At 50.8% G+C, this 230,686-nt stretch carries 178 protein-coding genes, 1 tRNA gene and 18 pseudogenes (2 of these 197 only partly in view); 85 read left to right on the top strand and 112 right to left on the bottom strand.

Annotated elements, in window-relative coordinates; all coding sequences use genetic code 11:
• The 5 genes from ACGYLY_RS23575 to ACGYLY_RS23595 form a co-directional block, all read left to right on the top strand.
• On the top strand, positions 1–600 hold the 3' portion of the coding sequence (locus tag ACGYLY_RS23575; RefSeq protein ID WP_395285408.1) for a GAF domain-containing protein. It extends 27 nt beyond the left edge of the window; the window shows 600 of its 627 coding nt (coding positions 28–627); the start codon falls outside the window, past its left edge; it ends in the stop codon at positions 598–600.
• A gap of 93 nt (positions 601–693) precedes the next feature.
• The gene (locus tag ACGYLY_RS23580; RefSeq protein WP_395285409.1) at positions 694–822 is read left to right on the top strand and encodes an AbrB/MazE/SpoVT family DNA-binding domain-containing protein; all 129 of its coding nucleotides are present in this window, start codon (positions 694–696) and stop codon (positions 820–822) included.
• A gap of 6 nt (positions 823–828) precedes the next feature.
• Positions 829–2,064: an RNA-guided endonuclease InsQ/TnpB family protein gene (locus ACGYLY_RS23585; protein ID WP_395285212.1), complete on the top strand. Its 1,236-nt coding sequence runs from the start codon at positions 829–831 to the stop codon at positions 2,062–2,064.
• Positions 2,061–2,630: a bacterio-opsin activator domain-containing protein gene (locus ACGYLY_RS23590; RefSeq protein ID WP_395285213.1), complete on the top strand. Its 570-nt coding sequence runs from the start codon at positions 2,061–2,063 to the stop codon at positions 2,628–2,630. Before ACGYLY_RS23585 ends, ACGYLY_RS23590 begins: the two co-directional genes overlap by 4 nt.
• A 90-nt stretch (positions 2,631–2,720) precedes the next feature.
• Entirely contained in the window at positions 2,721–3,044 is a 324-nt protein-coding gene (locus ACGYLY_RS23595) for a hypothetical protein (RefSeq protein WP_395285214.1), read from the top strand.
• 253 nt (positions 3,045–3,297) lie between these two features.
• On the opposite strand, the gene ACGYLY_RS23600 is transcribed toward ACGYLY_RS23595, so the two are convergent.
• Positions 3,298–5,388 carry an alkaline phosphatase PhoX gene (locus tag ACGYLY_RS23600; protein ID WP_395285215.1) on the bottom strand — a complete coding sequence of 697 codons (2,091 nt, stop codon included), beginning with the start codon at positions 5,386–5,388 and terminating at the stop codon, positions 3,298–3,300.
• A 287-nt stretch (positions 5,389–5,675) separates the two neighbouring features.
• Here ACGYLY_RS23600 and ggt point away from each other — a divergent pair, with 287 nt between their 5' ends.
• Together ggt and ACGYLY_RS23610 are read left to right on the top strand one after the other, a co-directional pair.
• On the top strand, positions 5,676–7,529 hold the full coding sequence (gene ggt / locus ACGYLY_RS23605; RefSeq protein WP_395285216.1) for a gamma-glutamyltransferase: 1,854 nt from the start codon (positions 5,676–5,678) through the stop codon (positions 7,527–7,529).
• A gap of 112 nt (positions 7,530–7,641) precedes the next feature.
• Positions 7,642–10,626 (top strand): M14 family zinc carboxypeptidase, encoded by a 2,985-nt coding sequence (locus ACGYLY_RS23610; protein WP_395285217.1) that lies wholly within the window; start codon positions 7,642–7,644, stop codon positions 10,624–10,626.
• A gap of 625 nt (positions 10,627–11,251) precedes the next feature.
• Here ACGYLY_RS23610 and ACGYLY_RS23615 read toward each other — a convergent pair.
• Positions 11,252–12,325: a DsbA family protein gene (locus ACGYLY_RS23615; protein WP_395285218.1), complete on the bottom strand. Its 1,074-nt coding sequence runs from the start codon at positions 12,323–12,325 to the stop codon at positions 11,252–11,254.
• A gap of 1,127 nt (positions 12,326–13,452) precedes the next feature.
• On the opposite strand from ACGYLY_RS23615, the gene ACGYLY_RS23620 reads away from it, so the two are divergent.
• Together ACGYLY_RS23620 and ACGYLY_RS23625 are read left to right on the top strand one after the other, a co-directional pair.
• Positions 13,453–13,620, top strand: a complete 168-nt coding sequence (locus tag ACGYLY_RS23620) for a hypothetical protein (protein ID WP_395285219.1) — start codon at positions 13,453–13,455, stop codon at positions 13,618–13,620.
• A gap of 83 nt (positions 13,621–13,703) precedes the next feature.
• Entirely contained in the window at positions 13,704–14,897 is a 1,194-nt protein-coding gene (locus ACGYLY_RS23625) for an MFS transporter (protein ID WP_395285220.1), read from the top strand.
• 33 nt (positions 14,898–14,930) lie between these two features.
• Here ACGYLY_RS23625 and ACGYLY_RS23630 read toward each other — a convergent pair whose 3' ends face one another.
• Both ACGYLY_RS23630 and ACGYLY_RS23635 read right to left on the bottom strand, forming a co-directional pair.
• Positions 14,931–15,377 (bottom strand): DUF3394 domain-containing protein, encoded by a 447-nt coding sequence (locus ACGYLY_RS23630; protein ID WP_395285221.1) that lies wholly within the window; start codon positions 15,375–15,377, stop codon positions 14,931–14,933.
• A pseudogene (locus ACGYLY_RS23635) lies at positions 15,374–16,615 on the bottom strand (RNA-guided endonuclease InsQ/TnpB family protein). The gene ACGYLY_RS23630 and the pseudogene ACGYLY_RS23635 overlap by 4 nt, the downstream one beginning before the upstream one ends.
• A gap of 295 nt (positions 16,616–16,910) precedes the next feature.
• Between ACGYLY_RS23635 and ACGYLY_RS23640 the strand changes: the two are divergent.
• The 3 genes from ACGYLY_RS23640 to ACGYLY_RS23650 all read left to right on the top strand — a co-directional run bounded on the left by ACGYLY_RS23640 (position 16,911) and on the right by ACGYLY_RS23650 (position 18,681).
• Complete coding sequence (locus ACGYLY_RS23640; RefSeq protein ID WP_395285222.1) at positions 16,911–17,066, top strand: hypothetical protein; 156 nt, start codon at positions 16,911–16,913, stop codon at positions 17,064–17,066.
• A gap of 256 nt (positions 17,067–17,322) precedes the next feature.
• A complete protein-coding gene (locus tag ACGYLY_RS23645; RefSeq protein ID WP_395285223.1) occupies positions 17,323–17,451 on the top strand; it encodes a hypothetical protein in 129 nt (42 codons plus the stop codon).
• A 3-nt stretch (positions 17,452–17,454) separates the two neighbouring features.
• The gene (locus tag ACGYLY_RS23650) at positions 17,455–18,681 is read left to right on the top strand and encodes a CaiB/BaiF CoA transferase family protein (protein ID WP_395285224.1); all 1,227 of its coding nucleotides are present in this window, start codon (positions 17,455–17,457) and stop codon (positions 18,679–18,681) included.
• A 33-nt stretch (positions 18,682–18,714) separates the two neighbouring features.
• On the opposite strand, the gene ACGYLY_RS23655 is transcribed toward ACGYLY_RS23650, so the two are convergent.
• On the bottom strand, positions 18,715–19,086 hold the full coding sequence (locus tag ACGYLY_RS23655) for a methylglyoxal synthase (RefSeq protein WP_395285225.1): 372 nt from the start codon (positions 19,084–19,086) through the stop codon (positions 18,715–18,717).
• Positions 19,087–19,229: 143 nt separating this feature from the next.
• Between ACGYLY_RS23655 and ACGYLY_RS23660 the strand changes: the two genes are divergently transcribed.
• A complete protein-coding gene (locus ACGYLY_RS23660; RefSeq protein ID WP_395285226.1) occupies positions 19,230–20,132 on the top strand; it encodes a hypothetical protein in 903 nt (300 codons plus the stop codon).
• 100 nt (positions 20,133–20,232) lie between these two features.
• On the opposite strand, the gene ACGYLY_RS23665 is transcribed toward ACGYLY_RS23660, so the two are convergent.
• Positions 20,233–21,420 carry an MFS transporter gene (locus ACGYLY_RS23665; RefSeq protein ID WP_395285227.1) on the bottom strand — a complete coding sequence of 396 codons (1,188 nt, stop codon included), beginning with the start codon at positions 21,418–21,420 and terminating at the stop codon, positions 20,233–20,235.
• A gap of 200 nt (positions 21,421–21,620) precedes the next feature.
• Here ACGYLY_RS23665 and ACGYLY_RS23670 point away from each other — a divergent pair, with 200 nt between their 5' ends.
• Together ACGYLY_RS23670 and ACGYLY_RS23675 are read left to right on the top strand one after the other, a co-directional pair.
• Positions 21,621–22,400, top strand: a complete 780-nt coding sequence (locus ACGYLY_RS23670; RefSeq protein WP_395285228.1) for a hypothetical protein — start codon at positions 21,621–21,623, stop codon at positions 22,398–22,400.
• Between the two features lie 145 nt (positions 22,401–22,545).
• Positions 22,546–22,872: a hypothetical protein gene (locus ACGYLY_RS23675; RefSeq protein WP_395285229.1), complete on the top strand. Its 327-nt coding sequence runs from the start codon at positions 22,546–22,548 to the stop codon at positions 22,870–22,872.
• Here ACGYLY_RS23675 and ACGYLY_RS23680 read toward each other — a convergent pair.
• Positions 22,866–23,204: a hypothetical protein gene (locus tag ACGYLY_RS23680; RefSeq protein ID WP_395285230.1), complete on the bottom strand. Its 339-nt coding sequence runs from the start codon at positions 23,202–23,204 to the stop codon at positions 22,866–22,868. The two genes, ACGYLY_RS23675 and ACGYLY_RS23680, sit on opposite strands and share 7 nt — an antisense overlap.
• A 193-nt stretch (positions 23,205–23,397) precedes the next feature.
• Here ACGYLY_RS23680 and ACGYLY_RS23685 point away from each other — a divergent pair, with 193 nt between their 5' ends.
• Complete coding sequence (locus tag ACGYLY_RS23685) at positions 23,398–25,554, top strand: GH32 C-terminal domain-containing protein (protein ID WP_395285231.1); 2,157 nt, start codon at positions 23,398–23,400, stop codon at positions 25,552–25,554.
• A 1-nt stretch (position 25,555) separates the two neighbouring features.
• On the opposite strand, the gene ACGYLY_RS23690 is transcribed toward ACGYLY_RS23685, so the two are convergent.
• Complete coding sequence (locus tag ACGYLY_RS23690) at positions 25,556–26,857, bottom strand: glycoside hydrolase family 68 protein (RefSeq protein WP_395285232.1); 1,302 nt, start codon at positions 26,855–26,857, stop codon at positions 25,556–25,558.
• Positions 26,858–27,404: 547 nt separating this feature from the next.
• Here ACGYLY_RS23690 and tbsP (ACGYLY_RS23695) point away from each other — a divergent pair.
• The gene (gene tbsP / locus ACGYLY_RS23695) at positions 27,405–28,211 is read left to right on the top strand and encodes a transcriptional regulator TbsP (protein WP_395285233.1); all 807 of its coding nucleotides are present in this window, start codon (positions 27,405–27,407) and stop codon (positions 28,209–28,211) included.
• A 489-nt stretch (positions 28,212–28,700) separates the two neighbouring features.
• Here tbsP (ACGYLY_RS23695) and ACGYLY_RS23700 read toward each other — a convergent pair.
• Positions 28,701–29,954, bottom strand: a pseudogene (locus ACGYLY_RS23700) (RNA-guided endonuclease InsQ/TnpB family protein).
• A 155-nt stretch (positions 29,955–30,109) separates the two neighbouring features.
• Between ACGYLY_RS23700 and ACGYLY_RS23705 the strand changes: the two are divergent.
• Positions 30,110–30,241: a hypothetical protein gene (locus ACGYLY_RS23705; protein ID WP_395285410.1), complete on the top strand. Its 132-nt coding sequence runs from the start codon at positions 30,110–30,112 to the stop codon at positions 30,239–30,241.
• 45 nt (positions 30,242–30,286) lie between these two features.
• On the opposite strand, the gene ACGYLY_RS23710 is transcribed toward ACGYLY_RS23705, so the two are convergent.
• From ACGYLY_RS23710 to ACGYLY_RS23735, 6 genes are all read right to left on the bottom strand, one after another.
• Positions 30,287–31,765: an MATE family efflux transporter gene (locus ACGYLY_RS23710; protein WP_395285234.1), complete on the bottom strand. Its 1,479-nt coding sequence runs from the start codon at positions 31,763–31,765 to the stop codon at positions 30,287–30,289.
• Positions 31,762–32,346 (bottom strand): TetR/AcrR family transcriptional regulator, encoded by a 585-nt coding sequence (locus ACGYLY_RS23715; RefSeq protein ID WP_395285235.1) that lies wholly within the window; start codon positions 32,344–32,346, stop codon positions 31,762–31,764. Before ACGYLY_RS23715 ends, ACGYLY_RS23710 begins: the two co-directional genes overlap by 4 nt.
• 98 nt (positions 32,347–32,444) lie before the next feature.
• Positions 32,445–33,086, bottom strand: coding sequence for a DUF998 domain-containing protein (locus ACGYLY_RS23720; RefSeq protein ID WP_395285236.1), 642 nt, complete (start codon positions 33,084–33,086; stop codon positions 32,445–32,447).
• 151 nt (positions 33,087–33,237) lie between these two features.
• Complete coding sequence (locus ACGYLY_RS23725) at positions 33,238–34,227, bottom strand: NAD-dependent epimerase/dehydratase family protein (RefSeq protein ID WP_395285237.1); 990 nt, start codon at positions 34,225–34,227, stop codon at positions 33,238–33,240.
• Positions 34,228–34,229: 2 nt separating this feature from the next.
• Positions 34,230–35,222 carry an NAD-dependent epimerase/dehydratase family protein gene (locus tag ACGYLY_RS23730; RefSeq protein ID WP_395285238.1) on the bottom strand — a complete coding sequence of 331 codons (993 nt, stop codon included), beginning with the start codon at positions 35,220–35,222 and terminating at the stop codon, positions 34,230–34,232.
• Between the two features lie 9 nt (positions 35,223–35,231).
• Positions 35,232–36,446 (bottom strand): NAD-dependent epimerase/dehydratase family protein, encoded by a 1,215-nt coding sequence (locus ACGYLY_RS23735; protein WP_395285239.1) that lies wholly within the window; start codon positions 36,444–36,446, stop codon positions 35,232–35,234.
• Between the two features lie 230 nt (positions 36,447–36,676).
• Here ACGYLY_RS23735 and ACGYLY_RS23740 point away from each other — a divergent pair.
• A pseudogene (locus ACGYLY_RS23740) lies at positions 36,677–36,895 on the top strand (helix-turn-helix domain-containing protein); the annotation flags it as partial.
• Positions 36,896–37,066: 171 nt separating this feature from the next.
• Positions 37,067–37,531, top strand: coding sequence for a hypothetical protein (locus ACGYLY_RS23745; protein WP_395291291.1), 465 nt, complete (start codon positions 37,067–37,069; stop codon positions 37,529–37,531).
• A gap of 30 nt (positions 37,532–37,561) precedes the next feature.
• On the opposite strand, the gene ACGYLY_RS23750 is transcribed toward ACGYLY_RS23745, so the two are convergent.
• The 6 genes from ACGYLY_RS23750 to ilvA all read right to left on the bottom strand — a co-directional run bounded on the left by ACGYLY_RS23750 (position 37,562) and on the right by ilvA (position 45,401).
• Positions 37,562–39,868, bottom strand: coding sequence for a pentapeptide repeat-containing protein (locus ACGYLY_RS23750; RefSeq protein ID WP_395285411.1), 2,307 nt, complete (start codon positions 39,866–39,868; stop codon positions 37,562–37,564).
• A gap of 138 nt (positions 39,869–40,006) precedes the next feature.
• Positions 40,007–40,963 carry a hypothetical protein gene (locus tag ACGYLY_RS23755; protein ID WP_395285240.1) on the bottom strand — a complete coding sequence of 319 codons (957 nt, stop codon included), beginning with the start codon at positions 40,961–40,963 and terminating at the stop codon, positions 40,007–40,009.
• A gap of 6 nt (positions 40,964–40,969) precedes the next feature.
• Positions 40,970–41,518 (bottom strand): hypothetical protein, encoded by a 549-nt coding sequence (locus ACGYLY_RS23760; protein ID WP_395285241.1) that lies wholly within the window; start codon positions 41,516–41,518, stop codon positions 40,970–40,972.
• Between the two features lie 2 nt (positions 41,519–41,520).
• On the bottom strand, positions 41,521–43,278 hold the full coding sequence (locus tag ACGYLY_RS23765; protein WP_395285242.1) for a spermidine synthase: 1,758 nt from the start codon (positions 43,276–43,278) through the stop codon (positions 41,521–41,523).
• A 60-nt stretch (positions 43,279–43,338) separates the two neighbouring features.
• Positions 43,339–44,028 carry a hypothetical protein gene (locus tag ACGYLY_RS23770; RefSeq protein WP_395285243.1) on the bottom strand — a complete coding sequence of 230 codons (690 nt, stop codon included), beginning with the start codon at positions 44,026–44,028 and terminating at the stop codon, positions 43,339–43,341.
• Between the two features lie 134 nt (positions 44,029–44,162).
• Complete coding sequence (ilvA, locus tag ACGYLY_RS23775) at positions 44,163–45,401, bottom strand: threonine ammonia-lyase (RefSeq protein WP_395285244.1); 1,239 nt, start codon at positions 45,399–45,401, stop codon at positions 44,163–44,165.
• Between the two features lie 246 nt (positions 45,402–45,647).
• Here ilvA and ACGYLY_RS23780 point away from each other — a divergent pair, with 246 nt between their 5' ends.
• Positions 45,648–46,445, top strand: a complete 798-nt coding sequence (locus ACGYLY_RS23780) for an aldo/keto reductase (RefSeq protein ID WP_395285412.1) — start codon at positions 45,648–45,650, stop codon at positions 46,443–46,445.
• Positions 46,446–46,574: 129 nt separating this feature from the next.
• Here ACGYLY_RS23780 and ACGYLY_RS23785 read toward each other — a convergent pair whose 3' ends face one another.
• Positions 46,575–47,282, bottom strand: coding sequence for a DUF4386 domain-containing protein (locus ACGYLY_RS23785; protein ID WP_395285245.1), 708 nt, complete (start codon positions 47,280–47,282; stop codon positions 46,575–46,577).
• A 226-nt stretch (positions 47,283–47,508) separates the two neighbouring features.
• Here ACGYLY_RS23785 and ACGYLY_RS23790 point away from each other — a divergent pair, with 226 nt between their 5' ends.
• On the top strand, positions 47,509–47,889 hold the full coding sequence (locus ACGYLY_RS23790) for a nuclear transport factor 2 family protein (protein ID WP_395285246.1): 381 nt from the start codon (positions 47,509–47,511) through the stop codon (positions 47,887–47,889).
• Positions 47,890–47,910: 21 nt separating this feature from the next.
• Here ACGYLY_RS23790 and ACGYLY_RS23795 read toward each other — a convergent pair whose 3' ends face one another.
• The 4 genes from ACGYLY_RS23795 to ACGYLY_RS23810 form a co-directional block, all read right to left on the bottom strand.
• Positions 47,911–48,270 (bottom strand): hypothetical protein, encoded by a 360-nt coding sequence (locus ACGYLY_RS23795; protein ID WP_395285247.1) that lies wholly within the window; start codon positions 48,268–48,270, stop codon positions 47,911–47,913.
• 216 nt (positions 48,271–48,486) lie between these two features.
• On the bottom strand, positions 48,487–49,569 hold the full coding sequence (locus tag ACGYLY_RS23800) for a TrmB family transcriptional regulator sugar-binding domain-containing protein (RefSeq protein ID WP_395285248.1): 1,083 nt from the start codon (positions 49,567–49,569) through the stop codon (positions 48,487–48,489).
• 369 nt (positions 49,570–49,938) lie between these two features.
• Positions 49,939–51,165, bottom strand: coding sequence for an AI-2E family transporter (locus ACGYLY_RS23805; RefSeq protein WP_395285249.1), 1,227 nt, complete (start codon positions 51,163–51,165; stop codon positions 49,939–49,941).
• A gap of 81 nt (positions 51,166–51,246) precedes the next feature.
• Positions 51,247–51,444, bottom strand: a complete 198-nt coding sequence (locus ACGYLY_RS23810) for a hypothetical protein (protein ID WP_395285250.1) — start codon at positions 51,442–51,444, stop codon at positions 51,247–51,249.
• A 105-nt stretch (positions 51,445–51,549) separates the two neighbouring features.
• On the opposite strand from ACGYLY_RS23810, the gene ACGYLY_RS23815 reads away from it, so the two are divergent.
• Positions 51,550–51,858, top strand: a complete 309-nt coding sequence (locus ACGYLY_RS23815) for an antibiotic biosynthesis monooxygenase family protein (protein WP_395285251.1) — start codon at positions 51,550–51,552, stop codon at positions 51,856–51,858.
• A gap of 13 nt (positions 51,859–51,871) precedes the next feature.
• Here ACGYLY_RS23815 and ACGYLY_RS23820 read toward each other — a convergent pair whose 3' ends face one another.
• A complete protein-coding gene (locus ACGYLY_RS23820; protein ID WP_395285413.1) occupies positions 51,872–52,228 on the bottom strand; it encodes a DNA glycosylase AlkZ-like family protein in 357 nt (118 codons plus the stop codon).
• Positions 52,229–52,545: 317 nt separating this feature from the next.
• Positions 52,546–53,421, bottom strand: coding sequence for a winged helix DNA-binding domain-containing protein (locus ACGYLY_RS23825; protein WP_395285252.1), 876 nt, complete (start codon positions 53,419–53,421; stop codon positions 52,546–52,548).
• Between the two features lie 472 nt (positions 53,422–53,893).
• Here ACGYLY_RS23825 and ACGYLY_RS23830 point away from each other — a divergent pair, with 472 nt between their 5' ends.
• Complete coding sequence (locus ACGYLY_RS23830; protein WP_395285253.1) at positions 53,894–55,132, top strand: RNA-guided endonuclease InsQ/TnpB family protein; 1,239 nt, start codon at positions 53,894–53,896, stop codon at positions 55,130–55,132.
• An 84-nt stretch (positions 55,133–55,216) separates the two neighbouring features.
• Here ACGYLY_RS23830 and ACGYLY_RS23835 read toward each other — a convergent pair whose 3' ends face one another.
• Both ACGYLY_RS23835 and ACGYLY_RS23840 read right to left on the bottom strand, forming a co-directional pair.
• Positions 55,217–56,140, bottom strand: a complete 924-nt coding sequence (locus tag ACGYLY_RS23835; RefSeq protein WP_395285254.1) for an NAD-dependent epimerase/dehydratase family protein — start codon at positions 56,138–56,140, stop codon at positions 55,217–55,219.
• A 496-nt stretch (positions 56,141–56,636) separates the two neighbouring features.
• The gene (locus tag ACGYLY_RS23840; RefSeq protein WP_395285255.1) at positions 56,637–57,956 is read right to left on the bottom strand and encodes a sulfatase; all 1,320 of its coding nucleotides are present in this window, start codon (positions 57,954–57,956) and stop codon (positions 56,637–56,639) included.
• 216 nt (positions 57,957–58,172) lie between these two features.
• On the opposite strand from ACGYLY_RS23840, the gene ACGYLY_RS23845 reads away from it, so the two are divergent.
• Positions 58,173–59,372 (top strand): glycosyltransferase, encoded by a 1,200-nt coding sequence (locus ACGYLY_RS23845; RefSeq protein WP_395285256.1) that lies wholly within the window; start codon positions 58,173–58,175, stop codon positions 59,370–59,372.
• Here the strand turns inward: ACGYLY_RS23845 and ACGYLY_RS23850 are convergent.
• A complete protein-coding gene (locus tag ACGYLY_RS23850) occupies positions 59,349–60,854 on the bottom strand; it encodes a flippase (protein ID WP_395285257.1) in 1,506 nt (501 codons plus the stop codon). The genes ACGYLY_RS23845 and ACGYLY_RS23850 overlap by 24 nt on opposite strands.
• A gap of 288 nt (positions 60,855–61,142) precedes the next feature.
• Here ACGYLY_RS23850 and ACGYLY_RS23855 point away from each other — a divergent pair.
• A pseudogene (locus tag ACGYLY_RS23855) lies at positions 61,143–61,780 on the top strand (IS6 family transposase).
• Between the two features lie 493 nt (positions 61,781–62,273).
• Here the strand turns inward: ACGYLY_RS23855 and ACGYLY_RS23860 are convergent.
• Positions 62,274–62,879, bottom strand: a complete 606-nt coding sequence (locus ACGYLY_RS23860) for a DUF4330 domain-containing protein (protein WP_395285258.1) — start codon at positions 62,877–62,879, stop codon at positions 62,274–62,276.
• A 136-nt stretch (positions 62,880–63,015) separates the two neighbouring features.
• Between ACGYLY_RS23860 and ACGYLY_RS23865 the strand changes: the two genes are divergently transcribed.
• The gene (locus tag ACGYLY_RS23865; protein WP_395285259.1) at positions 63,016–64,284 is read left to right on the top strand and encodes a hypothetical protein; all 1,269 of its coding nucleotides are present in this window, start codon (positions 63,016–63,018) and stop codon (positions 64,282–64,284) included.
• Between the two features lie 31 nt (positions 64,285–64,315).
• On the opposite strand, the gene ACGYLY_RS23870 is transcribed toward ACGYLY_RS23865, so the two are convergent.
• The 8 genes from ACGYLY_RS23870 to aglF all read right to left on the bottom strand — a co-directional run bounded on the left by ACGYLY_RS23870 (position 64,316) and on the right by aglF (position 72,978).
• On the bottom strand, positions 64,316–65,434 hold the full coding sequence (locus tag ACGYLY_RS23870) for a glycosyltransferase (protein WP_395285260.1): 1,119 nt from the start codon (positions 65,432–65,434) through the stop codon (positions 64,316–64,318).
• Between the two features lie 131 nt (positions 65,435–65,565).
• Positions 65,566–66,927 (bottom strand): nucleotide sugar dehydrogenase, encoded by a 1,362-nt coding sequence (locus ACGYLY_RS23875; protein WP_395285261.1) that lies wholly within the window; start codon positions 66,925–66,927, stop codon positions 65,566–65,568.
• Positions 66,924–67,901 carry a Gfo/Idh/MocA family oxidoreductase gene (locus ACGYLY_RS23880; RefSeq protein WP_395285262.1) on the bottom strand — a complete coding sequence of 326 codons (978 nt, stop codon included), beginning with the start codon at positions 67,899–67,901 and terminating at the stop codon, positions 66,924–66,926. Before ACGYLY_RS23880 ends, ACGYLY_RS23875 begins: the two co-directional genes overlap by 4 nt.
• Positions 67,898–68,983 (bottom strand): DegT/DnrJ/EryC1/StrS family aminotransferase, encoded by a 1,086-nt coding sequence (locus ACGYLY_RS23885; RefSeq protein ID WP_395285263.1) that lies wholly within the window; start codon positions 68,981–68,983, stop codon positions 67,898–67,900. Before ACGYLY_RS23885 ends, ACGYLY_RS23880 begins: the two co-directional genes overlap by 4 nt.
• The gene (locus ACGYLY_RS23890; RefSeq protein ID WP_395285264.1) at positions 68,980–69,540 is read right to left on the bottom strand and encodes an acyltransferase; all 561 of its coding nucleotides are present in this window, start codon (positions 69,538–69,540) and stop codon (positions 68,980–68,982) included. Before ACGYLY_RS23890 ends, ACGYLY_RS23885 begins: the two co-directional genes overlap by 4 nt.
• Before the next feature lie 265 nt (positions 69,541–69,805).
• Positions 69,806–70,942, bottom strand: coding sequence for a glycosyltransferase family 2 protein (locus ACGYLY_RS23895; RefSeq protein ID WP_395285265.1), 1,137 nt, complete (start codon positions 70,940–70,942; stop codon positions 69,806–69,808).
• 270 nt (positions 70,943–71,212) lie between these two features.
• Positions 71,213–72,124, bottom strand: coding sequence for an NAD-dependent epimerase/dehydratase family protein (locus ACGYLY_RS23900; protein WP_395285266.1), 912 nt, complete (start codon positions 72,122–72,124; stop codon positions 71,213–71,215).
• A gap of 119 nt (positions 72,125–72,243) precedes the next feature.
• Positions 72,244–72,978, bottom strand: coding sequence for a UTP--glucose-1-phosphate uridylyltransferase AglF (gene aglF, locus ACGYLY_RS23905; RefSeq protein ID WP_395285267.1), 735 nt, complete (start codon positions 72,976–72,978; stop codon positions 72,244–72,246).
• An 87-nt stretch (positions 72,979–73,065) separates the two neighbouring features.
• Between aglF and aglM the strand changes: the two genes are divergently transcribed.
• Entirely contained in the window at positions 73,066–74,358 is a 1,293-nt protein-coding gene (gene aglM / locus ACGYLY_RS23910) for a UDP-glucose 6-dehydrogenase AglM (RefSeq protein ID WP_395285268.1), read from the top strand.
• A 144-nt stretch (positions 74,359–74,502) separates the two neighbouring features.
• On the opposite strand, the gene ACGYLY_RS23915 is transcribed toward aglM, so the two are convergent.
• The 5 genes from ACGYLY_RS23915 to ACGYLY_RS23935 form a co-directional block, all read right to left on the bottom strand.
• Positions 74,503–75,801: a sugar transferase gene (locus tag ACGYLY_RS23915; protein WP_395285269.1), complete on the bottom strand. Its 1,299-nt coding sequence runs from the start codon at positions 75,799–75,801 to the stop codon at positions 74,503–74,505.
• Positions 75,802–76,647: 846 nt separating this feature from the next.
• Entirely contained in the window at positions 76,648–77,472 is an 825-nt protein-coding gene (locus ACGYLY_RS23920; protein ID WP_395285270.1) for an undecaprenyl-diphosphate phosphatase, read from the bottom strand.
• 134 nt (positions 77,473–77,606) lie between these two features.
• The gene (locus ACGYLY_RS23925; protein WP_395285271.1) at positions 77,607–79,043 is read right to left on the bottom strand and encodes an O-antigen ligase family protein; all 1,437 of its coding nucleotides are present in this window, start codon (positions 79,041–79,043) and stop codon (positions 77,607–77,609) included.
• Between the two features lie 285 nt (positions 79,044–79,328).
• Positions 79,329–82,451, bottom strand: coding sequence for a hypothetical protein (locus ACGYLY_RS23930; protein ID WP_395285272.1), 3,123 nt, complete (start codon positions 82,449–82,451; stop codon positions 79,329–79,331).
• Positions 82,452–82,640 (bottom strand): hypothetical protein, encoded by a 189-nt coding sequence (locus tag ACGYLY_RS23935; RefSeq protein WP_395285273.1) that lies wholly within the window; start codon positions 82,638–82,640, stop codon positions 82,452–82,454.
• Positions 82,641–82,748: 108 nt separating this feature from the next.
• Here ACGYLY_RS23935 and ACGYLY_RS23940 point away from each other — a divergent pair, with 108 nt between their 5' ends.
• Complete coding sequence (locus ACGYLY_RS23940) at positions 82,749–84,134, top strand: PQQ-binding-like beta-propeller repeat protein (protein WP_395285274.1); 1,386 nt, start codon at positions 82,749–82,751, stop codon at positions 84,132–84,134.
• 66 nt (positions 84,135–84,200) lie between these two features.
• Entirely contained in the window at positions 84,201–85,751 is a 1,551-nt protein-coding gene (locus ACGYLY_RS23945) for a PQQ-binding-like beta-propeller repeat protein (RefSeq protein WP_395285275.1), read from the top strand.
• A gap of 902 nt (positions 85,752–86,653) precedes the next feature.
• Here ACGYLY_RS23945 and ACGYLY_RS23950 read toward each other — a convergent pair.
• Complete coding sequence (locus tag ACGYLY_RS23950) at positions 86,654–87,727, bottom strand: thioredoxin domain-containing protein (protein WP_395285276.1); 1,074 nt, start codon at positions 87,725–87,727, stop codon at positions 86,654–86,656.
• Positions 87,728–88,439: 712 nt separating this feature from the next.
• Between ACGYLY_RS23950 and ACGYLY_RS23955 the strand changes: the two genes are divergently transcribed.
• The gene (locus ACGYLY_RS23955) at positions 88,440–89,300 is read left to right on the top strand and encodes a DsbA family protein (RefSeq protein ID WP_395285277.1); all 861 of its coding nucleotides are present in this window, start codon (positions 88,440–88,442) and stop codon (positions 89,298–89,300) included.
• A gap of 226 nt (positions 89,301–89,526) precedes the next feature.
• Here ACGYLY_RS23955 and ACGYLY_RS23960 read toward each other — a convergent pair whose 3' ends face one another.
• The 5 genes from ACGYLY_RS23960 to ACGYLY_RS23980 form a co-directional block, all read right to left on the bottom strand.
• Positions 89,527–90,189 carry an AIM24 family protein gene (locus tag ACGYLY_RS23960; protein WP_395285278.1) on the bottom strand — a complete coding sequence of 221 codons (663 nt, stop codon included), beginning with the start codon at positions 90,187–90,189 and terminating at the stop codon, positions 89,527–89,529.
• 171 nt (positions 90,190–90,360) lie between these two features.
• Positions 90,361–92,064, bottom strand: a complete 1,704-nt coding sequence (locus tag ACGYLY_RS23965; RefSeq protein ID WP_395285279.1) for an L-lactate permease — start codon at positions 92,062–92,064, stop codon at positions 90,361–90,363.
• 804 nt (positions 92,065–92,868) lie between these two features.
• The gene (locus ACGYLY_RS23970) at positions 92,869–93,696 is read right to left on the bottom strand and encodes an ABC transporter permease subunit (RefSeq protein WP_395285280.1); all 828 of its coding nucleotides are present in this window, start codon (positions 93,694–93,696) and stop codon (positions 92,869–92,871) included.
• On the bottom strand, positions 93,693–94,610 hold the full coding sequence (locus ACGYLY_RS23975) for an ATP-binding cassette domain-containing protein (protein WP_395285281.1): 918 nt from the start codon (positions 94,608–94,610) through the stop codon (positions 93,693–93,695). The genes ACGYLY_RS23970 and ACGYLY_RS23975 overlap by 4 nt, the downstream gene beginning before the upstream one ends.
• Before the next feature lie 98 nt (positions 94,611–94,708).
• Positions 94,709–95,365, bottom strand: a complete 657-nt coding sequence (locus ACGYLY_RS23980; RefSeq protein WP_395285282.1) for a Yip1 family protein — start codon at positions 95,363–95,365, stop codon at positions 94,709–94,711.
• A 1,237-nt stretch (positions 95,366–96,602) separates the two neighbouring features.
• On the opposite strand from ACGYLY_RS23980, the pseudogene ACGYLY_RS23985 reads away from it, so the two are divergent.
• A pseudogene (locus ACGYLY_RS23985) lies at positions 96,603–97,891 on the top strand (RNA-guided endonuclease InsQ/TnpB family protein).
• A gap of 182 nt (positions 97,892–98,073) precedes the next feature.
• Here the strand turns inward: ACGYLY_RS23985 and ACGYLY_RS23990 are convergent.
• Entirely contained in the window at positions 98,074–99,411 is a 1,338-nt protein-coding gene (locus tag ACGYLY_RS23990) for a polysaccharide deacetylase family protein (protein WP_395285283.1), read from the bottom strand.
• 319 nt (positions 99,412–99,730) lie between these two features.
• Between ACGYLY_RS23990 and ACGYLY_RS23995 the strand changes: the two genes are divergently transcribed.
• The 3 genes from ACGYLY_RS23995 (at position 99,731) to ACGYLY_RS24005 (ending at position 102,465) form a co-directional block, all read left to right on the top strand.
• A complete protein-coding gene (locus ACGYLY_RS23995) occupies positions 99,731–100,681 on the top strand; it encodes a hypothetical protein (protein ID WP_395285284.1) in 951 nt (316 codons plus the stop codon).
• Between the two features lie 170 nt (positions 100,682–100,851).
• Complete coding sequence (locus ACGYLY_RS24000; protein WP_395285285.1) at positions 100,852–101,442, top strand: hypothetical protein; 591 nt, start codon at positions 100,852–100,854, stop codon at positions 101,440–101,442.
• Between the two features lie 171 nt (positions 101,443–101,613).
• Positions 101,614–102,465 (top strand): deacylase, encoded by an 852-nt coding sequence (locus ACGYLY_RS24005; protein ID WP_395285286.1) that lies wholly within the window; start codon positions 101,614–101,616, stop codon positions 102,463–102,465.
• Between the two features lie 1,606 nt (positions 102,466–104,071).
• On the opposite strand, the gene ACGYLY_RS24010 is transcribed toward ACGYLY_RS24005, so the two are convergent.
• The gene (locus ACGYLY_RS24010) at positions 104,072–104,497 is read right to left on the bottom strand and encodes a hypothetical protein (protein ID WP_395285287.1); all 426 of its coding nucleotides are present in this window, start codon (positions 104,495–104,497) and stop codon (positions 104,072–104,074) included.
• Positions 104,498–104,531: 34 nt separating this feature from the next.
• Between ACGYLY_RS24010 and ACGYLY_RS24015 the strand changes: the two genes are divergently transcribed.
• The 4 genes and pseudogenes from ACGYLY_RS24015 to ACGYLY_RS24030 all read left to right on the top strand — a co-directional run bounded on the left by ACGYLY_RS24015 (position 104,532) and on the right by ACGYLY_RS24030 (position 111,382).
• Entirely contained in the window at positions 104,532–104,996 is a 465-nt protein-coding gene (locus ACGYLY_RS24015) for a hypothetical protein (protein WP_395285288.1), read from the top strand.
• Between the two features lie 574 nt (positions 104,997–105,570).
• Positions 105,571–107,910 carry a hypothetical protein gene (locus tag ACGYLY_RS24020; protein ID WP_395285289.1) on the top strand — a complete coding sequence of 780 codons (2,340 nt, stop codon included), beginning with the start codon at positions 105,571–105,573 and terminating at the stop codon, positions 107,908–107,910.
• 2,219 nt (positions 107,911–110,129) lie between these two features.
• Positions 110,130–110,357, top strand: a pseudogene (locus ACGYLY_RS24025) (zinc ribbon domain-containing protein); the annotation flags it as partial.
• Positions 110,358–111,019: 662 nt separating this feature from the next.
• Positions 111,020–111,382: a PH domain-containing protein gene (locus ACGYLY_RS24030; protein ID WP_395285414.1), complete on the top strand. Its 363-nt coding sequence runs from the start codon at positions 111,020–111,022 to the stop codon at positions 111,380–111,382.
• Between the two features lie 473 nt (positions 111,383–111,855).
• Here the strand turns inward: ACGYLY_RS24030 and ACGYLY_RS24035 are convergent.
• From ACGYLY_RS24035 to ACGYLY_RS24045, 3 genes and pseudogenes are all read right to left on the bottom strand, one after another.
• Positions 111,856–112,698 (bottom strand): annotated as a pseudogene (locus tag ACGYLY_RS24035) (RNA-guided endonuclease InsQ/TnpB family protein); the annotation flags it as partial.
• A 176-nt stretch (positions 112,699–112,874) separates the two neighbouring features.
• Positions 112,875–113,105, bottom strand: coding sequence for a hypothetical protein (locus tag ACGYLY_RS24040; RefSeq protein WP_395285290.1), 231 nt, complete (start codon positions 113,103–113,105; stop codon positions 112,875–112,877).
• 1,428 nt (positions 113,106–114,533) lie between these two features.
• Positions 114,534–114,779, bottom strand: a complete 246-nt coding sequence (locus ACGYLY_RS24045; RefSeq protein WP_395285291.1) for a PRC-barrel domain-containing protein — start codon at positions 114,777–114,779, stop codon at positions 114,534–114,536.
• Positions 114,780–116,111: 1,332 nt separating this feature from the next.
• Between ACGYLY_RS24045 and ACGYLY_RS24050 the strand changes: the two are divergent.
• A pseudogene (locus tag ACGYLY_RS24050) lies at positions 116,112–117,161 on the top strand (glutaminase domain-containing protein).
• Between the two features lie 167 nt (positions 117,162–117,328).
• Positions 117,329–117,511, top strand: coding sequence for a VOC family protein (locus ACGYLY_RS24055; RefSeq protein ID WP_395285292.1), 183 nt, complete (start codon positions 117,329–117,331; stop codon positions 117,509–117,511).
• Between the two features lie 445 nt (positions 117,512–117,956).
• Here the strand turns inward: ACGYLY_RS24055 and ACGYLY_RS24060 are convergent, their stop codons facing one another.
• The 7 genes and pseudogenes from ACGYLY_RS24060 to ACGYLY_RS24090 form a co-directional block, all read right to left on the bottom strand.
• Complete coding sequence (locus ACGYLY_RS24060) at positions 117,957–118,214, bottom strand: hypothetical protein (protein ID WP_395285293.1); 258 nt, start codon at positions 118,212–118,214, stop codon at positions 117,957–117,959.
• A 220-nt stretch (positions 118,215–118,434) separates the two neighbouring features.
• Positions 118,435–119,268, bottom strand: coding sequence for a ZIP family metal transporter (locus tag ACGYLY_RS24065; protein WP_395285294.1), 834 nt, complete (start codon positions 119,266–119,268; stop codon positions 118,435–118,437).
• Positions 119,269–120,569: 1,301 nt separating this feature from the next.
• Positions 120,570–121,676: pseudogene (locus tag ACGYLY_RS24070) on the bottom strand (RNA-guided endonuclease InsQ/TnpB family protein).
• 203 nt (positions 121,677–121,879) lie between these two features.
• Complete coding sequence (locus tag ACGYLY_RS24075) at positions 121,880–122,626, bottom strand: hypothetical protein (RefSeq protein ID WP_395285295.1); 747 nt, start codon at positions 122,624–122,626, stop codon at positions 121,880–121,882.
• 167 nt (positions 122,627–122,793) lie between these two features.
• The gene (locus ACGYLY_RS24080; RefSeq protein WP_395285296.1) at positions 122,794–123,777 is read right to left on the bottom strand and encodes an LLM class flavin-dependent oxidoreductase; all 984 of its coding nucleotides are present in this window, start codon (positions 123,775–123,777) and stop codon (positions 122,794–122,796) included.
• Positions 123,778–124,397: 620 nt separating this feature from the next.
• Complete coding sequence (locus tag ACGYLY_RS24085; RefSeq protein WP_395285297.1) at positions 124,398–128,684, bottom strand: PVC-type heme-binding CxxCH protein; 4,287 nt, start codon at positions 128,682–128,684, stop codon at positions 124,398–124,400.
• A gap of 154 nt (positions 128,685–128,838) precedes the next feature.
• Positions 128,839–130,317: an FGGY family carbohydrate kinase gene (locus ACGYLY_RS24090; RefSeq protein ID WP_395285298.1), complete on the bottom strand. Its 1,479-nt coding sequence runs from the start codon at positions 130,315–130,317 to the stop codon at positions 128,839–128,841.
• Between the two features lie 282 nt (positions 130,318–130,599).
• Between ACGYLY_RS24090 and ACGYLY_RS24095 the strand changes: the two genes are divergently transcribed.
• From ACGYLY_RS24095 to ACGYLY_RS24120, 6 genes are all read left to right on the top strand, one after another.
• On the top strand, positions 130,600–131,292 hold the full coding sequence (locus ACGYLY_RS24095) for an IclR family transcriptional regulator (RefSeq protein WP_395285299.1): 693 nt from the start codon (positions 130,600–130,602) through the stop codon (positions 131,290–131,292).
• A gap of 338 nt (positions 131,293–131,630) precedes the next feature.
• Positions 131,631–132,452, top strand: coding sequence for a phosphoenolpyruvate hydrolase family protein (locus tag ACGYLY_RS24100; RefSeq protein ID WP_395285415.1), 822 nt, complete (start codon positions 131,631–131,633; stop codon positions 132,450–132,452).
• Positions 132,453–132,593: 141 nt separating this feature from the next.
• The gene (locus tag ACGYLY_RS24105; protein ID WP_395285300.1) at positions 132,594–133,925 is read left to right on the top strand and encodes a sugar ABC transporter substrate-binding protein; all 1,332 of its coding nucleotides are present in this window, start codon (positions 132,594–132,596) and stop codon (positions 133,923–133,925) included.
• 117 nt (positions 133,926–134,042) lie between these two features.
• On the top strand, positions 134,043–135,062 hold the full coding sequence (locus ACGYLY_RS24110; protein WP_395285301.1) for an ABC transporter permease: 1,020 nt from the start codon (positions 134,043–134,045) through the stop codon (positions 135,060–135,062).
• 1 nt (position 135,063) lies between these two features.
• A complete protein-coding gene (locus ACGYLY_RS24115; RefSeq protein WP_395285302.1) occupies positions 135,064–135,807 on the top strand; it encodes an ATP-binding cassette domain-containing protein in 744 nt (247 codons plus the stop codon).
• Positions 135,804–136,544, top strand: coding sequence for an ATP-binding cassette domain-containing protein (locus tag ACGYLY_RS24120; protein ID WP_395285303.1), 741 nt, complete (start codon positions 135,804–135,806; stop codon positions 136,542–136,544). The genes ACGYLY_RS24115 and ACGYLY_RS24120 overlap by 4 nt, the downstream gene beginning before the upstream one ends.
• 42 nt (positions 136,545–136,586) lie before the next feature.
• Here ACGYLY_RS24120 and ACGYLY_RS24125 read toward each other — a convergent pair whose 3' ends face one another.
• Complete coding sequence (locus tag ACGYLY_RS24125) at positions 136,587–136,994, bottom strand: cupin domain-containing protein (protein WP_395285416.1); 408 nt, start codon at positions 136,992–136,994, stop codon at positions 136,587–136,589.
• A 177-nt stretch (positions 136,995–137,171) separates the two neighbouring features.
• Here ACGYLY_RS24125 and ACGYLY_RS24130 point away from each other — a divergent pair.
• Positions 137,172–137,851: pseudogene (locus ACGYLY_RS24130) on the top strand (IS6 family transposase).
• A gap of 31 nt (positions 137,852–137,882) precedes the next feature.
• Here the strand turns inward: ACGYLY_RS24130 and ACGYLY_RS24135 are convergent.
• From ACGYLY_RS24135 to ACGYLY_RS24145, 3 genes and pseudogenes are all read right to left on the bottom strand, one after another.
• The gene (locus ACGYLY_RS24135) at positions 137,883–139,313 is read right to left on the bottom strand and encodes a sulfatase-like hydrolase/transferase (RefSeq protein WP_395285304.1); all 1,431 of its coding nucleotides are present in this window, start codon (positions 139,311–139,313) and stop codon (positions 137,883–137,885) included.
• A gap of 119 nt (positions 139,314–139,432) precedes the next feature.
• Positions 139,433–140,551 carry a pyruvate dehydrogenase (acetyl-transferring) E1 component subunit alpha gene (pdhA, locus tag ACGYLY_RS24140; protein WP_395285305.1) on the bottom strand — a complete coding sequence of 373 codons (1,119 nt, stop codon included), beginning with the start codon at positions 140,549–140,551 and terminating at the stop codon, positions 139,433–139,435.
• Between the two features lie 368 nt (positions 140,552–140,919).
• A pseudogene (locus tag ACGYLY_RS24145) lies at positions 140,920–141,006 on the bottom strand (PadR family transcriptional regulator); the annotation flags it as partial.
• Positions 141,007–141,408: 402 nt separating this feature from the next.
• Between ACGYLY_RS24145 and ACGYLY_RS24150 the strand changes: the two are divergent.
• Entirely contained in the window at positions 141,409–141,645 is a 237-nt protein-coding gene (locus tag ACGYLY_RS24150; protein WP_395285306.1) for a hypothetical protein, read from the top strand.
• A gap of 64 nt (positions 141,646–141,709) precedes the next feature.
• Here the strand turns inward: ACGYLY_RS24150 and ACGYLY_RS24155 are convergent, their stop codons facing one another.
• On the bottom strand, positions 141,710–142,090 hold the full coding sequence (locus tag ACGYLY_RS24155) for a HalOD1 output domain-containing protein (RefSeq protein ID WP_395285307.1): 381 nt from the start codon (positions 142,088–142,090) through the stop codon (positions 141,710–141,712).
• 597 nt (positions 142,091–142,687) lie between these two features.
• On the opposite strand from ACGYLY_RS24155, the gene ACGYLY_RS24160 reads away from it, so the two are divergent.
• Positions 142,688–143,983 (top strand): aryl-sulfate sulfotransferase, encoded by a 1,296-nt coding sequence (locus ACGYLY_RS24160; protein WP_395285308.1) that lies wholly within the window; start codon positions 142,688–142,690, stop codon positions 143,981–143,983.
• Between the two features lie 71 nt (positions 143,984–144,054).
• Here ACGYLY_RS24160 and ACGYLY_RS24165 read toward each other — a convergent pair whose 3' ends face one another.
• A complete protein-coding gene (locus tag ACGYLY_RS24165; protein WP_395291288.1) occupies positions 144,055–145,260 on the bottom strand; it encodes an RNA-guided endonuclease InsQ/TnpB family protein in 1,206 nt (401 codons plus the stop codon).
• Between the two features lie 359 nt (positions 145,261–145,619).
• Here ACGYLY_RS24165 and ACGYLY_RS24170 point away from each other — a divergent pair, with 359 nt between their 5' ends.
• Positions 145,620–146,585, top strand: a complete 966-nt coding sequence (locus tag ACGYLY_RS24170) for an ROK family protein (protein ID WP_395285310.1) — start codon at positions 145,620–145,622, stop codon at positions 146,583–146,585.
• Positions 146,586–146,789: 204 nt separating this feature from the next.
• Here ACGYLY_RS24170 and ACGYLY_RS24175 read toward each other — a convergent pair whose 3' ends face one another.
• Together ACGYLY_RS24175 and ACGYLY_RS24180 are read right to left on the bottom strand one after the other, a co-directional pair.
• The gene (locus ACGYLY_RS24175; protein WP_395285311.1) at positions 146,790–147,992 is read right to left on the bottom strand and encodes a nitrate/nitrite transporter; all 1,203 of its coding nucleotides are present in this window, start codon (positions 147,990–147,992) and stop codon (positions 146,790–146,792) included.
• Positions 147,993–148,350: 358 nt separating this feature from the next.
• Complete coding sequence (locus tag ACGYLY_RS24180; RefSeq protein ID WP_395285312.1) at positions 148,351–149,415, bottom strand: saccharopine dehydrogenase family protein; 1,065 nt, start codon at positions 149,413–149,415, stop codon at positions 148,351–148,353.
• A 524-nt stretch (positions 149,416–149,939) separates the two neighbouring features.
• On the opposite strand from ACGYLY_RS24180, the pseudogene ACGYLY_RS24185 reads away from it, so the two are divergent.
• Both ACGYLY_RS24185 and ACGYLY_RS24190 read left to right on the top strand, forming a co-directional pair.
• Positions 149,940–150,116 (top strand): annotated as a pseudogene (locus tag ACGYLY_RS24185) (RNA-guided endonuclease TnpB family protein); the annotation flags it as partial.
• 1,590 nt (positions 150,117–151,706) lie between these two features.
• Positions 151,707–152,135, top strand: a complete 429-nt coding sequence (locus ACGYLY_RS24190) for a hypothetical protein (RefSeq protein ID WP_395285313.1) — start codon at positions 151,707–151,709, stop codon at positions 152,133–152,135.
• A gap of 47 nt (positions 152,136–152,182) precedes the next feature.
• Here ACGYLY_RS24190 and ACGYLY_RS24195 read toward each other — a convergent pair whose 3' ends face one another.
• The 8 genes and pseudogenes from ACGYLY_RS24195 to ACGYLY_RS24230 form a co-directional block, all read right to left on the bottom strand.
• Positions 152,183–154,099 carry a VirB4 family type IV secretion system protein gene (locus ACGYLY_RS24195; RefSeq protein ID WP_395285314.1) on the bottom strand — a complete coding sequence of 639 codons (1,917 nt, stop codon included), beginning with the start codon at positions 154,097–154,099 and terminating at the stop codon, positions 152,183–152,185.
• 3 nt (positions 154,100–154,102) lie between these two features.
• Complete coding sequence (locus ACGYLY_RS24200; RefSeq protein ID WP_395285315.1) at positions 154,103–155,221, bottom strand: hypothetical protein; 1,119 nt, start codon at positions 155,219–155,221, stop codon at positions 154,103–154,105.
• Positions 155,218–156,393 carry a hypothetical protein gene (locus tag ACGYLY_RS24205; RefSeq protein WP_395291289.1) on the bottom strand — a complete coding sequence of 392 codons (1,176 nt, stop codon included), beginning with the start codon at positions 156,391–156,393 and terminating at the stop codon, positions 155,218–155,220. Before ACGYLY_RS24205 ends, ACGYLY_RS24200 begins: the two co-directional genes overlap by 4 nt.
• Positions 156,390–157,937: a hypothetical protein gene (locus tag ACGYLY_RS24210; RefSeq protein ID WP_395285317.1), complete on the bottom strand. Its 1,548-nt coding sequence runs from the start codon at positions 157,935–157,937 to the stop codon at positions 156,390–156,392. The genes ACGYLY_RS24205 and ACGYLY_RS24210 overlap by 4 nt, the downstream gene beginning before the upstream one ends.
• Positions 157,938–158,204: 267 nt before the next feature.
• The gene (locus ACGYLY_RS24215; protein ID WP_395285318.1) at positions 158,205–158,648 is read right to left on the bottom strand and encodes a hypothetical protein; all 444 of its coding nucleotides are present in this window, start codon (positions 158,646–158,648) and stop codon (positions 158,205–158,207) included.
• A 398-nt stretch (positions 158,649–159,046) separates the two neighbouring features.
• Positions 159,047–159,292 (bottom strand): annotated as a pseudogene (locus ACGYLY_RS24220) (SWIM zinc finger family protein); the annotation flags it as partial.
• 112 nt (positions 159,293–159,404) lie between these two features.
• Positions 159,405–159,551 (bottom strand): zinc-ribbon domain-containing protein, encoded by a 147-nt coding sequence (locus tag ACGYLY_RS24225; protein WP_395285319.1) that lies wholly within the window; start codon positions 159,549–159,551, stop codon positions 159,405–159,407.
• The gene (locus tag ACGYLY_RS24230) at positions 159,548–160,486 is read right to left on the bottom strand and encodes a transcription initiation factor IIB family protein (RefSeq protein ID WP_395285320.1); all 939 of its coding nucleotides are present in this window, start codon (positions 160,484–160,486) and stop codon (positions 159,548–159,550) included. The genes ACGYLY_RS24225 and ACGYLY_RS24230 overlap by 4 nt, the downstream gene beginning before the upstream one ends.
• 254 nt (positions 160,487–160,740) lie before the next feature.
• Between ACGYLY_RS24230 and ACGYLY_RS24235 the strand changes: the two genes are divergently transcribed.
• On the top strand, positions 160,741–161,748 hold the full coding sequence (locus ACGYLY_RS24235) for a TIGR04024 family LLM class F420-dependent oxidoreductase (RefSeq protein ID WP_395285417.1): 1,008 nt from the start codon (positions 160,741–160,743) through the stop codon (positions 161,746–161,748).
• 822 nt (positions 161,749–162,570) lie between these two features.
• On the opposite strand, the pseudogene ACGYLY_RS24240 reads toward ACGYLY_RS24235, so the two are convergent.
• Together ACGYLY_RS24240 and ACGYLY_RS24245 are read right to left on the bottom strand one after the other, a co-directional pair.
• Positions 162,571–162,771: pseudogene (locus ACGYLY_RS24240) on the bottom strand (transposase); the annotation flags it as partial.
• A gap of 156 nt (positions 162,772–162,927) precedes the next feature.
• Positions 162,928–163,485, bottom strand: a complete 558-nt coding sequence (locus tag ACGYLY_RS24245; protein WP_395285321.1) for a hypothetical protein — start codon at positions 163,483–163,485, stop codon at positions 162,928–162,930.
• Positions 163,486–163,613: 128 nt separating this feature from the next.
• On the opposite strand from ACGYLY_RS24245, the gene ACGYLY_RS24250 reads away from it, so the two are divergent.
• Complete coding sequence (locus ACGYLY_RS24250) at positions 163,614–164,063, top strand: ArsR family transcriptional regulator (RefSeq protein WP_395285322.1); 450 nt, start codon at positions 163,614–163,616, stop codon at positions 164,061–164,063.
• 78 nt (positions 164,064–164,141) lie between these two features.
• Here ACGYLY_RS24250 and ACGYLY_RS24255 read toward each other — a convergent pair whose 3' ends face one another.
• A complete protein-coding gene (locus tag ACGYLY_RS24255; protein ID WP_395285323.1) occupies positions 164,142–165,011 on the bottom strand; it encodes a DNA-binding protein in 870 nt (289 codons plus the stop codon).
• A 573-nt stretch (positions 165,012–165,584) separates the two neighbouring features.
• Here ACGYLY_RS24255 and ACGYLY_RS24260 point away from each other — a divergent pair.
• The 3 genes from ACGYLY_RS24260 (at position 165,585) to ACGYLY_RS24270 (ending at position 167,005) form a co-directional block, all read left to right on the top strand.
• The gene (locus tag ACGYLY_RS24260; protein WP_395285324.1) at positions 165,585–165,875 is read left to right on the top strand and encodes a hypothetical protein; all 291 of its coding nucleotides are present in this window, start codon (positions 165,585–165,587) and stop codon (positions 165,873–165,875) included.
• The gene (locus ACGYLY_RS24265) at positions 165,875–166,384 is read left to right on the top strand and encodes a DUF3368 domain-containing protein (protein ID WP_395285325.1); all 510 of its coding nucleotides are present in this window, start codon (positions 165,875–165,877) and stop codon (positions 166,382–166,384) included. The genes ACGYLY_RS24260 and ACGYLY_RS24265 overlap by 1 nt, the downstream gene beginning before the upstream one ends.
• Positions 166,385–166,609: 225 nt before the next feature.
• A complete protein-coding gene (locus ACGYLY_RS24270) occupies positions 166,610–167,005 on the top strand; it encodes an ArsR/SmtB family transcription factor (RefSeq protein ID WP_395285326.1) in 396 nt (131 codons plus the stop codon).
• A 568-nt stretch (positions 167,006–167,573) separates the two neighbouring features.
• Here the strand turns inward: ACGYLY_RS24270 and ACGYLY_RS24275 are convergent.
• Positions 167,574–168,116 carry a putative phosphothreonine lyase domain-containg protein gene (locus ACGYLY_RS24275; protein ID WP_395285327.1) on the bottom strand — a complete coding sequence of 181 codons (543 nt, stop codon included), beginning with the start codon at positions 168,114–168,116 and terminating at the stop codon, positions 167,574–167,576.
• Positions 168,117–168,405: 289 nt separating this feature from the next.
• Here ACGYLY_RS24275 and ACGYLY_RS24280 point away from each other — a divergent pair, with 289 nt between their 5' ends.
• A complete protein-coding gene (locus ACGYLY_RS24280; RefSeq protein WP_395285328.1) occupies positions 168,406–169,212 on the top strand; it encodes a DUF1801 domain-containing protein in 807 nt (268 codons plus the stop codon).
• Between the two features lie 145 nt (positions 169,213–169,357).
• Here the strand turns inward: ACGYLY_RS24280 and ACGYLY_RS24285 are convergent, their stop codons facing one another.
• Positions 169,358–170,056, bottom strand: coding sequence for a trypsin-like peptidase domain-containing protein (locus tag ACGYLY_RS24285; RefSeq protein WP_395285329.1), 699 nt, complete (start codon positions 170,054–170,056; stop codon positions 169,358–169,360).
• Between the two features lie 300 nt (positions 170,057–170,356).
• Between ACGYLY_RS24285 and ACGYLY_RS24290 the strand changes: the two genes are divergently transcribed.
• The 3 genes from ACGYLY_RS24290 (at position 170,357) to ACGYLY_RS24300 (ending at position 175,993) form a co-directional block, all read left to right on the top strand.
• Positions 170,357–171,565, top strand: coding sequence for an RNA-guided endonuclease InsQ/TnpB family protein (locus tag ACGYLY_RS24290; protein WP_395285330.1), 1,209 nt, complete (start codon positions 170,357–170,359; stop codon positions 171,563–171,565).
• 435 nt (positions 171,566–172,000) lie between these two features.
• On the top strand, positions 172,001–175,456 hold the full coding sequence (locus ACGYLY_RS24295; RefSeq protein ID WP_395285331.1) for an ATP-binding protein: 3,456 nt from the start codon (positions 172,001–172,003) through the stop codon (positions 175,454–175,456).
• Positions 175,457–175,633: 177 nt separating this feature from the next.
• Entirely contained in the window at positions 175,634–175,993 is a 360-nt protein-coding gene (locus tag ACGYLY_RS24300; protein WP_395291290.1) for a hypothetical protein, read from the top strand.
• Positions 175,994–176,417: 424 nt separating this feature from the next.
• Here the strand turns inward: ACGYLY_RS24300 and ACGYLY_RS24305 are convergent, their stop codons facing one another.
• Positions 176,418–178,460 (bottom strand): S8 family serine peptidase, encoded by a 2,043-nt coding sequence (locus ACGYLY_RS24305; protein WP_395285333.1) that lies wholly within the window; start codon positions 178,458–178,460, stop codon positions 176,418–176,420.
• 494 nt (positions 178,461–178,954) lie between these two features.
• On the bottom strand, positions 178,955–179,215 hold the full coding sequence (locus ACGYLY_RS24310; RefSeq protein ID WP_395285418.1) for a DUF5518 domain-containing protein: 261 nt from the start codon (positions 179,213–179,215) through the stop codon (positions 178,955–178,957).
• Here ACGYLY_RS24310 and ACGYLY_RS24315 point away from each other — a divergent pair.
• Positions 179,141–179,998 (top strand): bacterio-opsin activator domain-containing protein, encoded by an 858-nt coding sequence (locus ACGYLY_RS24315; RefSeq protein ID WP_395285334.1) that lies wholly within the window; start codon positions 179,141–179,143, stop codon positions 179,996–179,998. The two genes, ACGYLY_RS24310 and ACGYLY_RS24315, sit on opposite strands and share 75 nt — an antisense overlap.
• A 6-nt stretch (positions 179,999–180,004) precedes the next feature.
• Here the strand turns inward: ACGYLY_RS24315 and ACGYLY_RS24320 are convergent, their stop codons facing one another.
• The 5 genes from ACGYLY_RS24320 to ACGYLY_RS24340 all read right to left on the bottom strand — a co-directional run bounded on the left by ACGYLY_RS24320 (position 180,005) and on the right by ACGYLY_RS24340 (position 187,076).
• Positions 180,005–180,649 carry a hypothetical protein gene (locus tag ACGYLY_RS24320; protein WP_395285335.1) on the bottom strand — a complete coding sequence of 215 codons (645 nt, stop codon included), beginning with the start codon at positions 180,647–180,649 and terminating at the stop codon, positions 180,005–180,007.
• Positions 180,650–180,732: 83 nt separating this feature from the next.
• Positions 180,733–182,688 carry a DUF11 domain-containing protein gene (locus ACGYLY_RS24325; protein WP_395285336.1) on the bottom strand — a complete coding sequence of 652 codons (1,956 nt, stop codon included), beginning with the start codon at positions 182,686–182,688 and terminating at the stop codon, positions 180,733–180,735.
• 317 nt (positions 182,689–183,005) lie between these two features.
• Positions 183,006–184,301: a hypothetical protein gene (locus ACGYLY_RS24330; RefSeq protein ID WP_395285419.1), complete on the bottom strand. Its 1,296-nt coding sequence runs from the start codon at positions 184,299–184,301 to the stop codon at positions 183,006–183,008.
• 1,137 nt (positions 184,302–185,438) lie between these two features.
• Positions 185,439–185,720 carry a hypothetical protein gene (locus tag ACGYLY_RS24335; protein WP_395285337.1) on the bottom strand — a complete coding sequence of 94 codons (282 nt, stop codon included), beginning with the start codon at positions 185,718–185,720 and terminating at the stop codon, positions 185,439–185,441.
• 1,095 nt (positions 185,721–186,815) lie between these two features.
• Positions 186,816–187,076 carry a hypothetical protein gene (locus ACGYLY_RS24340; RefSeq protein WP_395285338.1) on the bottom strand — a complete coding sequence of 87 codons (261 nt, stop codon included), beginning with the start codon at positions 187,074–187,076 and terminating at the stop codon, positions 186,816–186,818.
• Positions 187,077–187,564: 488 nt separating this feature from the next.
• Here ACGYLY_RS24340 and ACGYLY_RS24345 point away from each other — a divergent pair, with 488 nt between their 5' ends.
• The 3 genes and pseudogenes from ACGYLY_RS24345 to ACGYLY_RS24355 form a co-directional block, all read left to right on the top strand.
• Positions 187,565–187,750, top strand: a complete 186-nt coding sequence (locus ACGYLY_RS24345) for an NAD(P)-binding domain-containing protein (RefSeq protein WP_395285339.1) — start codon at positions 187,565–187,567, stop codon at positions 187,748–187,750.
• Between the two features lie 185 nt (positions 187,751–187,935).
• Positions 187,936–189,024 (top strand): hypothetical protein, encoded by a 1,089-nt coding sequence (locus ACGYLY_RS24350; protein ID WP_395285340.1) that lies wholly within the window; start codon positions 187,936–187,938, stop codon positions 189,022–189,024.
• Between the two features lie 97 nt (positions 189,025–189,121).
• Positions 189,122–189,437 (top strand): annotated as a pseudogene (locus tag ACGYLY_RS24355) (zinc ribbon domain-containing protein); the annotation flags it as partial.
• A gap of 162 nt (positions 189,438–189,599) precedes the next feature.
• On the opposite strand, the gene ACGYLY_RS24360 reads toward ACGYLY_RS24355, so the two are convergent.
• On the bottom strand, positions 189,600–190,682 hold the full coding sequence (locus ACGYLY_RS24360) for an outer membrane lipoprotein-sorting protein (protein ID WP_395285341.1): 1,083 nt from the start codon (positions 190,680–190,682) through the stop codon (positions 189,600–189,602).
• A 344-nt stretch (positions 190,683–191,026) separates the two neighbouring features.
• Here ACGYLY_RS24360 and ACGYLY_RS24365 point away from each other — a divergent pair, with 344 nt between their 5' ends.
• The 4 genes from ACGYLY_RS24365 (at position 191,027) to ACGYLY_RS24380 (ending at position 193,267) form a co-directional block, all read left to right on the top strand.
• Positions 191,027–191,302, top strand: coding sequence for a winged helix-turn-helix domain-containing protein (locus ACGYLY_RS24365; protein ID WP_395285342.1), 276 nt, complete (start codon positions 191,027–191,029; stop codon positions 191,300–191,302).
• A 60-nt stretch (positions 191,303–191,362) separates the two neighbouring features.
• Positions 191,363–191,668, top strand: coding sequence for a hypothetical protein (locus ACGYLY_RS24370; RefSeq protein WP_395285343.1), 306 nt, complete (start codon positions 191,363–191,365; stop codon positions 191,666–191,668).
• A 151-nt stretch (positions 191,669–191,819) separates the two neighbouring features.
• Positions 191,820–192,566, top strand: a complete 747-nt coding sequence (locus tag ACGYLY_RS24375; RefSeq protein ID WP_395285344.1) for a ferritin-like domain-containing protein — start codon at positions 191,820–191,822, stop codon at positions 192,564–192,566.
• Between the two features lie 92 nt (positions 192,567–192,658).
• A complete protein-coding gene (locus ACGYLY_RS24380) occupies positions 192,659–193,267 on the top strand; it encodes a hypothetical protein (protein ID WP_395285345.1) in 609 nt (202 codons plus the stop codon).
• Between the two features lie 114 nt (positions 193,268–193,381).
• On the opposite strand, the gene ACGYLY_RS24385 is transcribed toward ACGYLY_RS24380, so the two are convergent.
• Positions 193,382–194,143, bottom strand: a complete 762-nt coding sequence (locus ACGYLY_RS24385) for a helix-turn-helix transcriptional regulator (RefSeq protein WP_395285346.1) — start codon at positions 194,141–194,143, stop codon at positions 193,382–193,384.
• A gap of 406 nt (positions 194,144–194,549) precedes the next feature.
• On the opposite strand from ACGYLY_RS24385, the gene ACGYLY_RS24390 reads away from it, so the two are divergent.
• On the top strand, positions 194,550–197,603 hold the full coding sequence (locus ACGYLY_RS24390) for a hypothetical protein (protein ID WP_395285347.1): 3,054 nt from the start codon (positions 194,550–194,552) through the stop codon (positions 197,601–197,603).
• A 431-nt stretch (positions 197,604–198,034) separates the two neighbouring features.
• On the opposite strand, the gene ACGYLY_RS24395 is transcribed toward ACGYLY_RS24390, so the two are convergent.
• Complete coding sequence (locus ACGYLY_RS24395; protein WP_395285348.1) at positions 198,035–198,469, bottom strand: TRAM domain-containing protein; 435 nt, start codon at positions 198,467–198,469, stop codon at positions 198,035–198,037.
• Between the two features lie 577 nt (positions 198,470–199,046).
• Here ACGYLY_RS24395 and ACGYLY_RS24400 point away from each other — a divergent pair.
• The gene (locus ACGYLY_RS24400; RefSeq protein ID WP_395285349.1) at positions 199,047–199,394 is read left to right on the top strand and encodes a hypothetical protein; all 348 of its coding nucleotides are present in this window, start codon (positions 199,047–199,049) and stop codon (positions 199,392–199,394) included.
• Positions 199,395–199,521: 127 nt separating this feature from the next.
• On the opposite strand, the gene ACGYLY_RS24405 is transcribed toward ACGYLY_RS24400, so the two are convergent.
• Positions 199,522–199,851 carry a HalOD1 output domain-containing protein gene (locus tag ACGYLY_RS24405; RefSeq protein WP_395285350.1) on the bottom strand — a complete coding sequence of 110 codons (330 nt, stop codon included), beginning with the start codon at positions 199,849–199,851 and terminating at the stop codon, positions 199,522–199,524.
• Between the two features lie 258 nt (positions 199,852–200,109).
• Here ACGYLY_RS24405 and ACGYLY_RS24410 point away from each other — a divergent pair.
• The 3 genes and pseudogenes from ACGYLY_RS24410 to ACGYLY_RS24420 all read left to right on the top strand — a co-directional run.
• Positions 200,110–200,981, top strand: a pseudogene (locus tag ACGYLY_RS24410) (ATP-binding protein); the annotation flags it as partial.
• 794 nt (positions 200,982–201,775) lie between these two features.
• Positions 201,776–201,901, top strand: coding sequence for a hypothetical protein (locus tag ACGYLY_RS24415; RefSeq protein ID WP_395285351.1), 126 nt, complete (start codon positions 201,776–201,778; stop codon positions 201,899–201,901).
• 339 nt (positions 201,902–202,240) lie between these two features.
• A pseudogene (locus tag ACGYLY_RS24420) lies at positions 202,241–202,452 on the top strand (S8 family serine peptidase); the annotation flags it as partial.
• Between the two features lie 473 nt (positions 202,453–202,925).
• On the opposite strand, the gene ACGYLY_RS24425 reads toward ACGYLY_RS24420, so the two are convergent.
• Both ACGYLY_RS24425 and ACGYLY_RS24430 read right to left on the bottom strand, forming a co-directional pair.
• Positions 202,926–203,285: a hypothetical protein gene (locus tag ACGYLY_RS24425; protein ID WP_395285352.1), complete on the bottom strand. Its 360-nt coding sequence runs from the start codon at positions 203,283–203,285 to the stop codon at positions 202,926–202,928.
• 251 nt (positions 203,286–203,536) lie between these two features.
• Entirely contained in the window at positions 203,537–204,211 is a 675-nt protein-coding gene (locus ACGYLY_RS24430; protein WP_395285353.1) for a hypothetical protein, read from the bottom strand.
• A gap of 285 nt (positions 204,212–204,496) precedes the next feature.
• Here ACGYLY_RS24430 and ACGYLY_RS24435 point away from each other — a divergent pair, with 285 nt between their 5' ends.
• Positions 204,497–205,066: a TATA-box-binding protein gene (locus ACGYLY_RS24435; RefSeq protein WP_395285354.1), complete on the top strand. Its 570-nt coding sequence runs from the start codon at positions 204,497–204,499 to the stop codon at positions 205,064–205,066.
• Between the two features lie 612 nt (positions 205,067–205,678).
• Here ACGYLY_RS24435 and ACGYLY_RS24440 read toward each other — a convergent pair.
• The 3 genes from ACGYLY_RS24440 to ACGYLY_RS24450 all read right to left on the bottom strand — a co-directional run bounded on the left by ACGYLY_RS24440 (position 205,679) and on the right by ACGYLY_RS24450 (position 210,064).
• Entirely contained in the window at positions 205,679–206,971 is a 1,293-nt protein-coding gene (locus ACGYLY_RS24440) for an RNA-guided endonuclease InsQ/TnpB family protein (protein WP_395285355.1), read from the bottom strand.
• Positions 206,972–206,974: 3 nt separating this feature from the next.
• Positions 206,975–207,106 carry a hypothetical protein gene (locus ACGYLY_RS24445; protein WP_395285356.1) on the bottom strand — a complete coding sequence of 44 codons (132 nt, stop codon included), beginning with the start codon at positions 207,104–207,106 and terminating at the stop codon, positions 206,975–206,977.
• A 2,884-nt stretch (positions 207,107–209,990) separates the two neighbouring features.
• Positions 209,991–210,064 (bottom strand) — tRNA-Thr (locus ACGYLY_RS24450).
• 508 nt (positions 210,065–210,572) lie between these two features.
• Here ACGYLY_RS24450 and lrp point away from each other — a divergent pair.
• Positions 210,573–211,031 carry an HTH-type transcriptional regulator Lrp gene (lrp, locus tag ACGYLY_RS24455; protein ID WP_395285357.1) on the top strand — a complete coding sequence of 153 codons (459 nt, stop codon included), beginning with the start codon at positions 210,573–210,575 and terminating at the stop codon, positions 211,029–211,031.
• Positions 211,032–211,455: 424 nt separating this feature from the next.
• Here lrp and tbsP (ACGYLY_RS24460) read toward each other — a convergent pair whose 3' ends face one another.
• Both tbsP (ACGYLY_RS24460) and ACGYLY_RS24465 read right to left on the bottom strand, forming a co-directional pair.
• Complete coding sequence (tbsP, locus tag ACGYLY_RS24460) at positions 211,456–212,262, bottom strand: transcriptional regulator TbsP (RefSeq protein ID WP_395285358.1); 807 nt, start codon at positions 212,260–212,262, stop codon at positions 211,456–211,458.
• A gap of 210 nt (positions 212,263–212,472) precedes the next feature.
• Complete coding sequence (locus ACGYLY_RS24465) at positions 212,473–212,760, bottom strand: hypothetical protein (protein WP_395285359.1); 288 nt, start codon at positions 212,758–212,760, stop codon at positions 212,473–212,475.
• A gap of 364 nt (positions 212,761–213,124) precedes the next feature.
• On the opposite strand from ACGYLY_RS24465, the gene ACGYLY_RS24470 reads away from it, so the two are divergent.
• The 4 genes from ACGYLY_RS24470 (at position 213,125) to ACGYLY_RS24485 (ending at position 217,001) form a co-directional block, all read left to right on the top strand.
• Positions 213,125–213,922: a hypothetical protein gene (locus ACGYLY_RS24470; protein WP_395285360.1), complete on the top strand. Its 798-nt coding sequence runs from the start codon at positions 213,125–213,127 to the stop codon at positions 213,920–213,922.
• A gap of 413 nt (positions 213,923–214,335) precedes the next feature.
• Positions 214,336–215,187, top strand: coding sequence for a DUF3100 domain-containing protein (locus ACGYLY_RS24475; RefSeq protein ID WP_395285420.1), 852 nt, complete (start codon positions 214,336–214,338; stop codon positions 215,185–215,187).
• Positions 215,187–215,651 carry a hypothetical protein gene (locus ACGYLY_RS24480; RefSeq protein ID WP_395285361.1) on the top strand — a complete coding sequence of 155 codons (465 nt, stop codon included), beginning with the start codon at positions 215,187–215,189 and terminating at the stop codon, positions 215,649–215,651. Before ACGYLY_RS24475 ends, ACGYLY_RS24480 begins: the two co-directional genes overlap by 1 nt.
• A 6-nt stretch (positions 215,652–215,657) precedes the next feature.
• Positions 215,658–217,001, top strand: a complete 1,344-nt coding sequence (locus tag ACGYLY_RS24485; protein ID WP_395285362.1) for an amidohydrolase — start codon at positions 215,658–215,660, stop codon at positions 216,999–217,001.
• A 582-nt stretch (positions 217,002–217,583) separates the two neighbouring features.
• On the opposite strand, the pseudogene ACGYLY_RS24490 reads toward ACGYLY_RS24485, so the two are convergent.
• A pseudogene (locus ACGYLY_RS24490) lies at positions 217,584–217,875 on the bottom strand (DUF955 domain-containing protein); the annotation flags it as partial.
• Between the two features lie 535 nt (positions 217,876–218,410).
• Here ACGYLY_RS24490 and ACGYLY_RS24495 point away from each other — a divergent pair.
• Positions 218,411–218,980 carry a metal-dependent hydrolase gene (locus ACGYLY_RS24495; protein ID WP_395285421.1) on the top strand — a complete coding sequence of 190 codons (570 nt, stop codon included), beginning with the start codon at positions 218,411–218,413 and terminating at the stop codon, positions 218,978–218,980.
• A 958-nt stretch (positions 218,981–219,938) separates the two neighbouring features.
• Positions 219,939–220,193, top strand: a complete 255-nt coding sequence (locus ACGYLY_RS24500) for a HalOD1 output domain-containing protein (RefSeq protein ID WP_395285363.1) — start codon at positions 219,939–219,941, stop codon at positions 220,191–220,193.
• A 1,317-nt stretch (positions 220,194–221,510) separates the two neighbouring features.
• Here ACGYLY_RS24500 and ACGYLY_RS24505 read toward each other — a convergent pair.
• The 3 genes from ACGYLY_RS24505 to ACGYLY_RS24515 form a co-directional block, all read right to left on the bottom strand.
• The gene (locus ACGYLY_RS24505) at positions 221,511–221,924 is read right to left on the bottom strand and encodes a type II toxin-antitoxin system VapC family toxin (RefSeq protein WP_395285364.1); all 414 of its coding nucleotides are present in this window, start codon (positions 221,922–221,924) and stop codon (positions 221,511–221,513) included.
• Positions 221,925–222,179: an AbrB/MazE/SpoVT family DNA-binding domain-containing protein gene (locus ACGYLY_RS24510; RefSeq protein WP_395285365.1), complete on the bottom strand. Its 255-nt coding sequence runs from the start codon at positions 222,177–222,179 to the stop codon at positions 221,925–221,927. It lies immediately after the preceding gene.
• Positions 222,180–222,741: 562 nt separating this feature from the next.
• Positions 222,742–223,026 (bottom strand): HalOD1 output domain-containing protein, encoded by a 285-nt coding sequence (locus ACGYLY_RS24515; RefSeq protein WP_395285366.1) that lies wholly within the window; start codon positions 223,024–223,026, stop codon positions 222,742–222,744.
• A 666-nt stretch (positions 223,027–223,692) separates the two neighbouring features.
• Between ACGYLY_RS24515 and ACGYLY_RS24520 the strand changes: the two genes are divergently transcribed.
• Positions 223,693–224,931, top strand: coding sequence for an RNA-guided endonuclease InsQ/TnpB family protein (locus ACGYLY_RS24520; RefSeq protein ID WP_395285367.1), 1,239 nt, complete (start codon positions 223,693–223,695; stop codon positions 224,929–224,931).
• Between the two features lie 1,397 nt (positions 224,932–226,328).
• On the opposite strand, the gene ACGYLY_RS24525 is transcribed toward ACGYLY_RS24520, so the two are convergent.
• A complete protein-coding gene (locus ACGYLY_RS24525) occupies positions 226,329–226,691 on the bottom strand; it encodes a PIN domain-containing protein (protein WP_395285368.1) in 363 nt (120 codons plus the stop codon).
• 29 nt (positions 226,692–226,720) lie between these two features.
• Positions 226,721–226,969, bottom strand: coding sequence for a hypothetical protein (locus ACGYLY_RS24530; protein ID WP_395285369.1), 249 nt, complete (start codon positions 226,967–226,969; stop codon positions 226,721–226,723).
• 698 nt (positions 226,970–227,667) lie between these two features.
• On the opposite strand from ACGYLY_RS24530, the gene ACGYLY_RS24535 reads away from it, so the two are divergent.
• Positions 227,668–227,814, top strand: a complete 147-nt coding sequence (locus tag ACGYLY_RS24535) for a hypothetical protein (RefSeq protein WP_395285370.1) — start codon at positions 227,668–227,670, stop codon at positions 227,812–227,814.
• On the opposite strand, the gene ACGYLY_RS24540 is transcribed toward ACGYLY_RS24535, so the two are convergent.
• The 4 genes from ACGYLY_RS24540 to ACGYLY_RS24555 all read right to left on the bottom strand — a co-directional run.
• A complete protein-coding gene (locus tag ACGYLY_RS24540; RefSeq protein ID WP_395285371.1) occupies positions 227,808–228,182 on the bottom strand; it encodes a type II toxin-antitoxin system VapC family toxin in 375 nt (124 codons plus the stop codon). The genes ACGYLY_RS24535 and ACGYLY_RS24540 overlap by 7 nt on opposite strands.
• Complete coding sequence (locus tag ACGYLY_RS24545; RefSeq protein ID WP_395285372.1) at positions 228,179–228,412, bottom strand: antitoxin VapB family protein; 234 nt, start codon at positions 228,410–228,412, stop codon at positions 228,179–228,181. Before ACGYLY_RS24545 ends, ACGYLY_RS24540 begins: the two co-directional genes overlap by 4 nt.
• 417 nt (positions 228,413–228,829) lie before the next feature.
• Entirely contained in the window at positions 228,830–229,729 is a 900-nt protein-coding gene (locus tag ACGYLY_RS24550; RefSeq protein WP_395285373.1) for a polysaccharide deacetylase family protein, read from the bottom strand.
• Between the two features lie 275 nt (positions 229,730–230,004).
• Positions 230,005–230,686 carry the final stretch of an RNA-guided endonuclease TnpB family protein gene (locus ACGYLY_RS24555; RefSeq protein WP_395285374.1) on the bottom strand. The gene runs 770 nt beyond the window's last position, so the window shows 682 of its 1,452 coding nt (coding positions 771–1,452); its start codon lies off the right edge, out of view — the gene reads right to left on this strand; it ends in the stop codon at positions 230,005–230,007.

Here is a 230,686-nt window from a genome sequence, read left to right on the forward strand (position 1 = left end):
GTATCGGGCGGCCCTCATCAGCGACCTCGAACCAGCAACGGACGGAATCACCATTCGGAACGCTTCCAACGTCGAAGCGTCGTATGTCGACGCGATTCGCGAAGCGGACTCGGAGGACACGGAACGAGGTGCAGCGGCGAAGGCGCTCGAAACCGGGGCATTCAGGTCGTCAACGACATCGAGACGGATCCCGAATTTCCGACGTCGGTCCGTCGAGCGGCTTTATCGCAGGGATACCGCTTGGCCATTTGTGTGCCGCTCAACTACGGGGAAACGACGTACGGCGTCCTCGTCGTCTACGGCTCCCAAACCAAGCTTCTCAGCGATAGAGAACGGAAAATCTTCGACGAGCTCGGCGCGACGCTCGGCTACGCGATTTACACCATCAAGATGCAACAGCTCCTCTTTACGGACCGGGTCGTCGAGTTCGAGTTCGATTTCACCGGAACGGACGCGTTCTTCTTCACCGTTTCAGACGAACTCGACTGCCAGTTAAACCTCGATGCCGTTGTGCCGACCTCGACTGAGCGCCTTCTCTACAGAGAACAAGGCAGAGTGCCTCGGGGCTTGACCCCGAAGGTTAATGCCGACACTGCCTGATGTTGCCTCTTTCAACACTCGGCCTACAGCCTACCGAACTCAGATACCATCATTTTTAATACAATTCGATATGAATGAGTAAGTATGAATCAGATGGAATGTTATCCAACTCTCCGAGAACGTGGGCAAATCACAATTCCCGAAGAAACACGCGAACTGCTCGGACTCCAGCCCGGAGACCGGCTCAAACTCACCGTGGAAAAAGCCACTATCGAGGAGTAACTCAGAATGGACATCGCGCTTCGCTGTCGTGCCTACCCGTCCGAAGAGGTAGCCAGCGAAGCATGGCGGCGCATAGAAATTCACCGCCAAATCCGAAACGATGCTGTCCGCGACTACTACTCCTACGAGAAAGGCAACCGACCTGCTGCATACGAGCAACACAAGAAGCTCACCCAGTGGAAGAAACAATGGCCGAGTTATAGTGAAGTATCCGCTCACGCCGCCCAACAAACTGTCTCGCAAATCCACAAGGATACGAAGCCACTGAAAGGGCGGCGCGAAAACGGATACAAGACAGGGCGGCTCAAGTGGCAAGGAGAAGGCGAGTTCCGGTCAGTCGCGTATCAATCAGAAGGCTTCGACGTGGATCACAACACGGGTCAAGACGGATACGTGCAACTCGAACTCTCCAAAATCGGCTACATCCCTGTCCGCGAACACCAACCCATCCCAAAAACGGAAGATATCAAGCGCGTCATCCTGAAGAAAGAGACAACCGGCGAGTGGTTAGTCTCATTCATCACTGGAACACCCGAAGAGGAACTCCCAGAGAAACCTGATCCAGAAACATTGGATAACGCTGACTGTGTGGGTATTGATCTCGGCATCCTCTCATATATTCATACATCCGACAATCTTTCCGTGGATATGCTCAACTTGGAAGAGGAGTACAAACGGTATGCAAGGGAGCAGCGGAAACTTGATCGGAAGGAACACGGGTCGAATAACTGGGAGAAACAGCGGCAGACGGTAGCGAAGGCGAAGCGAACTATCAAACGGAAAGTTCTCGACTACCAGCACAAGTTATCGACGTGGTTAGTCACAGAGTACGACTTGGTGGCTGTCGAGGACTTGAACGTGAAACCGATGCTTGAGGATTCGCATAACGCGAAGAACAAGCAAGATGCGGCGTGGTCACGGTTCCTTCGTTTATTGGAGTACAAGGGAGAGTTGTATGGGACCCGCGTTGTCCGAGTCGATGCAAACGGGACGACGATGGAGTGTTCGCGGTGTGGTGTGGAGACGTGGAAGTCGGTCTGGGTGTGTGAACATTCGTGCCCAGCGTGTAGTCACGAGGAGGATCGTGATTTGAATGCGGCAAAGAACATTCTGTCTCGCGGTTTAGAGCAGATAGGGGCGGGACGCTCCGAATTAATGCTTGTGCAGACTGCGCTCCCTACGTTCACCCCGGTTGCGGTGGATGCAAAGCGCGTCGTTGAAGCAGGAAGCCCCAAGGCTTGACCTCGGGGCAGGTTCACTACGTCACTGCGAGCGACGTCGATTCGGAGAACGTACTCACCTCTGCCGACCGCTCTCCGAGAGTCGAGCAAGCGAGGTGCATCAGTACGCACACCGAGAGCAGTCGGTTCGAATTCCTGTTCGAGGGGGACGAACCCGCCCTACGACGACTGATAGAACTCGGAGCGCACATCCACTCGGGTCGTACCACGAACGGGGAAGGCTCCCTCACCATTCGCGTCCCCGCAATGACCGAGGTGCGGCCGTTCGTCGATGCCATGCAGACCGTGTATCCGGAGGCCCGGCTCGCGGCGAAACGTGAGTTCGAGCGGACGATCGATTCTCCGACGGAGTTTCGCAAGCAACTCCAAGAGCAATTGACGGGCCGCCAACGCGAAGTCGTGCAAATGGCGTATCACGGTGGATACTTCGAGTCCCCGCGAAAGAGTACGGGCGAGGAGTTGGCCGGAGCACTTGGTATCTCACCACCGACGTTCCATCAACACCTGCAAGCGGCCCATCGAAAACTCTTCACCGCGATCTTTACGGAAACGTCGGGGTCGTCCTGATTCGCGGATGCGCATTCGCAGCGAGTTACCAGCGAGTACCTAATTGATAAGGTATCGGGTTTCTATGGCTAGGACTGGTTTACTGTCTCAATGTCATCTACGAACGTCGATAATCGACGACTTTCCGTCGAAACGATTCACGAACTGTTGGCCGACCGCCAACGACGCCTCGTCCTTGTTCACCTCCACGAAACGGATAAATCCACCTTCCCCCTCTCCAACCTGGTCGAGGTTCTTCAGGTCGGGGAGGACGAAGAGTCGAAGCGACGGGCACGAATCAACCTGATTCACAAACACCTGCCGAAACTCGCGGATTACGACATCGTCGAGTACGATCGCCAGAACGAGACCGTACGCTATTGCGGGGATGCCCAACTCGAAACGCTCGTCGAGATCAGTACGTTCTATGAGTAGCGTAGCGATGAAGCGCTTCGACCGGATTCTTGTTACAGAACGTGATTGTTTTATTTTCTAATCGCACCACAAAGCATTTACCATGCCCGGTGAAGTTACATATTGTGGCGAGGCAGCCTCCGACATACCCTTCATGAGGCATTCGCTGGGTCTGGCGCCATCACTCCCGACTCACCCCGCCCCGTCACCTTTTCCGCGACGACCGAACGACACACCGAGAGGAATCCATTACCCCGCACGCTCGGGTGCGGAGCTAACAGCCTTCCGGGGTGTATATCCAGATCATGTTGTCGTTCTCGTGTCCTTCGTTGCTCGTATCCTCGCCGATGATGACCCGTTTGTCCCGCATGACCACGAGGTTGTCCGGATTGGAGATGACGTTCTCCTCCTCGAAGTCGTCCCCGGTCACGAGGTCGGATGCGGCCTTGCCGAGCTTTTTCATCCCGCCACCGGTCGTCCCGTTATCGTCTTCCTCCGTCGGGTTGTACCCGCAATCCGGACAGACGTTGCTCTTCGAATCCGGGCGCGCGTCGTACGGACAGCCGCCGCAGATGTTCGCGTTCGGCCCGCCGACGACCGCGGGTTCCATCCTCGAAACGTCGTAGTCGGCTTCCAGCGGCAGGCGGTAGACCGCACCCCACTCGTCGCCGGCGAGTTGGATGTCCCCCTCCGTGTCGTTCATCGTCTCGCTCGTCTCCGAAATCGACATGTAGAGGAAATCCTCCCCCGGCACGGCTCCGGTGCGGATGTTGAGACCCTCCATTTTGCGGAACTCGTCGGTCGCACCGACGGCCGCGGCCGCCCGTCGGGTTTCGAGGAACGGGACGCGACGGAGTTCGTCGTCGATACAGCCGATTCCGCCGTCCTCGTACTGTTCGGCCCACGCTTCGACTTCGTCCGGCGTGATGTAGAACGGGTTCCCGTTCTCCTCGACGTAGGCGTCGATGTCCGCGAGGCTCGCGTCGTCGTCCAGTTCATCGACCTCCGATCGAATCGCGAGGTAGTCCGCCTGCGTGACGCCATCGTACTCAGCTATCCACGATTCGATTTCGTCGAGGTCGGCGTGGCCGAGCGGTATCCAGTCGAGTTCGAAGCCGACCTCCGCGGGATTGCCGTTCAGTTTGCCTCGTTGGTCCGCCTTGGCGACGTACAGCGTCCCTTTCGAACCGTACTCCGTGACGTCGCCCCGTCCGGCCACGTCCTCGTCGGCGACGAACTTGTAGAAACACTTCCCGGTGCCATCGGAACTCGTGTACGCCGTCCGTTGGTCGGGCATGACCACCGCGACTTCGTGTGCCGCGCGGCCGAACGTCGTCAGTTTCGTGGCCTCCACGTCGGTCACCTCGTCCGCGGTCGGATTCCCCATCGCGACGATGTGGCCGTACCGGTACGGGTTCGCGTACGTGTCGGAGATGAGCGTCGCCGTTCCGTTCTCGGGTACGTCGACTTCCTCACCGTCCCGCGTTCCGCCGAGGTATAACGCCTGTTTCTCGACGCCGTTGAGGCCGAAGCTCCCCTGAACCTCCTCGCTTTCGATGCCGGGGCTGTCGTTGATGGTGGCCGGTTTCGGCCGATTCCAGAACCGGGTGGCCGGGTGCGAGTACTGCTCTTCCGCGCTCATCGGGGTTCCCTCGGGACTGACGCTCCCGAAGCAGTTGATGTTCGTCCCCTCGACGCGGCGGAGGGGTTCGTCGACGTTTTCCGCACCGACGACCTCCCACCCACCGTTGTTCCCGCGCTGACGGAGGTGAAGCCGGGTTATCATCCCCGGTTGCGTCTCGAAGTTCGTGAACAGATACCCCTCGTCCTCCATCTCGTCGTCCGGCACGAAGCCGTTGAAGTCGGGCCAGTACCCGTATTCGGAGTACTCCGACCCTTCGAGGTCGCCGACCGGCGTTCCGTCCGGCGTGGTCGGGATGCCGAGCGACTCGCCGCTGTCGGTTTCCTCGCCGCCCTGTGCGAGAACTTGGTAGCTCCCCCGCGCCAACCGAACGTTCCCCGCCTGTTCCTCGTTTTCCGAGGGTTGTACGCTCGGAAAATCCCGAGGGAGGTCGTTCATATTCACTCCGACGACGGCCCCGATTGTTCCCTCGTTGTATGGGTCGTCGTTCTCGCGGCTCGGGTGTTGGACGTTGAAGAAGAACTGCCCCTCCTCCGTGACGTACAGGCCCGTCACCTCCGCACCGGCGGCGCTCGTCGCGAATCGATGGAGGGTCCCCTCTTCCTCGTCCTCGTGACCGTGTTTCGCCGGGTCTTTCGTCATCGTTCCCGTTCCAGCGTGGCTGAGGAAGGCTGTCGATGCAGTTGCGGCTAGTACCCCTCTGCGGGTGACTTTTTTACCCATATATTCGTGAGGGTTGCAGCAATACATATAATTATTCTAAATAAGGATATATAATATAAACTGACAAGATTTAAATATAATTGACGAAATATCCCCATTCATCGTTTATCCATCCCGGGCACCACGATGATAGTCCGTATCACGACTCTTCGCGACGATGATGGAAGACGTTCGACTCCGGCTCGGTCGTTCTCGAACCAAACATTAAATCACTATCTCAATCTTCAATTCTTAGTATCTAAATTAATAAAATATACTTATCCGACTCAAATCCATATACTGATGGGATGGATGGAGAAAACGATGCGGAGCGGGGACGATCCGATACGGCACCGACTGGAGAGGGCGGAAGTACCAAACGACGAACGTTCCTGAAAGGGTCGATGGCGACCGTCGGCGCGAGCGTCGCGTCCGTGAGTGCTGGCGAGCCCTCCGACGACGGGACCCGCGTGAAGCAAGGGGCGGGGAACGTCGCCACGGCTACCGGCGACGAAATGGTCGCGACGGTTCATCCGCAAGCGACGCGGGTCGGTGCGGACGTCCTCGCCAGCGGCGGCAACGCGGTCGATGCCGCGGTCGCGACACAGTTCGCGCTCAACGTCGTCCAACCGCATAGTTCCGGAATCGGCGGCGGCGGCTTCATGCTTGTTTACTCGGCCGACGAGGACGTCGTGTACGCGGTCGACAACCGCGAACGAGCGCCGCTCGGTGCGACGCCCGAGATGTTCCTCGACGACGACGGGGAGCCGATTCCGTTCGAGAAACGACACACCAGCGGACAGGCGGTCGGCGTCCCCGGAACGCTCCGCGCCTGCGACGTCGCGCTCAAGCGGTTCGGTTCGAAATCGCTGGCGGAACTCATCGACCCCGCGATTTCGCTCGCGTCCGACGCCTGTCCTCGGGTGACGGTCGACGCCCCGCTCGCGGAATCCATCGCCAACAACGCGGACCTGTTCAACGACGCCGCGCGTTCGGTCTTCGCTCCGAACGGCGAGCCGCTTCAGGAGGGGGACCCGCTCGTGCAACCGGATTTGGCGAAGACGTTCCGTCTTATTCGCGACGACGGCATCGGCGCGTTCTATAAGGGCGAAATCGCGGAGGCGACGGCCGAAACTGTGCAGGAAAGCGGCGGCAGTATGACCGTCGACGACCTCGCGGGGTACAACGTGACGATGGACCACCCCGAGCACGTGGAGTTCGGGGACGTGACGGTTCGGACGATGTCGCTGCCGAGTTCCGGCGGGTTGACCATCGGCCAGATTCTGAAGCTCGTCGAACCCTTCGACCTCGGGCAGTACGATTCGCGGTCCTTCGAGCGCTATCACGCGCTCATCGAGGCGTTCCACCTCGCCTACGCGGACCGTGGCGCGTACATGGGCGACAAACTGTTCGTCGACGCGCCGTGGCAAGGACTCCTCGACGACGAGTACGTGAAGCGACGTCGCCGACTCATCTCATTCGACGAGGCCGGACCGGAGCGCTCGCCCGGCGACCCGTGGTCGTTCCAACCCGGAAACCCCTATCGGGTCAGTCCGCTCGGGGATTCCGGGACGAGAGAGCGTCGAGCGACGGACCTCCAGTCCGACAGGGGGCAGACGACGCACTTCACCGTCGCCGACAGCGACGGAAACATGGTCTCGTGGACCAGCACCATCGAGCAGTTCTTCGGGACGAAGATGATGGTGCCCGGCTACGGGTTCATGTTGAACAACGAACTCACTGACTTCGATGCGACTCCCGGCGGGCCGAATGAAGTACAGCCGAACAAGCGACCGCTGAGCAGCACGAGTCCGACCATCGTCTTCCGCGACGGCGACCCGTACATGACGGTCGGCTCACCCGGTGGCAAGACCATCATCACGACCGTCGCACAGGTTCTGCTTAACGTCGTCGAGTACGGAATGAGCCTTCAGTCGGCGATTGCCGCCCCGCGTCTCTACGCCGACGTCGATCCGGCCGTTTACTGGGAGGAAGGCGTCCCTGATGGGGTGCGAAAGAAGTTACGCGCCCGCGGTCACGCGTTGAACGACGACCCCACGCAACTCGGCAACGTGCAGGCGATTCGGGTGCTCGATTCCGGGAAATACCGCGGCGCGGCGGACGGTCGACGGAACGGCGCCGTGTACGACGGGTCGGAATAGTCGGGCATCGGCCGACATGAACGATATTTTTTAGGTAATAATATTAATATTAGATAACTATTAATACTGAAAGTAAGTAACGTACGGTGGCACTTCCGTGCCGTGTTATCAAGTGCACGACGAACGTACTCACGCAACTGAGTTGGACCGCTCGAAAGACATCCCGATTTCGCGACGGCAGTTCGTTCGACTGTCGGCAGCGACGGCCGGTGCGGTGTCGCTCTCGAAAGGCGTCGCCGCCGATTCCACGTCGTCAGCGACGACCGAACTCTACGATTTCGTCCGCGACCACGTCGAGGAGGGATACGAAATTCCGACGCTGGTCGTACTCGACCGACCGGCGTTCGAAGCGCTCGAACCCTACTCGGACGACTACTTCCGAACGACGACTAACCCGGAAACCGCGGCGTGGCTCCGGTTGACGCCGGATGAAGCGAGAGACGTGGCCGAACTCGACGCCGTCGAGACGCTGAAGTACTCGCCGGGGTCGAACCCGTTCTGGCGACTCGGCGACTACGCGAACGGCGTCTTCCCGTCCGTCGACGACAGCGTCGATTACATCGACTACGAACAGATGGTCGACGGAGTTCACCGTCTCGAAGACGAGTACGACGACCGAGTTCGCGTCCGGTCGTGGGGGCGGAGTCCGGGTCACGAGAACCTCTTCGAGGAGACGGCGTCCGACCCGCATGAACTGTGGGTCGTCGAGGTGACGAACGACATCGACCACGAGCGGGCGTTTCGGCGGAAGGAGAAGGTGTTCTTCTCGCTGAGCATCCACGGCGACGAGCGGTCCGGAGCGGAGGCCGGTTCCCGATTCATCGAGCGACTGCTCGAAGGCAACGAGCCGACGGTCGAGGCCATGTTGGACGACGTCGTGTTGCTGTTCGCGTACACGAACCCCGACGGGTTCTCCGCGCGTCGGCAGGAGTATCGCGTCAACGACGACCCAGTGGGCGACTCTGAACCGGAAAACAACTCCTTCAAACGGGTGACGGGGACCGGTGTCGACCCGAACCGCGGCTATCCGACTGTCGGTTGGATCAATCCGTCGTACTATCCCGCCGAGCCAAACGGTCGCGACCTGCGGAACGACAGTCCCGGCGTCGACGAGGACGTTCCGACGTCGCCGAAGGACTACGAGGAGATAGTGCCCGACTCGCTCGACATCGTCGAAGCGCTCCGCGGCTACGACAACCTCAACTACGGGTCAGACCTCCACGGCATGTTCTGGTCGTCGAACTTCATCGAGGGGCTCATCGTGAACGACCAGTACGACCACGGCGAACTCCACGACATCTACGAACTCAACCGGCGGACGAACAGTCGAATCGAAGACGAAATCGGCACCGACCTCGACGACCGCCGCGACCGGTTCGAGGCGCTGAACAGGGAGTACCTGATAGACGGGTACGACGTCCCTCCGGAGGACGTGGACCGGTACGATACCCCTGTACCGGAAGCAGCCTACGAATATGGTACCATCTTCGACACGATTCAGTACACGACCTCGGGGACGCTCATCAGTTGGATGAGCCACCCGGAGGAACAGGGCGGCCTCGGTGTCTCCATGATGGCTCACGAGATGGGCTGGGACAATCGCGTGTTCGACCGAATGGTGTTCCGCCCGTGGTTGGTCGACCTGCAGGTGCGCGGCTTCCAGGAGGCGATTCGAACCGTCACCGAACACGCGGCGACCGAGGTGACGGCGGACATCCAAACCGGAAAGGCGACCACCGCGTACGTCGAAACCGACTCCCTCACGCGACGCTCGAGCGCACTCTCGTTCGAAGCGGCCGATACGACGACGGCCAGCGAATCCGTCGAAGTCAGCAAGGAGTGGACCGCATCGAACGTATCCGTTCCTGACGGAGCGCACGAACTCTCGGTCAGGGTCGATTCACCGAGCGGTCCCGTCCGCTCGAAACTCCGCGACGCAAACGGGAAGGTCGTGCGCTCACACGAATCCGACAGCGAACGCCCACGGCGGACGGTCGAATGGTCGGTTCCATCGCCGTCTTCGGGCGAGTGGACGGTCGAAGTGAAAACGCTCGGCGGCGAACGGAAAAAACGGGTGACCGTCAATCGAGCGGTCGTCGTCGGTACCGACGACGACGTGACCTCCCCCGACCCTGAGTCGGTCTTCGGCTACGAACAGCGGAGCTACAGCGTCTCGCCGCTCGCGTACTTCCGCGATTATGCGGCGTACATGGATGGAACAGACGGTTGGGGTGGTCACCATGGTCATTGGGGCGGCCACGGACACTACGAGCATTGGGGAGGTCATGGACATCACCGCCGTGAGGACGGACACGGTCGTCATGGAGGACACGAACACCACCGCCATGAGGATGGACACGGACGCGGAAGGCGAGGCCGACACGATCACGGGGGGAGAGGGAGACACGGCAACGGCAACCTCACGGGAGCGATGACGGGGTTTACCGTCGAAGACATTAGAGACGGCGCGCTGTTTCGCGGTCGAAGCCACAAACTTTCCGTTGAAAACCTCGTCGTTTCCCACGCGGACGGTGCCGACGACGAGGCATACGTCAGTGAACTCGATCGGTTCGTCTCGAAAGGAGGTAATCTTGTCCTCACCGATACCGGCGTCACCCACCTCGGACTGCTCGACAACGACTTGGCCGCCGGCATTACGGCGGACGACGTTACCACGTTCGAAAGCTCGATTCCGCACTTCGACGCACGGAACGACGACCACCCGCTGTTGACGGGAACGCGGAACGTTCAACGCGAACTGTACAATGTCCCCCCGCTCGGCTATCCGATAGCGAATGCACCCTCGACCGGGGTCGTTCCAACGGCCTTCGAGAACGCCGGTGGAACGGTCGCCGGGATTACCGATGGCCAGCAGCGTCTCGTGACGGCGGGGTCCATCAACCGCGACGACGGCACCGGAATTCACGTTTTAGGGGGAATGATACCACCTGCCTACCAACGCGTGGCACACCCGTTCGGGATGTTAGAGTACACCACGACGTTCCTGAGCCATACCGTCCTCACGAACGCGCTCGGGTTTGAGCAACGTCGGTACGTGAACGGCGAACTTGTCGAAACGTTCGGTACGCTCGATTAAACTGGGATCCTACGTTTCGTCAGGGGTCCGCTTGTCGTTCGAGGCGGTAGCCCCTCGGTCACGTTTTGAGTCTAACCACGGTGTTCAGACGGCCGGTTCAGCGAACCAGATGCGGTCTAGTACTAGACTTTACTTGTCGGCAAAATCAGCTTTGACTTACCAATGTTGGCCCCCGTGTACGAAATTACTGTCAACTGCACAATCACAGGTATTGATATCGTATGCTACCTTATCGCAAGGTGACGATGTCCATTCAAGGTACTGATCAGGAGGTCTGGGAGGACTCAATCGTCCGAGCAGCGGATACTCGTCTCGCTGACCTTCTCCTATCCGAATATTGCTTAAAAATGTTTTCGTGGTTTCTGATCGGCGGTGTATTCGTCGGTTTAGTCGTCGTTCGATTAGTTGGAACGTATCACGTTCCGCTCGGACTGCTCTTCCTCTCGTTTTTAGGGCTGGGATGTTTCCTCGTCGGAATCTATTATCTGACCAAGATACGTATGCCCTCAAAGGACCTCTCAAATCATAACTCGACAGATTGACTTCGTGTTCCTGTTTTGTTTTCGAGGGTGGAATTCAGTATGACTGGAGAGTAATACTAATCTGAAAAACAATATTCTATCCCTTAAAGCCCGAGAATATTTTTGAACACGCTATAACTTTGCCTTCCGACGATTTTCGTGACGTATTTATCAGATCTAAAGGCAAAAAACGTCGGTGTGCCTGGAATATTTGCAGCCTTTGCCACAGAGTAGTCTTCCTTTACTTGTTTTCTATATCTTTTCGACCTTGCCTCGCGAATGATTTTCCGCCCGCTTAACCGTGTGTTGTAGTTAATAAAGGACTCTGTTTTTGAGAGCACATTCCCAGCGTCGAACTGGTCTTGATTATTAAAGTAGAATGCTTTGAGCTTCCAAAACGCTTGTTCATCCCGGGCGTAGGTGGCTTCCAACGCATAGATTGCGTGAGACCCCCACTTATCCACAACAGGAACCGTTCGCGCCACGAAAGAAAGCGTTCCTGAATCGATATGATTTCGCTTGAGCTTTGGATAGGTATTATTCTCGAAGTACACACAATTGGGGCAGGACGGGTCTTCGAAAACGATCAGAGTGGCATCCGTGCTGAATGGCGTCGGTCCTTGAGTAGGTTCATCAAACACCCCTTTCGCAGATGGATGATCCGGTGTCGAGCGAGTATTTGTTGTCGTCGTTCGAATCGAGCTAGTTATTTTTTGCGTAGTCGTTGATTGAGTTGGCTTCGTTGTTTTTTGTTTCGTCGTCGATTGAGGTGTGTTCGTCGATTGCTTGGTTTTTGATTGGATTTTGGTGGTTGTTTCTGGCTCATCTGTAGTTTTAGTCGTAGACTGTACTGTGTTACTGGTTTTCTCATCTGTAGTCGCTTGTGTTGTGCTAGGTGGCTGTTCAGTAGTGGCCTGTGTTGTGCTGGCTGTTTCCGGTTCTGTCGTTGATTGGGTTGTGGTAGTTGTTCTATGTTCTGTTGTCGATTCTGCACTTTGAATGGCCGTAGTCGACGTGGCAGTGTATGTTGTCTTCGTTTTCGGTGAGTTCTGCTTTCCTCCCGTTGTAGTTGTTGACCGAGTAGTGTCTGGAGTGCTAGTCTTATCTGATTGGGAGGTGCAACCAGATAGTAAGAAGCTTGCTGGCAGAATTGTTTTGAGGAGGGTCCGTCTATCCATTACAATTATTGTTGGGTTTAATGTTTTTATAGATGACGGTTAAGATTACAACAATCAACGTAGCTCATCTTACTGGTATATAATTATCATATTCTCTAGCTAACTTCTCCAAACTTCTGTAGAAACGCAGTCACTCATCGTTCACAGTGAAGTACCCATCTTCTCTCCACAATTGAATCCTCTTACAGAATTGCAAGCAAGAATACCACGCTCTCGAGTGCGTGGATGTGACACCGTTTTTGTTCATGTTCACTGTACGGTACTGTCTTCGGTGCTTTCTCCGCGTATCCTATTGTATCGATTCGATGGTTGCCGCATCAAATACGTATGCCCCTCTCGGACACGCGGACTGACACACATACCCAAGTACCTCCGAGTCTCGTCTGTTTTCAGGACAAAATAGGAGTCCGGTCCTGTGGCAGTGCCAGCACCTTGTCGCGGTGCAAACGGTAAACATTCCAACGAACCCTCCCATAATGGGTGTGATGGGCCGGCGTCTGTAGCCGCAGAGAATATCTCGATATATAGTACTCTTGATTGTGCGAGTAGTTATCACCATTCACTATAATTTTATACTGCCATGAAATGGAAAGATATCACACGAGGATGTATCCCCATGATAATTTCATTAGCGTAATCATTTTCGCCGCAGAAGCGTAGTGCAATCGATTGACCCATACGACGGTATCGACGTCGTACCCATCATCACGACAGCCATGATCACAGTTCCGGAAATTTTCACATTCCGTTCGATCATCGTCAAGCACGGGAGTCGGGCGGTGAAGTGAACACCATCCCCTAACTCGATGGTCGGCCGACTCCACGTCAGAGCTCCCAAAAGCGGCGGCTATGAAGACGCCCGGTCGTCCGAAAATCAATCCGGAAATGCCGGCTCTACATCAGGACGTTCCGTTGCCTCAATATCGGTGACGGTGTCGCCATCGGCAGCGAATCTCGAGATTCCCATAGAGTCATCGCTGACGAGTAACGCATCCGCCGAATCGCACGCCTACCAACCTGAAAACAGGTATCCAACTATGAAACAACTACCTACGAGACGATCGCCACACGAACGAACACAGCAGACAGCCACACGGTCATCACTTGGCCGACGAGACTCGATAGATGTGACTGTCGTGGTTCTGCTCGGACTCCCTGTCCTTGCGGTGTACGCACTCATATTGAGTGCTGCTCCCGTCCTTGCTGCGATAGTCGCGGCGTTCACCGGTGTTGTCACGTTCCCGGTTGTTGGTCCCTACGTCGTCATCCGGGTCGTGACCCTTTTGCTCGAATAACCGGACATGTTTCGTTCCCCACCGGGATTGCCGACATCCAAACTCTCTCCGCGCTCGGTCGCAAATTTTTCTATACGTTCTGAATGAAACGGTTCCAACTCCTCCGCGAATCTCCAGTAACGGCCATCATATTTGCGAGTACGCTCGTCGCCGTGATGGGTGTCTCACTCATTAGTCCCGCACTTCCCGCCGTTCAAGACGCGTGGAATATCTCTGAAGCACAAGCCAGTCTGTTGCTCTCGGCGTTCACCCTGCCCGGCGTGTTTCTGACGATTCCGATGGGAGTGCTCGCCGACCGAATCGGCCGCAAGAAGATCCTCATCCCGTCGCTCGTCGTCTTCGGCCTCTGTGGTGCGGGCGTCGTCATGTTCTCGGATTTCGAGACGATACTCGTCCTCCGCGCGGTCCAGGGCGCTGCCAGCAGCGCAATTGCGACGCTTACGGTCACGCTGATTGGCGACCTCTACACCGGCGAAAAGCGACGAACGCTGATCGGAATGAATGCCGCGATTCTTGCGGTCGGTGCCGCCGGCTATCCGCTGCTTGGCGGGGCACTCGCGACGATTTCGTGGACGGCTCCGTTCATCTGTTTTCTCCTCGGAATCGTGGTTGCACTCCCCGGAACCGTCTATCTAGATGAACCGTCCAACTCGGGTGACGGCGCGAGTACCAGCATCCGCGAGTTCGTAACCGGTTCGACGCCGATGAAGCCCTATCTCGTCCTCTACACCGCCATTTTCGGGATCTTCCTCATCCTCTACGGGGCACAACTCACCGTCGTCCCCTTCATCCTCGCCAACTCCTATGGCTACTCGTCGGGAGTTATCGGGCTCCTTCTCGGATTGCCAGCGGTGATGATGGGACTGACGGCAATGCAGGGCGAACGGCTGCTTCGGTCGGTTTCGAGTTTCCAGTCCATCGCACTTGGATTCACCAGTTATGGTATCGGTCTCGTCCTCGTTTCCGTGGCGGATTCGGTGTATATGGTCGCCGGTGCGCTGTTGCTGTTCGGATTGGGACAGGGTCTCGCCGAACCGATAACGGACACGGCACTGAACGAGTTGGCACCGGACGAGTTCCGAGGCAGTATCATGAGCATTCGAACAAGCGTGCTTCGTCTGGGAACTACCGTCGGGCCACCGGTATTTGTCGGATTAGCGGCGCTGGTTGGATACGAGCAAACGCTACTCATCGGTGGCGGTGTGGCTCTCGTCGTCGGCGTCAGTTGGCTGTTAGTCCGAAACACGCGCACCTCGAGAATCGTCGTCTCCGATTGACGCTCAGAGACGGTTTTGTAACCGAAAAAGAAGTCAGTCGACACCCGTCGGCGTCGGAATCTCCGGGGGTTGGTTCACCACGTACTGTTTGAGGAACACGGCGGTGATAATGGCGAACCCGGCGAGGTCAGTCAACAGACCTGGCGCAATGAGAACCACGGCACCGACGATCAGCGCGATTCGTTCGAGGTAGCTCGCGGCCGTATAGAAGTACCCCTGCGTTCCAGCGGACAGCGCGAGGATACCGACGATGGCCGTCGTCGCGCTGATGGCTATCATCGTCGTCGAACCGATGAGCAGGAGCTGTGGTCCGTATACGAACATGTACGGGACGAGGAACCCGGCGGCGGCGAGGTTGAGCGCGGTCAGTCCGGTCTTCCACGGATGTGATTCGGCGATTCCACTCGCGGTGAATACCGCCAGCATGATCGGTGGCGTGATGGCCGAGATGATTCCGAAGTGAACGACCCCCGCGGTCAAGCCGCGGGGCTTCCTGCTTCGACGACGTGCTTTGCATCCACCCGTCCCGAATGACGAGCGAACGCAGGGAGCACAGTCTGCACAGGCGTTGATTCGGACCGTCCCGGCCCTACATGAAGAGATAGTTTGCTGAGTCCCCTATCGAGGATGTTCTTCGCCGCATTCAAGTCCCGGTCTTCGGTGTGACCGCACGCCGGACACGAATGTTCTCGAACCCATAGCGGCTTTGACGTTTCGACACCGCACTGATTGCATTCTTTCGTGGTCCCGCGAGCATCGACGCGAACCACGTGCGTTCCGTGCAACTCGCCTTTGTATTCGAGCAAATCGAGGAACCGAGACCACGAAGCGTCTTGTTTGTTTTTCGCCGATTGACTGGTTTCGAGCATCGGCTTCACGTCCAAGTCTTCGACCGCCACTACGTCGTACGCTTTGACCAGCCACGTCGAAAGCTTGTGCTGAAAGTCGAGCACCTTCCATCGAATGCGTCGTTTTGCACGGGCGACTTTCTGGCGCTGTTTCTCCCAGTTGGCCGACCCGTGTTGCTTGCGGTCGAGCGAGCGCTGTTGGCGGGCGTACTGTTCGTACTCCGATTTCAAGTCCAAACATTCGACCGAAAGGTCCTCGGACGTGTGGATGTACGACTGGATGCCGAGATCCACACCGATACAATCGACGGGGTTGATATCCGCCGAGTCGGGTTTCTCTGGCTTGTCGACATCGATCACGAAACAGGCGAACCATGCACCGGTTCGCTCTTTTTTGAGAACAACTCGTGTTATGTCATTGGTTTCGGGCAAGGCGCGGTGTGCTCGTATCGGTATCTCGCCGATTTTCGAGAGGGTAAGCGTCCCGAAGTCGTGGCCCGTCGTGTGATTGACGTTGAAGCCTTCTGACTGGTACGCTACTGACCGAAACTCGCCCGTACCTTGCCACTTGAGCCGTCCTGTCTTCCGACCGTTCTCGCGGTGCTTTTTGAGCACCTTCTGGTCTTTCTGGATTTGACTCACTGTTTGTTAAGCGGCATGAGCCGACACGTCCGCAAAGGTCGGCCATCGCCGTTTCCACTCGGTGAGTTTTGAGTGTTGGTCGTAAGCACTCGGACGGTCGTTCCGCGGTGCGCGGTAGTAGCCGCGGACGGCGTGATTGCGTATCTGCCGGTGAATTTCGATGTGACGCCACGCTTCACTCGCTACGTCTTCGTCGGGATAGGCGCGACAGCGAAGCGTGACATCCATGTTTCAGTACCCCTCGGCGTCGAGAGCGGATCGAAGCAGGTCGGCGTATGCTCGACGCATACGCACTCCTTTGTCGTCGGCGTAGGCTTTCACCCGTTCCGGTCTTCGTCCGTTATGTCGGCATCTAACCTCATTTGTACCACATCGTGTATGGCACAACATACACATTTGGGTACTATATCTCTTACTCTTGTAATTTTGATACTGACTCAGCGTACGCGATTCACCCTCGGGGTCAAGCCCCGAGGCACTCTCGCTGCGTTTCCTGTAGACTCCACCCGTACCGCCGGTTCCAATGGAGACGAACTGGGTCCCGCCCCCGCCGGAACCGCTGGAATTCTTCGACCCTCCCGATTTCGCGGGTCCGCCGGAACATCCGGCGACCATCGTGGCCGTCGTGATTCCGACGCTCGATGCGAGAAACGTACGCCTGTCTATGCCGCGGCTCTGATTACCGCTACCCATACCAAAGAACCAAATGTGGACATAATAAATCTACTGATCCAACATACTATTATTAAATTCTTATTAATTTCAATACCAATTGCGCGTATATTCTTTCCAAAACGATGTCCACATGGCTGATTGCAGTTCCACGGGTTGTTTCACCCGAGACTATCACGTCGGAACCGAAGTACGGCGCGAAAGTTTCACAAGTCGGTTTCATCGAAACTGTTTACCGAGATATCTTCGAACAGTGTCCTACGATGGTGGTAGATACCGTCCCGCGAGCCGAGTATCGTCCCTTCCAGAACGGACGTCTGGACGCCCGAACGCTTCTCACCGGTGGACGGGTCGAGTGGCGACAGAGTGCGAGTTCGACGGGGGAGCCGTAACGGATGGTCGGCGAAGCTCACCGGCCGTCGACGGAGACCGGTCCCCTCGACGGACTCACCGTTCTCGATGCGTCCCGCGTCCTCGTCGGTCCGTTCTGTACGATGCAGTTGGGGGACCTCGGCGCGGACGTCATCAAAATCGAGCAACCAGGAACCGGCGACCAGACGCGTAAATGGCACCCGCCGACGTACGGCGAGTCGGACCAGAGCGCCTACTACCTCAGCGTGAACCGCAACAAGCGCTCGATGACGCTCAATCTTTCGAGCGAGGCCGGACAGGCACTTTTTCGCGATTTGGCGAGCGAGGCCGACGTCGTCGTCTCGAACTTCCGCGTCGGAACGATGGAAAAGTGGGGACTCGACTATCCGACGCTCCGAGAGGATAACCCCGGCCTCATTTACTGTGCGCTCTCGGGATACGGCGAGTGGGGACCGGACAGGGACCGACCCGCGTACGACCTCATCATGCAGGCCGAAGGCGGTCTGATGAGCATCACCGGCGAAGCGGACGGTCCGCCCGTTCGCGTAGGAGTAGCCATCGCCGATATCGGCGCGGGGATGTACGCGACGCAGGCCATCCTCGCCGCGCTGCTTGAGCGCGAACTCGGCGACGGAGCGGGACAGAAAGTCGACGTTTCGCTCCTCGACAGTCAGGTCGCGTGGATGAGCTACATGGCGTCGAACTACTTCGCGACGGGGACCGCACCCGGCAGGATGGGAAGCAAACATCCAACCCTCGCACCGTATCAGGCGTTTCCGACGGCGGACGGGTACGTCGTCATCGCGGTTCCGTCGCCGAACCTCTGGCCGAAGTTCTGTGCCGCAATCGACCGCGAGGACCTCGTCGACGACGACCGGTTCGACGACAACGCCTCGCGCGTCGAGAACCGCGACGAACTCGATGCGCTCCTCGAACCGACGTTCGCCGAGTTCACCACGAAAGAGGTTCTGGAGACGATGGACGACCACGGCGTCCCGGCGAGCGACGTCAAGGACATGGAAGACGTCTTCGACAATCCCCAAGTGGCCGCGCGAAACATGCAGTGGTCGGTTTCGCATCCGACCGCGGGCGACGTCGAGATGGCGGGAAGCCCGATGCACCTCTCGAAGACGCCGACGGGAGTTCGCGACCATCCGCCGCTCCTCGGCGAACACACGGAGGAAATCCTCCTCGAATACGGCTATACGGAGGCGGACATCGAGCGGTTGTCCGACGAAGGCGTCCTCTGACCGGGCAGTACGCTCCACCCCACCCGAGGACCGTTACGCTTCTCCGACCAACTCGTCGATGATGGCGTTCGCGCTGGCGAGGTTCGTCGCCAGCGGGACGTCGTGAACGTCACAGACTCGCAGGAGCGCGTTGATGTCTGGTTCGTGCGGTTGTGCGGTCAGCGGGTCGCGGAGGAATATCACGGCGTGGCAGTCTCCGGTGGCCACTGCGGCACCGATTATCATGTCCCCGCCGAGCGGCCCGGACTCCTTGGGGTCGACCGGGAGGTCGGTTTTCTCCCTGATTCGCTTCCCGGTCGTTCCGGTCGAGATGCAGTCGACGGACGACAGTTGGTTGATGTTGTTCCGTACGAACTCGACCAGATCGGGTTTCTTCTCGTCGTGTGCGATGAGTGCAATCTGCATGCGTGGGCGTATCACGGGAAATATCTTGAAGATACGGTGTCGCTCGAATCCGTCCGGGTCGAGAGTGGTATTCGAACAATCACTCGGTAGCGCTGTCCACGTATAAAGAATAACGTGGGGCCGCCCCGTTAACCGAATGGCAAATGCCGCTCAACCGCCGCCGACTTCTGAAAGCACTGGGGACGGGTACCGCGGGTTCGTACGTCGCCAGCGGAACCGAAGCGACCACATTCGGCGGGGAGGTACCGGATGCGACATCGCTCCCCGGAGAACGGTCGACCGAAGCGGGTCTTCCGTCGACGCAGACCGCTTGGGGTCGTTCCGTCGCCGTGGGAAACGGGACGATTCGGACCTTCGTGACGCACGCCGGTTTCGAACGGCCGCTCTCCGTCGGCGTCCAGTTCACCGCCGCCACCTTGAGGGGTCTTCCTACGGCACCGACCGACGGGAAGTGGGACATTCCGGACGGGAAAGCGCCGTGTTGCGGTCACGAGACCGTTCTCGAATTTCCGACGTTGGACGTACCGATACCGTTCCGGTGGTTCATGCTAAACTGGAATCCGGCCGGGCATCCGCCGCCGGACGTCTACGCTGTCCCGCACTTCGACTTCCACTTCTACCTGATGCCACGAGCGAAGCGCTCCGAAATCAGGAACGGGAACTGTCCGAGGGCCGAGACCGCGGTCACCTGTGAAACGCTGCGACGCGGGACGGAACCGCTGCCGCCGCGTCAGCGGCCGCCGGACTACGAATCGCTCGGGGCCGTCGAACCGGGAATGGGGAACCATTTGATGGACTTGACGGCCTCGGAGTTCAACGGCGACCCGTTCACCCACACGCTCCTCTGGGGAACCTTCGACGGGGAAGTCATTTTCTTCGAACCGATGATAACGCGGTCGTTCCTTCGTGGTCCCTGCACCGAAACGAGGGTGCCAATCAAGACGCCGCCGACGTTTCCGAACGCGGGTTGGTATCCGACCGTATATGCGATTCGATACTCCAGCACAGACGACGCGTTTTCGGTGAGTCTGGAGTCGTTCCGGTGATTCGACTCCGGGACCGCCGGTCACGATTCGACCGACGAAACGGGGTGTTCCCCGTAGCAAACGTCCGGCATCTATCCGAGCGCGGCGACATCCCGCCGGACTACGCACGAGCGCTGCCGTGTTCCGAACTCCCCGGAAGTCGTCCGGTCGAATACAACCCCGCGAGGAGGAGCACGACGCAACCGACGAGCGACGCGAGCGCGACGAAAACGACGTCGAAGGAATATCCGGCGTCAGTCAACAGTCCGACCGCAGCGGTCCCGTTCGCCTCGACCAACAACGAGACACCGGTGAACGCCGCGTAGACGACGCCGCGATTCTCGTCCGAGAGGGTGTTGAGGAAGTAGGTGTCTAAGGCGGGAAAGAGGCTGTGTATCGCGTATCCGATGGCGACCGAGACGACCGCTACTGCGACCACGCCGCGTGTGGCGGTGAGTACGACTACCGACACGACGAACCCCGTCAGTATCGCCAATATGTAGGGGACTATCGGGAGACGGTCCGCGAGCCGTCCGCCGAACCAAAACGCCGGTAATCCGGCCGCGAACACGACGGTGAGGAGGAGGTTGGCCGTCGTCGTAGAGATCCCCTTCGATGAGTTGAGATAAACGACGTAGAAGTTGAACAACCCTTGCCACATGAACCCCGCAACGCCGACCATCAGGAGGCCGGTTGCAACGAGTCGCCAGTGAGCCCGGACCGCGGACAGAAACGCGCGGTCGGGAGTGGCCTCGTCGGCGATTTGTGACCCTCGAACGACGCTCGCCAGAACGACGCTGAAGACGACGGCACCTGCCGCGAGGAGGACGAACACCGTTTGCCACGAGGCGACCAATAGGACGCCGACCACGATGGTCGGTGCGAGTACCGCCGCCAACTGGGAGGCCGCTCCGTGAATGCCGACCGTTCGTCCGACCGAATCCGGGAACAGTTCCGCGATGAGCGGGACGGCGGCGACGAAGTAGGCCCCGCTAGCAACGCCGAGCGCGAACGTCCCGACTCGAAGCACGGCTAACGAATCCGCGACGGCGATGAGCCCCGACGCACCGGCGAGGAGGACGCCAGTCGCGAGAACAGCCCGGTGACGGGGGACGTGGGTAAGGACGTACCCCATCGGAATCCGTGGGACGGCGGTCCCGAGCCACACCAACGAAATCAACACGCCGATGGTCGCCTGGTCGGTGGAGAAGGCGACTACCAGCGGTTCGAGCAACGGGGCGAAAACGGTTCGCCCGAAGTTCATCAGGAAGACCAACCCACAGAGCGTTCCGAACAGACGGCGTCTCACTATCGACTCGTACCGAGCCAGACGATACAACGGTTGTGGAACGGCTCCGCTCTGTCATCTTCGACACCGTTTTGGGCGGACGTTCCGGACGACACGAAACTGATAGTATATAATAATTAAAAGCTCGGTGGTATGTATCTCAGTCAGTGAGAACCAGTCGGCGAGTATATCATCTCAGACGACGTTCTATACCTCTGATAATGCCGATCAACATTACAAACGTTCTCAAGCAGGGATACAGCCGAACTGTCAAGCGAAACGGTCTCATGCTCATGGGCATCATCTTCGTCATCTCCGTCATCAACGGCGTGTTGGGTGCGGGAGTCGACCGATGGGTAGAGCGACAGGAGTTCACTGCCGCCGGCGTCCAAGCGAACCCAGCAGTACTCGTCCCGCCGCTCGGTGCGGGTCTCGTCTCGGTGGTCCTGAGCATCGCATTGTTAGTCGTGAGTATCGCGGCCATTCGCGTGTTCGTGAGCGACGAAACCGAACGCCTCCCCAAGGAGTTCTTCACCCGAAACATGGTCTGGGCGGCGATCAACGTCTTCGTCGGGATGATCGTCTTCGGCATCATCGTCGCGTTGGGTCTCGTCGCGCTGATCGTCCCGGGCATCTTCCTGCTCGTGACCTTAGCGTTCTGGACCGTCTTCGTGGCCGTCGAGGACCAGAACTTCGTCAAAGCCTTCCGCAGCAGTTGGGGATTGACGAGGGGCTACCGCTTCAACCTCCTCGTGTTGGGCGTCGCGGTGATACTCCTCACGATACTTGTCAACATCGCCTTCGGCTTCGGTGAACTCGCCAGCGGCAGTTTCGTCGGTGATGTCGTCGCCTTGGTGTTCGCGCAGGCCGCGAGCGCCATCACGACGGTCTTCTCGACCGCCGTGCTCGCGAGGGCCTACACCGAACTCAACACTCCCGACGAGGGTGATATCGGTGAGACGACCAGCAATGACGCTCCCGCCGAACGTCCCGCTGCGTGAGACAGCCAGACTTTTCGTATCTTCGACGGGGACACTCTCGACCTGCGAAATCGAGATGCCACATCATTTTCCCGTTCTTCTAGTAAAATAAATGTAATATCGATTGTCACACAACGATTAAGCTATTTGAAAACCATTTATATGGATGACTAAAAACAACACTACAACATCCGGTAGTTCGTTCAGCGTCGTTGCCGTCTTGGCCGTCTTATTTGGACTACTGGTCTTCGGGTACGGTCTCCTGCTCGTTCCGGTATCGGTACTGGGCGGTGCTTGGGTTGCCGCGATAGGCCTCTCACTCCTGCTCGCAGGTGTATTCGCCACCCGGTGGGTCGGCGACCGTTTGGAGCTCTCGGCGGCGGACCAACACACGCTGTCGGTAGCGTTCTCCGTGCTTGCAGTATTCTTACTGGTTGCATACGTGGTCGTCAACTTCGCGTCGTTCGAACTTGGTGGAACCGTCAGTTACTGACCGACGACGTTGCCGTCTTCGGCGACCAGTTGGCCTTCTTTTAGGACGTAGCGAGGCGTGCTATTTTCCACGATTGCCCACTGAGGTGAGGAGGAGTCGTGAACGACGGGGTCCGCGGGGGTCCCTTTTTCGATACCGTATCCCTTCAGACCGAGGAGGTTCGCCCCGTGGTCGGTGACGAGATTCCCTGCCGCGTCGAGTTCTGTCGGAACATCCTCCGCGAGGTCCGACCCGATAGCGAGGATTCTCCCGTCTCCGACGGCGATATCGGCGATGGAGTCACGTTCGGTGAGGTAGGCGTCACGGACGATGATGTCCGCTGTCGTATTCATGCTCTTTGAGGGTCCAGCATCCATGTAACCGTACTGGTGTGACTTACATCGATAGTGAAAGTCGGTTCGTTCGATCCATCGATTCGGTTGTTTCTCACGGCACCGCTCATCCCCCCGCGAAACTGGGAACCTCACCATAATTCCTGTCTCACAGCCACACCCATTATATGACGTGCGCTGATAGGTATTGGCAATGGTTCCGTCGTCTCCTACCATCGGATTCCTACACTGCGGCGAACTCTCCCCCGAGCAGCAGACGGCGTTCGAGTGGGTCACCACCGAATTGGGCGCGGCAGACCGCGTTTCGTTTGCCGACATTCACGACGGCGACACCTTCGCCTCCTATGACGTACTCTGGTGGCACCGCGACGCCCCTGTGGAACACGCTTCGGTGAACGGGTCCGCCGGCGCGTTCGCGGACTATTTCGAGGACGGTGGCACCCTCCTGTTGACCCTTCAGGCGCTGACGGCAGTCGCACCGCTCGACATCGACCCCGTCGCCCCGAATGCCGTGGGCGTCGAACCCGTCGAGGCCCCCGTCGGCCCCCTCTGGAAGTCCCAATACGAGGACCACCCGGCGGTCGCGGCCTTCGACGACATCCGCTTTCACACCCGTGGCGCGGGCGACACGCAGTCGTACGCTCGATACGTCAATCTCCTCCCGGAACGCGCGGACATGTTGGCGGGCACTTTCGAAGGCGATATCGACCGTCCGGGCGAGGTGTCCGTGGTCGAGTGGAAACCCGCAATGGGAACAGTCCTCGGCGTCGGCGCGAACGTCGAGTTCGAGGCGTCGGGCGCGGACGGCGGCCGCGAGACGTTCCTCGCGGGATGTCTGCGGTTCCTCGGTTCGGGTGCCGACGACGGGCTCGTCGCCCGTCCGAAGAGCGCCGCCGACCTCGCCGCGATGCGAAACGACTTCCGCGGCGACCACAACCGCCCGCGGTATCACCTCGCGCCGCCCGGGAACTGGTTGAACGACCCGAACGGTCTCGTCGAGTGGAACGGCACGTACCACGCCTTCTACCAGTACAATCCGGGCGGTCCCTATCACCACACCATCCACTGGGGGCACGCGACGAGCGACGACCTCCTCCACTGGGAGGACCATCCGGTCGCGCTCACGCCCGACCCCGACGGCCCGGACCGCGACGGCTGTTGGTCGGGTTGTACGGTCGATGACGATGGAACGGCCCGCATCCTGTACACGGGCGGCCGCGGCGGCAGGCAACTCCCCTGCCTCGCGACGGCCACCGACGATACGCTCGACGTGTGGACGAAGGACCCAGATAACCCGGTCGTGACGGACGCACCGGTCGAACTCGACGTCCTCTCGACCGAACACTGGGACGCCGAGTTCCGCGACCACTGCGTCTGGCGCGAGAACGGGTCGTGGTATCAGCTCATCGGCTCCGGCATCGACGGCGTCGGCGGGACGGCGCTCCGGTATCGCTCGGACGACCTCACGGAGTGGACCTACCTCGGACCGCTATTGACGGGCAATTGGGACGGTGCGGGTCACATGTGGGAGTGCCCCGAACTCCTCGACCTCGGGGAGAAGCGCCTTCTCCACGTCTCGAACTACGAGCGTGTCCTCTACTTCCTCGGCAGCGTCCGCGACGGACGGTTCGAGCGCGAGACGTCCGGCGTCCTCGATTACGGTGATTTCTACGCGCCACAGACGCTGCAAACATCTTCCGGTCGGCAAATCACGTTCGGCTGGTTGCAGGAGGCGCGCAGCGAGCGCGCACAGTGGGACGCCGGGTGGTCAGGCGCGCTCTCGCTTCCACGCGTCCTCAGCGTCGACGACGGCGAACTCCGGCAGCGACCCGCCGACGAGGTAACGACGCTCCGCGAGGGCCACCACGGATTCGAGTCGCGCGGAATCTCGGACGGCCAGCGGGAAGTCCTTCAGACGCGCGGGCGGGGGCTCGAACTGTCGCTCACCATCGACCTCGGAACCGCCGACGAGGTCGGCGTCGTCCTCCGTGAAACCGTGGACGGCGAGGAGCGAACGCCGCTGCACGTTCGCCGCGACGAACTCATCCTCGAACGCTCGACGTCGAGCCTCCACCCCGAGACGGCCGACGACCCGATACGGATGCCGCTCGACGGTGAGGAACGAATTGACCTCCGAGTGTTCGTCGACGGGTCCATCGTCGAAGTGTTCGCGAGCGAGCGCCACTGCCTCACGGGTCGCATTTATCCGACCCGCGCGGATGCCGACGGCGTGTCGCTCTACGCTGCAGGTGGGGACGCTCGTATCGTACGCCTCGATGCGTGGGAACTCGACGGGTCCGCCGCTCCGTCCGTGGACGTGGGTTCGACGGCCGAGGTGGGCGACGACTGAATTAGTGTCCGTACTCGCCGCCGTCGTCGTCGGTGTCTTCGTCGTCTATCGCACGGTAGCGAACACGGTCCGGCGCGGCCAGCGACTCCGATTCAAGCGGAATCCGGCCGTACTCTAGTTCGCCCCAAATGCGAGTTCGATTCCCAGCGACTTGCAGTCGGAGCGTCGGCGCGTATGTCCCACCGAAGCGTCGGAACTGCTCCGATTCCGGGAGAAACGCGATGTCGTCGAGCGAGAGGCCGTTGAGGTCGAAGTAGTTGAAAAACGACGTGACGAGTATCTCGTCGCCGTGCCCGAAGGCGAGCCACGAGTAAGCCTGAAACGGGGCGTTTTCAGGATTCGCGACGACCAGTCCGGTCTCGTTCAGCGGTTCGTAGGGACCGAAGAGGGAATCCGCGGCGAAGCCGTAGAGCGCGTCGAAACCGCTCAGACCCGGTGCGAACGTGTGCTGGTGGCTTGGTGTGAAGAGGTAATACCGGCCGTTTCGAACGACGACGTGTGGTCGTTCGAGTTCCTGGTTGACTCGTTCACCGTCGAGGAGCGGGTCGAGGACCTCCCAATCGGTCGGGTCGCCCGTCTCCGAGTGGGCGATGCCAATACAGCCGTTGTACGTCCGCTCCGGGTTGGGGTCGTCTATCGGGGTGTTTCCCTCGAAGAGGAGATACGACTCGTCCGTCTCAGGGTCCTCGAAGAACCACGGGTCGCGGAAGGTGTAGATGGGACCGTTCTGGTTCAACGACTGTTCCTGTGTCTGATAGCGTTCGCCGTCAGGTTCTAAGAGGACCGAATGGTCCCATGGTCCATCGATGTGGAGGCCCTCCTCATCCGTCGAAATCGTGCCGCCCGACCCCGCACAGATTCGCTGTTCGTAGGTGAGTTCCGGTTCGTCGCGTCGTCCGGCAGCGGTGTAGTAGGCGTAGACGGTCCCGTCGTCCAGCAGGGCCGACCCGGCCCACTGGCGGGAACCGAACGCCTCTCCTTCGGTGAATATCGGTCCGCCATAGGTCCATCCACGTCCGTCCGACGAGTAGAAGTATCGGATACGCGCCTCGTCGTGACGTTTTCCGGGCAGGAGCGCCGACGACGCAGAGAGCGAGAACGCGACCCGATAGCCGTTTACTTCGGCGAGCGTCCCGTCACGTTCCCGGAGGAACCACGTATCCCAGAGATGATACTCGTCACTGATTTTTCGCTCGGGAGGATAGATTACCGGCGCGGTGGTATTGGGGGTGTGGTGGAGTTGAGCGGCGTGGTCGCGCGTCCATTTGGAGCGCGGTATTCGGCCTTCGTTCGGACGGGACATTCTTACGCGCCTGTTTTTGTTTTGACGACTATAACTTCACCCCCCTCGCGAATCCTTGTCGAACGAAATTTCCCTCGGTCCTACGATGACGGAATGACTTTCGTATCGACCGAAACGCGAACTCAATGCACAAAACAGTGGTAAACGAGTCTCACAATGGGATGGGGTCTCGTACTGTCCGATTAAGTTCACTAATACGGATGGAGTTTAGGCACCTTATTTCCGGGAAACACCAGAATACCGATAGCAAATATCGTTATTTTATCGCCGGGCAACCCTCCCTGAATACGTAGGGTACATCGGTAGAATCGCTTTAGGAGAAAAAGTAGGGAGAATCGGAGTCCGGAATATCGAGCGAGAAACGAGGACAAAATATCGATGGGGACGCCAATCCATCGAAATCAAATGGTACGAAACATTAAACATATGAAAAATACGTCTGATCGGTTCTTTTCGGTATTTCTCCCCACTTCAGTTCTGATTTCAGGCTTCCCCTTCGAGTAATAATGGGCGTGGAACAATAGAACCCCCTCTCGTGTACAGTTGTATGTCCGCAGAAGCAACCGTACTCGATGAAGAGTTCACCGACATGATCAGCTCGTTTTTCGAAGATACCGACTCGGTGCTCATCGTGAATCCCGCACACGATGTCTTTCGAACGATGATGTTGACCGCGTCTTCGTTCGATGGCGATCTCCCCGAGATGCAGGTGCTCGCCACTCCAGACGTCCTCAAAGATTCGTTGGACGACTTCATCCTCGCCAGTCACGTGGCGGATTTGATCGACCGTGGTTCCTTGGAACTCCGGACGACCACCGATATCGCGCGAAGTTCGCTGATCGTCAGCGATGACGAAGTCGTGACCGTCGTCACGTTGGATTCGAAAACGACGGGGATGCGCTCGGCAGATGACGAATTGGTCGAAAACGTGCGGACGACGTTCATGGAAGACTGGGACGATGGGGACGCGTTCAATCTACGAACGCCCCCGCTTTCGCGGGTTCAGGAGACGCTCCGCGAGGAAATCGGTGCCGATGCCGAGGACGACTTCATGATGATAGCCGAGTCGGTCGAAACGATTCCCGGTGAAGACGACGAACTCGACGAAGTCGCCATCGCGTTGTTGGTCGCGGCGAACAACGAGGTGCTACTCTACGATATCAGCAAGTGGGGCGAAGATACGGGAGTGGCGAGTAAGGCAACCTTCTCGCGAACCAAAACCCGGCTCGAGGACCGTGGTTTGATAGAAACCGAGAAAGTCCCCATCGACGTGGGACGCCCGCGACTCCGGTTGGTCTTGGTTCCGGATGACTTGGAGGACGTGGACGAACTCGCCGACAAAGCTTCGGCATAATCTCACCCGATCCCACCTCGGAACGTTTTTTGGCAACAACACCCTCGTGAGTCGTACCGTTCGACATTTTCGGAACTCTTCTACTCCGTCGACTGTGGCCGTCCTTCGGTGTCCATCCTGACGTCGTTCGAACCCGATGTAGGAATGTCATTCGTGTCGACGGCGAGCTTTGTCCGAGAACTACCCGGTAGTGGTCGCTTTAGACGCCGTACCGCTCGTTTGTAAATCGTAGTGAGCTGATTTTTTGAGCTTGGGACCGAATCCTACTTAAACTCCCCACAGGTGTGGGGAGAATGCTTAGCCATTCTCCGAGAATCTTGACTATTGTTATCTCATGACGCATAATCTGGGCGTTGATGTCGGTGAACGTCCCGCCGACATCATCGTGTTCGACGACGAAACACACGAAGTAAACTACCCCACCCTGCTCGCTCGCGGGATACCCCGCTCGCTTCCTGAGGGAGGGGCTTTGATGTGGACCCCCAGCAATCAGTCACCAGCAATGTGCCGGTGACGCTTGCCGTTCACCATCCCACCATTCACACGCACGTCTACTGGTGCGTCTACGCTCCCCGACGTGGGCGAGGAACGTAGTCTGTGCTGTCGCTTTCGAGCATACCGTAGCCCGATGTTTTTCGCCGCGTTGTAGTCCGCATTCACTTCGTAGCCGCACTTCTGGCAGTGGAAGTGTTCACCGTCGCGGTTGTCGCGGTGCGTGAACCCACAGTCCGTCCGAGAACAGCGTTGAGACGTGTGGTTCGGCACCACCTGTTTCGCTTCGACGCCGCGTTCCGGAGCCTTTTACTCGACGTATTCGTAGAGACGACGGAACGCCCAGATGTGATGCCACTTCGCGTGTGGAAGCTGTTCGCGGATATCGGTCAATTCTTCAAACACGATTACGTCGCAGCCGTTCTCGACGGCTTCCGTGACGATTTCGTTGGCCATGGTGTGGATGTACTGCTTTCGCCACGCTTCTTCGTGTTTTCCGAGGCGAAGGAGCGCATCGTGCGCGGCTTGCGTTCCGCGCTGTTGCATCTCACCACGCCGCTTTTCGAACTCATGGCACCAATGGTCGTAGTCATCGCCTTGCCAGAACATACCAGTTGAAGCGACCGCGAGACTGTTAACGCCAAGATCGATACCGAGAACTGTTTGGTGCTCGGTATCTGCCGAAACCTTGGGACCGTCTTCGTCTTCCCCCTCGTACTTTCGTGTGGTGATGTGGAAGTAGAACTCGTCGGTCGCCTTGTCGTATTGAAGCGTACTCGCACGGAACTCGTAGTCTTCCGAGAGAACGTATCGTTCGTAGGGCGTGGGACTACTCGCCGGCAGTTCAAAGTCGCACTCGACACGTCCGTTGACGGTCGAAAGGGAAACACGGTCGCGGTAGAACGTTGCACTTCGCTTGTCGTAGACCATACTCCACGAAGTGAACCCTGGTTGGCTCACTCGTTTGCCTTGTTTCCACCGTTCGACGACGCCTTTCGTCGCTTGCACGGCGCGTCGGATGGCTTCTTGAACGAGATTCGCGGTGAGGTCTGTTTCTGCCCGTAGTTCCGTGTAGAGTGCGTTTCGTGCTGTGTTGTTGGCAGTGATGCAGTTTTTGTAGCTGGTATCGTCCCAACAGAATTCGCTCGCACGGTTTGCACAGTGAAGGAACTGGCGGGCGGATTCGTGGAGGTCGTCGCGCCGCTCGGCAGGAACAGTGAGTTTAACCGCTGCAGTTCGACGCACCTCCATGGTTCAGATTACGACCCAACGGTACTTAAATATAAGGGAGTCGGGTAGCGCCCGTACTGCGGTTGTGTAATCCTGTGTCGGTTTCCTCTCCGGCCTCAAGGAGCGAACGAAGTGAGCGAGTAGGCCGGAGGCTCCACCTCGCATTATGCTGAAGAATCGCTCAGACATTGGACATCGACCATTCAACCTTTCTCGAACACGTTCGGAAAGTGCAACGAAAGATACTCTCGACGGCGCTCTCGTGCGACCGAACCGAGCCGGAGTTCCCCGGTTACACCGAGTTTTGAGTAGGAACCGTTGTCCGACCGACTCGGTCGAACAGCGGTCCCGACTCAATCGTCGCTCGTCGTCGGGTCCACGTCGTCCGTTCCGACGTCCTCCGCTTCGATTTCCTTCGAAGTCGGTGCCTCTCGAACGTCGCTATCGCGCCACGTCCCGCGTCGGAACCAGAGCCACGCGATACCCGCTCCGGCCACGTTCGAGACGAAGAACGCTATCCAGATACCCCTGACGCCGAAGATGTACTGGGCGTAGGGAACGTCGAACTGGAACTGTGAGGCGAGGTACGCCACTGGCAGTCGGATGCCGGCGAGGGTGATGATGGAGATGGCGGCGGCGACCATCGTCTTACCGGCACCGCGGAAACCGCCGGTAAATGCCCGCATGATTCCGATGAATCCGAACGACAGCGCGACGTAACGGAGGAACGTGGTCCCCTCCGAAAGCACGGCAGGGTCGTCGGTGAACACAGCCACGATGGGCGTCGGGATGAGGAAGATGAGGACGCCGACGAGTGCGAGGACGACGAACAGTCCCTTGGCGGCAACGTAGTTCGCCTGTTCGGCACGGTCGTACTTCCCGGCACCGATGTTCTGGCCGGACATCGTCTCGACGCCGCGAGCGACGGCGATTGCTGGGAGGAAGATGACCGAGAAGACGCGGGTTCCGATGCCGAACGCCGCGACGACCGACGTCGAGAACAGGCCAACGACGAGCAAAAGCGCGTTGATCGAGAGTGCACGGCCGGTCCCTTCGATGCTCGCTGGGACGCCGATGGAGAGGATTTTCCGCAGATACTGGAAGTCGGGCTTCATATCCGTGAGATGGATCTGGATTCCCCGCCTTCCGGACTCCATGATGACGAGGCCGACGATCATCGCGAGACTTCGGGAGAAGACTGTCGCAATCGCCGCCCCTTGGATTCCCATTTCGGGGAACGCGAGCGGTCCGATCGCCCAGCCGTTGATGAGGAACGGGTCCAGAATCACGTTGATGACGACCGTTCCGAACATGACGACCATCGGCGTGATCGTGTCGCCCGCACCGCGCATCAGCGAGATGAAGACGAAAAAGCCGAACATGAACGGCAGGCCGAGCGCGACGACCTGCATGTACGCTGTCGCACCCGGAAGCACGCTCGGTGACGCCCCGAGGAAGTCGAGAAAGGGGCGGACGAACGGATAGCCGACCGCTCCCAGAATCACCGACCCGATGAACGCGAACGTGACCGTTTGCGAGGCCGCGTACTCAGCCTGCTCGGTTTCGCCGGCCCCCGTATGCTGGGCGACGAGGACGCTCCCCGCGACGGACAGCCCCATCCCCAGCGAGATGAGCAGGAACACCATCGGAAACCCGAACGAGATGGCCGCCAACGCCTCCGTCGAGTACTGGCCGAGCCAAAACGTGTCGGCGAGGTTGTACGCGGTCTGCATCAGGTTCGTGATGACGATGGGGAGCGAGAGATAGAGGAGCGGCTTGACGATACCGCCGTCGGTGAGGTCGAGTTCTTCCTGTCCCTTGAAGAGGCTCACGCTACCATCTCCGGCGTCCACGCGAGTCGCTGTTCCAGATATCGTTCGACCACCCGACGGGTTTCTTCGCCGTCCTCGCCGAGTGCGACTTTGCGAACGTGACCGCCGTTGACCATCGTGCTGACGGTGCGAGCGACCTCGTCCGGGTCGGCGTCGTCGAAGTGGCCGTCGGCCATCCCCTCGCGGACTATCGTGGCGACGACGGTACGCATCACCTCGTCCAGTTCGATGAACCGTTCCCGATACGCTTCGTGGTACGGCGCCTGCGATTTCAGCTCCATGACCGCGACCGGGAACTCGTCGGAGCGGTCGGTCGATGGAGCGAATACCGCGTCCAAGAACGCACCGATGCGCTCCCGTGGGTCGCCGCCGTCACAGGCCAATCGCTCCTCGAAGCCGTCGACCACGTCGTCGAGGAGCGCGTTCAGGAGCTCATCTTTCGTATCGAAATGATAGTGTATCGCCGCCGTCGTCATCGACGACTCCTCCGCGATGCGTTGCATCGTGAGGTTGGCATAGCCGTGTTCACAGAGGGCACGACCTGTCGCCCGAATTATCTCGGTGGACGTTTCCGTATTCATTCGTTGCCGTACTTACTGACCAGTCAGTCAAAAGGGTTTTGACTGACCAGTTAGTCAATAGTTCACACGATTCACTCCGTCGATGATGGGGCCGTCAGTCATGGTGCTGTATCCGTGTCTCCCAGAAGATACCCGCCGAATCCGACTACCCAGAGAAGGAGCGGGTATGCCACCCACCGTTCGACACCTCCTGACCCGAGGGGATTCAGCGGATTCGATCCCTGTAAGACAAACACGCTCGCCAACGTCAACAGAGATATTCCGCCGAATATCAGACAGAGGTAACTGAACGGACTCGAGACGACACGCGAGGAGGACACGACGGTAAGGCCACCACTGGCGAACGTGAGGAGGGCAAAGAGTCCGTGCCACGGGACGACGTTGCCGGGAAACACGCCGACGCCGAAAATCCCGATTCCGAAGACGACGAAGAGTACCGTGAAAGGACGACGCTCCATCGAACGATAAAGGAAGGTCGCAGCGACCAATAGCAGCGCTCCCGTCACGAGCATCGTGCTGTTGAAGATGGTCGCTGACGGTTGGTGAATGATCGGATTCGGGGGTATCGTCGACCCGAGGTCGCTGATGTCTTGTCTGGTCGAATACCCCGGATAGAGGACTTCCGCCGTGATTATCCCCATGAAAGCGACGCACCCGGCCATGAACGTGGCGACCCCAGCGATGGACCGAGCCGACCAGGTAGTGTTGGACTGCTCAGCTTCCCCATTCGTCCCATTCATAGTTCGCGCTACAACGGGTGACAAGATAAATCACCGATAGGAATGAGACGGGCGATAACTTCTAACGTGTTACTCCCGAGAGCCATCGAAGGGGGTTACGAACGACCGCAAACGAAACCGTCTCCGTATCCGAAAAAACGCGATTCTTCGGTCACGCCTTCTTTCGAATCAGTTCTCGAATCGACTCCTCGACGGAGTGTTTGACTTCCCAGCCGAATTCCTCGTGAGTTTTCGTCGTATCGACGGCGAAGTCACCCACGAGCGTCTCGCTCGAACGCGGGTTCTCGACGAGAGAGACCTCCTTTTCGATTCCCGCCTCCTCGGATGCGACTCGCGCGACGAGTTCGCCGACTGCCATGACATTTGGGTCCTCGCTACTTGCGATTTCGAACCGTTGAATACCTGTGTCGCCTGCTTCGAGTTGCTGGAGCATCACTTCCACGCTCCGAACGTACGCCCTGGCGACGTCTTTCACGTGAATGTAGTTCCGCGATTGGGTGCCAGGTTCGTAGACTGTCAGCGGTTGGTCTGAGAACACGCGACTGACAAAGAAGTTGATGACTGTCCCTTTTGAAATAATCTTCCCATCGATTTCGTGATCTCCATACAGGTTTGACTTGAGATAGAGATGAGCTGGGAACGCATCATATGCCATGTCCTCAACAATGTGTTCCCCGAGGAGTTTCGTTCGACCGTACCAGTTCATCGGGTCGCGTGGATGGTCGGCGGTAATGGGGAATTGTTCAGGGTCGCCGAGAACAGCCATGCTGAACGGGAATACAAGTCCCGCACCGGTTTTTCGGCAAAACCACGCGACATTGGCCGTCCCCTGTACATTGACGTCGTACGCGAGGTCACGGTTGGAGTCACAGCCGTCCACTCCACTGATCGCCGCGAGATGCAATACGATATCCGCACCGTCGAGCGCCGCTTCGAGTCGGTCTCGATTTCGAATATCGACGTGCTGGATATCGATGTCCCCAATTTTCCGAACCTGTCCCAAATAGAAGTTATCGAGCGCGACGATGTCCCACTCGGGACTGGCGGCTTGCAATCGATTCACGACACGACTGCCGATAAACCCAGCAGCGCCTGTTACGGCAATCGTCGGGATGCCAGAGATTGAATTATTCTGTGTCATAGCTACGACCTTGGACTATGTGTGTTTGAAGTCCCATTCGAGACGGGTGACGTGTTTGGCGACGTAAATCGCTGCATGAGATCTCGAATCCCGTCACGAACCGTCCATTCAAGTTCGAATCCAGCTTTCGACATACGGTCAAAGTTCACGTGATAGGACGGACCCGGGTGCTCGTCTTCGAGATAGGTGATATCGAATGTGCCATCCACTTCCTCCCGGACAATTTCTGCGATATCCGCGATTTGGTAATTTTCGGCATTTGCACCGACGTTATACACTGCTTCGGGCCATGCCTCTGGATTGCAGGCCGCCTGTTTGAACGCTCGTGCGGCGTCGTTGACGTGAATGAACGGTCGCCAGTTCGTCCCGTCACCGTACACTGTCAACGGACGGTTAGTCACCGCCCGAAAGACGAAATGGTTGATGACGAGGTTGAAGCGAATGCCCAGCGAATAACCGTAATTAGTACTCATTCGGAGGGCTGTTCCTTGGAAGTGGTCGTTGGAAACGTGATCTACGAGCAACTGTTCGCCTTTATCTTTGGTTTCAGCGTAGGGATTCAGTGGATTGGCTTCTGTCTCCTCGGTAATGTTCGTGCTGGTCGCTCGTCCATAGTTGTTACACGAAGAGGCGAACACCACGTTGTCGACACCGATCTTCTTCGCGGCGGACAACACGTTCCTCGTTCCGTCGAGGTTGACCGCGTACGTCTCCTCCTCGCGGTCGTGCGTGCTCGATGCGCCCGTGATTCCGGCGAGGTGAATAACCGTGTCCACTCCACGCATGGCGTTTTCGACGTTGCCGTACTCCCGGACGTCACCCCGACGGAACACGAGATCGGTATCCTTCCCGATGTACGCGCCGAGGAGGTTTCGCGGCGACCCGTAGGAGAGGTTGTCGAGGACCGAGACGGTATCGATCCGTTCGTCGGCCTGCAATAGCGGGACGAGAACGCTGCCGATGTATCCACAGCCGCCAGTGACGAGGACGTTCATGGGTGGTCCTCAGTCGAGCTCCGCGACCGCTTCTTCTTCATCTTCTTCCATCCGCTCTTCGAGGACGCCGGGCAGGAAGCGGTCCTCGTGCGTCGAGATGGTCTCCTCGTATTGGCTCAGTGTTTCGAAGATGTCACGAACGCCGTCCTCGAAGGATTGTGCCTGCTCGCCAATGAGGTCCATGTAGTTGCCGTTCTCCATCTCCATCTTGTGCGTCTCGTCCTCGTCGCGCGGGTTCTCGAAGTGTTCCACTTCGACATCGTAGTCGAACTCCGCGGCCACATCCGCGATGGTGTTCGCGACTTCGACGATGCTGATCGGTCGCGTCACCTGATTGTAGACGACGAATTCGTCGTCGCGCTCGGTGTGATCCGCCAGCGCGAGTTGTGCCAATCCTTCAACGGCGTCTTCGAGGCTGATGAACGGCTTTCGTTGTTCGCCTTTGCCGTACACCGTCACGGGATAACCGGCAACCGCTTGGGCTGCAAATCGGTGGCTTACGGTTCCGAAGTAATAATCGAAATCGAACCGCGTCTTGAGGTGATACTGGCCTTCACGCGTTTCCTCGGTTTCGGTTCCATAGACGATTGCCGTACGAACGTCGCTGATCGGAATCCCGAACTGCTTGTGCGCTAATCGCATGTTTGCTGCGTCGTGGGACTTGGTCAGGTGGTACCAACTGCCCGCCATCGCCGGGAACGGCACCTCATCGCGTTCGCCTTGATTTTCCATCGTGGCACTGCCTTCTGGGATCGGAAATTCGGGTGCGCCGTAGACGCCTGTCGTCGTCGTCTCGATAAAGTGTGTGTCGGTGAGATTGTTTTCTTCGAGACTCCAAAGGAGGTTTCGTGTCGACTGCAGGTTGTTGTGTTGCGTGTAGTTCGCACGTTCGCCGTTTATTTGCGAGTACGGTGCAGAGGGTTGTGCGGCCGCGTGGACGATGGTTTCTGGTTGGTGGACTGCAAGCAGTTCGTCCACGAACGTTTTCTCCGTGAGGTCGCCTTCGACGAACGAGAGGTTGTGCAGTCCTAGTCGAGACTTCGCAGCGCCAATTCGTTCTTCTATCGATCGAATGGGTATCGCACTGGTACTTCCGACTTCACTAACCCATTCCCGTCGACCGAAGTTGTCGACGAGAATCACGCGGTCGTTTGTTCGGTTGGCGATCCGCAGTGCGGTTGGCCAACCGATGTATCCATCTGCGCCAGTAATGAGGATAGACATGGTTACTCAGAAGTAGAGTAACTAAGCTGTCTAAAGCATTCCCCTTTATATTTCTTAATTAATAGTAGAATTCAAGAAACTATTCTTCCCATATAGATAATATTTTTTATATATATATTATATTCTACAGAAAACATAGCGTGAGTGCCTGGTCTTGACCGCGGTGTTCGTTTACAACTGTGTGGTCATACAGACCGTGATTTATTACCCAGAACTGTTTTTGATGAGCCATGACGACCCCTCGTGATACAGCCACTCTTCTAGAATTTCTTGAGTTAAAGGACTATGAATCGACCGCACTTGAAGAGCTCTTTTCGATAGGGAGGACCACCGCGCCGAACCTCGCAGAGGCAACTGGTATCCCAAAGGCCCGTATCTACGGTGTGCTCGAGTCGCTCACCGACATGGGATATATCAAGACGATTCCCGGTCGTCCAAAGGAGTACCAGCCCAAATCACCTACCGAAATTCTCAATCGAGCTCAGGAAAACCAACGGCAAGCGTATGAATCATTTCGCCATGATGTAGACTCTATCCGAGACGAGTTTCTTGATGCGTTCCAACCGCTTTACGAACAGTCAAATGAACACATCACACCTACAGAAGACCTTTTTTACGTCGTGGACGTGGGTGACCCGAGCGAAACGGAAACCCGCGAACTCTATCACACCGCGAACGAAACTCTCTGTGTTATCACGAAAAGCTTCGAATACTTTACCGGCGTCAAACCCGCATTCGAGGAGGCTTTAGATCGTGATATTTGCGTCCAAATCCTGTTCCTCGACCCGAAACATTTGACCGAAGAGAACGAGGCAGTTCAACGGGAAGTCGTCTCCTACATCGATGAAACGTATCCGTGTGTGGACTACCGATTCAGCGATGAAAAGCTCCCGTGGAGAGGAACGTTGACCGACCCGAGCATGGAGTACGAGACTGGGAAAGCAATCTTCCTCGTCGAGGAGAAGGACGTTCCCCTCCATATGCGACAGGCCGCAGTCACCGAAAACGGGTCGTTCGTCGCGGGAATGAAGCGGTACTTCGACCTTATTTGGGAGTACGAGAGCCGAGAGACCGTTCGTGACTGAGATGGTACGGAATCAGTCGTGCACGAGCAATTAACTCCCGCCGAGGACGCGCTTGAACAGCGTGAACGTGAGGAGGGTGAAGAACAACCCGTTCAACATCCCCTGACTCGCGGCTAGTAGTCGCGCCAAGTGTCCGAGTGGGTTAATGTCTCCGTAGCCGACCGTGCTGAAACTGATGTAGCTGTAGTAGACGTTGTCGAAGAGGATTTCGAGCGACGTCTTCTCGACCGCTGCCGGGTGGAAGACGCTACCGGCTTGCGTCAGGAACGGCCCGCCGAGTGCGTACAAAATCCCGAACAGAGCGGGGAGGAGGAAGGTGAGCGCTGCGATTCTCGGGAGGCGATTACCATAGCCGCAGGTCACCTGCATGAACAAGTTGAGCGCGACGCTCGAGGCTTTTTTGCCGCGTGCCCACGTGTTCAGGGAGTATTCGTTGAGGATGATGTCTAAGTTCTTCTTTCGGTTGAAGTAGTAGTGTTTAAATTCGAACTCCCTACTCGTCGGTGTGTCACCAACCGCATCGGCGCTCTCCTGTGCCTTCCGATACGTCTCCTCGATGATTTCGTTGCTCATCTCGACGGCGAACTGGCCGGTGGCGGCGTTTCCGACGAAATCGTGAATCGTCCAGTCGTTGCGTTCGAGATAGACGTGGTGGTTGCTGAAATCAAAGTGGTCGAAGTCGGTGAGGCAAAAGCGGAAGTGGTCGAGGAGTTCGTACTCGTTTCCTTCGCCGTCCAATTGGACGCTGCCGACGGTCGCACGCGTGAAGTCGTACGGAATCGCGCTGCCGCCGACCTGCGTGATGGTCCCGCCGTTGACCGTCGCGTCGGTGAAGTCGATGTACGTCTCCCGCTCTCCGTCGAGGAGGCGGAACTTTGCTGTCTCGTGAATCACGGCGTGGCGGAAATCACAGGACTCGTGGAACGTTGCGTCCCAAAAGGAAACGTTCGTGAAGTTCGCCGTCTCGAATTCGGCGTCGTCGCGGAAGGTCGCCTCTTTGAACGACGCGTTCTCCTCCAAATGTCGGGCCTCGCCTTCGAATATCGCACCTCGGAACTCCGCTGGACCCTGAAACGTCGCCTTGCGGAAACTCGCGTCCTCGTTGAACCGGGCTTCATCGAACCGCGCACGGCCTTCGAAGGAGACTCCTTCGAACGTCGCATCGCCGTGGAACTCCGTTTCGACGGCGATGATGTCGTCCCCCAGACTGCTCTCGGTGAAATCGGAGATGTCTTCGAACACCGCGCCGGTCAATCGTAACTCTCCTGCAACTTGCAAGTGGTTGCAGTCGGCGCGTGCGGTAAACGTCGCCCTGTCGAAGTTGACCGAGCGCTTGAACGTCGTCCCTTCGAAGTCCGAAAAGCGGAACCGGGCGAGTTTGTAATCCGCTTCGCCTTCGAACGTCGCTCCTTCGAACGTCACGTCGTCATTCGTCGTCCGACTGCCGCCGTTGAACTCGACGCCACGGAACTCGGCCAACTGCAGGAAGTGAACGCCGGTGAAACTCACGTCGTCGTCGAACCGCGCTTCATCGAAGTCGGCCATCTGCTGGAACGTTACGCCGTCGAATCGCGCGTCGCCAGTGAAGTTCACGTGTTCGAAGTCGGATCCGGCGGTGAACTGTGCGCCCTCGAACGTGACGTAATCAAATGTTGCCTGTCGGAAACTCGCGTCGCCGCGGAACGTCGAGTTGGCGAACGAGATGTGGTCGTCGAGGACATGACTGCTGCCGCTGGTTTCGACATTACGGAAGTGAGCCACGCCGTTGAACGTGGCCTCTGCAAAACTCGTGTCGGATCGAAAGACAGTTTCGTCGCAGTCCACATCACCCTGAAACGTGGCCCCGGCGAACAGGACGTCCTGTTCGAACGTCGCCTCGTCTGTCGTGATGTTCTCCCGCACTGTCAGTCCTCGCGCATCGACGGTACCTGTGACGACCGAATCTTCGAACTTGAGCTGTCCGATCGTCGCTTCCCGGAGGATGAGTCCTTGGTCGAGGCGTCCGTGGGTTAAATCCAGTCCGTCTATATCGGCGTACTGGAAGTTGAGAACGTGGTTCGTCGTGCCGTTGACATCCTGATACGTGAGTGAGAGATGCGGCAGGTCGGCCCCGACGTACTCGTTTACGCGGGTATCAGACGACTGGAGATTCGACCGGAGGACTTCCACGATATCCTCTGCGGTGACGTCGTACGTCGCCCGTTCGTTCTGACTCATGTGGAAAACACAGTGTTCGCTTTCCGAATGGGCCTCGTGTGGGCACTCCCACGTCGTCTGTAGTTGTGCGTCCGTCTGGGTTGCCGGGTTGAAGGTGTATCGACAGGTAGCGGACGACATCAACGCCGGCTTTGGCTCGTTTCTCGACATGGCTGTGTAGTCCGTCACCCCGTTAGTGTACGTTCTCTTCGGGGTGAACGGTTCGTGCTTCTTTCACTTTCAAAGTCATAAGATATATAGTTTCTGTAGAAACCGTCGTTAATCGAGGACCGACCGCCGTTCTTCCGGCGACAGTTCGGCGTGGACGGCGTTGGGAGAACAGTGCTCGCACTCGCGTGCGGGGTTGGTGCTCTGGTCGTACGTCCGCACCGGTCTGCCAAAGAGGAAAAACGCCTCCATCTGATGCCGTTCGATTATCGCGTCAGCCTCCTCGCCGCAGTTGGGACACCACTCCTCGTCGCCGGCAGGCACTTGAAACGTCACCTTCCGACGGCCAAATCCTGCGTTCGAGTAGGCCTCGCGTCGGGACATCTCGATGAGGTCCTCGGTTGGGTACGATTCGGCGTCGATTTCGTTGTCGAATCCGGCCTCGGAGGCGACGTCGGCCGTGAGATACGGTCCGATGTGGACGGTGTTGTCGTAGCCGACGAAATGCACCGTGAGGGTTGCACTTCGTCCCGTGACCGTCACATCGTGGTTGTGACCCACGAGGTAGAGTTCGATGTCGGTTCGCACTCCTTTCACTTCTATTTCATGTTCCATACCCACGGCGTAGACACCAACCGAAGGGTCGCTCGCGCTCCCCGACTGTCGCCACCCGAGGGTCGAAACGTCGTACTCCTCGGGTGACTTGGACAGGGAAACCTCGTCGGAATACACGTTCTCCGCGCCGGGTGCCGAGAATCCGCCCTCGAAGGCGTTGGTGGCGATGAACACGTCTTCTACGTCGGTAATTCGAACGTCGCCGTCGGCGCGTTCAACGTAACCGTCTTCGATGTCCCCCCGAATTGTCGTCTCCGCCTTCGTGACCGAAGCGTCTCCGTCTACGGCGTGGTGGGTGAAGACGTATTCCGCGTTGCGAACGTCGAAATCGCCGCTAACGCTCCCCCCAGCCACGAATACGTCGGCGGGATCACGTAGTTCGATCGGTGGACGGTTCGAACCGTTGAGGGTGATATCTCCACTGTACGTCGTCTGGGTTGGGTCATTCGACATGGTGTGTTACTCCGTTGTGTGTTCGTTCGTCGTGGACGCGTTCATCATGTGACGATTCGAGTCATCGGTCGGTGACTCGGGCGGGGTATTTCGACGCGTCAGCGTCGTTTCGGTGTAAAGTGCCAGTTCGTGTTCCGGATAAGTGTGATACGTCTCGTATCCGGAGTCGGTCACGAGAATCGTCGTCCACGCTTCGGGTCCGAATCGGTAGGCGACCGTCGCCGCCTCCGGGCCGGGAAACGCGTCGATGGGACGACCGGCGACGAGGGTGGTCGCCCCGATGTGGTCGCCGTCGAACCGGAACTCGCGCTCGACGGCGGGCGAAAGCGGCGTCTCGTAGGTCGTCTCCGAGGGGAGCGACCGACAGGAACACAGTTCGTGAAACCCGAGCGCCGGAAAGCCGACGTAGTGGGATTCGCCGATGACGGTGAAAGCCGCCGGATACCCGAGCAGGGTATCGGGATGGACGGTCTTCACGTCCAACGAGGCGATGTCGGGCGTGGCGTTCGTGTAACCGAAGTACAGCGTCGTCGGGGTCTGTTGGATGGAGGACATGGTCAGTTGTCGATGAGGATGTCGTAGTTCGGATGGAAGATGGTGTTCACCCGCACGCCGCGATAGCGGGGCACTGGTCGCCAGCGGAGGGCACCGTAACGCTCGGGGTATCGCTTCACGTAGTCGGTTCCGTTCGTCACCGAGAACGGTCGCCGGTCTCCGGGAGCGAGGACGTAAAACCGCTCGATGCGTTCGGTTTGCCCGTCGCTGTCGATATCCTCCCACGCCCAGTACGGCATCTGACGGGTGAATCCGGCGGCATCGACCGTGTTGACGAACGCTTTGTGGTGGACGGGATAGGCGTCCGCCGAGTACGTCCACGTCACCAACACGCCGTCCGAGGTGAGGTGGCGACGGACGGAACCGTAGAACTCCTTCGAGTAGAGTTTGAGAAGGTCGTCGTTCGTCGCGCCGGGAATGTCGAGGAGGACGAGGTCGTACCGCTCGTCGGTTTCCCGAAGGTACCGATAGCCGTCCGCGATGGTCGTGTTCAGTCGGTCGTACTCGTAGGAATCGTGGTGCCATCGGCCGAAGAATGGGTCGTCTTTCGTCCGGTTCATGAACTCCGCGTCGAGGTCCACGTGGTCGACGGTGACGTTGTACTCCCGGAGGTGGCCGATTGCGACCCAGTCCCCGCCGCCGACGACGAGCACCTTCGTCTCCGGGCCGTGTTCGAACATCGACATCGGAACGTCGACGAGCCCGTTGTGATAGCTGTCCGCCCAACTGTCGCACATCTGTATCGCGGAGCCGAGTCGAAGACACCGCTCTGTGTCTCCGGTGAAGTAGGGATTCGGTCCTGTACCGGTCCACGTGCGCTTGTATCGGATGACGTGCTGGTACGGCGTCGTCTCCTGCGAGACGACTTCGGCGCGCATCGCACCCGGCGGGTATTCGTTTTCGATGTGTTGTTCGAGGTAGAGTTTCGAGAGTCGCTTGTCGGCCGCTTCGTGCTTCGCGACCACGCCGCCGTACGATGCGGCCAGAAGGAGACAGACGACGAGAAGCGCTTTCGGCACGCGGCGAACGAGCGCGGTTCCCGTCTCGAACGGCGACCACGACCAGTCCCCGAAGCGGGCGATGAAGACGAGTGCGGCGACGGCGTTGAGCAACGCGAGGACGAATATGGTGGGGATGAGTCCCCAACCAGGGTAGAGGACTCTGGCGTACAGCACCGCGCCGACGAGGCCGCCGATGTAGTCCATCGCCAACACCACCGAGAGGCCGCTCCGTTTGCCCGCGTTGCGCTCGACGTCCCAGAAGAGTTGAAGGATGGCGATGACGATTTCGTGTGCCCATCGCCCGAGGCGACGAACCCACGCCGGGGTCGCCGTTCCTCCCTCGTCCAGTTCGTCCACCATATGCATCAATAACGGGAGTTCGAACCCGGAGAGGAATCCGACGGCGATGACGGGGAGGCGTGCCACGATCCACAGCAGTTCCGCCGGAACCGCCGACGGAATACGCACGCTGTTGAGACCGATGACGAGAAGGAATCCCGCCGGAGCGGCAGCGGCGAGGAACACCTCGGTCCTGAAGAAGTTCCCGCCGTGATTGTCGGCGTTCAGGTCATCCGAGAGCGCGGCACCGATGCCGAGGCTGAAGAAGTACAGGCCGACGGTGATGACGTACTGCGTCACCGTCTCACCGTACATCACCGTCAGCAGTTCGGAGTAGACGAACTCGTAGACGAAGCTACAGAAGGACACGACGAACGTCAGCGCGAGGAAGGTGGTCGTACCGGTTCGTGTTTTCGACATGTGGAGAGGGGTATGAGTCTGGGTTCTCGTAGGGGGTCGATGCGTCGGTGGGAACGACGGTCAGATACGCGGCGATACCTTCCACGTTTCGCCGATGTGGCCGCCACTGGTCCCGTCGTCGATTTCGAGGTCGAAACACTCCCAGCGGAAGTCGTGATTGTCGTTCGCGAGGTTCACTCCCACGCGGTACCATCCGCTTTTCGGGTTCCCGCCTCGGTCGGCAATGTCGTACTCGACGGTGTCCTTCGGGTTCCCGTATTTCTCGTCCCACGGAACCGGACCCGCACCCGGCGCATCGTCGTTCATCCGGGAGGCACCGCCGAGATAGGCGATACCGAGCGCGGCGATGGTGGTCCGGTATTTGGTCACGTCGTCGCCGTGGTCCTCGTACCAGTCGTCGGCGTAGTCGCCGCCGTGATACCACGCGTATCCGTGGTGAGTTCGCGGGGCCTTGGCGTATCCGCCGGTACCGCGACCGGACGCTCCTTTCCCGCCACCGCCGCCGCTCTTCCCTTTGGCATTGGCGACGCCCACGGGACTCAACCATCCCGCGGACCCGCTATTTCCCGAGTATCGGGACATGACCCACGGGCTATTGGCGAGGTCGATAACGAGCGATCCATCGTTCATCTCGAAGTCCGTGACGACGTTCGATTTTCTCGGCGGGGGGGAGGACTCGCTCCCGAGACATCCACTCAGGGCGGTTACCGCTCCGATTCCGGAGGCGAGGAGGAATTGACGGCGGCGCATTGTTTTGATACCCTTTTAGAAATTAGACAACTCCATAATCTATCTTGTGGTTTATCCTACCACTATCCGGGGAGGAGGCAAAGAAACGGGAATCGCGGCGTCAGTCGTTCTCGCCGCGGAAAATTCGAACCGCGTCAGGAGTTAACGTGGATGACCTCGTAGGAGTGATTGCGTATCGAACGGATGATGTTCCGGGCTTGTCCGGCACCGCTCGTCTCCACCTGAAAGACGAGGTACGCTTCGCCGACGTCCAGTTCGGGTGCCGAACGATCGTGTCGGACGTTCCGGATGTTCGCCCCGTGATTCGCGATGATGCCGGACACCTCCTGCATCTTGCCGGGTTGGTCGTGGATGCGAACCCGAAGTCGAAGGAGCTGTTCGCGGTTCGTCAGCGCGTGTACCAGTACCGTTTGGAGCATCGTCATATCGAGATTCCCGCCACAGAGCAACGGCATCACTGTTTCGCCCTCGACGTCGAGGGCCTCGCCCATGATGGCCGCGACGGAGGCCGCACCGGCACCCTCGACCACCTGCTTCGCCCGTTCGAGCAGGAAGAGGACCGCCCGCGCGATTTCGCTGTCGGTCACGGTGACGATCTCGTCGACGTGGTCCTCGATGATCCCGAGCGTCAATTCGGAGATGCCGCCCGTCGCGATGCCGTCGGCGATGGTGTCCACGGAATCGAGCGTTTGCGGAATCCCCTTGTCCAAACTATCCGGAACGGTCGCCGCACCCGTCGCCTGCACGCCTACGATTCGCGTCTCGGGGGACAGTTCGGCGAACGCCAGCGCGATGCCGGAGATGAGGCCGCCGCCGCCGATGGGAACCACGACCGTATCGACGTCCGGGAGGTCCTCGTACATCTCCACCCCGAGCGTCCCCTGTCCGGCGATGATGGCCGGGTCGTCGTAGGCGTGGATGAGTTCCGCTGACCCTTCCTCAGCGAGGCCCTGTGCGTGGTTCATCGCCTCACGGAAGTCCCGCCCGACGAGTTCGACTTCGCCGCCGTAGCCCCTCGTCGCGTCAATCTTCGTCTGCGGGGCGGTCTTCGGCATGACGATCGTGGAATCGATGCTGAGTTTGGTCGCCGCGAGCGCGACGCCCTGCGCGTGATTGCCGGCGCTCGCCGCGACGACGCGGTCGGTGTCCGTCCCGACGACGTCGCGTTCGATTTTGTTGTACGCGCCGCGCGTTTTGAACGACCCCGTCCACTGGAGGTGTTCCATCTTGAGGTGGACCTCGCCGCCGGTTCGCTCGTCGAGGGACGTGCTCCGTTCGACGGGCGTCCGTTTGACGACTTCTGGGTCGTCGAGTCGTTCGATTGCCTGTTCGATGTCCGAAAAGGAGAGTCGTTTCGACGGGTTGGTCGCCATTTGCGTGTCCGTTGTCGTACACCACTATGATGGGCACGGTTCGGCGCGGCCACACCCGAACGGTCACTTCCCGCCATCTCTTCCCGAATCGGCAGGGGAGTCCCGCCGACGGAGATCCCCGACCGGCGCACAGAGAAAACATCGATGACATTCGTCGAACCCTATTCTCCCGGAACGGGGGACAACGGAATCGGGAGATGGCGAAACGGCCACACCTTTCACAAGCGACTCGCTCCATCGAAACGTATGGACGAACTCCCGAACATCGGACTCGGAACGTACAAGAACACCGACCCGGAGCAGTGCGCTGACATCGTCTCCATTGCGCTGGAAACCGGCTATCGTCACGTCGATACCGCACAGGCCTACGACAACGAGGCGCACGTCGGTGACGGTGTCGAACGCGCGGACATTGAACGCGACGACGTTTTTCTGGCGACCAAGGTGTGGGACGACAAACTCGCGTACGACGACGTGCTGGAGAGTGCGGACGACAGCCTCGATAGGCTCGGTGTCGAGAGCGTGGACCTGTTGTACGTCCACTGGCCGCGGAACACGTACGATGCCGAGGAAACCCTTCAGGCGTTCGACGAACTCCGCGACGACGGGAAAATCGACCACGTCGGCTTAAGCAACTTCACACTCGAACAACTGGACGAAGCAAAGGACGTCCTCGACGCGCCGATATTCGCCCATCAGGTCGAGATGCACCCCCTGCTCCAACAGGAGGAACTCCACGAGTACGCGCGCGAGGACGACCACTGGCTCGTCGCCTATGCGCCGATAGCCCGCGGGGAAGTGACCGATGTGGATGAGATTCAGGAGATCGCGGAGAAACACGATACGACACCACAGCAGGTGTCGCTGGCATGGCTTGCCGCGAAGGAGAACGTGGTTCCCATCCCGAAGACGTCGAGCGAGGACCACCTCCGGGAGAACTTGGAGGCGGGAGAACTGGCGTTGGACGAAGTCGATATCGCGGCGATCGACGCCATAGAGCGCGAAGAGCGTCTCATCGACCCAGACGACGCGCCGTGGAACTAGTGACGCACGATTGAATCGGTCATTCGTCGCCGTTTGGCTTTCGTCGACAAGTAGTGTCGAACGAGGCGCGGAGGGGCCACCATCACGACGACAAGTTGATGCGTTAATGATAGATATCTACTCTGTATTTCACACCGTTTCTGATGTCAAGTTTGACTCGGATAGACGAAATCCTTTGATGATCAACCAAAATGCGAGAACAACTTCTTGTAAGACCAATGGGGTCGATAACGCGATGAATTCGCGGGATATCACGCTGATAATCGAAAAGAGGATTAAAAAGCTAGCTAGTATTCCCAGTATATTTCCGACAAAACCGAAGACGGATAACCATCTCGGGATCAGTTTTGTCTTGTAAAACACATAGTATAAGATCAAGTTACCCAAGCCTGTAGACGACATTACTCCGACATGGTTCACCAAGTCACGTCCCAGTCGCAATAACTCTCCGAAAGTTCGAATATATAATCGATCGGCAGTTGCAGCGGTCACGTATTCCTGGCTCAAGAACACGAACAATGGCAGAAGTATCACGCCGATTAGTTGAAATACTTGAGCAATTATTCGAAACCCGACGAACCCAATCGCTAAACTTTCGCTGTACTTACTCACGATTGGATACAAAAGAAGCGCAAATCCCAAATATATCGGAATTAATATAAATTGGAACGATGCTCCCATCAGCACTCGATTCTGGTTTTCAGAGGCTTCGATGAGATAATTCGGACTTTCCACAGCGGGGACGATACTGAACACTCCCACAATAATTCCGAGAAGAATCAGAATTCCCGAAAACAGTGCGATCTTTCTGTCTTTAGATATCTCACTCAGCTCCATAATATTATGTTCGTATTTGTACTCATATATCCTTTGACCAGCGCTCTCAATTCGAAGTAACGACACTCCCTACGACGATGAAATGACTTTCAATGAGCTATCCCGTGTGTTATCTACTCGACAAAATCACGCCCGGTGGGACCAATCGGTCGATACGAATCCATCCTCCCGGCCAGAGCGAGTGAGAAAAACACCTTTGGGACTCCCCGACGGATGGTCGTTCGTCATGAACGCCGACGATGCCGAAGTCACCGTCCGAAAGTACTACGAATCGCTTCGTCAGGGCGAACCGCTCTATCCATATTTCGCGGAGGACGACTCGCTGGTCAAGTTCGGGATTTCAGAGCGACTCGTCGGATACGAGGCAGTCGCGGAAGGGTTACGCGAACAGACCCGCGAGACCGAGGACTGGGCGGTGACGAGCCACGAACTGCGAGTGGCCGAACGAGACGGTTACGCGTGGTTTTCCGACACGGTCGATATGGCGTGGACGGACGCGACGAACGGAACACGCCGCGAGTTCGATACCCGGTGGAGCGGAACGCTCGTCGAACGTGACGGTTGGACGTTCGTCGGAATGCACGTGAGCGTTTCACACGAGTTGTAAATCGCTCGCAGCGACGGCACATCACCCGGTGGTAAAGAAGGGAGCACCGAGACGGTCGACCGTCGGCGTGGGGGTGATGATTCGTGAAACGGTATCGTACGTTACCATTCCGGCGTCCGCGAGGAACGGAACGTCCACGTGGTGAAGTGTCACGCGGGTTCGTCGCTCGTCGGAACGGGTCGGTCCTCGTCCCTCTGCGTTGGCTTTCTTCCGCGCCAGACGGGAAGCGAGTTCCGACAACTGCACCGCACCGTTGTCGCGGAGATACGTGAGAACGGCGCGGCGTCGCCAGTCCGTGACAACCGACGCCATTTCGGGCGACGACAGGTCGAACGCGGTCATATCGGTTCTCTCGTCGCGAAGTGTGGAGTTCGAGTTCATGGATGATACACCCCGAGTGTCGCAGCGAGAACCACCGAACAGGGGATCGGTGGAACCCTGAGTGACCCGGTTACACGACTGTAGAAACGGTGGATGATTATGGTTTCTCACCGATGTCTCAAAACTCTCGATTCGTAGTAAAACTTCAAAAGTGGGCTCACTAATGGGTCCGACGGGAGTGTTTCGAGGGTCGATGAGTGGGTCACCGAAAGGGACTTAGACGGGTCGATCCACCGCTTCGAAAACTATCTCGCTTGCCTCGACGTCTTCGATTACTGCACCTTTCCCGCCGACGGACACGGTCCCATCAGATGTCTTGAGGATGAAGGCCGCTTGTGCGATCAGCTGGAATATCGACGGATTCGCCTCGTCGTTCGAACCGTCGCCGTACTCGATTCCGATAACCTCTCCTCGAAGCGTGCACGGATAGTTCGTCTCTATCCGTCGACCGTTCACTCGTACCTCGATCGTCTTTCCATCGCTGAGAAGTGGCGATATTGTTCGAATGAAGCTTCGAATCTCACCGAACGTTATCGGCAACCGAAGGTCTTCATCGGCATAGACGAGATCCGCGGCTTCGAACAGTCCCATCAGGTAAAACCAAAGCAAGTACTCGTGTAACGGGTCCTCGACCATGAATCCGTACTCGTCAGTGGTGTCGATGTTCAGCGCTAAGCTAGCCTTCTGGTGGTCGATTAACGCGACGAACGGTTTCCCACGGCAGGGGATGGTCCGATACAGTTCGGTACAACTGGCTTCCAAGTCGAACGTTTCGAGCGAGATCGCTTCGTCGGGGCGTGGATGGACAACGGCGTATATTTGCACCCCCCGTGAGTGAGCTTCTTGAAGAGTAGGCTGAAGCGCCTGAAATTGTGGCGGCATCAGCGCCAATAGCACGTGATGCTCGGCAGCTTGGATGTCCCGTTTCGTTCGTTCGAAGACGGTGTCGAACCGTTTTACAACGGTGATTTCGTGGTCATCCGTTTCGGGCTGCTGCCAGCGATCGTCGATCTCCTCGATTGCATCTTGAAACCGACTGACGCGTGTTCGAACGCTATCGAGGGCTTCCGAGGGAGGAAGCGCGCGGGCATAGAGGCGGTCTTGCTCGTACGTCACGATAAATCCGTCTTCCTCCAACCCGTGGAGTATATCGTAAATTCGTGGGCCTGGAACTCCGCTCGTCGTCGCCAAATCGCTCGCCGCCGCCGAGCCGAGTTCGAGAAGCGTCACGTATGCTTTCGCCTGATACGGGGACAGCCCCGCATCTTGTAAAACGGAAATGAGTTCTCCAGTATCCATTCTAATCGTTGATCCCGTGTCGATAAATCTTGATCGGAGCTTTGCTTCGCGAGGGCTCCTGATCGGTTTTTAGGCAGCATTCGCGGCAGCGGCGATCAACCACCAATTCGTGCCGCTCCCGGGTTCTCTCTTTTTCTGCTCTGCTTTGGGTTCGTCGCGTCTGTGATTCCAATCCATCGCAACTGAACGTGGACGACGTGAGTAGATAAGAATTGTCAATATTATTAACAATAGGTGTTGTAGTACAACGACCGTTGTTCCACTTCGTTCGGAACCGAGGAAATTCCCGAATGGCTCGAAACGGACCGTGCGACGAGGCGATTCAATGGGACGAATGTCTACCGTCGTTCGGGTCGTGATACATCGTCCTCACTCCCCTCCATCGGACGATTCAGAAGGGGTATCCGATTCCGATGGTTCGGTATCGGCCGCATCGGCGGAAGTCGTATCAGGGACCGGATCCTCATTCGCATCCGGAATCGGGTCCGCGGCGGTGGCAAACGGCGTTAGCTCTCGGCCGTGCAGAAGGTCCGGGAGGATGATCCGTGCGCCGTGAACGAACAGCACCAGCAGAAGTGGACCGAGGAACAGTCCGTACCACCCGAAGAGGAGGGGGCCGAGGATATAGGCGAAGAGGACCAGACCCACGTGGAGATTCCGACCGGAGATGTACGGACGCAACAGGATTTCGGTCAGCCCATCGACGATAACCGCCGCAACCACGAGAAAAGCGAGCGGAAACCAGATCGACTGTGGGGCGGTGACGATGGACCGACCCACCAGATACAGACCGATCGGTACGTACACGATTTTCATGCCGACGACGGGAATCAGACTGCCGAGCCCGGTCAAGAGGCCCAAAAGAACTGCTGCGGGGATGCCCACTTCGGGCGGGGCAATACTATCGAGTGCCGTGTAGGTTATCGCGGCGACGATGGCGACGACGAACGCGTTCAGAATGTTTCCGAAGTAAATCGTTTCGAGGTCTGTATCGACCTCCGCCAGATATGCGTGCGTCGCGCTGTTCTCCCCGCTGATTTGTGACGAAAACCATCGAGCGAGTTTTTGGTCGTCCCGAAGGAGGTAGAACGCGATAACGAGTGCGATGAACACGTGCAAAAGACCCGATGCGGCGGCACCGAGATAGCCACCGGCCGACGTTAGGACCTCGCTGGCCGTTCGAGGGTCGAGATACCGGGTGAGCTGTTGTGGATTTGAAATGATCTGATTGATGGCATCTTGTGGGTTCTGTCGCCCGAGAACGCTGCGGAGGTACGGCCCCAACAACGACTCATACTGCTCGAAATCGATCCCCGCGAGTTCGCCCAGTTGCTGAATACTCACGAACACGGTGTATGCGATGAGGAGTATGCCTGGGAAGGCGAGCGTTCCCAACGCGAGCCCTGCTGCGAGGCTACGTGATTGGACGCGATGGCTCAACCGACGATAGATCGGCCGCGTCGCGTAGTAGACGAACAGTCCGAGGACGATGGTTCCGACGTACGAGTAGAGGACAAAGGCGAAAACCAAACCGAGTGTCCCGAAAATGAGCCACCAAGCGGTCCGTTCGCGATCCCGTGTGGGGTCAACGTTCATATCTCAACCGTTGAGGAAATCGCTTTAAAGAGCTTTTCCCGAGATATCGATCGCCAGCGCGGGGACCGGACGGAACGGCCATCACGATCGCGAATAGTCGATCTTTCCCTCGTCTTCGCTCATTCGGATCCAGTAGAGACGGCCGTAGGGGATGTGCAGATACCCTTCTTCCTTGAGATTCAATCTAATCCCTTCCACCCGACCCGAATCGGAGATGTTGTCGGCGTCTATCTCCTGTTCGTTGGTCCCGTCTGGTCCGTCGTACACTATTTTTGCCATACCTTACAATCGAGACCCAGTTCAATAAACGTAGGTTCTATCGCGGTCCGCTTCGAAGGCTCGAGCCGCGATGAGGTTTTGGCTCGATACGACGTGTATCATCGTATGATCGTCCGCCTCTGGCATGGGAAGACACCAGCAGCGAAAGCGAACAGGTACCTCGATTTCTTGAAGCGACGAGCGATACCCGACTACGAGTCCGTGGACGGTAACCGCGGTGCGTACGTCCTCCGACGATTCGACGGCGACGAAGCGCATTTTCTCACCCTCTCCTTCTGGGAATCGGAGGCCGCAATCGAGCGATTTGTCGGTCCCGACATCGAGACAGCGACGTATTATCCCGAAGACGACGAGTATCTCCTGGAGTTCGAACCGACAGTACGACACTACGAGTTGTATTCGTCTGAGGAGTGACCTCACAGGCCGCTTACTCCCTGTCTGCGTATTTGATCTCGCGTTCCGTTGCAGCGCTCGCCGCGAAGGCGAGCAACCGATTCCCTTCCTCTGAAAGGGCGCCGCGCTGTTCCCCCGAAGGCGACTCGAACGGCTCGATTCGAAGCGTAGCAGCATCGCGTGTCCGTTCGAGACGCCAGAACCCAGTCACGAACCCGTCGATCAGAACGGTCCCCTTGGCGGATCGCTCGCTGATGACCCGTTGGCGATGTTCCGGAGGAAGTATCCGGGAGCGGTCGGCGTGGGAGAGCAACGCGTTATCGAATTCCGGAAGGAATCGAGGTGGCGCGTGAGTGTCCGAGTCGGGAACGGTGCGTCGGGGACGTCGAATAGTTCGCGGCCGTCCGTATCACGGAAGGTTCGGAGCTGTGAACGGAGCCGTCTTTAATCAGCGAGGGAATCCCGGCCTTTAGGCCGGGCGGGAATCGCGTAAACTTCACTACGAAATCGCCGAAACCGGCAGGCTTAGGACCCCTCGTTGCGTAACTACTCTTGTTGGAAGAAGGCGGCAGAACAGTCGCTGACGCTGATTTCGTTGGTTGCGCAACCACAGCACGTCTCGGCAGGGCAAAAGAGCCGAACGCGGTTACAGTCGCTATCGTTCTCGGTTGGACCACGCGACTGTTCTTTGTCGAGACGGGTTAACAGTCACCTGCCCCTGGAATCGGGAACGATGACCGCGACACGTCCGAGACGGTCCGTGTGAAGCCCTATATGGGTGCGTAGCAGGGATAGAGCGCGAGAACACCGGTAAGAAGTTGTGTTCCTGGCCTGGTCCGGCCACACACAAGCCCCGGCGTAAACGTCGGGGTAGGTGACGACGTCACCCAATCCCGAAATTCCGGACCACGTCCGCGCGTCGGCGGCAGTAGCCGGATCGAACGCGGCGAAGTATCGCAGGACCAACTCGTCGAGCATTCTTGAGTCGGTGGTTGAGCTCACCCGCTCGCCGAGCCAGTTCTCCGCTGTCGTCATCGCTACCGGGCCGTTCTTGCCCCAAATACCACGAGGCGGGACGTGCACAAGCGGATGTAGCATTCGGTTTACGAAAGCAAGGGCAGTGGCATCGCGGTTCGGCCACTCGGGAGCCAAAAAGTCGCGCAACTCGGCTTGAGTCAACGGCGCTTCCTCCATCAGGGTCTGTCCGACGGCTAGAACGGCCGCTGTATCCACTCCGTCGAGTTTCCGTTTTCTGTCGGCGTTCGAATACACGCTTCGTTCGAGGACGGGATGGAGAACTGGCCGGATTCGTACATAATCGCGAGCGGTTACCAGGTGGATCGTCGCGCGCATCATTGATGCGCGCACCGCTCGACGGTCCGTGAGTGACTTGCCTAACTCCTCGTGGCAAAAGTCAAGTAATCGCGTCCACAGCCCGATGTACGGATCCTCCGGTTTCTGGGACCGCATTCCAACCAGACGCTCGATGGCTTGCTCGGCTGACAATCGTTCGCGCCGAAGCAACGACTGTCGCGCCAACAGGGCTCTATTGAGCGTACGTCGGTTGAGAATGTCGGTAGTCATGGTGTCCACCGAGAAAGCCCGTGCAGAGTCGTGGCCGAGTGTTTGGTTCCCTCGATGCGGTTCGGACAACCAGCGGAATACGTCACTGCCATTTGAATCCCCCAAGTGTTATTCAACGTACGCTCGTCAGCGTATTAGCTGAATGCAGGCGCTAAGCCCCCTTCCTCAAGGAGCGAGCACCGCGAGCAAGTAGGAAGGGATACAGCGTCCCCAGAAATCGAAGATTTCTGGTGTGCGAACGAGACGCTTCGCGTCTCGTCAACGCCGTCATCGTCTTTCGTACACTGTTGTATTGCAGGTCCACGTAATCGATATGTTTATAGTGCATAGTGTGCAATGTGTGCATACAGTGAAGCGGAAGACTATCACCATCCGCGAAGACCAAGACGAGTGGATTGAGGAGCAACACCTCAACCTCTCATCGTTCATTCGCGAGAAGATAGACGAACTTATAGAGGAGCGAGAATAGTCAATGCGCACCGCCTACAGATATCCACTCAGTCCGACCGACAAACAGCGTTCGGCCATGGACTCACACCGCGATATCTGTAGGCAACTGTACAACCACGGACTCTATCGCTTTGAACAAATCCCCGAGTCGAGTGGGACTCTCAAGCAACGTGTTCGATCGATCCGTGACGAGATCCCTGATCTCAAGAAGTGGTGGACCGCACTCACCGACGTCTATTCGACGGTGCTTCAGACAGCCATCATGCGGATCGCAGACAACATCAAAGCACTCGGAGGGCTCAAAGAAGAAGGATTCAAGGTCGGTTCGCTGAACTGGAAGCGCCCACGCGATTTTCGATCGGTCACTTACACACAGTCTGGCTTCAAGCTCGACAAGAAGAGCGGTCAGACTGTGCTCCACCTTTCGAAAATCGGCGATGTGCCCATCCAGATGCACCGGGAGATCCCCGACGAAGCGACGATTAAACAGGTTCATTTGAAGAAAGAGCCAACCGGTGAGTGGTTCGCCAGTTTCAGTGTTAATGTAGACCGCGAACTCCCAAAGAAACCCGAGACACCCAAGACCGTTGTCGGCATCGATGTCGGGATTCTCAAATACGCTCACGATACCGACGGAACTGCTGTCGAATCGCTTGATCTCTCGGACGAACGCGAGCGGTTGGAACGCGAGCAACGAAAACTCTCGCGAAAGCAACACGGCTCGAACAACTACGAGAAGCAACGGCGACGAGTCGCGGAATGTCACGCCGACCTCCGCCGGAAGCGCCGTGACTTCTTGCACAAGCTGTCGAACTACTACGCCCGAGAGTACGACCTCGTAGCGGTCGAAGACTTGGACATCACCGGAATGATGCAGTTCGATTCAAATTCACGCAACCGAGCGTCCGCTGCATGGCGAACTTTTCTCCGGCTGCTCGAATACAAGTGTGAACGCGAAGGAACGCATTACGTTCCAGTGAACCCACGAGGAACTACGAAAGAGTGTGCGGCCTGCGGTGTGTCGTCTGACAAACCGCTGTGGGTGCGCGAACATTCGTGTCCATCGTGTGGATTCACGGCGGATAGGGACTCGAACGCGGCGTACAACATCCTCGTCCGTGGATTGAAGAAAGCGGATATAGGAGCGGGATGCTCCGAATCAACGTCTGTGGAGACTGCGCTCCCTACGGGAACTGCTGTTGTTCCTGCAAAGCGCGTCCTCGAAGCAGGAAGCCCCGTCCGCAACGCGCGAAGCGCGTAGGGAGGGGTAGTTCACCGAGCGCGCCAGGTTCGAACGCAACGATAAAACCACAAAAAGAGAAAAGAAATTGGGAGAGAAGTTTGACTATTGGTACTGCTGACAGACCGATTTCACGCCTTCTTCGAGTTCGATTTCGGGCTCCCAGCCAGTCTCTGCGTTTATCTGAGAGTAATCCGCCATCGTATCATGGACGTACACGGAATCCGGAATCGGGTTGTCGATGTACTCGGGTTCGATGTCAGTGCCGAGTTCCTCATTAAGCAATTCGACGAGGTCGTTGAACGAGATTTGTCTGCCAGTACCGAGGTTATAGACGCCCGTAAGTTGGTTCTCCGCAGCGAGAACGAGTCCGCGGACAATATCGTCGACGTGGGTGAAGTCGCGCGTCTGTGTACCATCTCCGAACAGAACAGGAGCTTCGCCCTTTGCCATATCGTCGGCGAACTGTGCGATCACGTTCGCGAACTCTTTTTTGTGCTCTTCTGCACCACCGTAGCCTTGATACACCGAGAAGAATCGCATCCCAGCCATATTCATATCATAGTGGTTGGCAAAGTACTCGGCGTACTTTTCGCGTGCGAGCTTCGATGCTTCATACCCGGTGTTAACCGTTACATCCATGGTGACGGGCGATGGTTCGGTTCGGTTGCCGTAGATGGACGACGTGGAAGCATAGACAACGGTGTCACAGCCATCGTCTCGAGCCTGTTCGACTGTGTTAACGAATCCCTCGATGTTCACTCGTGCACCCTTTGTTGGGTTTTCCTCGTGCATTTTGTAAGAAGAGAGGGCAGCGATGTGGAAGACCACGTCAACGTCTGTCGGGAGATCGTCATCGAGAACACTCTGTTTGTGAAATTCAATTCCATCATCGAGGTTTTCTGGTGTACCCAGATAACCATCGTCAACGACGATGACGTCGTTTTCGCTAGCGAGACTGTTTGCGAGATTCGAGCCGATGAATCCTGCACCGCCGGTAACGAGGACGCGTTTATCAGATAGTTGCATTTGCAACACTCTATTATTACCGCTGTAACGTGAATTTATATGCTGTTCGGTTTTCAAAGAGAATAACATATTTCAAGTCATTCATAGATCAAGATGTAACTTTCTTTTCTATGAATACTAATAACACTATGTAATCGCTAAGCACAAAATGTTCTATTCGAATACAGGGTACTACCATATGGGAATGGACAAGACTTTCGGGGTCTGTTATATGGTATCTCTACATCTCTGACATGGATCAATCAACCCTAACTATTCTTATTGTTGCTTCGTTTTCTGTTCAATTTGCCCTACAAAATAACTCTACACAGTTTGAAATGGGTTGAAACGCGAGTGCGTTCAATAATCACTTTGTCTAGAATCTCACCCAGACAGACGTAGCCATTCCCGAGTAAACGCCTGTCGAGAAGGTGGTTCTGACGAACACCCTTATGAATATGTCCTTTCTCATATACCAGATCTTCTGTCATAGTGGACAGTGAGAAGTCACTCATGATCACAAATATCCCATCTCTTGCAAGTTCTGTTTGACTTCAGCGGAAACCTGTTCGGTTCCCTTTGGTGGAAGCGGGGTCAACGAGTCAAGGTGCGATTTGAAAACTTCTCGCAACTCTGTGTTCTCTTTCGCTGGGCCCTCATAATCTCTTTTCTCCGGATACCAATGTAATTTCTCGTCTGGTGAACGCCATGCGGCGTATTGTCTTGGCAAAGGACGCTTCGAAGGATGTAATCGTTCGTTCTTTTCAACTACATCCTCTGGGGCAACGTAATTGACGAACGCTGTCTCTCGATCTCCGCTTCCGATACTGATGCTGTGGGTGTCGGGTACTTCTAAACCACAAAGATTCAGAATCGTGGGATAGAGGTCGTTCAATTGAACGAGGTCGTCGTGTTCGCCGGTTGAGATTGTCCCGGTTGGATCCCGAATGAGTAGTGGCACGCGAAGCAAGGCATCGTCGAGTGAAAACTGGTGGCCGAAAACACCGTCTTCACCGAAACATTCGCCGTGATCACCGAAGACTACGAGAATTGTGTTGTCCAGCTCGCCACTTTCACGGAGTGCTGTGACAACATCACCAACGAGATTGTCTGCTTGGCGGATACATCCGTGATACTGCTCTTTCATGGTTTCAATCGTGCGTTGGTTTGGCCAGAAATCTCCTGCATACACTTCCGGACGTTTCCCAAACAGCCGACGTTGTTCTATCTGATTCCAGAATAGTTCAATGCGTGAACGATCGGTGAATTCCTCGTAGTACGGTGAACGCGGAAGATACGCGTGATGCGTCCCCATCAAATGCGCGAACGTAAAGAAGGGACCGTCAGCCGATTTAATCTGATCTACTACTCGTTGTATTGTCGTTTCGTCTCTGGTCTTACGATCGTACGTGAGGCGGTCTCCAAGTCGTTTCGCTTGGAACAGCCGTTTTCGGATACCGGGATAGCTTTCACGCGGATGCGGAGTACGATGATATTTGAAGCCGCGGCTGACACCTTTCGTTCGTGTCCAACCATTGTACCCATACGCTGTCGTCGTCCAACCCTTTGATCGGAGAAGTTCTGCAAGCGTCGGATGGTCTCCAAGTACTTCGTCACCGCCCCGTAGTTGATGCTCATGCGGATAAAGCCCAGTAAATATGGATGCGTGTGATGGTTGTGTCCAAATTGTTGGGCTGATTACACTTCGGAAAGTCGCTGATTCATCTGACAACGCCTCTAGATTCGGTGTTGTCGGAATATTGCTTTCAAGAAATGAACAAGCATCTGCACGGAGACTGTCAATCGAGATAAAAACGACATTCGGTGTATCGGTCACATGCCTGTTTTTGGAGCACGCAGTAATAAAAATATATGCAATCGATTCGCAAGTTCCACTACATAATAAATATATGATGTGGATATTCGATACACTTTTACTGAAGATAGTTAAAGTATATCTATACACGTAACAACCTATATGACGATGAATCGCATTTCTCGTCTCTCACTGTAAAATCACAACCGATAAACGAGGCGCTCCCAAGGACCGTGCATGAACATCTTAGTAGTTTCCCACCTATATCCTTCGCCGGTAGATGAGTCACGGGGTGTCTTTGTTCATCATCAAGTGAAGGAGCTGATCAATAGAGGCCACCAGGTAACAGTTGTTTCGCCAATACCATTTGTCCCTCCGTTGCCATTTCTCCCTGAAAAATGGCGGAATTATAGGGCGATGCCTACCCAATGGACATATGAGGGAGTAGATGTCCGATCACCACGTTATATTGGAATACCGAAATCAAGGTCACAACCAATCAACGCACGTCTGTATCGTCGGAGGTTACAAAAAGAAATCGCCCGAATATCGGAGACTCAATCAATTGATATAGTCCATGCGCACGTCGCAATACCAGACGGATACGGAGCTATATCTGTTGCGGAAGATCTCAACATTCCTCTCGTCACGACGATTCATGGTGCGGACTTCTATCAAACGAAGGACGTGTGGGGGTGTCGCTCACTTATCCAACGGGTTTTGGATCGTTCTGATTCGGTTACGATCAACAGTTCTGTATTGAAGAAGCAAGGTAAACGCTACTTTGACTTCGATCCGACGATCATTCCCAATGGAGTGCCACTTGATCAAATCGACGCAGCAAAAAGCAAGTCCACAGAAATAGAACTCCCAAAGGACAAAATCATACTAACAACACTCGGATACCTCATTCCCAGGAAGGGCCACCGGACGGTGATCGACGCACTCGCGGAATTGAATCGGGAAGACATCCACTATTTAATTATCGGGGATGGACCGGAAAGAGAGAATCTTGAAAAATATACCCAACAAAATGGTGTGCATGATCGAACACAATTTGCGGGATACGTAGAAGATCAGCGAGACGTATTCTCTTTATTGTGGGAATCTGACATTTTTTGTCTTCCGAGCTACAATGAAGCATTTGGTGTCGCGTACGTCGAAGCAATGGCATGTTCGCTCCCTACGATCGCTCGGTCAGGTGAAGGACCAGAAGATTTCATTAAAGACGGAGTGTCGGGATACTTGTTGGATGAGAAAATAGGAGAGAGGACACTGAGCGAAATTCTCCATCATTTAGCCACGTCATCGTCTCTTCGTGATGATATAGGCGAACAAGCACGTTCAACTGTGGAGGAAAAATATACATGGGCAGAAAACGCTCGTCAAACCGAAGCGGAGTATCGAAAAGTATCAGGTAGGACCGATTGGAACTAACTTATTGGCTCTCTTTTTAACGAATTCTATATCAACGATTCCAGTAACCAAACATGCTGAGGAGAACAATACTGCTCCAATTGGGGGAAAGACGATCAGCGAAATAAATGGGGAAAGATTGATCCAAGTAGTCAAGGTCAGGTACGGGACAGCAAAGATCAATAGCGTTGCACCCAGTTGGATCGCTGTTTCACGTCGAAGTAGCCGAAATTCGGTATAGTGGAGAATAAGGAGCGACCCGACGACTACTGATGTGTATGAAATCCCCGTTCCAATTGCTGCACCTGTTATGCCAAATCGTGGAATGAGGATCACGTTTAAAATGATGTTTAGTACGAGCGCGGAGACGGTAACTGTCTCATTGTATCTCAATCGCCCGGTTGCCTGAAGCACTGGAACGATAACCCGATTTATACCGTAGAAGAATGTTCCAATGATCAATATCTGTAATGGGAAAACACTTGTTGAATATTCAGGGCCGAAGTAAATTGTGAGAAACTCTTTAGATAGCCCCAATAGTCCTACGCCGAACAGAATGAGAGAGAGGACTGCGTATCTCATGCTCGAATCAAGATCTGCATTGATGGCGTCTATATTTCGACTCGACCAATGTCGGGCGACATTCTGGAGCATCGCTCCTTGGATCGCTGCTGGAACAAACCAGATGAGTTCGGCTGGGAACAAAGCTGCCTGATATGCTGCTGTTTCAGTAGCTGACCGAAAGTAATTGATGAGAAGGATGTCGGTCTTATATAACATCAATGCAGCAATCCCACCGACAGCTTGGAGAGCACCGTACCGTACGAGTCGTCCACTGAGATTGCTCAACTCGGTTCGTTCAGTTAGCGAAGTAAGTCCGAATTCCTTGTGTACTAAGTAGACGACTGCTGGAATCATGACGAAATACGCTAACGTGTAGCCTACGAACACGCCTAATACTCCGAAACCAAGAACGGCCAATACAAGAGCAGAGGTAATATATACCAACCGTCGAGCGATATCGAGCTTTTCAGCGATGGCTTCCTGTTGCCGACCGTAGAAACCTGCACGGAACGAGTCGAATATGTTTCGAAGAATTACGGCGACAGCTAACACTATCAGATACTTCTCGTATTCCTGAGAGTGTACCCAGGAGAGATTCATGACGAAAAGGACAATAATCCCAACACCGAGGCCGTACAGAAGCGCCAGTCCCGTACCTCCAAAGAGCAATGTCGACTGTTTCGAATTTTGTCCGGTAAACCCAGCTACATGCTTTCGAATTGCACTGGGGAGGCCGATCTGAGAGACGACCGTAACAACGGTAAATAGAGAGAGAATAACTCCGTAAGTGCCGAATTGCGACTTCGTAAGGATTCTCACTAACAATGGTGTGAAAACAACACCGGATATTCTGACAATCATCCGTCCTGAAAGAATCGCACTTATGGATTTGCGAAGATCACTCATCGTATTATAGGATTTCCTGCTTGCCTCGGACACGTCGGGAACACTGCGTATTTGGGAGGGATTTGCATTGATATCTACTAATAGCTATTTCAGATTCTGCGATGGGCTCGGAGAGAATTACGTACGATCATATACTTCGTATTTCTCTAATGTAAAAGCATAACTAAAGTCTATCCGTCTCGTCTTCCGTATGAATTTTACGATCGCTCTTCTTCCTCATTCTATAACAAGTTTATTATAAAAAAATTTATATATCTGTAAGTTTGGCACTGTCTAGTTAAGCCAGTTTGAGAAGCGAGCAGTTCAGTGGTTTTGGTGTCTATGCTCAACCAAGAACTGCTCAGCCAGACGTTAGAGACCGCGAATCTTGAATGGTGGGAGCGTGAGCGGACGGCTGTTCACTCAGAGAAACACAAGCAATTCTTGCGCTCTTCGGCGTAAAACGCTCACATCAGGCGATCTTTCAGTGGGCTCGTCGGATATCTGACAGCGTGTCCGACCCGCCGTCGGCATCGCCAACGCGGGTCGCGGCCGACGAAACCGCTGTCAAGATTAACGGCGAGTGGTCATGGGTGTACGCTGCAATAGACACCGAAACAAAGCTGTTCCTCGATATCGAAGTGTTTGATCGGCATAGCACCGAGCAAGCGGCTGTATTTCTCGGCCAACTAGCCGAGAAACATGGTCTCTCGGACGCGGTGTTTCTCGTTGATGGCTACGGATATCGGACTGTCCTCTTTCGAATTGAGTTGCGCGGTCGGCTCGACTACACCGAGCGAAACCTCATCGAAAAGTGGTTTCACACGCTCAAACAGCGCATCGACCGCTTTCATACGTCGTGGGTGGGCAGTCGACCGAGCGTTCAGCGGTGGCTTGAACAGTTTGTGCAGTACTATAACCATCAGCGACCTCATCAATCGCTCCACAACCGAACGCCTGTCGAAGAGGAGCTAAACTAGACAATGCCGTAAGTCTCGAAGTAACAGTTTGAACGCATTTGCTCACCGATCGTCGGTTTGACGTTCTCTTTTTATTCTATTGGTTGGCCTGAGAGCGGCTTCCATAATACGAACTGAACTCTGGACCAAACTATAAGTTGAAATACGGGTGACCGTATCCATAGCAGATCTTAATACAGAATCTATATTTAGAGTATCTGATAAAGAAATCTGTGAGTGGTTCGAGATGCGAGACAGATGGTCGAATAGAGAATTCAGTGTACGAATGGTTCTTGCTTCATAAATGGTTATTTCTACTACTGAATCATCAACTGACCACAAAAAATCACTAATTTGATTTGAAAATTGATGTATTGGTAGTGAGTATCCTGTATTTTCAATAGTGCGTTTAGCTGACCCGAGAATGTAAGCGGAGTGGGACCGATTATACCATCGGCGAAGCGACTCATTAAGATCACAAAGAACCTTGTACACGACAGAGTTCGAGATCGAATTATGTGGCTTCATTTTCTTGGATAGCGACAACATTTCCGGAGAGGGAGACTCTCCCCAGGTCTATATCAATTGTTTGTCCGATTCCGATCGGTTTCTCGCTGTACAGTATCTCTGAATCCTGTTTCGTCGAACGAATCGTAATATTCATTGTTATTGTCTTAAGTATCGGATGCTCCTTTCCAACGAGTTCTCCGTTTTGATTAGTGACATAAACAATCGTCGGTGCAATCGACTTATTACGGACCTGGAGCACGCTGCTTTCGTTTATTGGTCCGGATGGTATCTTATCTACGACATATGGTTGTACTTCTTTGGCTCTAAAGGTGATTGTTACGTTTTGGGCAGAGTCTTTCTCTGGAATTGAAGTGGTTGTAGTCGATGTCGTTGCAACCGCTCCATTCGGATCGTTCGGGGAAGCGCTCGTAGTAACTGCTTGAATGGGATTAACGTCAAACACAACTGCCGCTCCCGTAATCGTCGCGACAAAAACGACTGCTAATACGAACAGATCGATAATGTTTATTCGTCCAAATAACTCCCCGTTATCATCTATTACTCTCATATTATTATCATCCTCAATTACGTCGGTGTCTATGAAAACCATAGGCATAGGGTCATTTAGAGTTTTCCTCATATCGACTGTAATCGAGAGGGAATTCCCAACATATACTAAGAAGAAGGATGAAGTAGAACCGTGAGCAGTACAAGAATATTTTTCAAATATTAAGAAGGTATTTCACATGGAAACTAACCGATTTAGAATAGCACCCACTATGAATAGGATAGTTACTGGTCAAATGTTTCAATATATCTCTTTCATATTACTGGCGAGTGCTCTAATAGGCCCCGCTCTTCCAGGGATACCAATTGCCTCGTACTATTTGTTCTTTTTTAGGTTATTTGCCATGTTCATCTATATCCCGATACTGGCGTATGGACTGGTTTTCAAAAAAATTGCCTCGATACGTGTCTCGAGGGCGGGAATGTATCTATTGATACTGTATAGTTACCTTGTCGTCAGTTTCGTCTGGGCTGACGATAAGTTGGCAGCGGTGTCTGAACTATTCATTCTCTCGCTTGCATTCTTAGTGATGGCCTCTATCATTATAACGGTCAGAAGTGAACGCACTCTCGAGAAATACTTCACAGTGCTCTCCCTCATTGCGTTACTATCTATCGGTATCGCTGGATGGGAACATTTCACCCAACACCATCTAACCGTGAGTCGAGTGAACGAACGGGCATGGTATTATCAGGATAAAATGTCGGCCTGGTATTACAACCGGAACGATTACTCTTTCTTCCTGACTATGTTTTCATCTATTCCTTTAGTGAATGCCCTCTTCCCAAACGACGATAAAAAATATAGAATGTTCAATTTGGCCATTTTTGTGGCTATTTTGGCAATCATTACCGAAAACGGTTCAAGAGCGGCGATAGTCGCCGTTTTTGTGGTAGTATTCACCTGTATTTCGTTGTATTATGCTAGACCCTTTATTCGACATTACCAACGTCAGATCTATGGTGTATTTACATTCCTAGCTTTCCTAGGCGCGACCATCGTCGTCGTATTAGTAATTGAGATTGGGAACCCGATCGGTCAATCCAGTTCACCGTCACTGTGGGCACGGTGGCAACTCATCAAGGGTGGACTCAAACTTGCATTCCAAACGATATTCGGTGCCGGAGTCGGAAACTTTACTCCGGCAGTCCGAAATATGTCCATCCCTACCGGTGGCATTGGAAGTCCACACGGTTGGTTGACGTGGGCCCTTGGGACAGTCGGACTCCCGGGAACGATACTGTTTCTTCTAGCGTATGGACGAATACTGGACGATCTCTTTTTCGAGTATCTAAATACAGGGGGCCCATTATTAATGATGTTGTTCGCCTCGCTCTTGTCATTCACGATCGGTGGTATTGGTCCTAGCGATGTGATAAGAATGAGTATCTTATGGGTGTTCTTTGGACTTGCAATCGCGTCCACCTCACTCGTTCGAAGTCGTTAATGAGATCTACAATTACCTATCAAGGCATTCCTCAGTTGGATAGCAAACTATTGTAGAGAGAGAGGAGCGTCTTTTGTTCTTGTTCCCAGGAGAACTTTTCGTGAATATGTTCTTGGCCATTGCCAGCAAGCTCAGTGTGGCGACCAGATCTTAAGAGGTCCTCAACGTCTTGACCGATGCAATTGATGTCGTGGAATGGGACAGTGATACCACAGTTGTCGGGAAGGTATTGATTAGTCATTGGCATTGATGAGGCGATTATTGGAAGGTCTGCATACATATAATCGAATAACTTGCTGGGTATTGCACCGACGCAATCTTCAGGTTGTGTCAGAGCTAGACCTGCGTCAGCGCCACAGAGGTACTCGAAAATATCAACATAATTTACCTCTCCAAAGAAAGTGATATTATTTTCAAGGTTGTTTTTCGAAATGATCTTGTCTGCTTGACGCTTTGCATCGGCACCGTCTATAGGTCCAATAAGCCATAGACCAACATCTAGTCCCTTATTGACGAGATCACGTGTCAGCTTGACCATCCGTACCATTCCTCGATTCGTGTTTAGTGATCCGACGTAGGCTAATTGATACTCGTGTTCTGAATGTCGTGGTGACTCCGGTAGTTCGATTTTATCAGCGATTGGATAGTTGTGGACAGTGACAGCCATCGGATGTGAAAACTGGTCTGTCACCCACTCTGTTGCGCCGATGAGTCCATCAAATCTACCTGCAGCAGCGGTCTGGATAAAGGGGAAACTTCGCCTGAGAATTGGTTTCACAACATTCGGGATCCATTCTCGACGTTCAATCTTGTTTGGATAGTTTTCGTGAACGTCGAAAATAACCTTTCCAGTAGTTGTTTTCGACAGGTACATCGCGGCCGGAATCAGCTCTGGGTCGTGGAAATGATAAACGTCAGCATTTTCACGGGCGGCCCGTCGAGCGGCCGAGGGAATATTCTTCCATCGGTCAGGACGTGATGTTGGTGTTCCAAGAGACTTTATTCGAATGCCGTCCACAATTGTAGAGGAGGGATGATGACAATAGAGAATGACTTCATGGCCGGCATCACGGAGAGTTTTACACTCCTTGTGGAAGATACGAGCGTCAAACGTTGTATGGACGGTCGACAGATGAACTACTTTGGCCATCGTTAGAAACTGAGGAACTAATAGTGGTAATTACTTTCGCTGTCGTTGCGAGGCAATTCGAAAGTTATTGAAGATGGTAGAACAAAGAGCCTTCGAAGACAATAGTTCGTACTAAAACATAACGGAATTAATCAGTTCCCTTCTCCAATCGTATATACTCGGTGAGGTGTATCGTCGAGTTGGAGAGCCTGTCGTCCATCTATGATAACTAGTGGGTCGAAACGTGTCCAATCGATGGTAGAGAATTCTTTATGATTCGTTACAAATATTGCTGCACTAGGGTCACAGGAATACATCTCATCCAAAGAGATGGGGGTACCATCAAACGGATCAAAGTCATTAAGCACAGGGTCTACGATTCGGACGTCAGCACCAAGATCGGTGAGCATTTCGACAATGGGCTGGGCAGGTGTGGCTCGGATTTCCTCTATACCAGGGCGATAAGTAAGACCGAGGACTAAGACAGTCGATCCCTCAAGTTTGCGCCCTTCGGCTTCAAACTCTTCGCGGAGTTTGGCGACGGTAAATTCGGGCATCCCATCATTTATCTGTCTTGCAGTTTTCAAGAGTGGCGCATCAGTTTCAAACGACTTGATCAAGAAGTAAGGGTAATAGGGAATACAATGACCACCAACACCTGGACCCGGCGTATGGATGTTGCAGAATGGTTGTGTGTTTGCTGTCTTAATCGCCTCGTTCACGTCGATTCCCAATTCATCGGCAAATAGTGCCAATTCGTTCGCCAGTGCAATGTTAACGTCACGGTACAGTCCTTCGAAAACTTTGACAGCTTCAGCGACGGTTATATCGGAAACCGTCAATACTCCCTCGCTATTAATCTCTTCATAGATCAGACGTGCCGCATCGGCACTCTTCGTATCCGCACCACCGACGACCTTTGGATAAGCACCCCGAATATCTTGTAGGGCACGCCCACTTGACGTACGTTCGGGACAAAACGCGAGACCGAATTCCCCGAGTTCGAGTCCACTACCCTCCTCCAATATTGGAAGAATCGTTTCCCGACAGGTTTTCGGCGGGACAGTTGACTCAACGATAACCAGATCGCCCGCTGAAAGGCCGAGTGAGATATCTTCACCGACCGCACGAAGAACGGATAGATCCGGACTTTTATCATCGTTGATGAGGGTTGGTACGATGACAACGTGAATAGATGAACCCTTCGCAGCGCTACGTGGTTCCTCGACGGCATGCAACGCATCGCGATCAGCGAGGTCAGAAACCAGTTCAGGGAGGCCGGGTTCTCCTGAAATGTGACAATTCCCACGTTCGACCGCAGAAACGACGTCAGGGTCGATGTCAGCACCCGTTACATTTCCGGTTACATCAGCGTATACAGCCGCGAGTGGAAGTCCCATTTTACCAAGACCGTACACCGCGACAGGGATCTCCCCACTCGTCAATGCTTCTCGTTGTCGCTCTTCGCTCGCGTCAGTACCATAGATGTGTTGAAGGATTTGTTCGGAAGTCATTTTTTCGTCTCCTTTTGACCATCTCCATTGGCTATCCGTTGTTCAATGTCAAGCACATAATCCAACGCTTGAAGACCGTCTTCAGCAGTTACAACTGGTTCGTCTCCTGACCGAACCGAGTTTAGGAACGACGATATCTCGTTCTTTAGTGGCTCCGTGTTCTCCACCATGGGTCGTTCAACAATACTTTCATGTCTATATCGAATGTCCCCATCTGACTCAATGTACTCCGGGAGCGAATGTCGATAGATTTCCACCGATTGGTCGATATAATCAATCACGATCTGGCATTGTTGTGCCGTAATTTCGAGCTCTCGAACTTTTTGTTGTGTAACTCGACTTGCAGTCAAACTACCGATCGACCCATTTTCGAACTGGAAGTCAACCGTCGCATATTCGTGATCACCTCCGAAGGCTGCCATCGAAGTAACCGATTCGTTTATGAGCCAGAATAGGATATCAAGGTCGTGGATCATCAGATCTTTTACGACGCTGTCTGGCATTTGGCGATCAAGGGGTGGACCAAGACGTCTTGCAGTAATGCTGATGATATCGATGTCAGGGATGATATCGCGAAGCGCAACGACAGCAGGGTTGAAGCGTTCGATGTGTCCGACCTGGATGATCACGTCGTTTTCTTCAGCCATCTCGATAAGTTCTTCACCCTCCTTACGATGTAAGACGAAGGGCTTCTCGATGAGAATGTGTATACCTCGTTGTATGCACTTCGTCGCCATCTCATGGTGGTACTTGGTTGGAACAGCAATAGAAACGACATCGGCTGCATCGAGGAGGTCGTCCAACTCAAGGACGACGGTTCCACATTTCTCAGCTACACTTTTCGCTTGTTCTGTATCGACATCATATACGCCAACGAGATCCGTGTTCGGAAGTTCACGGTAAACCCGAGCGTGGTGCCGACCCATGTTTCCAACACCGATAACGCCGACAGCTGCATTCGTATCTTTTATCATTTTCTTTCCTCGTAATTCAAAATTGTGTTCGTTATTGTTTTGATATCGTTATCTGTGAGTTCTGGATGAACGGGCAGCGAGAGTACTTCATTTGAAACGCGCTCTGTGACCGCCGCTGAACAGTCATGACCGTCGTAAGCTGTTTGGTTGTGTATTGGAACTGGATAATAGACCCCCGTTCCAATGTCGTTACTCTGAAGATATTCTGATAGCCCTTCCCGATCGTTTGTCCGGATAGTATATTGATGGTACACGTGCCGAGTGTTGTTGGGTTCGGTCGGTGTCGTAATAGACGTATTATTCAGTCCCTGATCGAATGCTGCAGCGTTTGACCGCCTTGCATTGATATATTGCGGAAGTTTTTTGAGCTGCGCACGACCGATTGCTGCTGCAATACTTGTCATCCGAAAATTATGTCCGAGACGAACATGTTCATAACCGCCGTTCGCGGTCCGACCGTGATTGATATAACTTGACGCATGGTCTGCGATGTCTGACCGGTCTGTCGTAATCATCCCTCCTTCCCCAGTCGTCATGTTTTTAGTTGGATAGAATGAAAAGCAAGCGGCGTCACCAATGGACCCAACTTTGCTTCCCTGGTACTCGGCACCGTGTGCTTGCGCAGCGTCTTCCAACAGGGGTATTTGGTAGTTATCAGCAATCTTCTGAAGTTGGTCCATCGCTGCCGGTAATCCATAAAGGTGAACCGCGAGAATGGCATCGATGTCTCTTTCTCGAATCGTCTCCTCAACCGCTTTCGGGTCGAGCGTGTACGTTTCAGCATCGATGTCGGCAAACACGGGCTCGGCCCCAGTGAGCCTAATAGCGTTCGCACTGGCCACAAAGGAGAATGGAGATGTGACGACATGGTCGCCGTCGCCAATGCCGAACGCTTCGAACATCGTATGGAGAGCGGTCGTACCGTTCGAAGTCGCGATACCGTGTTTGGCATCGCAATATGTTGAGAACTCATCTTCAAAAGCCCGGACTTTTGGACCATCTGCGAGCATTCCACTATCCAGAACGTCTAAGACACCATCCTTTTCTTCAGGGCCCATTTGGGGGTTCGCAATTGGAATCATAAATTGTTCCCCCCCTCAAGTTCGGGCGGAAGGTCACGATGAACTGCTGGAGTACCAACTGCAAGCATTCTCGCAGGAACGTCTTCGGTCACGACTGCTCCGGCAGCAACGAACGCTCCCTCGCCAACCGTGACCCCTGGAAGAATCGTGGCATTAGCACCTATCGATACGTCATCTTCGAGGGTTGGTCCTTCCAGGTCGTCGTCTTGGCGAATAGGGTATGAATCATTCGTTAAAACAGCATTTGGACCAAGAAATACTCGGTTACCGATGGTGGTATTTGTCGGGACATACACGTTCGTTTGCATACTTACGTTCGAACCAATGGTGGTCTGGCCATCGATGACGGTGTTTGTACCAATGACGACGCTGTCCCCGATCGTTGTTTCTTCTCTAATCAAAGCACTATGGCCGGTCGTGAGATCAGTTCCGATCACAACGTCATTGTAAATTGTTGTTCCCGAGCGAACAGTTGCTCGCTTGTCGATTGATGGTTTGTCGCTTTCTTCATCATACTGAACGCCGATGGTGGTGTTCGGGCCGAAATCTTGCTCCATATTCACAAAACATCACCTCTCTTCTGACGAGAACAGGTACAGACCAAGTTGATGGGACAACTCGGGTGTGTAATAAGCCGCATGAAAGTCTTGCCGTGAAAGTTCACAGCAATTTTGCGTTCATTTATTCGCATATGCTACATACTTGGTGAAGCAAGCTTAAATCCAACGCTTAAAAGATCCCCTACAAATATTTTTACATATTTATATGGCCATATCGTAATAGATCTGGTTCTTTAAGCAGCGAATTCGAAAAATATCCGGATTAGTCCATATCCCTGCTTGCTGTTTCCCACGTTACGATATTTCGACCTCGAAGAAAATTCCAGAATCCTACCAACATACCGTAATTGGCTGATGTAAAGTAATAGGGAATATGGACAATGCCCGGCACGGAGCGGTCTATTTGGTCGGTAGTCCATCCCAGTATGGCTAAGAAGTAACAACCAAACTGTATCGATAGTAGTACAACCCAAAATGTGGCAGAGGAGAGAGCGACCAGGAACACGTTTGAGGTGAATGCACCAATGAGTAACAGCGGGGATAGCCATCGGAGGACTTTGTGTGAAAACAATTGGAAGGAAAAAATGGGATGGTGAATTGGATTTAAAAGTCCTCGATATTCCGCAACTGTATTCCATGACCGGGTAACTATCCGGATACGGCGTGAGAGTTCAGAATCGACTGAATTACCCGTATTTTCCCACGTAACTGCATCAGGTGCATATTTTACGAGTTTGCCACTCTGAACGATGGCTAACGGTTCAGCGAAGTCACTAATCGCATCCCTCGGGAGAGGAACATATGAGCTTGTTCGAGTAGCGTAGATCGATCCGTTTCCAGTGACTAAGGAATTGAATCTCGATTCTAACTTTTTAATGAACTGTTCGTACTTCCAGTAGAAGGATTCTCCTTCAATATCACTATCGTCCCGGTATCGAAGTTCACCGACGACACATCCAACATCGTCCGAAAACTGTACGATCAATTTTTGAATCGCATCCGGTTCGTACATGCTGTTCGCATCAGAGAAGACGGTAAAGTCAGTATCGACATTTGAAACAACCTGGTTTTGACACTTTGTCTTTCCAACCCTTCCTTCAATTCTCATTAGACGAACGCCTGCATCCGAATAAGACCGGACTATCTCGTCCGTTCGGTCTGACGACGCATCAGAGAAAACAATGATATCTAACTGTTCGTCGGGGTATTCCAGTTGAAGACTGTTTTCAATCTTTTCTTTGATTACATCCTCCTCATTATAGGCGGCGATGACGAGGGTAGTCGAGGGCCATTTTGTGGGTTCTTGAATATTTGTACGACGATTTCGGAATGGAACGAGCAGTAGTGGATAAAGGAGATAGGTGTGTACGATTCCGAAAATACTGGCCCAGAATATCACTGTAATTGCGGTTATCAGAATTGACATAGCGTTTCGTTCCGTGGTTTATTGAGGAACCGTAAAAAACGCCCGCTATTTCTTCCCAATTTGGTTGAGTCCATGATTGATGATTCGAAATAATGGGTGGATATCTGCATTATCATATTGATGATGGAAGAATAGAAAAGTTCTCTGTCTTGGTCTCGAAAATTGGATCTGATTTAATGTTATTCATTTGCCCCCAACTGTTTAAACATCCTCCATACCATATTGATTTGACGAATTTGAAACTTATAGAAACGAAGAGATACCTTCATTTATCGGGACCGTTGGTTCATATCCCAACTTTTCAGTTGCCTTAGTGATGTCTGCTTTGCTCTTTGCAATGTCCCCTGGACGGGGATCGGTATGAACAATCTCAGAAGATGACGCTGAAATGTCGCGGATTGTCTCAGCGAGTTCCCGTATCGTTATGCTTACTCCGGTGCCTATGTTATATGCTTCCCCCACATGATCAGTAGTCGCAGCAAGAATATTGGCCTGCACCACATCGTCAATGTGGACGAAATCACGTGTTTGCTCTCCATCTCCATTCACGGTTATTGGTTCTCCGTTCGTCGCTTGGCGTTTGAAGATACTGATGACTCCACTGTAATCGCCGCTTGACTGCCGCGGTCCGTAAATATTGAAGTACCTGAGAGCGACGGTCTCTAACCCGTACAGTTCCTCGTAGAGGCGGGCATATTGGTCGAGCGCTGATTTCTGCAATCCGTACGGGGACGACGGTGAGAACGGCTCGTCTTCCGAAATCGGAATCTTGGTCGGTAGTCCATAAATCGCACAACTCGACGCTAAGACGATGCGAGCATCGAGGTCTCGCGCTCGTTCGAGCAAGGCAAGCGTCGCATTGAGGTTTACTTCGTTCGCGCACATTGGTTCCTCGACAGACTGTTGGACGCTCACGATTCCAGCTTGATGGAATATCAAATCGACGTTCTCCGTAGCGCGACGAAGAGTTTTGGAATCGCAAATATCTCCCTCAATGACCGTCGCTTCTGCATTTAAATTAGAACGCTTTCCGGTGCTGAAGTTGTCAAGAATTCGAACGTCGTTTTCTTGAACGAGCAGATCGACTAGGTGGCTTCCGACGAATCCTGCTCCACCGGTAACGAGAACTGTTTTGGATGTTGGTGTTTCAATCATTCATCCCTAAATGCAAGGTCTTCTATTAAATCCGTTTCTACTCTAAAAGCGTTTGAACAAAGGCGATGATTTCACAATCCGATGGCTATTCCCCCGGTACGACAACGGTGTGAAATGGCTTATGCGGACGGACTGGCTACTTCTTCGTCTTTAAGTCGCTCTTCCGCCTCGTCGCGGTCCTCGGGATACCCGACGTCGATACGCCAGCCGTCCATGCGAATCGCGTCGATGGTACGACCGCTCCTAATCAGGAGGTCGATAGCCTCACTGATCTCGTACTCGCCGCGATTTGACGGCTGAACAAGCTGACAAGCGTGGAAAATCGCGGGCGAGAATGTGTAGAAACCGGTCATCACAAGGTTCGATGGTGGGTCTTCGGGTTTCTCGACGACATCCGTAATTTCGCCGTAGTCGTTGGTATCACAAACCCCGAATCGGCTGGCGTCCTCGTACGGTACCTCCTCGGTGAGGAATGCAGCATCCGCTCGATCTTCCTGTTGCCGACTAATCACATCTTCCAAATTCGCCTGGAAGATGTTGTCGCCCAGAATCAGCATGAAATCGTCATCGATGTGTTCCTCGACGGTCAACAGTGCGTGGGCGAGCCCCTTTTGTTCTCTCTGATGAGTATAGGTAATCGGAATCCCATCGAACTCGTCATCATAGTAGCTGATGATATCTTCTTTTCGATAGCCAACGACAACGATAAACTCCTCGGCACCGAGTTCAGCTAATTGCTCGAAGCAGTGAGTAATGATGGGTTTGCCATTCACTTCAACTAAGCCCTTAGGCTTATTGTCGGTGAGCGGTCGAAGGCGGGTTCCTTTGCCAGCTGCCAGGACTACAGCTTTCATACATTTGAACGTGAATCCCAGCCATAAATACCTTTAGACCCATCTATATGAGAAGGTTCAAGCAAAGCGGGATTAGTAACCTTTCTAATGGAACTTAGCATTGTTGGGAGTGGTTACGTAGGAACGACTGTCGCCACCTGTTTCGCCGATCTCGGACATTTGGTCACCAACATCGATATCGACGAGAACATTGTTGAACAACTCAACGACGGCCAGGCACCTATTCACGAGCCTGGATTAGATGCCCTTGTCGCCAAACATGGTGGGACTCGACTCAAGGCGACGACGGACTACGATGCAATCCGAGAAACGGACATGACGTTTCTCGCCCTTCCGACGCCCTCCCGGCCGGACGGCAGTATCGACACGTCGATAATTGAAGCGGGAGCCCGTTCGCTCGGTGAAGCCTTGACTTCGAAAGAAGACTATCACCTCGTCGTCGTCAAGAGTACGGTCGTTCCCGGAACGACCGAGGAAGTTCTTGGTACCATCATCGAGGACGCGTCAAACATGACTCTAAGAGAGGACTTTGACGTGGCGATGAACCCTGAATTCCTCCGTGAAGGAAGTGCAGTTGAGGATTTCCTCGGACCGGATAAGGTTGTTCTAGGAACCGAAAACGACCGTGCGAACGAGCGACTGTCGTCAGTTTTTGAGCCGCTTGTCAATTCGTCGGCTCCTGCGGTCGTCGAAACTGGCATCCGCGAGGCGGAGATGATAAAATACGCGAATAACGCGTTCCTCGCCACCAAAGTCAGTTTGGTTAATGAACTCGGAAACATCTGCAAAGTGTATGAGGTGGACGCCTATGAAGTCATGGACGCCATCGGTCTCGACGACCGGATAGGCGAGAGATTCCTCCGTAGCGGCGTCGGGTGGGGGGGTAGTTGCTTCCCAAAAGATACGGCTGCACTTGTTGCTGCTGCACATAACAGGGGATATGAACCGTCACTCATTGAAGCTGCCATTGAGGTAAACGAAAAACAGCCACAGCGATTGCTCGCGTTACTCGAAAATCACGTCCATCTCGATGCTAAGCGTATCGCGGTACTTGGACTAGCTTTCAAACCCGGTACCGACGATGTTCGTAACTCCCGTGCGATTCCGATCATTGACGAACTTCAAAACCGGGGTGCAACTGTTGTGGCCTACGACCCCGTTGCAACTGAGAATATGCGCGAACATTTCCCTGATATTGTGTATACCGAGTCTGCAACAGCAGCTCTTGATGATGCAGACGGCGTGCTCGTTGTGACAGACTGGGACGAGTTCGCCGCCTTAGATGATGAGTTCGAGTTGATGACGGATCCAGTGGTTGTGGATGGTCGTCGAATTATCGAACGGCGTGACGGTATCACGTATGATGGTCTTACCTGGTAGTCCCGAAGGAATAATCAAAGTTCGGTTTGACATCCCTATGAAAACCAGTGCAGTCTGAGGGATCTCACACTTTTCAAACAATGATGTATAAATTTTAAATTGTGTACGTAATGTACTTTATCGGCGGTTGGAATGATTTTTCGGTTATTGATCTTCTTGTTCTTTTCTGCGGATGAGGTCGTTGACATCTTTGACTACTTGCCAAAGTTGACGCGTTACAATTTGCACGTCGAACCAAAATGTTTGTCGACGAATGTATTCGATGTCGTACCGAAGCTTCTTCGCAGGTTCGTGTCCGGTGGCGTCGCTGATTTGTGCAAGTCCAGTTAGACCGGGCTTGATAAACCAACGCTTTCGCCACTCGACGACACCAGTTTCGATATCGGAATCAAGTTCTGGTCGCTCTGGACGCGGTCCGACAACGCTCATGTCCCCGATGAGAATAGACCATAGCTGTGGGATTTCGTCTAGATGAGTCTTCCTTAGGATTCTGCCGACACGCGTGACGCGCGGGTCGATTTCACCCTTGTCTTCCTCGCTAACTTTGGCCCCGGTTTCGGCTTCGGCATTGGTGACCATACTCCTAAATTTGTACACCTGAAACGTCCCGCCGAATTCTGCGGTCCTTGCTTGGCTGTAAAATACGGGGCCGGGACTGTCAAGCTTGACTGCTAATGCGATGATGGCGAGAAGCGGTGCGAATGCGAGGAGGCTGAACGTCGCGAACAATACATCAAATATTCGTTTGAATATATAATCCTGCCAATCCCACGGTTCGAGTGCAATCTCTACGAGTTCGTCGTCTTCTGTAGCTTCTGTCTTAGTGAGAACACTATCGATGTGCCGTGTCGGAGCTTTCGCGGTTACCCCGTGCTTGTGACACGTATCGAGTGCACCAAAGAACTCTGCCCTGTCTGTTGTCGAGAAGGCCAAGATTGCTGTGTCGACTCCTTTCTCGATGAGGACGTTTTCCAGGCGTGAAAGGCCGCCAAGACGTTCGATACCCAAGAGTGGTTGTTCGGTCCCGCCGTCAGTGACGACGCGTTCCAATTTTCCCCTACGTACTTCATTCCCACTCGATGGTGAGACGTATCCTAATATTGGTGTGTTGACATTTTTGAGAATGTCTGCAACATAGCGCACATCATCACCAACTACTATCGCAGGCGCGTTGGTATCTGTTGGTTGTCGACGAATAGCAACGAACAGTGCTGGAAGACAAATCCCAAGCACTACCGTGATAATGATAAGTGTCGAACGAGGGAGACGATATGAATAGTCCGCGTAACCGAGTGTGGCAAGTCCTAAAATGGCGATAACCAATCGTTTTTCTGTTACTGAAAGTGTGTCCAATACTCGCCGAGGACGCGGTTTGAACATCGGAATAAGACTCGTAGTCATGACGAAAACAGTAATAAGACCAGCAATGACAAGCTTGGACATGGGAAGTACTGTCGTATGGAGTTGATTGAGTACTGGTATGCTCTCCGTAACAATCGATTGGATCGTTGGATTATTCGCTATCACGACGGACAGTGTAACTAATGATATAGTTCCAGTAACACTAGCAAATCGATAACGGAATGTGGAGAGCATTATTTGATAAAGAATTTGTGCAATCTCATAAATGCTGCGCCCTAATTGCGAAATAGTCAATAGATCTGAGAATCAATACTTACAAGGTATCTTATAATTTCTGTTTATCATGTAGATCGCGGACAACCGTTGGTTATTTTTCATAGATTTATTCGGAAATGGCGGGTAATCTGTCTCTGATTCAATGGTATGTTTTTGCCGTATTCAGTAGGAGCTATATTACAATATCAGACGCAGTCGAGGTCCCTATATGGTCGGCAGGTCCTTGAACGCTATTCCAAAATATTCATCAAACCTATTCGATCAGTACTCATGCATATAAAAACACACGTTTTTATATGTATGTCGTCATTTTGGAAAGGATATATTTGTGCAATTCTTTTATCGGCTGTCTTGTGGTTAGTGATTTTTCAATTTCTCTGGGTGTTATTTTGAACATACAGTTATGAACTGTGACCGAACACATAATGAATGGGCACTATATCATCAGAACAGAAAATACGTCGTATTTGATTGGGAATATATCCGTTTTACTATAAAAGAATGTATTATTGGGGAACGATAAAGTGAAAAAGATGACTAAAGATGAAATTATGATTGCAGCTGGTATTCTTCTTGGAACGCTCGGAATCGGTTACGCCTTCATTGGATTTTGAATATTTTAAAACAGGAAGAATAATTTCGAGATATTAACTAGACAAGGAGTAGAAAAATACCACCGACAATCGCTAGTGTTCCGATACCAACACAGACTGCCCAGAATGAAACACGCTCGACCACCCTTAATAGTGCATCGATGGTGATATAACCGACAATAGCACTAGTTGTCAGCGCAATAATTGCCATGGTAAGTGATACATTTGGAAGGCCGTTCGTTTCGAGGACGACTAATACACCAGCACCTGCAGCTGCAGGAATGCTGAGCAGAAACGACAGGCGAAATGCGTTCTCACCATTATATCCCCTGAAAAGAAGGGTACCTGCTGTAGTTCCTGATCGAGAAACTCCAGGAAGGATTGCCAGTCCTTGCATTCCGCCGACGAGGACTGCATCTGTCAGTGTGGGTGTCTCACGATTCCCTAATTCGAATTGATTCGCCGAACGGAGTAATAATCCGGTTCCAATCAGTAACACTCCGATGAGTGCGACGAATCCACCACCTGCTAGTTCAGATACGACTGCATCTAATGTCTTGTACGCGAGAATTCCAACGATTCCTGATGTAAGAGTGGCAACAAAAAGAAACGAAAATTCTGCCTGCCTTTTTTCGAACGCCGAATTTGGACTCCACCCCTGAAGTGAGCTTAAAACACCTTTGAGTTCTTCACGATAGTATACTGTGGCAGCGAACGCTGTCCCAGCGTGGAGAAACAGTGAAAAACGGAGTGCTGCCTCCGGTTGTCTCCCCATTGCTCGAAGGAATAGGGTTAAATTACCTTCGCTGGATATTGGGAGCCACTCGAAAATACCTTGAAGAATTCCTGCGATGAATGCAACGATAAGAGACTCGTCGACCATGAGTAGGTGTATACACCGATGGGGAAAGGCAATTCGGTTTCTAATTTGTCGGACGATCTTCTCTCAAATAATAATTATTATTATATAAAATAAATATTGTATACAACCATCCATTAATACTGTAAAAATATAACCTATCGCTCATACCCACAGATAAGATAGCCAAATACTAATAAAGCAAGAATAGATGCGACAGCATTATTGAACAAGGTATAAACAGAAAATGATTGATGAACAGCAAATGCCAACGCAAATCCAAGCATTGGTACATCAACGAAATCCCGTTTAATAACTCCTTCAATAATACTACCCACGACAATCACAATGTAGGCTAATCCACCCACTATTCCAATGTTGAGGAAAATTTGTACATACGAGTTATGAGGAGATCGTCCCTGTAATCTTGAAACAGAAATAAATGGTTCAATAACATCGTGAGTATTTACGACACCATATCCAAATAGGGATGGCGAATTTTTGATCGCTTGAAGACCGGCCAGCCAAAGCTCTGATCGGCCATGTGCTTCGACTAAACCGATTCCTAAGAGAATACTAAAAAGGAAAAATATTGAAAGTGTTCCAAGCACGACTACTGTATATGGAACAGCTCGACGCCCAATAACAATGTAGCTAATATAAACAGCCATTGCTAGTCCAAATGCCAACCAAGACGCACGGGCATATGTTAAGTACATTCCCACACCATTTAATACAAACAATATACCTGAAACTGGTAAAAGGAGAAACTCACTCCGCTGAATCCCTTCAACAACTAATACGAATGCTCCAAATGTACCCGCGAAAGCAAGCACACCTAAAATATTGGGATTTGAAAGAGCTGACTGAAGATAATGAAATTCTACACCGATTAACGGAACTGTAGCAGTGCTGGCAAAGAACTTGGGTTGAAGCCATAAAAGATTATATGAACCAAAAAGATAGACTGGAATCCCAATAAAAACAAAGAAACCAGAGGTGAGTGAAATACTCCACAAGAATATATTCCTAGATACATATCTAGGAATAATAAATAGGCAAATCCCGAAAAATATTCCGGCATATACAACGAAAGACGCTCTTGTCGAACCAGCACTCATTTGGTTAACATGGAAAAAGTAGACTGCTAAGATTACAATGTATGCACTGATATATATTATTCGACTTCGAAGAAATTCAAATGCATTGTATCCTACAAATGGATAGACAGCATATAACAAGAAAATAAAAATAACATGTGGGGTTCGTCCATTGGCTGGAATGTACAAGTTGCGCTGTCGTAGGAGAACAAAAGTTAATAATATCAGTAGAGATATTTGTGCAATGTGTACCCAGAACCCTTCATCTTCTGAATAATACGCATGCATGAGTAGTAATACTGGAGTGAGACTGAGAAAGAATACATCAAGATAGAATGAACCTAACCACCCGGGTGCATTCCGTGCTCCAGAAAGAACTCCTATGAAGATAAGTGGAACTAGTAGGAGTTGAACGAGAGCAACTGGTTGAAAATCACTTGTAAATGGATTTAGCGAAGAGTAAGAAGAAGAATTATGATTGTCTTTAATGCTCATGTTGGTTACCTCGTTAGCTATAGCACTTTTTGAACTAGAGCATAAAAAGAGTATCTCTTCCATTCCTTACTTAAACAACCTTACCAATAGCTTGAGAACCTGAGGCTCTTTCTCTTATCCGCGTTTCGTTAGCGAAATCCAATTTTGCTTCCAATTACACTAAAACAACTACCAATATTCGGCATATCTCATTCCTAATTATCGGCCTAACTATTGATGGCTGATCTCTAAAAATGTACTATCAGTCTATTCGTAATTCATATAGGTTGTGTTCTCCGTATGTGATTAGCTTTCAAAAACTGCAAATCCAATTGATTCCTCTCCATGATTCATTTCACTATCGATACTCTGCTCTTCTTCAATTTTTACCTCAACTCCAGCTGAAGATAAATTTCGATACCGAAGATTGCATGTATTAGAGCCTCTGAACGATTGTATGTCTGCGATGAATTGCGGAGATTCATACCTTTGGTCAAAGGATATTCGAGACCAATCGTCAGTAATTCTCTCATTTGTGCGGTGTACCTCAAATCGTTTTCCGTTTAATTTACCAGTTTTTTCCTCAAGTGCAATATAACCAATTGACTCCGGAACATGACCACTATTAATGTTTGATTGAGATTCTTGTACGCGAATAGTAAATGAATCTCTTGTGATGTCAGACAACCTAGTGATGCAAGCTTGGGAACCGTGATGTGTTTGTGATTGCGCAAAGACGACTGGCGGTCGATTAAATGAAGTTTCAAATGAAGACGTTTGCGGCTCATCTGTAGCCGAGATCATTCCGGCTTTCACTGAATATCGAGACCCATCTGCAAGAAATAGTTCATTATCTCCCGGTTCTGTAGCTAATGTGTGGAATGTTTCGCTACTATGATCCCCATCAGTGTAGGCCCACTCTTCGATTTGATATTGCATTTCACCATTAGGTCCCTCACGGAGACGAACATGTGCTGGCTGCCAGCCTTTAGTTGAAAGTGGTTTTGCTATAATTATTTGCGACGAATTAAACTTGGATGAAAATTGATACCAATCCTGATCATTTGTCACATTTGTCGATATTGTGTCTACTATGAGTGCATTACCTTCAAAGACAGCATAGCCAACAGCTTCGGTTGCATGGCCTACTTCACCGTCTTTGCTCCTTTCTTCTTCCACCATTACTTCTACGCTATCGCTCGTCAAATTTCTATATCGAAGACTCGATGGATCAAAGCCATGATATGTCTGCAAATTTGCAATGAAACGGGGGTCTGAATATTTTTGGTTAAATGAAATATGAAACCATTCGTCAGTGACTGATTGTGATGTTCGCTGCACTTCGAATGGTTTCCCATCTAAATTCCCAGTATCTTGCTCGAAAGCAATATATCCAATTGTTTCTTCAACATGATACCTACTTTCCGCTTCTGATTCTTGTATCTGAACTTTGAATTCATCATTTGCGACATCCTGGATACGAGTAATGATTGGATTAGAACTATTTGTGGTCTGGCTTTGGGCCATGACTACTGGTCGATTCGATCCAAAGAAGTTATTAAGTGATTTTCTTGCGAATTCATCTGTCGTTGTTACCGTACCGGCTTTCATTCGATATGTAGACCCGTCCTCAAGTTCGAATTTATGTTCAGCTGGAGGAATTGATATAGTACTGAATGTTTCCTCACTATGCAATCCGTCAATATAATTCCACTCTTCAATTTTATAGACGGCGTCTGTATCTGTTGTGTTTCTTATTCGGGTATGTGCTGGTTGCCGACCAACATTTGAGAGCGGTTTACTAATAGTAATTCCCGGCGATTCTGTATCTGTCCCAATCGTGTGCCATGTCTCACTATCGGGTTGATACACTGTCGCTTTATCTGTGGTGATCGTGCCATTGGGCTTAAATGGGACTCCATTAATACTCCAAACTGCGGACCCACTCCCTTTAGTGAAAACAACGCCTCCGATAACATAAAACGAATATATTTCTCCAGGGGGCACTTCACCCGATGCAACTTTCGAATCAGGTGGTCTCACTGGTGAACCATTTGGTCCCCAATCCATCGCGATCGTTGCACTATCATCACCTGCTGGCAGAATATCATTACCTGCTCTAATTAAATAAGATGCCTCTGAATTGTTCTCTCTATTATCAATTTTGACTAGTTGAGCAGTTTGCAATGGAACTTGACCAAGTTCTGGTGGATCAAGGAGTGGTGGTTGTGTGTTTGGCGATGTTGGGTTACCATTCGTAGTAACACGATTCTGAACGTATCTTGAATCCGTTTGTCTGCCGGACCCACCTAAGACACCAGAGATTTCTCCCCACTCGTCTGGTGTCTGGTCAATTGAGACTGCATACGTGTAGGGATGATCATTCTCGACTTGGATATCTCTAAGTTGAAGATATTCGAGATTCGCCACATCACCATCATTCATTCGTCCGGGTAACGTATAGATCGCGTCGTGACTTTTATGAGATTTATAACTAATTCTCACATTCTGAACATTGATTCTTGAGACCGGCGTTGGACCTGTAATTGGTCCTCCACAGGAAGTTTCAGGATAGCGATGATAGAAGTCGCTATCAGCAATAGTAATTGTCCCCTCATAGCTACTGACACCCCGTGAAGAATCAGTTGGAACTGAACCTTCCGCATTTACGCCCCGCTGGAGGGATCCACCGGACCATGCCTGAATTGGATGTTTGTCGTCCTTAATTGAAACACAGTTACGTACTTCGGTGTTCCCACCTAATCGCATTCCATTCTGAGTATTCCGCTGGAAGCAATTATATACCTTCATAGGACCTTCAAGATTCTTCGCGTACATTGTGTTTTCAGCCCAGAGCTCAAACCAGCAACGGTTAAACACGAGTTCACCCTTTCCTGATTCAACAAGAATTGCTCGGCGATTACTTGCCTCATCTGGTTCACATGCCCCTTCGTGGAAATAGCAATCCTGTAAAAGACCACGAGTACCTTCTGCCGCGGAGAGTCTAAAATAAGTTCGAGCTTCACTTGAGTCACCGGACCTCACGTTCGAGTCTGTGGCGGCCCGTACCTTTCCACGAGTAACCAATCGCTTGAGTTCCCAATCACCCGATTCGTAGTTCATCCGTACGAATGGGGGCACTGGGGTATCTCGCATATCCAGTTCGAATCCATCCATGACGAATCCTTGTGAGTATACATCGACCCACCGGATGTTATCTCCTGACTGGCCGGGAACGAGGCGAGCACCGTTGGGCGCAATGAGTTGAAGGTTGTCAACACCTGACTGAACGACGAGTTCATTGAGCTTGTACGTTCCTGAGGGGAAGACTATCGTAGTGTCCTCTCTGGCAACATTATTCAAAACGCTATCAATCGGGGTGTCTCCACTGTCATCTGCACCTTCTTCGACAATATTATATGTTGGCATTCAGATGCCTCCCGCTAGTGAATCAAGTACCTGCTTTTCTTCTGAATATGGAATACATTTTTCACCTATATTTTCTTCTGTGTTTTTCATCCCTGAAATTGTAGGGATGAAGAGACTATAATATTCTGTTACACAACTTATCCAAATACTATGTTGCTGGCTATCAATTTCGTTAATAAGTGTTTTCATGAGATAAAAAGACTTCATGCTTGTCGATATAAAATTTTTACTATTTTAGTTGCCTGAGAGCGAAACCAAAAGATTTATATTGTAAGTTTTTATTACATAAACCAATTAATGAAGAAACAACTTCAATTAGAAGGTCAGGGAAACAATCGGCGTACTTTCTTAAAAACAGTAGGTGTTACATTGAGTGCAGCTGCGATTGAAACCGGGAATATTGTTGCAAAGGAGTCCGATAGTGAAGATCCAGTTGTTAACAGCGAATGGACAACAGTTCGGTCAAATCCAAATCGGACTGGTGTCATTTCTGGTGACGGACCGAAACCATATGCAACAACAGATCGGAAATTGGATTTGGATGGTAGCATGCTGCATAAGGAGCCAATTGTAACTAATGACGCAATATACCTATCAATCACAACAAATAGTAATTCTGGGGAGAGTGCGGGTTATATCGCTGGTTACGATCGTGAGACAGGTGATGTAAAATGGAAGCAGTCTGATCTTCCATCACCTAAAACTCCGTCCGTTGACGATGATTTACTATATGTCGCTACCAACGTACCAGAAAGCCCAGAAGCGAATAACGGGGGGCTTTATGCTCTCGATATTAATAACGGAAGCATAGAGTGGAGTCGTACTGATGATCTTCGTTGGATTTCCCCACTTGTTGTAGAGGATCGAGTCTTTACAGCAAATGAAGGCGGTGCATTAGCACTTAATAAGCAAACTGGTGAAACGATTTGGAGAACACCAGGTATCGGTACACTAACTGACGGGAGTGATGGAGCCCTAAGTTATGGGGATGGGGTTCTCTTCTTTAGCGATGGGAAAGCCCTGAACTCGTCGGATGGGTCAGTAAGATGGGATATTGGTGATGAAGCGGCTACATATGCCAATCATATTGTCTCAAACAAGCGAGTTTACTACCTCAAAATAGAGTATATCGACGGTAGCGATGATACTGTGACACTTGAATCTCGATTAGCAGCAGATGGATCAATTGATTGGACACGTGATCTCGAAAGTACAGCAGCAGTAGATAAGCGCTTTGCAGTCACAGATAACTCTCTTATTCTCTTTGATTCAAGTGAAGAAGAAACTTTGATAGCACTCAATCCTGAAAACGGATCAACACAATGGACACAAGAGTTAGCTGGTGAATTTTTCAGTAGACCAACTGCTGCTAACGATATGGTTTATATAGGTGGTCGATACATGCTACCATCCAAACCGGGCATAGGTAAAGCACTCATTTACGCGATTGATGTGACCACGGGGGATCCCGAATGGGTTCATTTACTTGACACCGGGTCGCTTGAAACCTCTCCAGAGGAGCCACCAGCTGCGGGAATCCCTGTCGTGGCTGGCGGAAAAATATATACAACAACGTATCCTGCTGGTTCAATGCTCGACTATGAATATTTACTCTACTCCAACTTTTTTGTATTGGGAGATTCAGAAAGTAAATCGGGCAATACTAAGGAAACTCTTCCTTGACCCGATAAATTTCAGCGTATAAACTTTATCACAAAACTTATGGCCTATAATCGAAATTATTTTGTTATGAGTGAAACTAGTCGACGAAGCTTCATCAAAGGTGTTGGTATTCTTGGTACAGCAGCTGGAATTGGATCGGGATTTGGTCTTTCGATAGCAGAGGCTAAAGAATCCAATGACTCATGGACAACCTTTCGAGGAAACGCTGGCCGTACCGGTACAACCTCTGACAGTGGTCCTAAGACAAATATCACAACAGAATGGTCGTTCGATTTAAATGGAGGAATGAGTTCAGTCGAACCAATTGTCGCTAATGAACTCTTGTATTTAGCTGTAACAACACAACAAACACAATCATCTGGCAGCGGCTATGTTGCTGCTTATAATCCAAAAACACAAAAGGAAGTCTGGAAATTTGATGGGATTTCTCCACCAGGAACACCAACATATGAGAATGGTGTATTATATTTTGATACCAATGGATCAAAATCATCTAATTCATCAGGTTTTTTCGCTCTTGATGCCTCAACTGGAAAAGAAAAATGGAATAGAGAAGATTCATTTGGCATTACAAATCCCCTGATCGTAAATGGTCGCCTGTTCGCGAGCGGTTCAAGTCATGCTAGCGAACATGATTGGGACACTGGTGATGCAATATGGCAAACTGATGTGGCCAGTGGACCAGCATGTTTTGCAGATAATACCCTTTTCTACGAAAATGGCGTCGCGTTGAATGCTGACAATGGGTCTGTGTTATGGAATGTATCAAATGAGAAAGAGCGGCTACAAACTGTATCAGAGGGAAGGGTTTATGGAGTAAAGAATAATGGCAGCTCTGAAGTAATTATAAAAGCCCGATCCAGTAATGATGGATCAGTCCAATGGTCATATGCAGTTGAAACAGAAGTTACTTGGTCGAATCCTCGACTTACAATCGCAGGTGAACACGTTCTATTCCATACCGGGAATACCATTAGGGCTCTCAATGCAAGCAATGGAGACGAAGCTTGGTCATATGATGCAAATGCAACGATCTCGGGAGCTCTGTCTGTAGGCGATGGAGTTCTCTATGCTGGTGGCCGGAGTGATTTAGAGACAGAGACAGGGAACGCGGTCGTTTTGGCGTTAGATCCAGAATCTGGTAAACGTCAATGGCGTCATGATTTTGGCAGCTGGAATTTTGACGAATATGGTCCTGCAGCTAATTCTCCGATTGTTGCTAATGGAGAAATATACACGGCAACATATCCAATGAACTCAACTACGGATTGGATGTACACCGAGTTTGGAAATTTCCATGTTCTGGGGGGAGATATGGACTCTAACACTACACAGACCACAACCAGGAAAACAACGACAAGCTCGACGAATTCAGGAGCAACCTCTACGAAGACGGACACGAGTTCCACTACTCAATCAACCATCACCAATATCACCAACTCTGGTTCGTCTACAACACAGACAACAGATACTAACAAGAAGACAACATCTAGTAGCTTAACCAGTACAAATACAACCAAAACGACATCCTCTGATGGTCAGCCGGGGTTAGGTGTGCTCACAGCTATCGGCGGTCTATCTGGTCTTGTGGCATATCTTCGATCTACATTAGAATAACTACCTCCTTACCTACTTCTTAAGTTGAAAGTTGAATAAGGTTCGATTCCAAATCTGATAGACAGCAGTTGCAGACCAATCAATGATTTCTTAATAGTAAAATATATAGTTGTCCACAACTATGTGATAAATAGGACGAATGTCGTTGTTAAAAAAATTATTTAGGCGAAACAAATCGGCTACGCTCAACGCACCTATGTATCGGTGTGTCGGCTGCAAAGAAACCGCAGGTGCAATGACCCCCCATATTGTTTGCCCTGAATGCAGTGGCAAACTAGAGAGAATTGATCTCCATAGGTGATAATATTCCGATTTTGTGTTAAGGATATTACAACGGACTCACAGCTATATTCTGTTTAGAAAGTGTTACGAATACTAACCATCTGCTGAATTATAATTTCCACAAAGCCTATTACTTATACGATACAGCAGTATCTATGGAAATACTGCCGTACGTTCAGCGTCTCTTTGGTTCTGGTGATCAAAAAGATGTCATAATCGAATGTCGGAAGTGTGGCACAACCCTTGCATCGAGTACAGAGGGGTGTCCTTCATGCGGCTCCAATTCTATTTGCCATTTTGATGTTTCTTAGCTATCGCTACTTCGTTGCTACTGCTGAGACAACCACCGGTGTCCGGAGTACCACGATTAAGTACTGGCACATCAAATTGAAAATCCAAAAACTATTTAATATCTCTTCTGTGTGTGGGCCAAACTGCCCCGGATAGGATGAGAAACAATAGGAGAACGGTTGAGATAATACTATATATTGACTAAGGACAAAGACAGCGATCTATCCTCTCCTATTGGAGATACTATCTCTTCTGTATCACAAACAAATGTGACATCATTATAGCAATATATTCGCGGGTCCAACGCCCAAACGCGTGGATCGTCTATCTTATCCGAAGATTACGCGACAGATAGTTCCGATGGAAACGGTTCCAGTATCTTCGTTGTCACTGCTCGAATCCGAACTGGAAGAAGGTGAGTCAGCACTATCAGTCGACGAGTCAGTTGCGTCCTCTGACGAACCACTCTCACCCGAGTCGGAGGAATTGGAGGTCTCGTCAGAGGTAGTATCCGAATCTTCATCGGATTTGTCGCTAGAACTGTCTGTTCCAGTATTAGATGTACTCGTATCTTCGGATTCCGAGTCATCAGAGGACTGGTCAGACTCGGTGGTTTCTTCAGTACTAGTATCGTCGTTGCTATCTTCCTCACTGGTGGACTCGGACGAAGATGAACTATCATCAGAACTGCTTGACGCACTCGCATTCGGAATACGCTCGCCAAGCCAACTGAGAAGATCATCAACATCGTGATGGGGAGAGGTCTTGTCCCCATCGAAAACCATCGTTGGCGTCCAACTCACACCATAGTCACCAGCGGTATACCGGTTTTCTTCTACGTCGTCATCGTACCGACCTGATGAAGCTCGGTCAATAATTGTTTCCCGACTAGAGACGTCTGCCGAGTCCATTCGGTCTTCCATCTCGCTGAACGAGACATTGCCTCTGATCAGGTCCGAGAACATGTAATTGAAGAACTCCCAGTAGTCTTCTGGTGAGACATTCCAGACACCCAACGCGGCCTCCGAGATGAGCGGGTCACTGTCGGAGATGTAGTATGTTGAGGTACCATGCGAAGTAGTTCCTGGCGGTTGGTATGCAAGTGCACGGAATCGAAGATTCAGGTCACCAGAGGTAACATACTCGTCCAATACTGCCTCTAGGTTGCCATCTCGAACAAACTTCTGCGTATATGGACATTTAAAGTTCCCATACACCGTTGCAGTTGGTGCATCGGGATTCGTTCCCATTGTCGCGTACGTGCGCTCATCCGCGTCATCAGGAACAGGTGCGTTCGAAAGGTCCGTTGCTGCGTTCACAGGAATTGATCCACCGAGGCCGACTGCCGCCATCACACCAGTTGTCTTCAGAAACGTTCGCCGCGATGCATTTTGCTTTGACATCAGTGATTGGCTCCAGAATAGCTGATATAATAGACCCCCCTAATTGTACAAACTGTATTCTCAGTTTTGAAGTATTGAACAACAATTTCTTACTCTTGCATCTGTGTTCAAACTGTTTAAACCGTTCTAGCCATACGCTAAAATAGCACTTAGATGGGTTCAAACGATCGGTTCGTCGAATATATTCAATAGCGCTTAAATAAAAATGATAGATGATGAGAGATTGTTTGGAAACAATTCACAAAGGCGATCTCAATCCTCCACATATCCACTTAATGAATGCATCAACCCCTCCATCCCATAGTAGATATGGTGCAATAAAAGGGATATCAATTACAGCACTGAATAGCGTTAATAGTTGAAGTAATATGCTACAGATTCGGAGGTCATTCGGATGTAATCTTCATTCCATCATAATTGATATATTTTGGAGTAAACTAAAATGCTCTTGAAAAACATTTTCGACGTGCCAACGAGGGGGTCATGATTTATAGGGTTTCAAATAGGGGTCGCTCATTAAAAAATAGAGGTCCGTATATACTTCACCGATAATATGCCATCTGAATATATTGTCGGACCAAAAGACGTGATAATCCTCGCATGCAGGTTGTTACGAACGTTTTTTCAGGAGAAGTATGAATAGTCAAACACTGATTAACGAATCAGACAACAGTAGCCCTAAGTATATTGGAGAACAATTTGTAGTAATACTATGAATCGTAGAGCCCTCCTAAAAAGCGCTATTCCAATCGGGATGCTAATTGCAGGGTGTACATCACAATCAGATGGGTCAAAGAGTACCAGTACTACTCAATCAGAAACGAGCACTGTAGGTCAATCTTCACAAAAATCGTCAGCAACAAAATCATCAGTAGATGATACCACAACACGCTCAACTTCCAAAACTACAACTGATGAGGTAGCCGGTAGTACATCAAAGCAATCTACAACTGAGAAAACAACTATTTCAGACACAAAAGAAAGAAAGACCACATCTACGGCGCGCTCAAGACCAGACCATCCCTCTACAAAAGGCGTGTTCGACGAGCCGACCCGTGGTCCACTTCCCTTCAGTAAAGATGCGACACTGATTGTTTTTGAGGACCCATCTTGCCCAAATTGTGTTCATTTTGAAGAAAATACATATCCAAAACTCAAGCGGAAGTATGCGGATACTGGTAAACTTTCGATTGTGTTCCGTACCATTCCCGTAATTAAACCATGGGCGGAAGAAGCGACCTATGCTCTCGAATCTACATTCGTACGAAATGAACCTTCATATTGGAAATTAAAGTCATATTACTTCAGTAATCAAGATAGCCTAAACGACGAAAATATATTGGATAAAACAAGCGATTATATTGCTTCAAATACTTCGCTGAGCAGTGAGGATGTAGTTCAAGATGCGAAATCAAAAGCACAAAAAAAACAGGTGGATGAAGATCTAGCTGTCGCAAAATCGGCTGGTATCCGGGGTACACCAACGTGCTATGCATTTCGGTCAAATAGATATATGACCGAGATCATTGGCAAACAAGGCTATAGTGTGTACAAAAATGTACTCGGTTTGTGATGTTTTCCTGTTCGATTATGAATTAGTATTCTGAAAGTCGTGTTTTATTCTTAGGGAAATAGTAGCAATGTGAATCAATATTGTATAACGAAAGCACCCAAAGGAGGCGATCCAATCATTTTCCTTAGTATGTAATACTCTCTTTTAGTCCAATTCCTAATGATTCAATGATTTCTAATCCATGAAACAACGACTGAGTCCCATAGGTCACCCGACCCGTAGTCGTTCACTCTTGGGATTGTATCTCTTCGTAGGGTTGAATAATAACAAACCCTCCTTCTTCGGCGAACTGTAGTTGATACGTTTCCCCGGAGGACCGTCCAATGAAACTCTTGAGATTCAGATCACGTTTCGAACTTGGTGAGACGTTACTGCTCCATGCGACTGTCGCATTGGGGTCTGTATTTACCGGCGTTGGAACGACAAGTGGTTCGCCGTGTGTGGTGATTGCGATATAGCCTGGTCCTTTCAGATATACGTTAAACAGACCGCCTGAGGAAGCTCCGGCGATGCTACTCATCATCTTGATGTCCCAATCGACACTGTCCTCGAAGGCAAGTATGTCGTTTCCATTGACACTGATTTCATCATCGGCTTCGAGTTCAAGTAGCTGAATCTCCTTGCCTTGGTCAGCCAGATAGAGATGGCCAGTTCCAGTCGCCTTCATCATCACTGCACCTTCGCCGGTAGCCTTCTGTTTCAACATTCCTGTTAACCCACCGGCTGATTTCTGCTCAAAGGTAATCTCGCCGGTATAGCCGACCATCGATCCTGCTTGTGCCATGACGCTCCCGTCAACCGAGACATCGAGCATCTTAGAGCTCTCCAATTCGAATGTGTTAGCTGTTTCGCCCGGTGCATGGGTGGTTACAAATTCGTCGAGATTCATCGATTGATACCCAAACGGTGTATCCCAACGCATCCGTTTGTAGTTATCGTCCGAAATTCGACCGCTTGGTGAAACAAATTCGCGATGTGGAACGGATGTTCTTGACGTGAATTACCACGGGTCGGGTGACCCGTGGAATTCTGCTTGTTACCGTTTAAAAAATAGACGGCGTCAGAAGACGCCGGGGAAGATGACGTAGACAAACAACATCGTCAGTATTCCGGTCATGGTCGCATAGTAGGCTAACGGGAGGAGTTCGAGTCGGATGACGCGTCCTTCCTGTCCAACGAGGCCGACGACTGCAAGCGCCGCGACGACGTTGTGAACCGCGATGAGGTTCCCAATCGCACCGCCAACGGCCTGTGCGCCGACGAGGATGGTACGCGAGACGGCGAGGTTTTCAGCGACGTTGTACTGGAACGTTCCGAACAGGATGTCGCTTACCGTGTTCGAACCGGCAAGGAACGCGCCAAACGCACCTACGAGCGACGCAAAGAACGGATAGACGCCGCCAGCGAAGTTCGCAGTTGCGTCCGAAAGGATGACCAGCATGCTGTCGATATTGGCAGCTTTACCGGATTGAATCATAATCTGAACTGTCGCAACCGCGAACAGCAATGCGATGACAGCAGGCATGACGTTCTCAACCGTCTCGACCCACGAGTCCTTTATCTGGCGACCGTTCATCCCGTGCAGTGGAATGGTGATGAGGTGAACGACGACGAACACCGCTCCCGGCAGGTAAAGCAGTGCGAAGTCATTATCGAGGCCGGTTCCGAAGATGTTCGACCACTTGAGAACGAGCGTACTAGTCAGGAAGTCGGTAAGGGGTGTCCAGACACGGGTGAGCACAAGCAGCACCGCCAGCAGTGCATATGGTGTCCACGCCTTCCAGAGCGGCATCTGTCTAGTCACGACACCGCCGTCTGCGGCGATAGAACGGTCACTCGAGGACGTCTCGCCGGGTTCGATGTCGCCGACCCAGTGGTCCGGCCAGAGTTCCTGCGGTGCGAAGTCCCACTCCTCATCAGGATGGAAATATCCGGCCTTTAGTGCGCCAACGGTGAATACCATCCCGCTCATCGCGCCGATGAGGCCGGGAAACGTCGGTCCAAGGAGGTATGCGGTAAGCCAGTACGGAACCGCGAACGTGAACCACGCGAATAAAGTGAGCGGCAGCACTTCGAGTGCAGGCTTGATAGAACGCTCTTCGCCGAAAAACCGCGTCATCATTGCGACGCCAATAAACGGCAACAACATTCCGACGATGACATGGAACGACGCAGCCCACATGCCGATTTGTGCTACCCATTCGGGTACTGTCGTTCCCGCGGGCGTTGCCACGTTCGCAGTCGAGAACGTGTCCTGCAAGCCGATGATGAGCGGCGTTCCGACCGCACCGAAGGTGATGGCCATCAGGTTCCCGGTGAGTGCGACGACGACTGCCGCAAGTGGTGGGAAGCCCAGACCGACCAACAGCGGGCCAACGACTGCCGCCGGCGTTCCGAATCCCGCGGCGGCCTCGATGAACGACCCCATTAGGAAGACGAGGAGGACGACCTGCACGCGTCGGTCCTCGCTGATGGAGGTGAACCCGGCGTTGATGGTGTCGAAGGCACCGGTCTGTTTCAGTGTGTACAACAGCAGGATCGCGCCGAAAACTATCCAAAGGATGTTCGCCGCGGTGATGAAGCCGTTTATCGTCGCGGCCACAATCCACGCCGGTGTCATTCCCCAACTCACGAAGCCGACGACGACGGCCGACAACCACGCGAGCGGCATCGCACGCGTAGCGGGCCAAAACCGTCCGATCATGAGGTATGCGATGACTGCCAGCGGCAGAACCGCGAGAACTATTTCGAGGATGCTCGCCATCGCGACTCACCACCCACTGTCGTCTTGGCTGGCGGGATTGAGGGTTTCTCGGCGTTTCTGTTGTCCGGGTTGTTTGTTGAAACGGCGTCCGCAACCGGTCGGTATTGTCTCTGCCGCGTCATAGTAGCTCTCCGTTGGTCAGTGCCACCTGTCATGGGCCGATGGTACACAGAACAGGATATATAATTAACGATTATATCAATAATTTCAATATATAAAATGCAGGAATATCGGGCACCATTCAGTCGAGTCGTCGCTACGACGACTCGAACTCTGTAACAGTCCACATGGTACCGCATGTGTATTTCACGCAGATCGGTGTTTCATCCACAACCATAATGCCGTCTAAAAAGCGGGGACCCCTCCCCAGTATGACCGGAATAGACCAGATTAATAGACCGAATAAACACTACTTGCGGGGATTCCTTTTGAATGTGAGTCTTACACCATCTATCATTGTCCATTCGTCAGACACATCTCAGCGATATTCAAAAATATATTTACCTACTCTCCTGGTACAAAGTTAATATGACCAAGAACACCCCACATACGAACTCCATTGGGCAACCGATTTGCGGACGTACTGACGGGAACTCTAACGTCCCGTGTCAGTGCGTCGTTCCGTTTCCGGGCAGACCGTGTCCCCATCATCGAAAGTAAGCACTCTACCATACCTATTACTAATCACCGACTGGATCCCCGTTCAATTCTGAGAAATTCGTGACCAGCCTCTCGTTCCTACGCCGAGTGTACTTTTCGAACGGAAATTAACAGAGAGACTGGCGAATGCAGTCCCCCGATCGGTTATGTTAGTTCCGCGTGAGCGAATCTCCACCGCCCAAACGCAAGCGGGAGAACAATCCAGAGGGCGAGGACGACGAATCCGAACCAGCCCTGTTGCCAGAACGTCTCGGCGGCGGAAGCCGTGTTCGCCGCCGAGACGGTCGAGAACGCGTGCTTGAACGCAGTCTGCGGATTGACCACCCGAATGAACGAAAGCAGATCTGTCTGGAACGCGGCTGAACCAATACCGTACCGCCGAAGAATGAGTCCTAATACGGCCGTCAGAACACCCCAGAGGAACGTGAACAACACGACCAATCCAAAGCCGATCAATACGATCAGGTTCTCCGAACGAAGGCCAGCGGACACGCCGACGCTGACGCTGACGAACGTCGCTCCGAGAACGAGCGATAAGAGGACGAGAACGAGATAATCGGTCACAGCTAACGTTGCCCCGAGTGCGACGATAATGGCACCGCCGACGAGAAATCCGATCACCGTCGCGAGCGAAACGATCGCCGCTCGACCGAGGAACTTCCCAAAAACGACGTCCGTTCGCGTGTGAGGTAACGAGAGTAGCAGTTTGAGACTCCCCGACTCGCGTTCGCCCACTATCGAACGATACCCCGAGAAGATTCCCACGGCGGGCAGGAAGATACCGAGCGGCGTCGTCAGGGAGACGATGACGGGAATCTGTACCGAGTCGTTCCCCCGGAAGATGTTCGAGATTTTGATGACCACGAACGAAACCCCCGCGAAGAAGAGCACGAACGCGACGATTAGTGCGAACAAGCGCCGCGAACGGCTCGCGTCCCGAACCTCCTTTTTCGCGATGACTCGCCAACTCATACCGTCATCGCCTCCCCTTCCGTGTACGCCGCAAAAAGGTCCTCGAGCGAGGCTTCGCGTATCGAGAAGTCTTGAAGCCTCACGCCGGTAGATTCGACGGCGTCAATGACTTTCGCCTTCGATCCGTCGGCGATAGTGACTGTTATTCTGTCATCTTCAGTCGTCACATCCGCGATTCCCTTGCAACTACGGATCGAAGCGAGTACCTCGGACGTTACCTCGGAGACTACAATGGTCAGTTCGGTCGTCGCACTCATTTTCTGTCTGAGGTTGCGAATCGAATCCTCGGCCACGAGTGACCCGTCCGATAGAATTCCAACCCGATCACACACTGCCTCGACTTGATCGAGGATGTGACTGGAGAAGAAAACGGTTGCACCGCGTCGATTCTCTTCGAGGATGATTTCACGCATTTCGCGCGCTCCGTTCGGGTCTAACCCGGTCGACGGTTCATCGAGAATGATGAGATCCGGTTGGCCGACGAGCGCCATGCCGAGTACCAACCGCTGGGTCATTCCCTTCGAATAGTTCCCCGCCCGTCGGTCGGCGGCATCCGCGATGCCGACACGTTCGAGGATTTCCATCGGCGCATCGCTTGCTTCTTTTGACTCGATAGCCAGTTCGAGATGTTGAAATCCCGTAAGGCGATCGTACACGTCGAATCCGTCCGGCAGGACACCCACGCGCTCGCGAATTTGCTGTGAATCAGTATGAGCATCCATATCAAAGAGGGTCGCTTGCCCGCTCGTCGGACGAATGAAATCCAAGAGGAGGTTGATCGTCGTCGACTTCCCTGAGCCATTTGGACCGAGGAAACCGTAGATTTCGCCGTCGTCGACCGTCAGGTCAAGGTTTTGGAGGGCGGTCACGGAACCAAACCGTTTCGTGACATCGTCAAGTCTGATAACGGACATTCCATTCAAACAAATGAATACTGTGTTTAAGAATGTTTAGTTAAGCTGATTGTCTATTGCGTGTGAACGAAGTTATGGACGCGGGGTACGGTTCCCCGTTAGATGACGCTCAGGATTCGTAGGACTAGAGCAATAACGACGGGAATTCCGACGGTGATGATAGCGTTTCGTCGCGAGAGACCATGCAGTTTCTCCATCCCTGCCGTCCAAATCCACCCGCTCCAAGCTAACAACACAATGCCGATGAGGCTCGTGACAAAGAGTGCTGGGTCGTTCTGGAGTTCTTGGAGTGCAGCATTTGCTGCTTGGTTATTGTCGGGAAGGGTCACGCCGGCGTAGACGTAATAGGCCGCGATGGCGCTGATGACTTGACTAACGAGAAGTGGTATGTACCCCCAACCTGTGAAGGCAAAGGTATTACCTAGTGACCCATCGCCTCCGAACACAAAGCGAGCGATGGCGTAGAACACGACGCTGTACACGACCCACGCGAACAATACGCCGAGGAATCCGAAGATGACTCCAAATATGCTCGTGAATGTTCCGATAGCATCGGCGGTCGATTGGTTCATTTGCTGACCCTGGGATTGGACTGCGTTCGTGACTACTTGGCCGCTGACATTCACTTGTAGTGCGGTTCCAGCCGCAGCGATGAGCGCTGCAAGAAGGACGATGAGGGTTGGTATTAGGAGGCCTGGGTTTTCGACTTGTTCGTCGAAAAACGATCGCGGTTTGGAGAGTATTTCGAGGACCATATTTCCGAATCTATCGGGTAGAACCATTAATATTTCTCTTTCAAATGGATTTTATCGGAGAACGTGTGTGATTCCTGGGCACCAAATGGACTAACGGGTAACTCGGTTTGTTTTCATGCGAGTACCACTGATCCACGTTCATTCGTTGTATTGTTTCACCAACGTATCTTCGACCGTCTTCATCGAACTGTAAGGAGGTAACTAAGACGTCGTTTACACCGGTGAACCCCTGCTATCTTGTCATTCCCCTACTAACTCTTTTCGTCCGTTTCCTAGTCGTATCCATCGAGTCAATGGTGGAAATATTTTGTTCGATCGTATCCTCATCGTCTGTTTTGCCTTCGTCGGACCAATCGTCGTCAACAGGGGGCGTCAACTGAAATATGATAAATCAATTCATATCAAGTGTAGCCATCGGGCAAGTCTTTCTGTCCGATTACAAAAACAATTATGAAATAAATATATGTTGATGTATCTGGTCAATTCAGCAAACGCTACATAACATGGGGATAAGATTGAATAAATATGAGTGAGTCAGAACTTGTGCAAGCGACTTCGGGACTACTTTTTTCTGTTTTTCTCATTGGAGGATCCCTCCTTTGTGTGCTTTTATTTGGAGTAATAATCTGGGCGCTTTCTTCTTCATCTCTGAATCACAGTGGAATAGTCACACAAACGAGGGTTGTGGTAGCATTATTTTTCATGTGGGGTGGCCTAGTCGGAATGACGATTGGGGGGACCCTATATCTTTCAAATTTGTAGGCATGTTAATTAAACTAGTTTCAAGGTGGCTCTCCCAGCGATTCGATAGCCACTTTTTATGTGCTAGATCTCATCTCGGAGAGAAGCATCTATCCTGTACTTATTCGGGGTATCTCCCTAAACAGCCCTTTAGCTGGATTACAGGCGCTAAGCCCCCTTCCTCAGGGAGCGCCGAAGACGCGAGCAGGGAGGGGATACAGCGTCCCCAGAAATCGAAGATTTCTGGTGTGCAAACGAGACGCTTCGCGTCTCGTCAACGCCGTCATCGTCTTTCGTACACTGTTCTATTGCACGCCCACAGGCCCATGTAATCGATATGTTTATAGTGCATAACGTGCAATGTGTGCATACAGTGAAGCGGAAGACTATCACCATCCGCGAAGACCAAGACGAGTGGATTGAGGGGCAACACCTCAACCTCTCATCGTTCATTCGCGAGAAAATAGACGAACTTATAGAGGAGCGAGAATAGCGGATGTACTACGCCTACAGATATCGCCTTGAGCCGTCCGACACCCACCGAGAGGAGTTAGACCGCTGTCGCGATATCTGTAGGCAAGTCTACAACCACGCACTCTACCGCTTCAACCAAATCCCCGAGAGCACAGGTACCCTCAACCAGCGCGTTCGGTCTATCCGTGACGAACTCCCCAGTCTCAAAGACTGGTGGGCGAAACTCTCGGACGTGTACTCGACAGTTCTGCAAACTGCTGTTATGCGAATTGAGCAGAACATCAAGTCGCTTGGGAACTCAAGAAGGACGGCTACGGCGTCGGTCAACTCAAGTGGAAGTCCCCACGGGAATTTCGCAGTTTCACGTACAGTCAGTCTGGCTTCAAGCTCGACAAGAAGGGCGGTCAGACCGTACTGTCTCTCTCGAAGCTCGCGGATATCCCGATACGACTCCACCGCGCGATTCCTGACGATGCCAAACTCAAACAAGTCACGCTCAAGAAAGAGCCGACGGGCGAGTGGTTCGCTTCCTTTGGCGTCGAAGTAGACCGCAAACCTCCCGAAAAACCCGATGAACTCACCGACGTGGTGGGTATCGACGTAGGCATTCTCAAATACGCTCACGACACCGATGGAACGGCGGTCGAATCGCTCGACCTCTCGGACGAACGTGACCGGTTGGAACACGAGCAACGAAAGCTCTCGCGCAACCAACATGGGTCGGAAAACTACCACAAGCAACAGCGTGTCGTTGCACGTCGTCACGCTGATTTAAAACAGAAGCGCCGGGACTTCTTGCACAAGCTGTCAAACTACTACGCCCGAGAGTACGACCTTGTTGCAGTCGAAGACCTGAACGTCAGGGGCATGCTCGAATCCCCGTCGAACAGTCGAAATACGGCGTCATCGGCGTGGCGGACGTTCCTCTCGTTGCTTGAATACAAGTGCAAACGCGAAGGGACGCACTACGTTCCGGTGAACCCACGAGGAACAACGAAAGAGTGTGCGTCCTGTGGTGTTTCGACCGAGAAGCCACTGTGGGTGCGTGAACACTCGTGTCCGTCATGTGGGTTCGAAGCGGATAGAGACGCGAATGCGGCCTGGAACATTCTTTCTCGCGGTATCACCAAAGTAGGAGTGGGATGCTCCGAATCAACGTCACCAGAAATCGACGATTTCTGGTTGGCGAACGAATCGCTTTGCGATTCGTCAACGCCTGCGGAGACTGCGCTCCCTATGGGAACTGCTGTTGTTCCTGCAAAGCGCGTCGTGGAAACAGGAAGCCCCGTCCGCAACGCGCGAAGCGCGTAGGGCGGGGTAGTTCACTGATGTACCTCACTCAAATATATTCTCTCTATCTCTAAGTGACGACTGTCTGTGTTACGATAAGAGGAGTTCCTACCTTTGAGTACGGAGATGATATCAACATAACTTATAGAAAGCTGCCATAAAACATACACTGAAACCCAAGATCCGCGAATTCAGTGAAATTTTCAGACTAGAAGACCTTTTTTCTCCAAGTCAGTAAGTGTGACTACTTCTACGTTGCTCTGTTTGAGATGACGAAGAATGGTTTCAAACTTTTTCTCGGAAAGTCCACCTTTACCAATTCTATGAAAGAGGAAGACAGATAACTGCTTGTATGCCGCGCTATAGTCAATCATCTGTTTTGTTCGCGCGATATCATTTCCACCATACATTCGTGAGAGGATAGTATCCTTCGTAATCACCGGGAGGGAATTTGGAGATGCTCCAAATGAGAGCGTCATATCAAAGTGCTTTTTCGCTAATTCGAATGTCTTTGGACCAACAATGTTTTTTGGAACGGCCATATACTTATGACCATTATAGCCATACCGTTTGAGCCAACTTTTTGCGTCCTTCATTACCTTCTCTTGTTCTTTTGCAGGGAGTTCTGGAAACGGACTAGAACCTATATTCGGATGAGCAATCATATCCCAACCATCTTTCACCATTTTACGCATTTGCGTTTGGGTTAGAAAACCATCGTCATATACTGCATCCGTGATGACAGCGTCTACCCCTGGGAAACCATGTTTTTTCATGTGTTTCTTGTAAGCAACGGAGTAGTGAGATTCAAGACTATCATCGAACGTCAGCATAACCATTCCTTTCTTCGGTGTGGGTACTGTCTTTATATCATCAACGTAGTAATTGATAGGTTTCTTCGAGTTAGGATCCTCTGGTCGACCGATGATACGTACCTCATAGACCTGTGAGAGGTCTACACTTTTTTGGCGTTGAGCATCTGTGACTCCAAGATTTACTCGAACCCACTTTCCCTTTGGCCCATATAGTGTGCGTTTCAACTCTACAATATGGCCCCGATCCGGGGCATACAATTGTACAGCGATTTTCATACGGTCGTGGGAAGTGCACTTGAATGCCAAAGAGAGGTTTTTGTTGCCAAAGTTAGCTGGATTGCTTCCAAAATTTATCCGGTGAATCTGCCCTTGAGTAGATTGTTGGGTCCCACTTACATTAGCAGACTGTGATCCAGCATATTTTTGCTTCGTGCTCTTTTTTAATTTTCCAAGCCCGTCGACGGCACTCCAATCCTTGAGCGATTCGAAATTTTCGAATACGTTAGGAGATTTCTTCTGATTTTTCTGCGTAGTGGTCGTGCTCTCTTTTGCTGTTTGTTCTTCTGAAGTTGAAGCTGGTGTCGTACTCTTTTTTGCAGTAGTTGATGTCTTCTCTGGAGTGGATGTATCCTCATTCGAATCTCCAAATACAGAACATCCTGCAAGACCAACCGTCCCTAGTGTAGCAGCTGTTGTCAGGAAGGCGCGTCGTTTTTCGCGGGGCATCGTTATAGACATTCGGGAGAGTAGTGTTAAAGCCTTTTTCAAATCTTGTGCTGGAGTTAGATGTTCCGACAGATATGGATGATTAATATCTCGTTAGCCATTTGAGACCAATAAATATAGTCTATTTTAGAGGAATTGTTTTATTTTGGTGGTTTGCTTTCGAATGTGGATCTAACCCATAAATCTGATTCTTAAGCAAGATAGTCCGATAGACCTGGATATAACTACAATATGAACAACTCGATTTTAATTAAGAAATGGCAAGGAAAGAGTATATGAATTCGAAAGAGTTAACTCGCATTATTCCGGTATGACGACTATGTCAAAAAAACCTCGTGAGCTGCTCGGGTCAACTACTCTATGGCGGCTTGTTTCTCTACTTATGGCGTTTCAATTATTGTTTGCAGCATTTATTACTCCTGTTGCAGCGAATTCGAATACAGAAGAGGAAGATTCTACAATATCCATTGAACAGTTACTCAACTGGATTGATTCGATGTCAGAATTTTGGATGAAGAATTTCATGGAAAAAATGGATTATGGTGAAATCCCGAAATATCTCTTTAACCAGCACCACGCCGACAATACGTGCCAATCCAGTAACAATTCAACAAACACTGATTCTGACGAAGATGGCATCCCGGATATTGTCGAGACAAACGGAGGTCAACCGATCGATACGGACGGCGACGGGACCCTTGATTCGCATGATACTGATTCAGATAATGATGGCATATTAGATAGCGTAGAGGGGACAACCGACCGAGATGGAGATGGAATAGCAGACTATCGAGATCCCCATTCTGACAGAGATGGGACGTCCGATAATAAGGAGAAAGACAAGGACACCGATAATTCGAAAAGTAATGGGGAAGAGGACAACACTAGTACTGATGGTGAAAACGATGAAGAACAGAATTCAAATGAATCGGTAAGTTCGACCACCACTAATGAGAAAACCGATGGTCAAACTCCGAGTGATGGCACCAGTACCAAGACCTCGACTAGTCAGATCACTTCGACGGAACCTACCAACAGTAAAACGACAAACACCCAGTCAACAGAAGATCACACCAGGGGAAAAGTAAGCACCACAACTAATAATTCGACTCCTGGTGCACCCAGCACTAAGTCAGCTCAAGATTCCAAATCACAAGAACTCGTACCTGAATCAGGAGCACTTCCGGATATTAACTCACCGGTGATCGCAATAGTTGGATTATTATGTGCACTTGGTGGCGCAATCGCTATTGCTCGTAGTCGTAAATAGATTCGACAAATTCAAGGCTACAATCTCGGTGATTCAGATCTCAATTATAAGGTGTAATTTAGACACCATGAGATACAATGACTTCTTCAAATAGTGGCCAAAATAAATATAAGTGAGCCCTGAGAGTTCGCCAAATAGAATCCGATCAACTGGCTGCTATGGACTCAAGTATGATTCAAAAACGAATTCCGACATCACGAGGCGATTTTAGAGTGGTAACACGAACAGTTCGTCTTGTATTGTCGATTCCTCGTTACTTTATCTGCTCCGTACTCGCTTCATTGATTGGACTTTCAATTTTTGTTCTTTCACAAAATACTGAGTTGTTTCAGACACTTTTATTTAATGACTTTTTGACCCTCCAGCAGAGAATCACTATATTTTCACAATTGTTTCCTATTATCGGTACCGCATTTTCTCCAATAAAAGAAGCAGTTCTGTTAATAACTTCTGGACTATTCGGAATCAATCTGTCGATGTCAATTTATCATCTAAAGGAACATAATATTAGCCTACAAAGCGGAACTGGTAGTGCAGTAGGTGTGATCTTTGGAACGCTCGGCGCGGGATGTGCAGCGTGTGGCTCTGTTGTTCTTACAGGATTCCTTTCATTTATTGGAGCAACAAGTATTCTCACTCTATTACCTTTTGATGGACTCTCTTTTTCCATAATCTCACTCGTGATATTTGGACTTTCGATATATTGGATATCTAGTGGTATGCGTGGAGGAACAATCAATGGATGCCCAGTCGATATTTGATTTAATTTAATTGCATCTGCCAAATCCTCATTTGAACTACCATGTTATTTCGTAACATATGTTATTATTATTACATCGAAAAATTAATAAACTAATGTTGTATGGATGTATTTAGCGCGAATTAAACACGTGCTTAGATAAATTATGATAAAAAATAAACTAAAAAATCTGATGGGAGAAAAAGAGCAACAGTCAACTAGAGTGAATAATTTGAAAGATCATTCCCGTCGTACCTTTTTACGCAAATCAGGTGGGATAGCTGCAGTATCCGCATTGGGAATATCACAAGTCGGTAGCGTAATGGCAGATGGGAATGAGTTCTGTCCGATTCGCCAAACTCATTCAGAGGATACGATTCTTGAGGGAACAAAAGAGGAAGTTCCTGTTTACATAAACAAATCTCGAATCCCAGGTCCGACAACTGTTCTTGTTGGTGGTGTTCAAGGTAATGAACCAGCTGGATGGCGCACGGCACATGCAGTTAAAGACTGGTCAATCGATTCTGGAAAGCTAGTTGTTCTTCCTGAAATCAATCCAGTTGCTATTCGTCGAGGTACATATATTAATAATAACGGTGATTTAAACGATCAGTTCCCACCAAATCGACGTCCGACAACTCAACTTGCACGTGCACTGTGGGATTATATTGTCGATACCGACCCAGATCTCTTTTTCAGTCTTCATAGCTCTCGGGGTATCCTCCATGAGAGTGAGGGTCCAGCAGGTGTAGGACAGGCTATTTATCCAACGTATATTGACGGTGCACGGAACGATGCCCGTAATACAGTACGGCAAATAAACAAAAGTCTCGATTCGTATCGATCAATCTATGATTTCAAGGTTGGCAACACACTTTACGGCGTCCGTCCACGTCTCACTCACAAAGTAGCTGCTGACCTTCAAATTCCCGGATTCCTGATTGAAGCGACACGATATAAGACGTCTTTGGACACTCGAGTAAAATGGGAACAAGAAATCGTTGCCCATTTGCTTAGTCAAAATGGAATGAAAGTCAAACAGTGAACTACCCCGCCCTCCTCTGCTGAGGATGGGGCTACTTGTTTCGACGACATGCATTTCAGATACGCTAGTGTTCGTTGGCAGCGCAGTCTTTACAGGCATTAAATCGTACTGAACTACTCCTACTCCGGCGAGTCCGGAAGAAAGGATGTTTCAGCTGCGTTCGTATTGTGGTCGCATCTGAAGCCACACGCTGGGTCCAAGAATTCTCGTACATAAACGGCTGTCTATCTCTACACATTACTTGGAATTTTTTGTCGTCTCTCTTGGGTTCGCCGCCACAACGTGTATCGCTTTGCGATCGCAATTAAGAGAGATGACGTTAGCACCTGATTCTTAAAAGAGAGTAATTGCAGAATTTGATCCCAATCTATTAGGCTAATCAATGATTATCAATTTCTGGGAGTTATTCGATCTTGTGAGTTCATTTTGAAAATATTTCAATTTCTAGGTTTCAATTGAAAACCAAAACATTTAGGTCTATGGTGTATTAATAGATTATTGGAACTCTACCAGTTCTAAAGGCACGTTATAAACGTGCCTTTTCCAACCCCTGAAGAAATAGATTATGTTAATTAGTATTTTAGCAGTATTAGATAACTCAATTGTTTATTAAGCGAAGAAAAGGACACGCATTTTTCGTGTTCCGCACGTTCTCTACACGATACATGATTAACAGCCTAATGTTGAGCTACACCTCGCATGAGTACTAACCCGACGAGTACAATGGGCCGTCTATTTAACCGTAGGAAGTCTCCGTGTTCTCGCTCGGAAAGGGTAGCATGCAATTTCTCCTTATAGCTCTATTATGTTGTTTCGCTATTAAATCCCAATTAATCAAGTTCTTCACCACAAAGCATTTATTTCTAGAGACTCTATCTAAAATGCAGCGTGGTTGTTTGCATGGAGATAACATCTCCATAGGTCTGTATAACCAATTCAGACCATCTCAACCGCGTCATTACTTCCCTCTTGAATCTTCTGCAGTTGACGGTTTATTCCTTGTTCTCAGTCATCATTCCAAACAAATGACGAAATAACTATTGTGATATTCCGTAAATGTAAACTAATTCTACATAGTTAAATGACGTTATCATTGATGGCGGAAATATTGATAGTCACATCAACGAGATTTACTCGGTGAGCCAGTTTTCGATGTTTTGATGTTTACCGAGAAAATACACGGCTGCGAGTCCGAGACAAACAATCCCCAAAAGTGCAGTGACCAAACTTGTCAAACCGAGATTCGGATCAGTTACAACGCCAATAAGTGAAAAAACCCCAATAATACTGAATAGGGAACCAACTGTAGCTGCTCGATTCATGCTATATGTTCTCATGACAGATATAAAAATATTACCAATAATTAAATATCCATGTATGATGGTAATAAATGTACATAGATTTGTATCGAATGCAATTAACAAATTGCTTTTGACTTCCCCTATCGATCTCCACCACGCGAGAAGGATAAGGCTCCATGTTCAATGATTTACGTTGAAGTTACAAATGAAACCGATTGGTACCCTGATTGCCGGGGTTGGAAAATGTCTGAAACTCGGAAGTCGTCTTCAAAAATAATCACATTGCGTAACTTAATTACGTTAAATCACTCGTCCCCAGACGAGTAGTCGATTGTTACGAATTTGATTCCGTAGATATCATCCCAGTCGGTGTCTTTATCCATGAGAAGGATCATAAGTGTTATTTCTCCATCTTCGACACCTGCTTCATCGAGAGCGTCAGGATGAATGGAGAGGGTGTACTCACCGTTTGTATCCTGACTAACGTCCGATCGTTCGATAAGTGTACCATCGGTACGTGAGAACTCAGATCCATTGTCGATCGAACCATCCGCATAGACGAGGAAGAAGGGTTCGCCATCCACAGTTCCGTGTTCTGCAGGATCGATACGTTCCATCTTTGTGTCAGCAGTGACTTGTAGGTCAAAATCCGAGTAGTCTCCAGTACTGACTTCCTGTGTATTTACAACTGAGACACCCTTGATACGGTGACGATCGTCTTCTGTCCCCATCTTATTTTGAAGCGGTGTATTCGGTTTCTCCGGTTTGTCCCAGGATTCAGTCGTCGTCCTGGTTGTAGTGGTTTCTGTCGGCGTCTCTGCTGAGGTCGTAGTCGTGGTTGTCTTCGGTGTGGTTGTCGACTCCGGGTTGCTGGTAGTTGTTCGTGTGTTAGTGGAAGGCTGTGATGTTTGTGGCTTCTGTGTTTCCGTAGATGTTGGTGATTGTATCGTGGTTGTAGGAGTTCTTGTGGAAGTTGATGCTGTTACTGACTGTGAAGTTGTCGTTGATGTCGAGGTAGAGGTTGATGATTCCGCACTTGTTATTGATTCACTGGTTTGTGTCGTAGAGGATGTAATTGTTGATACATCTGTAACTGTCGATTCTTGTGTTGTATTATTGGCTGGTTGGGTTGGATCACCGGTCAATGATGCACATCCCGAAAGTACTATGCAAGCGACAAGCAATATTGATACGGTAGCTCGAGTCATGAATATTATTTCTACTCAGTGAGTGATTTTATTACAACAAACTTAAAATCATATCATTCAATATTGGCCCCTTCCTGTCAATACATGCATATTATCAAGTATGAAATTACGTTGTGAGAATTATTAATTCATGTTTATTATCTTCTTACAAAATATGGCCCATTATTTTGCTGGTTTCCTTAATCATATCACTCCCTATTTCATTATATTTATTGCCGGGGTATTGTCGCGTGCATCGACTTACCCCGGCAAGACCGTAGACATTCGGTGATTTTGCCTACGATATGTATTCATACAATTGCTATATACGCTCATTTAATAACATAATTCAATATATTTTTGGGATTTTATAAAAATCGGTCATTTCAATGATTACGGAATGCCTGAATGATTCATCTAATTTTCAAGTAGAACATAACAATGTGGATCGGGGTGGTGAAATGATGCATGGTTCGAAAAGAGAACGTCACGACACAAGGTGTATCAGTTGCCTTCACGGAAAGAAGGTGCAGATATCCAAAGCAAGTTAACAAGCAAAGATTAGCAGATGATACCAGAGATTCCGACGAGATATTTAAACCCAAGGGGGGACGCTGATGCCTTCTTACAACATTGTCGATCAAGGTGCCGACCGAAACGGGGAGATGGCCATTGATTCGGTTTTAAACAGCTTGATAGGGAGCAACACAACAATTGTCTTTCCGTCGGGCACATACAAACTCAACGAACTCACCGTTCCGTCGGGCACGAACGATCTCGAACTCATTGCACCAAACGGTGCACGTCTTGTCCCTGGACGGTCAGGGGATGGCCTAGCCTGGCTTGATGTATATTCACAAGGTTTTGTACTGGACGGATTCGAACTCGACATGCGAAATACGCCGGTACCACCGTTTGTGCGGATGAATTCAAATTCAGGCTATTGGGAGCTCAGACGGCTCATCACCCGTGGGCATGTTCGAGCGGCCACTGATACGAACGTTCGGTCAAATGATTCGGGCGATGCACGCACATACTTCCGGTTGTCAGCGAAAGAAGGAACACGTGGTCTTCTCCAAGATTGCTACTTCCACGAAGGTTCGTGCGAACCAGATGAAGCTAGCAATCGTCGTGCAATTCTTGTTGAATCAGGTCAAGGGGTGCTTGTACTTAACCGTTGTTGGTTCGAACACTGGGCAGAAAATACGATTTATGCAAAGAAGCCAGAGGGACGTCTAAAAATTCTGAACACTTTCGTTCGAAACTCACAGAATGGTATGCGACTTGGTGGCGACACTGATGTTCGAAATTGTGTCTCAATCAAAGACGCCCAGCATCCGACGCAAGCTTGGTCAGGTGGGTCACTCCAACGAGGTGTGAATGTAGAGGCGAACGTCCCGACAAATTCGTCAAATGGCGTCGATAGCTTTAATGGAACGATCTCCATCACTGACTCGGACTTCTATCATCGCTATTTAGATAGCAGTTGTGGTGGTGCGATCACAGCGCCCCAGCCATGTCAGAGAATCGATATTAGACAGACACGAATTAGTTATGAATCGACAAAGAATCACGATGCAATTTATACTTACGATGGCATGATGAATGATGGGTCGCCTGCGAATCTCGAATATTTGCGGCTCGTAGATGTAGAAGTTACTAATGACCACGAATCAGAGTATGCAATCTACATCGGTCAGGAACCGGAAACATGGGGACCGGTATCGGGGGTAATCGGTGGAAGCGGCCCTCAAACAAATTCCAGTTACGTCGACAATCGGATGACCATTAACGGAAATCCCACACAACCGGACACGACACCACCGCTCCCAAGTCCACCACCACTCGGAGAGATACCTATGGAGTCGGCTCAGTTAATCCGTATCGATAACAGAGACAACAATTTACCTACAACCTATGAGATTACGGCCGGAGATTATGTCCTTCCGGCGGGTAACGACGGGGCAGCGATTGATAAATCGTGGGGAATAGACGGAAATCCAAAGCGGCCACCGAATTCGGAGGTCGCAAGAGGTAATGTTGAAGCGGGAAAAGCGTACTCTTTCTATGTGACCGGGGGAATTGTCTCAACGGGTTCGAAAGGACCAGCAACTTGGACTGTTGATGGAGAGGTATACAATCCAGGTACTGAGGATACCCTCATGGTAAATACGATTACCAGTGGCATACAGGACAGTAGAGATCAATGGAAGCAAGCTGATTCGGTTGTGCAACCAAATAGTGTTGTTATTGCAAAACCTTTGAAATTTAATGGATCCGAACCCGCTCATATTCGTTTACGAAACATCGCCGGTGGTAACTTTGAATATAAACTTGAAGAATGGGAATATCTTAATGGATCACACCTCAGTGAGACATTCCACACACTCTCAATGAAACCGAGTGAGCGTGAATTTCGGCTAGACAATGGAACTTCCTATCGAGTGAAAGCGGGAAGAGTGTCCACTCGGGAAGAGTTTACGACAGTTTCTTTAGGAAATTTCTTCGAAAATGAAATACCGGTCGTCTTTGCTCAGTCACAGACATTCAATGGATCAGATCCAATTGTCACCCGATTAAATGGCATCACTAGCGACTCATTCCAAGTAAGACTCCAAGAAGAGGAGGCTAATGGTACGCACCTAGTTGAAACAGTTGGCTATATTGCGCTCCAACAAGGTGTAGGACAGATCAATGAAACAAAATTTGAAGTACAGCGAACGGGAGTTAGCGTGTCTAATCAGTGGTCTCGTATCGAGTTTCAACAACGATATCAATCACCTCGATTTGTTGCAAATATGCAAGCATTCTACGGAGGGGACACGGCTAACCTCCGATATCGAAATCTTACCAGTACAGGTGTCGATGTAAAAGTCGAAGAAGAACAGAGTGTAGATGATGAAACAGAGCATAATCAAGAGAGGGTAGGATATTCTGTCTTCGAGAGCAGTGTCTGATTTTTACTATAGTTTGTTAATAAGGAGACGCCGGAAAGGGTTTTTAAGCGTCATTTCTACCACCGTAGTGGTGTCAATGCTGTCGACGACACGCAACACGTATTTATCCACGTATGGTAAAATTCACGGATAATTTTTTCGAGAGTAATGTAGGTGGATTGCTCCGAGCGCTGGAACGCTTGAAGAGCTGGTTGCCTACAATAACTGTTTCCACGACAGGTTTAGCAGATCATCGTTGACACCCTTTTCGATAGGAGCGTACAGACAACAAGAAATAATAAATATCTATATGATATACCAAATAAAAAATGAACATATATCTTATATTATTATAGATAAAACAACTAGTGAGCTAGTATACAATGTTACAGAAAATCTAATTATAGATCTATTATCAAGGTTTTTCGAACTGAGTTAAGAATTTGCAAATATTATAAGAAATTGGCACCCACAAGAGCTCGGACAGAATCATAAATAATCTGAATAAAATCTTATCATGTTATACTTCAAAGGCCAATCTGAGTGCTCGAAGAGAAAGCATACTGCCCACGATGTGAAAAAGAGCAGCCAGTAGTTCAGACGGTAAGCTGGCAGTCAGATATGTGTCGAGTATGTAGTACGCCGATCCAGACCGAGTGATGGGAAGTCAGGCGTAAAGTGACATCCTCCCGCGAGCCTAAAGACCCCAGAATCCCGATCGCAGTTGGGAAATAACCCTATTCAAAGAACTATTAGCAACTGCTGATCCAATTTGGTGGATCCTTTGGGGGTCAAGGAGTTCGAAGCGCTTTGGATATCTTAATATCATGGAAGACCAATAATTTCTGAACGCCACCCAGGAAGCCAACTTAGCGGTTAAAATTGTAAATAGACTCTGTTTTTTCAGGAATAAAATAACGGAGGGATTACACCAAAGCGAGGAATTGGATCAGGGTGATGGCGCCAGATCCGGTGATGTCAAAGCACCCTCGCTATATTGTATTCTCGAGTATCCTTCGTTAAATGCTTTGTGGTAGATACAATGACGAGAAAGCATAAATTCCAGGTATTAGTATAAAGAGCAAGGACTGCCGAGATTCTGACTGAGAAGACTCACCTACAGACATCATAGCAAATATTATATTTTTTCTATATCAGAATTGCAGATAGGTACCCTCCTTCATCAACAATCGGCCGAAGGGAGCGAGTAGGGAAGGGATCACCCGACGTCTTTGGTTACCTCATTGGGCGCCATAGCATTACTATTCTCGCGTTCGAATGGGGTAATAAGACGCTCATTCATTGCAACCAGTGTTCAAACGCGACAAAAAGCGGGCATTGGTCGCAGCAGTCGAGGGTCCATCTGGTAGGAGTGAGACACTCCGAACCACCAGTAAAGGGAAATCGCCTACGAAGTCTAGAACCACTGTGGAAACGGTTTCTGCATGTTTCGACATAGAAACAGGAGCTCTCACCGCAACAAGAGGGCCGGGTAAGTTCGAACGCGGTAGGTGGGAGTAGTTCACCTCCTGTGAAGTACCACGGGTCGGGTGACCCGCGGCGTCACCATCTTGGGAGACGGTCCAAAATGGAACCGACTTCCGCAGGCGAATTTAATTCCCTTCGCGCTCCCTTTCGGTCGCGTGGAAGCGACAACACCCGATTCGGTGTGTTCGGTCGTAACGGCACTTCCGTCCGACAGCGACCTCACCGAACCGTGAAGGTCGGCGGCTTCACTCACCGCCCGGCACCACCAGTCTCACCGAGTTTGTTGCAGTCGGATTTTGAGAGGTTGTTAACGGTGGCTTCCAGTTGGAATACTGTGCAAAGACGCCCTAACTCTTCCGGTTGTGGCGATTGCGTACGCGATTCACCCACGGGTCAGGTGACCCGTGGAACTCTCGCTGTATTTTCTTTAGACAATCGCACTCAATTGTTTGGGTGTCGTGGTAGGGTCGTAAAATAGGGGCAATTATTCACGGATAGGTAGCTTTAAAGTGCTATTAGATCATTAGTATGAATGCTGTGTGTCAGGATCGTTGTGGCACAGCTCCATGATACGGGTTATTCGCTACAACGATTTTCCTCAAGTCTGGGCACACAGCAATTGACATTCTCCGCGGCTTTGAGTTCCCCGTCATCGGGAATCTCGCGCGTCGTGTCCCATCGTTCTTGTGCGTAGTAACGGCCGACATTCCAGAGTTTGGACGCAGGCCACCCGAGGTGGTCGAGGTCGGTACAGTTCATGGTCAGGTGTACACTCGTGGCACTTCCACCAACTCCAACAGTTCATCACGTACAAAGCCGAACGATCTGGTATTCGCGTCGAGAAGGTTGACGCCCACAACACAAGTCAGCGATGTTCGGTTTGTGGTTCGATGGGGACCCGTAATGGTGACTACTTTTGGTGTTCGGAATGTGGTCGTGGACGCCACGTCGACCTGAACGCTTCGGAGAGCATCGCGTAACGGGAGGGTGAGCCATGCACGGGCTAACGCTTCGGGTGAGTCGAACCGTGCTACCTCGCTGTTTAAAGATAGCCAGCCGTCGTTGACGTTCACAAGATCATGGGTCTTGTGCAGCCCATCAGAATCTTCGATTCTGAGGACGCCCATAGTTGACAGGGAGGAAGGCCCCATTGACAGGGCTATACGCGCTGTAACGCACACCGTTGGTCACAACTCGGTGGCAACCTTCGACGGGTCACGCGAAAGCGTACTTGAACCCCGAGGAAACGCGCAACCTGAACATCTACTTCGTGGAATCCTCGCCCTTTAGGGCGGGGAAGATGTCAAGCCAGCCTCCTATCTCAACAAGCAATTCGTTGAGAAGCATGCGGTTTACACTCCGGAGAAGTGATAGTATTGCTGCAATTTCGATTGGTTGGCACAGCCAGTGGTTCACTTGTTCAACAGCAATGTTCAACTGTTCGTATTGAATTCGATGTGCTACAGTGGAAAAAGATATACGAGCAAAGGAACGATGAATACCTATGTCTAATAGGTTCACGACTGATTGGCTCTATCTTACTGATGATGAAACCGTACTCTGGAAAGGTCATCCCAGTCTCTACCTTAGCGCTCCATCGATTTTCCTCAGTTTCTTACTCATAGTCGGTGGTGTGGGATTGATGGCATGGATTCCACGTGACTCAATCATTTGGTGGATTGGTCCAATCCTCAGTTTCGGAGGAATAATTCTTCTTGGAATAACTTACCTACGCTGGCGGAGTCAGTGGTATGTGTTGACAACGGAGGAAGTATATCAGAAAAGCGGATTACTGTCGACAAACGTAGTACAGATACGTCTTGAGCGTATTCAAAACACAACCTTTTCACAATCATTCATTGAAAAATTGCTCTCACATGGCGATGTGACCATATATACATCCGGTAGTAGTACGATTGATCTTGTACTCAAGAATATTCCGGAGCCTCAAACAGTCAACCGCCTCCTGACTGAACAACTTGACCAAGTAAATACACAATCTTAAACAAGATTGGTTCTTCTTACGTGGACTTGCTCAGGCCTTTCACGATATCACAAGTTCTGTGGATTGGATACTATGCGCCTTGTCGGATGATTCAGGTTATCTTAAGCGGAAAATTGTCCCGAGGTTTTTCTAACGAGTTAACGACGTGATTCTACTAAGACGTGGCTATTTACTGTACAATGCATTTATCCGATCGTATTGGTCAATATTTTCTAATGAGCGGCCGACTCAAAATGACTGTCAGAATCCCAAAGGATAATCGGACAAACAATGAGATAACACAATCTCTCTTTGGAGTAGGGATAAATAATATGTCTATTGGTAAACGATCTGATTTAGTTGGAGATTTTGATGTCGTCTATGAATCTAGTGGAGAAGAATGGGCACGCTCGGGTAAACTACCCCACCCTACTCCCTCGGCGCATGCGCACCTCGGTCCTTGAGGGTGGGGCTTTGATGTGGACTCCCGGCAATCAGTCTCCGGCAATAGGCCGGTGACTCTTGCCGTTCAACGTCCCACCATTTTTACGCACATCTACTGGTGCGTCTCTGCCCCCCGACGTGGGCGAGGAACGGAGTCTGTGATGTCGCTTCCGAGCGTATCGTAGCCCGATATTCTTCGCTGCATTGTAGTCCGCGTTGGCCTCGTAACCGCACTTCTGGCAGTGGAAGTGTTCTCCGTCGCGGTTGTCGCGGTGCGTGAACCCACAGTCCGTCCGAGAACAGCGTTGGGACGTGCGGTTCGGAGCAACCTGCTTCGCCGTGACGCCGCGTTCCGGGGCCTTGTACTCGACGTACTCGAACAGACGCCGAAACGCCCATAGATGGTGCCACTTCGCCTGCGGAAGCCGCTCGCGGATATCCGTTAGATCCTCGAACGCGATTACGCCGCAGTCGTGTTCGACGGCTTCCGTGACGATTTCGTTGGCCATGGTGTGGATGTACTGCTTTCGCCATGCTTCTTCGCGCTTGCCGAGGCGAAGAAACGTGTTGTGCGCGGCTTGGGTGCCGCGCTGTTGCATCACTCCCCGTCGTTTCTCGAACTCGCGGCACCAGTGGTCGTACTCGTCGCCCTGCCAGAACGTGCCGGTCGAAGCCACTGCGAGGCTATTGACGCCGAGGTCGATACCAAGGACGGTTTGGTGCTTAGTATCTTCCGAAACCTCGGATTCGTCGCTATCGTACTTCCGCGTCGTGATGTGGAAGTAGAACTCGTTGGTCGCCTTATCGTATTGGAGTGTACTTGCCCGGAACTCGTAGTCTTCTGAGAGAACGTACCGCTCGTAGGGCGTCGGACTATCTGCCGGAAGCTCAAAGGTAGAGAATATCTTCGGCCACAACTGGAAAAGATAGAGTAATCCAAGAACATGGGGTCGTTACTTGATTAAAAGAAAATAACGAGCAAATGAGATCAATTGGTCTATCCAGAGTGAGAGACGGAAATACAGATTGACCTCCGACTGAAGACAGAGGTATGCGCGATCGGTTTGTATCAGCGCTCTGAATACCACATTGTCTTTCTCTTATCATCCTCACTCGGTTCGTTATTATCGACGTCTTCTTCCAGCTCTACGACGCGCTGTTGAAGTTCGTCAATCTCCTCCACTAGTATATCAATTGTTTCACCGAGAAGCCCGATTACTTTCCGCGTTTCGGCCTCAACACCCTGTGTCGCTTGTATCTGATTCAATTGTTGTAATAGTTCCTCATGTGGATCTGCCATAGGGAGAGTTGGGATGGGACTGGTACAAATCCTTTGATCTATCATCCATGATGGCATAATTTTCATCCTTTAAATATGAACTTAGTCGATCAGGGAAAATAATGGTTAACTATTAACCTGCTTTCAGCGACAAACTTGGTTGATTTCACTCATACCTAGAAGTATCGAGAGCAATGACCACCTCCACGCCGTAAACGACGTGGAATCCCACATGGGGATATCGGCCAGCTGCTTTCGAAGTTCTAACCCGCACTCTCACAGGAACCGACGGACACACCGGGAGAACTCTCGGTTCGACTCTCATAGTTGAGTTATAGCCCGGTCAAGCAGGTACTATCTCCGACCGACTCATCGGCATGCGTGTGTTCTCTAGTATGACTCTCTCCATCAGAATAGCAGATTAAAACAGGAAGTACAGGCACTTAAACATACCTTCGTAGGGTATCCCCCCGTCCACCGGCGGCAGCGTATCGTCCCGGCTCATCATTTCACTTGCGCCTGAAGAAGCGGGTAAGCACTACAAACTACTATAGTGTGCACAAACAGCTCAGAAAGCACCCATCTGGCACAGAAGACCCGTAAGGATTGCCTTCCGAACCCTCACGAGTTGTCGAGTGATTTGATGTCTTCGTGATTTACTCGACGAGAAGTATCAATCGACATCTACCTAAATATCTTGTGATCGCGACAAATTAATTGTGAGATTAAGCTTAATCTATTCCCCTTGGCTTTCTTTGTCTATAGAAGCTACTTATAAAAAAATTACTCGCTACTACCAAAGTGTACACTCTCACAAGCATTGTGAGAGGACAACCTCTTACTCCCAACCAAATGCCAGAATGGTTGAGCTAATTCAGATTGGATAGTAACGGAACAAAATCCACATTACAGTGGACAGGATTTTCTCCTGTCCCGCGCGGCCTGAACGGGACCGCAATTCATCTCTTTTGCGTTGGAACTGTATAGTCCTGCAGGCGAGTAATACTACGCCCGTTCGGGGGTGGCTGAATCACCGTCTTTAGTTACGTTCACTGTCCAGTCTCGTCTTAAGTGCTCTCCGTGCGTATCTCTCATTGTTGATTCGATGGTCTCCCATTGGATTTTGACAGTTCAAGAACTGGCAGTTGACTGGGTGTTTACCGCATCAAAATGTAAGCCCACGAACGGGGAACCGACACAAAACAACTACGTATCTCCGAATCCCGTCCATTCCCCGGACGAGAGAGGTGTATCGGTACTGTGGCAGTGCCAGCACCTCGTCGGATGCGAACCAGAAACATCCCAATGAATCGCCCAGTGGTGGGCATGGGAAGCCCCATGCGTTAGCGCGGGGGGGATATCACTCTTTGTCCATACTTATTCAGAAATATCGAGATAGGAGGAGATGTGTCCACTGATCGATTGTGACCAAGATTTAGATTTCGGAAGTCATAGCTCTACAACGATATTATCTTGAATAGCACAAACATGCTCAACTGATAGCTGAAAGAAACCCTCTTCATCTGGAACCATCTCTATTTCCTCCCGGTCGACTTTGCTATCTGGTATTATTAGGAAGTTCAAAATCGTCCCTGCTTTTGGATTTGTGGTAATGTCAGAAACCTCTCCAACGATGGTCCCTTGCGTCCCAACAACTGTCTTCCCAATCAGATTCATAGCGAAAATCTCTGTCATTCACTCCGGTATTGAAAGTACTAGTACAAGTATTCCCCACATCTCTGGTTCCATACGAATTGCAATATCATTGTATTTTAAATATCAGTGAGCTACTCAACCCTGCTCGTTTGCTGATTACACTGTTCATCTCTTGAGAAAAAGGCTTGATCTCATTTCATGCTGAATCTATGAGACATCTCCTCTTCGGGTAGTGAACCTGGGTCAGAGTAGAGAAAAGGCAGCGTGCCCACAAGAGTTGGCTCTAATACGCGGGTGAGATGGTTAACTTTTCGTCAACATCATGTTCTCGCTCATATTTATCTACAACCTCCGCAAGTGAACGATCTCTATTCATTTACTGACAATCGGAGCACTCGGATATCGTGATAGTCAAACTCGTACGCCATTGATTTTCACCCGATTGTTCAGGTCATCCTCTAGATGGTTGAGACGGTTTTGGAGGTCGTCAATGTGTTCTTGCTGTTCAAGTAGCACTGACGTGAGTGCTGGAGCTTCGAAGAACTAGTAACTCTAAGGACTATCGATCACAAAGGGGAGTTGGGGTCCCCTGCCAAATAGAATCACCGTTGATCTATCGGACGGTCTCCATCCGTCCACTTTGATGAATAGATCCAATAATAATATATCTATCGGTACTTATCATCGATTTGGATAACCGGTCGGGTAAAGATGAAGACCAGCCTACAAGCTCAGTGAATTACCTCGCCCCACCGCTTGCCTGACGACTCGCGCTTGGAGGTAGTGCTTCCTGCTTCCGTATCGCAATGCACCTCCACAACGGTCGAGAAGAGCCCCCATAATATTTGCAAGCAATGCATTTATACAATAGTTTCACATATTGGAACATGTCGAAGCGAGTGCCCACACATACGCCTCCTTCGACAGTAGTTTCCCTGCTAACTCAATCATGTAGTTGCGAAGCAGGGAAACTATCTTGCTTCCCACAGTAACAACAATTTCACGAGGATATGTTGTTACGAGTATCTTCTCAAAGTGTCTTCGGGAGCAGCTTTAGTTCCCATATCGAAGTCGGGATTTGACGTGCTATATACAAAAATATAGTAAGTTATAGATGTGCAATATCCAATAGATGGGAGTTGGTAAACCAGAGGTGATGATGTGAAAAGAGCATACAGAAGGCTTTTACCGAAGTAGAATCTGAGTGGAATCATATGGTTTCCAAGCTAGAATATGAGACTATAACCGAGAGAGTTGTCTTGAGTGCGATTACGTTCGCGATAACTCCACTCATAGTGATGCTGGTGGCGATCGGTCTCATGTTTAAAGGCCAATTCTCAGAGGCGGGTCGCTGGCTCACAGTTGACTGGCGTGAGGCATTGTAGTCGTCAGGCAATAGCCGCACATACACTCGTTGAATACGACGATACGCCGCTTTTCTTCTCGAAAGAATGTTTCAGCAACGACTGCATTGCGACGGTTGATGTGACATATCCCTTGATTTCACTCTTCTTGTTGTATGCTCCTGACCTCGTCAAGGGAATGCTTCAGCCGATATTCCGCTATGCCCGAACCGATGATTGGCCATACGAATTCGCACCACACGATGTCGGTACGTATCCAATAGCGAACGGCCAAACGTATCGTACTGAGGATGGCGAACTGGTGCTTGAGAATCAGAGGCCAATCGAAGAGTGTGGGAACGTACTTATTACAACTGCAGCAATCTGTCTCCGCGACGGATGCACAGCGTTTGCAGATGAGAACTGGGAGTTACTCAGACAGTGAGCAGAGTATCTCGTTGAGAACGGCTACGATCCGGGTGAACAACTCTGTACAGATGACTTCGCGGGACATCTCGCACACAATGTAAATCTATCTTTAAAAGCCATCTTTGGTATTGCGAGCTACGGCATACTATGCGGACTTCGTGACGATGAAGACCGTCAAGAAAAGTATCTAACCCTCGCAAATCAGATAGCCGAAGACTGGACTCGCGATGCCGATGCTGGTGAGCACTTCCGGTTGACTTTCAACAGGCCTGGATCGTGGTGTCTCGGATATAATTTAGTGTGGAACGACCTGTCCGATCTGAATTTGTTCGACGGCGATGTTGCTCGGCGAGAGGTAGTGAAATATCTCGAAGAACAGCACGAGTACGGAACTCTCCTGGACAATCGAGAAATATACACGAAAGCCGACTGGCTTCTTTGTGCAGCAACACTCGCTGATGACGAATCGGACTTCGAACAGTTGATCGCCCCTCTGTGGCGATTCTTGGATCAGACAGAAGACCGAATACCGTTTGCTGACTGGTATGACACGGAGACAGCCGAGCGGAATAGATTTCAACATCGATCCGTGGTTGGCGGCCTTTTCCCGAAACTTCTCAACCAGGAGAAGCACCTGTTGAACTCGTAATAAAGATAGTTGCTAGTGGCAAGGTCGATACCAACAGTATTGTCGCTGAGAGCGTCCTTAACAGGGAAGTCGACTTTGCAGACGAGTTGGAATTCCCGATAAGGTCAAGTATGGCTAGTAATACTGAATAGTCAAACCTGCCAGCAATACTATTCGAGCAGTAAACAATGATCGAACTCATCGAACCACCCAAGGGCGAGAGCCTCTACACCGAACATCTTGCCGGACACGGTGAGGGGTTTCATCACATCGCGTGTTTCGCCTTCGATGACACAGAGGCAGTCATCGAGGAGTTCGTGGATGCGGGGATGGGGGGTATCCAGAGTGGCGATTTTAATGGAACCAAATAGTGGTACGTCGACACCGAAGAGGAACTGAACGGAGCCATTTTCGAGACGGCTGCAAATCTCGATGCGCTCCCCGAACCCGATCGAACGTATCCCGGGTGACGGCCGGGATTGGCAGCCTTTCGATCATCGCAAAATGTGACACCAGGAAAAGAACGTAAGAACGAGAAGTCAGAAAATTTGACCCCACCTAAAGAACCTTTGACGGTAGATACTAGCTCCTTACAAAGACCTTCGATAACGAGGTACCCGACGCATTCAGTCGTGTGCGCCGTTCCGGTATCCGCACTTTGTTCCTCTTCGACTGGTTCCCATGGATACGCGATTTCATCAAAGGTCGGTGTCTCGGGGTACAGAATTGAAGTACGATCACCCGCAGTCGGGGTATCCATACCTCGAAAGAGCCGTTAGCGACGTGGTCGGAGTAAATCCCCGGGTACGCATCTCTTCAGTTGTGTTCGATGAATTTTCCAAAGATTCGTTTATTGATGGACCAATCAGTCGCCGCTGAGGGATCGACACTGATAACCGCGTCACCGCTGGTTTGTGTTGTGTCGTACATAGATACCACCTCATCCGTGCCGTTAGTCTGTCCAGCGGCGTTCGCAGCTAGTCCGCCAGCCCCAAGTAGGCTGGTTCCACCGGAGGTGATTCCTTTTAGGAAGCCCCTTCTCTTACTACCGATATTGCCATTATTTTTTCTCATGGCCAGAAAAGCAGAGAGACGAACTATGTTTTGTTATTGGGTGTCTAAATATGGATTTTAAAGAACAAGGATAGGTTGTTTCCATCAGAGTGGTAATCAGAATGGAGAGACTATATTAAAAGCTAACAGCTATGATGTTCCGAAACCAGTCTTGGCCACAGCACAGAGAGTGGCTATCCATTGGGACTGATTATCCAAGTTGAATAACAGGAGCGTGACGTCATCCTAAACTAACATCGAGGTATAACATTATGACCACGCCAGCCATGACCCCGAGTGTAGCAATCCGCTCGTATCCGCGGGTGTGGGTTTCGGGGATAATCTCGTCAGAGATGACAAAGAGCATCGCCCCCGCGGCAAATCCCATCGCATACGGAAGTAATGGTTCAACCGCACTCACTGCCAGTGCACCCACTACCGCAAGTGGGATTTCAACCAGCCCCGAACGAATCCCGGCGAAAATCGCATAAAAGCGTTTGTCTAGGCCCGCGTTGATTGCAGCTACCGAGACAGCAAGGCCTTCTGGAATATTTTGAATCCCAATCGCAAGCATGAGCGGTATCGCATTCTCAATATTACCCGAGCCAAAGCCGACACCAACAGCTAACCCCTCGGGCATATTATGGAGCGTAATCGCCAATATGAAAAGGATGACTGGCGTCAGCCGCTCGTTATCGAGCGGAAGAGAGGTACCCGGGTGGGCTTCATCTGCTCGTGTGCGTCCAGTCAATAAATAGTGTGCATGTGGAACGAGTCCGTCAGCCCGATCGAGGAAGATAACACCGAGCACGACGCCAACAAGTGTGGGAATCGGATTTCCACCAGAATATTGCTCGATACCGGGGATAATAAGGCTCGTGAAGGCTGCAGCGAGCATCACACCGGCCGCGAATCCGAGCGCGCCATCGAGGGCACGCTCCGAAGGGTCCCTCCAGACGAGTACGAGCGATGCACCGAACAGGTTCATCAGCGCGATAACGATTCCCCCGATGAGTCCCTGCATCACCGGATTGTCGCCGACGTTCTGAACGAATAACTCCACTACAGAAGCCATGATGAACCATTAGTAGTGTCGATCATAGTCATCGTCCCGTCCCTCCTCAAGAACCATTTCGATTGCTCGACGCTGACGAACGTCGAAACCCCACAGATCGAATGAGCTGAGGGATCACGATTGGAATGGTGTGTATTTCGATTGTCCAGAGTTGACATCAGGTGTACGATCCGTGACGCTCGCTCGTTAGTTATGTTTCGGCAAATGACCGATTTTATATGTGTTCTGGATGCCACGTAGAGATTTTTCATCCTTCGGGACGTACCGTTCGGTGGTAGTAGGGAGGCTACCATGAGAGACTAATCGACACCGATGTCAGTAGTTCATCAAAGACCGAGTGACGACACGGACACGCATCAAGCGACAGAACCATACGCGGTGGTGGTCGCCACGAAGCGAGAGGGCGTAGATACCGTTCTGTATGGGTTATCGGCCGCCCAAGCGGAACAGATCGCGACTCGCAAAAACCGAGAGATGGACGGAGACACCGAAGTCCATGCACTGCCCGAGAGGCAGATACGGGAGGCTCACGAAAACCTGCATCGAATCCTCACGTCGTAAGTTTCCCCTCGGTAGGTGAGCGGAAACTATCGAGTCGATAGATGAATCGCCTTTGGTCGGGATCCACTAATGCCATTTCTTCAGGTATCCAGTCACCGAGTGAACCCGCATTTTGCATCAGATAAAGAAAAATCAAGAGAACAGGACAAAGATACTGAACTTGTAGCGAAAAGACGAACGGGGGTGGAATCGAACCACCGGGGCCACAAAGTGGCCGCCATCGACATGGGGTCGATGGTGCTTCTACCAACAAGCAACCCGTTCTCACCCGGACCCTGTTCGGGAGGTTGGTCGTGCCCGGATTGTAGGCACGACCGATAAGGGCGTGTATGACGTACGACACGGCGTTGGTTGAATGTGGTTGAGCGCGTAGGATCTGTGGCAGCTCGGGAGGCTTCCTACGACGCTCCAACACATCCAATGACCGCATTTGGTATTGTTATACGGTGCCTTCCATTGAATTATTTAACACGAACGAACCGAAACAGTCACCGAGTCGATGCTTATTGAACTGAAATCACTAACGGGTGCGTTTTTCGACTGTTGCGGAACGGCGCTCATGCCCGCAACCCAGCGATGTCCGACCTATAACTCGACTGAAATTGTAACGTTCGACTGCTCCGACTCACCTTTCGACGAGGGACACTGTCCCTTCCGTCTACTTCGCCGAGAGATGGAGAGGGAAGTCTCGTCGCCGGAGGTCTCGGGACTATTCAGTTTGAGGTGTCAACTACCACGGGTCAGGTGATCCGTGGCTTGTCCATGAACTCGACCTCGAACCCGTCAGGGTAGGCGGTAAATCCGCCCTTCGGCGTCACTGTCCCAGACTTCAGGGCGAGTTGACTGTCGCCCGTCCGCCGTGACGACTATTGGCCACGACGGACATATCGCATCCCGATATTCTTTGGCCCATTGTAATCCGCGTTCGCCTCAGACCCACACGACTGACACGCAAACCGGTCGCGTGTCGGCCGATTCTCGTCCGCTGTCGCACCACACTCCGAGCAGCGTTTGGACGTGTATGCAGACGGCACCTCTTTAACCAGAATCCCTTCCGCTTGTGCTTTGTACCTGATGTACATCGACAGTTGCGAGAATGCCCACTGGTGGCCCCATGACGCCCGTGTGCGTCCTCGGATGTTCGTAAGGTTCTCAAGGGCGATCACGTCACAGTCGTACTGAAGTGCTTCGTCGATGATGCCGTTCGCAACGCGGTGCATCACGTCTCGAATGTAGCGGAGTTCGCGCTCACTCGAATCAACAAGTGACCGGTGTGCACTTCGCGTCCCGGTTTGTTGGAGACCGCCATGCACCTGCTCGAACTCTCGGAGATTGTGCAGTAGCTCCCGCCCGGAGAAAAAGCGTGCTGTACTCGTGACAGCGATGTTTTCGACGCCAAGGTCAACCCCAAGAATCGTTCCATCCTCGGCGGTATCTCTCTCGGTGTCGGTCCGGTAACGGCTGAAGCCAATGTGCAAGAAGTACTCTCCGTCACGAGCAGTGAGTGTGCTTTCAGTCACCTGCCACTCGTCTGAATTCAGATATTGGCGTTGATAGCCATCGTCATCATTTGGCAGGGAAAGCGAGCATCGGACACGTGATTCAGTGGTCGATAACGAGATGGTATCGTCGTCGAAAAGTGTCATTGTCCGTGTGTCGTATGTCACGGTCGGCGCGGTGAATCGTGGTTTGCTTACTTTCTTTCCCTTTGTTCGGCGTTCGATACAGCCGGTGATAGCTTCGGCGGCTTGGTGGGTGGCGAGAATCGCGTGTTGACTACCGAGGCCGGTGGTGTCGCGGACGGAATCGTAGAAGCACACGAATACGAGACGATGACAACGCTGTATCCCCTCTCTACTCGATCGCGGTGCTCGCTCCTTGAGAAAGGGGCCTTAGCGCCTGAATTCTGTAAGCGGGATTTCGGTCGTCTCCAGACGAGTGCTGGATCGGCATTCGATCACACCGGATAGGGATCGCGACCCGAGAAGCTTCACGGGTACTCGGACGGAATCGTCATCCGCGTCTACGTTTCACGCTTTTCTGTAGTGGATCAGCTCATACCTGCCCAATGGCGAAGTTCGATACGTTCGAGCAGTTGGCGGGCCGTCGCGAGGGCTGCCAATCCCGGATACTCGGTATCGAGATCAGCATAGACATATGTCGTGAACAACTCTTCGTTCGTTCTATTGCGTCGATGCAAATACGATTGCTGATCGTGCGTCAACTCATCGAGTTTTTGTCGTATTGACGTTAATCGACCGTTGCTCTCATCGAAGGCGAATTCACCGCGTTCAATCGCAGCGAGCACGTCACTAACGTCGGTCAACGAACTGCGGAGTTCGTCGAGTTGTTGGCGTTCCGCTGCCATCAGGGAGTACGACCGCTGGCGGATTTCGACAGCGTCCTCGGCGGCACTCTTGATCTGATTCCACAACGGTTGTGACCAGGTCGCCGACCCACCTGCCAACCCCGCTGCGACTTCCGGCCCGAACTCGTGTTCGATGCTCGCGTGGGCTGTTCTCTCCCTATATTCGTCTTCCCAGTGATCGACGGCGAGGATCGTTTCACGATACGCCTCCAGAACCAAATTCGGGGAGGTGCTCGAGCGTGACGTATCCGTGCCAACCAACGAACCCCCATCGGTTCGACAGGGATGAGGCGGTATCTCTTCGAGCCGGTCGAGAAAGTCCTCGAACGCTTCGGTTTCAGCTCGAATCTGAACTTCTTCCTTCTCGGTGAGTCGCTCCGCGCGTGGCAGCGATGTGTGGTCGATTAACCGTTTTCCGGTCTGTCCCATTCTTACTAGCACGATAGCAGCGAGGGTAATATACTTTATTGGCCAGAGTTGGACAGTGAATTGAATCTCACAAAGAGCTTACACCATCACTCACCTCGCAACGAGAGGAGAATCGATTTTTCCGGGTAAATAGATCCCCTGCCCGCATCGTTATCGCGATACGATCCTCAATAGCTCGTCGGTGCCAATGCGTCGATAGTGCGCTCGGTCATATCCTCGTCGGCGTTGCTCGGGATCGTCACCATCGGTCGCGTGACGCAGTCGATATCGGTAATCGACCGAAACTGCTCACGGGCCTGTTCCGGCGTCCCTGCGACACCGAGCGCCGTCACCATCTCGTCGGTGACGTTCCCGACGGCCGTATCGCGGTCACCCTCACGCCACGCCGTGGCGACGGCAGCCGCGTCGTCTGGGAATCGCTGTGCAACCGACTGCTCGTAACCCCGACCGTTACCGACGTAGTAGGCGACATGACCCCGGATGGCGTCCTTGGCCGCCTCGATATCGTCGCTGACGGCGGCGGGGATGTACGGTGCGACGTCGATAGCGTCATCGCGGCCGGCCGCCGCCGCGTGGTCAGCGATGTACGCGAATGCATCTTCGAGGTCCGGAAACGGCACGTTGTGAGGAATCCAGCCATCACAGAGCCGTGCGACGACGCGCCGATTTGCCTGTCCGAGCGCGGCGTGATAGATGGGTACGTCGGCGTCCAGCGACGGGAAATCCTGCACCGAAAAGATATCACCGTCGTAGTCCACGCGGCCATCGTCACCGAGGAAGGCCTTGGTCAGTTCGATGGTCTCGTGCGCACGTCGAACTGGATTCGGGTCGTCCCACTCCATACCGTGGAGGTCCTCGATAGCTTTCTGCGTCGACGTCCCGACGCCCAGCCGAAATCTCCCGTCGGAGACGCGATTCAGCGTAGCAGCCGTCATCGCCAGGACGGCGGGAGTCCGCGAGAAGACGTTGAGTATCGCCGTCCCGAGGTCGACCGTCCCTGTGTGCGCGGCGATGTCAGTGAGCTGGACGACCGAACTTGTCCCCCAGAGTTCGCCGAGCCAAAGCCCATCGTAGCCGAGTGCTTCGGCTCGGACGCTGAGTTCGGTCTGGTCAAGAGTTGTTATTTGTGGTAACAGCAAATCGGTTGGCATGGTCTTGCCCACGTGCTGACGGATCAAAATAGGGATGGGTAGTCGGAGACATCTCATCGCTGTTCGGTCGGAGATGTTATCAGTTTACACATATTTGGCGCAAAAATACAATACTACATAGTCAGACTTACTAGCAATACTGATTAAGCAGTAATACTCTATAAGATAACGTTGGAGACAGTATGCGGTCGGAAGAATTTAATAATACATCACAATAGAGCGTTGCACGGGAAGATATCAATGAGAATCAGTCCTAAGTTCAGAATTATGAAGAATCTCAGACAAGAGATTGTCGATGGGGAGAGTGTTCTCTTGAAAACGGGCCAGATTGCCGGAATGTAAGCTCGACTGACTGTCCACACAGCCAAGACATAGTCTAAAATCAACGACAGAAGACGATTTTAACCAATTTCTGTTGTGAAAGTATCCCCCAATAAACCCCCGTTCGAAACTAGTAAATTACTAATATGAGAATATAGATTATAAGGATTATTCAAGCTTGACGGGAGAAGCCAATCATTTCTAGTAATCTTTAGATAGTAGACCACCACCGGAGTGTTGATTGTTCAGTGTTAACATTATAACCACACGAAAGCTATTGCTAAAAAATTATTTAATAGTTAGATAGAGTTGAACAGCTCAATGATATCATCAAAGTCGAGCTGACCATTATCATTGAAGTCGAATGCTTCTGGATTGTTCTGTACGGCATCGTCCTCAAAGTGCTCGAAGAGATCAACGACATCCTTATAATTTACATCGCCGTCACCGTTAATATCCTCATAGTGACCATCCCCATCTGGATCAGTTGGTTTAGAATCACCAATGATCGCAGGCGGCTGTTGGTCTCCTCCATCGCTTTCAAATTCAACAGATCCTCGCATCGAGGTGGGGTGAACAGAACAGTAATATCCGGCGATTTCTTCCGTAGCGGTGAATTCGATAGTTGCAGATTCACCTTGTTCCAATACGAGTTCAGTCCCTTCAATTTCATTCTCCTCTGAATCGAGAAGATAAAAGTCATGTGGAGCACCGTCCCCGTTTGTCCATTTGACAGTGTACGTCTCTCCAGACACTAGTAAGAGCGTCGGATTTGTTTCCTCATTAATGGAGTCCGGCCCAGTACCAACCCAACCACTTGTCTTCGCATCGAATTGAATTGTAGACGTTGGATCAATTGGTCCACTGTCACCTCCATTATCATCATTGTCGTCATCGTCCTCAAGTTCTTTGTGTTGTTTGACGCGTTGATAGACGGTTTCTAATCCTTTTCCACTTCCGATTGTTTTGATCAATTTGGTATCGTCAAACCACACAGTACCGGTTGCGAATCCCCATCCACCCATTGTGAGGTTGAGTTGCACTGATTGCTGATCGCTACCAGTGGTAAATATGGTTGATAACTTGGTCCAATCATTGGTACCGTCATCCGGTGCATTGCTAACAACACCCTGGCCCATTTGATGAGGATTAATGATCGCTCCATAAGAATCACCTGATTGCAGATTTTCAGTTTTAACCCAAGCAGTGAATTCATATGTAGCGTTTGGCTCGACGGAGACCTCTTGTGACCAGCCTCCATCAATCCCTCCACTAGAAACGATTTTCACGCTATTATCTCCGGTTTTCCCTATTGTTGCATACGAGTATTCCCCATCTCCTTGATACGTGGTGGTATCCCAAGATTCTGGAGCGTCGGGATCAGAATTCCCAGTAACGTCTTCGAATGAAGAGTTTGAAACAAGATTCGTGCCGTCCGATCCCTTAAGGGAGATATCGTCGAACCATACCGTACCAGTTGCTAAGCCCCAACCGCCCAACGTTGCGTTAAGGGTCAATTGTTCGTGATCACCACTGTTGAAATCAATTTCAACCTTTGTCCAATCATTAGTTCCTTCTGTAACAGTATTACTTACAGTATTTTCGGCCATTTCAGCGATGTTGATGAAAGCACCTTTAGTCGAAGAATCTTTGAGCTGTAGATTTTCAGTCTTGAGCCACGCAGTGTAAGTATATTCTGTATCGGGGTCGACAGAGACTGTGTGCTGCCAAGAACCATCAACACCCTCAGAAGATGATATCTGGGCACTGTATGTCCCAGTACGTGATGTTTCCGTAGCCGAAAAACTAGCCGACCCGGACCACTTTTTAGTCGTCCACTCTGCGGGCATTACGCTAGCAGTAGAATTTTCAAATGATGGATTAGTCAGTAGGTTTGGTTTGTCGTCATCCCCAGATGTATCTTCGTTTTCCTCATACGCAGTCAGAAATCCGTTAGCGTGTTGAGCTCCAGCTGAAGTTGCAGCATCCACTAACAGCTCATCACTATAGTTCTCTTCTTTTCGTATCGTTTCATAGATAATTTCGCCGACTGCATCAGACTGCGGACATCCAGCAAGTGCAAGCAGCGCCCACATCTGTACCCTAGCATTTTCATCATTCAGAACGCCACTCTCTAATATCTGATCTCGAGTTGCTTTCGTTTCCGGTAGAACTCGAAGAGCATTCAATCGAACTCCACTCGAGGGATGAGATAATGCATCTCTTGCAGCCAATAGTGCGTTTTCATTACCATCTTCGAACAAAACACCGAGACCATGAAGGGTCCAAAGTGAGTGAATTGCTCCTGGATTGAGCCCCAATTCATCAACTGATGAATCCTCAATAAGATTGATAAGATTGGACACAATATCTGTATCCCCTCGCTCAACTAGCATACGTTGAGCAGTATCTCTCCAGAACATATTGTCATCAGTTAGTGTTTCAACCAATGTTTCGGGAGTTGCATTGCTAAGGTCTCTTTGTGGCAAATCCGTGTCGTCACCGTACGTAACACGGTACAGTCTGCAATGTGAGACATCCCTCATATTATTTATATATGCGTTTCCTCTTCCATGTTCTTGATCGCCTAGTGTATTATGGAGAATGACATAATTATACCAGTCAATAAACCAGAGCATGCCATCAGGACCGACATTCGAGTAGATGGGTGAGAACCAAGAATCTTGACTTGCAGCCAAATTATGGGGGTAGTGCGCATTATAGTTTGCACCGTCTGGCTTGAGATAGAACGTGCTGAGCAAATGCCCAGTTGGTTCGCTAACAAACCCAGCTTGATTCCAATATTTCTTTGGATATTTACGGGCAGTATAGATCTCATGTCCTGCGGCTGCTGTGAAGCCTCGGAATCGATCACCTTGCCGATAGCGATCGGTCATAGGTAAAATCCGATTTGAATCAGAGATTGCGTCTAATGTGGATGCAGAGAATCCATTCACCATTTCATAGTACCGTTGAGGGATTGAAATATAATTACTCGGCTGCCCAGTAGTAGCAGCAGACGCAAACGCGAGACCTTCCTCATTGAATCCCAACCCTGCCTGGTTACCTGGGAGGCTGGCCACGACTTCAAGAGCAGAACCATCAGGTTTGAACCGGAAGACGCAGGTGTTAAAGCTAGTTTCTTTACCTCCAATTGTTCCAGAGAAACCAGAGTAACCTACTTGACCCCAGATCCAATTATCAATTCCCCATTCAAGCTGATTAGCACTGGCATGAGTGTCGCCGGTCCCAAATCCAGAGAACAGTTCATCCCATTCGTCGGCTGTGCCATCACCATTAGTGTCTTTAAGATGAACGATACTTCCGTTATCATCGAACTCGCCGAGATTGACAGTGATAACGCCCTCTTCAGTGAGTACCATATTGAGCGGTATCGAGAGCCCATCCGCAAAGACGGTGAATTTATCAGCCTTCCCATCACCGTTTGTATCTTCACAGATGAGAATTTTATCACGTCCCTTGCCCAAGTCATTCGGATAGTCTTTTGTTATTGCAATCCAGGCACGACCCTGAGCGTCAAACTCAACGTCAAGGATATTTCCTTCAATACCATCCGGGAACATATCCTCGGTAACATAGGGCTCTAACTCAAAACCTTCAGGAGTGATCGTGCGTTTGATTGACTCCGTCGGTGAAAGTCCCTCTTGCATGAGTTCCCAGTTTGTACCTTCACCCACCTCAGACGGCACTTCATCAGCTGGCCCAAAATAGGGGATTTCATCTGGCGGCTCGATAAAGTCCAACGTATCGAGGGTTCGTGTGTCTTTCGCAATCGTATCTTCATTATCGGTTGTCCACCGGATTGCATTTTCTACTAGTCTTTTGAACCCATCTTTAGACCAAGGTTCTGGTCCGTGACCCCATGCAGTATAGAAAACACGACCATCACCTTCATTACGCACCCAAGTCCAGGGTTCAGGATCTTCATCTGGTCCGTAATCAGGGAATTCTCCGTATGCTAGGACGATATTATCCGGATTGAGGTTTTGATGCCGGTACGTTTCATCCCAGCTCTGAATTGGATCTAAATTGCTCAAAACAGGATGATTTGGTTTGACATGATTTGTAGTCATATCACCAGTATTATGTCTGAGAAATTGTCCACCAATCAAATCGATAAATCGGTCTGAACCCGTGAACGATCCAGATGCACTATGAAGCGCAACGAATCCACCACCGTCGTTCACGAAATCAATCAAGGAATCTTCCTGATCTTGGGTAAGTCCAGAATGGTTATCATACATCATCAGCGCGTCATAGCGATGAAGAGTATCTTCTTCGAGATCAGATTGGCGATCGGTGTACTCGACTTCAATTCCACGGTCAAGAAGATAAGGAACAATCTGGATTGCACGCGCAGGACCGTTATGACTTCCACCAGCTGGACCACCTAAGCAGAGGACTTTGATCCAATCGATATTTGAATCATCGGCAATCTTTTCTCCTTTAACAGGATCAATCGCATTAATGAAACCAGCTAAACCCAACCCACCAGTTGCTTGCATAACTTTTCGTCTACTTGTGACTAACTGACCTTGAGATTGCGTACTATCTTTATTTTTCATAGTGGTGCCTCCTTGGCAAGTGCACCCTTGACATTGAAAGTACTTAAACTTAATTAATAATAAACTCTAAAGATTACTATGAAATGCGCAACAGAGATAACAAGAGTCAAGATGTCTAAACAGCCATGTTATAGTATCTCTACGCGATTATCGCTTAGGACTCGCGCCGATCCCTAATCATCTTGTATAAATAGTTAATTGTCTCCCAATTTTCTTTAAACTCAGTTCTCTCATCTTCATATAAGCTATGAATAGACTCGTCTGAGGGAATCGGACCATGACTATGTAAAAGCGAATCACTTGCTTTCTTGACATTCGGATAGATAGAAGCTTCAAGAGCCGTGGGAATTAGTGCACCAGCGGAAGTCCTCGGTTTCATCTTTATAACGTCTTGTTCCCAGATTGAAGCTCTAAGAGTATTCCACCATGTGAAAGGTCCCTGTCCTTGGGATTTACCGCCCGAGATTAGATGGACAGTGTTGAGATTATCAAATTGGTTTTCGAGGAGGTCAAAATACGTATTTTCTGAAAGAGCAATTCCAGTTGCGAATCCCCGGACTAATCGCCCCCTCGTTTCCTCCGGTGATTCTTTATCTTCCGGCCAGAAATCTAGTATCGTCGAACCTACATCGGCATTGAAAAATGGGCTTCTATCTCCCTGTATGAACACACGGGGTTCATCGCCTGCATTCGTAGATTGAGCAAGCTTTAATCCAGAAGAGAGGCTAGTATCTAAAACATTCTTACAAAACCACCGCAAAATATAGCCAGTATCAAATGCAGCACTCGCAAGATATCCCTTGATAGGGTGTCGATGGAAATACAATGAGTTATGCGCATCTATTTTCTGAGATGCATATTTAATAACACTGGAAGTACCACAGATAATACTACAATCTCCGCTTTGAATTGATCCAGCAGCAAGAGCAGAAGCATTTCCATCGGTTAATCCATGATAGATCTCTGCGTCTCTAAGTCCCATTTCGCTGGCTAACTGACTTTTTGCATGACCGATCCATGAACCAGGAGCGGTAATCTCTGGAAAAATATCCACCGAGAGGTCTAATGTATCAAATACTGGCTCATACCACTGCGGACTGGTTGTGGAAATATCTGCACCAAACTTAAGAGCGTTATTCCAATCTGTCTTGATATCTCTCCATCTTTCGCCGTGTTGCATGTGCAAGCGATACAAAAGCCACGTTGTAGGGCTCAATATCCACTCGATTTTCTCAAATCGGTCCGGATTCTGCTCTCGTAGAGCAAGAATCTTCGGAATGGGACTAGAGGCAGAAAGGAGAAGTCGCCCATTGAGAAGATCATTAGCAATTCCTAGCTTTCGTAGTCGAGATGCTTGTTTAGGAGCAGTCTCAAAATACCATTGTGGTTCAAATACTGGCGTCCCATATTTGTCTACCGGTACAATCGTACCAGAAGTCCCGACTGCTGTCACGATATTTCTCCCTTTTGGAAGGAACACAGATGCATCTCTAAGAGCTCGAACCCAATCATCGATGGAATATTGATCAAATTCTGCCTTTGACCCTAACACTTTGTTCCCACTCCGATCATAGGCGGTGATACGAAATTCTTGAATTTCCATGTCAATTCCGATGAGGTGAGTTTCAGACATTATTGGCTCCTTTGTGTGGGATGGTTACAATGATCAATAGGTATTCCTTTAATATAATGATTGGGATATTATAACCGCTTTTGCATTCACCATGAGCTTATAGAGATTGTTTTTTCCTGAATGACGTTCTGCTAGATAGAACCACGAAAAGCCAGGAAAAGTAGATTGGGAGTATTAATTACAGCGATAGTAAATCATTAGCAACAATTTGATCAGAATAACGCTTTGAAGAGGTTCTGTCTGGCAGAACTGTTTTATATTTCCACTTTAAACGGGTATACTATGGCAGGAGAAACACCTAATGTACCGGTACAAGTGACTTTAACTACTCTCAAAATTATCGAATTTCTACACGAGAACGGTGAAAGCGGTGTTTCAGAGATCGCGGGTGAACTCGGTCCATCAAAAAGTACAATCCATAATCACCTAAAAACGCTTTATCTCAGAGATTATGTGGATAGAGAAGATGGAAACTACAGATTGGGGTTCCGATTCCTTGACTTTGCAGGAGGAATCCAAACAAGAGATCCAGAATTTTCCCATATTCATGAAAAAGTCCGAGAAATTGCAGATGAAACTGGAGAGATCAGTCAATTCATTGTAAGAGATAATTCGGCTGCAGTAATTCTATTTATAGAAAAAGGAGATCGAGCAGCGAATACAAATATAAGGGTGGGACAACGAATTCCACCATCCACGATCGTTGCTGGCGAAGTTTTTGCAGATATTGATGATTTTACGTCGGGACAAAATGGAGGTACTCCAAATTATATCGTTGATGACGAAACGTTCATCGAAGGTCTTCGTAGTATTGCTGCTCCACTCGTGGATACAGAAGATAACTTGCATGGAGTGCTAACAATCACGGGACCCTCGCATAGATTCAAAAATGAAAAGTATGAGAATAAGATTTGTGACCAACTTCTAAACGCGATCAGTGAATTGAGACTTGATGTCAGCTATACTCGGTACTAAGACCACTGGCATTACACAGCTAATACTGTAATGATGTTGCAGGGGGTCGTGAAACTAGCATAGCGATCAGTTGGAAGATAATCATCAAGAACCGGTGGGCAAACGACTTGATTGTTACTTCTTCGATGTCCGATATCTCACTTTCAAAGTTGTTCTATCTCGCAGAACGAGAAGCGATGAACTGTTAGACTTTAAATGTCGACTTGCCCATTGTCTATTGGTATTCGGTATATTACGTAAGCATGTGAGATCCAAGTCTTCAGATTCATGAAAATAAAATATTTTATACAATAACTATATTAACGATTGGTTTGTCAGTAGCAGATGGTTATATGCCAATGAAGTATACTCGTGAGGAACTACGAGAGAGATTGCAAGAGACCATCGATAACGATGAACCGATTATTGGATCTGGTGCAGGAACCGGGATCTCTGCAAAGTTTGCAGAGCGAGGAGGAACGGATCTCATAATCATCTATAATTCTGGGCGGTATCGTATGGGTGGACGTGGCTCCCATGCTGGTCTTCTTGCCTACGGAGATGCAAACGAGATCGTCGTGGACATGGCAGATGAAGTTATTCCTGTAGTGGAGGACACACCAGTCTTAGCCGGAGTTCACGGTTCAGATCCATTTCGAGATATGGATGTATTCCTCGAAGAGATCAAACGGCTTGGTTTTTCTGGAGTACAAAATTTCCCCACACACGGACTCATCGATGGACAATTTGGAAAAGAATTGGACGATCTCGGACTGGGGTATGAGCAAGAGATCGAAATGATAGAGAATGCGAGCGACAGAGGGCTGTTCACTGCCCCATACGTGTTTAATGAAGATCAGGCACGCAGAATGGCGGACGTTGGTGCTGACGTTATTGTGGCACACTTGGGATTAACACGTGGTGGAGATATTGGGGCGAAAGATGTCTCTACGCTGGATGCTGCCTCAGACAAAGTCCAGAAAATGCGTGATGCAGCAGTGGAGACGAACTCCGATGTCTTCGTGATTTCCCATGGGGGTGCGCTCGCTGAACCAGAAGATGTTGCATATTCACTTGAGAACACCGAGGGAATCCACGGCTTTTTCGGAGCGTCAAGTATGGAGCGTTTACCCACAGAGGGGGCCATCCAAGAACAAGTGGAGGAATTCAAATCACTGTGAACGCTGTATTCACATAGCCGCTACCGAGAGCAGTCCAAAGTAGAGTCGTCCATGAGATGCAATTATATTTTATAAACTCCGACATTATTGTAAGAACCAAATGTTTTATTACCAATGAAGCATGACTGGTGATTGGTATCGATGAACAATACTAACGGTAGTCGCAAATTACTAGCGAATAGACGTAAATTTCTCAAAACTGCAGGTGCAACAACAATTGTCGCACTATCAGGATGTGCAAATAATCCAGGAGAAGATGGAAGCTCTGGCGGAGTAACAAAGGGATCAAAATGGGATAATGGCAAATCGATCCATTTCATTGGTCCAACATCAGAATCGACGTGGTGGCGAGCAATGCCTGCTGGTAATCTCATTGAAGCACACAAACGAGATTGGGATTTTTCATTTAGTTTCCCAGGGTGGGACCCAGCAGCAATGAATGATGAAATCCTTACCCGTGCACAAAATCATGACGCACTAATCGTTAATCCGGCATCCTTTGGAGCACACAAACAGGCCATTGAGACGGCAAAAAGCAAATACAATACACCAGTAGCGGGTAATAAAGACGGTGTTGGAAAAGGGGTCACGCATAATATTCAATCATCAGATGGAAAAATGGGCAAGCTGATGGCAAACAAAGCACTCGACTGGCTTGAAGCAAAATACGGATCCCCAAATGGGAAAACAATTGTGCATTTTCAGGGAGATCCTGACGTTACGGGTTGGAACAAGCGAGCGAAGTCCGTGAAGTCACTGATGAAAGATAATCCAAACGTCAATTATAAGCAGATCGCAGCAGGCGGGACTATCAATAGTTGGTCTAATGCTGCACAGACTTACTTTTCGGGAAACCACGCTGATGCAGTACTTGCAGATAGTGACGGGGCATATTCACAGGTGATTTTGAACGCTTTAGCGGCAAATAATATGCTATACCATGCAGAGCATGAAAAGCATATTTTCGTGGCTGGTATTGATGGATACCCTAGCTCTGCGATGTTCGTGCGTAAAGGGTTACAAGATATAACTGTGCCTCAGACCCCGTTCTGTATCACTCAAAATATTAGCAAGCTATTCTATGACCATATTTTGAATGACCCATCGATCCAAAAATCTGGTAAAGAAATCCCGGAAGTACCAATTGGCACAACAACAAAGACCCCAGAAGATCCGGTTGATCTCTATTGGGGAGAATCAAAGGGTAAAATTAAAATTGAGAAATCAGACTATGGTGTCCCAGTCGGAATCTCACCACCGGAGCCATATGCACTTTCCCGAGATAACTGCAATAAGCACAATCACTGGGCAAACGTCTGGCCAGCTTGGAAAGGTCGAACTGAATTGATGGATGTTGAGTTCAACACTCAAGACAAGAAACCAGGTTACGTAGATAAGCTCGTTGATGAATTCAATAAGAAACTCAAAAACGGGGATTATGGTGAAAAACTCGATTACCTGAGTAAAATATAATTAGTCATTGGACCTCATCCAACATACTTGGGGTTTCAAAATGAATAGAAACATCTTTAATATTAGAATTATTATACAATACGTAGGTTTATAACCCTTGAATATGATACACGTACTATGAAACGGAGTAATAGTGAGGCAGGAATTGTCGAATATGTGAGAAAAAGTAATAACGCCATTATTCAAAACGCACTGCAGGATTACTTCCCGTGGTTACTGACAATAGGGCTATATATTGTTGCTGGATTTTTCCTTCCACAATTATTTGAATACAACACCATACAAACAGTCCTGTTACAGTCTACAGCGGTTACAATCCTTGCGATTGGGATGGCATTTGCACTCATCGTCGCGGAAATCGACCTCTCAATCGTTAGCGTGCTATTATTTGCACCGCTAGTCGGGATACTGGTGATACAAGACTATGGACTCCCAGGATTCGTTGCATTCCCCGTTACAATCATCACTGCACTAATAATTGGGTACATCAATGGAATTGTCATTACAAAAATTGGAGTTCCATCTCTCATCCAAACTTTGGCGTCATGGTGGGCACTCCAAGGAGCAGTCCTTTCTCTTACTCAGGGACGTACTCTCGCAAACCTTCCAGAGTTTTACCAAACGATCGGGGTAGGATCTACAGGACCAGTTCGCAACCTGGTCATCCTTACTGTAATCGTAGTAGCAATAATGTGGTTTTATAGTGTGAATACGGTGAGCGGACGACGTCTCTTCTTAGTCGGCGGTGACCCTGATTCAGCTAGTCGAATGGGAATAGAAGCATCAAAATATCGGAGAAATGCATTTCTTATTAGCTCTCTTTTGGCGTCAATCGGTGGAATCGCACTGATTGGGCGGGTGGGCGTGATATCCTCTGGTACAGGAGCTGACATACTAATGCCAGCAATCGCGGCACCCGTGATCGCCGGTGTTTCCCTATTTGGAGGGACTGGTAAAATTATCAACGTACCAGCCGGGGCATTGCTTGTCCAACTCATCTTGACAATAACCCGGGTCGCAGGTGTGAGTGGATACGAATTCCAATTGGTACAAGGCCTATTGGTATTCGTCGCAGTTGTTTTCATGGAATTGAAAAGACAAGAGAGTTTGAAAAACATACTTCCGGGTGGTGCATAAAATGGCAGCAGATATGCCCAATCTCAGAGTAGAAAACCTCTCCAAAAGCTATCAAGAAGTTGTAGCACTTGAAGATGTTTCATTCGAAGTCGAACAAAATTCGATTCTCGGATTGGTAGGCGATAACGGTGCTGGTAAATCAACCCTACTAAAAATCCTGAACGGATACGTACAACCAGATAGCGGGACACTAATCTTGGGAGAGGATCGCTACTCACCAAAAAATCCTCAAGTTGCTCGAGATAGAGGAGTTGCAATGACTTATGAGGAATTTGCACTAGTTGATGGAGCTGCAGTTTGGGAAAATTTTTTCATGGGGAGAGAGATGACCAAAAAATATGGGATAATTAAGACAGTCGATAGGAAAAATATGGAGTCAAACGTCAAAAAAACGCTGACAGAATATGGGTTTGACTTCGACCCAAACAAGGAATCATTCGAATTATCAGGTGGCCAGCGTCGTATTCTCGTAGTAAGCCGTGCTATTGAATCGGATCCAGACCTTCTATTACTTGATGAACCCTTCAGAGGGTTATCGGAACGCGCAATAAACCAACTTTGGAAGATCTTACATGAGTATTCAAAAACCGGATCGATAATTATCACCAGCCAATGGTATAGCACAATAGAAGAGAGAGTCGATGACATAATGATACTTAGACAAGGAAATATGGTCGGGAAATTCGATAATGAATCAATCGGTCGAAAAAAATGTGACCGCCTAATGATGGAAGGTAACATATGAACCAAGATGAAGATGCCCTGACTGTCGATGGTATTTCAAAAAGCTATGGTGCAGTAGATGCACTTACAAGTGTCTCATTTGGACTAAACCAGAACTCAATTTTAGGCCTAGTAGGAGATAATGGTGCTGGTAAGTCGACGCTGTTAAAGATCCTAAATGGATACCTCCAACCAGATAGCGGGAAAATATACATAAACGGAGAAGAGATGTCATTTAGAAATCCCCAGGAAGCGTATGAAGCAGGTATAAACATGACATATCAATACATGGCATTAGTTGATTCGACAACTGTATGGGAAAATTTCTTTATGGGACGTGAATTGACTACTAGATATGGGCCTTTAAAAACTCTAAATAAAAAGCGAATGGTAGAAGAAGTAAACGACCAGCTTACGAAATATGGTGTCGATTCATTAGATCCTAACGATAAAGTCGAAGATCTCACTGGAGGTCAGAAACAGATTTTATCGATTAGTCGGTCGATAGCTTCAGAACCGGAAGTGCTGATGCTCGATGAACCACTCACAGAACTGTCAAGAGGTGATCGGGATCTAGTGGTGGATTTTGTTCGCAACCTTCGAAAGAATTCAGATACTTCTATTATTCTTGTATCTCATGACCTGGATATTGTCAGAGAGTTAGTTGACGAGATAATGATATTGAATCAGGGCAAAATAACCCTTTCTGACCGTCCATCAAACTTATCTACAGATACTATCGTTGATTGTATGATGTAAGATACTATCTGTCTCAATAATAGAGTACTTATTGCTGGCTCGCTACTCTGGCAACTCTCCGGGAGGAAGAATTGTGTTGTCAGGCATATCTTGTAATTCTGATTCTGGACCAGGAGGTCCATACATAGCAAGAAATCGGAGTGGTTCCCATGACGTATTTTCTGTGCTATGTTCTATACCTTCAGGAATATAAACAACATCTCCTGCGGATACAGTCTTTTCCTTGTCATCGATCACTTGTAGTCCTTCCCCGCTAAGAAAATAAAGGACTTCTTCACTGTCTTGATGTGTATGACGTTCGTGGGCCTTTCCTGGTTCAAGTTGTACTTGACCAACGCTGAATGATTCTGCACCAGTGATGTCAGGAGTGCTCATCCATTTACTTTGACCCCATTCAAACACAACGGTTTCAAGCGAATCTTGGTCGATAAACTCCTTTACCATGGTAATAGGTAGACAGTGACTCACTTAAAATTTTTTATTTTGAATAGTACAAACAGCTTAGTGTCGATAATGACTAGTGATCCGAGTGGAATTCCGCTTTAATAGAAAATTGATTTAGATAGCAATAAAATGTGGACCGGCACTGTCTAGATAAGGACGAGCAGGTCGAAGAGCTAGGTGTTCATGCTACTCTCAAACTTGCTCAGAGAGAGTTTAGACACGGCTACGCTTGAATGTTGGGAGCGTGAGCTGACGGAAACGCCCTGACGGGCGTTCGCCGTCCGGCTCCACGCGACTGGATGTTCACTTAGAGAAACAAAAACGATTCTTGCCCTCCTCGGCGTGAAACGGTCGCATCAAGCAATCTTTCAATGGGTTCTTCGGCTCGCTAACAGCGTTTCCGACCCGCCGTCGGCGACGCCGACGCGGGTCGCGGTGGACGAAACCGCTGTCAAAATTAATGGCGAATGGTTTTGGGTAGACTCTGCAATAGACACCGAAACAAAACTGCTACTCGATGTCACAGTGTTTGATCAGCATGGTACCGATCAAGCAGCTGTGTTTCTGTCTGGACTAGCCGAGAAACACGATCTCTCGGACGCTGTGTTTCTCGTTGATGGCTACGGCTATCGGACTGCCCTCTTTCGAATTGGACTGAGCAGTCGGCTCAACTACACGGAGCGAAACCTGATCGAAAAGTGGTTTCACACGCTCAAACAGCGCATCGACCGCTTCTATACATCGTGGGTGGGCAGTCGGCCGAGCTCCAGCAGTGGCTTGAACAGTTTGTGCATTACTATAATCATCAGAGACCGCATCAATCGCTCAACAACCGAACACCTGTTGAGGAGGAGCTAAACTAGACAGTGCCCGCTGTTCAATTTATAAAGACGGTTACAAATATCCAAGTTCTTGGAGTCGTTGTTTGCTCGCTGCGTTTAGCAGAATCTCTTCACTCTCATCGTTTTTCGCCATCACTTTTGCCTCTTCGATCGGAATCTCGAAAAATTCGGAGTCGATATTGGGAATCCCTTCTCTTGACTCACTCTTCGATTGCCATGATGGGCAATCGGGCTGTATTTCGTATTCTGAACAGTTACCGAGTGAGTCCCACACAGTTTTCGTCGTTCCGTCGTACACACAGCGAATCATGCGATCCCAATACTCATAATCGGATGGCGGCTCAGGTCCTGCACTCATGCCCACCAATTCTGCTGGCAATCGGTCTCGAAACACATCGGGAGTGTCTCCGTGAGCCAATCCGATGACGAGTCTCCCAAGATCGAAATGGGACACAAAATCATTTTCTTCGGTGCTGTATCCCTCCGGTGGGTTGATGAGCAATAGTGGGACGTGAATCAAGCTCTCCGAAAGACTACTTTTGTGATTCGAGAGATATTCGTCAGCTTCGCTTCCGTGGTTTTCACCGTGGTCAGCGGTGATGATGATAGTCGTCTGCCGGTCTGCTGAATCGAGAATATAGTGAACGAACTTCGCGAGAATGCGATCAAGGTAGTCGATGCTCGCGGCATACACCTTCTTTCGGTTTTTCCAATACTCGTCGTGTCCGTCGGACTCGCCAACCAAATCCCAGAAATCGAAGTTCTTCGACGTCCATGAGAAAGGAACGTCTGCGAGGTCGGCATCGTATTGCACGCATCGCTGAAGCGGGGTGTGTGCCTCCATCAGATTGCAAAAGCCGAAATAGGGCGAATCAACTTTGTTTACGTGTTGTTTCACGGTGCGGAGTACTCCTGCCGCACCGTCATCGACCAGTTTCGGTATTGGTCCGTCCTCCATAAGGTCATTGAGATATCCGTACGCGGTGTTCTTGAAGCTCAAGAACGAATGGTCGTCCGCTAACGCTGCTCGCAGGTATCCGAGGTACTTGTCCGAACCCTCCGTTTCCCGACTTACCTCGTTTAGACTCGTCGCCTCGGGATATCGGTGTCTCGGATCGACAACGTCGAACGAATCGAACCAGGTATCGAAGCCGTACATAGGGGCCGCCCACGTGTTCGAACTCACTCCAAACGTAGTGTAGCCATCGAGATCAGCGAGAAACGTGTCTTCTTGCTCAATGGTGTTAAACCGCCTGTTATGAGTGTGAACACTGTGTACCGATGGTAATTGTCCGGTAAACATGCTCGCGTGACTTGGAACCGTCCACGAACTCGCAGCACGACATTGCGTAAAGGAGACATCAGCCATTCGGTGGAGATGATTCGCATGTTTAGCAAAGACATCCGCACGAACTGTATCGAGACAAACGACGAGTATATTCCGTTGTTTCGAGTCGTTTAGATCTCTTTTCCTGGAAGGCATCGACTCTGTAAATACGGAACTATATGAAATAATTATTGGCCACTATTTTAAAATATTGAAATTAGGTAAAGATCATCACCGTATCAGTGTAGTACTCTTCCAGACCTTCCTACTGAGTCCTATTCATCTTGTAGCAGCGCGTTATCACCGTACGTCTGACGAAGTGAGCCTAAATACTCGCGTTGATCTAGCAGTCTATCGGTCGGTTCAGCGAATGTGTAGTCAAACATCTCATCTGGATTGGCATCGTGTTCTTCCACGGGGTCGATCAGATTCGCAAGGGAATCGTCGATTTCGGAATCGATACGGCTGATCTCGTCGTTATCGAGGCGATCTGTGTTGCAAAGAAATGATTCAAAGCGACTCAGTGGATCACGCTGGCGCCAGGACTCTACGTCTGCTGGGTCACGATACACAGAGGGGTCATCGGCAGTTGTGTGTGCGCCAAATCGGTATTGAACTGCTTCGATCAGAGTCGGACGCAGGGACCCGTCAGTCGGTTGTTTTGCCTTCTTGCGAGCAGCGTCCGTTACGGCATACATCGCAAGCGGATCCATCCCATCGACCTGTACACCTTCGAACCCATAAGCATGCGCTTTCTGTGCAAAGGTTGCACTGGCCGTCTGACGCTCGGTGGGGACAGAAATGGCCCATTGATTGTTGTTGCAAATGAACACCGCCGGAACGTCAAACACACCTGCGAAATTGAGTGCCTCGTGGAAATCTCCTTCCGACGTCGCACCGTCTCCGAAGTGAGCAATCGTTACGTTGTCATCGTTTTGTAATTTCGCCGCCCACGCCATCCCGACCACATGCGGGAGGTGATCACCGATGGTGATATTGAGTGGCAGAATGTTCTTTTCCGCGAGTGCGGCATTCCCGTGTTCATCACCTGCCCAGTAGAGTAAGTACTCCCATGGGAATCCTCGTGCCACAACAGCCCCATGTTCACGGTATTGGTATGAGATGAGATCCTCATCGGCCAACGCATACGTTGAGCCGATTTGTGCACCCTCTTGGCCAGCCAATGATGAGTAGGTTCCAAGACGACCCTGTCGCTGTAAACTGATGATACGCTCATCGAACCGCCGACAGAACTGCATATCGCGGTACATTGCGATGAACGTCTCATCATCGAGGTCGGGTACTAGCTCTGGTGTGACAACGTTGCCGTCAGCGTCCAATACTTGGATTCGATCACTTGGATCGCGTGAAAGTAGTTCGGTTGTGCGTGTCATTTACTATCGGATACATTGCTTGACCGGTCATAAGAAACATAGGGTCGAGAGCAATGGAGTTGACCAGGTAGCTCCGACTACAATCGAAGTAGTCAGTCTTCACGCAGTCTTCGATAGATTTCTAGTCGATAGTCGCGGAGACAACTACCGTACTCAGGAGTGTCGTACGAAGCCAGTTTGGATTGTGTCAATCCGGGAATAGTCAGTTCTTCGTCTGTCAGCACCTAACTATCGTATTCTGTCAAATAATTGTATAGAAACAGACAGTGGATCGGCTCGATTATACGGACACGAACGGCTTAGTCCTCTCAAATCGCCTTAGTGTTCAATCTGCGTTAGTGCCTGGTCGGATTGTTTCTTCGTCGGTGTTAGTCGGACCGAAGCGCGTTTTCATATTTGACCATCTTCTCGGGTTTGTCAGAGATTGTTTCGTAGATGTGTTGCAGAGTCTTTTCAACGAGTCCAGCGGCTCGGGCAGACTTTGTGATCTGGAGAGCAAGACCATCGCCGGACCGTTTGATTGGGTTGGGCATTAGTGGTTAGTATAATATGCTAACCACAAAGTGTTCGCCTTGTCGGTCCTGTTCTCGGTGCAGTAGTGGTGATGAGAATGATAGAATCGAGGTTGCAGTAGGTACATTCAGTTGTACTTCCACCGTGGTTGGCTGAAGACTTTATCCATCGGGTACCAAACATCGAGTGTAGTTAGCATAACCCAGCAGAGGATGTGGATTCTCGTACTCATCCCGACCCACACACCCACATCGGCTGCCCATTCCCTTATTCCACTTTCTAGTCACACGGATAGTCCCCTGACCAAGAGTTTACCAACAAGGTGGGTGAATTTGAGAGTACGTATGGTTCCAAATGGGAAATCGCCACTGACTCCACTCGCCCAAGACGCGCTTGATGCGCTCACGAGAAGACTACCTGATGAGAACGAACTCACCTACGAGTATGCCTATACGATTTTGAACGAAGAAGAGGATCTAGATCAACCTGCTGCCGAGGATATCATCGAACGACTCTACATGAACGGACATCTCTATGAAGTTGAAGGGAAGCTCCGGCTCACTGATTACGGGTCTGAATAGCGACGTCAGTCTCGGGAGAAGAAAGCGTCGTACTACATCGCGAAATAAGGAACCATTTTGTTGATCAGCTAGTCGGGCATGGGTTTTCACCAGTATCGAGTTGTGTCCCGATCGGTTTGTAAATGAGGATGGTGTAGTCACTCCAAACCGTGACGAGATAGTCCTCGGTAGTGGATCGCACCTCGTTGTCACTCTTTTTCGATGCACTGACTTCGATGATGTCTTCGAGCGCATCTGGATTCACGTACTCGTACAGCGAGAGCGTGGTCTGGCCGACTGTCGGTTCAATAACGTCCATGATCACGTCGACAACGCCGATAACAATCTCCGGACGCGATACTTCGGGGTCGATCGTCTCGGATGCGACTAATGCATATTGGGACGATCGACTCGGATCAGAAGCATCTACGCCAGAGCCAAACCAGGTGGTCGTTTCTAGGGTCATTGGGATTCTCTGGGTATGTTCGATACTGTTTACAATTCATTAAGTACTCCCCGCCGGCACTGTCTAGTTAAGTGGTTCTGGTGTTGAGTGGCATTTTAGCGCCTGTAACGGGAATAGTGAACGAACCACTTTGTCTGATCATGACTAGGGGTTCGGTGAAGTAGCCACTTTCCGTCTTCTTACAGTGCAGCTGATCTCGATAGCAAGAATCAGCCACCTACTATCGGTGGGTGAAATTTCGCTAATCGTACCGCTATCGCTTGGTTTTCCTTATCTAGACAGTGCCTCCCCGCCGTGTATTTCTATAGTTGAATCATTCTTTGTTGGCTTCCTCACAGACAATCTCACGAAGTTCTTCGAGTTTGGCGGGTCGATGCTCGGCAAGCACAGCCATGTCCTTTGGGAATTCCTCGGTGATTCGGGTACTCATCCGAGAGACGGCCTGATTACGCTGTTGGTTCGAGGGATCGCTCTCACCACGAACGTGCGCTCAATTAGGTTCCGCCATGATTGATAGGCTTCGACTCATCGCCTGAGATTTTGTATCACCTATTAGAGATCGCAAAACCTTTGCGACATCTCAGAGTATGAAATATAATGAATCCCCGCCGTCAAGGTACCTGGCTCGCCGTAATCGGTGTCATCCTTTTGGTATTAACTGTAGTTGTCAGTGGGACCCTTGCACCAGAGATTGGTTCCGTCGGTGATAGCGATAGCCGCCGAACTTTAGTGGGATCACAAGGTGGTGGGCCTGGTTGGCATGAGTATGGAAGTGTATATCTTTTGACTGGGCGAAATGTGACATGGCGCGAAGCTAGTGCAAATAGCTATTTCGACGTAACGAAGACGAGCAATGGAACGGTATTGGCAGGGTTTATGGATGGTGGATATCAGAAATGTGCTCCCTATGAATCTCCATGTTCTCGCTCAGGGTTTCGTGTGATTGATCCCATACCCACTCCCAATGTTATCTCGGAATATAGTTTCCCAGTTCGTGACAAAAAAGACAGTGAGGTTCACGATGTCGAGCCCCTCGCTTCAGGGGAATATCTGATGACCGATATGGAACACGAGCGCATCTTTACGGTAAAAAATGGTGCAGTTACATGGCAATGGAATGGGAGTTCATTCTATGATGCGCCAAGTGATCCAACAAAGTCTGATTGGCTGCATATCAACGATGTCGACGTCATTGGTGATGGTCGATATCTGATTTCGATTCGGAATACAAACCAATTATTGGTCATTCAACGAGGCAAAGGTGTTGTCGAGGTAATCAATAAGGATACTCCAACAAGCTCTGATGAAAGCTGTCGACGGTCAGGCCAGTTAGCTGATTATGATAATGATGGCAATGTTCGCTGTGGTGATCCCTCTGTGCTTAATCATCAACACAATCCACAGTGGTTAGGAGATGGTGCCGTACTCGTTGCCGATAGTGACAACGACCGCATTGTTGAACTGCACCGCACCGAAAGTGGGGAATGGCGTCCTGTTTGGGCAGTAGGAAGTGCTAGTGGCGTCGAGTTTAATTGGCCACGTGATGCTGATCGGCTGCCAAATGGAAATACGCTCATCACCGATACACTAAACAGACGAATCGTTGAGGTGAATTCCGAAGGCAAAGTCGTATGGAGTACAAGAACACCACGGATTCCGTATGAAGCGGATCGACTCCCGGTGGGCGAAACAGTCGGTGGACCGCAATACAATTCAGATACGTCATCGATCGTTGCGCCGGGGAATGATATCCCGATTCTCTCATCGATCCTCATTCTCCTACGAGCGATTGTCCCAGCGACACCGTTCTGGTTCGGTATTCCGCAGTTAGTCTTGTCACTGCTCTCACTCGCCTTGATCCTTACTGGAAGTGTTCGCTATCTACGTCATTGATGATTGAGATTCCTCAGATCATAGGTCAACTACCCCGGCGTAAACGCCGGGGCTTGTCGGTGAACTCCCGTTCACGCCGAAACTTCGGCGGACGAAAACTCGTCACTCACGTTCAACGTTCCCGACTTCAGGGCCAGTTGACGGTTGGCCCGTCCACGCGGAGACTTTTGCCCTGCGTGGACATGCTTGATTCCAATGTTCTTCGCCGCGTTGTAGTCCGCGTGAACCTCGTAGCCGCACTTTCGACAACAGAACCGCTCCTGTTTCGGGCGGTTCCCACGTTCGGTGTGACCGCACTTTGAACACCGTTGGGACGTATACGCCGGGTCTACCTGTGTGGTCGATATCCCGAACTCTGTGGCTTTGTACTCGACGTACTCGTAGAGCCGTCTGAATGCCCATGCGTGGAACGCTTTCGCGCCCGGCATACGGTCTCGAATATCGGTGAGGTCCTCGAAGGCGATTGTAGAACAGTCGTGCGTTCTTGCTTCTTGAACGAGGGCCTTCGAGAGACGGTGGAGGTAGTCTTCCGCCCATCGGCTTTCCCGGTCGCCGATCCCGTCGATAGTTCGGTGAGCCGATTCCGTCCCAGTCTGTTGCAGTGAGCCACGAATCGTCTCGTATTCGCGGCGTCGGTGATTGAGGTAGCCGCCCGACCACATGCAGCCCGTCGATGTAGCGGCTATCGTTTTCACGCCAAGGTCGACGCCGAGGACCGTCCCGCCCTCGGCATCCGGCGGCTCGTCGTCTTTGGCTACGCCGACGTGAAGATAGTACTCGCCATCGCGGTAGTGAAGCGTCGATTCCCGAAGCTCCCACTCGTCGTTTCGCAGGTACGTCGTCTGTGGGTTCTCGCCTTCCGGGGGAAGGACGTACTCGGCTGTTACGCGCCCGTTGACCGCCGCAAGCGTACAGTGGTCGTCGCGGTAGGTCACCGCGTTCTTGTTGTAGACCACGGTGTTTGCCGTGAACGTGGGTTGGGTAGCGTACTTCCCGTTCTGCCATGCCGATATGACGCCCTTCACCGAGTCCGCCGCGTAGTTCCGGGCGGCACAGACGAGATCAGCGTTCAGCCCGTCAGTGGCTTGGCGGACCTGCTGATACGTGAGGTGGTGGAGCTTCGTTTTCGACGTAATGACGTAGCCGTCGTCGTTGCGCTCGAACGCGCGGTCTGCGACCAGTTGAGCGGCTTGACGGAACCGCTCGGTGGTTTCGCGGAGATTGTCGCGCCGCTCGTCGGGAACGGCTAATTTCACAACAACAGTACGTCGAATCACAGTTCCATATACAACACCAACTATTATAAAAGCATGAGAGTTGAATAGCTGATTGAGGCGGTTGTGTAGTGGAGTTTACGCGATTCCCGCCCGGCCTCAAGGCCGGGATTCCCTCGCTGTTTAAAGATGGACTGGCTGTCGTTTCACCTCATCCGTATTTGCTACCCACCGGGCGGTCACTGCCGGAAACTCGAACTTACGAATTATTTGTAGAACAGATGCCCATTATGTCGACTATCCATCTCACCTAAAGAGCTAAAACTTCACGAAGAATTCTCAACAAGACACCATTCAAAAATGAGCGAGGGAACTACTTAGTGATTCTATAATAAAGTGGTGTGGATTTGTGACTAGCGGTAATGTACTATGTGGGCGTCGACCTGGGCGCAACCAACGTTCGCGCTATTGTCGGTGACGAAACAGCGACAATAATCGGCAGCGCACGAGACTCAACCCCAGGTGGACCGACGGGAAGAGCGATCACAGATTCAGTTTTACAAGTGGTAAAACAAGCCTGCAATGACGCGGACGTTCCCTTGACAGCCATTGCAGGGGCTGGAATCGGGTCAATGGGTACAATGGATTCAACTGCCCGTTCGATTGAGATTCCAACAAACATCTCGACCGAGATTGGGTCAATCCCACTCGTTGAGCCGCTCTCACGGCTGTTACATACTACTAGCGTTCACTTGTGTAATGATACTGTTGCGGGTGCTCTTGGTGAATGGTCCTATGAGCACCCGTCAGTCGACAATCTCGTCTATCTCACAATTTCTTCCGGAATCGGTGTGGGAATAATAGCCAACGGAACAGCATTTTCGGGCCAAGGTGGTAATGCTGGGGAGATGGGGCATACGACAATCGATATTGATGGGTTTATGGAATGCAGTTGTGGGAGAACTGGCCACTGGGAAGCGTATTGCTCAGGGAATAGCATCCCACGCTTCGCTAATGCCCTTTATAATAAAGACCCCGTCGAAACAGCGCTCTCAATCGAAACCCCCGAGTTTACTGCAGAGGATCTGTTTGAACACGGTGGAACAGATGCGTTTGCAGACCGTGTTATTGATCGTCTCGCACATCTGAATACTGCTGGTATTGCGAATATCGTTCACGCATACGATCCTTCAGTTATCAGTATCGGGGGTGCTGTTGCACTCAATAATCCCGATCACGTAGTCGAGCCTGTCAAATCGAGACTTAGTGAGGCTATTCTTGTTGAAACTCCCGAAATACAGTTGAGTGAATTAGGTACTCAGGCGGTACTAAAAGGTGCTCTCACCCTTGCAATCACTGAAAATAGACAAGCCTATCCGAAGATCTGATCCTCAATCAGAGTCATGAGAACCTCGGAGACCACCAGTACAGTGTCCCCATGAGGTTTCACGCCCGGACTGGTCGGTTGTAAGCGACGCGGAGGGTGGAATCAATTGTGCTCTGACCAATGTACCCGACATTTAGCATGCTTGCTGAAACCACTCTGGTAGCCGTCAGACCAACCCTATCAACTACTATTAGAAGACACGCACTTAGGTGGGCTCGGGTGCGCGTAGCGCTAAGAGGACACCAATGAGGGCGACCCCACCGGCGACGAAAAACGCCGGGCCGTAGCCTGCGCGGTCGATGATGGTGCCGGCGGCGAGCGGTGCAGCAAACGCACCCAGTAGACCGACGCTCGTTAGCAATGAAACAGCCGTCGTCTGCACCGTCGCCGGCACGAGTTCAGCGATATACGAAAAGAGCAGTCCAGTAACGAGCTGGATAGCGAAGCCGACGACGACCACCGCCCCGCCAACGAGCCCAAGTCGGGAAATAAATGCGAAGGCGACGACTGCAGGTGTGGCAACGACGAACGACGACACGACAACGGGGCGACGTTTCCCGCTGAAAACGCGGTCAGAGATGACACCACTACTCGACCGTCCAATTGCTCCAATCGCCGGGAACAGGGCGGTCAGCAGGCCGCTCGCTGCAAGCGAGATGTCGAATCCGCTGACTAAGTAGCTCGGCAACCACGTGTTGACAAAGAGATACAGCGAGTAGGCGAGAAAGCAGAGCACGCAGACGGTCCAGACCGCCTGATTAGTGAACATTTCGCGTAGCTCTGCGCGATCCGGTGAAGAGGCATCAACTCCCGGAACGTGATGATGGGTTGCAAACAAGAAAATAGTGACACCGACGACGCCCATGGCGGCATACAGTGGGAAGATTGCAGGCCACCCAGCAACAGTTGCAATGAGGGGACTGCCGAATTGGCCGAGTGCGAATCCAACGGGTGCGCTTGCGGTAAACACCCCGACGGCGGTCGCCCGCTGGCGCGGTGCAACGGCGCTTCCAACGACGTTCGCACCCGCGTTCCAGAAGATGACATACGCGATACCGCCGAGCACACGCGAGACGAGCAGCCAGAGAAACGCACCGGCAGTGGCCGCATACCAGCCCCAGACTCCCGCGACAACAAGTGCGACGGTGCCGAAGATAATCACCCGACGCACCGAAAAGCGGTCGATGGCGATGCCAGCAGGGACGCTGGTGACAACCGCAGTCGCGTACATAATGCTGACGAGCCACCCTGCTGTACTCGCCTTGAGTTCGAGTGATTCTTGAATCACCGGCAAGACGCTTGCTGGAGCGATCTCATAGGCTGCAGCCGCCGTCGAAAGCACAAAAAAACCGATGAGCAGACCGAGTGTCTCGCGGTGAAAACTTTCTGTAGTTGGTTGGTCACTCACGGTCTGTGTATTCGATTCTCAGAGCATTGTCAAACCATTTCTGTTTCTTCCATGAATACGAAAACCGAAGAGCCATGGCCACCCCGGTTTGCCAATCTATGTTCGAGATGATTACACCAGTGATTACGGAAGGTAACGGTGTTCGCCGTCTTTCATTTCGTACCAGGATGCGACTGCCGCGAAAATCGCAATCAACGGAAACACCATCAGAAGACTCCTGAGATCATAACGCCGCTTGTATTAAGTTATCAGTACTAAGAATGATGATTGCAACCAGCCGCTTATACAGTCCCGAACTCCGGCGTCTCCGAAACAGTCCGACCCGTTCATAAAACTCTACCATTTGATATATTTGTCTTCAATCGGGTACGTTGATATCTCGGCGTTCCACGCCCGCAAATGTGAGTACATAATCCGGACCGAACGCTTCACCGGGTGTTAGGAAGCCTGGATTTGTTTCGTTGTCAAGGACACGGCGAGCTGATTCGACGGCAGTCTCTGCGGTCAGATCATATGTATCGGGCGTCTGTAAGTGTGCACTCGCCTGTTCACCGGCATCAGTTTCGACTTCTCCAACAATCCGCGTCACATTTTGTTCACGCTGTGCTGCAGTCGGGCCAGAGACCACAGTATCGATCAGAATCTTTAATACGTCTTGAACTGGTCTTGATCCGAGAATCTGTGTAAATCTCCCCGAGTGCTTCATCACCTCGAGAGCATACTCAGGAATTGTCGCATACGTTTCGATGTTCGGAATATTCGTCGCATAGAAAGCGGTTGAAACATCACCCCACGGCACTGTGACGGCTTTTTTAAGAACCCCGTCAAACGCAAACTCACGAGTCTGCCACGCCGGTGGAACGTCTCTTATCTTACCATTCTCGCGGACTGCACCCGGTCGATGCAGCTCCTCAACTATTGACTTCCCTGTACCTGGGGAGAATGTCTGCATGCTGTCGAGTGCAAGGCGTAAGCGAGTAGGGTTATTGACCTGATCGGCAAGATAGACCGCAAGGCAGTCTGTGGGGACGACATCGAAGCCGACTGCTGGAAGGAGCGTCGCCCCTGCCTTGACGGCGTCGTCATTCCGCTCAGCGATTGCTTCGAGAACGTCGATCTCGCCTGTAATGTCGAGATAGTCTGTTCCGGTCTCCAGACATGCATCGAGTAGCGGCGTTGCCGTCGACGAGAACGGTCCGGCACAGTTCAATACGGCATCGAATTCGCCTACAGACTGCTCGATGATCGCTGGATGTTCCAGACTAAACGTCTGGTGATCAAGTCCGAGTTCGGTCGCTTGCGCCTCAGCTGCTTCGGCTCGTCGACCAGCCAGCACTGGTGACACTCCCTTGTCGACCGCTGTTTTAGCGATCAATGCCCCGGTATAGCCGTACGATCCGTAAATAAGCAATTTATCAGCCATATAGCCATCACTGTACCGTGTCGTCAAAATTCTCGTGGCAGTTGGTATGGAGACAAACACTCGGTCGCCACCCTGTTCCCTAGGGGGAATCTCTCACAGCTTTGGAGCGCAGTGGGGTGCAACGATACTACGGCTGGGCGAATGTAACGCGAGGCTCAAGATGGTCATCGGCATCAGTATGACTGCCTGTTCGACATACTGTGTGGAACTGAGCCGGGCATAAACTGGCAAACTCGTCGAGTCATGGCAGTCACATGTGGTTGGATCTAGAGTATTGGTTTAGCAGCAGGTACGAGATCGATTTTCAGAGGAGTGATGTTTCCTCGTTCCATTTTGGAATTGAGATGACCCAGTGATGGTAAAGCATGTGATTTGTACGAGTTGGCGAATCTGCTCTGGTTAAGAACAAGTAATAGCTTTGTAGCGTGATTTTCCGATCCCTGCTTGATCTCTGTAGTCCCTCCCACGTTTTTGATTGGTAGTTCTCGGTTAGTATAGTATACTAACTTCTGGCACTCGGTGCATCGTGCGGGTTCGAAGTGGATAGAGACGCAAACGCGGGGTGGAACATTCTCGCTCGCGGTCTCGAAGAGGTAGGGATGGGCTGTCCCGAATCAACGCTTGCGGAGACTGCGCTCCCTACGGACACCGATTCGGTGTCTGCAAAGCGCGTCATCGAAACAGGAAGCCCCGCCCTTTAGGGCGGGGAGGAGTCACAAAGACGACCCTTACACCGAATTCACCATATAGCTGGTATGGCTGCTGAAATTTCGATGCTCTTCGAACCGAAGAGTACCAAAAGCATGAATTTCAGATCTAATCAAATATCGCATCAATTTAAAAATAACTGAAAAGAGGCCAGCGTTTTTAAGATAGTACATCAGAAAGAGAAGCCAATATGCCGTTCCATATCATTGTATGGCGATGGTTCTCTGGGGATAAGAGCGTCATTCATGAATGTCGCCACTGTGGAACGACGCTTGAATCTACCGAACATCGATGTCCCCTTTGCGAATCGAATGATGTAGTGTCGTTCGATATTTCTTGATATTGCATTTCAATCCATGTTGGGTGTTCTGTCAAGAAACCATCACATCGGTTGTATCATTTAGGGCATAAAACAACGTCTCTGGGGACAAAACAATCTGGCCTGGTCATTCGTCGCTCAACGGCCGTTCGACCGGCGTCGTCTCCCCCTCCTCAAGATCGGTGAGGTTGATCTCATCATGAGCATCCGGAACAATAGCACCCTACTTGAAAAATAGTACTAAATAATAAAATCTATGTATGATAATTTTTACTTATGATATAAGATATTAGCGTATTTAATTCGACTTATTTGATATTTAGTTCATCAAAGGCACATAGAGAAATACCCGACACTATCGGGATTTAAGTAGTAGACTATCTACTACGATCCCTTGTCCTATTGTCCCAGAATTACCAATAGAATAGGGAGGGCGGAGAGAGACATATTAGAGGATACAATCTATCGGTTTTCATCGTTCCAAAGTATTATTTTGAGATCTTAGATATTATATTCTTTGTCGACATTTTCCGCACGGTTGGAGGCCACGATTCTTTGCTTTTTCACGCGTGATTTCCATCCAATTTGAGCTTTCGGGAACTAAGTGGCAAAGTGAAACTGCCTCACCGCGTTCGTGATACGCATAGGCGCTATTGCTTCGCAGAACAACAACAGTGTCAGTCTCAGAGCGTTTATCAGTAGTTGCACGATCAATACGTTCATTCAACTTTGGAGTAGCTCCTTGAACCATATCTGGGGTCTCCGGACAAGTATGTGCACCGAGATGTACGACGACTTTATTACAGCCAGAACACACAGAAAACGGGGAGTCAGAACCATCTTTTATCACCATATGTTGTCCTGAACAATACTGTTTAATCAGAGTGTCGAAAAGAACGTAGGTATAGATTCTCAATCCCACTACGCTATCGTGCCAGTATCTAAATATTAGAAAATAGACTGACGATAATCGTTCGGCAATCTGAAATGGGAGTTTCTGAGCAGGTTATCATACGTTTTCGGAGGCAATACGCCTGCTCGAACAGTTTCTTCCCCTTTACTCAGTTAGTACATTGAGGAAGACAGCACCACCCTACCGAATGCTGAAACCATGGGTATGTCATTTCTACCATTGTTGACATCCTCTCCGCCCTAAAGGGCGAGGCTTTCTCCTCGAATCTACGTAACCACTAGAATTATTTACCTTGTTTTTATTATTGAAAATAATCAGAGTTACTTTAAGTATTCAAAAATTAGAGACCATATGAAACGTCGCTGGTTTCTGGTACTCGGAACCTTCCTCATTGTCGTTCAACTCGCCATCGTTGTGATATCCAGTGTTCCGGTATTTTCAATAACCAGTGCGACATTTATACTCTTGACCACTGGCTGTGCAGGAGTTCTGTTCGCGATTGGCGGTACCGGAAGAGGAATCGGGTTAATCACATGGAATCAATTCATCGGAGCTGCTGACTTTCTTCTCGGGCTGTTATTTATACTGATAGCTGTATTCCCAATCTGGAATAGCATGTCACCGTACGAGACTAGTATTCAACTACTTCTTGGCATCGCGGCTATTGGTGGTTTGATCTCACTCATGTTTATCGGAGTCGACTGGGTTCGTGGCGACCACTATTTTAATCTCATTGCATACGATCCTGGACCAATTTTTTTGCGAAAAAAGGACAATTGAACTCGAAATACGATCACAAACCCTCGTCTCTCGGGATGATGAGGATATCAATCCCTAGGATCCACAATCCCCATCTCTTCGGGTAATCCAGTCACTTTCACTGGATAATTTCCTTTGTCTTCAAGACAGACGAGCGCATGACTATATCCTCGCTCACGAGTTCCGGGTTTCGCCTGTCGGCAAAACTCGGCTTCGCGTTCGTTCAGCCCCAATCGCTTGCGATTTGCATCGGAAAGACCGGGCAAGCGATGAAGCAGTTTGATCGACGATTCCTTGGCAAGTACTTCGGCCTTTTCATGGACGAAGAAGTCGCTCAACTCCTGGGTGACGAGATGAATGCTTAAATCGTGATGGCGAGAGTGTCGATATGCACGCTCCAACCAGTCAAGCGAGCCTGCATTTTGCATCAGATAATGTGCCTCGTCGATGACGAGAATGACGCGTTTGTCCGTTTGCTTCGTGCGCTCGTAAACAGCGTCGAACAAAAGTTGCATCATCAAGGCAATTTCTCGGTCAGCTTCGCTCTGCTGGAGGTCTAAATAAGTAACCTTGGAGCCACGAAAGTCTATGTCTGACCGACCGGCGAGATTCGCATACTCGCCGTCGCCCATGAACGGCCGCATCCCGATACGAAGATCAGCCGCCTTGTCTTCCCATTTTTCCACCTCAACTGCGGTTGGTACAGTTTCCTCATCTTCATGTTCGAGAAACGAACCTGCGTCTTCGGCCATCTGACCAAGGATGTGAAAGACATCCTGGACAGTTGGACTTTTCTCCCCGTGCGTGTGCGGTTCACGCGTGATGCCGCACCACTCATAGGCTTCTTGGACAGCATGACTCAAGACGGCACGGGAATTCGTATCGAGTCCGTCACCACTCGTATCGACATGCGCAAAATACGTCTCAAAGAATCCCATGATACTCGATAATCGTTGTGCGTATGGGTCAAGATCGTCGGTCGATTCCAAGACATGAGCGGGTGTTTCTTTGATTTCCATCGGATTCAACTGCCGTGTGCCACCGACCACGATTCGATCGGCATCGAGGGCATCCGCAAGTGAGCGAAACCCTTCAAGCGGGTCGATCATGATGAGGATGGTGTCCGGATCGTTTGCGATTTCACGAAGGCTTAGAAGTTTGGCGCTCACGGATTTTCCAGAGCCTATTTTCGCGGCTGCAAGAACGTTGTACCCGTTGGGTCGTTTCCACCGGTCAACGACAACTGGTGCACTGGTCGTCGCGTGATAGCCATATTGAATACCGGTCGGTTCGAGTACAGTTGTCGTAGAGAACGGGAATGCGGCACCCAATGCACCACCGAGCATCGGTGTTCGTGCGCTCGGAAGAGCATAACTGACAGCGTCTTCAGCGATCGGACTGCCACTGATGAGTCCATCCGTTTGAATGTAATCGACAGATTTCACCGTCAGTTGGCGTTTTGCGAGGTCAGTAGCGATGCGCTGGCACGTTCGCTCGACCGCTTGATTTGTCTCACCACGCACCGTGATATAGGTCGCAACATCGAACACCGACTGGGAGCCATCGGTCAGTTGGAAGAGAACGTCCTCGTGATCACGGATTCGGCGGTCAGTGATACCAATTGAAGGGTCCCCGTTTTTCTCCTTTCCGAGACGAACCGTCTGGAGATCGCGAATCGCGTCTTCAAACTCCTTGATGCCGCGTTCAGTCGGGCGAGGACTTGCATGGATCGAGAGATCGACATCCGCACTCGGATGGGTCGTTATCGTCTCTAATAGTCCTGGGTCGGCCGTATCCGGCCAGTCGATGACGACAAGTGTCTTCAACCACCGATCGCCTGCTTGTGTCGCTTCAGCGGTGAGTCGCGCACTCGACGGAGCGACAAGACGGGCATGGTGTTCGCTACCGTTGCCGAGTGGATACGTCGTTTCTGGTTCGTCGGATTTTCCGGTGAACGTCTCTTTCAGGGTGGTAAACAAGGACATGAATTAGTAGTGTGTGAGATTCGGCGTTTCTCGAGTCGATTCATCCGACTCGGTGTCATGCTTAGTGAAAGTATCCGCGTTTAGTGTTGTTTGAACCGTTACAATTGGCATTGTACGGACACGGCTTTCTGCGGTTCCGTACTCTGTGTGAGTACCAGTCCAGAATGCTTCGATCCACTCCGCAAGTATGTCTGTCGAAACTGGTTCGGCATGGCACGTTTCAATTCCACGAATAGCATCTTGAACGGCATGCAGTCGGCCAGCAAGGATTGTCTGTTGAGCTGTTCTGATTTCAGCGGGAGTCAACCGCGTGCTCCCTGCACCGACCATCATGAACAGATTGCCGAGGTACGGAAGACTAGCGAGTTTACTGAATATGCCGTATTCTGCGAGTTGAACTTCTGGGATGGTTACCGGAATGAGAATCTGGTACTCACGGATGCTCGTCCCGCGGGCTTGAAACTCGTGTGGAAGCCGAGACTGGTAGCTCTCGATGAGATTCTGTAGGGTTGCGTTTGACCGGACATCGGGGTCATCGATACGATCTGTGTAACCAGCGATGAGCCGACTGGGATCAACACGACGGGCAGAAGATCGGATTTGAAGTTCAAAATCCAATGTATTTAGCGCGTTGCCAAGCGCATCGGCCGCCGCATTCCACTCTGTTTTTGTCGCCAGGGTCAAATTCGCGGGATCGATTCGGACACCGGTGACGAGAGCTCCATCGAGGCGTTCGAGAGTCTCCGTCTGGGGATGGAATCGCTTGATATGCGTGAGCGGACCGGTTTGCTCCATCGGTCGTGTACTGAACAGGGTCAGGAGTTTCGGACGACGGACGAAGGAAGCAATCTGTGAGAGCCACGTTTGTGGAGTCATGTGGGATGGTGAGATGAACACGATGAGTGCAGTTCCACCGAGGATGACGAGACTACCTGCAAGTCCAACGACGGTCGTAAAGAGTCCGTCTTGGAGAGCGAAGAGGAGAAACCAGCAGAGTGCAATGGCAGTCGAAGGCAGAAACAGTTTCAAATCTGCCAGACTGTAATCGATGTCGATACCTGTGATTTCGTCGTTTGCACCGAACGTATCAAGGATTCTGCGTCGTGGTGTGTTTCGAGTCATGGATGTTTGTCGTCGTGACCGCGATCTGGTTCTGAGTCGATTCGATTTTGCGTGAAGCGAGCACTGAGAGTCGTTCGAAGCCACATTATTGCTGTACGCGGTTCCCACCCCGTTCGGCGTTCGACGATGCGTCGAAGCGCATACATTCCACCTATCGTTGGCGGGATCCACAGGAGCATTGAGAGATCCGCTTCGAACCCGACGAGCGGGATATCTAAAAGCGTCAGAAGGGCACCGATGAACGCCAGACAGAACGAGTATCGACTGGTGAACACCCACCCTGTCGTCCAAACAGCAAAGCCAACAATGTCGCGGTCTTCCCGAAGCGCGCTTCGAAGGAAAATCACGCTACCGAGAGCACCAACACTCCAGAGAACGAGCGCACCGATTAGCGATCCCGCGGGAAATCGGCCGGTCTGAATCAGTGTCCAGTCGAGTGCACCAACCCATCCGAGCAGGGAGAACCCGACAACAAATTGCCAGCGAGGTCGCTCGTGAGTAACGGATTCTGTTGTCGTTCCTCGTCGATGACGGCGTTTGATGTGGCGTTTGTGTGCCTGTTCGCGTTCTCGAATGTGGGCAAAATAGCCGACGCCACCGAGTACAGCGAGCGCCACCAAGTTCCTGCTAAGGGTGCGAAGTAGTCCATCCGTTTCCCGCAGAGCCATCAGTACCCAGTGTTGCCCGGAATCCAGTCCGAGCAAGAGTGTACCGACAATTGCGATGAGAGTTATTACGATTCCGAAGAAGATGACCAATCCAACAACCACCGCGAACATTCGTCGGACGAACAGGAATCGACCAGTGTGGACGAACAGACGAGTCTTCTCAATGCACTCTCTAAGCAGTCGGTGAGCGTAGAGAAGCGTGAATCCTGGTTTGGCGTTCTTTAGCCTGCTTGCTTTACTGACTTCATGGTATACGCTTTGCTTGTCCTTCCATTCAAAGCAGTCTAAACATACAGTGAAGTGATTCTCTACCCTGTCTTCGACATCATGAGATTGGTCGAGAGGGTGCATCATATAACCTACATTACCCATAGGTTTCGTGACTACTCCACAGATTTGGCACGTGAAGTTATCTCGTTCACCCACTTGGTCAACTAAGCGAGTTTCGGAATTTCGACCAGACCCACCATCAATCAAGGAAAAACCCGGAATTCGAACTTTCATGTTCCCCGAGTTTCTTCAATTTTTCGAAGGGTGTTTCTATGTTCCTGTTCGTATCGTCCTTTCCGATAGTCGCCCTGTTTTACTAGATCTCGAGCATCGAATACTTCTGATTTTGCTTGATCGTACAGCAAAATCGTTTTATCAGGTTTTCTTTTCGCTATACGATTCAGTGTACCCTCATCGATTAGCCACCCAGTGTTCGATGGACCTTGACTAAGTGACTGGTATTTTCCACGGCTATCGAAATAGCCAGCATCGTACCGTTCTTTCGATAGCGCAGACCGATCCGATACCTTTGTGACGGTTACATCCGAAGGGACAGTATCGTATGTGGTTGGATCCGTTCTCTGTGCACTACTGTCTCCACTGTGTGTTGAACCCGTACTTTGTCGGCCATGACCAGCATCAGTCGTGCATCCCGAATCAGTTGTAGAAAGCGATCCAAACGTCGAACTTGTCGCTGCTTCAAGTTCGCCTGCGATGGTTGTTCCGCCGAATCCACCGTCATCTCTGCTCCGTTTAAACGGCGAGCCAGCGATCGGATCGACACGACCGACTCCGGCATTCGATGGCGAAGCCGTCTGGCTTGCTTGCGAGCGACGTAGTCGGTCCGTGAGCGTGCCCGACCGGGAGGCAACAGCCATGCCAGAAGCAGCACCGAGTGCACCTGCTGTGAGAGCCGAAAGTGACCGCATTCGTCGATTGCCGACGAACAAGAAGAGCGGTGATAGCGCTGCACAGAGCCACAACAGAAACACGAGGATGATGTAGGTGAACGAATCTACACCCGCAAAGCTCGACAGGCCACCGTCAAGCGAATCGGCGATGGCGTTGACGACGGGATATCCGACACCGAGGATAACTGCCGCTGGAAACGGGATGAACGCACAGGGGACGAACAGCCCTTGTAGGCGTTCACCGACCGATGCAAGGGGACGGAAAACCCACATCGCGGGGAGTGACAACGCGATGAATACCGGCATCGCCGGAATCAGCACGTATACAGCAAGCCACGAGAGGCCGAATACGCAGGCGACGAAGAGGAATAAGACACCCGATGAGAGCCATAGTAGGAGGCCAGCGAGACCTGCTGCAGTCGCACTATCGACGATACGATCGAAGCTGGCGAAGATTTGCTCTCCAGACGGTGCGAACATGAGGGTGAGTCCGGTTGCGAGGTGCAGAACGAACGCACACCAGATCCAGGATCCGAGAATGAAAAAGAGCAGGAACCAGCCCTTTAGCGCGAGACTCCGGGCTCGCTGTGCGGAGACCGTTCCCGAGGGCAGAAAGACACTTGCACGCAAGAGCAACATTGTCAATGCCCATACCGCAATTCCTGCTGGCAGTCCGAGAGAGAACCACAAGTCATAGACAGTATCCATCGGCGCGTTCGTCGGCCGGTCAACGAGTTCCATCTCTCCATGACGGGTTGGAACGGGGCGACTGACGAGAACACTGATCGCCCACTCTGCGGCTCCGCGTGCGAAATCGAGGAACTGTTTTGCTACTTCCTTGATTGCACCGAGAATGCCATTACACATTCGACCGCTGATGACACCTAGTCCAGTACATGTCCCATCGAACGCCGCGGTCGAATTCGAGAGAGGTTCGGAGCCAGTTGGCCATACTCCGGATGTTGTTTTCGTTGAATTTCCCGGTGTGGTCGTCGAATTCACCGGTACCGTTGTTGTTGAAGAGCCATTTGGCGGAACTTGAGCGTGGCTTGGGATACTCGTGATGGTGGTAACTAGCAGGACGATGAGTACAGCCACCGTGACTGACTGAATGTGATTCGTCACCATTTGTCGTCAGAAAAATGGAACGATGTCCACACACCCAGCGAGGCCAACGCCTGTCGATCGAATGAGCAGATCGAGAACGAAGGCAAAGAGGGGAGTTGTAACAGCCGCATACACTGCGCGATTACGCCAGGCCTTGATGGATTGGACCGATTGTGGATCTTTTGGGAAGGCCGCGGCGTTGTGAAGCACGTATGCGAGAATAGACGATGCGATCATCGTAATACCGACAGCGAGGGGTGCGGCGAAGTTGATCGTCCTTGCAAGCGGCGTGCCACAAAGATCGGAACCAATGGTCTGTTGGGCTGAAACGGGATTGGTGAAGACGAATAAGACGGCCATCCCTATGAGGAGACGACCAAGTGTTTGTATTCCATTGTGCCGCGATTTGGGGATCTGATGTGGTGATTTAGTGTAGTTCGTTTCAGGTTCGAGTGAAGTCTTGTTTTGCATTTGCTCTCCACGCTAGTGGGGAGATCATGGCATTCGAGCGGCTGTTTTACCTCTGTACGCCCATGCCATATTCTCCCACGATAGCGATACTACGAGCACCGAGCCAGGGTATTTATATCCATATTTGGGATTTGCAATGATATTTAAAAAGAAATTGAGAATTTGGAAGATCAGGAGTGAAGACAAAAATAATTAGAGTAATTTGAAATTGATTTAGGATTCAAATATTCCTTTCGTGGAGAAATCACGCAAGGTATGACAGGAGTGTACACCAATCATCGAGAGGTTGTGGCTGCCGACCGCAGAGTGGTTCGGGAGGGGTGGTTCAAAGAGAATCCAAAAACATGAAATCTAAACCGACTACCCCGAATCAGCATACGACGGTATTGATTGATCGAAATAGCGACACCAACGCGGTGTTTGCACGCACCCTCGTAGTGGGCGTCCGCAGGACACTCACAGGCAGTGGGAACCCCATCGCGGATGGTAACACGATATTCGTGGTCTGCTGGGTTCGCGTGGCTCGCATTTCGAACGAGCACACCCACCGGATCAAGAGTGAACTCGAAGGCTTCGTACTGGGCACGTTTTGCGATTCGCTTGCTATACGTCAGGTGCGAAAGGACGTGATCGTGACTGGACATTCTATCTCCACGAGGCACACAGGAGGTGCCCCGCACCCGTCAGGGGTGGAAAAATCGTCGTGCGGTCGACAAGGAAATACCGCGGTCAAAGGACTTCACTGAATGCGACCGGTTACTCGAGTCGATAGACGGCGATCCCGTCGTGCCCACAATTCGAACACACAGTGGCTTCTTCTCCTACCACAGTTCCACAGTGGCGACACTCAGCAACGATGATACATCGTGGTAGTTTCACAAACAACCGCAAGAGATGCTTCATTGGACCGATTCTGTCCTCTCAAGTTCGTCTTGAATCCGATTTCGCTGGACACGCACCGTCCGAGTTGAAACACTCGCCGCATCTGCCAAGTCAGTCTGGAGGACCGGAACACCGTGCTCGGCGGCTGCGACAGCCAGACACGCTGCCGCGACACCTGTTGGGTTACACCCGATGACGAATTCCGCCTCCGATACCCATCTCGAGAGGTGCTTAGCACGGGATTCGACGAGACGTGGGATGGCAAGCGACGATGCGATCTGTGCGACGTAGCCACTCGGCTGTGGCGGTTGTGTAGGAAGATCGAGTTCAGTATTCAGAACACGATATACACCACGGATCGTCGCCTCACTGTCTTTCGAATACTCAATGATCTCTGGCAGTGTCCGCGGCAATCCAAGACAGCGGATCGTTGCATAAACACATGCCGATGCAACCGACTCAATCGACCGGCCACGAAGAAGGTTGTTGGTCTGTGCTGTTTTAAAGAGAGTACAGGTGCGATCGCGAACCCTGGATGATAGCGAAAGTGCACTCACGAGACGACGAATCTCACTGAAGCCGTGACCGAGGTTTCGATTTTCTTTTGATCCCCAACTCGCACGCCGATGGTGGGTTTGAAGTCTAGAAACCTGCCGTTGTTTCGATGGAGAAATCGTCCGCCCCGTAGCGTCCGTGTGGCCATAGATTTCGGTTGTTAGCCCATAGTCGTGAAGCGTCGGTGTTAGCGGGCTTCCTGTTCGGATGCGTGTCTTTTGTTCATCATCGAACCACTCTGGACCGCGATCGATACGATCCTCAAACAGGACAAGACCACAGTTCTCACACACCGTCTCTAGAGAGTTCGTACTAACCCGGCCGTTACATTCAGGGCAGGGGGTACCTGCCTCGTTCAATTCATCGTCGAACCCGTCTTCGTAGATGTCTCTGATTGCCATCGATATCACTACTTATCGAAACGCTCATTCTGGAACGCCCCGCACCTCTCGGGGGCAAAAAAATTCTCGGCGGTGGGATCACACCAGTCGTCAAATGGGTTCTTGCACGGAAAGGGAAACTCTCAAGGAAAGCAACTTGAGTTCACGGATTTGATGAGTACATAAAACATTCCCAGGAGGGGATTTATGTGAGTTCGTACCACGGAATTACAAATGACATCACCATCTCGGGAATCGACGTGGAGGACAGATTCGTGAATGCGGAACTGGATCTACTGGTACGACTTGGAGATTATGAGCGACCACAAGAGGTCGCGTCTCGCGCTGTTCAGGCAGAAAAATTGGGCTTTGATCGTCTGTCAATGGGTGAGACAACAGGCTGGAATATCGTTCCGGCTCTCACGCTCATCGCTGATCGAACGGACATCCTTGGGATTTCAAACGATGTTATTTCGCCATACGGTCGATCGCCTGCACTCATTGCCCAGACGGCATTGACACTTCACGATGTCTCGGATGGCCGATTTCGACTCGGTCTTGGACCGAGTTCGCCTGCGCTAACCGAACGATGGCATGGCAAATCGTTTGATCGGCCACTGCGGCGGACACGAGAGGTAATCGAGGTCATCAGGGGGGTCTACGAAAAAGGAAACCCTGCATACGGGGGTGAGATTTTCGAGATCGCAGGCCTCGGATACGAACGAGACATACCCAAGAACCCGCCGCCGATCGACCTGGCAACGATCGGTCCGAAGGCGACCGAGATGGCTGGCCGATTCGGCGACGGATGGGCACCGCAGCTGTTCACGAAGGATGGGCTAATAGAGCGGTGTGAAGATCTCAAGCGAGGTGCCGAACTTGGTGGGAGAAATCTATCCGAGGTGCGTGTGAGTCCGATCGTTCGTGGGATTGCATCGGAGGATCGCGAACACGCTCGAGACCTCGCACGGCGATCGATCGCATTTCTGCTTGGCGCGTACGGACCCTATTATGGGAACTCCGTCGCCGAGCAAGGCTATCCCGATGTTGTTGCCGATATTCGGTCTGCATGGGAAGTCAGGGATACCGATGCGATGAGCTCGCGTCTCCCTGATGAACTACTTGATGAATTGGCGCCTGCAGGAACCCCTGAAGAAGTTCGCACCTGGGTTGAGGACTATGCAGCGCTCGAAGGCGTCGATGCAGTTCGTATCGGGTTTGTCGACGGCATGACTGACAAAGATAAAAAGACGACAATGGAGGCTATTGCCGAGTTGGTATAGGAACGACCAACACTGTATTTGACCACTTCACCTGTGCAGGGCTCATAGTAAACAACCGAAGATGAAGCGGACACCTCACAGCCGATCAATCGCTTCGATTGATCAGTCCAAGAGAGATCACTCTTGAGTGACGCTACGACGAGACGAAACGAACACAACTGTATTGTTTACATGAATAACCACCTGCAGTCGGTTTAACGTGAGCCACTTGAGCGAGGAACAGTTTTTCGAGTATGATGGTGATCACGAAGTCTATCTCTGGGGCACACGTGAGAACAATAGAGCAAGACATGAGAAATTGGAATGTATAGAGGAGAGACGAACGGGGGTGGAATCGAACCACCGGGGCCACGAAGTAGCCGCCATCGACGTAGTGTCGATGGTGCTTTTACCAACAAGCAACCCGTTCTCATCTGGAGTTTGTTCGGGAGAGCATGGTCGTGCCCACAGTTCAAGCACGACCATGTGTAGCGTGTATGACGTGCGACACAGCGTTGGTTGATCGTGTTCGGGCGTCGAAGAGACATTGTTGCTCATGAAGCGTTCTCCGACGCCCGCAATCTATCCAATGACCACATCCAGTATTGTTATGCGGTGCCTTCTATTAAATTATCTGTCATGAGATGCACTGAAACGGGTTCGGATGCACGCTACTAGGATAGGCGATTATAATGGCTCGGTCGAACCACCGAATCTAGGGAACGTCCTCAAGTCCAGGACAGTCACGGTTTGCAGAAGTGCAAGAAGAGTGCCCCGAGGCGATTTATCCTTGTATTCTAACACTCGGAGGAACGTCCCCCACGCTGCTCCAGCGCGGTTTCAGCTGTTGTTTGGTAATTTCAGCAACCCCTTTGTGTCGAGATCTTCGACGATTACGAGGTCATACTCCCGAGCGTAGTAGTTTGAGAGCTTGCACAGGAAGTTCCAACGTTTCTGCTTTTTGCCGGGATACCACCGAGCGACCGTCCTTTGTTGGTCGCGGTAGTTTGCCGAACCGTGCTCTTTCCGTGAAAGTTTGCGTTGCTTACTTCTTGAGGCAGAGTCCTTAGCGCCTGCATTCTGATAAATTTACCAAACCAACAAGACTGCACTTGTGGGAAGCCCCACCGTATAAGGCGGAGAGGATGTCACGACTAGAAATATCCAAAGGACCGAATGGTATTCAAGAGCTAGATGTCTTTAAGGAATGTTTTCAGTTTTTTCTTTAAGTTCGTTTGAATCTTCCCACCGGAACGTTCGATCAGCATTCAATAAAAGACGCAAGTGAGATGCCGCCATTCCATTGTTATACCGTTTCCTGTTTTCTTTCTCACTTCCGTAATCCCGTTGAAGAGCCCATACCTTCTTTCTAATTGTAGAGTGATACAGATATCCCATCTCCCACACATAGTCGCCTTCATAATCCTCAATCACGAGAACGATATGGGTTGCCGTCTCACAGAGATTCTCATATGCCGCTGCCCACAGCGCGATTTCATCCGAAATTAATCCGAAATCCTCGAGTCGAAAAGAGATTGAATTTGGACGATTTCCGAGAATATCATAGATACTCAATGGACGACTGGATTTCTCATCTGTCCCTCCTGCACCTAATACTAGATATCGTTGATCACTGTACGCAATTTGTTTGAATTTCTCCCCATGCAAGAGTGATTTGAGACGTTCATGTTCTTCCGGTGTGAACGCTAATCCCTCCATATCTATAAAATCCGTGCCCTCCGGTAGTTCATCGCTCATACGATTTTCTACTCAGAAGGATGTCTTTAAACTGCTCATTGGTCGCTCAATAAGTCGTGTGTCTACTCTTGTAATGAGTGGCGTTAAAGATACGAATGTTTATGCGGATAGATCCCGTATTTTCTCACATGAACCCGAACCCAACCGATGACGGCTCACCTGACACGTGGCACATCCTCCAAGCAGTCACGAATGAGAGCCGAGCAAACATTATCGCCGATATCGTCGGGCATCCACAAGACGCGCCGAGTGTAGACGAACTTGACGAGATGAATTCGAGTCTGGAGAAGGACACGATCAGAGGGCATCTCTCTGTTTTAAAAGATGTGGGTGTTGTAGATGTTGCGGAGATTCCCGTTGGGGAGCGCACCCGTGGGTATCCATATAAATTCTACCAGCTATCGGAGCGAGCACGCGATTTGTTCGATGAAAACGGTCTCTTCCCAGAGGAGGCATGGAAACGACAGTATAAGCGAGTAGCAAAAAGCCCGGAGATACGGGAGTTAGAACAGATGCCACGACCATCACTTGAGAATGAAGAGAATAGCGATAATAGTAAGAAAGTAACGGCGGATTAGTGACTGCTCCCCGCCTCAAAGAGCGAGGGTAGTGTCGTTTAACTCAGAACACAGCAATAAAAAATTCCGTAGAGGGGGCTATTTTCCCCACTGTCCACGCTCAAGGAAGAATACGGTGCTCCACCCGGTCACAGCTACGGACACGCGTCCCTCATACCAGGTCCGTGCGACTGACCGCAATTCCACCGTCTCGCCTTCGCAAACCATCGTCTTTCCTGACGCTCGCCACACGGTGAACTTAATTGTCCCCGTGTCGTCTTTGATGAGACCGACTTGCTGAATCTTCGGATGTAACGGCTTCCACAACGTTTCAACACGTCCTCGAATGCTCACCTCGTTCCGATTCACATCCTGTACATCTGCGATCGAAATCACTTGTCCCGGTGCCGTTCGCAACTCATCGTATACACCGACGACCGCACTCATCAATCCAACCCCGTCCGCGACCCGTTCTGCCAACGGCCGACTGATCGCTGCCCGCGACCAGCCACCTAATTTCGCCGCCATCCGCATCGACTGCTGGTTTACCCCCGCCAACTGCTCTTGGGTCAGCTCCTCACGAGGATCTGTTTTATCCGGGTCACACCATGGGTTCACACTCGCTGCTCGCTTCTGGAGTTCACGACGCCGCTCAACACTCCCCTGGGAAACTATCGCCCGATTTCCTGCCTCCCGAACCGATTTCTCGTCTCTGTCATATCGTTCTCGCGTCCGTTCGATTTCCCACTTACGGGCTTGCATTCGTTCGTACGTTTCCAGTGTCTGGCCGAACAACCGTCCATCCTCAGTCGTTCGCTCGTTTGCATAGTCGACCGTTCCCTGAATTTCCATCTCCACTGTCGGCCGCAACTCGGGTGTCTCCGTACCGACCTCGACGTCCTCGGTTTCCTGTACGATTGTCTGTTCTCCGACCGAAACTACTTCTCCGATAGTGCGCTTAGTACTCATTGGTTCTTCACCGAATCGAAGGCGCGTCTCCTACCGAGTCTTTTCCGACACTCACTCCTACACACCATCTCTGTACCGACTGTCCATCTCCTACGCGCGCTCGCTTGCGCCTTCGTGAGCGCCCCTGGGCGCAAAGCGAGCGCGCTATCGAAAGGATAGAAACCAGCACGCGCGCCGTCTCGGGTGGGTCGAGTGACCAGCGGAGTTAGTCCGACGTGTTCCGAGCACGCAACGCGAGCGCAGGAACCGACTGACTAACCCGCTGGCGTACCGGGAGGGTACGAACAACGGCCCGCCCGAACTGGACGGCGAGCGGGCGGACCGTCTTTGAACATCAGTCAAACAGGAAAAATTTGCACAACCTGAATGGTTGGCTGAAAATGAAATTTGATCTTTACATAGACTATGGCTTTCACACGAGCAATTGAGTAGAGGTAGTCAATTAGACTGTCTGCTCAATCCTCGATTAGCACTAATGTACAAGCCCTATTGTCTATTTCACACTTCAATGAGGGATGACTAGTAGTATGGCGCTCCCAAACTGTTGTATACTATGAATACATAGTAAACACCATGGGAACGATTTCAGCGCGTGTACCGGATGATCTCGAAGCGGAACTCGAAGCGTACCTCGAAGATGAAAGACTCGATCGAAGCACTGGCGTCCGAAAATTACTCGCGGAAGGGCTAGAGGAGTGGCGACACGAGCGGGCACTCCAACAGCTCCAAGCTGGCGAGCTAACCGTCATGGAGGCTGCCGACCGTGCTGACATGAATGTCTGGAACTTCGTACAGTTACTCAAAGACCGGAATGTGACGTGGGTTGCAGGTGACCACCTCGAGGCCGACCTCGAGGATCTCTAATGTGGGTCTTCGATGCGACGCCATTGATTTACCTTGGGAAGGCGGCTGCACTGACGCACTTGAGTGCGATTGAATCACCACGATTCATCCCGGAACGCGTCTATGATGAGGTTGTCACGGCGGGACTCGACTACGAGTATCCGGATGCACGGCGGATTGAACAACAGGTGGAGAGGGGGACGTTCGAAGTCGTCTCGGTGGAGGAGACAACCCTCTTTACCCGCTTGCAACGGAATCCGAATCTAAGCGAAGTAGATGTAGCAGTACTCGTCCTCGCAGCAGAGCACAACGCCACTGCAGTGATGGACGAACAGTACGGCCGTGATGTGGCTGCGACTGAGGAGATACCAACCCGCGGAACAGCCTACCTTCTCTTATCGCTCATCAAGGAGAACGAGATCACGGCAGACGAAGCGCGCAAATATATTGATGCCATGCTAGATGCTGGATGGTACTGTGCGCCAAATCTGTATGCGCAAATCATCGCGAAGCTCGACACATTGTCGTGATGTTTGCTTTTTAGCCACGTTGAATGAGTTCTGTCGTTTCGATACGGGCCTCTCGAAAACCCAAGATAAAACCACGCCTCTAGAGTGTTGCTCGCGAGTGCAAATTCGATGCTTTGGGTCGCGGCGTCCATCTCTTCTAACGGGACGTCGATATCGATGGCTAGAAACGCGTTGAAGCCCGGGTCAGTTCGAGCACTTATGGGTCTGTGTGAGTAAGTACTGGATATGGCTGAAACCGATCGTTCGTCCCCCGACGCAGATGATTTGGCAGGACTCCTGCCGGAGCACAGTCTCCTCTCTCTCGAGCAGCATTTGGACATGCAACGAGCGATCGGTAACGAAACCCGGTTCCGAATTCTCCACTTTCTTACCGAAACAGGAGCCCAGAGTGCAAAAGAACTCGAACAGGAACTTGACCTGCCTTCGAACACGCTTCACTATCATCTCGATGCACTCGTCGATGTGGGGCTCGTCGAGAATCGAAAACAAAAGAATCCCGACAGCGATGGACTCTACTCGTACTACCAAACTACCTCACTCGGCGAAGGGATACTCGAACATGGCGTTCGGGAACTGATGCGCGAGGAATGGGATCTTCTCGAAATGTATGGAGAATGTTAGAAGAAAACGTTTGCGTCTCTAATCCGAACAGATTCTAAGCGGGGTGACGACGTATGCCGGCCACGACGCTGCAACGGATTTCCTTTAGCGGGAACACCACGCTAAAGGTGGTGTTCCGGGAGGGAACGAATGACGGTCCGCCCGATTAGGACGGCGAGGGGTGGATCAGCTTCAAACGTGAACTAGCCACGACAAGAGAGCCTTCATAAACCACCGTGAACGACGGAAATCGGGACAGTACAATCGAGCGGTTGTCAGGATATCGATCCATAGCATCGTATTAGTCGTCGAGGGTACCAATCAAATCGGGATACTCTTGAATCCATTATGAACGTTCGACAGCATTCGATATTCTGGAGTGCGTCGTAAACCACTTTGTGATAAAACGAGTAGCCATCGATTTGCGAGAACACAGGACGAAATCGTACACCGTGTGCCAGTGCTCGGCTGTCAAACGAGAGGCTCTGTTGAAGCCATCAGCACGTGACAAAACTGGCCTGCTGAATTGAGGCGCAAATCGGTCAGACAGGTCGCAAAAGGATTGGTGACACGGTTCCTCGACGGGATTCTATTCGACGTATCTAGCAGGGGCTGAGAGGCCAAACTCGTCAGCTGTGCCCGCATCGATTCTCTTTGCGGTGTAGATATCGGGTTTGTAGTATAGTTCGTGAGTAACGTCGTGTTCGTCTCGGAGGTGTTCCCGAACTCGGGTGACATCGTGACGCTCGAAATAGTTGGGTGTGTAGACCGTGAGAATGTACTCGTCGTACATCGGCAGTTCCTCGTATCCGAATGCGGTCATGGCTTTCACTGCCCAAATGATGCCTTCCTCTGCGTCGGAGAGCAGTTTGGGCCACAACTGTTCGATACGCTCTGCCGACCCTGTCACTTGCCACTTGCCGATCGTTTTCTTCTGTTTGAGTGCTTCGCGGTCGATCTCACGAACGGCCACGCTGTCCGCTGGTGGCAGATCATCGGATTCGGCGTCTTCAGGTGGTGCAACATCATGTTCGGAGAAATAGTCATCTCCTCCGATTTTCGGCGAGTCACTCACGTCTCGACTACGGAGCCAATACGGTTCTGTCTCGGTGATTTCAAGCGGGGACTGCATGGTGAGATTCGTCTCAATATCGAGCGGGTGTAAACAACAATGCTTGCCAGACAGAGTGAAAGTGAACCTAAACCCGCGAAGTATGCTAGAATATCCATCGAGACAATTCAATAGAGCTGATGGTTACATCTCTGTATTCAGCATGCCGCTTGTGATAGCAGTTCGGCAACCCGCTGGACCGCTGCAAGAGACAGAACGCGTATCTTGCACAGCTGATTGATATAAATTAGTCGAGAGCGACACTTCGCGAGAATATTGATACTCCTATACCGCATACTGATGGGTGATTATGAGCGTGTCCGGCCCACTTACAGCCCAACAGGTCTCCGAACTCGTGATGGCGAACCAAGTAATTAGAGCACCCTACTACGATACTGACCATGACGAGGGGGTTCGTTTCACGGATCTGGAACGGGGACTTCAGTGGGGTGCCGACGTCATTCCAGGCTTGCTGGGTCTATTTCGGGTTGAGCAAGACACTCGGGACGATCACCCTAATGGCTGGGTGGGCTTTGCTCGCCACTGGCGAGGGGATACGTTGCGACTGGACTTCGACCTGGTTTCCGGACCCAAAGAATCTGACTCGGTCCTGGTCGTGACCGCGATGTCGGGTCGGGAGGGGACGAAAACCATCGTGGACGAAGACTTCGGAGAAATCAAGTTATCAGACCATGTTCCGACGGAGCAAGAATGGAACGAACGGCAAAAACGGTACCAGGCGGCACGGAGGGACGATACTGCTGATGGCTCGGCAGCGGTGAATGCGTATATTGCAGCGCTGCCGGGGTGGAAACGTGAAGTTGCAACACAATTCGACGAGATCATTCAACACGAAGTGCCCGATGTGCGCCGCGCCGTGCGATATCACCAGCCGTTCTATGGAGTCGAGGATCACGGATGGTTCGCGTCATTCAGCGCGTTCTCGAAACACGTGAAACTGTCATTCGTATGTGAATCATACCTCGAACCGGAACCTCCCAAGGGGACGGGGCCACAGAGACAGGCCTTAGACCTGAAGGAGACGGACACGCTGGACGAAGAGCAGGTCGCTTCCTGGATCCGGCAAGCCGCCGACGATCCGGGGATGGGTTGGTGAGGTAGCCCACGTTTGTGCGATGGCTGTACGGAAATCACGAATCCAACCCGCTATATATCGAAGCGCAGCCTCGAACCATCCCCTGGACAAAACGAAAACACAGCAGTACTCGACTGAAAGAGACTGACTGGAGCAGAAAGTATCCTCATCGCCACTTCTTCATCCATTTTGCAATCGTCCGTGCGGGCGTCGCCGTCGCAACGGTGACTTTCTTCGGATAGGCGGTATACACAGTGTGTGACCGATTCATGCGCTCTATGGTGTGTGTCTTGCGAGTAGTTCCATTGATACACCCGACGACGTCTCCATCCAACGTCAGCAACGGTGAACCACTGTTTCCATCCTCTGTTGGAATCGTCGCCAGCAACCAGTTCGAATGAGCGTTGTAGTGATCATACCGACCCAAGGAGATAGCCCACTCACCGACGGTTATCGGATGACCGACTGCGAGCACAACATCACCGTGTGAGAGCGATACCGTCGACATCGAAAGCGGCGGTGGCGTATCGAAATTGGTTTTGAGGAGGGCGATATCCGGGAAGAGATCTTGATGATATCCGACCCGAGTGGCTGTCCCAGTCTGTCCATCGAACGTTTCGATTGCCACGGATTTCGTATCCTGTACGATATGCGAATTGGTGAGGATGTAGCCGTCATCGATAATCCACCCGGTGCCACCACCATCGTCAGTCGTGATTCGCACGACCGATTCCTGTGCTTGTGTTCCGAGTGTTCGTGCTCGCTCCCGAGTGGGTTTGGAAAATGGCTTGATACCACTGGCGACCGTCGTTTCGGATTCAACCGCGGTGGTGTGGTGATCATCGCCACGTCGGCCGACCAGCATTGGGATGGGAGCGGAGCCGATCGAACGAAGAACTTGCCGTCGGGTCCGTGGAGAACTCATCCCAGTCCTAGTTGGTAACCACGAGTTCTCACAGACGGAGTCACTCGATTCACGTATTGCTGTGTCCAATATGAATGCATTCTCGTTTACTCTTACTAGAGGGAGTCACAGAAAACACAGCGCGGATGCCCCGAGGCTTGACCTCGGGGAGGAAGCGCGTCGATACACGATACAAACCATACACATTGGCAGGCCCACTCCAATAACTATAAGTAACTGAGCCACCATATGTGAAACGTCGTGGAATATCGTCGTACCGCCGTAATCAAGCTCGACGTGCCTCAAGAGGGCGATTCGCCCCTCCGAGAGACCGTCGAACAATTCAAACACTGCGCGAACACCGCGAGCGAATGGTGTTGGCACGGTGACGACGGATACCATGTTATCTCAAAGGCCAAAGCAGAACGTGCCTTGTACGACAGACTACGCAGCGAAACCGACCTTACCGCGAACCTCGTACAGAAGGGAGTTCGGCGAGCGGTCGAAGCCGTCAAGAGCGGTGTAGCGAGGCTGAAGCGCGGTGAACGAACGTCGCAACCCTACTTCTCCGCCGATAGCGCGGTCTACGACAAACGAAGCGCGACGTTTCACCGCGACCATGTCTCCCTTTCGACCGTCAACGGACGTATCGAGTGCGACTACATCCTTCCTGATGACCCTGAGTGCCATCCACGGACGTATCTTGACGACGGGGACTACAAGTTCCGTATGGCGAACCTCCAACGTCGGGATGGGGAGTGGTTCCTTCATGCGTCCATGCGGAAGGTCAAAGTCGACGACCCCAAACTCAAAACCGAGCACAGAACAGTCCTCGGTGTCGATTTGGGCGTCAACAACATCGCAGTTTCGTCAACCGGCACGTTCTGGTCCGCCGATGAGTTCAACCACTGGCGTCGGGAGTACGAGAAGCACCGTGGCTCGCTCCAACAAACCGGAACAAGAGCCGCACACGAAGCCATCGAAGGTGTCGGCCGCAAGGAGTACGGACGGTTCGAAATATACCTCCACGGCGTAGCGAACGAACTCATCGAAGAAGCCGTCGAATACGGCTGTTCGCACATCGTCTTTGAGGACTTAACGCATATCCGCGAGAACATCCCGCAGGCGACGTGGCAACACGTCTGGGCGTTTCGCCGGTTGTACCAATACGTCGAATACAAAGCGGCGGAACACGGTGTCGAAGCCGTACAAGTCCCGCCAAACCACACGTCGCAACGCTGTTCGACGTGTGGGTGTACGCACGAGGACAACCGCGATGGCGAGCACTTCGAGTGCTTGAAGTGCGGGTATCAGAATCACGCGGATTACAACGCGGCGAAGAATATCGGCTTTCGGTATCTCCGTCGGAGGCAAAATGCAGCTGACGGAGGCGCACCTGTAGACGTGCGCTTGAATCGCGGGACATTGAACGTGAGTGGGGAGTACGTCCCCCCTGCCGCTACGGCATAGAACGGGAGTCCACGCGAAAGCCTCGGGGCTTGACCCCGAGGCAGTTTACACCAAGATGTTGTGGCTGTGAAACGACCCCCACGGGCGGCGTGGGACGCGATATCCGCTCGTCAGAGTTCATACTCATCTACATCATACTTTCCACGGGTGTTACACTGAAAGCTATGTATGGACGGCCCCCACGTGTGGTATTCATCATCACACATGCGTACTTCCTCCACTTCCACTCCGTCTACCCGAACCGTCCTTCGAATCCGGCCGACAACGGATCCTCTTTCGACTGACCAACTCCCGGCACAGTTCCGCCGACTCTACGGCCTCGCAAAACACGAGGGATATTCGCTCGGACGAAAACTGCGCTCCCGTGGAGCACCGACTCCACGCACGCTCGAATGCTTGCTCATTGGGACAGCCGACGGAGGACTCGAATACAGTGTGGGCTTGCCACCAAACGCGACCACCGAAGGTGACAACACTGCAGTAAACGCCCTCGAGAGTACGCTCAGGACTGCGTTCCCGGATACCTATGAGTTCGAACAGGATAGTGTCTCGCTGGCATCGAAACTGGGCGTAGAGAGTGCGTCTGGTGAGGATACAGAACGAGATACTAAGTCATCCATTGCGGCCGTCGAATTCGAGGCCACGGGCGATACGCGCAACGATTGGCAGACTGGTCTCACGCCATTCGAGGAGTTCACCGAGGACGACGAAACACGACCGCCACTCGCCGCCATCACCGAGATACTGGCGACGGCGTCGGTTCCAGTGGTCTTCCAAGTCCTACTTCGCCCAAAACCGGATTGGACGACAGATGCTGGTCTGTGGCGTCGAAAGCTCATGACTGGACGAGATTCGTTCGTCGGGAAACTCGTCGAAGAGGTGTTTGTCCCTGCTGAAACGCGACACAAATCGAAGGACACTCGTAGGGAAGCCGACCTGCCGGAATACACACGTCGACGCCTCGATGGGATTGATAGACGCGACACCCGCCACTCCTTCGACGTGAACGTCCGTGCGGTCGCCGTCACCCCGGACGATCCATTTGCTGCAACACAGACAGTAGAGGCTCTTGGGACAGCCTTGACACCCATCGATGGACCAGATTATCGACTCGGCGCGAAGACGCATTCGGCCTCTGGAACGCATTCGACGGCTGCCACTGACCTACTTGATGCCCTCCTCACGGCCGAGTTCCATGACGACCCGACCGGTCTTCGCACTCGATTACCGGGCGGTGGGACAACGAGTCCTGCCATCGTTGCCGACCCCACCGAACTCCCGAGTTTCTGTCTGCTGGGGGGAAGACATCTCACAGGAAACGCGAAACGAGCGTTCGATATCACCCCAGGAGAACGAACAGCACTCGTCCCACCATCGGATTCGATACTCGTACCCTACGATACATCGGGGTTTACGTTGGGGACGCTGCTGACACAGGACAACAGTTCGACCGACCAATTCATCACGCTTCCACCTGCACTTCAGTCCTTACACCTGGCGATTTTCGGCAAGACAGGATCTGGTAAAACCGTCCTCAACACAACAGGCATCCTCGATAATCACGCGGCCACCGCGGGACCATCGATCATTATTGACGGGAAAGGCGACGGTATGCCAGTCGAGTATCTGCGTGCACACTACAAACGATATGGTTCACTCGAAAGCATTTCTTCTTTCGATTGTGCGACCGTTCTCCCCGCACTCTCGTTTTTCAACATTCGTCCACAGCTTGCAGCAGGATTCGACCGCTCATCGGCGGCCCAGAACGTCGCGGATCACTACATCGACATTCTGGTCGGGATTATGGGCCGCGAGCGATTCGAGCGCGCGGTCCGGTCGCCCGACATCATCAGGTATCTCGTCAAGGCGTTGTTTGACCCGGTGCATGGGTCGGATGCCTATTCACACAGCGACCTCCATCAGGCGGCAAAGCGGATGGCGGAAACACAAGAAATACCGCAGGTGACAGATGAGGCACTCGCTGACCTGCTTGGCGGAGTCGTCGCGAACAAACAGCGGTCGTTCGATGAGATCATGCAAGGTGTCTTGAATCGTATCGAAAAGATTCCGATCGATACTCGACTCGGGGAGTTGTTCGATCACGTTCCCACGTCGGCAACTGTATCGACGAATGAGTTGGAGACAGAGCCTCTCGAGCCCGCCTTCGATTTCTTCGACGTACTAAATGAGAATGCGATCGTCATCCTCGATACGAGTGGATTGCGACCGGCGAGCAAGACGGCGCTCACGCTGGTTCTTCTCTCGAATTTGTGGACGGGACTCCAACGACGAAAACGCCTGCAGACGACGCGTGGACGTCGGACGGAGATGACAAGTAATCTCCCGCTCGTCAACCTCTATATCGAGGAGGCAGCGCAAGTCGCATCATCTGGATTGATGTCCGAACTGCTAGCCCTCTCACGTGGGTTCGGACTCTCGGTCACACTTTCGATGCAATTTCCGGCACAGGTTAGAGCTGCGGATACCGAGGCGTATGCTGAGATTCTAAACAACGTTTCAACTATTGTTACAGGAAACGTCGCGGTTGATACCGACCTCGAACGACGATTGGCCACAGACGAGATGCCGCCGAGCGAAGTCGGCAATCGATTGCGTGCACTGCATCGTGGGCAATGGCTTACCAGCCTTCCTGCACCGTTCGGGAAACCGGAACCACGACCGTTCGTCCTCGAATCGGCACCGCTTCCACCCGGCCATCCCGAAGGTGCAAATCCACTCACGGAGACGGAAGTGCTTGGATTCGATTCACTTGTAGCGGCGGCCGCAGACAGAACGCGCATAGAGAGTGGTATCGACATGAAGACAGTGGATATCGGTTACAACAGGATACAGGAGGGGGAACCGACCGAAGAATCGTCACGAGAAGACAGAATAGACGAGACGAGCGCCCCTGTGACCTCGACACTCCCGTACACGAAGCGATTGCCGATGTGTATCCGATATGACCCGGACATTCATGGACTCGTTTGTACGGGCTGTGAGAGCCGCTATCCGGCGACGACAGCGGGAGTTCGGCATAGCATTGAGTGCTGTTCGAGTATTTCGATGGTTGACCGCGATGACATTCCCATCTGTGAGATAGATTTGATGCTCACAGCACGAGAACGCGAGGAGAGTGCGTATTCAGACCGCCAATTGTGTTTCCTCCAGGCGGTGTATAGCGCCCATCAAGGAGATTTCGACCCACTAGCTTACGATATCTGTTGGGATAGCATGCTCCGACTGCAGGAATACGTTGGTATCGAATCTGATGCGATTCAGCAATTGCTCGACGATGGACTTCTTTCCCACGATTGTGACCATCCGTACCGGCTGTATACAGTGACAGCAGAGGGGCGAAGCGAAATACAGGTCGCCTACCGGGAGGGAATCGGATATGGACATGGAGTCGGCGATTTGGGTGAGTCTACACTCCACCGGGTAATGGTACAAACAGGAATCGAATACGTCGAATCGATGTATGTTGATAACCCCGACTCCGCTGTTGTATCGGTCGTCCCGTACTATCAACTAGACGATGGCCACCGCTTGGACGTTGCCGGGCTCAATGAAACTGGTGAGATCCGCGTTGCCGTCGAAGCTGAACGAGTGAATCACGACGTGCGGCGGGCAGTTCCGGAAGATTACGATAAGATGGCTGCCTTCGACCCGGAGGATGCGATTTGGATCGTCAGAAACCGCGAGAGCGCTCACGATGTACTCCACGCATTGAACAACCCGCCAATCGGAGACCCACGCGTTGAGAGGGAATACAGTCGAAGTTCACCGCCAAGCGCGTTCCGGCTCGATGCACCCGGATGTACACAAATACACACACTGCGCTACATTCGTGATACGGCACTCGAATTAACGCCACCTGGAACGGAGTGAACTACAGTTGACTCAGGTGAAGTACCCACGGACTGAGTGACATGTGGTACACTGCCTTGAATAGTATTTACTGATTCCACGATCGCCATCTTTTTTCACTTGTTAGGCACAGAATTTATTAATGGTTAGTTCAAATTTGTAATTGGAATGCCGATTTGGTATACACGAAGAAAACACTTGCTTGCCGTTATATTTATAATTGGGCTCATATACAGCTCAGTTGGAATCACAGCGGCGGCGGGTACATTCACGGGAGTGATGGGCGATTATTCCTGTGCGGGTACACACACCGTCAGTGTACAGGTCAATGGTGACGATGGCGACCCAATCGCCGACAAACAAGTCACAATCATCAATAAGAAGACTGGCGACCAAGTCTTCACAGGTACAACTGACAATGCTGGCCAGATTGATGTTACTCTCCCGCGTGGCCAGTACGAAGTCGTTGTTGGAAGCCAATCTAAACTAGTCAACCTGAACAAGGATCAGGACGTCACCTTCACCCTACCCACTGACGAGTTGCCTAAAGCGCAGTGAGTCATCGACCATTCTGACTCTCTTTTCATGAGATAATGAACGATACCACACTCCATGGATTTTCAATTTCTCATTAAGATCAAGAGTGCGGCACTGTCTAGTTAAGCGATTCGGTTGTAGAGGGGCGTTTCACCGTCTCTATCGTGAGGGGTAGCGAACCACTTCATCTCATCATGAGTAGATTTCCAGTGAAGCAGTCAAATTCTGTCCTCTCACAGGAGAGCCACCCTCACTATCAAGAATCAGTTGCTTTCGAACAGTGCATAAAACCTTGTCGATCGTACCGCTTTCGCTTGGTTTCCCTATCTAGACAGTGTCAAGAGTGCGTAATTGCCGAACGTGCTTTCGGTTGTGAAATGCTGTTTTCTTGAACTCGCGTAAACGACCACGGGTCAGGTGACCCGTGGAACTCTCGCTGTTTTCTTTAGATGACCCCCTGACCTTCAAACACGAGATAACCAACCTCTTCGGTCGTATGTCCGGATTCTGTATCTCCGCTCAATTCTTCTTCTATTTTGAGTTCTACGGCTGAACCACTCAAATTTTTATATCGAAGGCCTGCGGCATCGCCACCATCAGTTGTTTGAAGATCAGCAAGGAAGATTGGGGTCTCATAAACTTGCTCAAATGAATGGGAGTACCAGTCGTCAGTAACTATATTCGGTGTCCGACCAACTTCGAACGACACACCATTAATCGAACTCACAGTTGGTTCACACGCTAGATAACCCACAATTTCTGTGGCGTGCTGTCCGCCTGCTTCTTCTTCTTGCAATCGAAGGTCAAAACCTGTATTTGAGACGTTCCGTGTCCGTGTAACAATCGGATCTACTTCATTAACTGTTTGCGTACTCGAGAGAAAAATTGGAGTTTCAGTGAATGATTGGAAAAAGGAATGTCGATCAAATGCGTGAGTTGCAGACACAGTTCTTACTTCCAATCGAGCCCCAGACGACGACGTATATGCCCCTTGTGCAAGTACTGCAAAGGAGAAGGTTTCTTGTGTGTGAGAACCGTCTAAATAGCTCCATTCTTCGATCTGGTAGTCAAAGTTCGTGTTTTCGACATCTCGTAGTCGGATATGACTAGGTTGGGATCCATTCGTCGATAATGGGCCTGCTATCGCAACAGGGTTCGGGAAGAAACTATCGAACGGAAGTGATTGCCACGAACTTCGAGCTGGTTGGTTGGTAGTAATCATCCCACGTTGACCAATGGCAATTGCAGCTTCAGCGTTGACAAGGCCATATCCCTGTTCGTTTGAAGGCAGATTGATGTCCTCTGCAGTCACACGGAGCTGTTCTCGTGTACCACCTGGATTCACATAGCTTTCTGTTGTTAACGAACCCGTGGTATCATACACTATCGAATTGGCATTATTTCGTCCATTTGCCATCAGTAGAGCGGCCGTTGCACTTACATGTGGTGTGGCTGCTGAGGTTCCCGTGACAACGGCAAACGAGTTAGAGGCGACTGACTGGATATATTCTCCTGGTGCAGCAAGTTCCACTTCAGGGCCCGTAGATGAGCTTGATGTGATCGTGTCAGATCTTGTAGTTGCAGAAACTGCAATCACTTCGGGATACGCTGCTGGATAGCGAACACATCCGTCGCATCCGCGATTTGCAGCGGCAGCGACGAGTAAAACTCCCTTCTCATATGCATATTTACATGCATCATGAACGATTTGGGATGGCTCACCAGCGAAACTCATATTTGCGACGTCCCATCCTTGATCAGCTGTGTATGTTATTGCGGCGGCAATCGAGGCATAGTCACCAATTCCGGCACAATCCAATACTTTGAGTGAATGAAGTGTAACTTCTGGAGCGACTCCAACAACACCTGTCGTATTGTTTATCGCACCAGCTATTGCTCCAACGATCGTTCCATGATCGTCATCATCGTCCCATGAATAATGGCATGAGTTTCCATTTAATTCATTCGTCGGACATGAGTTGCCGGCGTAGAATTGCCCACACGCAACATCGAACGCTTTGCCAGTCCCAATATTCGCTTGAAGATCAGGATGATCGCTATCAAGCCCAGTATCCAGAATTGCAAGATCAGCCCCATTACCAGTATACCCTTTGTGATTTGCATGATCAGCGTCGATGCGGTCTGCTCCCCATGACAAAGTCTGACCAGTAGTTGTCCCATGGTCAACAGCCTTCATACTATCATTGCGCTCGGCGTAGCGAACTCCCGGTCGATGACGCAGAGCATCAATTGCTTGTGACGGAAACCTACCAACAACAGCTTTGCCTATCCCCCCAAAATCCAGAACGTGTGAGACCGTAGTGGCACGTCGATTTGTTGCTTCAACTGCTGTGGGTGTAGCAGTACCAACAATATGTTGTTGTGGCAATTGGGAAGCTTGTGGTTTCTGGTCAGCGAGATTGATCGTGAGATCTCCAATACAACCAGCAGTAGCGCTCAGGATTTGCCGTCGTGTCGGTGTGACCATTCTTGAATATTTATCTCAATGGTTAAAAACTAAGTTTAACTTTTAAATACCTATTTTGGAACGCACATATTAGACAATGAGTCCAAATAATAGTGACATCCCCCCGCCGTAAACGGAGGGCTTCCAGTACTGCAGTTGGGGTAATTACAGTTCGCAGATGCTCGCTTGTCTAGCGAACGTCCCCTGTCCACTACACGGGTCGTGTTCTCCACGACGGAACAGGTTGATTACAGGACGTGCCACGGGCCCGTTACTCCTATCCTCGGAAGACCGAGAGCTCAGAGTTACCTTTTCTGTTTGGTCTAACCGCCGCCAAATGTTCTGTGCGCCATTCGAATCGGCAATCACCACGATATCACCCTTGACCTGTTGCTGGTTCCGTCTGGAGGCAACGTAGGTGCGAGTGACCCGAATCATCATATATAGACTATGTAGACAAACCTGCTTATTGGAGTGGATTCGTGCTGAATATCTGGCTTGCCACTGACGGTTGTCTATCTCTGAGTTGTCGGATCCACGCCTGTCCCCAGAACGCTTCGCGTTCTGGTGTGCGAACGAGACGCAACCCGTCTCGTTAACGCCGTAACCGGCGGGATTCTTTCCTCGCAAAATGATAGGCTGGCCAATACCACTGTGGTTACGATGGTACCGAGGCCATCAATCGTGCCCGCTAGGAGACCGTGCCAGGAGCAGCTCTTGACGCCGTCGGTAGAAAGATATCCAACAATGACTCCCCCGGTGAGTCCAGCAACGATTGGTCAGCAGATGGAAACGAGATCGTCCTGACTAACCTCATATTTATTATATTTATGGCAACAAATTACTCTCTATGGATTTTCTCCTTTGGTATGTCCTCGTCTAACCGGAATAATGATTCTGACTCGGTTACTGAAATCGTATTCAAATCGACAAGTAAGTCATGTCCCCTGAATGAAATATCGGCCACGACAGATTGTCGAATTGTGTTAAAGCAGTTACTTCCAGCACAGAACGGCTTCTTCATATATTTCCAAATTTCAGAAGGGGACATAAAAGAGATACATGAGCTTATGGAGAACGAGACTGATCTTGAAACACGTCTTCTTGCTAACGGAGACACCTCTGGGATTTTTGAAGTCCGGATTGGTGATGGCAGACCGTATTTCGTGCCGCTTATTGTCGAATCTGGAGCGTTCTTATCGAAAATGCAGATTAAGAATGGAGAGGGTCACATCGTTGTCCAGGTCCCAGCGGACATCACTTCCTGCGATATCATCGATCTCGTGTTAGACTACCATCCGACGATGGATGTTGTTGCTCAGCGGCAAAACACCTATCCGATGCCATTGTTCTCACAGAAAGTTTTCCAGAGAGCGGTGTATGAGGAACTCACTGAACGACAGATTGAGGTCCTCCTCACCGCATATATTAACGGTTATTTTCAGTCACCTCGTGAAAAATCGAGCAAAGAAATTGCAGCTGAAATGGATATTACTATTCCGACATTCACCTATCATCTCCGTGGGGCTCAACACCAATTATTCAAACTGCTGTTTTAGTTTCTATCACTGATCGGTTCGACAATCATTAGTATTCCGTTCCTCTTCTTGATAGTTGATACTTTCATCAACGGCTGTATCACTGTTAATTGATTGACCAGTTATATTTCGCACAATAAATTGGACCGAATTGTTGTTCCCATCCACATCAATGAGATCACAGTCAGAGTATACATCATCAGCCCCACATTCCAACGAGTGATGAGGATATTGGCCGTTGTTCATTTTCTCCAAAACTCCAGGAGAGATCGTGTCTATATTGGGTTCGATGATGACCCTTACTGTGTTATTGTTACCATCAATGTCAACTAAGTCGTGGTCGATCGCTGTGGCACTGCCAGCTTGGCAGTGAAGCTGAACACTCTCTTTGGTGGTGATATTAGTAATTGTATCACTAGTGAGATTGAGAGAAAGTGTGTTATTATTACCATCTATATCGACGATGTCACAATCACTCACCTGTGCCATTTGTCCGGTAATTATGAGAGAAACATCTCTTGGTTCGAAAAGGTCAACGTTTGTCACTGGTTCACTAGATATTGCGGTTTGATTACTTGGTGTTGCAATGGGTGCTACGGCTCCGCCACAACCGATAGCTCCCACGAGTGTACAGAACACGAAAAGCGCGAGGATTACTTGTTTCGTTGCCATTTTAATGTACTATGTTTGTATCGTATGGAAATCGAGACAGTGATTTGGTCAACTGATTAGCTAAAAATGAACGCGTGTAGCGTTCAGTCGCGCCGAAGCAGAAGGGCGCTACCCATCATACCGATAAGTCCAAGTCCACCAACAGTGAGTCCATCGGGAGATACTGAACCAAGTGGGGACTGCATCAGTGCGTTTTCTGTCGATGAATTTTCAGTCGTTGTGGTTCCAGCACTCGTGGTCGTTGCTGACTCACTAAGGGGAGACACAGTTTGACCGGTGAGGTCTTCAAGGAGACCAATAATTGCGTCTACTGGATTATCGTTATCAAGCGTATCAATCAGTTCGGTGAGGTTGAGGTTGCCCGCTAGGATTTCATCCTCTATGAACTCGGTGAGATCGTTGATGCCTAGCGCATCAAGAACGGGGTTAAGAACCGGGTCGTCCTCGAATGGAGCAAGGAGATCTTCCGTGATCATTCCGACTAAGGTCTCGTAACTAACTGTTGCCTGATTGTTTTCACTCGTGTTATCCATGGGGGAACTACTGACGAGAGTAGCCGTGTTATTGACCGGACTTTGGCCAACCTGAACGAGAACAGTAGTGAATACTACTTGGGCAGTCTCGCCCTCTGCAAGCGAATCAACAGTGAAGTTCCCAGTGCCTGGATCGTAGCTTCCATCGTCCGAGTCGGAGCTGACAAGGACAATAGCACTCGTTTCGAGATCGCCAAGATCAGTGTTGTCAAGGAGCGGCATCTCGTCGTTGATTACCACATTTGTCGCAGTTCCGGGTCCGTTATTAGTTACGGAGACAGTGAAGTTCACCGTAAGGCCAATTGCATCGCCAGTCCGAATCACTGCTTCATCAGCCGTTTTGTCTACTTCAAGATCGACAGCACTGCTGTTTCCATCGTCGCCGTTGTTTCCGTCATCACCGTTGTTTCCGTCGTCACCGTTGTTATCGTCTCCATCATCGCCATTATTTCCGTCGTCACCATCATTTCCGTCATCGCCATTATTTCCATCATCGTTATCATCACCGTCACCGGCGTTGTCGTCACCATTGTCGACAGTCGAATTATTCACAACCGTCGAATTCTCGATAATGGTATTAACGATGTTTCGAACTTCCGTCTGATTAATTGTCGTCTCGCTATTGTCGATGTTGTTAGTGATAATGTTCGTGATTGTCGTACTGTTATCGACTGTAACGCTGTTATCCACGAACTGGCTGCTTTGATTGATTGTCTGATCGCCGTTTACGATATTGGCAAGAATCGAGCTGTTATCAATCGAATTGTTCGAGATTGCTGTGTTAACCTCGCTCTGATCGATGAAATCTTGCTCCAAGAGGTACTGCAAGACAGTGCTGTTGTCTATGTCAGATGCGCTCTGTTCATTTGTTGTATCTCCTTGACTCCCATCGTCGCCGTTATCTGCATCATCTCCGTCATCTGCATTGCTCCCATCATCTCCGTCATCCGCATTGCTCCCATCATCGCCTGTGTTATCCCCATCGTCGCCATCACTGCTATCGTCTCCATTATCGGCGTTATCTCCATCGCCGCTATCGGAGTCTTTGTCGCTATTGCTCTCATCCGAACTGCTGTCACCACTATCACTACTTGCGCTGGCGTCAGCATCGGCATTGGCCTGGGCGGTCACATCCTGACCGTTCACAGTCACGTCGATTTCTTGCGTTCCACTATCTTCTTCAGCCTGCTCATCAGTGTTATCGTCTCCGTTGTCTCCGTCATCACCACTGTGAGCGTTGTTGCTGTCGTCTCCATCCTCAGCGTTGTGGCCGCTGTCTCCACTGTCAGCGCTGCCTCCATTGCCACCACAATTAATATTCACATTACTATGGTCTTGGTTTAGATCAACTGCAACTTTGTTATTATTACCGTCAACATCTATTAAGTCACAATCATCTGCGCCACTCGGTTGGCTGTCAGCCATTACTGGTACAGTGGTCGTCCCCACGATCGTGAGTACTACGAGTGCAACAACCACCGCCTGTTTTGCATAATTATTGTTCATACTGCATTTTACCTTAGATCACCTATCATATAAAACTTCACCTAGCCAACTAATTAATACAGATATTATAGAATCCCCAACTGAATTGACGGAGATACACAAAATAATAAAAAATTATATTGGGATGAAATTAGTCGCAATATTTCTCGCCTTATTTTAGAAATTATTTGGCAGCTCTATGCATGAATATAGTACGAGACAGAACTCAGGCGGGGAATGAGCTGCTGTTTCTCTTGGGCTTCCTGTTCGGCATTGATGTCAAAAAGACGAAGAAGGTCGTTGTCGAGCGTAGTAGTTCAGGAAGCTGACTTGAGATTTCATTGTTCACGTGACCGGCGAAAGGGGATGAGAAACTGCGAGAGACGACGGAACATGCTTTGAAGTGAACGGATGGGCTCTTCGATATCATCGTTCGGTTGGTCTATTTTTTGTTTTGAATTGAGTTCCTCACGAAGCGTTTTGTTCTCGGTTTCGAGTTCACGGAGCTTCTTTTCGAGTTCGAGAATTGTCGCGATACGCTCGCGTTCTCGTTCCTGAAGTGGATTTGTGTGACTCTCGGCAGTCATTTCTGTCGAGGGTGTCGCCGCTGATGCAACTGTGTTTGTAGTGCTCTCGTTCGGTTCTGCGCTGATAGTGGAACGTTCTGTGCGTGGTTCATACACATCCGAAGTCACATGTACCGCTCGTTCGATGGTCACCTCGCCGTATGTTCGTCCGTCGCCATAATGAACAGTGTTCCACTTCTCGCGATTGAGACCGGACCGTCGAAACAGCCGTTCTATCTGTGTTGTCTCACAACCCGTCCAGAAGGCGAGCAAACAACAGAGAGCCATATCCGCTTCCGAATGGCTGTCGTAGCCCGCAATGTCACCGCGCCACAGGCGTTCGAACTTTGCGCCATTCGCCGCAGTACGGGCGCGTTCGACGACTTCCTCGTCGGAGAGCGTCGATGATGCAGTCGTTTCGTCTGTGGCAGGATTGGCATCATCACTACCGCCAGAGGAGTCATCATCCTCAAGCGATTGGTTCTCGGTAGCAGTATTATCTGAGATGTCTATTTCGGCGTCTTCCGCGATGTGCGCTTTATACACAGTGGTAAGGTCGTCCGTCCGCTCGTGGATAGTCGTTGGAGTTCCCTCAACGTGATCGCCAGTAACGGTGAAAAAGCGACCCGTCTCGTACAGTTCGACGTCACCACGACGATTTCGACCAGGTGGAAGGTTTCCCTTGATCAAGACATGATACCCCGTTCCCGATGGACTTCGCTCGGTATATGAATCGAGTTGGTCAATGATGGTGGCGGCCCACTCTCTCGGTATCTCCTCGTCCGGGTCCCGAGCATCATCAAGGTCAATACCAACGAACGGATCGTCATTTGTGAACACAAAGCCGATGCCGGTGGCTGATCCATCGAGTGCATATGACCGAACGTCGTCGAAGTTCGCCCATGTCTCGGGATTGTCCGTCGATGCAAATCGGCCAGTTGCTGGATTGATTGGTACTTTCGTCAATTTGTCGCCACGCGATTGTTCACGCCAGCATACCCATTGTTCGAGGTCAATAAGTGGGGAAGGAACATCGGTTGCAGTTGGAAGAGAGGTCATGCGTGTCATGATGTCCACTATGATATGGACTTAATTGCGCAGACGAACGCTTCCTATTTGACTGTATTTTCGGCGAAACGGAGCCTCATCCAGGGTGAACTGTCCAGATTAGCTGGATGCAGGCGCTAAGCCCCTGTCCTCAGGGAGCGCCGAATTGCGCGAGCAGGGAGGGGATACAGCGTTCACAAGAGCGACGCTCTTGTGTGCGAACGAGACGCTTTGCGTCTCGTCAACGCCTGTGGAGACTGCGCTCCCTACGGGAACAGCTGTTGTTTCTGCAAAGCGCCTCCTCGAAGCAGGAAGCCCCGTCCTGAACGCGCGTAGCGCGTAGGGCGGGGTAGCTCAACTACACCCATCAGTACACCCGATTCAGCGCGTCAGCGGCCTCGAACGCATCGCTCGACCGGTCTCAGAAAACGTACACCCCGTAAATCGCCCGGGAGAAGGGCTGTCGTAGGAGAGTGTAGAAAATGCCCGGGGTGGTGCTGGTAGTCAGAGGAGAGTAAGTGAGATACTGAATTAGAATTCTAGAGATAGAAGGCTGGAGAAAGCCAAAATAGAGTTAATAAAAGTCTGATAATCGAGGTCGTTTTAAGTGAGCAAATCGGGAGACTGAATGAATTTGTACGTCTATTAACTCCGGATAATACCGTCCTTTCTCCCATGTAGAAGAAGAGGGGGTTGAATATCTATTCTCCATATTTCACGAGAGAGGAGGGCTGGAGAGCGAGTATTCCACCTCAATTCTCGAGATCTCAGATGGTCGGCTTGTAAACACTGAAACGCCCGATTTGACGGTAGAAACCCGATATGTACCGGAGAATTCGGTTTTTGAACGGGTCGCCGAATCTCGCATTTGTTCGTGTAAGTCGCGATTCAAGGGAGGTGAATCCGGTGGAGAGTTGGTTATTCGTCCGTTCACGCGTGATATGGGGTTCGGAGTGCCCGCTGTCTTTTACCCGCGAACGCGGCCCAATTTGGAAATCGAAAACGGCAGTCTACACCCCCCTTTGTCCATATAATTCCCGGGAGATGGTCGATCTGTACATCCCGGTTTGGCGGTGAAACACTCATGAGTTCACCAGTATTGGAGGGTGAAATAGAGGTGTACGTCCGATCTGGATATTGAAATTAAAACACAGGGAGTCAGTCGGGCACCGAGTTATCCGATTCTGGGCGCAAATATCCAACAATCAGAGCGATGATCACGAGTACAGTCACACCGATCGCGATCATGGAGATGAGAATACTAGACAGCAATCCCGCAATAGCGAACAGTGTCATCGCTACGGCACCGAGTTCGACGGCCCGCTTTTGCCAGTAGTCATACCGCGACTCACGCGTGATTCGGGCATAGACGAATGCGAAGGCAAGGAACCCTGGTAGAAGCACATCAGTGTACACCGTCACAGGGATGAAGCCAGTCATTGGCACGGTCCGTACACCCCCTGTGGAAGAAGCAAGGTATCGATAGCGCTCGGAAACATCCAAAACAACCCACGTGCCCACCACCGAAGTCTGTAGACGTGGACCCACCCAGTATCACAGCCAGCAATCTTTTGGAGATTGTCTTGGAGCTGACAGCCCGCATGGATGCCGGCACACCCACCTGCGACGGGGATGAAATCACCAGGGATAGGGTCTGCTAGCGAAGCCAGACTCCAATAGGTACACCCACTCTTTGCCCAGTAACAGACGGCATCCATTTGGATACTACCACGGTACCGGAAAAACGGAATCGAGGGATGCCGTTGGCGACTTAACCAGCGACGGGCACGTGCGCGACCCGAGCTCTCCGTGAGGGCTGCTGTTCCAAAGAGGCCGCCAGTCAGTGCACCCGCCGTTTTGAGCACAGACCGACGAGAGCGATCCGCCATTAGCATCGCCTCTTCTGGGCGAGGAATGGGAGTGAGGTATATCCGTCAGCCAGTCGTGTAGAAGGTGTGTCGATTTCGATTCCGGTTTCGGAGATACCCTTCTGTTTGGTAGTTTCTCCGCTCGGCCGTCGCGTTGCTATTGATTCGATACTGCTATCAGGCGTGGATTGTAAACTCAGCATTGCTTCTTGCACCACAAGGAGCGCGGTCGGTGTCTCTAGCACCGGCCTTTCTGCAAGGCATTGCGCTCCTATGTGAGACGTTCTGCGCTAGTACTTTATACTTAGTCATGCGACGCATGGAAGCTTCAGATGCAAGCATACTCGTGGCTGTCATGTGGATGTACCGCAGAGAGATTGGAACGCGGGGGACAGCTACTTTGTACATGGGACCGGTGAAATGCCGGTTGCACATTGGTGGGAAGGCCGCTTTGTCACGGCTCTACGCACTGCAACGCACACCCTCGGTCATAATTGGGTAGCAACCGGTGAGGGAAGACGCGAAAGCGTACTTCGTTCCCGAGAAAACGTGCAACCTTGAATTCCCCTTCGGAGAATCCTCACCCTTTAGGGCGGGGAGGATGTCAATGCCGAACGATGTCGACGAATACCCCTAAATACGGCAGTCGTGTCCGTTTTGTCCCACTCTAGAGAGCACTCTCATTCCGTTCCTCCTCAACAGGAGTGTCGACAATCAGTGGAATAGCGTCCGGAGTTTCACTAGTGCGTTTGTTCTGTTCTTGGGCATATCGTGCCCAAGATCGAAGATACACGTCTGACTCTCCGAGTTCGACGTTTACTTTCACGAACTCTTCATGTTGTGGCTCACCATACAGCCACTGCTCATCACGCTTGGACGACAACAGCTCATGTTGTGCTTTACCGTACCGAGTTTCGATGTTACGCATTATGTCACCCCCAATCAAGAGACTCACCGTTAATTATCAATAATGATGGATCTCTGATCTTCATCTCGATACGCTTCCTCAGGTAATAAATTTTGATGTAGAGAGGATAATGAAAGAACTGACGGCTAAATATCAGAGGTGCCACTGTAAGAGATGGGTGCGGGCATGGCCAGCAACTCGTCCGTGTGCACTCTATACACCCACCGAAAGAGCGACTGCCAGTTGAGAATCTTGGCTTTTTGAATCAGAGAAGAAGCTACTCTGGACATAGTATCGTGAACTCTCGGGGTTCCTTCGATTGGGATCGAATCGAACTTGACCGGTATGCGAGCCTGGGCTTGATATGTGCAGATAGCATCCGGCCCTCGCCGTCATTTCGCTCCCTGCTCGGACAGGATGCCGTACATACCGATATTGAAAGGCTCGAAATTGGCGATAGACCACCCTGAGAGGCGAATTTAATACCGTGTCTAACCACCTTCTAGTGCATGTTGAACACTCGAATCGGTGTTCTCGGCAGTGGGAACGTGGGGAAAGCACTCGATTACGGATTCGCCCAGCACGGATGGGACGTTCTGGTCGGTACGCGGAATCCTGAAGATCTCCGTGATTGGCAGGGAGAAATAAGCAGTCGGACTGTGGAACGATACATTAACCGCACGGAGCATGTCTGAATCAAGCGTACGCGATTCACCCACGGGTCAGGTGATCCGTGGACCTCTCGCTGTATTTTCTTTAGATATACTGGTCGGTCTTGTGGTAGTGTCATCACTGATGTACCTTGGTTCGGAGTTGGAGTGACATACCGGTTACAGAATGCAGGTATGTTTAAGCTTTTTAATAACATTTAGTAGTGCATATGGGTGAGTTTGAGGACAAACAAAGGGCTTCGCATTGCTCACAATGTTCCTTTAGGCAGTTAGACGCATTGTACCAGCTCAACATCGAAGCAAAGCGATACGCTGAATCTGCCGAGAAAGCATACAGTGCTGGCCTCAAAGTCAATGCTCGTTTCTATAGCCTTCGGAAGAAAGCACTTTACAGTCTGAAAAAGTATATTCTTGAAACTTTGGTTGAAGACGACTGTGTCGATACTTTCCGTTGTCATAAAATTGATGGAAAAGAGTATTACTGTGTCTACATAGGCGAGTTTTCATTTCATTCTCCAACTGACGAATGGGACAAACCACCGTTGGATGCCCCAACATCCTCCACAAAAACACTCGAATCGTTTGGTAGAAACTTAGACAATCACACTGACCATCTTTCAGAAAAAGAGGCACTAAAACGACTCACCAGTCGATTTGAAACACCAAACAATCATCTGCCGGTGCCGTTCGTTGAACGTAAATACAGGTCGGAATTTGCGGGATGGCCAAGTCTTCCGGGAGCTATTGAAGAAGGGGATAAAGTCGATGGGAGATTTGACCGGGATACGAGCAACCCATATGATGAGTTTCTATTCGCTGTCGGGGATACGTTCAAGACAAAGAAAGGAGAATGTCGTATCTTAGATCGATACCAAGCATGGCTTACACCATACCTAGACCGCTCTCCACTTCTCCCCCAACCGGCCTACGATGTTGAACTTGCTGATGAAGTATGGGAAACAGTCAGGCAACAACGGATTGTTGATGACTGGTTCATTCTTGCAGACAGTCTAGATGACCCAGTTCCGAACGTAGACGGACGGCAAGCAGACATGGCAGGAGATGCCTACGACCAACCAATCGATTTTGATATCGGAGATATAGTTGAACTTAACCCAAAGTGGGATGATGACGGGCCATATTACTGTGAAATTGCAGAAGCATCACTCTCATACAATTTGATAATGGTTGATTTTGAGCCGGTTGCACCGACCGACGAGGCACCTTTAGGACACTCAATCGAGGAGTTTGCCGATGATGTTATTGCAGTCCACGATACGCCACCTAAAATAAAATAATTATCAAGCATCAGGATGGAAGATATGTTTGTGTAGTCATCGTAGCAACCGGTCTCATATCGTTCCCCATCCCTCCAGAGACCACTAAAAACGTTATCAAGTCAAGGGTATCGAGATCGTGGAAATGTCTGAGCGACACCAGTAAAACGTGTTGTGTGTGCGGTACAGAAGACGATAGTCAGCGTGTTGAACATTACTTGTACGTTTGTGTATCGTGTGATGTGGCGTTCAGCGCTGACGTGAACGGGGCGGAGAACAGTCTCTTCGATGTCAACAACACAGAAAATAACTCCGAGCCTGCTGCCAATTTGGACGAAGATTGGAGTACCGTCTGGTTGGCACCGCCCAGAGTTTACCTTCACGACTTGTCCCACGGATTCTCACCGAGGAACCAAGTAGTAGACTGTAAACCCGAATCTCCCAACACTCGGGATTCCTGCGTCTTCAGGCGCGGGAGGATGTCAATTTGTGGGTCGTGATTAGCAGAGCTAAGACCCTGTTCTAAAGGAAATACAGCGAGAGTTCCACGGGTCACCCGACCCGTGGTACTTCACTATTATGCTAAGAGACTCCCCTTAGCAGTAGATTGATTCGGCAACTGCGATGAGCGATTCCTTTGAAAGGCTACCACTCACCGAGTACTGGGACTCATCATCCGACCATTGGAGAATATGCTGCTCGCCGACCGACGTATAGGATCCGGCATGCCCAGCAATCGACATGGACTGCTCACTGCTCACAGGACGACTCATCGACGTTTGGGTCACTGCCATCGAGTCAGATCCATTCGAGTACAGCAGCGACACCGATGCATTTCCGTTTGCAGTACTGACCGTCACGTTCTCGAGCGAATAGCCATCCGGAAGTGAGGTTGGCTCTCGAATTGTGAAGTTCACTTCCTTCTGTGCCTGTGCAACCGACTCATAGTTCGATGTCTGGGGCAATTCGACGTCGACAACCTTCGCGTCCTCAGGCGGGGTGTACTCGAATCGCTCATCCGGAATCGACTTGTTGTAGCTCAGATTCGAGTAGGTCATCGTCGTCGTGGTCGTCTCATTGCCAACCGAGGTGCTCACTTGCGTTTTGACCGGGAACCAGTTGTCCTGATCAAGCCAGACGGTCTGATTTGACATGACTTGCTGGAGCGATTCGTTTTTCGGCTGCAGCGTTACCTTGTAAGTCTCTTGACCGGAGACAGTTGCCTCACCTTGATACTCCGCGCCAAATCCGTTCGACATCTGCTGGAATGCGGCAGTAAGATTCTGGATCATACCCGCATTCTTGCCAGTGAGACTGAGATGGCGAGCGGTGTTTGTCGACTCGTTGTACATCCAGAAGCCCGAGCCGTTCGAGACCATCACGTTGCCCTCCATTGGTCCATCTGTGTATTCATACCGAACATGATTCGGCAATCGTTGCCAGACATCGGCCTTCACTGTCTGGGTGTCGTTGGGCTGTTCCATCTTGATTGTCACTGTTCCAGTGACGCTCTCGACGGAGGTGTTGTTTCCGAGGGCGTGGTTTTCAATCGTTGCTTCTGACGGTGTTGAACTGTCCTGTGCGTGTGCTTGATTCCCGACGCTTGCGTAGCCTGTGACGGATACAGCTACGACGAGTGTGAGGAGGCCAAGCGTCAGCAGGGATTTTCGTGCGACCATACCTGTAGAAATAGAAATTCTACCCTAATGAAAACTTTTATCCATAGATAAAATATGAGAGCAATTAACAAGGTGGAGAGGTGTTACTCGGAGTACTCGGTATCGACGCCCGAAAACAGTGCGTAACCCAAAATAGGATAGCTGTAGCAAGTACGGTAAGTCACACGCGTCGAGAAGGACGCTAACCAATTCTCGTTTGAGTAGCTCTCGCTGAGACTGTACGTTAGAAAAGATCATCTCCACGATGACAATATCATCAGAAATTTACTAGTTTCAGAGGATGGGATCTATATAATAGTATTTCTTTCGATAGCTTTAGGACGATAGTTTCCTTGTTTCTTATAATGGAGGGTGTCCTCTGGTACGTGTTCACTGGGACCCGTGGTGGTCCCAACCGCGTTCGTATCGTTCGTGCCCTCCGAGAACAGCCTCGAAATGCAAATCAACTCGCTGAGAATTTAGATCTCGACTATAAAACCGTCCGTCACCACTTGGATGTTCTCCTGGAGAACAATATCCTAAACCGTGGTGGGGATGGGTATGGCGCAATCTATCTGATCAGTGACCAAGCAACGCAGCATTGGGAGACTATCGAGCAAATTAGTGAGCAGATGGGTTAAACTATGGTTGAAATTGGGAAAGCACGTAACTACATCCGAGACCGAAGAAGGGATAGATAGATGGCAATCTGGATCGACGCACTGCGTCTCACCATCGGTATCAATCTCCTGTTGATACTGGGATTGCTCTCGATCTGGGGTCGGAACTTCCTCCAATTTCGATCAAAGCACACACTTGGTCTCTTCGTCTTCGGGCTTATGTTGCTTGCCGAGAACCTCTTAGCGTTGTATTTCTTCCAGTTTGCCCCCGTACTGCACGTGTGGTTTTCAGCAGAGATGCCGATGATAGCTCAGCGCGCGATTATGCTCATTCGAATCTTTGAGACGATTGGACTTGTCTTTCTGATCTGGATTACGTGGGATTGAGGTCGCTGTTTCTGCTCGGGTTGCGTGTCGAATTTTAATCCATCTGGGTTCTGGCAGTGATGTTGGGTTGAATTTGGGTGAGAATCCGGAAATCGTTCTTGTACCACATGCCTGTATCTAAGGGTGTACCAGACGGGTACAGTGATCGATCATGACCCAGGATTCAAATAACAAACCAGACACCGAACGCATCGAACAAGCGAATACCAGCATGCGCGAGCAACTCAGTTCCCGACGTACGTTTCTCGCCGGAGCCGCGGCCGTCGGGGCAGCGGGTGTAACAAGCCTCGGCATGGGAACAGCCGGTGCAGAAGACGGTGACTCGAGCGGTGATGATAGCAATAGCGATAGTGACAGCAGCTCCGGAGACAATAGCATGAACGACGTCGACATTCTGAATTACGCACTGACCCTCGAACACCTCGAAGCAACCTTCTACCAGGAAGGCCTCGACAAATTCTCCGCTGACGACTTCATGAACGCCGATCTGGGCTGTGGTGTCTGTGATGAAGTCAAAGAGAAGATCCCAGAACAGGTCGAAGTGGTTGGTCAGCACGAAGCAGCTCACGTCGATCAGCTTACGAAAGTGATTAACGATCTTGGTGGCGAGCCTGTTGCAGCCGCCGAGTATGACTTCGGCTATGAGACCCCTGCTGAGTTCTTGGGCGTGGCAATGGCGCTTGAAAACACGGGTGTGGCCGCCTACGCGGGTGCAGCGCCGTCGATCCAGAACAGTGATTTGCTGTCTGCAGCGCTCTCGATTCACAGTGTTGAAGCCCGTCACGCAGCCGTGTTCAACGGTGTGAACATGGAGTCGCCGTACCCGAACGCCTTCGACGAGGCCAAATCGATGGACGAGGTCAAGAAGATCGCTGGTCAGTTCATCGTCTCGGAATAAGACGAGACTCCTAACAGAGTCCTGTTGACACGACTCAGTAAGCACTCCTCAATTTTTACGACAGTGAATACGATTAGAGATAGGATCAGTACATGAGCACGAGTCCTGAGACAAACAAAACAGACGGTGGTGATCCATTTTCTGACAAAGCGAGTGCGGCCCACCAGCTTTCGAAAGATACGATTTACCATCTCTTACAGGTCCAACGCCGACGCTTTGCCCTAAGGTATCTTCAGGGAACAACAGAACCAGTCGTAATGCGCGATCTTGCCGAGCAAGTTGCGGCCTGGGAATATGGAACAACAATTGAGAATCTTCAATCAAAGGAGCGTCAACGAACCTACATCAGCCTCTATCAATCGCATCTTCCCAAACTCGATAAGGAAGGGGTGATTGAGTATGACCAAGCCCAGGGACTCGTAACCCGAACTGACAGTGCTCTTCAATTCGATCCCTACCTCAAAGCCTGTCAAACACAGCAAACTGGATCTGGCGGAAATGAGTCCGAGTCGGACACACCTCCAAGCCGGCAGTGGATTCAATGGTATTGGAGTGCAGCGATGGTCAGTTGTGGACTTCTTACAATCAATACTTTTGACCTTTCTGTTGGAGTATACCTCTCTGAACAACTGGTGTTGAGCGTTATTGTTCTCCTCTTTGCACTGATTACAGCGGGATACCACGTGAGTCACCAGCGATGACATCCTCCCCGTCCGTTAGGACGGGGTTTTAGCGCCTGCATTAATGAGAATAAGTACTCATCTACTATTGGTGTGGCGTAGAACGCATCTCGTTCTGGATTGTGACTCGATTCATTATTGTTCAACCTGTGTTGCTTCCGCGCGGTATGAGTGGTACACAGATTCTGCCCATTCACGTGCCTCTGGATCGTCAGTATCGACAAATAACTTGAGCATTCCTGTGTTATCATCGTAAATCCCAATTCCAATTCGATCATCGCAGAGAGTGATACCGAACGGAATATTGTCATGCATCCAAAGCGTGAGATTTCCACTTTCAAATACTTCTTTTGCCTTCTCAGGATATGTTGACAGAAGGTTTTCAACAACATCAGGAGGATATACAGCTTCGGTTACCATTCCATCTATAATACGGTCGTTTAAAGTGTCAATGTGTAATGGGTTGATAGATGCAGGATCCAGACCACGTAGTGTATCGGTTTCTTCCACCAAAGACATGAAGCGGTTGACACCACGATACGGGTTACCAGGTTCAGCCCTGGTCACCGTCGCGGTAGTAAAGTCAGAAATATCTAAATCTATATCATGTTTCTCTATTGTTTCCAAGACAGGCGCGAGTTCTACTGCTGTTTCAATATTTGTCTCGAATTCCTTTACTTTCCTAGCACTTATCTTCCCGAATGCAGTTAGTGTGAAATCACCGTCAATACGCTCAATTACTCCATTCTCTAATAGCGAATGAATGACACGATGGATTGTTGATCGAGATATACCGAGACGGTTTTGTAACTCGTGGCGACTCATCACTTTCTGTTCATACAATGCCTGAAGTGTTGTAGAACGGTTGATTAGTTCGATGAGCCTCTCGTCTTCCATCTCTAGTAAGAAAAGTCATAATCTGGTTATTAAATGTATCTATTCCAGTAATTTTGACGTGACTGTTATAGATATAGAGGTATTGTCTAATCATGCATTAGTAAATATCTCTCTCCCCTATCGTAATTTCCATGAAACTAGGTTTCAGGCTACGGAACAATTTCATCAACAGGAACTGTTCCGCTAGATAACTATAATCGCTCTTCATTTGTTTCTCGTAATAGATTCACTGTGATCCGTACATGGAAGAGATGCAGGTAAGGAGTACCGCGGTTCCATAGCACGGGTGCAATAGCACAAATAGTGAATCAGCACGCAACCACGTAGAATCTGAATCGGCCTGAATTAGGCTCGTTTAGGTATCTAGCGTGGTCTAATCGAAAACAAGTGTTTATAAATAACGACCATGGACAAAAATATCGAATTCAACAGACGCGACTACTTGAAAACGGCTGGTATGACCACAGCTGCAATGAGTGTAGCGGGATGTGCATTCATTGACGATATCCTGGGTCGCCCGAAAGATAGTGAACACGTTCCATTTACAGTCTGGGAAGAGCTCAGAGCTGCGCTCCAAACTAGTCCGGACCATCTACCAGCTCGTGCCACCCGGTTAGTTACTACCGACAATCCTGATCCCGAGAAAATATTCCGATTTGTTCGTGATGAGATTGTCACCTATCCGGATGAGATTGATCAATTCAATCATAATGGTACCCGGGTCCGATGGGGTATCCGAGGTACATTGCGAGGTGGTGCAGGAACACCCCGTGAGAAGGCTGAACTGCTGGCAGATCTATATCGCCGTGCCGGATGGACGGCTGAGGTACTGATCGGTGACGGATTAGATGAACCAGCACAAATGAAGCGTTTACTTTGGCAACCCCTTGAACGGCAATTTGCACCGCAAATTGACGAACAACAAATAGAAGAGTGGCACAAGCGGCTCGATCAATCAGCGAAAGACGTCCAAACCGTGGATACAATCGACGAACAGGGTCGCGAGAGTCGGCGCCTCGCTAACCATCTGCTTCAGCAGGTGCCATCTACAGAGGTTTCTCCTCAAGAATTTGATTGGGAGAGTGGCGCTTTGCCAGTCGTTCGTGTCGTGATTGATGGAGACAACTACTATGCAGACCTATTTGATCTCGATTCACCCTTTGGTGAGAGCCGTGATTCGACCGACTCTCTTGAAATCGCTCCTGATGCATCCGAAACACTACCTGTGGAGGTGACCCTATCAGCAGTGACAGCTGACGATCCAGAAGAATCATTTGAACTCGTCTCTGGCACTTGGAGTGCCGACGAATTGGTTGGCCGCCAACTTCTGCTTCAGACCCTACCGGGTATCGATCCGTTCGAGCAGCCAACCACCACTTTTCGTGATATCCAGACATTTATCCCCGCTCTCACGATGCAGGCTGTTGATCTAGATACGAACGAGCCTAGTGAATTATCTGTGACAGGAGATGCTGTAACGCGAGCGGGTGATAGGCTCCATATTCAGGAAGATGGCACAGTCTCTCGCAACGGCGAACCATTTGTTCGATCTGAAGGTGGACCAGCGGCAACTGATGTGTCTCGGCTTGATGTGACAGTTGATAGTGGACGATTTCCAGAAATCCGGCTTAATATCCATGCGATCGACAAGACAGGAAAACCAGTAGAACAACTCCCCGCGACGGCATTCAGAGTTACAGATGAACAAAAGCCAGTCGGAATTTCAATGACGAGTAATCAACAGGCACCTCGTGTTGTTATCCTATCTGATACTTCGTTGAGTATGCCCATTCGCTATCTTGGAGACGAAATGTCGGAACTAGTTACGGCACTCCGTTCACACATTCTCAGTGAGTATCCAAATGCCGATGTCCGACACTGGGAAACGAACTCTGATCTGTGGACATACTTAGATCGTGCAGCAGGCTCCGATGCGAATCTCATCGTCTATGCCACTGATGGACACGTAAATGATGAACTCTCCCCCGAGATCGAAACCGCACTTCAGCAGGGCCCACCTGCAATTATGCTTAGCGTATTCGAGAATGAAGATCCTGAGTTGCAAAGGATGGCGGATCTCACGGGTGGGGTGGTTAAACCAGCAGGAGATCACGCAGCTGCACAGAAGGCTGTCATCGATTATCTTGAAAAACAAGCACCAACGCTTCCCACATACACACTGACCTATGGATCGCCGGCTCCCATGGGTTCATCGGGTGAGCGTCATGTTCGGGTTAGTGTTGCTGACAGCGATATTGAGGACCAAGCTCAGTACATGATTCCCAGTTCACCTGCACTACCACCTCACCTTGCAGGACTCTATCTTACGGTAACGATTGACAAACAAGAGATAACCCGTACATTGGCCGGTTATGATCCTGTTCGCCATGAAAAACAGCCCGTCACACAGGAAATGATAGACGAAGTAACGAGCGCTCTATTCGGGAGTAATCTGCTTTCGTTCGAGGCTGCAGCTCCAGCTGAATCAATCTGGCTTGACGATCTTCTTACTGCGAAACTCTCTGTGGATGGTATCGACCAAGCGTTGATCGACGGCGATGAAAAAGAACTTAATCGTCAGTTGGACGCAGGGTTCACACATATCCCACCTGAACTTTGTTTGCTCACTGGACCACTTCCCGAAGCGATCACTGACCACTCGCTCACATTCCACACTGGATTACGGGTAACACTGTATCAAGAGTATCCTGTTTTCGACGAAGAACGTGTGGTTCAGCATGTCGATCTCCTCCCATTTGCGAACTTTGCGACAGCTGCGGATGATCCACAGAAAGCGTTTGAACTCACCATAGAAAAGACAGCCCGACTTGCAATAATAGAGAGTGAACTCTTCAAGACGAGTACTCGCTCATTATTGGCAGACAAACAATTGGATGAGTACGGAACTATCGATGATGCTATAATTGAGGAATGGGGTGATGAGCGTGCAGACCTCTGGGATCAATTATTCGACACCATGGATGTATTCAGTGGATCTGATTATCAGCTTGTGCCGACCACTGGAGCCCCATTCGCATTCTGGAACATCGATGAAAAGACTGGTGAATTACTTGGTGTGCTCCCCGATCAAAGTGGTGGTGGATCATCTGAGGAAGGAATTCGCAAGGCAATTCGCGAAATTGATCGGATTATCTACGCGTACAATATTCTTCTGTCTACGATGAGTTCAGCAGGTGCGCTTGCGACGCCCGGTGCATTCGCCATTGGTATCGTTGCTGCTTATGGACAGACATTGGCACGACTCTACGGTGCAGCATCCCTTGCTATTGCAATTATGGATACATCGTCACTCGACAAGCAAGTCCATCGAGCAATCGCCTACCTCGCATGTAATGTTGCCAGAGCAATCATCTTCGCAGGTATCGGTGAGTGGATTGTTGATGTCATTGATAATCTGCTATCGATTGCTGGAACGAATCCGACAGGATGTCCGGGATAGGAGTATTGTTACGTGGGATTCACATTCTTGAGTGTTCTGTGGCCTACCTCTCCTGCTAGTCTCTAGTCGATACAACTACTCTGTCAACGCGTTCGGCATCAGTCCACGCGTTCATTCGGGACATCCAATTTCGCATTTGGATGAATAATCTGTGGTCGTCCAAAACCGAATGTTTCTCCGGTCCTTCGTGTCCCTTCGTGGTTTGTGTGTCGTCATGTGGCTGACAGCCGTGATCACTGTCTTTAGTTTTATAAACTGAATGAATGTGCTGAAAACATATGAACGGAAAAACGACGACTGTGATATCGCCTTGATCGAGGAAAACTAATAGTCTCGAGAGAAATGGTTTCCAAGGAATTGACGATTGCGTCTGAACGAGGGGTCGGCAAGTGTATCACTCCAAAAAGTGTCGGTGAGTAGAAATTAACGCGTTACTCTTCTTTCTGTTCGATGACCTCACCGAAGGCAACAGTGGGTCTGACGCTGTTAATCTCGATTGTGACATGGTCGTGTTTCTCTGTGTCGGGTACAATAATCACATAGCCTCGCTCGACACGGGCAATTCCGTCGCCTTGCTCACCAATGTCTTCGATTTCGACTGTTCGGTGCTCGCCCTCTTCGACAGGAGGTGTTGAGTGGCTTGATTGCTGTTGTGAGTTCTGTTCATCTTGTGTCGTCTGTGATGCGATTTCTTGATCAGTGCTGTCGATCGATGACGGCTGGTTGAGTATTGCCACACGATAGGTGGTCTCTGGCTGGATATCGCCATCTGTGATTTCGCGACTCGGAATTGTGAGCGTATAGGAGTCATCCTCTACTTCAATTTCGCCACTGAAAAGACAGCACAGTTGGTCGGGGATTTCCATATTCCAGTATTTTCTCACAAGAACACAAGAATCTGTGTTTATCTCTTTGCCAAAAGTCGGCAATATGGGAGTGAAACGCCCCGGGGCTTGACCCCGAGGCACTCGGCCTGTTTTAGCTGTAGAAAGTGACTCGACATTAGTGTGAGATAGTTATCGCTATTGACTGCGGGCAATACTGAGCCACTCGTTAGTCGGAACGAGCAGCAACAACGCATCGTCGATGCTTTTGACAACCTCGGCCCTCACATCTGCCGGGAGGGTTCCGAACGACGTCCGTGATGTATAGAATAATAGGTAAATCTCGGAGCTCATAGAGGCGAACGTAGTATTGCAATTCCGATCAGACGTATATTTGCTGTTTTCGTTTCAAGCCTTCTATCCGTCGTTTTCAGGCATCTCAGCAATATTGTCCTAATTTTGCACCGAGAAAACCACAAACTGTAAGTATTATATACCCATTTATATATAGAAAGATAGCACAGCTCGCCTCCGGATTATCTATTGTTTCCGTCTTTGCTGTTCCGGAGTGTCGTGTTACAGAAGTGATGCGCGGCCGACGAACACAACCATATCAACCATGAGTGCACCACTACGTACGGACGACCCATTGACTCCTGACCTCACGTTAGGTACTGCCAGCAAATTACTTAAAAAATCCATGCGACGGGAGATCATCCGGTATTTCATTGCCGAAGAGACAACAACGGCTAATCTTTCCCAATTGGCTGACTACGTTCACGAAGAAATCGACAGTATCGACAGCTCTGAACACGCACGGATCAGGCTTGACCATATACACCTTCCGTTACTCGCTGATTCAGGTGTCGTTGAATTAGACGAGCGCAGCGAAACTATACGGTATCGGAATGGTGAACTACTCAAACATCTCCTCGAAATTGTCGATGCTCAAGAGTCGCCAAATTAGGTGACCGCCAGTCTGTAGTAGTGGCGAGTGACAAGCGAGAACGCCGAGAAATCTGTTACTGCGTCTTCTAGACGGCAGTACAACAATGAGACAGTTGAAGAGTAATCTACTATGTTATCGCGTCAATTTAGTCACCTATTCCTGGGTCAGACTGCTGAACTGTAATCTGTCCACTGCCATCGACTCTGATATAATATGCATCGTAATTGAATTTGATATATCCATTCGTGTTGCGCGGAATTTCACTAGCTTTTGGTGCGAAGAGCGCATCAAGTGCGTCAGGATCAACAACCTCAGAAAGTGGCGTGAGGTCGGTGGGATCAGTATCGTTCAGTATCGCAACGGCTCTGATTACTGTTTCACTGGCACAGTCCGTTGTCGGATCGAACTCGGTCTGGCAGACGACAGTATCTCTCTGCTTGTCCTCATCGTCGGACGGGGATTTGCGTTCAGTCATTGTGGGGGTGAGAAGTGCTGACTCTATGATGAACCATACGTGACATATAAAACAGTCAGACTATGTCTAACAGATTTGTTTTAACGTTCTGAAACAGATACACAGTTTGTCTTTGCTCCCCAATGTTAATATCTAGCAGTGATTTATATAAAATTGTGGGCTGCTATCAAGAATAAATTTGATGAATTGTTTTCACTTCCTGCTCATTTCTGAGACGTGTAGTAGTCTCCAAATCCTGTTGGGATAAATGTACGATGTATGGAGTTCTTCGACGACGCGTACACACCTTCTGAGAAAATCTTTACTCGGGGCGTTTTCGGTGGCGTTCCGTATTATCTAGAAGAAGTTTCGCCGGATGCAACGCTTGCAGAGAACATACAACAAACGAACCTCTCTCGACATGGAACGCTCCACGATGAACCCGACTACGTGCTTCGTATGGAACTTACCGAGCCAACCCGATACTTCTCCATTATCGAGGCTATAGCTGGTGGGAGTACAAGTCGAAATGAGATCACAGGGACGCCCGGTATCGACTACAATCAGCTCTCGAAGTATCTTAACCGACTTTCGCGAATCCGATTAGTGAGTCAACACGTGCCCATCACGGAGAGAAAGAGAGGACCAAACGCAGGTACCGCATCCGCGATCAGTTCTCCCGTTTTTCGTTTCATTCCGTGTACGGAACAGGAGATCGATACGACGACTTAGGCGAGGACGCCTACGATGTATTGATCGAACCGACACTAGCTGATTTCGTGAGCCGGTCGTTTGAAAATCTGTGTTGTTCCGCGCTTCGAACACTGTACTCGGAGTATACTATTAGGGATACCGGCCAGTGGTGGTACGACGACCACGAGATCGATGTCGTCGGTTTGACGGGAGGAGAGACGCTAATCGTTGGCGAGTGCCAATTCCAGCGATCTCCACTCGGATACAACGCGTTCTCGAAACTCCAGCGCCACGTCAACGAACTCCGATGGGCACCCGATGATGGAAGTGAGCGAATTGAGGAGTATACTCTCTTCTCGCGGAGTGGATTCAAGGACTCCATCGAAGAGGTCGCCAAAGAGCGGGACGATCTTCGTCTGTTCACAGTGAAAGACGTTGTCGAAGCATTGGATGCGTGACTCGTCTTTACGGATACGCTATTCGCTACAGAGATAGGTCCGTATCACCAATACACCATCTCTATCGACGACGTGACAGACAAACTGATGGCCTGTTGTGCCTGCATCACGTCCACTGCAACGCTTGCTGCAAGCACATTACTGTGGTCGAAACCGCGATGGGCGATAGAATCCTCGATGTATCCCTGTCGGAAGAGAGTAAAACGATGCTGAACCAGGTGACATGCTCCCACGACTAAAGTCGTGGGCTTCCCACGCCCGATTACGCTGGATTGGGAACTTACCTTTACAACCCGACGAGTTGAAGGGAGTGCCACGCCCCCGGTACTCCTATCTCGTCCGGGCAACGGACGTGACTCGGAGTTACTTGGTTGTTTTATGTCGGTTTGGTGTCCGTGGGCTTACTTATTTGATGAGGCAAACACCCAGTCAACTGCCAGTTGTCGGACTGTCAACCCCGATAGGGAACTATCGAATCGACACCGAGAGATACAAACGCAAAGAACCTATGACTATGCCACACACTGAAAGTGAACAAAGATGGCGATTCATCCCACGACTCAAGTCGTGGGTTTTCTCGCCTGCAATTCTATAACTGCGACTATGATGGCCATGGTGGCATCCCGTGTTAGCCATGCGTGCAAACGGGACGAACAGAACTGCGTACTTCAACTCGTATTATATACACATGCAGGCAAGATGCAATAAAATCCCTGAGTAACCAGTAATATGCAATATCGGCATTCGTTGGAACCTCCAGAAAGCTTATTATACGATATTACCGACTAATCTTAATGTTCAAAAGTGAACCAATTCGTAGCATGCTGGTTGCATCATTGTCATCATCGCCCAACGAAGATCAGGATGATGAGATTATCGCTCTTTCAGAAGAAGAGCAGATTGACCGCGATCTGATTTAGAATCGAGCGCATACCCGTATCTTTAGGTTTGGGAGGATATCAAGAGGTCTCCTCGTGCCAATTGAGCGCTTTCGCGATGGATCGATGTGACGGGTTCGTGGCTGGTCAATTGTTTAGCGATCTTATGTTAGTATAAGATACTAATCTGCGGGTACCTGATTCTGTTGTGGTTCTTTGGCTACTCACTCTCTGGTAATGTGTATCGCTTATAAAAACGATGCAATTAGTGAGGACTTTGTTCCAAAGATATTCTTGAACGCCTCTATATAAACGGCTATCTCACGAAGTCCATGGAAAACTCCGTCCAAAGGTGATAAGTCAAGCAAAATCGTTGATACGGAATCAGGCTACGGCTGGAAGGTAGGAACCTCGATGGCCGCCCCACAGGTTGCAGGTGCGTTGCACTTGTTCGTTCACTTCGCCTTAGCCTTAGCGTTGAACAGATTGAATTGCTCATTCAGGAAACCGCAAGTAGCGCGCCTGGTGGAAAGACCTACCATGGCGCTGGTCATCTCAATTTAAAGCGTTTCGTCGAACGCGCTGAAGAGTAGAGAATAAGTTTGGTTGAGGAGAGACCCTCACAATAAACCCGTTTTAGACTTTGGCCCTGCCTATCGAACGAAAGGTAACCATCCAGTTGACCTCCTCCGCGCCGTAAACGACGTGGCATCCCACCATGGGATATCGGCCAGCGGCCTTCGAGGTTTCAACCCGCACTCTCACAGGAACCGGCGACACACCGGGGAATCTCTCGATTTAACTCCCGTGATAGGGCTGTGGCCCGGTCAAACAGGCCCCATCTCCGACCGAGACATCGGCATACGTGTGTTCTTTAGTATGACTCTCTCTATCGGAGTAGAACCCTAAAACAGGAGGTACAGGCTCTTAAACGTACCGAAAACGGATATCCGGCCCGTCCACCGGCGGCGGTGTATCGGCCCGGCCTATCGTTCGACCCGCGGGTATGCACTAAAAACTATTATCACGTGGCAAGTTTCAGGTTTCTTCGTTCGAATTTCGCTTGTTACGACCCAGCGGTCACTCTTTGAAGAATCTGACAGAGGGTGTCCATTCGTTTGTGATCATAGTGCGTAAGGTCGTAGCGGTTGCTATTGTTGCGTTCGCTGAACACCTCGATAATCTCAAATTGGACGAGTAGTGCCAGTAAATTCCCCACCATTTGGGGAGTCATATTGGAATCGGGAAGATTTTCACTCAGTTGCTTGGTAGAGGGATAGTTCCGCGAGCAGACTTCAAGCGCTTCACGGACACGCTCGTGATAGGCTTTCAAGAGACCGTACTTCTCGGGCGACGTTTCCTGCAGGCTCTGTGCTTGCCGTTGAAGAGAATCAGTCATACTTTGTGCGCCACTATCTTCGACCATACTATACTATAAATTCCAGAGCTACTTAACCAGAGAGGAACGGACGAAAACTAGCTTTCAATTTTAAAGATCAACACGAATACTTAGAATGTTTGACGGAATTGTAGCCTGCTCAACTGGGCGCACGCTCACGCGTCGAACGTTTCGGCCGTGTATTTCTCCGATTTGCTGATTGAGATATTGCGTGTGAGGTCGTAATCAAACCCGAAAAATCGACCGTCTACTCGGATGTTCGTCACGCTCGATAACTATCAACTCGCACCTGTCCAGTGACGAAGTTCGATGTGATCATGTATCTGGCGAGCCGTCGCGAGGGCTGCTAACCCTGGATAGTCGGTGTCGAGGTCGGAATAGAGATACGTTGTGAACAATTCTTTATTCGATCGCTTGCGCTGGCGCAGATATGATTGCTGATCGTGTGTCAATTCATTGAGCTTCTGTTCTATCGACGTGAGTCGATCATTGCACTCATCAAAAGTGAACTCACGTCGTTCGATTGCTGCTAACTCTCCACTAATGTTAGTAAGTGCAACGTGGAGGTTCTTGAGTTGCTGGCGTTCTTCTGCTATCAACGAGTATGATTGCTGGCGTGTATCAATAGCCTCCTCACTCGCACACTTGAGTTGATTCCACAGTGGTTGTGACCACATCGCTGATCCACCTGCTAAGCTGGTTGCCACCTCTGGACTGAACTCATTTTTAATGCTCTCTAGAGTGGTTTTTTCACCATACTCGTCTTCCCAATGATCTACTGCAAGGACTGTCTCACGGTATGCCTCCTGAACTGTATCCGGGAACGTGTGTGAGGCGTGCGATCGTGATTGAAGTGTGCCATGTAATGTACCTCCGTCAGTTCGACAGGGATGGGGCGGAATCTCTTTAAGTCGGCTGAGAAAGTCCTCGAACGCATTGATTTCGGCTTGCACTTGGGATTCTTCGTTGCTAATGAGTTGCTGGGCCCTCGAAAGTGACGTACGTTTGAGTAACTGATTTCTGTTCTGTGCCATTGGTAATATATAACACACTATCTAACTGGGGCTTATATTTTATTGCCAAAAATATTCAGAATAATATATTGTTGACTATTATCGTGTTATTGTGAGAAAACGCATGTGACGACACCGATAGTAGTACGGGTATACACGAAGATACAACTTCTATATGAGAAATATGCCGGTTAAATCATTACCTCGGGATACAAAAGTTGCTTAATGGAACTGGATACCTCCCAGACACAGACTACGATCGAGAATATTGTTGCAGTGTCTAACATTGATCAGGAACTCGATGTAGCACAAGTAGGTGCAGATCTCCCAAGTGGTGCATACAATGCCGAGCAGTTTCCCGGTGTGATTTGTCGACTCTCGACAACCTCGGCGACAATGTTGCTCTATCGGTCAGGAGCAGTCATCAGTACTGGTGCAAACAACATGCAGGACGTAGAAGATGGGTATCATGAGCTATTCACACAACTTCGTGACCTCGGGGTGGCTGTGACTAAGCAGCCATCGATTTCGGTTGAGAACTTGGTTTCAAGTGCTGATCTTGAAACGTCACTCAATCTCAATGCACTCGCCATCGGGCTAGGGCTGGAAGATATTGAATATGAACCTGAACAATTCCCCGGACTTGTATATCGACTTGAGGAATTATCGGTTGTTATTCTGCTGTTTAACAGCGGGAAGCTCATCATCACCGGAGCGAAGACAGAAACCGAGGCTCAAAAAGGCGTTCAGCAAGTCAAATCACGACTTTTTGAACTCGGGTTTTTGAGTACGTAGTCGACCTGTTCGAAGGTCAGCGACCGTCTGGAAAATCACAAGTGATAAAACAGTAATCATGGTCAAATTCGACCTCGGAAAGGAACAGAATGCCCTGATGAATGTCTCGGAGGTGACATCCTCGCCCGTTATTAGGAGCAGGAGTTCCTACAGAGACTACGATAGAGGTTTCAGGACTGAAAGGGCCGCAAGTGTCGTCTGTCCGGGTTTCAGACTCGGCGTACGGTATCCTGTGAGGCTATCAAAACTACTGCCGTCCCATAGTGAATATCACATGTTCAGTCTACCCATCAGAATGCACTGACTCTGTAAATATGTCTACGCCGATCATGTTCGTCAGATTGATATATGTGCGACGATTAATTTTCTAGTAGAGAATGGTGGAAACAGATAGTAACCAGGAAAAAACTGACCGACTACGAAAATATTTCTCGATATCACTGACGATTCTACAGTTACCGAGGTAAAAGAGGAAACCCCCGGAACGCTTGAGGCCAACTTTGTCTCCAATCAGGCACTGAACACCATCGTCCGGGAGATGAAGCAGGAATATGGGTTCCGAACCTCACTCGAAATCAACGAACTAGCAACGCTTGTGAACGTCCCCCGCGGTCAAGCCACGGGGCTTCCTGCTTCGACGACGTGCTTTGCATCCACCCGTCCCGAATGACGAGCGAACGCCGGGAGCACAGTCTGCACAGGCGTTGACGAATCGCTCCGCGATTCGTTCGCCAACCAGAAATCAAAGATTTCTGGTGACGTTGATTCGGACCGTCCCGGCCCTACATGAAGAGAATTGAGTCCCCTATCGAGGATGTTCTTTGCCGCGTTCAAGTCCCGGTCTTCGGTGTGCCCGCACGCCGGACACGAGTGTTCCCGAACCCACAGCGGTTTCGACGTTTCCACACCGCACTGATTGCACTCTTTCGTGGTTCCGCGAGCGTCTACTCGAACGACGTGCGTTCCGTACAGGTTGCCCTTGTATTCGAGCAAATCGAGGAACCGGGACCACGAAGCGTCTTGCTTGTTTTTCGCCGATTGACTGGTTTCGAGCATCGGCTTCACGTCCAAGTCTTCGACCGCCACTACGTCGTACGCTTTGACCAGCCACGTCGAAAGTTTGTGCTGAAAATCGAGCACTTTCCACCGGATGCGTCGTTTCGCACGGGTGACGTTCTGGCGCTGTTTCTCCCAGTTGGCCGACCCGTGGTGCTTGCGGTCGAGCGAGCGCTGTTGGCGGGCATACTGTTTGTACTCCGATTCCAAGTCCAAACATTCGACTGAAAGGTCGTCGGACGTGTGGATGTACGACTGGATGCCGAGGTCCACACCGATACAGTCGGCGGGGTCGATATCTTCCGGGTCTGGTTTCGCGGGAGCATCCACTTCGATCACGAAACAGGCGAACCATGCGCCGGTTCGTTCTTTCTTGAGAATGGCGCGTTTGACGGTCTCGGTGTCGGGCAAGTCGCGGTGTGCTCGTATCGGTATCTCGCCGATTTTTGAGAGAGTAAGCGTCCCGAAGTCGCGGCCCGTCGTGTGATTGACGTTGAAGCCTTCTGACTGGTACGCTACCGACCGGAACTCGCCCGCACCCTGCCACTTGAGCCGTCCCGTCTTGCGACCGTTCTCGCGGTGTTTTTTGAGCACCGTCTGGTCTTTTTGTATCTGTGAGACCGTCTGTTGGGCTGCGTGTGCCGACACTTCGGCGAACATCGGCCACCGTTTCTTCCACTCGGTGAGTTTCCGGTGTTGGTCGTAAGCGGTTGGACGGTCGTTCCGCGGTGCTCGGTAGTAATCGCGGACGGCGTGGTTGCGAATCTGTCGGTGAATTTCGATGTGACGCCACGCTTCGCTCGCTACGTCTTCGTCGGGATAGGCGCGACAGCGAAGCGTGACATCCATGTTTCAGTACCCCTCGGCGTCGAGAGCGGATCGAAGCAGGTCGGCGTATGCTCGGCGCATACGCACTCCTTTGTCGTCGGCGTAGGCTTTCACCCGTTGTCGGTCTTCGTCCGTTATGTCGGCATCTAACCTCATTTGTACCACTTCGTGTACGTCTCAACATACACATTTGGGTACTATAACTCTTACTCTTGTGATTATGGGACTGACTCAGTGTACGCGATTCACCCTCGGGGTCAAGCCCCGAGGCACTCTCGCTGCGTTTCCTGTAGAGTCGCCACTCCCAATGTACTTCTCGTGCCTTCTAACACCACGAGTTCGGCGACGCGGATCACGGCACAACGTTCGCCTGGTGGAAGGACACCCTCGACACTTCGAAACCTGCAAACGCTTCACTGCGTCAGAGTGGTGGCTGGTGTGCGAGGACTGCGGTGCCCGGATTCTACGGTATCGACGCTCGAAAACGGTTCGCAACCTAGAACAGCAGTAGCAGTTACAGTGAGTCGTTCCGCGTCGAGAGCGGCGAGACTCATTAACCGACCCTGGTATTAACTAGTTCTTGTGACAAGCAGTAGATCTGAGGAAGATTTTCCCAGACAACTGCTTCTACGTGGGCTATTTCCATCGCTCTTGTTTTTGGGTTGCAAGCAAGCTCTGGTTAGTAGCTCATTCTAATGACATACGATCCTCACAAGCGTCGCCTAAATGCCGTCAAAACACATCAGAGAAGCCGTGCGAGAGGATAATTTATAAGACGCACTTTCACATCGATGAGCGAGCGATCCCTCTCTCCGTGACTCTATCTCGGTCAGAAGTAACGGAGGAATTGGAGTGGAGCGAGGAGGTGGATCAGGGTGATGGCACCAGATCCGGGTGATGTCAAAGCGTCCTCGCTACATGTCACCATTAGACACAGGCCAGTAAATGCTTTGTGGCTATGCTAAGATGAGCAAAAATACTCAAAAAGTAAACTAATATTTTCTCTTCAGTGGTGCGAATCTGCCACAAGGTCTATACGAGATCTATCGGCAGCGAAAAATGATGTCGATATAAAAGACTGCGACTGCGATCTCTTTGGTGACCTTCCGTGCCGAGAGTGCGCGTTGGGAGGGAGTCCTGGATTACCCCACACTCCATTCGAAAGAGTACGACTCAAACATTATACTATGAAATCTTCGTACAATTAATTATCTTTGTGAACAAAGATCCCGTATGGATGACGAAACCCACATTGAGGTGTGCACAGTCTGTGACAATGAAACCACACATACGATCTCTATTGAACTAATTGAGGAAGGTGAAGATGACGGGAATGGGTCATCACGACAACCATATCGTATCGCAGAGTGTGTCGAATGTGGCATGGAAACACGACATCGGGTAAACAGGCACTGTCTAGTTAAGCGATTCGGTTGTAGAGGGGCGTTTCACCGTCTCTATCGTGGGTGGGTACCGAACCACTTCATCTCATCATGAGTAGATTTCCAATGAAGCAATCAAATTCTGTCCTCTCACGGGAGAGCCACCCTCACTATCAAGAATCAGTTGCTTTCGAACAGTGCATAAAATCTTGTCGATCGTACCGCTTTCGCTTGGTTGCCCTATCTAGACAGTGCCGGTAAACAAAGTCTGACAAAGTGCGTATATCGTAGGTACTGCCGTCACTTGCTCAAACTGACCGCTCCACTACACATAGATCGAGAATTCAGATTGACTTGGTTTGTGCAATTGAGTATCAATCTAGACACTAAGCCATTCTCAAACGTCAAACCCTACCGATCAACACTACAAGGAATCGCTCGTCGGTATAGAACGCGGAAGGATAGCATCTCGTGGTAGCTCGTGCCATCTCCTCCCACGGTCGGGTATGAGATGATGCAAGTCCCCGACAAATGCAGATAGAGCGAGATGTGAATAGCCGTTGTGGCTATTATACGCAAGTATCCCTCAGCCAATACTGGACTCTCACGGTACTGTATCGCTCCCCAGAGATAAAGGGTAGTATAGAAAACCATCAGATACCGTATGTTTGGGTATAGTAAACCCGTGGGGGGTAGCCTTCCAAGCGTTCCCACGAGATGTCGAGTAGGAAAATGTCTTCGTGATCTACTCGACGATGGCATATTGTTAATAACTAGGTAAATCTCTTGTGGTCCCAATACGCATCATTTCGTAGTCAACTTGGCCTATCGCTCTCCCTCATTTTTTATTCGACCACGGTAGTCACTTTAAATATTAGACGACAGTCTTTTGATACTGGATTTTACCTACCTAGATTTCGTGAGGGGTCCTCAAACCTCCGCGATGCTGGGATAATGAGTTGGTCAAGGTTTCCTAGCAGGAATGATTTCACAGTGATAAGTGTTACTTGTTTGCATAGCAGTGAATAATAAGAACCAAATGCCAGTGGACGGGATTTTCTCCCGTCCTATGCGGTCACGAACGAAAGACCGCAGATAATATCCATCCCATGGATACTATATTCTTAAATTTTCATTTAATAATTGCGGATGCTGGGTATACTAGTAAAAATCCCCTATTCGTCTTCCCTACTCTTGTTTCGGCAGCTTTCCACCGATACTAGCACAATCTGATCATCTTGCCGGTATACTCGTTAACATTAATCTTTAGTTCATAATATCTAATGTCGGGTTTGTCGCGTGCAACGACTCTCCCCGACATGCGTGGGAGTTGTCAGGACGTTTTGCCCACTATTTCCCACGTTTCTACTACTGATGATCTACTGGGAAAACAGCTCGTATCTTCCCATAGCAACCTCCTAATGTAGGAATGATGATTGTCGCCTCAACAGAAGATTCACTGACTGACGTTCATATATGTAGCTTTCCTAAGAAGGAGAATATACGAGGAAGATTCTTACCGACCATTGCTTTTTGTCTAAGTCGCCTCAATCGTATTTTCTTCGGTAATTAGAGCGAAGACTGGTTAATGTCGTATACTAACTTTGGGCAACTCTCACGACGCTTTTCTCGTACCAATTGTCCAGAACTCGGTGGAAAGCCTTGGGAGAGATTTGAACTCTCGACCGGCTCCTTACAAAGGAGCTGCTCTGCCAGCCTGAGCTACCAAGGCATAATTGGAATCGATGTGCTCCCAACAAAGAGTTTCTCATCTCGAGCGACTAGAATACTGAACTACAACTCCCAGAGACAATCTTGCTGCTTTACAAACTATTTTAGAGTCTCCATTCATAGAAATTATCGCCGGATTACCTCTGTCAGAATCCTCCGGCAACTCGTGAGGACTATGAGGGCAATCCCTCATGAACCTCATGTGGCATACACTTCTGGTATGATTTGGCCAGTACATTCCAATTAACTCTCTCTGTGGCATCAAAGGTTCCAGCAGAGACCTAACATTCACGCTGCTCATCATCACTAACCTAAGTAGAGTTTGGAAATGGCAGTACGAAATCATCAATAGATGGACTTTTTGTGCGGATCACATAGGTATCGGATTTCCCACCAGAGACATCAGAAGCGGGTCGAAGTATCGTGGAATGGTTACTGGGTTGTGTTTCAACCGGCAGTATTTGAACACTTGCCAAGAAATATTGATCTGGAGTGACATCATATGCGTAATGACCTACGAAAACTTAGATAAAGAATTAATTAATGTATTGTTGAATGACGGTCGAGCGAGTCTCCGTGGCATTGCCGAAGAACTGGATGTTTCGGTGACAACTGTCTCAAATCATCTCGAAAATCTGCAAGATGCAGGCGTCATTGTCGGTTATTCTCCTCGACTCGACTATGATTCACTAGGCTATGATGTAACTGCTGTTATCCAACTCAAAGTAGAAGGCACGGCATTGCCGGACGTCACTGCTCGGCTCCAAGAGCAACCACAAATGATCAGTGTATATGAAGTCACAGGTGACCATGACATTATCGCGGTCGGAAAATATACAGATACCAATGACATGAATCAACAGATCAAAACGCTGCTTAGTGATGAAGACATAAATGAAAGCAACACGAGCGTGGTCCTGAATGCCGCTAGTGAACACGAACAGTTCGAAATTGAAGGGGAGAACTAAGATTGGAAAACGGGTTGAGTAGCTTCTCTTCACGTAGCTGAGTGTTCCAGTACTATTCTTCAATTTGTGAGTTGATCTAAGATGGCTGCAAAGCCAGGCAATCGCCTGTAACGGAGTCTTTTTACCCCCGCGTCGGACAATTCTTTGAAGAATAGGGATTCGAGGTGCGTAGTACACCGCTCTATGTGAGAGAGCAGTTTCGAGGTGCCGAAGTTCGACGTCGTATGATTGTGAGCGAAGACTGGTCGATGGTAGTTCCTGAGCCTGTTCGAAAAGTGGTCGATGACATCGAAGGTGTACAACGGTTACAGCGGATCAGTACCTATACGAACCCACCTGAACAGGATCGAATTGTGACTACAGCTGAATTATCACGCTAATAATCCCGTTCTCAAACGGTCTTAGGATGGCTTTTCACACATGTCTATGCAGTCATCTGGTCTGTAAGCATATCGACATCCTCCAAATCATCTGGGACTAAGAGCAACCGAAGACGTGGACGCCCAACATCGATTGGTACTTTCTCTGTCTCGATAAGACCCTGATCCTCAAGCCTGGTTTTAACTCGCGAAAACGTAGCTTTACTTGCGAGGCCAACATCTTCGCCCCACTTACTGATATCATACAGCAGCACCTCGTTGTTCGCCCCCACTAATAAGGCAATAGCCACTTCATCGAGATTGTCATCATCTCCAGGTATCGTCTCGGCCGAGTCAACAACCATCATAAAGTCGTCTTCGACCTCATCGCTGAACTCCTCATTCAGCGTTTCCCGAACACGCGAAAGTGGTGGGGTTCGGAGAGTGAATGTTTCTCCATCTTCCCAGTTGTCGATAAACGTCGATCGAACGTTTTCGACCAACTCGTCATCTGCCGAGCGCATCCCCGTCAATTCACCATCCAATGTGACGATCGTTAGGACTTCATCATCGCTAACGAGCAACGAACTTCGAGCAATATCAGTTGTCGTTCGAAGTTCGAGTGCGTCTTGCTCGATTAAATCTGCCACCTGGCTCGCGAGAATAAAATCGTCCAGTGAGGATTTTAGTACGTCTGGGGTGGCCAGCACTTGAAGATCCGGTAGCTCATCACCCAAAGATGATGCAGTCAGCATCAACGTCTCAAAGACATCTGGTGCGGGATTGACGATGAGTACCGAGCCAGCGTTTTCAAAGTATGAGCCGATCATGTCAGCGAATTCATCGTCTAGGACAGTAGCATCTGGGCACATACATTCTCCCACAAGATGCACGTGCATTATTCTACTTGCATTACTACCTACAGGGAATTCCTAAAAATAGAGGATGGAAGAGAGTAATTCGATGAGTTTCGATTAAGACAATCGGCTCGACCACATTGAGGTCAATTCAAACGATGTGGTGAGTCCCAATGTCAACACTGACGTTATTATTGTCTCTCACGATCTGCTTGTCAATAGTTTTCAATCGAATATTTCTATTGCGATGAGTCTGTTTCTAATCTCGGTGATTTGCTCATCCAGGGTTTCGATGAGTGGGCCTGTTTGGTCGGTTGTCACAGCACCTTGTTGGGTGGGAGTGATGAGATCCTCTTCTTGAAGTAATCGAAGTGAATAGCGTATTTCGTGTTTGGCATACCCAGACTCATCCGACATTATTGAGATTCCAATGGGTTCGTTATTAATCACCATCCGCAGAACCTCCATATGCCGGTCGAGCATATTCACTTCATTCTCTACGTTATCGATCATCGTATGCGGTATCAATACACATAGAGAGTTAATCCTTCTTGCCCACTCTGTGAACACCCGAGTTTGTTTCGCTATCCCCAGATTACGGAGATGCGAGGAGAAAGCCTCGTTCTTTAGAGCGGGGAGGACGTCAACAATGAAGCTAATGTCATAGTTCAGTCAAGACGCGAATAAACTATAGCTCTCTAAGAACAGATACTCATATAAAAGTCTCCTCAGAAAGATTCAAATTTCTGTAGTATACTCCAGACTGGTTCGGGATACTCTTCAAATACACTCATGTTAATTAGTAGCATATGGAGATCTCTAACACCTTCTCATCGATGAGAATTCGCACAATTGGACCGCCTCCCGATACGGTTCCATGACAACTTCAGCCGCCCGGCCAACGATTGGCATCTCTTATTGGCCCGACCGTGGAAACGATGTTAAACTCGAACTGCTCGACAGACTTCGGTCGTGGGCAACAGTCGTATTACTGAATCCTAGAGTTGAGCATCCCGATATGGATGAACTCAACCTCGACTTCTATCATATGGCACACTGGCATCCAGCCGCGCTTGCTGACCTCAAGCGTGCACATGAGGCCGGGATACCAACGCTAAACAGCTACGAAGGGGCACACATTACGGCTGACCGACTCGACTGCTATCGAACGCTTCGACGTAGTGATGTTCTTGTCCCAGAATTCCAGTACGGTCAAGCGAAAACAATTACACTTCGACCGCCTGCCATCGTGAAACCCAGAAGTGAGTTCCACTCTGACGGCCACGAGTTTACGATCCATCTCGCCGGGTCGTATGACTTCCCGGACGAGAAACTAGTCGAAAAGTACGTCATCCCGCATCGAAGCTACAAACTGTTCAGTATTGGTAATGAAGTCCGAGTCGTCAAACTGCCTCGCAACGACGGTTCTCCCGCCGAACAACCAGTCACAACCAGTCTGAGTCGTTACGTTGGTCACGTGCAAAAATTGTTCGACCTCTCTCTGTTCGAGTTAGATATCCTCATTCACAAAAATATCTATGTTATTGATCTCAATCCCGCAGTAAATCTCGATAAAGTTCTTGACGGAGCGACACTGTATGAAGACGCAATTCGGGCGGCTATGGGGAATGACCCGCGTCATCGACGCCAGTGGACACCACAATGGAAAGTCTGAACAGTCCATGGTTTAACGGAGAGAGTGTTGAGACACTCGCTGTGTATTCAATCAATAATGAGAGCTGCATTTGAGCATTTTCTCAGGAAATTCTTTCTCACCACCAGAACCATATGTACGGTATTGTCGATCACACCTACTGGACGTGTGAGGATTGTGGTACGGAAGCCACTCGCAAAGGTACACTCACCGTCTGCTGCTAACCCGCTCACTTTTTGATTTATGTCTCGCCAAACAACGCTGTTCGATGGTCCCCAGCGACCCCCGACTGAATACCCGGGTCAACAGTCATCCCGTTATCTCTACTCGATTTTACACCTCTTACCGCCATGCGAAGAATAATACTACGTACAATCACAGAACCATTCGAATGTGCATAAAAACAGCTACCACGGTGGTGCAGCGTGGCTGACGTGGAAACCGAGACTGAAACGTGGGACCCCATTCGAACACATGGTCGGTACCTGTTACACTTCAAGACACATGTAACAGTACTTCTGATCACTATCATAGCAGAGGCGATTGGCAGTCATGCATTTGATCTTGGACCAGGGCAAATCGTTCTTCTCCCGCTATTATATGCGGTGGTTATTGGAATTCTACTTAGTTACAGTGTCCTCGGTCAGTATATCTCGCCTCTCCAAGAAATTGTCTCGAAAGATGTCAGTGAAATCAGTGCCCCACTCTTGACAATCTCGCTCATGCCCTTAGCCGTCAAATACGGGACGACAGTCGGGCCTGAGTTCAATAATTTAATTAGCGCCGGACCCGCGTTCTTGCTTCAAGAGCTTGGGAACCTTGGAACGATTTTCATTGCCTTGCCAGTTGCGTTATTCCTTGGCCTGAAACGAGAAGCCATTGGTGGTGGAGTCAGCATCGCACGAGAAGCCACTTTTGCCGTTATAACCGAACGATATGGGATCGAATCGCCGGAAGGGCGAGGTGTTCTTGGAGTGTATCTTACTGGTACTGTATTAGGAACGATATTTTTCGGCCTCATAGGAGGACTTGCACCGATTACAGGGTTACACCCGTTAGCACTCGCAATGGCCTGTGGTATGGGAAGTGCAAGTATGATGACTGCATGTTCAAGCTCTTTAGCAGGAGCCGCTAGTTCGGTTCCGAAAGACCAAATCCTCGCATTTGCCGCAACAAGCAATCTTCTTACAGGTCTCACAGGAATTTACGTCCTGATATTCATCGCACTTCCTCTCATCAACTGGTTGTACAGTGTTGCTCGCCCGCTCATTGGGAGTGAGAGCTGATGACGGTCGATTCGCCCACGTTTGAGTCGAACATCGCGAAGATGCTCATCATCATCAGCGTAATAACTGTGGTTGGGAATTACGTCGGCTATGGAGTCAGCCCAATCGAAGCTGCACCCGGTATGCTCTTGATTGCAGTAATTGGGTTCGTCTCGTTGCTGCTCGGTCGTTATCTCTCGCTTCAGTTTCCTGCATTTGCATATGCGACGATTATTGGATTTGTCCTTTCGCTTCCATTCTCACCAGTTCAAGACATCGTTCTCTCACTAACTGACCCAGTACAGTTCTTGGCAACAACAACTCCAATTCTTGCCTACGCTGGCCTCTCAATCGGACTCCAGGTGACCAGCATGAAACAGATGAGCTGGAAGATCGTGGTCGTAGCTATTTGTGCATTCACGGGTACGTTCATCGGCTCTGCACTCGTCGCACAGGCAATACTCAGCTATCAAGGAATCATCTGATCCAGAATGACAGATACACAAACCCAAAAAGAAGTCGTTTGTACCGCGATTGACGACCACCGAGACGATATCATCGAACTAGCCAAAGCTGTAGAGGAAGAGCCCGAGCTCGGCTATAAAGAGCACGCAACAACCGATAAAGTCACGACTGCCTTCGAAACGATGGGACTGGAAATCGAACGCGACCTCGCCATTACTGGAGCTCGCGCTTCGACAGACCTAGAAACCAGCGCAGATGAGTTCACAATCGCTGTTATTGGTGAACTGGATGCGCTCGTCAACTGGGAGCACCCGAAGGCAGATCGCGAAACAGGAGCGTGTCACGCGTGTGGCCATCACGCCCAATTAGCTAATCTGATCGGAACGGCCTACGGACTTAGCTCAACTGGAATTCTAGACAGGCTACATGGCACGGTCGAGTTTATCGCCGTCCCGGCCGAAGAATTCCTTGACTTAGAGTACCGACGCTCATTGGTTAATGACGGACAAATTGAATTCATGGGTGGAAAACAAGAGCTGATCAAACGGGGATATTTTGATCATGTCGACTGTGCCACAATGATACATGCGGATGCAGATACTCCGGAAAGAAAGATCCAAACCCGCTCGTCGACGAACGGTTTCATTGGCAAGTTCGTCACCTACCGGGGGCGGTCGTCTCACGCGGGCGCAGCGCCCGAAGAGGGAGTCAATGCCCTCAATGCGGCGATGCTTGGCATGAACGCCGTTCACGCTCAGCGAGAAACGTTCGCTGACGAAGACAACGTCCGTGTGCACCCGATCTTAACGAAAGGGGGAGACGGGGTCAACGTTGTCCCCGCAGACGTTCGAATCGAATCGTACACACGTGCGAAATCAATCCAGGCAGTTAATGACGCGAATGACTCGGTGAATCAAGCACTTGAAAGCGGCGCGATGGCTGTTGGAGCTGATATTTCGATCGAAGACTATCCTGGGTATCTTCCGTTCCAGACGAATAAAACGATGATAGAGGTCTATGAAACAAATGCAGTAGATAAACTAGGGTCTGATGCAATTGACACTCATGATTCTCATACAACGGGGTCAACTGACATGGGAGACGTCACTCAAATCATACCCGGCATTCACCCGATGATTGGTGGATTCAAAGGAACGCCACATACTCCTGAATTCCAAGCTGTGGACGATGAGATGGCTTATATTATACCTGCAAAACTCACAGCGTGTATGATTGTCGACTTACTCACTGATAGTGAGACAAAAGATATGATTCGTCAACAAAAAGAACAAAAATATTCACCAGAGGACTACCTGACGCTTATCCGGAAAATGCGTCAATCCGTGACTAGAGAGTATTTATCAGATTAATTATATTCCTCCTTTCGGTCGCGTGGAAGCGACAACACCCGATTCGGTGTGTTCGGTCGTATCGGCACTTTCGTCCAACGGCGACCTCACCAAACCGTGAGGGCCGGCGGCTTCACTCACCGCCCAACATCACCAGTCTCACCGAGTTTGTTGCAGTTGGATTTTGAGAGGTTATTAACGGTGGCTTCCAGTTGGAATAGCGTGGGAAGACGCCCTAACCCTTCCGGTTATGGCGACTGCGTACGCGATTCACCCACGGGTCAGATGATCCATGGAACTCTCGCTGTATTTTCTTTAGAACGAATGCCATAACGATATCTGGAGTGAACTTGACTCCTACAGCTACCACATCAAAACCGTGGTGAGGAAATCGATGTCTGGTTCCGGCATCGTGATTTGATACCGGGATCACAGTAACCAATTACCGACATGTGCACTACGATAGGAAATAACGAAACCATCCCTGCGTAGCTACAAATCCGAGATGCACTCGAAGTAAAATCGTTTAGAGTGATTCGCGGGCAATGCCGTCATCATTATCATCAAGCCGATGAGGGTCACTCGGATCCTGATCAAGTACGGATTTTCTGCATTTCCGGTTGCTTCGGCCTTCAATTCGAGAAGTGGTTCACCGTCTGTCTGAGACACATCGAACGCAGCCGTGGGTATGAATCCAACAGGTCCTTTCGACCACGCTTCAGATGGTATCTCGTCATACTCACACGCACTCTGCTCGTGGTAGTTCGGTGAGTTCTCGCAGTCGGGACACTTGCTTTGTGATGATCAGTGCCCAGATTCCGTTCTCGCCTTCCTGGACGTGTCGATCGAACTCGGTTTGCCACGTATTGTACCCAGCAACCTTTGTCGCGTCGGGTTCGTACTCGTCGCTATTGCTTTCCGATCATGAACGCTTTTCTTGAGCACCTCGCATCCTGTGAGGATCGAAAAAATCCCTGGTGGAGTCGTTTGATACTGGCTAACTGTATTTCTTGGTGCATTGTTCCCGACTCTGTCACACAGTGTCATTGGATCTCGAGTTTGACCGATCTATACTGATTATTCCACATAGTATATACTAAAATCAATTTATTCCTGGTGAATTTATTTTGATCTCTGCATTATCGGTGGAGATACACTCACACAGTGTCCGGCATGACGCCGTGGTCTGACGCCGTCAGATACGTAGAGAGCGTACCTAAGACTGTACCGTGCGGTGAAGATGAACAAAGACGGCGATTCATCCTCGTCTCCAAGGGCGGGGCATGCTCGCCTGAAATTCTGTAAGAGTGTTTTTAGGGTTTGCGTCACTATTCATTTGTAATGAGCCCTTCAGATAGTAACGGCCTTCTAGATATTTCAAACGTCCAGATATTACCGAGCGACTGTGCATCTGTGAGGATGTCAGCATGATGCCATGGGGACATGCTGCTTTTGGATACGTCCTGTATTCACTTGGGAACCGGCTTGTGACACGGAAGCCACCGGCAGGGATTGGAATTGTCCTCGCAGTATTATTTGGCACTCAATTGCCGGATCTTGTAGATAAAACACTCTCATGGGGGCTACATCTTTTCCCACAGGGGTATTCAGTCGCCCATTCAATCTTGATTGCGATACCGATTGGGCTTCTTGTTCTCAGTGTGGCGATTGCTACAAGCCGATTTAAGCTCGGCGCCGCGTTTACTGTTGGCTACTGGTCACATCTTCTCGGAGATGCTATCTTGGCAGTTCCAAAATCTGGGGTGACACCAAGTGATCGGTTGCTCTGGCCGATTGTCACACTCCCACCATATGCGTCCGAGACAACACTACTTGGGCGGGTTAATCAAGTCTTCAGTGAATTCTTCGATGAGATGCTGACTCCAGAGCATTTTATTTTTCTTGCTATTTACTCGATACCGTACATTCTAGCATTCCTACTTTGGGTAGTCGATGGTGCACCGGGCATTCCACATGGGCGCCGAACAGAGAATGGCTAGATATCATCATAAATGGATATCCTATTTCAAATCGAAAATTGTATGCAATCGCTAATCTCCTTCAAGCCGGCCGGTTTACTACGGTAATACTCATGACGCCAAGACGACTACTCAACACCAGCTGCTTAGTGTAACCGGACTGTTCATCGGTGGCTCTCTGGCTGTGCACGATTTGGCGGAGGTAAGGGAGTTACACGCAAACTGTTTTCTCACTCGGATCAAATCGAACAACTCGTTGTCGGTGCTGCTGGCTGTCTTCCCGATGTTACTATAAGATATATATTCTTTGAAGATGAATATTGATTCATGGTATTTGAATCCATTAACGAGGTGCGATAGCACTTGAGTACGCTTCCCGCCGTATCCCTGGATGGAATAATTTCTCAGATTCCGATCATCGGAATCATTTGTGCGTTGATTATCGGGACGCTCGCGAGTCAGTTTTCCGACAGCGTTTCGGCAAAGGATGCGGCCCTAATCGCTGTATGTGCAACAATCGGACTCATGGCTGGATCAGCGTTCCTCTGACCCTTTTCTACGAGAATACCGATACGCTAAGACATTGTTTTCATTATTTGCGGGAAAGTTCGAGGTTTCCACTGGGGAAGCATAACTGAGCGAATTATGAAAACTGAACGGTAGCGATCCTGCTGAGTTCACTGTCGATTCTGCTTTTCTCTAATTCCCGGAATCTCGATTGGTAGTACTTTCCACTTGTATACTATTGTCATGCACCGTAATATACTCATCAGAATAATTGCAAGTACTCCAAATTTAATTGTAATATATGGGATTTAAAGAAACCCTATTTAACACCAATAGAAGATCAGTGAGCGAGGTGCATCTCCACGCGGAAATTTTCTCTCAGTGCTTTATACAAAATCTACTTTTTTGCAGGGAGAAGACCAACATAGTTAGGCATGCGTTATATTTATTCTAGCCTTGGAGAATGGACATAATGACTACTCCTGCGAGTGGAGCCCACCCATCCAAAGCAAGTTTGGCGGTTATTGAAGCTTTAGAGAAATACTATGAAATGGAGATTGAAGCCCTTGATTTTACGCTCTATGACTTTTGTGATCCCGACGCACTCAACAGTTTATTTATTCACAATGGCAGCGATTCTCTTCACATTAAAATCATAATTGACGGTACCTCAGTCATAATCTGGCAGAGCTGTGAGATTAATGCGGAGATTCATACCGAGGAGTAAAGTTCCTAATAGTGTTGAATCCATAGAGAAAAGGTAGTTACACCGAGTTGCGACCATTGACATCCTCCCTACGGTAAACGGCGGGATTCTCTCCTCGAAGAAAGATAGGCTTCACAAGGACCGTCTCGGACGTGTCGCGGTCATCGTTTCCGATTCCGGGGAACAGGTGATTGTCACCCCGTCTCGAAAAAGAACAGTCGGGTGGTCCGATCGAGAGCGATAGCGACTGTAATCGCGTCCGGTTCATTTGCCCTGACGAGATGTGCTGTGGTTACGTAACCAACCAAATCTGCGTCGGCGACTGTTCTGCCGCCTTCGTCCAACGAGTGGTCCTAAGCCAGCTGGGTTCGGCGGTTGCGTAGTGGCGTTTATGCGATTCTCGCCCGGGCTCAAGGCCGGGATTTCCTCGCTGTTTAAAGATCCTCGAGATCTCTGATCAGATCCTGGTGTAGTGTGATGATTGAACAACATTCTCGCGGGCAACTCGGCCTAAGTTGAGATCAGATAAAACGACCTTAATGGCTATTATATGGCCTCTACGGTGGATTTACACGTTTTCTTCTGATGTTGGTAATATTGTTTGACTACTGCAATACAATAGCCTGCACGTGTCCATAGCACGTCCACCGCACTGCATTTTGCAAGCACATGGCTGGCGTCGAAACCGACGACCGACAAGACGTTCGATGTCTCCCTCGGAGAACGACAACGATGCCGAACCTGACAACTGCGACCGTGAGGGCCTCGGTGGCTTCCCGTGCTAGCCTCGCGTACAAACGGGACCGAAAGAACTGCCGAACTAACCCTCGTTTCAGCACGTGGTAGGGTGGAGCCTCCTTCCTCAACGAACGAAGCGAGTAGGGAGGAGAGGAAACCCGTTCGAGAAGGATTATTACCGCCGAATACGTACAATAATTCACTACTGCCGTGGTACAAGTCCATGACAGTAGGTGCCATAAGTAAACTGGCACCTGTGGTGCGAGCGTATCGCATCCTACACTCGGGAACGATGACCGCGAACGGGTTCAATTCCCTACCTAATTGGGTTTGAGCGTGAGAATACCGGGAATTAAATCGGCGGGACAATCCCGGTCTTCGGTCGGAGTGGAAAGCATCAACCAATGCATCCACGCCGAAGGCAAGGACGGTAAGAGGAAGCCGAGCCGCGTCCATGCATGAGGTCGCGGGGCACACTGTCGTTGCGGTAAAGCCCCGTCTTCAACGAGTGACCGACCGCCGCAAGGCAGACGGGAGCGAGTAGGGCGGGGTAGTTTACCTCAGTGAAGACTTACGAGTTAACGAAGTGGAGTTGCATGCTCAGAATACGTGACATTCTACTTCAGTAATTTTGTCAAAGTCAGAATCACCTGTACAGAGCAGATCGCAACCTGCTACTTCTTCAGCGGTCGCAAGATGAATCATATCCGCATAGGATGGGGTTCTCTCATCGGCTTGGGAATAATATTTCCGTCTGAGCTGTGCACCACGAATGGCGATTGAGGGTGTAACTGGGAGAATATCAAGATGGTCGAAGCCACTAATCATCTCCATTGTTTTTTCAGCAGTAGCTCTTCCCTTCTCACGGTCGAGAATATAGTATACCTCGGCCAGGACCGTTGTTGCCACAACCATCCCTTCTTCCTCTCCACGTTTGATCACCTCGCGTGCTTGGGTTTCGTTTTTACCCTCAAGAGTAAGCTCCAACCAGGCCCATGAATCGACAAAAAGCATCTAGTCGTATTTGCTCCAGGCACGTTTGGATTCCGAAAGGAGTTCTGATACACTCTTATCGGTCTTCCGCGGCGTCTGTTGGATTTCTTCTAGTAACTCCCACGAGTCTTTCTCTGGTGAGACGGTTACTGTGCCATCGCTGTGAATTTCGAAGGTGACCGTCGTCCCTTCGTCGATACCGAGCCGTTCTCGAATTGGCTTTGGGATTGTAACTTGCCCTTTGCTTGTTACCCGAGCTGATTTTTCAACTGACATGCTCTCTCACTCTCTGGCTACGCGATTCTTACAGATATCTCTTTCTTACATTCTCCCCTAAGTAAGGCGGGGACTGATAGCTATACAATATCGAGTGGCAGAATTGAGATGGGAGCCACTCTAAACGGAGAGGAAAGGCATTACTCGTAGGGTCACCAATGAGAGTCACGAGAATTCCTCAGCTCACCAGTACACCGTCTCCATCGACGACGTAACTCACGAACGAATGGCCAGTACGTGTCCGCACCATTCTGCAAGCACTTGGCCGCCGTTGCAACCGATGACCGATAATGGCACCGTTAAGGCGTTCCCATCGGAAGATAATGACGACGGCCGTATCCGTGATTCGCACACTGGCTACGACACGGACCGCAACATCGATCACACATTTTGGCAGTATGAGAACTGTGGCGCGAAAGCCACCCGGAAGACCACACTTACTCACTGCAGCTAACCCACTTACACGTTCTATGTATGTCACGCCAAACAACGCTGTCCGATGGTATCGGGCGAAAAGTCCTCGTATTTTCAATAGAGCGGGGCGATCAGCAGTCTCTTGGGGTTAGCGGATATCAACAGCGTCCGACGAATCCAATTCAGAAACGGAAACCGTGCGATCAGCATGAATCGTAATGCGGTAGCCAATATACTCAAACGTTACCTTTGGTGAGCCATGCTGATAGAGCGCTTCGAGTGCATCAGGATCAATCACCTCGTAGAGGGGTGTTGCGGGATTCGTCCCGTTCGCCTCGGCTACTGCCCTCACCACGGTAGCGGTAATAGACTCAACGTCCGTAGGTGTTGTTCGTATTGATGGCCCTGGCTGTGATGATGACGCGTTACTCATACACTCTAATCAAGGAAGATGGGCTAATAGGCTTTCAGGATGAATAGATAACATATAGCACGATTTTCGAACAAACTCATTGATTCGGTTCTTTCATTTTCTCGATACACCGCCCACCTCCAATGATAAGAGAAGAATCAATGGCAGGAAATCAGTTCACCGTATTTTCGGACTTTTGTATGAATATTGTCGGCTTTACATGCACCTGAACACGCAGGTATACGCTCAATTCGTTATCATACAAGATTCGTGAGGGGGCCCTCCACCCCTCACATGATGCCGGGAAAACGAGTTGGTCAAATGTCTCCCGACAACACAACATTAGCTGAATGCAGGCGCTAAGCCCCCTTCCTCAGGGAGCGACGAAGGCGCGAGCAGGGAGGGGATACAGCGTCCCCAGAAATCGAAGATTTCTGGTGTGCAAACGAGACGCTTCGCGTCTCGTCAACGCCGTCATCGTCTTTCGTACACTGCTCTGTTGCAGGCCCACAGGCCCACGCAATCGGTATGTTTAATCCGGGACAGATGCATATAGTATATACGGTGAAGCGTACCACAATCACAATCCGAGAGGACCAACTCGAATGGGTGCAAGAGCACCATCTCAACCTCTCGTCGTTCATCCGCGAGAAATTGGATGAGCATATTGAGGAGAACAAGTAGCGGATGTACTACGCCTACAAATATCGCCTTGAGCCGTCCGACGCCCACCGTGAGGAGTTGGACCGCTACCGCGATATCTGTAGGCAACTGTACAACCACGCTCTCTACCGCTTCAATCAAATCCCCGAGAACGCAGGCACACTCAACCAGCGCGTTCGGTCCATCCGTGACGAACTTCCCAGTCTCAAAGACTGGTGGGATGGCCTCTCGGACGTGTATTCAACAGTTCTTCAAACTGCTGTCATGCGGATTGAGCAGAACATCAAGTCGCTCGGGGAACTCAAGAAGAACGGCTACCGCGTCGGTCAACTTAAGTGGAAGCCTCCACGGGATTTTCGCAGTTTCACGTACAGTCAGTCTGGCTTCAAGCTCGACAAGAAGGGCGGTCAGACGGTACTGTGCCTCTCGAAACTCGCGGACATCCCGATACGACTCCACCGCGCTATTCCTGACGACGCGACACTCAAACAAGTCACGCTCAAGAAAGAACCGACGGGCGAATGGTTCGCCACCTTCGGCGTCGAAGTAGACCGCAAAACACCCGAGAAACCCGACGAACTCACTGACGTAGTGGGAATCGACGTTGGGATACTCAAGTACGCTCACGATACCGACGGAACTGCCGTCGAATCACTCGACTTATCGGACGAACGTGACCGGTTGGAACGCGAGCAACGAAAACTCTCGCGAAAGCAACACGGCTCGAACAACTACGAGAAGCAACGGCGACGGGTCGCAGAATGTCACGCCGAGTTGAAACAGAAGCGCCGGGACTTCTTGCATAAGTTGTCGAACTACTACGCCCGAGAGTACGACCTCGTAGCTGTTGAAGACTTGAACGTCGCCGGAATGATGCAGTTCGATTCAAATTCACGCAACCGAGCATCCGCCGCGTGGCGGACTTTTCTCCGGCTGCTCAAATACAAGTGTGAACGCGAAGGAACGCACTACATTCCGGTCAACCCACGAGGAACCACGAAAGAATGTGCGGCGTGCGGTGTGTCGTCGGACAAACCACTATGGGTACGTGAACACTCATGCCCGTCCTGTGGATTCACGGCGGATAGGGACTGGAACGCGGCGTATAACATCCTCGTCCGAGGGTTGAAGAACGCGGATATAGGAGCGGGATGCTCCGAATCAACGCCTGTGGAGACTGCGCTCCCTACGGGAACTGCTGTTGTTCCTGCAAAGCGCGTCCTCGAAGCAGGAAGCCCCGTCCGCAACGCGCGAAGCGCGTAGGGTGGGGTAGTTCACATTGGAGCGTCTTATTGGTTTGTATCTGAGCAAAACAATATCAGCATCCGAGTTGGCAGTGTTTTGTTTTCCTCATTCTATCTAAAATAAAAAGGATGGCGTCTCCTGCCTGAAGAGTTCATTTTTGTATTTTCTTTGAGACACGAATCAGAAACCAGTCTATTCAACCATCACTCAATACGGACCGTTCACTGAGGTGAATTACCACGGGTCGGGTGACCCGTGGCTTCCTGTTTCTACGACGCACTTTGCAGGCACGACACGGAACGACAAATCGTCGTTCTCGTCCGCACCCGTAGGGAGCGCAGTCTCCGCAGGCGTTGATTCGGCCTCTCCCAGACCTACTACCGTATCTACATCGTAATCCACACCCAACTTCTCTAACCCGAGTTTCAGAACGTTGTACGAGGCGTTTTGACGCCCTCCACACGACTGAAGTCGTGGGATTCCTCATCCGCGCGTTCGGGGTCGGTCACTGCAATCGACCTCCGACGGAGGCAACTTCCCAACCACGGTGGATGGTCTCGGTTCGTGTGCTCCACGTCGGGGCGGAAAACGTATGGTGACGCCGAGTCCGACCGTTGCGGTCGGACTCGCCCCGCTTGTGGCACACAGGCCGCGCCATCGGCCGTACTCGTGGCACCGTCCACGAGTCCCACACGGGGAGGGGTGCTGTAGTTGTTGACGAGGAAGCCCAAGCCAGCCCCATTTTTCCCGGTTGAGTTGGATATATGTACGACCCCAATCGGCCTAAATCTTGCGGTAGCGTGTCTATGCCTATCGCTTGGACCCACCCGTTCACGGGTGGGTTCCGCTGTTATCTTGTCTCACACCGATCAGATCAATAGTGCGGTTCTTCCCATCGTATTTGATCTGAAGTGTTGTTGGATCGATGACCTCGGTCACACGTGCTTGGAGGCGCTTGCTATCCACTGGAGTATCAATGTGCGCCGTCATTGGCTGCCGTAGATACGTCGTCTGCGTCCGTGCCTCCGACTGGGGTTCTGTGGTGGTCGTTGTTGCAGTAGTCGATTCTGCTGTGGTCGTGCTAGCGATCGAGGTCGTCTGTGTTTCTATTCTCGTTGTTGTTGTGGCGTCGTTACTACCACCGAATCCAAGACTACCAAGACAGCCTGCGAGGATGATGACCAGGACAAGTCCGAGAAGGGGGAGAGATCGCTGCATACTCGAGGTGGTTCTCTGTTTAGTTCAACATTGGGGGTACCGAATGATGTCCAGCGGTGAACGGAAACACATTGAACTGCCTCGCCCGAGTAACCACTACTGATAATCAGCAGATAATCAGTCGACAGAAACACAGACGATGCCCATCCGGATGAAACACACTGGATTCCGAGGTATTCGGACAGTCCGAGACAACCTCAGTAGGTCTCGACTGGAACGCCCAGCGCTTCGAAATCATCGACGTTGTCCGTGAGCACGGCATCGTCGAGGATCTCGGCCATCGCAGCGATGTACGCGTCGTTCGGCCCGACACCCGCGTTCCCGCCCTCGCGGTCGTCTGCAGCGGCGAGTAGTTCGCCCGCCACCCGAGCGATCTCTTCATCGACTTCAACCCGAGGATAGCCCAGGAGTCGGTTTCGTACCTCTTGTTCGGTCGTCTGGCTCCGAGCCGTGGCGACACCGTAGTAGGCCTCGGCGACGACCGGAGTGGGCAACCACTGCATTTCCCCACGCTCGACGAGTTCCGTCCCTTTGGAGAACGCAGCAGGGTCTTCTGCCATCAGGTCGAACAGGTATGACGAATCGATGATCATTCGTCGGTGTCACCGCTCTCGAAGGCGTTGCGGGCGGCGTCGAGACGGTCGCGGTCACGTCCGCGGAGGCGGTCAACTGCCTCCTTGGCGTCCTCTGCTTCCTCGTTCGACAGGAGCCCGGCGACATCACTGGGATGAGGGCCACGCGTCATTCGGCGCAGCGTCTCCTCCATCGTTTCGCCGCTCTTCTTGTGGGCGTTCAGCCACTCGTGATACTCTTCTGAGACACGGATGGTCTTGACCATATAATATATTCGGATATATGGACCTAAGAGTGTTACGCTGCCGATTTTCCTACATCCCGTGTCTGTCAAGTCACTATCGCTGCGTGCCGACCTCTCGACGTCGTAGCCAAACGAGTGTTCCAGCATCGGCTCGGCCCCTGGGAGAATTGACCGAAAATTGCACTCGTAGCTGTGTGTAGCAATTGCCGAATGGTGGACAGTCGGCCGGCAGAAACCAGACGGGGTGCCCTCCCAGCTGAAACACACCGGATTTCATCTGTTTTTCCACCGGATAGACAGCTAGCCCCAGCTCCTGACAGTCCCTTGGTGACACACCAGAGTTCCACTGTAAACAGCGCACACTCGACAGTCCTATTCCCACTAGATCTGACTCACTCCTGCTGGTTCACAGTGGACAGTCCATCGGGTTCTATTCTGCTCATTTACTGCCGTCCTTGTAGTGCTGGACAGTCCAACGTGCTACTCTATACCTGTCTCAGTGCCCGCATCACGTCCACCGCAACGCCGTCTGCAAGCACATGGCTGCGGTCGAAAATGCAACCGATGACGGCACACTGACGGCATCCTCATCGAGGATGAAGATAATTCCAAACCAGAGGACCTGCGATTGTGGCGGTCTCAGTAGTTTCCCATGCTGGCCGTGCATTCGTGCGGGTCGCAAAGAACTACCGAACTAACCACTGCTTCAGTCTTTTTCCATGGCACGCCAAGTGACGTTCTTGGAGATCATCAACAAGCGAACGCTCATGGAAGGAACGGATACATCGACCGATGGTACACCCGAGCCACCGACGGTTCTGCTTGAGCAAGCACAACAGCATGAACGTTACAGCAGCCATCAATAGGGAGAAACTCGCACCGGAGTCCGAGAAAATTCACTTGTGTTACGCGTGACAAGCGCTGCATCTCTAGCCAGAGAAATTCCCGCGATCATGGTGTCTATGGCGCCGATTGGCTTTCCTTGGGAAAGGAGCGTTCGTTGAATGTCGACCGCTCGATGTGCCGCTTCGGTATCATAGGGAACAAGCGTCACCTGATCCATTACTTCCTCAAAACGCTGGCCCTGAGTGGTTTCTGGATCGATACCGACGCCGACCTCGGTATATACGAGTGTTGGCACTGCAAGTAGCTGATTGCTAATCTCGTCGAGCTTTGCAACTGCACCTTCATCCTTTGCCAACAGATCGATCAGGAAACACGCGTCAAGGATCACTGATCATCCTCGATATTCATCCGTTCGTTCACGCTCTCGCGGAAAGTCTGGGAGCGCTCTCGCAGTGTCTCGACTTCTGAATCGTCAAGCAACCCGATCAATCCATGTAGGGGGTGGTCTTCCTCTCGTAAGAGCCGGTCGACAACGTCGCTGAAGCTTTCGTTTTCGCTCTTTGCCCGCGCAAGGCGATTGTACGTTTCTTCTTTGAGACTGATAGTTTTGCTCGCCATCTGTGTATCTGTGTATTAAGACTCTACACATATATGTATCTGGCTTTCCAGCCCGTTTCCTCAGGTACAGATACTCTCTCCTCCTCCTCAAGAATCACAGAGAGTCCTCGAAACGGAGCGTGCAGTGGGGAGAATCGAATAGCACGACAGGCAAGGCTTTTTTAAGACCGGCCACCCACGCCCACCTCCCCACCCACCGCTCCCGGCCTTCGGCCGACAGCCACGACCGAGAGGAGCAGGGTCTCTTAATCCCCAACGTAGAAGAGTACTACAAGAGTTAGTACATCGAGAAACACTGGACGTCATTCCAACCGAAGACACCAACGAGACAGACGAGTGACGACGACTCGACCCTCGTTCAGTGTAAACCGACACTCACCGACTATTTTCCGTCGGAGAAAGCGGAAGTTCGAACTGTTACTGTTGACTGCGTCGCATGTCCCACAGGTCGGAGAACGTGATGACTTCGATACCCTTCGTGCTGTCGATGTGGGTCAGGAGTTTCTTGTAATCACTTGGGCTCATCGTGTTGGAGGAGTTGAAGTTGTGGAAGTTGAGGATAGTACACTGGCGATACTTGGCTGCCAACGTCACCGCGCGCTTGGAGATGTCGAGGCGGTTTCCGATAGTTCGAGGGAGCACGAGTGGGTCGAACCCGTAGACTCCAGTTGTGTTGACGTTACCTGACTGGTTCATCCCGCCCATGGAGAAGTATTTGCTGATGGTTTTGAGTGCGGTCTTGTCGTAGTTGTTTCCGGGATAGACGATGAAATCAGCTCCCTCGAAGCCATTGTCTATCATCCACTGTTTGTTTCGACGCAAAATATGCTCCAATTTCTTTGCGGAGATTTTGGCGAACGGGGAACTGGTACTGCCGTGAACGACGACCTCGTCGCCTTTGTCCTGTCGCTCGTGCAACTCCTCAATGGACATGAAGTACGAGGAACCGGCACGTTTTGGCTTCACAGGCATAGTGATGACCGCAGGGAAGCCGTGGTTGTCGTTTATCGGAGCAGCTTGATCGTAGTAGTTCTGGTTGCCGTCATCCCAACTGAGAACGATGTATCCCTTGTTCGGTTTCGGATGCAATCGCATGTCATCGACGTGGGCTTGGACGCCGTTCTTGCTGGCGCTGCCAAGTTCGAGTCTGATACGGACGACGTTGCCGAGGTCAGGTGGCGTATCGCTGGCTTTGAACACGCCTGGACAGGTCCGGAACCAGCCGACGTCCGGCGGGCGGTACGTGACCTTCCGGAGTTCCAGAACGACCCAGTTGTCGTCCTGATCGTACAGAAACGCCATAAAGGAAACGTCCATCGGGGTTTCACTTCGGAACGCGAAAGACACATCGTGGTTCGAGATGCCGAGTGGCGAGTCAAGTTTTCGTTCGGCAGTTACTCCCTCACTGCTATCGGAACTGAGTTTCAAACTCTGTGTTCCGCTGAACGAGATCGAGCTATCAGGAGTAACCGTATTTCGTATCTCGGTCCACTCAGAGGTATCTTCGAAGTCGTCGAAACCCGCTCCAGGCTGGCGAAACTTCTTTCGGCTATTTTGACATCTTCCACACGACTAAAGTCGTGGGATTCCTCTTAAGGCGACACAGCCAGTCGTCGCCCGGAGGATCTTTCTGGTTCGCTCACGCCTCGTTGGTGTAGCGACCCAAGTGTTCGCACCGTCTCGCTGACGATTGCTCTCCACTCGTGGTCATTCCACTGGAGGTATGAGACACGATACGTGTCTTCGTCCCGTGCGCGTCCTGCGTCACGGGGAACGGGCCGTGCCATCGACCCTCGTTCATCCACACTATTCGGTTCAAACCACCCAGACACGTCCACATCCTCGTTCCCTGCGAGAATCAACGACGCACCAACAATATCCGAATGTGCTTCTAACCCACACTCATTGCACGAAACCTCATCTCCACACCGAGAGACGTTTTTAGACATACAATGTGGGCATGTCGAACTCGTGTCGTATTCCGGAACGTCTTCCAGTTCCAACCCTGCCACTTCGAATGTTTCGTCTAACCGGTCGGTGAGTTGCCCGTGCGACCAGAAATTATGCGTCTTCTGATTCACAGTCGCTGACCAGTGCGTCGACAGTACGTCCGACACATCCCCGACATACACCCTATCAACGCCTTGTGAAAGAAGCCATTGAGCAGCGTGTTTCACAGCGGCGTCACGGTGATGATCACGTCGATCATACAACTCTTCGAATTTGCGTCGGATTCGCTCACTCGAATACACTCTTTCGGGAAGAAGTGATTGC

Source organism: Haladaptatus sp. CMAA 1909, from assembly GCF_043952005.1.
Classification (GTDB): Archaea; Halobacteriota; Halobacteria; order Halobacteriales; family Haladaptataceae; genus Haladaptatus.

Coding starts and splice junctions, on each gene's coding strand:
- ACGYLY_RS24395 (WP_395285348.1), bottom strand. CDS start 198,469: ATGGAAATCCCCGACCAACTGTGCTGTCTTTTCAGTGGCGAAATTGAA.
- ACGYLY_RS24485 (WP_395285362.1), top strand. CDS start 215,658: ATGACAGATACACAAACCCAAAAAGAAGTCGTTTGTACCGCGATTGAC.
- ACGYLY_RS24210 (WP_395285317.1), bottom strand. CDS start 157,937: ATGTGTAATGGCATTCTCGGTGCAATCAAGGAAGTAGCAAAACAGTTC.
- ggt (WP_395285216.1), top strand. CDS start 5,676: ATGGATGGAGAAAACGATGCGGAGCGGGGACGATCCGATACGGCACCG.
- ACGYLY_RS24095 (WP_395285299.1), top strand. CDS start 130,600: ATGGCAGGAGAAACACCTAATGTACCGGTACAAGTGACTTTAACTACT.
- ACGYLY_RS24270 (WP_395285326.1), top strand. CDS start 166,610: ATGGCTGAAACCGATCGTTCGTCCCCCGACGCAGATGATTTGGCAGGA.
- ACGYLY_RS23645 (WP_395285223.1), top strand. CDS start 17,323: ATGGTGGTAGATACCGTCCCGCGAGCCGAGTATCGTCCCTTCCAGAAC.
- ACGYLY_RS24075 (WP_395285295.1), bottom strand. CDS start 122,626: ATGGGACAGACCGGAAAACGGTTAATCGACCACACATCGCTGCCACGC.
- ACGYLY_RS24280 (WP_395285328.1), top strand. CDS start 168,406: ATGAGCGTGTCCGGCCCACTTACAGCCCAACAGGTCTCCGAACTCGTG.
- ACGYLY_RS24190 (WP_395285313.1), top strand. CDS start 151,707: ATGAAACGTCGCTGGTTTCTGGTACTCGGAACCTTCCTCATTGTCGTT.
- ACGYLY_RS24325 (WP_395285336.1), bottom strand. CDS start 182,688: ATGAACAATAATTATGCAAAACAGGCGGTGGTTGTTGCACTCGTAGTA.
- ACGYLY_RS23995 (WP_395285284.1), top strand. CDS start 99,731: ATGTCAAAAAAACCTCGTGAGCTGCTCGGGTCAACTACTCTATGGCGG.
- ACGYLY_RS24205 (WP_395291289.1), bottom strand. CDS start 156,393: ATGAAAGTTCGAATTCCGGGTTTTTCCTTGATTGATGGTGGGTCTGGT.
- ilvA (WP_395285244.1), bottom strand. CDS start 45,401: ATGGCGACCAACCCGTCGAAACGACTCTCCTTTTCGGACATCGAACAG.
- ACGYLY_RS23815 (WP_395285251.1), top strand. CDS start 51,550: ATGATCGTCCGCCTCTGGCATGGGAAGACACCAGCAGCGAAAGCGAAC.
- ACGYLY_RS23780 (WP_395285412.1), top strand. CDS start 45,648: ATGGACGAACTCCCGAACATCGGACTCGGAACGTACAAGAACACCGAC.
- ACGYLY_RS24440 (WP_395285355.1), bottom strand. CDS start 206,971: ATGGATGTCACGCTTCGCTGTCGCGCCTATCCCGACGAAGACGTAGCG.
- ACGYLY_RS23580 (WP_395285409.1), top strand. CDS start 694: ATGGAATGTTATCCAACTCTCCGAGAACGTGGGCAAATCACAATTCCC.
- ACGYLY_RS24385 (WP_395285346.1), bottom strand. CDS start 194,143: ATGGAAGACGAGAGGCTCATCGAACTAATCAACCGTTCTACAACACTT.
- ACGYLY_RS24545 (WP_395285372.1), bottom strand. CDS start 228,412: ATGGCGAGCAAAACTATCAGTCTCAAAGAAGAAACGTACAATCGCCTT.
- ACGYLY_RS24195 (WP_395285314.1), bottom strand. CDS start 154,099: ATGTCCTTGTTTACCACCCTGAAAGAGACGTTCACCGGAAAATCCGAC.
- ACGYLY_RS23675 (WP_395285229.1), top strand. CDS start 22,546: ATGACTAAAAACAACACTACAACATCCGGTAGTTCGTTCAGCGTCGTT.
- ACGYLY_RS23785 (WP_395285245.1), bottom strand. CDS start 47,282: ATGGAGCTGAGTGAGATATCTAAAGACAGAAAGATCGCACTGTTTTCG.
- ACGYLY_RS24265 (WP_395285325.1), top strand. CDS start 165,875: ATGTGGGTCTTCGATGCGACGCCATTGATTTACCTTGGGAAGGCGGCT.
- ACGYLY_RS24495 (WP_395285421.1), top strand. CDS start 218,411: ATGCCATGGGGACATGCTGCTTTTGGATACGTCCTGTATTCACTTGGG.
- ACGYLY_RS23865 (WP_395285259.1), top strand. CDS start 63,016: ATGGAAACTAACCGATTTAGAATAGCACCCACTATGAATAGGATAGTT.
- ACGYLY_RS23875 (WP_395285261.1), bottom strand. CDS start 66,927: ATGACTTCCGAACAAATCCTTCAACACATCTATGGTACTGACGCGAGC.
- ACGYLY_RS23860 (WP_395285258.1), bottom strand. CDS start 62,879: ATGGTTTTCATAGACACCGACGTAATTGAGGATGATAATAATATGAGA.
- ACGYLY_RS24225 (WP_395285319.1), bottom strand. CDS start 159,551: ATGAAGCATCTCTTGCGGTTGTTTGTGAAACTACCACGATGTATCATC.
- ACGYLY_RS24530 (WP_395285369.1), bottom strand. CDS start 226,969: ATGGTCAAGACCATCCGTGTCTCAGAAGAGTATCACGAGTGGCTGAAC.
- ACGYLY_RS24470 (WP_395285360.1), top strand. CDS start 213,125: ATGACAACTTCAGCCGCCCGGCCAACGATTGGCATCTCTTATTGGCCC.
- ACGYLY_RS23660 (WP_395285226.1), top strand. CDS start 19,230: ATGCCGCTCAACCGCCGCCGACTTCTGAAAGCACTGGGGACGGGTACC.
- ACGYLY_RS24435 (WP_395285354.1), top strand. CDS start 204,497: ATGGAACTGGATACCTCCCAGACACAGACTACGATCGAGAATATTGTT.
- ACGYLY_RS23990 (WP_395285283.1), bottom strand. CDS start 99,411: ATGCCCCGCGAAAAACGACGCGCCTTCCTGACAACAGCTGCTACACTA.
- ACGYLY_RS24045 (WP_395285291.1), bottom strand. CDS start 114,779: ATGACAGAGATTTTCGCTATGAATCTGATTGGGAAGACAGTTGTTGGG.
- ACGYLY_RS23925 (WP_395285271.1), bottom strand. CDS start 79,043: ATGAGCATTAAAGACAATCATAATTCTTCTTCTTACTCTTCGCTAAAT.
- ACGYLY_RS24170 (WP_395285310.1), top strand. CDS start 145,620: ATGTACTATGTGGGCGTCGACCTGGGCGCAACCAACGTTCGCGCTATT.
- ACGYLY_RS24515 (WP_395285366.1), bottom strand. CDS start 223,026: ATGAGTAACGCGTCATCATCACAGCCAGGGCCATCAATACGAACAACA.
- ACGYLY_RS24500 (WP_395285363.1), top strand. CDS start 219,939: ATGACTACTCCTGCGAGTGGAGCCCACCCATCCAAAGCAAGTTTGGCG.
- ACGYLY_RS23585 (WP_395285212.1), top strand. CDS start 829: ATGGACATCGCGCTTCGCTGTCGTGCCTACCCGTCCGAAGAGGTAGCC.
- ACGYLY_RS24305 (WP_395285333.1), bottom strand. CDS start 178,460: ATGGTCACACCGACACGACGGCAAATCCTGAGCGCTACTGCTGGTTGT.
- ACGYLY_RS24405 (WP_395285350.1), bottom strand. CDS start 199,851: ATGACTGAACGCAAATCCCCGTCCGACGATGAGGACAAGCAGAGAGAT.
- ACGYLY_RS23770 (WP_395285243.1), bottom strand. CDS start 44,028: ATGCGCCGCCGTCAATTCCTCCTCGCCTCCGGAATCGGAGCGGTAACC.
- ACGYLY_RS24200 (WP_395285315.1), bottom strand. CDS start 155,221: ATGACTCGAAACACACCACGACGCAGAATCCTTGATACGTTCGGTGCA.
- ACGYLY_RS24245 (WP_395285321.1), bottom strand. CDS start 163,485: ATGAGCGATGAACTACCGGAGGGCACGGATTTTATAGATATGGAGGGA.
- ACGYLY_RS23650 (WP_395285224.1), top strand. CDS start 17,455: ATGGTCGGCGAAGCTCACCGGCCGTCGACGGAGACCGGTCCCCTCGAC.
- ACGYLY_RS24110 (WP_395285301.1), top strand. CDS start 134,043: ATGAAACGGAGTAATAGTGAGGCAGGAATTGTCGAATATGTGAGAAAA.
- ACGYLY_RS23950 (WP_395285276.1), bottom strand. CDS start 87,727: ATGTCAAAGCAAAATGCATCGCGGCGAACGTTTCTGAAGACAACTGGT.
- lrp (WP_395285357.1), top strand. CDS start 210,573: ATGACCTACGAAAACTTAGATAAAGAATTAATTAATGTATTGTTGAAT.
- aglF (WP_395285267.1), bottom strand. CDS start 72,978: ATGAAAGCTGTAGTCCTGGCAGCTGGCAAAGGAACCCGCCTTCGACCG.
- ACGYLY_RS23835 (WP_395285254.1), bottom strand. CDS start 56,140: ATGCAACTATCTGATAAACGCGTCCTCGTTACCGGCGGTGCAGGATTC.
- ACGYLY_RS23890 (WP_395285264.1), bottom strand. CDS start 69,540: ATGGAGCAAGATTTCGGCCCGAACACCACCATCGGCGTTCAGTATGAT.
- ACGYLY_RS23970 (WP_395285280.1), bottom strand. CDS start 93,696: ATGAGTTGGCGAGTCATCGCGAAAAAGGAGGTTCGGGACGCGAGCCGT.
- ACGYLY_RS24370 (WP_395285343.1), top strand. CDS start 191,363: ATGGCAATCTGGATCGACGCACTGCGTCTCACCATCGGTATCAATCTC.
- ACGYLY_RS24255 (WP_395285323.1), bottom strand. CDS start 165,011: ATGAGTACTAAGCGCACTATCGGAGAAGTAGTTTCGGTCGGAGAACAG.
- ACGYLY_RS24340 (WP_395285338.1), bottom strand. CDS start 187,076: ATGCGTAACATCGAAACTCGGTACGGTAAAGCACAACATGAGCTGTTG.
- ACGYLY_RS24350 (WP_395285340.1), top strand. CDS start 187,936: ATGGGTGAGTTTGAGGACAAACAAAGGGCTTCGCATTGCTCACAATGT.
- ACGYLY_RS23975 (WP_395285281.1), bottom strand. CDS start 94,610: ATGTCCGTTATCAGACTTGACGATGTCACGAAACGGTTTGGTTCCGTG.
- ACGYLY_RS23725 (WP_395285237.1), bottom strand. CDS start 34,227: ATGACACAGAATAATTCAATCTCTGGCATCCCGACGATTGCCGTAACA.
- ACGYLY_RS24055 (WP_395285292.1), top strand. CDS start 117,329: ATGATCGAACTCATCGAACCACCCAAGGGCGAGAGCCTCTACACCGAA.
- ACGYLY_RS24160 (WP_395285308.1), top strand. CDS start 142,688: ATGAATCCCCGCCGTCAAGGTACCTGGCTCGCCGTAATCGGTGTCATC.
- ACGYLY_RS23825 (WP_395285252.1), bottom strand. CDS start 53,421: ATGACTACCGACATTCTCAACCGACGTACGCTCAATAGAGCCCTGTTG.
- ACGYLY_RS23690 (WP_395285232.1), bottom strand. CDS start 26,857: ATGTCCCGTCCGAACGAAGGCCGAATACCGCGCTCCAAATGGACGCGC.
- ACGYLY_RS24415 (WP_395285351.1), top strand. CDS start 201,776: ATGTTCAAAAGTGAACCAATTCGTAGCATGCTGGTTGCATCATTGTCA.
- ACGYLY_RS23800 (WP_395285248.1), bottom strand. CDS start 49,569: ATGGATACTGGAGAACTCATTTCCGTTTTACAAGATGCGGGGCTGTCC.
- ACGYLY_RS23900 (WP_395285266.1), bottom strand. CDS start 72,124: ATGATTGAAACACCAACATCCAAAACAGTTCTCGTTACCGGTGGAGCA.
- ACGYLY_RS24400 (WP_395285349.1), top strand. CDS start 199,047: ATGAGTGCACCACTACGTACGGACGACCCATTGACTCCTGACCTCACG.
- ACGYLY_RS24135 (WP_395285304.1), bottom strand. CDS start 139,313: ATGCCTTCCAGGAAAAGAGATCTAAACGACTCGAAACAACGGAATATA.
- ACGYLY_RS23870 (WP_395285260.1), bottom strand. CDS start 65,434: ATGGCCAAAGTAGTTCATCTGTCGACCGTCCATACAACGTTTGACGCT.
- tbsP (WP_395285358.1), bottom strand. CDS start 212,262: ATGTGCCCAGATGCTACTGTCCTAGACGATGAATTCGCTGACATGATC.
- ACGYLY_RS24065 (WP_395285294.1), bottom strand. CDS start 119,268: ATGGCTTCTGTAGTGGAGTTATTCGTTCAGAACGTCGGCGACAATCCG.
- ACGYLY_RS24425 (WP_395285352.1), bottom strand. CDS start 203,285: ATGGTCGAAGATAGTGGCGCACAAAGTATGACTGATTCTCTTCAACGG.
- ACGYLY_RS24330 (WP_395285419.1), bottom strand. CDS start 184,301: ATGACACGCATGACCTCTCTTCCAACTGCAACCGATGTTCCTTCCCCA.
- ACGYLY_RS24060 (WP_395285293.1), bottom strand. CDS start 118,214: ATGAGAAAAAATAATGGCAATATCGGTAGTAAGAGAAGGGGCTTCCTA.
- ACGYLY_RS23805 (WP_395285249.1), bottom strand. CDS start 51,165: ATGAACGTTGACCCCACACGGGATCGCGAACGGACCGCTTGGTGGCTC.
- ACGYLY_RS23810 (WP_395285250.1), bottom strand. CDS start 51,444: ATGGCAAAAATAGTGTACGACGGACCAGACGGGACCAACGAACAGGAG.
- ACGYLY_RS23715 (WP_395285235.1), bottom strand. CDS start 32,346: ATGAATACGGAAACGTCCACCGAGATAATTCGGGCGACAGGTCGTGCC.
- ACGYLY_RS24360 (WP_395285341.1), bottom strand. CDS start 190,682: ATGGTCGCACGAAAATCCCTGCTGACGCTTGGCCTCCTCACACTCGTC.
- ACGYLY_RS24390 (WP_395285347.1), top strand. CDS start 194,550: ATGGACAAAAATATCGAATTCAACAGACGCGACTACTTGAAAACGGCT.
- ACGYLY_RS23845 (WP_395285256.1), top strand. CDS start 58,173: ATGAACATCTTAGTAGTTTCCCACCTATATCCTTCGCCGGTAGATGAG.
- ACGYLY_RS24090 (WP_395285298.1), bottom strand. CDS start 130,317: ATGTCTGAAACTCACCTCATCGGAATTGACATGGAAATTCAAGAATTT.
- ACGYLY_RS24120 (WP_395285303.1), top strand. CDS start 135,804: ATGAACCAAGATGAAGATGCCCTGACTGTCGATGGTATTTCAAAAAGC.
- ACGYLY_RS23955 (WP_395285277.1), top strand. CDS start 88,440: ATGAATCGTAGAGCCCTCCTAAAAAGCGCTATTCCAATCGGGATGCTA.
- ACGYLY_RS23600 (WP_395285215.1), bottom strand. CDS start 5,388: ATGGGTAAAAAAGTCACCCGCAGAGGGGTACTAGCCGCAACTGCATCG.
- ACGYLY_RS23965 (WP_395285279.1), bottom strand. CDS start 92,064: ATGGCGAGCATCCTCGAAATAGTTCTCGCGGTTCTGCCGCTGGCAGTC.
- ACGYLY_RS24040 (WP_395285290.1), bottom strand. CDS start 113,105: ATGGCAGATCCACATGAGGAACTATTACAACAATTGAATCAGATACAA.
- ACGYLY_RS23615 (WP_395285218.1), bottom strand. CDS start 12,325: ATGGATAGACGGACCCTCCTCAAAACAATTCTGCCAGCAAGCTTCTTA.
- ACGYLY_RS24275 (WP_395285327.1), bottom strand. CDS start 168,116: ATGCAGTCCCCGCTTGAAATCACCGAGACAGAACCGTATTGGCTCCGT.
- ACGYLY_RS24030 (WP_395285414.1), top strand. CDS start 111,020: ATGGCATGGATTCCACGTGACTCAATCATTTGGTGGATTGGTCCAATC.
- ACGYLY_RS23945 (WP_395285275.1), top strand. CDS start 84,201: ATGAGTGAAACTAGTCGACGAAGCTTCATCAAAGGTGTTGGTATTCTT.
- tbsP (WP_395285233.1), top strand. CDS start 27,405: ATGTCCGCAGAAGCAACCGTACTCGATGAAGAGTTCACCGACATGATC.
- ACGYLY_RS24550 (WP_395285373.1), bottom strand. CDS start 229,729: ATGGACGTTTCCTTTATGGCGTTTCTGTACGATCAGGACGACAACTGG.
- ACGYLY_RS23720 (WP_395285236.1), bottom strand. CDS start 33,086: ATGAATGGGACGAATGGGGAAGCTGAGCAGTCCAACACTACCTGGTCG.
- ACGYLY_RS23880 (WP_395285262.1), bottom strand. CDS start 67,901: ATGATAAAAGATACGAATGCAGCTGTCGGCGTTATCGGTGTTGGAAAC.
- ACGYLY_RS23935 (WP_395285273.1), bottom strand. CDS start 82,640: ATGAAAACACTTATTAACGAAATTGATAGCCAGCAACATAGTATTTGG.
- ACGYLY_RS24465 (WP_395285359.1), bottom strand. CDS start 212,760: ATGATCGATAACGTAGAGAATGAAGTGAATATGCTCGACCGGCATATG.
- ACGYLY_RS24215 (WP_395285318.1), bottom strand. CDS start 158,648: ATGCAAAACAAGACTTCACTCGAACCTGAAACGAACTACACTAAATCA.
- ACGYLY_RS24000 (WP_395285285.1), top strand. CDS start 100,852: ATGATTCAAAAACGAATTCCGACATCACGAGGCGATTTTAGAGTGGTA.
- ACGYLY_RS24445 (WP_395285356.1), bottom strand. CDS start 207,106: ATGAGGTTAGATGCCGACATAACGGACGAAGACCGACAACGGGTGAAA.
- ACGYLY_RS24365 (WP_395285342.1), top strand. CDS start 191,027: ATGGAGGGTGTCCTCTGGTACGTGTTCACTGGGACCCGTGGTGGTCCC.
- ACGYLY_RS23980 (WP_395285282.1), bottom strand. CDS start 95,365: ATGGTCCTCGAAATACTCTCCAAACCGCGATCGTTTTTCGACGAACAA.
- ACGYLY_RS24105 (WP_395285300.1), top strand. CDS start 132,594: ATGAACAATACTAACGGTAGTCGCAAATTACTAGCGAATAGACGTAAA.
- ACGYLY_RS24505 (WP_395285364.1), bottom strand. CDS start 221,924: ATGCTTTTTGTCGATTCATGGGCCTGGTTGGAGCTTACTCTTGAGGGT.
- ACGYLY_RS23760 (WP_395285241.1), bottom strand. CDS start 41,518: ATGTCCTCCATCCAACAGACCCCGACGACGCTGTACTTCGGTTACACG.
- ACGYLY_RS24285 (WP_395285329.1), bottom strand. CDS start 170,056: ATGCTGGTCGGCCGACGTGGCGATGATCACCACACCACCGCGGTTGAA.
- ACGYLY_RS23730 (WP_395285238.1), bottom strand. CDS start 35,222: ATGAACGTCCTCGTCACTGGCGGCTGTGGATACATCGGCAGCGTTCTC.
- ACGYLY_RS23885 (WP_395285263.1), bottom strand. CDS start 68,983: ATGATTCCAATTGCGAACCCCCAAATGGGCCCTGAAGAAAAGGATGGT.
- ACGYLY_RS24320 (WP_395285335.1), bottom strand. CDS start 180,649: ATGGCAACGAAACAAGTAATCCTCGCGCTTTTCGTGTTCTGTACACTC.
- ACGYLY_RS23655 (WP_395285225.1), bottom strand. CDS start 19,086: ATGCAGATTGCACTCATCGCACACGACGAGAAGAAACCCGATCTGGTC.
- ACGYLY_RS24345 (WP_395285339.1), top strand. CDS start 187,565: ATGTTGAACACTCGAATCGGTGTTCTCGGCAGTGGGAACGTGGGGAAA.
- ACGYLY_RS24010 (WP_395285287.1), bottom strand. CDS start 104,497: ATGGGGACAGAAGACGATCGTCACCGTATCAAGGGTGTCTCAGTTGTA.
- ACGYLY_RS24005 (WP_395285286.1), top strand. CDS start 101,614: ATGGGAGAAAAAGAGCAACAGTCAACTAGAGTGAATAATTTGAAAGAT.
- ACGYLY_RS23735 (WP_395285239.1), bottom strand. CDS start 36,446: ATGTCTATCCTCATTACTGGCGCAGATGGATACATCGGTTGGCCAACC.
- pdhA (WP_395285305.1), bottom strand. CDS start 140,551: ATGACACGCACAACCGAACTACTTTCACGCGATCCAAGTGATCGAATC.
- ACGYLY_RS23750 (WP_395285411.1), bottom strand. CDS start 39,868: ATGTCGTCCGCTACCTGTCGATACACCTTCAACCCGGCAACCCAGACG.
- ACGYLY_RS23640 (WP_395285222.1), top strand. CDS start 16,911: ATGGAGACGAACTGGGTCCCGCCCCCGCCGGAACCGCTGGAATTCTTC.
- ACGYLY_RS23685 (WP_395285231.1), top strand. CDS start 23,398: ATGGTTCCGTCGTCTCCTACCATCGGATTCCTACACTGCGGCGAACTC.
- ACGYLY_RS24230 (WP_395285320.1), bottom strand. CDS start 160,486: ATGGCAATCAGAGACATCTACGAAGACGGGTTCGACGATGAATTGAAC.
- ACGYLY_RS24085 (WP_395285297.1), bottom strand. CDS start 128,684: ATGAAAAATAAAGATAGTACGCAATCTCAAGGTCAGTTAGTCACAAGT.
- ACGYLY_RS24525 (WP_395285368.1), bottom strand. CDS start 226,691: ATGGCAGAAGACCCTGCTGCGTTCTCCAAAGGGACGGAACTCGTCGAG.
- ACGYLY_RS24375 (WP_395285344.1), top strand. CDS start 191,820: ATGACCCAGGATTCAAATAACAAACCAGACACCGAACGCATCGAACAA.
- ACGYLY_RS24510 (WP_395285365.1), bottom strand. CDS start 222,179: ATGTCAGTTGAAAAATCAGCTCGGGTAACAAGCAAAGGGCAAGTTACA.
- ACGYLY_RS24250 (WP_395285322.1), top strand. CDS start 163,614: ATGAACCCGAACCCAACCGATGACGGCTCACCTGACACGTGGCACATC.
- ACGYLY_RS23755 (WP_395285240.1), bottom strand. CDS start 40,963: ATGTCGAATGACCCAACCCAGACGACGTACAGTGGAGATATCACCCTC.
- ACGYLY_RS24150 (WP_395285306.1), top strand. CDS start 141,409: ATGGTTCCAAATGGGAAATCGCCACTGACTCCACTCGCCCAAGACGCG.
- ACGYLY_RS23765 (WP_395285242.1), bottom strand. CDS start 43,278: ATGTCGAAAACACGAACCGGTACGACCACCTTCCTCGCGCTGACGTTC.
- ACGYLY_RS24335 (WP_395285337.1), bottom strand. CDS start 185,720: ATGACTGGCTTCATCCCTGTGACGGTGTACACTGATGTGCTTCTACCA.
- ACGYLY_RS24380 (WP_395285345.1), top strand. CDS start 192,659: ATGAGCACGAGTCCTGAGACAAACAAAACAGACGGTGGTGATCCATTT.
- ACGYLY_RS23625 (WP_395285220.1), top strand. CDS start 13,704: ATGAAACGGTTCCAACTCCTCCGCGAATCTCCAGTAACGGCCATCATA.
- ACGYLY_RS24080 (WP_395285296.1), bottom strand. CDS start 123,777: ATGCCAACCGATTTGCTGTTACCACAAATAACAACTCTTGACCAGACC.
- ACGYLY_RS23670 (WP_395285228.1), top strand. CDS start 21,621: ATGCCGATCAACATTACAAACGTTCTCAAGCAGGGATACAGCCGAACT.
- ACGYLY_RS24535 (WP_395285370.1), top strand. CDS start 227,668: ATGGCACGCCAAGTGACGTTCTTGGAGATCATCAACAAGCGAACGCTC.
- ACGYLY_RS23680 (WP_395285230.1), bottom strand. CDS start 23,204: ATGAATACGACAGCGGACATCATCGTCCGTGACGCCTACCTCACCGAA.
- aglM (WP_395285268.1), top strand. CDS start 73,066: ATGGAACTTAGCATTGTTGGGAGTGGTTACGTAGGAACGACTGTCGCC.
- ACGYLY_RS23790 (WP_395285246.1), top strand. CDS start 47,509: ATGAACGCCGACGATGCCGAAGTCACCGTCCGAAAGTACTACGAATCG.
- ACGYLY_RS23595 (WP_395285214.1), top strand. CDS start 2,721: ATGTCATCTACGAACGTCGATAATCGACGACTTTCCGTCGAAACGATT.
- ACGYLY_RS23930 (WP_395285272.1), bottom strand. CDS start 82,451: ATGCCAACATATAATATTGTCGAAGAAGGTGCAGATGACAGTGGAGAC.
- ACGYLY_RS23940 (WP_395285274.1), top strand. CDS start 82,749: ATGAAGAAACAACTTCAATTAGAAGGTCAGGGAAACAATCGGCGTACT.
- ACGYLY_RS24020 (WP_395285289.1), top strand. CDS start 105,571: ATGCCTTCTTACAACATTGTCGATCAAGGTGCCGACCGAAACGGGGAG.
- ACGYLY_RS24115 (WP_395285302.1), top strand. CDS start 135,064: ATGGCAGCAGATATGCCCAATCTCAGAGTAGAAAACCTCTCCAAAAGC.
- ACGYLY_RS24155 (WP_395285307.1), bottom strand. CDS start 142,090: ATGACCCTAGAAACGACCACCTGGTTTGGCTCTGGCGTAGATGCTTCT.
- ACGYLY_RS24520 (WP_395285367.1), top strand. CDS start 223,693: ATGTACTACGCCTACAAATATCGCCTTGAGCCGTCCGACGCCCACCGT.
- ACGYLY_RS24180 (WP_395285312.1), bottom strand. CDS start 149,415: ATGGCTGATAAATTGCTTATTTACGGATCGTACGGCTATACCGGGGCA.
- ACGYLY_RS23960 (WP_395285278.1), bottom strand. CDS start 90,189: ATGAATCTCGACGAATTTGTAACCACCCATGCACCGGGCGAAACAGCT.
- ACGYLY_RS23920 (WP_395285270.1), bottom strand. CDS start 77,472: ATGGTCGACGAGTCTCTTATCGTTGCATTCATCGCAGGAATTCTTCAA.
- ACGYLY_RS23830 (WP_395285253.1), top strand. CDS start 53,894: ATGCGCACCGCCTACAGATATCCACTCAGTCCGACCGACAAACAGCGT.
- ACGYLY_RS24480 (WP_395285361.1), top strand. CDS start 215,187: ATGACGGTCGATTCGCCCACGTTTGAGTCGAACATCGCGAAGATGCTC.
- ACGYLY_RS24100 (WP_395285415.1), top strand. CDS start 131,631: ATGAAGTATACTCGTGAGGAACTACGAGAGAGATTGCAAGAGACCATC.
- ACGYLY_RS23795 (WP_395285247.1), bottom strand. CDS start 48,270: ATGAACTCGAACTCCACACTTCGCGACGAGAGAACCGATATGACCGCG.
- ACGYLY_RS23915 (WP_395285269.1), bottom strand. CDS start 75,801: ATGTCCAAGCTTGTCATTGCTGGTCTTATTACTGTTTTCGTCATGACT.
- ACGYLY_RS24260 (WP_395285324.1), top strand. CDS start 165,585: ATGGGAACGATTTCAGCGCGTGTACCGGATGATCTCGAAGCGGAACTC.